This window comes from Proteiniphilum acetatigenes DSM 18083 (assembly GCF_000380985.1).
Taxonomy (GTDB): Bacteria; Bacteroidota; Bacteroidia; order Bacteroidales; family Dysgonomonadaceae; genus Proteiniphilum; species Proteiniphilum acetatigenes.
Genome location: NZ_KB905699.1, coordinates 1 through 175840, shown reverse-complemented (window position 1 = coordinate 175840; position 175840 = coordinate 1). Strand labels below are relative to the sequence as shown.

General features: G+C 41.9%; 139 protein-coding genes, 2 tRNA genes and 2 pseudogenes. 79 read left to right on the top strand and 64 right to left on the bottom strand.

The genetic code is table 11. The features are described 5' to 3' along the window. On the bottom strand, positions 1-164 hold a 164-nt coding region (locus F597_RS22045), incomplete at its 3' end, for a helix-turn-helix domain-containing protein (RefSeq protein WP_157279137.1). A 222-nt stretch (positions 165-386) separates the two neighbouring features. After that, on the bottom strand, positions 387-1754 hold the full coding sequence (gene radA / locus F597_RS0113275) for a DNA repair protein RadA (RefSeq protein WP_019540241.1): 1368 nt from the start codon (positions 1752-1754) through the stop codon (positions 387-389). Positions 1755-1826: 72 nt separating this feature from the next. On the opposite strand from radA, the gene F597_RS0113270 reads away from it, so the two are divergent. Then, entirely contained in the window at positions 1827-3950 is a 2124-nt protein-coding gene (locus tag F597_RS0113270) for a Tex family protein (RefSeq protein WP_019540240.1), read from the top strand. 171 nt (positions 3951-4121) lie between these two features. Here the strand turns inward: F597_RS0113270 and F597_RS0113265 are convergent, their stop codons facing one another. The 24 genes from F597_RS0113265 to F597_RS0113145 all read right to left on the bottom strand — a co-directional run bounded on the left by F597_RS0113265 (position 4122) and on the right by F597_RS0113145 (position 34204). Then, positions 4122-4667 carry a hypothetical protein gene (locus tag F597_RS0113265; protein ID WP_026327452.1) on the bottom strand — a complete coding sequence of 182 codons (546 nt, stop codon included), beginning with the start codon at positions 4665-4667 and terminating at the stop codon, positions 4122-4124. A gap of 264 nt (positions 4668-4931) precedes the next feature. Further along, on the bottom strand, positions 4932-5546 hold the full coding sequence (locus F597_RS0113260) for a ribonuclease HII (protein WP_019540238.1): 615 nt from the start codon (positions 5544-5546) through the stop codon (positions 4932-4934). A gap of 215 nt (positions 5547-5761) precedes the next feature. Continuing rightward, positions 5762-7045, bottom strand: a complete 1284-nt coding sequence (locus tag F597_RS0113255) for a metallophosphoesterase family protein (protein WP_019540237.1) — start codon at positions 7043-7045, stop codon at positions 5762-5764. Next, positions 7017-8423 carry a chromosomal replication initiator protein DnaA gene (dnaA, locus tag F597_RS0113250; protein ID WP_026327449.1) on the bottom strand — a complete coding sequence of 469 codons (1407 nt, stop codon included), beginning with the start codon at positions 8421-8423 and terminating at the stop codon, positions 7017-7019. The genes F597_RS0113255 and dnaA overlap by 29 nt, the downstream gene beginning before the upstream one ends. Before the next feature lie 355 nt (positions 8424-8778). Continuing rightward, positions 8779-9672, bottom strand: a complete 894-nt coding sequence (locus F597_RS0113245) for an MlaD family protein (protein WP_019540234.1) — start codon at positions 9670-9672, stop codon at positions 8779-8781. A 15-nt stretch (positions 9673-9687) separates the two neighbouring features. Next, positions 9688-10785 carry an N-acetylmuramoyl-L-alanine amidase family protein gene (locus F597_RS0113240; RefSeq protein ID WP_019540233.1) on the bottom strand — a complete coding sequence of 366 codons (1098 nt, stop codon included), beginning with the start codon at positions 10783-10785 and terminating at the stop codon, positions 9688-9690. Positions 10786-10976: 191 nt separating this feature from the next. Continuing rightward, positions 10977-12035: an MlaD family protein gene (locus F597_RS21710; protein ID WP_019540232.1), complete on the bottom strand. Its 1059-nt coding sequence runs from the start codon at positions 12033-12035 to the stop codon at positions 10977-10979. A 24-nt stretch (positions 12036-12059) separates the two neighbouring features. Then, on the bottom strand, positions 12060-12794 hold the full coding sequence (locus tag F597_RS0113230; protein WP_019540231.1) for an ABC transporter ATP-binding protein: 735 nt from the start codon (positions 12792-12794) through the stop codon (positions 12060-12062). Positions 12795-12800: 6 nt separating this feature from the next. Continuing rightward, positions 12801-13613: an MlaE family ABC transporter permease gene (locus F597_RS0113225; protein ID WP_019540230.1), complete on the bottom strand. Its 813-nt coding sequence runs from the start codon at positions 13611-13613 to the stop codon at positions 12801-12803. Between the two features lie 327 nt (positions 13614-13940). After that, a complete protein-coding gene (locus F597_RS0113220) occupies positions 13941-15053 on the bottom strand; it encodes a TlpA disulfide reductase family protein (protein WP_026327446.1) in 1113 nt (370 codons plus the stop codon). 404 nt (positions 15054-15457) lie between these two features. Continuing rightward, positions 15458-16312 carry an alpha/beta hydrolase gene (locus tag F597_RS0113215; protein ID WP_044060333.1) on the bottom strand — a complete coding sequence of 285 codons (855 nt, stop codon included), beginning with the start codon at positions 16310-16312 and terminating at the stop codon, positions 15458-15460. A 103-nt stretch (positions 16313-16415) separates the two neighbouring features. Next, positions 16416-17810, bottom strand: a complete 1395-nt coding sequence (locus tag F597_RS0113210; protein WP_019540227.1) for a DUF4374 domain-containing protein — start codon at positions 17808-17810, stop codon at positions 16416-16418. Between the two features lie 180 nt (positions 17811-17990). Beyond that, positions 17991-20399 carry a TonB-dependent receptor gene (locus tag F597_RS0113205; RefSeq protein ID WP_044060314.1) on the bottom strand — a complete coding sequence of 803 codons (2409 nt, stop codon included), beginning with the start codon at positions 20397-20399 and terminating at the stop codon, positions 17991-17993. 220 nt (positions 20400-20619) lie between these two features. Continuing rightward, positions 20620-20952, bottom strand: coding sequence for a DUF2149 domain-containing protein (locus F597_RS0113200; RefSeq protein ID WP_019540225.1), 333 nt, complete (start codon positions 20950-20952; stop codon positions 20620-20622). 4 nt (positions 20953-20956) lie between these two features. Beyond that, on the bottom strand, positions 20957-21553 hold the full coding sequence (locus F597_RS0113195) for a MotA/TolQ/ExbB proton channel family protein (RefSeq protein WP_019540224.1): 597 nt from the start codon (positions 21551-21553) through the stop codon (positions 20957-20959). Further along, entirely contained in the window at positions 21553-22236 is a 684-nt protein-coding gene (locus F597_RS0113190) for a hypothetical protein (protein ID WP_019540223.1), read from the bottom strand. The genes F597_RS0113195 and F597_RS0113190 overlap by 1 nt, the downstream gene beginning before the upstream one ends. 98 nt (positions 22237-22334) lie before the next feature. Further along, positions 22335-26444, bottom strand: coding sequence for a cobaltochelatase subunit CobN (locus tag F597_RS0113185; protein ID WP_019540222.1), 4110 nt, complete (start codon positions 26442-26444; stop codon positions 22335-22337). Between the two features lie 40 nt (positions 26445-26484). Continuing rightward, on the bottom strand, positions 26485-28692 hold the full coding sequence (locus F597_RS0113180) for a TonB-dependent receptor (RefSeq protein ID WP_019540221.1): 2208 nt from the start codon (positions 28690-28692) through the stop codon (positions 26485-26487). A gap of 80 nt (positions 28693-28772) precedes the next feature. Further along, entirely contained in the window at positions 28773-29378 is a 606-nt protein-coding gene (locus F597_RS0113175; protein ID WP_026327444.1) for an HmuY family protein, read from the bottom strand. Positions 29379-29730: 352 nt separating this feature from the next. Further along, on the bottom strand, positions 29731-30444 hold the full coding sequence (locus tag F597_RS0113170) for a cation diffusion facilitator family transporter (protein WP_019540219.1): 714 nt from the start codon (positions 30442-30444) through the stop codon (positions 29731-29733). A gap of 79 nt (positions 30445-30523) precedes the next feature. After that, positions 30524-30904 carry a hypothetical protein gene (locus tag F597_RS20820; protein ID WP_139224175.1) on the bottom strand — a complete coding sequence of 127 codons (381 nt, stop codon included), beginning with the start codon at positions 30902-30904 and terminating at the stop codon, positions 30524-30526. A 227-nt stretch (positions 30905-31131) separates the two neighbouring features. Further along, positions 31132-33063 (bottom strand): TonB-dependent receptor plug domain-containing protein, encoded by a 1932-nt coding sequence (locus tag F597_RS0113155; protein ID WP_019540216.1) that lies wholly within the window; start codon positions 33061-33063, stop codon positions 31132-31134. Positions 33064-33076: 13 nt separating this feature from the next. Beyond that, positions 33077-33742 carry an HmuY family protein gene (locus F597_RS0113150; protein WP_019540215.1) on the bottom strand — a complete coding sequence of 222 codons (666 nt, stop codon included), beginning with the start codon at positions 33740-33742 and terminating at the stop codon, positions 33077-33079. A 6-nt stretch (positions 33743-33748) separates the two neighbouring features. Continuing rightward, entirely contained in the window at positions 33749-34204 is a 456-nt protein-coding gene (locus F597_RS0113145; RefSeq protein WP_026327443.1) for a calycin-like domain-containing protein, read from the bottom strand. Between the two features lie 270 nt (positions 34205-34474). Here F597_RS0113145 and F597_RS0113140 point away from each other — a divergent pair, with 270 nt between their 5' ends. The 13 genes from F597_RS0113140 (at position 34475) to F597_RS0113080 (ending at position 48890) form a co-directional block, all read left to right on the top strand. After that, positions 34475-37387 carry an ATP-binding protein gene (locus F597_RS0113140; RefSeq protein ID WP_169337980.1) on the top strand — a complete coding sequence of 971 codons (2913 nt, stop codon included), beginning with the start codon at positions 34475-34477 and terminating at the stop codon, positions 37385-37387. A gap of 214 nt (positions 37388-37601) precedes the next feature. Then, the gene (locus F597_RS0113135; RefSeq protein WP_139224176.1) at positions 37602-37988 is read left to right on the top strand and encodes a hypothetical protein; all 387 of its coding nucleotides are present in this window, start codon (positions 37602-37604) and stop codon (positions 37986-37988) included. 112 nt (positions 37989-38100) lie between these two features. Continuing rightward, positions 38101-38751 (top strand): ribulose-phosphate 3-epimerase, encoded by a 651-nt coding sequence (rpe, locus tag F597_RS0113130; protein WP_026327442.1) that lies wholly within the window; start codon positions 38101-38103, stop codon positions 38749-38751. A gap of 118 nt (positions 38752-38869) precedes the next feature. Further along, positions 38870-40834 carry a ComEC/Rec2 family competence protein gene (locus F597_RS21705; protein ID WP_019540210.1) on the top strand — a complete coding sequence of 655 codons (1965 nt, stop codon included), beginning with the start codon at positions 38870-38872 and terminating at the stop codon, positions 40832-40834. Between the two features lie 34 nt (positions 40835-40868). Continuing rightward, positions 40869-41927, top strand: coding sequence for a DHH family phosphoesterase (locus tag F597_RS0113120; RefSeq protein ID WP_139224177.1), 1059 nt, complete (start codon positions 40869-40871; stop codon positions 41925-41927). Between the two features lie 174 nt (positions 41928-42101). Further along, positions 42102-42668, top strand: coding sequence for a BamK family beta-barrel-assembly machinery protein (gene bamK / locus F597_RS0113115; RefSeq protein ID WP_019540208.1), 567 nt, complete (start codon positions 42102-42104; stop codon positions 42666-42668). 103 nt (positions 42669-42771) lie between these two features. Beyond that, on the top strand, positions 42772-44172 hold the full coding sequence (gene glmM / locus F597_RS0113110) for a phosphoglucosamine mutase (protein WP_019540207.1): 1401 nt from the start codon (positions 42772-42774) through the stop codon (positions 44170-44172). 94 nt (positions 44173-44266) lie between these two features. Continuing rightward, positions 44267-45097 carry a lysophospholipid acyltransferase family protein gene (locus F597_RS0113105; protein WP_019540206.1) on the top strand — a complete coding sequence of 277 codons (831 nt, stop codon included), beginning with the start codon at positions 44267-44269 and terminating at the stop codon, positions 45095-45097. Between the two features lie 64 nt (positions 45098-45161). Beyond that, on the top strand, positions 45162-46430 hold the full coding sequence (locus F597_RS0113100) for a sigma-54 interaction domain-containing protein (RefSeq protein WP_019540205.1): 1269 nt from the start codon (positions 45162-45164) through the stop codon (positions 46428-46430). A gap of 4 nt (positions 46431-46434) precedes the next feature. Further along, the gene (gene lptE, locus F597_RS0113095; protein WP_019540204.1) at positions 46435-46941 is read left to right on the top strand and encodes an LPS assembly lipoprotein LptE; all 507 of its coding nucleotides are present in this window, start codon (positions 46435-46437) and stop codon (positions 46939-46941) included. A gap of 4 nt (positions 46942-46945) precedes the next feature. Next, positions 46946-47695 carry a hypothetical protein gene (locus tag F597_RS0113090; protein ID WP_026327439.1) on the top strand — a complete coding sequence of 250 codons (750 nt, stop codon included), beginning with the start codon at positions 46946-46948 and terminating at the stop codon, positions 47693-47695. A gap of 3 nt (positions 47696-47698) precedes the next feature. Then, positions 47699-48067, top strand: a complete 369-nt coding sequence (secG, locus tag F597_RS0113085; protein ID WP_019540202.1) for a preprotein translocase subunit SecG — start codon at positions 47699-47701, stop codon at positions 48065-48067. A 181-nt stretch (positions 48068-48248) separates the two neighbouring features. After that, positions 48249-48890, top strand: coding sequence for a porin family protein (locus tag F597_RS0113080; RefSeq protein ID WP_019540201.1), 642 nt, complete (start codon positions 48249-48251; stop codon positions 48888-48890). Here F597_RS0113080 and F597_RS0113075 read toward each other — a convergent pair. The 5 genes from F597_RS0113075 to nadB all read right to left on the bottom strand — a co-directional run bounded on the left by F597_RS0113075 (position 48887) and on the right by nadB (position 53579). Next, entirely contained in the window at positions 48887-49180 is a 294-nt protein-coding gene (locus F597_RS0113075) for a DciA family protein (protein ID WP_019540200.1), read from the bottom strand. The two genes, F597_RS0113080 and F597_RS0113075, sit on opposite strands and share 4 nt — an antisense overlap. A gap of 5 nt (positions 49181-49185) precedes the next feature. Next, a complete protein-coding gene (gene recF, locus F597_RS0113070) occupies positions 49186-50292 on the bottom strand; it encodes a DNA replication/repair protein RecF (protein WP_019540199.1) in 1107 nt (368 codons plus the stop codon). A gap of 29 nt (positions 50293-50321) precedes the next feature. Beyond that, complete coding sequence (gene cdaA, locus F597_RS0113065; protein WP_019540198.1) at positions 50322-51083, bottom strand: diadenylate cyclase CdaA; 762 nt, start codon at positions 51081-51083, stop codon at positions 50322-50324. Positions 51084-51089: 6 nt separating this feature from the next. Then, positions 51090-51926, bottom strand: coding sequence for a dihydropteroate synthase (gene folP / locus F597_RS0113060; protein ID WP_019540197.1), 837 nt, complete (start codon positions 51924-51926; stop codon positions 51090-51092). 72 nt (positions 51927-51998) lie between these two features. Beyond that, on the bottom strand, positions 51999-53579 hold the full coding sequence (nadB, locus tag F597_RS0113055) for an L-aspartate oxidase (RefSeq protein ID WP_019540196.1): 1581 nt from the start codon (positions 53577-53579) through the stop codon (positions 51999-52001). A 254-nt stretch (positions 53580-53833) separates the two neighbouring features. Here nadB and F597_RS20810 point away from each other — a divergent pair, with 254 nt between their 5' ends. From F597_RS20810 to F597_RS21700, 26 genes and pseudogenes are all read left to right on the top strand, one after another. Further along, on the top strand, positions 53834-55102 hold the full coding sequence (locus tag F597_RS20810) for a carboxypeptidase-like regulatory domain-containing protein (RefSeq protein WP_019540195.1): 1269 nt from the start codon (positions 53834-53836) through the stop codon (positions 55100-55102). Between the two features lie 145 nt (positions 55103-55247). After that, positions 55248-55517, top strand: coding sequence for a 30S ribosomal protein S15 (gene rpsO / locus F597_RS0113040; RefSeq protein WP_026327438.1), 270 nt, complete (start codon positions 55248-55250; stop codon positions 55515-55517). A gap of 555 nt (positions 55518-56072) precedes the next feature. Then, on the top strand, positions 56073-57236 hold the full coding sequence (locus F597_RS0113035) for an AraC family transcriptional regulator (RefSeq protein ID WP_019540193.1): 1164 nt from the start codon (positions 56073-56075) through the stop codon (positions 57234-57236). Positions 57237-57348: 112 nt separating this feature from the next. Next, positions 57349-58704, top strand: coding sequence for an MFS transporter (locus tag F597_RS0113030; RefSeq protein ID WP_019540192.1), 1356 nt, complete (start codon positions 57349-57351; stop codon positions 58702-58704). Positions 58705-58814: 110 nt separating this feature from the next. Continuing rightward, on the top strand, positions 58815-60005 hold the full coding sequence (nagA, locus tag F597_RS0113025) for an N-acetylglucosamine-6-phosphate deacetylase (protein ID WP_019540191.1): 1191 nt from the start codon (positions 58815-58817) through the stop codon (positions 60003-60005). Next, the gene (locus F597_RS0113020; protein ID WP_019540190.1) at positions 59986-60774 is read left to right on the top strand and encodes a glucosamine-6-phosphate deaminase; all 789 of its coding nucleotides are present in this window, start codon (positions 59986-59988) and stop codon (positions 60772-60774) included. Before nagA ends, F597_RS0113020 begins: the two co-directional genes overlap by 20 nt. 58 nt (positions 60775-60832) lie before the next feature. Further along, positions 60833-61831, top strand: a complete 999-nt coding sequence (locus F597_RS0113015; RefSeq protein ID WP_026327436.1) for a Gfo/Idh/MocA family protein — start codon at positions 60833-60835, stop codon at positions 61829-61831. Between the two features lie 56 nt (positions 61832-61887). Next, positions 61888-63240: a putative oxidoreductase C-terminal domain-containing protein gene (locus F597_RS0113010; RefSeq protein WP_019540188.1), complete on the top strand. Its 1353-nt coding sequence runs from the start codon at positions 61888-61890 to the stop codon at positions 63238-63240. Between the two features lie 10 nt (positions 63241-63250). After that, a complete protein-coding gene (locus F597_RS0113005) occupies positions 63251-63760 on the top strand; it encodes a DoxX family membrane protein (RefSeq protein ID WP_026327434.1) in 510 nt (169 codons plus the stop codon). Next, positions 63744-65351: a Gfo/Idh/MocA family protein gene (locus tag F597_RS0113000; protein ID WP_019540186.1), complete on the top strand. Its 1608-nt coding sequence runs from the start codon at positions 63744-63746 to the stop codon at positions 65349-65351. The genes F597_RS0113005 and F597_RS0113000 overlap by 17 nt, the downstream gene beginning before the upstream one ends. 12 nt (positions 65352-65363) lie before the next feature. Continuing rightward, a complete protein-coding gene (locus F597_RS0112995; RefSeq protein WP_019540185.1) occupies positions 65364-66707 on the top strand; it encodes a Gfo/Idh/MocA family protein in 1344 nt (447 codons plus the stop codon). A 236-nt stretch (positions 66708-66943) separates the two neighbouring features. Then, positions 66944-67702: pseudogene (locus F597_RS22895) on the top strand (sialate O-acetylesterase); the annotation flags it as partial. Between the two features lie 63 nt (positions 67703-67765). After that, entirely contained in the window at positions 67766-68851 is a 1086-nt protein-coding gene (locus F597_RS22890; RefSeq protein ID WP_026327433.1) for an alpha/beta fold hydrolase, read from the top strand. Between the two features lie 222 nt (positions 68852-69073). Then, the gene (locus F597_RS0112985; RefSeq protein WP_157279135.1) at positions 69074-71383 is read left to right on the top strand and encodes a hypothetical protein; all 2310 of its coding nucleotides are present in this window, start codon (positions 69074-69076) and stop codon (positions 71381-71383) included. 20 nt (positions 71384-71403) lie between these two features. Then, positions 71404-72612 (top strand): Nramp family divalent metal transporter, encoded by a 1209-nt coding sequence (locus tag F597_RS0112980; RefSeq protein WP_019540182.1) that lies wholly within the window; start codon positions 71404-71406, stop codon positions 72610-72612. Positions 72613-72787: 175 nt separating this feature from the next. Then, on the top strand, positions 72788-73810 hold the full coding sequence (locus F597_RS0112975) for an NAD-dependent epimerase/dehydratase family protein (protein WP_019540181.1): 1023 nt from the start codon (positions 72788-72790) through the stop codon (positions 73808-73810). 12 nt (positions 73811-73822) lie between these two features. Then, the gene (locus F597_RS0112970; RefSeq protein ID WP_019540180.1) at positions 73823-74890 is read left to right on the top strand and encodes a dihydrodipicolinate synthase family protein; all 1068 of its coding nucleotides are present in this window, start codon (positions 73823-73825) and stop codon (positions 74888-74890) included. Then, entirely contained in the window at positions 74881-76065 is a 1185-nt protein-coding gene (locus tag F597_RS0112965; protein WP_019540179.1) for a M20 metallopeptidase family protein, read from the top strand. Before F597_RS0112970 ends, F597_RS0112965 begins: the two co-directional genes overlap by 10 nt. Positions 76066-76265: 200 nt before the next feature. Further along, positions 76266-79370, top strand: a complete 3105-nt coding sequence (locus tag F597_RS0112960; RefSeq protein WP_019540178.1) for a SusC/RagA family TonB-linked outer membrane protein — start codon at positions 76266-76268, stop codon at positions 79368-79370. Positions 79371-79391: 21 nt separating this feature from the next. Beyond that, the gene (locus F597_RS0112955) at positions 79392-81230 is read left to right on the top strand and encodes a RagB/SusD family nutrient uptake outer membrane protein (RefSeq protein ID WP_019540177.1); all 1839 of its coding nucleotides are present in this window, start codon (positions 79392-79394) and stop codon (positions 81228-81230) included. Between the two features lie 27 nt (positions 81231-81257). Continuing rightward, positions 81258-81659: a hypothetical protein gene (locus F597_RS0112950; RefSeq protein WP_019540176.1), complete on the top strand. Its 402-nt coding sequence runs from the start codon at positions 81258-81260 to the stop codon at positions 81657-81659. A 4-nt stretch (positions 81660-81663) separates the two neighbouring features. Next, positions 81664-82647 carry a DUF4466 family protein gene (locus tag F597_RS0112945; RefSeq protein ID WP_019540175.1) on the top strand — a complete coding sequence of 328 codons (984 nt, stop codon included), beginning with the start codon at positions 81664-81666 and terminating at the stop codon, positions 82645-82647. A 193-nt stretch (positions 82648-82840) separates the two neighbouring features. Beyond that, positions 82841-85210 carry a BNR-4 repeat-containing protein gene (locus tag F597_RS0112940; protein WP_081624380.1) on the top strand — a complete coding sequence of 790 codons (2370 nt, stop codon included), beginning with the start codon at positions 82841-82843 and terminating at the stop codon, positions 85208-85210. Between the two features lie 50 nt (positions 85211-85260). Next, the gene (locus tag F597_RS20805) at positions 85261-86010 is read left to right on the top strand and encodes a 3-keto-disaccharide hydrolase (protein WP_019540173.1); all 750 of its coding nucleotides are present in this window, start codon (positions 85261-85263) and stop codon (positions 86008-86010) included. A gap of 118 nt (positions 86011-86128) precedes the next feature. Further along, a complete protein-coding gene (locus F597_RS0112930; protein ID WP_019540172.1) occupies positions 86129-87211 on the top strand; it encodes an alkaline phosphatase in 1083 nt (360 codons plus the stop codon). Positions 87212-87314: 103 nt separating this feature from the next. Beyond that, positions 87315-90929, top strand: a complete 3615-nt coding sequence (locus F597_RS21700) for an alpha/beta fold hydrolase (protein WP_019540171.1) — start codon at positions 87315-87317, stop codon at positions 90927-90929. Between the two features lie 117 nt (positions 90930-91046). On the opposite strand, the gene fucU is transcribed toward F597_RS21700, so the two are convergent. The 3 genes from fucU to F597_RS0112910 form a co-directional block, all read right to left on the bottom strand. Next, the gene (fucU, locus tag F597_RS0112920) at positions 91047-91481 is read right to left on the bottom strand and encodes an L-fucose mutarotase (RefSeq protein WP_026327432.1); all 435 of its coding nucleotides are present in this window, start codon (positions 91479-91481) and stop codon (positions 91047-91049) included. A 13-nt stretch (positions 91482-91494) separates the two neighbouring features. After that, positions 91495-92268 carry a basic secretory protein-like protein gene (locus tag F597_RS0112915; protein WP_019540169.1) on the bottom strand — a complete coding sequence of 258 codons (774 nt, stop codon included), beginning with the start codon at positions 92266-92268 and terminating at the stop codon, positions 91495-91497. Positions 92269-92421: 153 nt separating this feature from the next. Continuing rightward, positions 92422-94752 (bottom strand): GH92 family glycosyl hydrolase, encoded by a 2331-nt coding sequence (locus tag F597_RS0112910; RefSeq protein ID WP_026327431.1) that lies wholly within the window; start codon positions 94750-94752, stop codon positions 92422-92424. Between the two features lie 1052 nt (positions 94753-95804). On the opposite strand from F597_RS0112910, the gene F597_RS0112900 reads away from it, so the two are divergent. Continuing rightward, entirely contained in the window at positions 95805-96734 is a 930-nt protein-coding gene (locus tag F597_RS0112900) for a DUF72 domain-containing protein (protein WP_019540166.1), read from the top strand. A 337-nt stretch (positions 96735-97071) separates the two neighbouring features. Here the strand turns inward: F597_RS0112900 and F597_RS22030 are convergent. From F597_RS22030 to F597_RS0112880, 4 genes and pseudogenes are all read right to left on the bottom strand, one after another. Next, a pseudogene (locus F597_RS22030) lies at positions 97072-97271 on the bottom strand (transposase); the annotation flags it as partial. 66 nt (positions 97272-97337) lie between these two features. Then, positions 97338-97487 carry a hypothetical protein gene (locus tag F597_RS23135; protein ID WP_019540163.1) on the bottom strand — a complete coding sequence of 50 codons (150 nt, stop codon included), beginning with the start codon at positions 97485-97487 and terminating at the stop codon, positions 97338-97340. 263 nt (positions 97488-97750) lie between these two features. Further along, positions 97751-97823, bottom strand: a tRNA-Lys gene (locus tag F597_RS0112885). Between the two features lie 180 nt (positions 97824-98003). Next, a complete protein-coding gene (locus tag F597_RS0112880) occupies positions 98004-98270 on the bottom strand; it encodes an HU family DNA-binding protein (RefSeq protein WP_019540162.1) in 267 nt (88 codons plus the stop codon). 196 nt (positions 98271-98466) lie between these two features. On the opposite strand from F597_RS0112880, the gene F597_RS0112875 reads away from it, so the two are divergent. The 17 genes from F597_RS0112875 (at position 98467) to F597_RS0112795 (ending at position 121597) form a co-directional block, all read left to right on the top strand. Continuing rightward, positions 98467-99153, top strand: coding sequence for a rhomboid family intramembrane serine protease (locus tag F597_RS0112875; RefSeq protein ID WP_019540161.1), 687 nt, complete (start codon positions 98467-98469; stop codon positions 99151-99153). Further along, the gene (locus tag F597_RS0112870) at positions 99137-100024 is read left to right on the top strand and encodes a rhomboid family protein (protein WP_019540160.1); all 888 of its coding nucleotides are present in this window, start codon (positions 99137-99139) and stop codon (positions 100022-100024) included. Before F597_RS0112875 ends, F597_RS0112870 begins: the two co-directional genes overlap by 17 nt. Next, positions 100008-101129 carry an endonuclease/exonuclease/phosphatase family protein gene (locus F597_RS0112865; RefSeq protein WP_019540159.1) on the top strand — a complete coding sequence of 374 codons (1122 nt, stop codon included), beginning with the start codon at positions 100008-100010 and terminating at the stop codon, positions 101127-101129. Before F597_RS0112870 ends, F597_RS0112865 begins: the two co-directional genes overlap by 17 nt. A gap of 90 nt (positions 101130-101219) precedes the next feature. Further along, positions 101220-101585 carry a 6-carboxytetrahydropterin synthase QueD gene (queD, locus tag F597_RS0112860; protein WP_019540158.1) on the top strand — a complete coding sequence of 122 codons (366 nt, stop codon included), beginning with the start codon at positions 101220-101222 and terminating at the stop codon, positions 101583-101585. Next, positions 101566-102147: a 7-carboxy-7-deazaguanine synthase QueE gene (locus F597_RS0112855; protein ID WP_019540157.1), complete on the top strand. Its 582-nt coding sequence runs from the start codon at positions 101566-101568 to the stop codon at positions 102145-102147. The genes queD and F597_RS0112855 overlap by 20 nt, the downstream gene beginning before the upstream one ends. A gap of 1 nt (position 102148) precedes the next feature. Then, the gene (locus tag F597_RS0112850) at positions 102149-103063 is read left to right on the top strand and encodes a ribonuclease Z (protein ID WP_026327428.1); all 915 of its coding nucleotides are present in this window, start codon (positions 102149-102151) and stop codon (positions 103061-103063) included. Between the two features lie 88 nt (positions 103064-103151). Beyond that, positions 103152-105893, top strand: coding sequence for a hybrid sensor histidine kinase/response regulator transcription factor (locus F597_RS0112845; protein WP_044060311.1), 2742 nt, complete (start codon positions 103152-103154; stop codon positions 105891-105893). A 461-nt stretch (positions 105894-106354) separates the two neighbouring features. Beyond that, positions 106355-109480 carry a SusC/RagA family TonB-linked outer membrane protein gene (locus F597_RS0112840; protein ID WP_026327426.1) on the top strand — a complete coding sequence of 1042 codons (3126 nt, stop codon included), beginning with the start codon at positions 106355-106357 and terminating at the stop codon, positions 109478-109480. A gap of 36 nt (positions 109481-109516) precedes the next feature. Then, on the top strand, positions 109517-111193 hold the full coding sequence (locus tag F597_RS0112835; protein ID WP_026327425.1) for a RagB/SusD family nutrient uptake outer membrane protein: 1677 nt from the start codon (positions 109517-109519) through the stop codon (positions 111191-111193). 82 nt (positions 111194-111275) lie between these two features. Beyond that, positions 111276-112382 (top strand): DUF5018 domain-containing protein, encoded by a 1107-nt coding sequence (locus tag F597_RS21695; RefSeq protein ID WP_019540152.1) that lies wholly within the window; start codon positions 111276-111278, stop codon positions 112380-112382. Between the two features lie 68 nt (positions 112383-112450). Then, positions 112451-114049: a glycoside hydrolase family 32 protein gene (locus F597_RS0112825; protein WP_081624379.1), complete on the top strand. Its 1599-nt coding sequence runs from the start codon at positions 112451-112453 to the stop codon at positions 114047-114049. Between the two features lie 43 nt (positions 114050-114092). Beyond that, positions 114093-115844 (top strand): glycoside hydrolase family 32 protein, encoded by a 1752-nt coding sequence (locus F597_RS0112820; protein WP_019540150.1) that lies wholly within the window; start codon positions 114093-114095, stop codon positions 115842-115844. 161 nt (positions 115845-116005) lie between these two features. Beyond that, positions 116006-117166 (top strand): MFS transporter, encoded by a 1161-nt coding sequence (locus F597_RS0112815; RefSeq protein ID WP_019540149.1) that lies wholly within the window; start codon positions 116006-116008, stop codon positions 117164-117166. A gap of 81 nt (positions 117167-117247) precedes the next feature. Continuing rightward, positions 117248-118891 carry a glycoside hydrolase family 32 protein gene (locus F597_RS0112810; RefSeq protein ID WP_019540148.1) on the top strand — a complete coding sequence of 548 codons (1644 nt, stop codon included), beginning with the start codon at positions 117248-117250 and terminating at the stop codon, positions 118889-118891. A gap of 138 nt (positions 118892-119029) precedes the next feature. Next, entirely contained in the window at positions 119030-119911 is an 882-nt protein-coding gene (locus tag F597_RS0112805; RefSeq protein WP_019540147.1) for a carbohydrate kinase family protein, read from the top strand. A 118-nt stretch (positions 119912-120029) separates the two neighbouring features. Further along, positions 120030-120470: a T9SS type A sorting domain-containing protein gene (locus tag F597_RS21690; RefSeq protein WP_019540146.1), complete on the top strand. Its 441-nt coding sequence runs from the start codon at positions 120030-120032 to the stop codon at positions 120468-120470. Positions 120471-120595: 125 nt separating this feature from the next. Continuing rightward, positions 120596-121597 (top strand): aspartate-semialdehyde dehydrogenase, encoded by a 1002-nt coding sequence (locus F597_RS0112795; protein WP_019540145.1) that lies wholly within the window; start codon positions 120596-120598, stop codon positions 121595-121597. A 138-nt stretch (positions 121598-121735) separates the two neighbouring features. Here F597_RS0112795 and F597_RS0112790 read toward each other — a convergent pair whose 3' ends face one another. From F597_RS0112790 to F597_RS0112780, 3 genes are all read right to left on the bottom strand, one after another. Next, a complete protein-coding gene (locus F597_RS0112790; RefSeq protein WP_019540144.1) occupies positions 121736-122221 on the bottom strand; it encodes a DUF456 domain-containing protein in 486 nt (161 codons plus the stop codon). 2 nt (positions 122222-122223) lie between these two features. Beyond that, positions 122224-123015 (bottom strand): metal ABC transporter ATP-binding protein, encoded by a 792-nt coding sequence (locus tag F597_RS0112785; RefSeq protein WP_019540143.1) that lies wholly within the window; start codon positions 123013-123015, stop codon positions 122224-122226. Positions 123016-123231: 216 nt separating this feature from the next. Further along, positions 123232-124173, bottom strand: a complete 942-nt coding sequence (locus F597_RS0112780) for a metal ABC transporter solute-binding protein, Zn/Mn family (protein WP_019540142.1) — start codon at positions 124171-124173, stop codon at positions 123232-123234. 145 nt (positions 124174-124318) lie between these two features. Here F597_RS0112780 and mnmC2 point away from each other — a divergent pair, with 145 nt between their 5' ends. From mnmC2 to F597_RS0112755, 5 genes are all read left to right on the top strand, one after another. After that, a complete protein-coding gene (gene mnmC2, locus F597_RS0112775; RefSeq protein ID WP_019540141.1) occupies positions 124319-124984 on the top strand; it encodes a tRNA (5-methylaminomethyl-2-thiouridine)(34)-methyltransferase MnmC2 in 666 nt (221 codons plus the stop codon). A gap of 177 nt (positions 124985-125161) precedes the next feature. Then, the gene (locus F597_RS0112770) at positions 125162-125764 is read left to right on the top strand and encodes a hypothetical protein (RefSeq protein WP_026327423.1); all 603 of its coding nucleotides are present in this window, start codon (positions 125162-125164) and stop codon (positions 125762-125764) included. A gap of 366 nt (positions 125765-126130) precedes the next feature. Next, positions 126131-127735 carry a ribosomal protection-like ABC-F family protein gene (gene abc-f, locus F597_RS0112765; protein ID WP_019540139.1) on the top strand — a complete coding sequence of 535 codons (1605 nt, stop codon included), beginning with the start codon at positions 126131-126133 and terminating at the stop codon, positions 127733-127735. Positions 127736-127855: 120 nt separating this feature from the next. Continuing rightward, the gene (locus F597_RS0112760; protein WP_019540138.1) at positions 127856-128296 is read left to right on the top strand and encodes an SRPBCC domain-containing protein; all 441 of its coding nucleotides are present in this window, start codon (positions 127856-127858) and stop codon (positions 128294-128296) included. A 103-nt stretch (positions 128297-128399) separates the two neighbouring features. Continuing rightward, a complete protein-coding gene (locus F597_RS0112755; protein ID WP_019540137.1) occupies positions 128400-128621 on the top strand; it encodes a hypothetical protein in 222 nt (73 codons plus the stop codon). Between the two features lie 223 nt (positions 128622-128844). On the opposite strand, the gene catB is transcribed toward F597_RS0112755, so the two are convergent. Continuing rightward, positions 128845-129474, bottom strand: coding sequence for a type B chloramphenicol O-acetyltransferase (catB, locus tag F597_RS0112750; protein ID WP_026327421.1), 630 nt, complete (start codon positions 129472-129474; stop codon positions 128845-128847). A gap of 295 nt (positions 129475-129769) precedes the next feature. On the opposite strand from catB, the gene F597_RS0112740 reads away from it, so the two are divergent. From F597_RS0112740 to F597_RS0112715, 7 genes are all read left to right on the top strand, one after another. Next, positions 129770-130825, top strand: coding sequence for an NAD(P)-dependent alcohol dehydrogenase (locus F597_RS0112740; RefSeq protein WP_019540134.1), 1056 nt, complete (start codon positions 129770-129772; stop codon positions 130823-130825). 101 nt (positions 130826-130926) lie between these two features. Next, positions 130927-131466, top strand: a complete 540-nt coding sequence (locus tag F597_RS0112735) for a helix-turn-helix domain-containing protein (RefSeq protein ID WP_425413897.1) — start codon at positions 130927-130929, stop codon at positions 131464-131466. Between the two features lie 57 nt (positions 131467-131523). Next, on the top strand, positions 131524-131955 hold the full coding sequence (locus F597_RS23130; protein WP_081624377.1) for a DUF3795 domain-containing protein: 432 nt from the start codon (positions 131524-131526) through the stop codon (positions 131953-131955). A gap of 72 nt (positions 131956-132027) precedes the next feature. Further along, the gene (locus F597_RS0112730; protein WP_019540132.1) at positions 132028-132531 is read left to right on the top strand and encodes a GNAT family N-acetyltransferase; all 504 of its coding nucleotides are present in this window, start codon (positions 132028-132030) and stop codon (positions 132529-132531) included. Between the two features lie 173 nt (positions 132532-132704). After that, positions 132705-133508, top strand: coding sequence for a DNA alkylation repair protein (locus tag F597_RS0112725; protein ID WP_019540131.1), 804 nt, complete (start codon positions 132705-132707; stop codon positions 133506-133508). Between the two features lie 163 nt (positions 133509-133671). Continuing rightward, positions 133672-136095, top strand: coding sequence for a heavy metal translocating P-type ATPase (locus F597_RS0112720; protein WP_019540130.1), 2424 nt, complete (start codon positions 133672-133674; stop codon positions 136093-136095). 7 nt (positions 136096-136102) lie between these two features. Continuing rightward, entirely contained in the window at positions 136103-136321 is a 219-nt protein-coding gene (locus tag F597_RS0112715) for a heavy-metal-associated domain-containing protein (RefSeq protein ID WP_019540129.1), read from the top strand. A gap of 452 nt (positions 136322-136773) precedes the next feature. Here the strand turns inward: F597_RS0112715 and F597_RS0112705 are convergent, their stop codons facing one another. The 8 genes from F597_RS0112705 to F597_RS0112660 all read right to left on the bottom strand — a co-directional run bounded on the left by F597_RS0112705 (position 136774) and on the right by F597_RS0112660 (position 142563). Beyond that, positions 136774-137322, bottom strand: a complete 549-nt coding sequence (locus F597_RS0112705; protein WP_026327418.1) for a DUF1697 domain-containing protein — start codon at positions 137320-137322, stop codon at positions 136774-136776. Positions 137323-137436: 114 nt separating this feature from the next. Beyond that, complete coding sequence (locus F597_RS22880; protein ID WP_019540126.1) at positions 137437-138438, bottom strand: SRPBCC family protein; 1002 nt, start codon at positions 138436-138438, stop codon at positions 137437-137439. Positions 138439-138871: 433 nt separating this feature from the next. Further along, entirely contained in the window at positions 138872-139399 is a 528-nt protein-coding gene (locus F597_RS0112685; RefSeq protein WP_019540125.1) for a GNAT family N-acetyltransferase, read from the bottom strand. 79 nt (positions 139400-139478) lie between these two features. Next, positions 139479-140228 (bottom strand): GNAT family N-acetyltransferase, encoded by a 750-nt coding sequence (locus F597_RS0112680; RefSeq protein ID WP_019540124.1) that lies wholly within the window; start codon positions 140226-140228, stop codon positions 139479-139481. Between the two features lie 162 nt (positions 140229-140390). Continuing rightward, complete coding sequence (locus F597_RS0112675; RefSeq protein WP_019540123.1) at positions 140391-140852, bottom strand: cupin domain-containing protein; 462 nt, start codon at positions 140850-140852, stop codon at positions 140391-140393. Between the two features lie 37 nt (positions 140853-140889). Next, the gene (locus F597_RS0112670; protein ID WP_019540122.1) at positions 140890-141354 is read right to left on the bottom strand and encodes a DinB family protein; all 465 of its coding nucleotides are present in this window, start codon (positions 141352-141354) and stop codon (positions 140890-140892) included. A 151-nt stretch (positions 141355-141505) separates the two neighbouring features. Beyond that, on the bottom strand, positions 141506-142081 hold the full coding sequence (locus tag F597_RS0112665; protein ID WP_019540121.1) for a YdeI/OmpD-associated family protein: 576 nt from the start codon (positions 142079-142081) through the stop codon (positions 141506-141508). Next, positions 142078-142563 carry a cysteine hydrolase family protein gene (locus F597_RS0112660; protein WP_019540120.1) on the bottom strand — a complete coding sequence of 162 codons (486 nt, stop codon included), beginning with the start codon at positions 142561-142563 and terminating at the stop codon, positions 142078-142080. Before F597_RS0112660 ends, F597_RS0112665 begins: the two co-directional genes overlap by 4 nt. Before the next feature lie 569 nt (positions 142564-143132). Here F597_RS0112660 and F597_RS0112655 point away from each other — a divergent pair. From F597_RS0112655 to F597_RS0112635, 4 genes are all read left to right on the top strand, one after another. Further along, positions 143133-143573, top strand: coding sequence for a DUF6769 family protein (locus tag F597_RS0112655; protein WP_019540119.1), 441 nt, complete (start codon positions 143133-143135; stop codon positions 143571-143573). A 103-nt stretch (positions 143574-143676) separates the two neighbouring features. Next, positions 143677-144942 carry an efflux RND transporter periplasmic adaptor subunit gene (locus tag F597_RS0112650; RefSeq protein WP_019540118.1) on the top strand — a complete coding sequence of 422 codons (1266 nt, stop codon included), beginning with the start codon at positions 143677-143679 and terminating at the stop codon, positions 144940-144942. An 18-nt stretch (positions 144943-144960) separates the two neighbouring features. Then, on the top strand, positions 144961-148077 hold the full coding sequence (locus tag F597_RS0112645) for an efflux RND transporter permease subunit (RefSeq protein WP_019540117.1): 3117 nt from the start codon (positions 144961-144963) through the stop codon (positions 148075-148077). Between the two features lie 99 nt (positions 148078-148176). Continuing rightward, a complete protein-coding gene (locus tag F597_RS0112635) occupies positions 148177-149355 on the top strand; it encodes a TolC family protein (protein ID WP_019540115.1) in 1179 nt (392 codons plus the stop codon). 53 nt (positions 149356-149408) lie between these two features. On the opposite strand, the gene F597_RS0112630 is transcribed toward F597_RS0112635, so the two are convergent. Further along, positions 149409-151418, bottom strand: coding sequence for a BCCT family transporter (locus tag F597_RS0112630; protein ID WP_026327417.1), 2010 nt, complete (start codon positions 151416-151418; stop codon positions 149409-149411). A 218-nt stretch (positions 151419-151636) separates the two neighbouring features. Between F597_RS0112630 and F597_RS0112620 the strand changes: the two genes are divergently transcribed. After that, a complete protein-coding gene (locus F597_RS0112620; protein WP_019540111.1) occupies positions 151637-152011 on the top strand; it encodes a DUF3127 domain-containing protein in 375 nt (124 codons plus the stop codon). A 56-nt stretch (positions 152012-152067) separates the two neighbouring features. On the opposite strand, the gene F597_RS0112615 is transcribed toward F597_RS0112620, so the two are convergent. Together F597_RS0112615 and F597_RS0112610 are read right to left on the bottom strand one after the other, a co-directional pair. Next, positions 152068-152154 (bottom strand) — tRNA-Ser (locus F597_RS0112615). Positions 152155-152287: 133 nt separating this feature from the next. Beyond that, positions 152288-154354 carry a gluzincin family metallopeptidase gene (locus F597_RS0112610; RefSeq protein ID WP_019540110.1) on the bottom strand — a complete coding sequence of 689 codons (2067 nt, stop codon included), beginning with the start codon at positions 154352-154354 and terminating at the stop codon, positions 152288-152290. A 328-nt stretch (positions 154355-154682) separates the two neighbouring features. On the opposite strand from F597_RS0112610, the gene F597_RS0112605 reads away from it, so the two are divergent. Further along, on the top strand, positions 154683-155564 hold the full coding sequence (locus tag F597_RS0112605) for an SMP-30/gluconolactonase/LRE family protein (RefSeq protein WP_019540109.1): 882 nt from the start codon (positions 154683-154685) through the stop codon (positions 155562-155564). A gap of 168 nt (positions 155565-155732) precedes the next feature. Next, a complete protein-coding gene (locus tag F597_RS0112600; RefSeq protein ID WP_019540108.1) occupies positions 155733-157103 on the top strand; it encodes a dipeptidase in 1371 nt (456 codons plus the stop codon). Here F597_RS0112600 and F597_RS0112595 read toward each other — a convergent pair. The 3 genes from F597_RS0112595 to F597_RS0112585 form a co-directional block, all read right to left on the bottom strand. Next, positions 157100-158389, bottom strand: a complete 1290-nt coding sequence (locus F597_RS0112595; protein WP_019540107.1) for a hypothetical protein — start codon at positions 158387-158389, stop codon at positions 157100-157102. The genes F597_RS0112600 and F597_RS0112595 overlap by 4 nt on opposite strands. Before the next feature lie 57 nt (positions 158390-158446). Next, positions 158447-159526, bottom strand: a complete 1080-nt coding sequence (buk, locus tag F597_RS0112590; protein WP_019540106.1) for a butyrate kinase — start codon at positions 159524-159526, stop codon at positions 158447-158449. Positions 159527-159630: 104 nt separating this feature from the next. Further along, positions 159631-160530, bottom strand: coding sequence for a bifunctional enoyl-CoA hydratase/phosphate acetyltransferase (locus tag F597_RS0112585; RefSeq protein WP_019540105.1), 900 nt, complete (start codon positions 160528-160530; stop codon positions 159631-159633). A 202-nt stretch (positions 160531-160732) separates the two neighbouring features. Between F597_RS0112585 and F597_RS0112580 the strand changes: the two genes are divergently transcribed. Then, positions 160733-162436, top strand: a complete 1704-nt coding sequence (locus F597_RS0112580) for a D-apionate lactonase family protein (protein WP_019540104.1) — start codon at positions 160733-160735, stop codon at positions 162434-162436. Here F597_RS0112580 and F597_RS0112575 read toward each other — a convergent pair. From F597_RS0112575 to F597_RS0112540, 8 genes are all read right to left on the bottom strand, one after another. Further along, positions 162421-163092 (bottom strand): GntR family transcriptional regulator, encoded by a 672-nt coding sequence (locus F597_RS0112575; RefSeq protein WP_019540103.1) that lies wholly within the window; start codon positions 163090-163092, stop codon positions 162421-162423. The two genes, F597_RS0112580 and F597_RS0112575, sit on opposite strands and share 16 nt — an antisense overlap. Before the next feature lie 454 nt (positions 163093-163546). Next, the gene (locus F597_RS0112570) at positions 163547-164755 is read right to left on the bottom strand and encodes a glucuronyl esterase domain-containing protein (protein ID WP_019540102.1); all 1209 of its coding nucleotides are present in this window, start codon (positions 164753-164755) and stop codon (positions 163547-163549) included. 218 nt (positions 164756-164973) lie between these two features. Further along, positions 164974-166335 carry a DUF5126 domain-containing protein gene (locus F597_RS0112565; protein ID WP_019540101.1) on the bottom strand — a complete coding sequence of 454 codons (1362 nt, stop codon included), beginning with the start codon at positions 166333-166335 and terminating at the stop codon, positions 164974-164976. 16 nt (positions 166336-166351) lie between these two features. Continuing rightward, on the bottom strand, positions 166352-168271 hold the full coding sequence (locus F597_RS0112560; RefSeq protein ID WP_019540100.1) for a RagB/SusD family nutrient uptake outer membrane protein: 1920 nt from the start codon (positions 168269-168271) through the stop codon (positions 166352-166354). Between the two features lie 43 nt (positions 168272-168314). Further along, the gene (locus tag F597_RS0112555; RefSeq protein WP_019540099.1) at positions 168315-171446 is read right to left on the bottom strand and encodes a SusC/RagA family TonB-linked outer membrane protein; all 3132 of its coding nucleotides are present in this window, start codon (positions 171444-171446) and stop codon (positions 168315-168317) included. A 105-nt stretch (positions 171447-171551) separates the two neighbouring features. After that, on the bottom strand, positions 171552-172442 hold the full coding sequence (locus F597_RS20780; protein WP_157279131.1) for a sugar phosphate isomerase/epimerase family protein: 891 nt from the start codon (positions 172440-172442) through the stop codon (positions 171552-171554). An 8-nt stretch (positions 172443-172450) separates the two neighbouring features. After that, entirely contained in the window at positions 172451-174010 is a 1560-nt protein-coding gene (locus F597_RS0112545; RefSeq protein ID WP_019540097.1) for a glycoside hydrolase family 140 protein, read from the bottom strand. Between the two features lie 59 nt (positions 174011-174069). Then, positions 174070-175518, bottom strand: a complete 1449-nt coding sequence (locus F597_RS0112540; protein WP_019540096.1) for a Gfo/Idh/MocA family oxidoreductase — start codon at positions 175516-175518, stop codon at positions 174070-174072. Positions 175519-175687: 169 nt separating this feature from the next. On the opposite strand from F597_RS0112540, the gene F597_RS20775 reads away from it, so the two are divergent. Beyond that, positions 175688-175840: transposase (locus F597_RS20775; protein ID WP_185094370.1), on the top strand; the 153-nt coding region annotated here is incomplete at its 3' end.

Here is a 175840-nt window from a genome sequence, read left to right as displayed (position 1 = left end):
GAGTAACCTCCATGTTTCTTCTTGTTACGACCCAGTTCCCTGGACACCGTTGAAGGACTGACCCCTATGGACTCTGCGATGGTTCGCTGGCTGTCACCATTTTTTATACCTAAATAAATCGCGTACCTTTGTTCTGAAGTTAACTGTTTGTATTTTTTTCTCATAAGCAACATAATAGTTAATTTTAGGGAGACTTCGGTCTCCTTTTTCTTTTATGTTGCCGCTTGACTCTCCTCGGGGGCTTCGCGCCCCCGGCCGTTAGGCAAACCCCCGCGGTGTTTTTCATGATTGTTTTGAAGAAATCATTTCAAAAAACAACACCCGGGTGTTGCACTTCTAAGTTGAACTTAGGTCCCCGATCAACCTTTCTTCGTCAATCTGCTTTTTTACGAAAACAGCAGCCTGAAAGCGTCACTCACCCTTTTCACCTGCTGAATATCGATCTTCATCTTCTTATTGAATCCTTTCAGGTTGTTGAAAGGCACAAGAATACGGGAAAAGCCCAGTTTTTCGGCCTCCTGAATACGCTGTTCTATACGATGTACAGGCCGGATCTCACCCGACAAACCGACCTCTCCACAGAGACAGGTCTCGTTTTCAATTGTCATATCAAGGCTGGACGAGAGCACAGCACTGATAACCGCGAGATCCATACCAGGATCGCTCACTCGCAACCCCCCGGCAATATTAAGGAAGACATCTTTTTGTGCCAGTTTAAACCCTGCCCGCTTTTCCAGCACAGCCAACAGCATATTCATCCGCCGGATATCAAATCCGGTAGCGGAACGTTGTGGCGTACCGTAGGCGGCAGTACTTACCAAAGCCTGCGTTTCGATCAGAAAAGGACGAACACCCTCAACCGCTGCGGCAATAGCTACACCACTCAGGCCATCATGGTTCTGGGTAAGCAGCAGTTCCGACGGATTACTCACCTCGCGCAATCCCGACCGGTTCATCTCATAAATAGCCAACTCCGCAGTACTTCCAAACCGATTCTTGACTCCACGAAGGATACGGTACATATAATGCTGATCGCCTTCAAACTGTAACACCGCATCCACCATATGTTCCAGTATCTTAGGGCCGGCTATGCTGCCCTCCTTGGTGATATGGCCGATAAGTAACACAGGTGTACCCGATTGTTTGGCAAATTTGAGGAGCAACGAAGCACACTCGCGCACCTGAGAAATACTACCGGGAGACGATTCCAGCACTTCGCTGTAAATAGTCTGTACCGAGTCGATAACCAACAATTGCGGCGACACTTTCCTTACATGCTTAAAGATTTCATCGAGATTGGTCTCACACACGATGAGACAATCATCATTTTGTATACCGATCCGATCGGCACGCAGTTTCAACTGACCTGCGCTCTCTTCACCCGATACATAGAGAGACTTCACACCGGAGAGCTTCAAAATAGTTTGGAGCACCAATGTCGATTTTCCGATGCCCGGCTCTCCTCCGATCAGCACAACGGACGCCGGAACCAATCCTCCCCCCAGCACACGGTTCAGCTCCCCGTCGTTCATATCGATTCTCGGGAGTTCATCGGCTTTGATCTCGCTCAGCGTCATCGGTTCACTCCTGACCTCCCCGAACGAACGGGTATCTTCCTGTTTCGAAGCAGTATCCTTACGTACCAGTTCTTCAACAAAGGTCGACCATTCACCGCAGGCAGGGCATTTCCCCATCCACTTGGGAGATTCATATCCGCAACTGGAGCAAAAATAGACAGATTTCAGTTTCGCCATGCAGTTATTGTTTAGAAAGGTAAAGATAGAGAAATTTCTTGTATTTTTGTAGCGCATATAAATCGATTACAGATGTCAGTTATTCATACACTCATTTCCAAATCACTGAATATTCCTATCAGAAATGTAGAGAACAGTATCAAACTGCTGGAAGAAGGTGCCACCATCCCTTTCATCAGCCGCTACCGGAAAGAGGTGACAGGAGGTTTGGATGAGGTGAAGATCGCCAATATCAAAGAGCTGAATGAAAAGTATACAGAACTCGAGAAACGAAAGGAATATGTACTTAAGTCGATTTCTGAGCAGGAAAAACTGACGCCCGAACTCGAAAAAAAGATCACTGATTGCTGGGACAGCACGGAACTCGAAGATATCTACCTGCCCTATAAACCGAAACGGCAGACCCGCGCTGAGATTGCCCGCAAGAACGGACTGGAACCCCTTGCGAAATGGTTGATGGCACAATACCACGGTTCACCCGAAGCGAAAGCGACACAATATCTCAATGAGAAGGTAGCCGATACGGAAGCTGCTTTGAAAGGTGCGCGTGATATCATTGCCGAATGGGTGAACGAAGATGCGCATGCACGCCAAATGGTACGGAATATGTTTGCGCGTGACGCGATAATCATCTCAAAAGTGGTGAAGGGAAAAGAAGAGGAAGGAGAGAAATATAGAGACTATTTCGATTTTTCCGCACCGTTATCCCGCTGTCCGTCGCACCGAATCTTAGCGATTCGTCGCGGTGAAGTCGAAGGATTTCTGCGTGTATCTATTTCTCCCGATGATGAGAAATGCCTCGACAGGCTTGTACCGCGCTATGCAAAAAATGACACTGAAGCAGCCGATCAGGTGGAGGATGCGGTGACCGACAGTTACAAACGCCTGTTGAAACCTTCCATAGAGACGGAGTTTGGCAACCTCTCCAAAAAACAGGCCGATGAAGCGGCCATCGCTGTTTTCGCGGAAAACCTGCGCCAATTACTTCTGGCGCCCCCTTTAGGGCAGAAACGTATCCTGGGTGTCGATCCCGGTTACCGGACTGGATGCAAGCTGGTTTGTCTGGATGAACAGGGAAATCTGCTGCATAACGAGACCATCTACCCTCATCCTCCGCAGAACGAGTTTACCAAATCGGCAAGTAAAGTAGTAAAACTGGTTTCCACCTACCGGATCGATGCCATTGCCATAGGGAACGGTACGGCCAGCCGCGAAACAGAACGTTTTATTACCAGCCTGAGATATGAAAAAGAGGTGAAAGTATTCGTAGTAAGTGAAAGCGGTGCATCGGTCTATTCCGCCTCAAAGATAGCACGTGAAGAGTTCCCCGAATATGATGTGACTGTAAGGGGTGCCGTCTCTATCGGGCGGCGGTTGAGTGACCCGCTGGCAGAATTGGTGAAGATCGATCCCAAATCGATTGGCGTGGGTCAATACCAGCACGATGTAGATCAAACAAAGCTGAAAAGATCTCTCGACCAGACTGTGGAAAATTGTGTAAATCTCGTGGGCGTGAACCTCAATACGGCCAGTAAACATCTCCTCACCTATGTATCGGGGCTGGGTGAGGTACTGGCACAGAATATCGTGAATTGGCGCACGGAAAACGGTCCTTTCCATTCACGTAAGGAACTGAAAAAAGTACCGCGCCTGGGAGAAAAAGCGTTTGAACAATGTGCGGGATTCCTTCGCATTCCGGATGCAGAAAATCCGTTAGATAACTCTGCCGTGCATCCTGAAAGTTACGCGATCGTGGAACAGATGGCCGAAGACCTGCAATGTACGGTAAAAGAATTAATCCGCAACAAACCGCTCATCGGAACCATCGATATCAACCGATATAAAACAGAAAAAGTAGGTGAGGAGACGCTTACAGACATATTACAGGAACTGGAGAAACCGGGGCGGGATCCGCGTACCAAGGTTCAGGTATTAGAGTTTGACCCCAATATCCGGGCCATTAACGACCTGAAAGAAGGAATGATATTACCCGGTATCGTTACTAATATCACTAATTTCGGTTGCTTCGTGGATGTGGGTATTAAGGAGAACGGGCTGGTACATATCTCTGAACTGGCCGACCGTTTCGTTTCTAACCCTACCGACGTGGTATCGCTTCACCAGCATGTAAAAGTAAGGGTGTTGTCAGTTGATCTGGAACGTAAACGAATCCAGTTAAGCATGAAGCAAGCATGAACATCATTACACTCAAAGTGAAAAGGCAGCAAGGTCTGATATGATGATTCTACGATTTGATAATGATTAACACAGAAAGAGGGTAAAATCAGCATTGTGATATACCCTCTTTGCTATAAATTATTTCAGGTGGCAGTAACACAAAGGTTCTGCCTACGGATTGGGACTATCTTATTTGAGGCTTTTATACATTGACGAAGGGAAATATATCTGAAACCCTACATTTAAAGATAATCCGTTAGAACTACCTGTTCCGAATGTTCCGTTATAAAGCAATAGTGCTTCTACAGCGACATTCTCGGTCAGAAAATAAGAATAACCAGGTCCGAAGTTCACATTGAAACCGATATCGGCTCCTCTGGCGCCACCAATTCCCGCTCCGGCTTCCAAAAACCACCGTCCCTGCCTCAGCAGCGTGTCGAATTCATCAGGCCCGAAATAGTAACGACCGAACGCATTCACGTTGTAAGCATACGCATCATCGCCCGGTTGAGCCGTGTAGGTAAGTCCCACCTTACCACCAACAGCAACATTATCCTGGATAAAATAGCCTACACGCGGGGTTAAAGTAATATTGAAAACATTTTCATCACCCAATCCCAGACTCAAGTCTCCGATACCACCGCCTACCAGTGTACTACCTTTCTGAAGTTGAGCAGTAGCCATACCTATAGAACAGGCAAAAACAAGTAAAGTACTAAACAAAAATTTTTTCATTTCTTGAAGTTTTAGTGATTCTACATAAATGTTATTTAATTTCTGAGACATTCAACTCAGTCTCAATTTCTATTACAACAACTACTTTTAATTTTTGTTTAAACTACTTTTTATAATTTACTTTCAAAGGCATTATATGTAACGTTCCACAAACAGGATTTTTAGAATCAGGAACAAGACTTTACAATTTGACTACATAGATTTTAACTACGTAGATTGTTAATTTAAAATTTAAAATTTCAGGATTTGGCTTCGCTGATTTACTCAAAAATCCAATGTCAACTGCTGCTCAGTAAGTCGAAAGCTTTTCCGGTGATAGGAAGTAACACCATACACTCTGATTGCTTCCCGATGTGCTTTGGTGGGATATCCTTTATTACGATACCAATCGTATACCGAATGTATTTCATGGAGTTGCCGCATATAGTCATCACGATATGTTTTTGCAAGGATTGAAGCTGCCGCAATAGAGCGGTATTTAGCATCTCCTTTGATCACACAGGTATGGGGTATATTACCAAAGGGGCGAAAACGGTTACCATCTACCAGAATATATTCAGGCAGTATATCCAGACGTGCTAATGCACGATGCATCGCCTTTACGGAAGCCCAAAGGATATTCATCTCGTCGATCTCCTCGGGAGAGCAACTTTCCACGGCATAACACAAAGCATTTTTTTCAATGATCTTCCGTAATTCATCTCGTTCTTTCTCCGAAAGCTGTTTGGAATCATTCAATCCGTCACAATGAAAATCATCAGGCAAGATCACCGCAGCAGCAAAAACGGGTCCGGCCAGGCAACCACGTCCGGCTTCATCACACCCGGCCTCCAAACGTCCCGGTTGCATACAGATCATTAAAGGATCAAACTGCTTCATTTCATCAAATTATTCTCATGAACACATTTAACTGCACTTCTGTGGGCTCCACCAATTTTAGTCACATTGGCCCACAATCAATCATTATCAAATCGTTAAATTATCACTACTTCCCGATAGATCGGGACAAGTTGTCCCGACTTGACGGGATCATTCCTTCCCACCCTTTCACCTTTCCACCTTTTCACTTTTCCACCTTTTCACTTTTCCACCTTTTATCTCCGAAAAGGGAGCGTCACACGGTTATCCTCCGGGGGAAAATCGAATGAAAAGGAATCGGCATCAGCTTCACTCCCTAACTGGTCGGCGAAAAGACGGATTGCCGTTTTCATCTCCTGATCCAGTTTTTCATCTCCTCTTACATGTATCAGGCTCAGTTTCACAATCACATCTGTAAGCGCCTCGACAGTCTCCTGAGACATAGGGATATCCAACTCTTCCAGCCTGTTTTCAGCCACCCGGCGGGTTATAGTCTCCAATTTATCCCGGTATCTCGCTGCCAGGTCAGGATTACCGGGGAGAGAGGTCACAAAACGGGTATTGATAGAAAGACCGGTATCAGTCAGTTCCATCAGTCTGTAGGCAAAAGGATATTGTGCCAACGAAGCAGTCTCCACATCATAGATAACATTTCCGGCAGAAGAGGTATGCATAGTGATATCATTGGCGTGAAAATGTCCTGTAAAAACTACTTTCAGTCCGGCATCGGCAAGAAGATCGGCATTCTTTTCCCACTCATCTATCAGATACTGCGGAAAGAAGGCTGCCTGATAGGGCATATGCTCCATCAAACCATGATGCATCATTCCCAACACTGTAATTCCTTTATCTTTTGCTTCGTCGAGGATATCAATGGCCCAATCCAATGTTTCAGGAAGGAGACGACCACTGGTAATAGATTTTGTCGTATGCTCTTCATAGCGGTTGGTATCAAAACAGAGGAGCCAGACAGATTCATTGATTTCTGCAAGATAACTCAGAGACGACTCATCCCTTTTCAACGCATCGGAATAACCGAACGGTCCATAGAGTTCTGTGAATTCCTCTTTCGAAATAGTTTCAGTAGATGTAGCCTGTTTCCCTTTGTAAGCTTTTGCATCGGGGATATTGATATCATGATTTCCGGGAATTACGAGAATGCGGATTCTCTGGTTTTGCAACAATCGGAGTTTCTCTATAAAACCGAGATGACTTTGCTTCTCTCCGTGATTGGTGATATCACCTGTTATCAGTAATAAATCAGGCGCTTCCCTTGTCAAATCGGCCAGCACTGTATCCAGCACGGCATGTAAATCGGCAATATTTCTACCAGTCGCCCTCTCATATGCAGAGAGTGCTTCCCCCTCTGCAACAAGGTTTTTATCAAGAAAATGAATATCAGTTATTACAGCAACCTTTACCGTTCCGGCAATTCCGGACGATGCATAATATCCGAGAAAGAGGATAAAAAGAATAAGAATAGTTCCTCTTTTATGAATTAAGCAAGTTTTCGATTTCATCGATATCGGATCGGAATCCTTTGTCTACTTCATAGAAATCCTTTACTGTATTGCAGGCATGGAGTACGGTTGCATGATTGCGGTTACCAACCTGGGCTCCGATCTGTGAAAGTGACAATTCTGTATGTTTCTTGATAAAATACATAGTCACCTGGCGCGCCTGCACTATTTCACGCTTACGGGATGCGGACTGGATAAGCTCTTTTTTCACATGATAGAAGTCAGACACTATATCCTGGATCTTCTGCACAGTAATACGCTTCTTTTCGAATTTAATACTTTGTTCTACCACCCGCCGTGCCAACACCAGGTCGATCTCACGATTATTGATGATGGAATGTGCCATCAGGGAGACCACAATCCCTTCCAGGTCACGCACATTTTCAGTGACGTTCTCGGCAATAAATTCGATCACGTTTTCCGGGATGATGAGTCCATCGGCGAGTACCTTGTTCTGAAGGATCTTCTTTCGGAGTTCCTTATCGGGACGCTCCAGCTTGGTAGTAAGTCCCCAGCGGAAACGGGTAAGCAGCCGCTCTTCCACCCCCTGCATATCCATAGGCGGACAATCGGAAGTCATAATCAACTGCTTGTTATTCTGATGCAGGTGATTAAAAATGTGGAAAAAAGTGTTCTGCGTTTTCTCCAATCCCGCGAGTTCCTGAATATCATCGATCAAAAGTACATCGATACTCTGGTAAAAGTTGATGAAGTCATTGATTGTATTGAACCGGCGCGCATCGGTATATTGCACCTTAAACAGATGGGCGGAAAGATAAAGCACCTTCTTATCGGGATAAAGTTCCTTTACCTTTGATCCGATGGCATGACAGAGGTGAGTCTTTCCCACACCGGAATAACCATGCACAAACAGCGGATTGAACGCCGTCTTTGCCGGGTTCAAGGCAACCGCTTCGGCAGCTGTACGAGCAAGGCGATTACTTTCGCCTTCAAAAAAATTGAGAAAGGTATATTTGGAATTGATCTGGGAATCGAACTCCGAAGTCTCCACTCTGTCAAAAGGGCTGGGCACTTTCGCAGACACCTTGCCGGCAGCATTCCTGTCCGTCCCCCCCGCATAGGACTTGGTCTCCCCCCGGAGTTCAACGGCTGTATTATTTTCTGTCTCTACCAGTATACGATAATTGAGGATAGTCCCCTCTCCTATTTCGCGGTAGAGTGTATGCTGAATAAGATCAAGGTATTTATCTTCCAGATACTCATAAAAAAACTGACTTGGAACCTGGACCGTAAACACATGATCTTGATACTTTAGCGGAACAATGGGTAAAAACCACGTATTGAACGCCGGTTCGGGGATATTATCCCGGATGACATTCAAACAATTATTCCATAAAAGTCGGCAATCTTTATTCATTGGTAAAAATGATCTTTTTTTTTCGCAAACGGATTACAAATTTTCAAAAAAAAACCGAGATAAAAAAATAAACTTCAGGTCAGGATTTTTCTCATTCCAAAAAAACGCTATTTATCAACAAAATAGAACCAAAATATTATATATCAGATAATTAACCAGTGACTCAATATTAAACAGGACTGATTGACAATAGGATATAAAAACCCTACAATTACTCCACAATTATCCAAAAAGTTACGATATTGTTACTTAGCTTCGATCAACCAAAGAGTTCACCTCCATTTCCGGACAAGGCATTATTTAGAATGATTCTATTTAAATTTCCGAAGGAGTATCAATTCAAAACTTCCGTCCCCTAGAAAAGACGTAATCGTATGGTCAAATAACGATCCGGATTCTGCCGAATATCTTCTAACAATTTGGTTGCCGTATCAATTGTCACATTGAGGCTATCATGTAGTTTCGTATCGTTCAGCAGCAGCCCAAGAGAATTATCGTCACTATTGATTTTGGCTGTCAGTAGTTTCAGATTATTTACTGTCTCGTCGATAGATGCGAACGTGCTCGCCATATCCATCTCACTCAGTTCCTTGCTGACCTCTTTCAAATCGGAAGAAACGGACGTAAGATTCCTGCTGATCTCGGGGAGTTCCCGTTCCAGGGAGCCAATCATTCTGTTCAGGCTCGCGCTTGAGTTATTGAGTTGCTCCACCGTACTGCCAATCCCTTTAATCGATTGTTCCCAGCCAGGATTGGCCGCGATTTTTTGTAGAGAATAGATCAATGAATCTACCCGCAGCAGAATAGAATCAGCCTTAGGCATCACAGTAGCTACACCATCCATCAATCCGGCCTCTTTTCCACCCGTAAGGGTATCTCCCTTTTCCAGATAGACATCGGATTTTGCCATTATGAGATTCACAGTAGAGGCCCCGAACAGATCGAGACCATACTCGAGGTGGCTCCCTTTCGGGATCCGTATATCTTCCGACAGGTTAAGCCCCACGGAGAAACGCATCGGATCATCACTCACCATCTCTATCTTATTGATCAGCCCTATCTGATAACCTTTCACATAGATAGGTGATGAGATCAATAACTTCGATACGTCATCAAACAGGGCATAATACTGATTCTGTTTTTTGAGAACATTCATCCCTTTCAGAAAATTGATCCCGAAATAAATCATGACAAGGCTGGCAATAAAAGCCAGTCCGATAAGAGCATTCCTACTTAATTTGGTTCTCATATATTGAAAATCTGTTTATTTCACGCGTTCTCCGTTTTCGAACTCGATAATAAAAGCATCTTTGAAATTCTTCCGCACCTTACTCAATAATTTCCGGCTTTCTTCAGGATTGGTTGTGCGTCCATATGTATATTTATAAGTCTTACCATCGGTATAATAGTCGACAGGGGTTAACCCTTTGAACACCGAAGCACCGTTCTCATACTTCCGGGATGAAGTAAGAAACTGAACCCTGTATTCTTTTCCACTCACCGCTTCAGGTGACAGCCGGCTCTCCTGAGACTGCGGATGTTGTGCTCCACCGTTAGTAAACACATAACTCTTCTTATCATACTCCCGCTTATACTCTTTGAAGCCATTATAAATACTTGCAGCGAGCGAGTTCTGACCGCTCCCGCTCTTCAGGTATTTCTCTTCCTCCCTGTTACTGATATATCCCAACTCCACGAGTACACTTGGCATAGCCACCTCTCTCAAAACGAGAAATCCGGCCTGACGGACATTTCTGTTGATTCTCTTCGAATTGGCAACCAACTGGTTCTGTACCATAGTAGCAAAATAAACACTCCGGTCGAGAAACTCATTGGCCATGAATTCAAAAATAATATAAGACTCCGGCTCATTAGGATTAAACCCCTCGTACTTGACTGAATAGTCCTCCTCGTACATAATCACCGAGTTTTCCGCCTTTGCAACATCCAGGTTGTCTTTGCTCCTATGCAACCCCAACACGAAAGTCTCCACTCCTTGTGGAGATGTTCTCCTGCGGTCGAGAGCATTACAGTGAAGCGAGATAAACAGGTCGGCATGTGCCTTATTGGCAATCGCGGCTCTCCGATTCAACTCCACAAACCGGTCGTCTTTTCGTGTATATACAACATTTACATCGGGATGATTATTCTCGATGAGCTTCCCCAGCTTCAGACCTACCGACAGTACAATATCCTTCTCTTTGGAACTCGATCCTACAGCTCCGGGATCCTTACCCCCATGACCGGGATCAATCACAACAGTAAATTTCCTGTTTTGAGCAGATAGCGGCTGTACTGTAACAAACAAAGCCGGCATCAGAATCCAAAAAAGAAAAAACAACTGCTTTCTATGTAACGCCATACGAATTGCTTTTTACAAAAGTAGATATAAATTTTGTATTGAAAACAGTTTCAGGGTATGGGTAAGATGAATTTATTCAACTTTGAAAGAATTTAACATGAAATAAACCTTCATAGCGTTTAAATTAAAACCCAAAAGCTCTCTCAGATTCAACCTTAAGACAATCACTTTATATAAAAGTGTTCACCGATTCAATTTTCGCTTCTTTTTATTTCGGGATCGGCCGATTCATTCACCGGCACTATTATGGTATCTCCCGGCTGAACTTCAAACTCTTTGGGCTGTTTTTTTGTGGTTACAGATTGGGACTGATTGTTGATATCTTTTTTCTTTTTTGAAAACAACCTGAAAATCCAACTGTCTGCTATGGTCTCGGCTGCCCTGGTGACCTCAAAAACACCCTGGTCCACTCTTGTTAAGGCCGTATCCACACTCAATCCTAATTCTTTGTCGTGAAGTAAGCGGGGTAAAACACCTTCTCCATAATTTATAGCATGCACTGTCTGCTGTAACTCTTCAACAACTGCGTTGGCTTTTACGGAAGTGGCATGTAGGTCCTTCATGATTCCTGACAACTGGTCTGTAATGGCATCATCGTTAATCAGCTTACCTAAATCTCCCTGTCCACTGCTTACCTTCCTCGTTATTTCATTTACATCGGACATTGAGTTATTCAATTTACGGGTGGCAATGCCCAACTGCGTAGTTAAATCATTCCCATTCAGCAAACGGGCTATATCTCCGTCGCCTTCATTGATTTTATCAGTGACCGAATTAAGATTCGATACTGTTTGGGTAGCTTCCCTAAGCATCGTCTGGGCCTGGGCTATCATCCCCTGCACATCCAATCCTTCAGCCACAGCCAGGTAGTCATTATCCTCAATGACGCCCGTTTCGGGAGTTCCGGAAGAAATCAGTACGATCTTTCCCCCCATCAAACCTTCCTGTCCGATCTGTACTTTGGAGTTCTTATAAATATACTTTGAATAATCTTCACGTATTGACATTGTTACCACAACAGAGGTATCGGATATAATGCGGATATTTTTCACCGTACCCACATTGATGCCTGCAAACCTGACATTGTTTCCCACCACGAGGCCCCGTATATCTTTAAATGATGAAAATACATCCTTGGTAGGACTGAACAAGTTTCCCTTACTCCCTATTAAATATACGGCTACAACAAATAAAATTAATGCTGCAGCGACAAAAATACCTAAGCGTAAAGCTTTTTTTGTATTCTTCATAACTGTCTGTTATCTGTTTTATTACTATATAAAATAATCACGTATTTCTTTATCCGCACTCCTGCTTAGCTCATCGTACGTACCTTCCACAACAAAAACACCCTCTTTCATAATCCTGATTGTATCGGTAGCTATTTTGGCGCATTTCATATCGTGGGTAATAATAATAGAGGCAGTATTATATTCCTCCTTTATTTTGAGGATAAGTTCACTGATCTCTCCTGATGTAACAGCATCTAAACCGGTGGTAGGCTCATCATACAGAATAATCTCAGGCCTTAATATCAGGGTCCTTGCCAAAGCTATTCTTTTTTTCATTCCACCCGATAATTCTGCCGGCATCTTGTCTATGGCATCCAACAATCCTACACTTCTCAAAGATCTTTCTACCAATTCTTCACTATCTTGTTTTTTATCTATAAATTGGGTTCTTCTTATCGGGAAAAGCAGGTTTTCCCTTACACTCATTGAATCATACAGCGCACCTCCCTGAAAAAGATAACCCACTTTTTTCCTTATCTCGTTCAGTTCAATATTATTACAAGCCAGGACATCGGTTCCAAGTACATTGATCTCACCCGCATCAGGCTCTATTAATCTCACTATGCATTTTGTAAGTACCGATTTTCCCGTTCCCGATTTGCCTACAATACCCAAATTCTCACCTTTATGCAGCACAAGATCAATCCCCCGAAGAATATGCTTGTCCCCGAAAGATTTATATAGCTCCTTTACTACAATTACTTCTTCCCTTCCCATACAAAATCAGAGAATATTGGTGATTAAAACAAAAATCAAATCTATCACGAAAATAGTAAGAGAAGCCACTACTACCGCTGAATTGGCGGCACTTCCTACCGACTCCGTTCCTATTCCTGCGTTATAACCTCTATAGCAACCTATCAGTCCGATAAAGAAACCAAAAAAGACTGTTTTTATGGTAGCCGGAATCAGATCCCGGAAACCCAGCATGGCAAAAGCTCTGTCAATAAACAAGGTAGAGGAAGTATCTTCGAAAACATTTACAGCAAGAAATGCTCCCAAAAAACTGAATGCATCGGCAAAAATAACCAAAAGAGGAACAGTTACGGTTGTTGCCAACACACGGGTAGCAACCACAAAACCCAAAGGATTCGTTCCCGAAACTTCCATAGCATCTATTTGTTCGGTTACTCTCATGGCTGCAATCTCAGCACCAATACCAGAACTCATTTTCCCTGCACAAATAAGTCCTGTTATTACCGGGCCCAACTCACGCACCATTGCTACAGAAATAGCACTCGGCAATAAAGTCTGAGCGCCAAAATCCGCTAAAACCGGATTCATCTGCATAGTTAATACTAATCCCATTATAAAACCGGTCACACTCACCAGGGCGAAAGATTTATTCCCCAGTAGAAACCCTTGTTTTATCAATTCCTTATGCTCAAAAGGCGGACGAAAAAATTGTTTTATTACGTTTATAGAAAAAATGACCAACTCTCCCAAATCAATAAAAATTCCATTATAAAAATGTCGGGTTTCCTCTTTTATACGGATTTTTTGTGGGGCTAATTGACGTACTTTGAGTTGTTTCATATGATTATTATACTTTTACATTTCTGTGTATAGAACTATTTAAGCAACTATTTCGATAAGCGAATAGTGCAATAAAACTTGAAATAGTAAAACAAAATTCAAATATCTAACTTTAGTGAAACCATTGATATTTATAGCATATTAGAATTTCCATTAGAACAATAAAAAGAATACATTTGTTTCACGATAACCGCACATACATCAGACCTTGGGTTAAACTTAAATTATAAATATAAAAAAAGAGCCTGCCTCAAACTTATTATTGAGACAGACTCTCTTCTCTGCCGGCTTCCAGTGAAGCGGCATATAGGGTTTATACCCGCTCTATCAAGGCATCAACTCAGCCAATTTAGCATCCAGGGCTTCCCCCCTCAGATTCTTTTCAATAATCTTGCCTTCTTTATCAAGAAGTACAGTATGGGGTATTCCCTGTATAGCGTACAGATCCACTATCGGGCTGTCCCAGTACTGCAGGTCGGACATTTGCGGCCAGGTCATATTCAAATCTTTGATTCCCTGCACCCAACGTTCATGTTCCTGATCAAGTGATACGCCGACCACTTCAAATCCTTTTGCTTTATATTTGTCATATGCCGCAACAACATTAGGCATCTCCTGACGACAAGGTCCGCACCAGGCAGCCCAAAAATCGACCAAAACATAATTCCCTTTACCGGCATAATCGGAGAGAGAAACGTTATTTCCTTCAGTATCCTTCAAAGTAAAATCAACAAATTTCTTACCTACAGCCACATTCTCAAGATTTTCAAGTCTCTTTATTACACGTTGAATCCTCTCTGTGGATTTGAATTCTTCGCTGGCAAGATCAAGGATCTCTTTTTGCTGTTCTGCCTCAAACATGGAAGAAGAGTTTTGAAAAACAAATTCTCCCAGTTTATTATCAATATTATCCTTAATAAAATTGAAATTGAGATCGGTCAATTGCTTACTGATTTCTTCGTAAGATTGTTGCAATTCGGCATCCCGCTCTTCAGTCATTGTCCCTGCTGCATTTTCGCTGTTGAATTGTCCTATAATACCTCTGATATTTTGTACCAGTTCTCTTTGTTGCAACCTGAAATTGGTATAAGCATCATTTATTTTTGTACCTTTTACAGTAACTACGGTATCGAAAGTCACTTCCAGTTTGCCCGGTTCTACCAATACCGGTATTCTGCTTTCCTGTTGCGGATTCACAGTCTCATCCAGTGCGATAAAACGAAGTACCGTGGTATCAGCCATTCCTGAGAAAGAGAAAGTCCCATTTTGGACAATAGCCGTATCGGTTGGCACCATTGCATTCTCCGTCATTTGCTGCAAATAAACGTTGGTTCCTTCATAAGCATCACCGGCTACGGTACCCTTGATTGTATATTTATTGTTATTTTGACACGACAAAAGTGCGCCAACAGCAATAAAAAGATAAACTAGTTTTCTCATTTTCATTCTTTTTTATAATTAAATCACAGCAAAGATATGTAAAATGGCTTGATGAAAAGTGTTTTTTGCGTTTTTTTTCAACCTGTTGCAATAAAGGGTCTTTGCAAGCGTTCTAATCTTACCAAATAAATTAGAAGGCAGAGTTATGCGTAGCAAAAAAAAGAATCCGAACAAACCAGCAGATATGACCGTTGAAATAAAGCCATCGGCATTATCCCTGGCTTGTATCAGCCAATTTGTCCAATGCTCTCATGTTGAAAAAGGACTGCATATACCGGATAATATATTGTTTGTAAATTAATTACTAATTAATAATTACTAATTACCAATGAATTGCAAAATCCTGAATTAATAATCGACATAGTGAAATCTTAAATTCTGAATCTTAAATCTTAAATTTGAAATTATTTTCCTGCAACACGCATCGCTTCCTTAAGGAATTCAGGGATTGAACTGCCATGATTTTTACCTTCCAGCAGGATAAATCGACAATTCGGCACTTCTTGCGCAATCATCGCGGCCAGATCCCGGTGGGGGATACCACCTTTCCGCTGTTCTTTTATTTTCTGGATTTCCGGTGTTAATTTCCTCCTGGACGGATCTGATTCGGGATTTTCCTCATACTCTCCCAGGATAATAGTCACCGAATGGGGGATATGAGAGAAGAGCGGTCTCTGTGTCGGCACAATTGCTCCCTGTCCCCACCAGATAGAAGGGCTGGCAGCTATATAATGCTGGAAAGCACGGGTATGATTAAACATCACATACAGGGTAAAAAGCCCTCCGTGAGAATGTCCGCACAATGTCTGACGTGTGGCATCCACAGCATAATTCGCTTCAATAAAAGGTTTTACTTTATCAACAATAAACCTGTAAAAATCCTCGGCCCCTCCTCCCTCGTCATTTCCTTCAATGGGGATCGTATAATCCCGGGTACGCTCTTTAGGGTATGCCTGCGAAGAAGGATAGCCAATACCCACCACGATAGGGGTATTTTCCGAGACTTCTCCTGCGCCATTCACCAGCATGGGAAACTGGCCGTTGCCATCCAGCATATAAAGCACGGGGCGGAAAACTTCTCCGTTACCAACCGGTTGGGCAATATAGAGCCTATATTCTCTCCCGTTATAAGTCAGGTCATGTTGTTTCAAATCAAATAACTGTTTTGCCGATTCTTCAATAGGGGTAATCACCTGGCTGGGTTGTGCCAGCAGGGGATAAGCAATAAAAAGGGGTAATAATAAAAGAATGGTCTTCATGCCAGTCCCTTTCAATAATATTCCCCCTACCTTCAATCATGCGATGAAAGCGGGGGGAATAATTAACTTTTCTATTATTTGTAAAGATAATATACGCCTGATATTAGTTCCCAGATGCTTTCAGTTTACCGATAGCGAAAATCTGAGTGGCTTGGACCTCAAGTCCTTTGGCAGCTACTGCTGTTTGCGGATTAATGCTGTATACCGCAGGAGAAGCGCCGTCGGTAGTAGTTACTGCTATATAGGCAGTTCCATTTTCGGAGTACGGAGTATTGGCAAATCCCTGTATCTTATCGGGAGCGGGCAAGCCGGTTACGTAAGTAAGCTTTCCGGTTTCACCTTTAAAGATAGCCAAACGTGATGCAGGCGTATTAGTAGCATCAAAGTTATCGTGGAACGGCTCATCATACATCAGCAACAGGAAATAATCGTCGCCGATATGCCAGGTACGCAGAAAGGAGTTACCATTGGTTTGCGTTTCCAGATTGTAATAATAATCACTGTCAAACTCTTCGGCTCCCGCTTTAATACGGACCACACCTGCAGGCAGAGTAGTCTTCTGTAAATTGTCCTTCATCGTCTTGGCAAAACTGGGTGAGAAGACATACACATCTCCGTTATCGGCCGCCCATACCATCTGGTAATACTGAGAACGATGGCGCCCGGTAGCATAACTGATCTTATCTGTCTTGATCAATTTCGGATTTTCCATTTTCTCGTTGTCATAAATGGCGATCCACGCTTCATTGGGATATTGCGTCCATTGCAGTTCTCCTTTTTTGTATGCACTGCTGGCAGATCCGCCGTCTTCCGTTTTCACCAGTTCGGGATATTTCACATATTTTCCACCTTCGGCTTTTACTCCGTATTGGCTCAATCCCATAGGGATCGGTGCCGAATAAATTTTATTACCGGATTCAAGGATGCCTGCCAGGGTAATAAATTCACCGTTACCCAAGTAGTTCTCAGCCAGCATTACTTGTTGATTAGAGTTGTAAGTTTCTTTCTCCACATCGAGATAAGAGAACTGGAACCCTTTTGGCAGATAACCGTTTTCATCGGCAAGATCTGTACCTAAATCGTTTGTAGAAGAAGTGATGATATAGTCTTTGTAGGTTCCGTAAGAGGTAAACCGCTTTATTTCATACGTGTTGTTACGCTCTTTCACCTTCCCCTGGTCATCCAGAATATAGGAAGAACTGATACCTGCATTCCCTTGATTATATACTAAGCGGAATAAATATTTGTCCTGGTAATATACCCAATAGGTACCATTTTCGGTCTCTTCCCCGTTTTTAGCGTTAGTTATAGAGCCCGTATTCAATGACTCAGATGTCAGCAGATAGCTGGCTTCGTCTGAACCTGCCACAATTACATAACTCTCTGAAACCCCATCCCCATTTCCATCATCTGGTCCCGGAATATCGTTGTCGCAGGACGAAAACACTAATCCCGCCATCAATAATGCTGAAGTCAAATACAATTTAGAACGTTTCATACGATTTATTATATTCTTTTTATTACGGTGTATGGAACTCGCAATAATCATGTTCTTTTGTGCAAATAGTTCAGACGCTCGTTTCATATTATTTTAGTTTTAATTGATGATATTTAATTATTAAGTGAGTTGAATTTATATCGATAGGAATCGATTCACTCGATCCGTTATAATTTTATTTTACAGAGAAACCCTCAGTTTACCGTAGAATGCCCTGCCTGCCTTTTGCAAGCTGAAGTTGTCATATAACTTTTCGTCGGTAAGGTTCTGGCACTCGAATGAGATATTGTAACGTCCCTCTTTCAGAGAGTAGGAAACACTCACATTATGGGAAAACTGGGTAGGCACAACCGATTTACTCTCGCTACTGCCCAGCGCCTCCGAATAAAGGGGAAAACTCTTCACAAAGAAATTGTCATAGGACACCGTCAGTACATTCCCTTTCGGTCCCAGGTTATGACGGTAAAAAGTAATATCCGCATTGGCAAAAAGATAAGGGACGTTGGGCATACGGGCTTTGTAAGTATTACTAGGTGAGCCGGTAATGGTCGTCGCTACATTATCGCGGGTGTTGATCTCGGTGAAGTTTCCCCCCACGCTCAACAGATTTGAAAAATTGTAGCGTGCGGTAAGGGTGTACCCTTTCGTAAGCACTTTACCGTGGTTGACATAGGCAGCACCATAGCGTCCACCGCCCAGGCCAGTGATATTACGCTGGATATAATCCTTTATATCACGATAAATCAATCCACCCTCCAGGTAAACAGCATGCTTGTCGAATGACTCATCAAAACTCATATTGAAGTTGACATTATGGCTGTTCTCCGGTTTGATTGCTATATCTCCGGTTTCGAGGTCTTCATCGCCAAACATCTCATTATTGGTAGGCAGGCGATACACCTTCTCATAAGATAACTTGGCCTGCAGATTATCGAGGATGAAGTAAGTTCCCGCCGCGCCGTAACCGGTCGTACTGATAGTTTTTGTAACCCTCACAACCTCATCCATTGTGGAAGAGGTAGCTACCGGGCCTGCCACATACTGATTGTAATACTTACCGAACAACGACGCGTTCCACCTCTCATTGGGCATAAGCTGGTAAGAGAGGCCGCTTACATTCTTCTGCGTCTCCTTGGGTATCGGATCCGGACCGGAACCGGGTGTCAGAAGCGACTGGTTAGAACGGTGGAACGAATTAATAATGTGGTTAAATGTAAACGAATGGATATCCTTTAACCGATAACGGGCGGAAACCGTTCCGTTCCAGTTATTGTTATCCGAACGCAGATGCATGTATGACTGCTCCCCCGGTGTTCCGGCCCGGGGTCGCTTTTCTCCCCGCCAGTTAAATTCGTAGGAGGAGGTGTCCACATTGTGCGTATTGTTTTTATTGTAGTTGGCCGTAAGCGTCACATCCAACCCTTTGACGAAGAGATTTCTCTTGCGGTATTCCAACGACGGCATCACGGAATGTCCTTTGCGGTATTTACCTCCAAAAACGATTTCCTGCCGAACGCCGGTTTGTAATTCTTTATATACTTGCGAATAAGTCACCCCCAATATCAATCGGTCTGCCCACGGTTTACTTACCAAACCGACTTTTCCCGATATTGCTTCATTGTGATAAGTATCATGAAAGCGCTTTACACGTTCAATCTTTGATCTGTCGGTACTACTACCTCCATCCGGCAAGAACTCTTTTACCGGCGTGTCCACAGAGTAATTATTGTCAGAATAGTTCTGGAACGCGTTTACTTCGTAAGTCAGTCCGTTGTCGAATGTCTGTCCGAAATTGAAGTAAGACTTATGGGTATTGAACGAACCATACGAATAGGAAGCGTCGAGATGCCATTTCCTATTAAAACCTTTCCTGGTTACAATATTGATTACGCCACCAATGGCATCGGTTCCAAACTCTACGGGTACTACTCCTTTGTATACCTCTATACGCTCTGCAAAGTTCACCGGAATATTGTTCAATCCGAACGACTGTCCTACTCCGTCCTGAGGAACACCGTCGATAAAGACCTTCACGTGTTTCCCGCTGAAGCCGTCCATCATCACCTGCATCTCAGATCCCACACCACCGGTTTCCCGGATCCGGACGCCCGACACCTTGTTCAACATGCCCGACAGGTTAGCCGTCAAATTGTGTTGTACCGTGGCATCCAATGCGACAGCATTGTATGCTGATTCATTAATGCGCTGCACCGAGGATTTGGCCTCTATTACCACCTCCTGGAGCGCATACCTCTTTTCGACCAACTCTACTGGAATTGTCATTCTCTCGCCCGGTTGTACGATAATGGGTTGTTCATATGTTTCGTACCCCATCATTTGTACACAAAACATGTAACTCCCCGGCGCGACATGCAAAAGGAAATCGCCTTTAAGGTCCGACTGTGTCCCTTGCTGAGTTTCTTTTATATATACGGTAGCAAATTCTACCGGAGCACCTTTACTATCTTTTACGCTTCCCCTAATAACGGCTTGGCGATCTTGCTGCGAAAATAAAGATTGAATAAAGAAAATGAAAACGATTATTCCGGCCAGTCTTATCCTTACTTTAAGACTTGTCAATTGATTCATTTTTATATTAATGAGAATACCTAAAATTACAGGACAAAGATATAGGCAATAATAAAAGGTAACAATCGCAAGAAATGAGTATTTTTTCGGCAGAAAATAACCATATATACCCACAAATGATAGAATTTGTTGGTTAACCAATGATAAAATACCCCTATTATCGTTATAACAGGAATTAATTTAAGGAAGTGTATTCGTTATGCTAAATGAGTAAGGGATTCTATTCCGGCACGTAAATTATCTCTCCGTTCTCGAGTTCATAAGCCACCCCTACCCGACGGCCTTTAGAGCCTGAGGATTGCTCATCTGAGGGAGTATATTTATTGATTTTGTTTCCTTCTTTAGTAATAATTTCCATGTTCTCTTTGCCGGGATTCTTTACGATTGTATAATCTTCCTGAGTAAAGACCTCGGTCATATTCATATGCATCACCATGGCGACCGTCAGGGCGACGGCAAATACCATCGCTACATCAAACAGGTTTACGATAACGCTTAGCGGATCGGTATCCTCTTCGCCCGAGAATTTGTTAGTCCTTCTTTTTCTACTCATGATATCAATTCTTTTTTTCGGTTAAAATCCGGGAAACATAATCGAGATTATTCACGTCTTTGGCATACCAGCGCTGTTTGGTCTGCAATGTAACCAATCCGATTGCGGATACCACAAGTCCCACGACCGTAGTGGCAAACACCACCTGCATATTGTATGCCATTCCCGAAATATCACCTGTCGAGAGGCCTACCAATGCCGGACTCATGGCGATAAGCGTCCCGATCAATCCGAGTACAGGTCCCATTTTGGCAAGCATCTTGGAAAGGGCAAGGTCTTTATCGGCCTCGTTCTCGAAATTGGAAATCAAAAAATCAGAATATGCCTCACTCGGCGGAGTAGTCAATAAATCCCGCAAATACTTTATGAAAAGCGAATTGTCGTTTTTGGGAATAACGGCTCTCAACTCATCCATACTGAGACCCGACAATTCTTTGATCTTATTCCCTATTGCCTTGTCATTCTTCCGTTTGGTCATGAACTGGTCGTAAAAACTGCCGATGAGCAGCAATGAACGACCAAAAAGAAACAGCAAAATAATAATATCGGGTATCAATAAGCTATTGGCTACCCAAAATAACGTTTTTGAAATAACTTCCATTATTTGATTTTTTTAAACTTCCACTTATATTTGTTCCAGATATACCCTATTGCGAATAATACCACAAACAGGGCAATAGAATAGAGTATCGCCCGGATATTTAGCGGCTCTTTTACTGCTGCGTAGGTGACATTCCCATTTACAGTTGTGAGCAATCCCAATATAGCGACAAACAGGCTTACAAGGAAATGTACTTCCAGCCTCAGTTCCTTTTCCGGCAGCAGAAGCTTGATACCGGAAGAAACGGCGGGTATGGCGATAAGGGTGATTCCTGCAATGGTAAATGCAATAGTGTTGAAATTGGTGCCGGAGAGGCTGAATATAGCCTGTGTCAGCATATAAAACAGCACCGGAAACAACAGGAGGCTGGGATACCAGTATAATAACCGTATCCAACGCTTTTTCTTTTTTCCGAACATGTTCTTCAACGCGGCAAAGCAAAAAGCAAAACAGATAGCCGATTCTACCGTGATGAGCACGGCCATATCCTGCAATGCCTGACGGTTCGAGAGATAATCGTGAAGCTGCGTTTTGGATTGGACAATAGCATATTGTTGTACCCAAACCACAAAAATCGCACAAATAATCCCAAAAATTACCGTTTGCCACCATTTCCAGAAGCTAAGCTTCAGAATAGTGTTGATAAGGATGAACAGGATCAATACCTGAATGATTATTTCCATCTTCTTTTGAGATACAAGATTCAAGAGCCAAGAACCAAGACTGTATTAATCTACCGGATGGGTCTTGATTCTTGGATCTTGGTTCTTTATTCTAACAATTAGCTTCTTCTTTTCCGACGTAAAATTAGTAAAAGAATGACAAATATCACAAGAACTACTGCGGCAACAATGATTCCGTTGAGTGAATTCTTTTCGCCGTTCTCAATTTGCCCTACTTCTTCTTTTTTGAGAACGGTGCCAGACGGAGTCACGCTCGCATCGCTCCCGGGGGTTTTCATCGCGCGGATCTGTCTGTTATAAACCTGGGCATCGGAAGGATCTACAGTCTGAGCAATGTAATCCTGCAATTTGGTGTTTCCTCCGGCAAAACCCGAACCCGTAGAACCGAACTCTTTTACCAGATCGGTATGCAGTTTGGCAATATCCGCAAGCTGTTCAGGCGTGGCTTTCCACATACCTTTCCGTGCGGTTTCCATCATAATGGCAGTCACTTCCTGCAGTACTGCCGGGCTTTTTTCCCTGAAAAACTCTTCCGTACCCAGATCGAACTTATCCTTTACATATACATTGTAAAGTTCATCCCATAGTTCATTATCAATAACATTGGGTTTGGTAACGTTCCACCCGAATGTATTAGTGACTACTTCGGTGATCTGTGCGGCGCTCGACGCTCCTCCCTTCATTACCTCCTTGATATATTCGGGATTGAGCACGGTAGCGCGCGATTCAACGCCGATGGCCTCTTTCAGATCCTGCATTTTGGCGTTATTGCGGTTGCGGTAATCGGCAAAATAGGCGTCGGGATCTTTACCGGTCACATTGCGGATGGCCAGATTCATTCCACCCATAAACTCGTATACATGGTCGAGGCTCAACGCACCCCAGGTATTATTCTGACGCGGTTGGACAATCACATCCGTATTACTGAGCACAGTACGGAGAAGTCCTGCCTGGAATTCGCCCCAGTTCTTATCGCTTCCATAATCTGCCCCCATATTATTGATATAGGCGTCGGCAATTTCTTTTTCCGATTCCCATTTATCGCTGCTGGTAATCATTTCCTGAATGCCTGTACCATACATGCCGTTGATTCCCCCGAATACACGACGGGTGGACATGGCGCGGGCGTCTTTGGGCGATATACCCTGTTCCACCAACTGGCGTTCTATCTCAACGGTACTTTTCGACACAAGGTTTTCATATTTCTCGTCCTTTGCCGCCGCAGCCATTTCCACGGCTCTTGAAATAAGCATCAGACGCGATGCCGCCAGATCACGGAATTGTCCTGATGTCTGCACAACCACATCGATACGCGGACGTCCCAACTCTTCGGCAGGTATAAGCCGAAGTTCGGAAACGCGACCGTAGGTATCACGCACCGGTTCAACGCCCAGCATGTACAATACCTGGGCGATGGTGGTTCCTTCACTTTCAATAAACTCACTGCTCCAGAAGGTATAACTCACCTTACGCGGATACTCGCTATGCTCCTTATGATATTGCTCGAGCGTGGTTTTTACCAACCCCACTCCTCTGTCCCAGGCCACTTCCGACGGAGTGGCTTCGGCATTTACCGAGTAGAGGTTTCTTCCGGTGGGAACCCCGTTGGGGTTTGCCACCGCATCACCGCCCGAAGAAGGCGCTACATATCCTCCGGAGAGCGCATTGATCATTGCTTTAAACTCGAGTTCGGGACTCTCTTCCAACGCCGATTTATAATGGAGAATGTTGCGGATGGTACGTTCAATCTCGGCGATCATACGGGCCTTTTCCTTCTGTTCTTTAGTATATTCAGGCGCCTGGGATTGTCCCGGCATACCCGCTCCAGCCGCCATCGCAGCCATACCTCTTTTGGGTGGATTCAGAATAGTTTTGCTCTCGCCCAGCTCTGCAGCGGTAATCCCTGCTACCGCACATACGAGTTCATCATCGACGGTTTTTCCGGCCAGGACCTGATTGACCAGATTTTTTGCCGGATCAAGGTACGCTTGTGTGAAGAATGTTTTGCTCTTCAACTGGTTTTCGGTTACTTTTCCTCTTTGTTTATCGAGAGAGGAGAGGCTGTAAGCAATCGGATCGGCGCTCATAGCCAGCACGGTAGATTTTATTTTCTCCGGGGAATAGGGTTCACCCGAAATATAAAGTTGACCGTTTATCTTTTCATTGGCAATCTCTTCTGCGTAGTTCTCTATCCTCTCTATTTCTTCGATGGTATATGGCTGGGAAATTACGCTGTCCAGACGCAAATCGCGGTGGACACCCATCGCCACAGCAATCTTTTTAACCTCTAACGATGCTGTGGGTTGCTGTGCTTCACCGGTTCTATAATATTCCCGTATCTTATCCTGTAACGATTTGAACTGCGAACGGGTATTGCTCTCCGTGAAAGCAGGAGTAAGATAAGAGATGGTGGTAGCATACGAACGCCGTTTTGCCATCATGCTTTCACCGATATTACCGATAGTGTAATAGTAAAAGTGGGGAATGGTACCGACTAAACGGTCGCCCCAGTCGTTACTGCTCAGCGCCACCTGTTTTTGTGGTGTGAACTCAAGGCTGCCGTGTGTTCCGAAATGGATCAAGGCATCAGCTTTAAACCCGAACTGAGTCCATAAATAAGAGCCGATATAGGTATGCGGTGGGGGCATTTTCGCTCCATGAACGATGGCAAAATCATCATCGCCCAACGCCGCCATGGGTTGAGGCAGCAAGACTATATTCCCCAGTTGTATGCGGGCTACGGCAAGGTATTCTTCACCATCTTCCATAACACTCATATAGGCTCCCGGTGCTTCGCCGTAAACATCGGTCACTTCTTTATATAATTCTTTCGATAAGGTTTGGTTTATCCATCTTTCATAATCCGGCTTTTTAATCAGTTGCGGATGACCGTTCTTCAGGAAATCGTCGAAAGCCCCTTCGGCATAGGTGCTCAACACCGAACCTTGTGTCATCAACAGATTCTCGAACTCTTTTTCGGTTGCCGGGAGGTTATCCACCTTGTACCCTTCGGCTTTTAAACGCTTCAACAGGTTATAGAGGGCAGGCACGGTTTCCAGACCCTGCGCTGCCAATGTTTCCTGTCCTGCTCCCTTAAAATAATAGATAGCGACTTTTTTTTCCGCATTTTTCTTATGTTTGAGGGCTATCATGTTATTGACAATCGCCGTGAAACTTTCAAGCCTGTCGGGGATTGTTCTGAAAACATAAAGATCCTCATTGTTTTTTTCCTGGGCTACCAGGGAATAAGGATAAATGGCGCCATCAAGTTCCGGCATGACGATGGTCTGTCCCATAAACCCGCCGAACATTCCCATCGGATCTTTCATCCAGTCTTCTTTCAGTTGCAGAATAGTAATCGGCGTAAAAACAGGAATATTCCGGCTCTTTAACCATTCCACGGCTGCATCCGGCTGTCCCATCAAAAGACGTCCGTGTGGAAAATAAACCACCGCATCAGGTTTCACCTGTTCCAGGAAATCCATGCGTTTTGTCATTGAAGATATGGGATACACATTCAATCCCGAATTCTGCAGCGACACGATCAGGCTGTCCAGATGCTCTTTATTACCACTGAACGGATCATGAATACCGGCAATAATAGCTACCTTATCGGCTCCGTCCTTGTAAAAGGCCTGCTTTTTGAGATATGCCTCATATTCATTCACCTCTTCGAAAGACACATTCTCATCGATATGAAAAAAAGCATCAGACACACTTTCCACTACAGGCTCTGCCTCGGTGGCAAACAGGATTTTCTTGTCTATATTGCGGCGTATATAACGCGCCATATTCTGGTAATTGGCCTTATTACCGCTGCTAAGATAACCGGATATCTGCTCTAAATCCGTACTGTCCAGGTTGCAGATATTATTTTGCGGATTGGTAACGGCAAACATATAAACCGGCGTACCCTTGTCGGCTGCCGACTGGATTTGTGCCCGCTGCTCTTCCGACACTTTCAGCCCCATACCGAAACCCAGCACAAAATCATAATTTTTCAATTTACCGACCTCTTCCACCGAAACCTCTTCGAATTTTATAAATTTATCGGTGTTCGATAACGAGATATTCGATACCTGAAAAGACTGGAAATTAAACAAGGCGATTCTGGTGGGAGCAGCCATTTTCTGCCAGGCGATCCATCCTGCTACAATAATAACCAGGGCGCATAAAGCGATGAGCGTATATTTCTTTTTTGTATTCATATAGATGAATGAATTATTTACTGATTTTCAGTATTTTTTCTTATAGTTTCCATTTTAATCCGATATAATATGTCCTTCCGGGCGATATACTCGAATAGAAACTTGAAAACTTAGTCTTGTAATCAAAAAGATTATTTATCCCGGCATTTAACGTCAGATTAAATGGAAGCGTCTGCGCAAATGACAGCCGGCAAATAGCATACCCGTCATAATGCACCTTGTATTCTTCGGAAATTTCCTTCTCGATCCCCGTTTCATTGTCCGTATCCGTAATATCGCCGGTTCCGTAAATATCCATTCCCCCGAAATATTTTCCACTGAGACTGATAGTAGGATTATATTTCCCGAAAACAGGAATGATATAGTCTATCCGCCCGGTGGTCGAAAAGGGACGTATAATCGACCTTTTCCCAAGATTATCGGTCACTACAGAGGAAGCTACTTTCAAAGAAAGGTTGTTGGTTATCTGGCTGGTAACCGATAACTCCGTACTCCATACATTGGCATCCCCAATATTGGCATACAGCACTGTATCCTGGTTTGCCCACAGTGTACTTACCATATCTTCGATAAGGGAATATTGTGTCATGGCAGTGATAACCGTTTTCCCGAGAGACAGTTCGGCAGAGAGGTTGAAGTTATTACTTTTCTCTGCCTTCATACCTTTGTTACCGATAATCTGAAATCCTCCACCATTGGGATGGAACCAATCGGTATATAGTTCCTTGAGAGTGGGAGAACGGAAACCGCCTGAATATCCACCCCGGACGGTAAACCGGGGAGTAAACTTAAACATCGCCGATAGACGGGGTGTAAGATGACCCTTAAATTGTGAATGATAATCGTAACGCAAACCTGTTACGAGTATAATTTTTTCAGCCAACAGCCATTCCTGCTGGGTATAAACGGCATAAGTCTGCGCATCACGCTTTGCATTGCTTCCGTCGCTCTCAAACATAAATGTCATCAAATTATCGGAAAAATATTCCGCACCTGCCACCAACGAGTGTCCCGCAGCGAAAGAATGGGTATACATCCCATTGAATCGCTGTTGGGAATTTTCATAGGTTTTTTCTTTTTCGCTCAACAATTTGTAGTATTTGAACTTGTCATATCGATCGAAGTTTCCGGAAATTTGCAAATGCTGGTTATCCGATATTTTGTAATCCGCCTTTACTCCGCCCGAATAGTTGTAATAGCGGTCGGTAACTTTTGTTCCGTCCAAACCTCCGGGGTTTCTCTCCTTGAAATAATATCCCCCTTTTGTCTCTAAATGTAACTTCTCAGAAACATCTATCCCTACCCGGGGATTAAAACTGTAATCCTTGTATCCGGCGATATAAGTTTCGCTTAACGGATATTCCACTTTATCCCCGTTGGCAAACCATTGAGTAAGAGGTTCCCGGTCTTTCAGCAAGTAGGGGTCCATCGATTTGAACGATGCTGTCAGGTTTGCATATCCCCATTTTCTGCGTGTGCCTACGGTATAGCGGTAATTCTGTTCGTTATTACTACCGAATCTGACATTAGCTCCTGTTTCAAATGCTTTCCGTGGCTTTTGGGTAATGATATTGATCACTCCTCCGACTGCATTGGAACCGTAGAGGGAAGATGCGGCTCCTTTCACAATCTCGATTTGCTGCACATTGTCCATATCTACCCGGTTATAATCTATGTTGTCGAACGTTTCGCCCGCCATACGTTCACCGTCCACCAGAAACAACACATATTTGCCTCCGAAGCCAAGCATATTGATATTAGCATAACCGCCATTGTTGGTAAACTCTACCCCGGACAGTTCGTATTCCAGTAAATCCCTGAAATTGGTTACCTGCATGCGCTCAATGGCTTTGGCCGAAATCATCTGGGTTTGTATGGGAACATTTTTCAACAACCGTTCGGTACGGGTTGCCGTCACAACAACCTGATCCAGATCAATCGCCTGTTCGCACAGCGATATGATGATTATCGGACTTTCATTTTTTGAGGGAACGGAAACCGGTATGCGCTTATCCTCATAACCGATCGATGAAACGGCAAAGGTATAATCACCTTCCTGTACTTCTTCAATAACGAATTTTCCCGATTCGTCGGAAATAGCCCCTTTGGTTGTACCAAGTATTCCTACACTGACAAGATGTATACCTTCCTGCGACCTGCAATCAATAATCCGGCCTTCTATCCGCTGGTGCTGGGCGTTAAGCCCAATAACGGTGATAAAAAATATTGCCAACAGTATAATCCTCATACCTATTATCTAAAAAACAAGATTGCCTGAACAGTGAAAACTATCAGACAATCTTGCCTATTTTCTCTTATTAATATCTTTTAGTTGAACTTGGTGCTTCCGCTTGCATTGTACTGATATCTGAAGCTAACGTAGCCCGCAGCATTCTTCTCGTCTTTATTGTCGTACAACCAAAGTTTTACATAGTTACCATCTGCGGCTTTCACAACATAGATCCAATTATGAACAGTATATTTGGGAGGCGGGTTGCTTGTATCAACCGTCAGCCACGTCGTAACTGTCTGAGAAAAAGGCTGATCCTCTTCCGTTATACCATCCCCTGTAAATGCAGTTGTAATCTTTCCGATCTGGTCTTTTATATAACCACTCGCAGGCGCTTCCGTCACCGCATTCCAATTTGTTTGCTGGGTATTAATCGCTTCCCCTTTTCCTTTACCCGACGTACCTCCATTCAGGCGGACATCACCCCGATGGAAAGCAATATCCCACGTCAGATCGTTTTGATAATCAGTAACGGTAACAAACTCTCCTTTCGAGAAAGAGAAATATTTCCACTCGGTATATGATCTGACATCTTCAAATTTCACATCTTTTACTTCACCCGGAAGAGCCGGCTCTTTGTCATCCTTATCGCAAGCAGCCAAGAATAAGACGCTGAGCAGCATTAAAAAACCAAACTTTTTCATTTTCTTATATTAAAGTTGTTATTATATAATAAAAACGCAAAGTTATTGGTAATTAACCGCCACCACAATCCCTATAAATTATCATTTTTTCCAACTTATATCATAATATTAGGGTATTGTTATTAAAACAGACATCATTTTTGGTATAATTCATTATTCTTGTACCTGTAATCCATCCGGGACTGCATAAATAAATCAAAATAGTTTCATAACTTTTGTTTTAACGACCAATCTTGTATGTATTTCAAAGTTAGTTTCAAAGCAGTTTCGGCTTAGCAAGTTCTGTTATGAGATAACCAGCATGACTCAGACGAATCAGGAAATAGCCTTGCCAGAAAATGCATTAGGTCTTTCATCCCTGTTCTGTTTTGATCTTTTTGAAATCAATTAAATCTTTGCCGGAGCCTTTCATCAAATCTACGGCCCATTTAGTAATAACAATTGAGCTTATAATCCCGCTTAGACAATCCAACCAATATATTTTCCAATACATCCCCACGAGTAAAGCAACTATTGCTGTTAAACTGGTTAATCCGTCTGCCAGAACATGCAAGTAGGCAGAATGGATATTATGATCGTGATGGTCGTGGTCATGGTGCAGAAATAATGCGCTTACCCCATTTACAATCAGTCCTATAACCGCAACTATAATAGCCTGTAAAAATAAAATCTCGACAGGATTAAATAGCCGGTTAAAAGATTCCACAGCCATAATAACAGCTACGATCTGCAACACAACCGCACTCGTAAATCCCGAAAGAGCCAATAACTTTCCCTTACTGAAAGAATACGATTCAGTTTGTGAATATTTCCTTGCCACGTAATAGGCAATCCAGGTAAGCCCCAGTGCAAACACGTGTGAAGCCATATGCCAACCGTCAGCTAAAAGTGCCATTGAATTCGTGAAATAACCGAAAGTTATTTCTACAATCATAGTAACGGCCGTCAGTATCACTACCCATTTTGTTCTTTGTTCATTGGTATAGGTATGATCATGATGGTGTCTGTTGTGAGAATGTTCATATCCTTTATGAACATGGTCATGTTTTTTATGTTGAGTTTTCATTTTTGTGAGTTAATGTGAAAAACAGGTATTGTGCAATGTGAAAGCACAACACGATAAAAAATACAATAAAAATAATACATTAACTCCTATTTGGCGGTTGCCAAATATCTTGAAGATATCCGGAATAATACAGACTTTCCTTAAATACTATAAGTAAAGTGGTTGTATTTCTTTTTAATCTCAGAATATTACTTTTGAAAGTAGCAATATTCCAGACTTGATTCTGTTCTAATGACTGATGAAAGTGATTAAAAGGTAAATCGTCATGAGCATGTTTGTCTTTGTGCTCATGGCTGGGTTGCCCTGTATGCTTCTTAACAAAATCAAGAAAAGAAGTTTCCTCATTTTCGGCTTTATGTTCATAAAAGTGTTCTATAAGATCGGAAACATGAACAATACTATATAATACCTCTCTTGGAAATCCTATTCCCAAAACTATCATTATTAGTATTATGTTCATGATTGATTTCATGTTCACAAAGTTAAAACAACCTGTCTATTCCCCAAAATTACCGCTAAGAATGTATACCCCATCCTATTGCATAAGAAGGAGGATTCTCCTCATTTTCTAATATATTCTTAAGAGAAATTTCTATACGGGCAAAGTTATCCATAACCGAAATAGATACCAATCCCTATAAATTATCATTTTTTCCAACTTATATCATAATATCAGGGTATTGCTGTTCAAAATCTGTTGATGTCTATCGAGACTCCGGCAGAAAATGTAGTACCTGTCGTATAGGGGGAATTACTGTAATAGTAGTCGGGAACGTAATTGAACAGGTTATCGATACCGACAATCAGGTTAATCCCCTGTCGAAAGGTTTGCATCAGGCTGAGTTTCCAGATCGTATATCCGGGATAGGTAACCTCCTCCATCTCTTCATAGGAGGTGAGCGACGTATATTCATGGGTGGTGAGCTTCGAAAGGAGACGTCCGTTCAACGCTATATTAAAACCGTATTTTTTCCATGTCTTGCCATATTCTATGCGGGCTGTGGCAGCATGAGGGCGTGTTTGCGATAACAGTGGTTGCCCTTTTTCTATTCTTTCATGCGTAAAAGCATAAGAGAGTCGGGCGCCTATGCCACCCGGTAACCTGACGGAAGCATTCGCGTCGATGCCTGTAATATTGATTTTTGCAATATTCATATATTGCATCCCTTTCAAATCCGTATTCCACACGGTTGTGATACGGTTGTCCACAATATTGTGATACCCCGTCAGCGAAAAATTATAATACTGCCTGGTATACTCACCGGAAAGGGAAAAATTATGGCTCGATTCGGCTTTCAGATCCTGATTTCCATAGATCATAAAAACACTTGCCATATCGAAACTCATATACATTTCTTTGAGGGTAGGAGCACGAAAACCGCCGGCATAAGAGCCCCGGAAGGTGGAGCGTCCCTGTTTGAACATCAACCCGATTTTGGGTGAAAGATGGCTGACATCCGCATCGGAGAAATAGTCGTAGCGTAACCCGCTGATTATATTCAGTTTTTCGGTGGCTGTCCAATCGTATTGGGCAAAAACATCCGCTACGTGTTGCAGGTAACTGGCATTGTCCTTGAACTGGTAACTCATCAGGTAATCGCGCATATAGTCGCCACCTACCGTCAGTATATTTTTGCTATTGAAAGAATAGTTATACAATCCTTTCAAATTATGCTGCACATTGCTGTAATTGCGTACATCGAGGCGGTCTTCAACCAAAAAGCTGCTTTTGTCGTATTGGTCAAACGAGTATGCCAGCTCCAGATTACTTTTTTCATGAAAGGCATATTCCCCTTTTGCCCCTCCGTTAAAACTGCGATAACGATCTTTGCTACTGACCTGGGAATCACGCTCGCGGAAAAAATATCCCCCTCGTCCGGTAAGTTTAAAGTTGTCGTCCAGATTATATTGCAACCGCTCTTTGACATTTACCGTACGGTTGCCGTACACTTTGGAATAGACTCCTTCATTTTTCATTTTGAGTTCGCCTGCAGAAGCATATTGTACATTGGTCGCACTATTCAACCGTCCTGTATTGAAGCTTATGCTTCCACCGTGACGTTGCTCGTTGTTCGTTGCCAACCGGCTGTTGAAATTAACATGTAACGGTTCCGCAGAGGTTTTGCTGATAATGTTCACCACGCCTCCCACGGCATTCGACCCGTAGAGCGATGAAGCTGCACCTTTGATGATCTCAATACGCTGCACATTATCGAGGTTGAGCCGGCTGTAGTCTATGTTCTCTAACGTTTCACCCGCAATCCGTTCTCCGTCTACAAGAAAAAGGACGGAATTTCCGCCGAAACCCTGCATATTGAGCGACACCTGCTGGTTCATGGAATAGGTAAACTCGATACCCGGAAGTTCCGACTGGAGCAACTCTCCGATATGCGTTACGTCCACTTTTCGTATCTCGCTTTCAGTAAATACTTTGGTGATGACCGGTGAATTCTTCAGCATTTTGGGACTGCGGGTGCCTGTAACCACAATCTCGTCGAGTAGCGTGTCGTATGCGGCACTGTCTAAAACAGTTCCGGTATCGATAGATTGTGCCGAAACAGGATTTATAAGGGAACAGCATCCTGACAGAAATAATGCTGCTACCAATATTTTTTGCATAATAACGTTTTCTTTACACTTCAAAAGGATAAATATAGTCTATGGTCATATAGCCTTTTACACCCGAGGCGTTCATAAAGTTCCGAAGCCGGACGGCAGCAACTGTATTGTCTTTTAACCTGATGACATACACCTTGTTTGACGGATTGTAACCGGGCGGCATAGTACTCGTATCCACAAACAGCCATTTGGAAAGCTCCCGATTGTAGTATGACTCGGCATATTTAAGTTTTCCATCCATCATTCCCGACATATCCACTACAATTTTGTTCGTTGTCCACTCATCGGAGACATAACCCCCTTCAGGGATCTCTCCAGAGGCTTTAATCGTCGAAAGCCCTGTGAATCCCGTTTCGAGGACGAAAGCTCCGTTGGTTTTGGCGTCGTAGCGGTGGATGGCGATGTCCCAGTTTTCGGGTTCCTGCATCTCTTCACTTATTTCAAGTGAGTCCACAGTAAGTGTATGAAAATCTATGTACGTCCATTTGGTATAGCTTGTAGCGTCTATATAAACGGTACCGGAATTGTTTGTCTCATCCGTTTCGATAAAGCCGAACTCGTTCTTTTCTTCGGCTAACGGTTCGTCGTAAATACCTCCTAAAATACCGTTACATGCCGGAAATGACAGGAAGATCATTCCCAGCATGATTAGTTTGATGAAAAGAATAACAGGTTTCATCTCTCATTATTGTCCGTTGAAAACAGCATTAATGCTCATCGGCATGGCACCGGGTTTCAGGGTAAATGTGATATTGGCTTTACCGCCTTTTATTACGGTTCCCTCTACATTGCCGGTTACGTTTGTCGTACCGCTCATCGCATCTATGTCCCCAACTAAGGAATAAGTATCATTGCCACCTTTTGTTACTACCACATCCTTTATCACAATATCCTGAAAGCTCATGGCCCCCTCGCCAAATCCTGCCAGGGTGACCTCGGCTTTTCCGTCTTCCTGATGTTTAATGGTTACTTTACTGTTTTCTACCGGATCCATGGCAGTGCTTCCAACCGATAATGTCAATTGTCCATTATAGACTCCCGCAATATCCTGTGCAAGATTGATTTCAGATTCATCGTTCTTTTCGCATGATGCCATACACAATACGGCAACCAACATAGTCAATTGAGTTCTTAGTTTCATGTCGTTAAAAATTTAACAGGTGATTTGAATTGTTCAGCTAAGCCAAATTATAGTCTTGACTTACGATTGCAAAAATAGAGGGTATATAAGAAGCATACAATCCCTAAAAATTATGAAATTAGCGAGGTTTTATCCCTACTTATAGGTATATAAAATAAAAAATAGATTTTATTTATATCCCTGCTTGTTTCTTTCCTTTTATTAGTTAAAATTTTAGGTCTTGTTTGCAGATTTGATATTTTGATTACATTTGTGCAATAAATCATGGCAATGCGCTTACAATTAGGATTTTCAAGTCAATACGCTGTCTGCATTTTCAGCGGGATATCTGCTCTTTTAAAAACAGGTGTAATCTTGCTTGTCCTATTCTTAACTTTTTCATGCGCACAAGACGATAAAAAACAACAATTTTCAGAAGAATACAAGAAAAAATGGGAAGATAAGATCTCACCGGGTTTCCCTACCGACTCTATGCGTATATTGCTGGAACAGAGTATTGCTTCTCAGGACGAAGTGGCCATTTCCATACTCTGCAGGGAATTAGGGAAACGGATGCGGGAGATGTCCGATTTCTCGAATGCCATCGCTTATCATCAACAGGGATTGGTTGCCGCCTACAATATAAAAGACACCATCGGTATTACGGAGGCCCTGAATAATTTAGGGACTGATTTCCGGCGGATAGGTGCCTTCCCGGAAGCCTCCGGGTATCATTACCAGGCACTGCAAATGGCCGAATCCCATTCCGGAAGAAATGAATACAAAGGCAGGAAAAACCGTGTGATGGCGTTGAACGGCATTGGCATCATTTATCTTTCATTCGACAATTATGATGAAGCCGAAAAGTTGCTCCGTGAAGCGCTTGCAGAAGAAAAAGCGTTGAACAGCCCGGTAGGACAAGCTATAAATTACGCCAATATCGGTGTAATTTTCCAGGAAAAACAGATGTATGATTCAGCCTTTACCTATTATCAGTATTCCATGGAGCAAAACCAGATTGCCCAATCACAGTTGGGAATCGGGTTGTGCCATATCCATTTCGGGCATATCCACGAATTGCAGGAGCAATACGATGAAGCGGAACGTGAATACCAACAGGCTTACGAAATCATGGGAAATATTTCTGACACATGGCACTGGCTGGAGGCCTGCCTGGCGATAGCACGCATCCGGTTGGTGAAAAATGACTTTGCAGCAGCGAAAAAACAGATTGATCTGGCAAAAGAAGCAGCGAATCACATTGAATCGCCGCAACATCTTTCGGAAACATACGACCTGTTGCATCAATATAACCTAAAGCGGGGCAATTTCGCCGACGCACTAAAGAATTACAAACTCAGCGAGGCTTATCAAGACAGTGTCCGTAATGCACAGAAACTGAATCATATCATCGATACACGCGTAAACTACGAGCGTGATAAAAACAGACAATACATTACCCAACTGAACATCCGGAACGAGATGGAAACCCGGCAGAAAAAAATCATCCTCACGGCTTCTTTTATCATTGTCTTCCTCCTCATACTCTTATCGGCAACTCTTTTTTATGCTTACAGACATCGCACCAGAAGCAACAAGATACTCCGGAGACTCAGCCGGTTAAGAACCAATTTTTTCACAAATATAACCCACGAATTCCGCACGCCACTCACCGTAATCCTGGGATTAAGCAGACATTTACAGGAAGAGAAAAATTCCACTCACGCCGAGTCCAGCTATTACCTTAAAGCCATAGACCGACAGGGCACACACTTGCTTACATTAGTAAACCAATTGCTGAACATGGCAAAAATAAATGCAGGTATGGACAACCCCGAATGGCAAAGAGGAAATATCTCCGTTTATGTGCAGATGATGGTTGATTCGTTCCGCCTGTACGCGCAAAACAACAATATCAGGTTATATTTTTCCAGTAGCGAACCGGTTATTGAAATGGATTTTGTGCCACACTACATTGATGATATCCTGCAAAATCTATTGTCGAATGCTTTGAAATTCAGCCTCCCGGGTGATGAGGTCTCTGTATCGGTCTCAACGGTTAAAAACAAGGAGGTCGCACTGAAAGTTACCGATACCGGCAAAGGCATTCCGAAAGAAGAGATAGAGCGGATTTTTGATCTTTTTTATCAGAGCGGTCAATCCGATAAAAAAAGAGGAAGTGGTATCGGTTTAAATTATACCCGTCAACTGGTTGAAATCATGCACGGAAAAATAACGGCAGACAGCGAGGAAAAAAAAGGTTCCGTATTTACGGTAACATTACCGTTACGACAATCGGAAGAATGGATTTTGCCGGTATGGAACCCGGAAGACAGGCAACAACCCTCCCCAACAGAAGCAACCAGGATAGCACAACGAAACAGCCGGTTTGTCAGGTCATACGAAAAGGGAAAATCACCTAAAACAGATGTGAACGCGACGATCCTGCTGATTGAAGATAGTGAAGATGTGATACTTTACATAAAAGCGCTACTTTCGCCCAAATACAACACCATAACGGCCCGGGATGGGGAGGAAGGTTTGAAATTGTCCAACGAACTGGTTCCGGATATAATTATTTCGGATATCATGATGCCGAACAAAGACGGGTTGACATTCTGCAACGACATTCGCAACTCGGAACTGCTAAACCATATCCCAATAATCCTGCTAACGGCAAAAAGTGGGATGGACGACCAACTGAAAGGGTTGAAGCATGGTGCAGATGCATATATACGAAAACCGTTCCATCCCGATGAATTACTGGTACAAATTGAAACGTTGCTCGAAAACCGGCGCCTGCTCAAGAAAAAATACATGCGCACAATCTTCAAAGAAGATACTCCCCCGGTAAAGGATGTCAATATGGAATTTCTTCAGAAGACAACAGATATTATTTACCGTGAAATGCATAATCCCGACTTTTCGTCCATAGCACTTGCAGAAAAACTGTGTATAAGCCCGTCGCAACTTAACCGGAAGCTGAATGCCATATCCGGCTACACATCATCTATATATATTACTAATTTACGTGTCGACTACGCCAAGAAGAAATTAATGTCAGAGGATAAATCTATTGCGGACATAGCAGCGGAATGCGGATTCTACGATGCCGCTTATTTCTCACGCATCTTTAAAAAACACACCAATGTAACTCCTTCTCAATACCGACGTTTACCCAGAGGACGCTCAACACCCGTATGATCGCAGACAACTCCCGGGGAAATTGCACTTTTTATACTCTTAATATCAATAATTTAAATCTATTTCCTGCACAAATAATACAAATACATTTTTTGTTAATGCGTGATTTGTACAAATTTCCGAATGAAAAATCCTAACATTTCAGCCCCCATCCCTATTATGTTTGCGAATGCCCTTTCTTTGGTGAATAACATTTTATTAAAAATCAAGCGAAGTGAAAAAAGTAATTCTATTTTTGAGTGCGGCAGGTTTGGGAGCATTACTTACTACCGGAATGATTTTAGGAGAAAGAAAAAGTTTGCAAAACGAACAGGATCTGCAAGGGATCCAAAAGGTCAAAGGTGACAACGGAAATACTATTTTCAGCGGTATGGTCGCTCCACCTGCCAGCCTCGGTAATATCGGAGATTTCTATCTCAATACATCTGAGTCAAACCTCTATGGCCCTAAAACAACAGACGGATGGGGAATACCTGTCAGCCTTAGTGGTACCGAAGTAACAGAAGTCGCCGGAACTCCGGTTTCAGGCAGTGCGGCAGAAGCGATAGCCAATATGAATATGGATGTTATAGGCGATTACTCCTTCTTTACGACCCGGTGAAAGTAAGATCTTTGAAATTGATTTTGATTTTTTCCTTTCAATAGAAGAAGAAAAGACGATTTTGCCCTGTAATCATTTTTTACTAACTTTGAATCTATAAATTTTGAAACGTATGGGCACAATGGTAGCGCCGTCGCTGTTGGCGGCTAATTTTCTGAACCTTGAAAGGGACATCGAAATGCTGAATCGCAGCGAGGCCGATTGGATCCACCTGGATATCATGGATGGAGTTTTCGTGCCCAACATATCCTTCGGATTTCCGGTGATCGACCTCTTGAAAAAAGTAACCCAAAAACCGCTGGATGTACATCTGATGATCGTACAACCTGAAAAGTTTATCAATGAAATCGCTGCTACGGGTGCGACCTACATGAATGTGCATTACGAGGCTTGTATACACCTGCACCGGGTGATACAGGAGATAAGGAAAAAAGGGATGAAGCCGGTTGTCACCCTGAATCCGCATACCCCTGTGTCGGTCCTCGAAGATATCCTTCCCGACCTGGACATGGTACTTTTGATGTCAGTGAACCCTGGGTTTGGCGGGCAACAATTTATTGAGCATTCCGTCAGGAAAACAGCCATGCTCAAAGAGATGATTCTGCGACAGCAAATTTCTACCCTGATTGAAGTGGATGGCGGGATAAATCTGGAAACTGGCAAAAGGTTGGTTGATGCAGGTGCTGATGTGTTGGTTGCCGGTAGTTTTGTATTCTCTTCAGAGCATCCTGAGGAAACCATCCACCAATTAAAAATGCTGTAAAATCGCCTTTTAGCAGGAAAAAGAAGGTATCCGGCTTTTCTTTTACAGAACATTTACCATGGCATAATACAGGTAGATATGTTTCTGCCTTATTGCTTAACGAAACAGTCTAATCTTTATGAATGCATTGATCGGAAAAACACCTTTTTTCCGCCTTTTGCTTCCCTTGATTTTCGGTATCATCGCAGGAGCGATTTTTCCCGGAATTCTATCCGTATCGTTATCGATAGCTCTGGGCGGGTTGTCACTTATGCTGTTATCATTCTTTATCCGTCCGGACGACCAATTCAGGTTCAGATGGCTGTTCGGAGCAGGTGTCTGCCTCTTCCTTTTTTCCCTGTCTCTATACCAGTTCCGGCAACATATTGAGTCCGCAGAACTCTCTCCTCCGGGTTACAGCCAATATGACCTCGGCGTTGTGCTCGACATCCCGGAAGTGAAACCACGGAGTATTGCGGTTAATGTAAAAACAGCCTCTCCCGGAGAAAAAAAGGTGATTCTTTATTTAGAGCAAACCGACGAAGCCAGAGGATTAAATCCCGGCGATGAAATTGTCTTTCTGTCCAAAGTAGAACCATTCAGGAATTTTGGTAATCCGGATGATTTTGATTATGCCGGATATATGAAGAACAAAGGGTTTGCAGGATCAGGCTATATTCCTGCAGTTGACTGGCAGAAAACCGGCAGGGAGACGAAGAGCATCCCGATTATGGCGCAACGGTTCAGGGCCAAGGCACTTGGCTTCTATCGTTCATTCGATCTGGAAAACGACGCATATGCATTTATCTGCGCACTTACCCTCGGCTACAAGGTACACCTCTCCAACGATCTGCAAGAGGCATTCAGGGCATCGGGGACAGCACATGTCCTGGCATTAAGCGGGCTACACGTGGGAATCATTTATGCAGTTATCAGTCTATTGTTCTCGTTCTTTGGAAAAAGCGGCTATGGATTCATTATCCGTCAATGGCTGGTTATTTTAACCCTGTGGGCATTTGTGTTCATAGTGGGAATGTCGGCATCAATAGTCCGTGCAGCCATCATGCTTACCCTGTTTAGCTTGGGAAACATGTATCATCGTAGCGGATTTACCTATAATTCACTGGCCGCAGCAGCGTTTCTAATTCTCATTTTCCAGCCATCTTATCTATTCGACGTGGGATTTCAGATGAGTTTTGCTGCCGTGTTCGCTATCCTCTTTTTTAATCCGTTACTAAACCGGCTCTACCGCCCCTCGAACAAAGTTGTGAAATATATATGGAATTTGTTCAGTATCACCACAGCAGCACAGTTAGGCGTTTTTCCGCTGGTACTTTACCATTTCGGCACATTCCCCACCTGGTTTTTCATCACCAATATGCTGGTCGTACCTCTGGTCGGCATCATCATTTATGCAGCTTTTCCACTTATTATTTTTGGATTACTCCGTTCCTTAGAATGGGATCTCATCACGGTGTTGTATACTTTCTTTCAATGGGTAGAAAAAAACCTGACAGAACTATTATTGAGAATCGTCTACATCTCCGAATCAATCCCTTTTGCTCAGATTTCCGACAAAAAAATATCCTTTCTCCAGCTTATACTGCTCCTGCTGTTTATTTACTCTTTTACCCGGTTTCTTTTTTCACGCCATGCCCGACCGCTTATTATCTCCCTGGCAGCTTTACTGCTCTTTCAGCTTACAATCACTTATAAAAATCTGACCCGCCCGGCGCCGCAACTCACCGTATTCAATAGTCCCGGCCAAAGTGAGATCGCTATCTTTCATAATAACAAACGACATTTTACAGATATCCCGGAAAACAGCTTTATTTCTCATCCTGAAAAACGGATTTTCCTGCTATCAGATGCAGATTTCATCACTTATCATGCGGATAAACAATACCGTTTAGATATTCTGATCCTCTCACAACAGGCATCCTTTGATATCGAACAGTTGCTCGCTCTGTTTCGCCCCTCGAAGATTGTCTTAGACAGTTCACTACCCCGTTATGTGGCCGTCAGAATAGCACAAGAGTGTGGAGCCCTGGGCATAGAGGTACACGATGTAACGGAAAAAGGCGCCTTTTCGCTAAATTTTTAGTAATTTTGTCGCCCTATCAAATGACAGAGACAAAATGAATTCTACAGTATCGATCTCAAATGTGATTCAGCCCCAAAAAGTAGAGCAGGTTATGGATGCCGTCGCCAAGGCAGAAAAGATCGTCATCACCACCCACCGCTCTCCCGACGGCGACGCTTTGGGATCTTCGCTTGCACTCTACCATTTCCTGAAGAGAAGAAACAAAACCGTGAAGATCATTGTACCCAACTCGTTTCCCTATTTCCTGAAATGGATGGCGGGAGCCAGGGAAATTGAAATATATGAATATAATCCCTCTGCCGGGCAACATATCCTCATGCATGCCGATCTCATCTTTTCGCTGGACTACAATATATCCAAAAGAGTGGGAGATATGGGACCTTTCCTGGATAAATCTCCTGCAAAAAAAATCCTGATTGACCATCATCTTCTTCCCGGAGAAAATTTCGACATTACAGTATCACATCCCGAAATATCATCCACAAGCGAACTTCTGTTCAGATTGTTCTTTCAGGCGGGAAAGTATGAAGAATTGACACAGGCTGAAGCCGAATGTATCTATTGCGGTATGATGACCGACACAGGCAGTTTTACATACAATTCAAACGACCCCGAGATTTTTGAGATCATCAGCCTGTTACTTCGAAAAAATATCAATAAGGATGCCATTTATTCACTGGTATTCGATAATTACTCCGAAGAGCGCTTTCGCCTGCTTGGATTTACCTTATTGCAACGAATGGAAGTATATCCGGAACTGCATTCGGCACTTCTTTATCTTTCCAAGGAAGACCAGGCTCAATTTCGTTTCAGCAAGGGAGATACCGAGGGCTTCGTGAATTATCCTCTCAGTATCAAGGGTATTTTCTTCTCTACCTTTATTCGGGAAGATGATGATCTTATCAAGCTTTCATTCCGCTCCCAGAAATCTTTCCCCTGTAATGAATTTGCAGCCGATTTCTTTAATGGAGGAGGTCACCTCAATGCCTCGGGGGGAGAATTCTACGGCACTTTTGAAGAAGCAATCCGTGTTTTCAAGGAAGGATTAAAGTCATACGAAGAGAAATTAAAAAGTATGGCAGACAAGCTTTAACCCATTTTTAAGAATAGATAATGTTTATTTCAGCGCAACCTCTGTTTATTTGAAGCAGATTGTGTATTTTTGTAGGCTGTTCAGAATCATAATGTGCTTATCCCGACAAGTCGGGATTAATAAATTAGCACATTAGGCTAATCCTGGTTCTTGATTCTAAATAAAAACAATTATATGAAACTATTCCATTCCATAGTTCTCACCCTTGTCAGTTTGGTTATCCTGACTACCTCCTGCAATAACAGGAAAACATATGCTGACTATCTGAAAGACGAGAAGAAGGCAATTGATCTTTTAATATCGAAAAGTAATTTCGAGATACTCAGGGAATTTCCGGTAGATAGTGTATTCGGTGAGAATGAATTTTATAAAGATCCGAATACAGGCGTCTATTTTAATATCATTGACCTTGGTGACACTACTTACAGACCTCAATGGAGGGAGAAAATATATATCCGTTTTAAAGGGTTGCATTATTTTGCAACCGACGATACAACCCGGTACTCCAATTACCAGAGTACTTTTCCTGAAGTGTTGGAATATTTTGGTCCGGTTAATTCAACAACATTAAGCGCCTATTCAAGTTCAACCGCAGGATGGGCTGTCCCCCTGTCCTATGTAGGCCATAGGGGAAAAGTAAAACTGATCGTTCCTTTCGAGATGGGTTCATCGTACGACCAATCCAGTTATCAACCTACCTATTACGAACAGGTGGAATACAGATTTGAAAACCAGTGGTGATCGTAATCCGGCAACGATCCCATAAACGAAAGAAACAGGTATCATCTTCGGCTGGCATCTTTAGATCAGCATCAAAATCTATAATTGATAAAGAGAATCTTTTATGACATTAATCAAATCCATATCCGGGATAAGAGGAACAATCGGCGGGATAGTCACCGAAAATCTGACCCCACTCGATATCGTAAAATTTACAGCTGCCTATGCAGCATTTATCAAAAATTTAACTACAGAACGTTGTTTATCAGGAAAGAAAAATCCCTGTATCGTAGTAGGGAGAGATGCCCGTATTTCGGGGGAGATGGTACATCGTATCATTACTGGAACATTGATAGGAATGGGATGTGATGTTACCGATATTGGAATGGCTACAACCCCCACTACAGAGATCGCCGTTGAAAAAGAAAATGCTTCCGGAGGTATCATTATTACAGCCAGCCACAACCCTAAACAGTGGAATGCCCTGAAACTATTAAACAGCAGCGGGGAATTCCTCAGTGCAGCCGAGGGAGAAGAAATTCTCTCCATTGCCGAATCGGAAGATTTTTTATTTTCTCCTGTTGATGAGCTGGGGAAAGTCACCCAGAAGCAATACCTCCACGAACATATCCAACAAGTCCTGTCACTCGATTTAGTGGATAAAAAAGCCATAGAGGCTGCTAACTTCCGGGTGGCAATAGATTGTGTAAACTCTGTCGGCGGAATTGCTATCCCTGAATTATTATATGCCTTGGGAGTGAAGGAGATATTTAAGCTCCACTGTGCACCACATGGCAATTTCTCACACAATCCTGAACCATTACCACAGCATCTGACGGAACTGGCATCACTCACACGTAGCTCCAAAGCATCCGTAGGCTTTGCCGTGGATCCGGATGTAGACCGGTTGGCGATCTATTGTGAAAACGGTGAGCCGTTTGGAGAAGAGTACACGCTCGTGGCCGTATCAGACTATGTTTTGCAACATACGCCCGGCAATACAGTATCTAACCTTAGTTCCAGCCGTGCACTGAGAGATGTTACACGTGCCAGGAACGGAGAATATAATGCTGCGGCTGTAGGAGAGGTAAATGTGGTAACTAAAATGAAAGAGACAAATGCGGTGATCGGCGGAGAAGGTAACGGCGGCGTCATTTATCCTGCTTTACATTACGGCCGCGATGCACTCGCAGGTATTGCCCTGTTCCTTACCTATCTCGCCAAATCGGGGAAAACACCTTCGGAATTAAGAAAGTCATATCCGGTCTATTTTATGGCAAAACAAAAGGTAGAACTCACACCCGGTATTGATACGGAAATGATCCTGAATAAGGTGAAAGAGATATTCAGTGACCAGCAGATAACCGATATCGACGGAGTGAAGATCGACTTTCCCGACAAATGGGTGCATCTGAGAAGATCGAACACTGAGCCCATCATCCGTGTTTATTCGGAAGCACATTCCATGGAGGAGGCGGAAGAAATCGGCAAACAAATTATAAAACTCATTCAAGAGTTCTCATAACAAAGTAAAACTGTCGCCATTTTTTCACTCAATTGCCACTTCATCCTGGATGATGTGGCTTTTGAATTAAATAAACTAAACAGGTGCGGAATTAATGAAAGAAACACTGATCAGTCGCGAAGAGTTGCGCAGTCTGCACCCTGTATTCAGGGGCAAATACGGAGACAAATTGATAGACTTGGGTATAAAAATATCTGCATTGCATGTTCCGAATGAAATTTACAACCGATCTAAACATCTTACCGGACCCGATTTCTGTAAAGATGTGCTGGATAAACTCGGGATCATCCGTACTGTAATAAATGGAGAGCTCCTCAATCAGTTCCAGGATCGTCCTTTTATTACCGTATCCAATCATCCCTACGGACATGTCGACGGAATTGCAGCTATTGAGACAGTAGGCAGCCGGGTTCAGCACTATAAAATGATGGTAAACGTTATTCTGGGATTGATAGATACCATGGCTGAAAACTTTATCACTGTAAATCCGATGAAGTATGCCGAAAAAAACAGTATCACCTATGCCGGCATTAAGGAGAGTATAGCCCATGTGCGGTCAGGGTTTCCACTGGGGTTTTTTCCTGCAGGAGCAGTTTCCAATCTTGTATTCAAGAAAGGAAAAGTGATGATTGAAGACCGGGAATGGCAATCGGCGGTCATCAAAATCATCCAGAAATCGAAAGTGCCGGTCATTCCTATGCATATCTCCGGACAGAATAGCCCGTCTTTCTACATGTCGAAGATATTCGGTTATAAATTCCGCACCCTCAGGTTGTGTCACGAATTATATAACAAAAAAGGGAAAGAGATGGTGATCACTCTTGGGAATCCCATCATGCCGGACAGGATAGTATCGTTTAAAGACGACATACCACGTTTGGGACAATACCTGAAGAAAGAAACATACGCTTTAGGATATAAATAAATTTGCTCTGTACTCGCTTAACAAAAAAGTTCCTATCTTTGAATATTCAAAAAACAGCACGCTTATGGCAAAACACTCTTTACAACAGGTGAAGCAACGTTTTGGGATCATTGGTAATGACCCTAAGCTGGATCGTGCTATCGACGTTGCTTTACAGGTGGCTCCCACCGACCTCTCGGTGCTTATCACCGGGGAAAGCGGTACCGGAAAAGAGAATTTTCCGCAAATTGTGCATCAGTACAGTAATCGGAAGCATGGCCCCTATTTTGCCATTAACTGCGGTTCGATACCCGAAGGCACCATCGATTCGGAACTGTTCGGACATGAAAAGGGTTCGTTTACCGGTGCCACGGGCACCAGAAAAGGTTATTTTGAAGTGGCCGACGGCGGCACACTCTTTCTCGATGAAGTGGGCGAGCTTCCACTCCCGACACAGGCACGCCTGCTTCGCGTACTGGAGAGCGGAGAGTTCATCAAAGTAGGGTCTTCCAAGGTGGAGAAAACCAACGTACGCGTGGTAGCAGCCACCAACCTCAATATGGTACAGGCAGTAGAGAGAGGAAAATTCAGGGAAGATCTCTATTACCGTCTCAATTCAGTACCCATCCGCATTCCGCCGTTGCGCGACCGGGCAGAGGATATCCCTCTATTGTTCAGGAAATTTGCAGGCGATTGCGCTGAAAAATATATGATGCCCCCCATCACACTGACCGACGAAGCAAAAGAGAAACTGAAAAGCTATCGCTGGCCCGGGAATGTACGTCAACTGAAGAATATCACGGAACAGATCTCGGTCATTGAACAGGAACGTCTCATCACAGCCGATATACTTCAAAAGTATTTGCCCAATAATGAAGTAGGAATGTTACCCGTTTCGGTACATCAGATACATGAATCGGAACAAAAATCATTCGCCAATGAACGGGAAATACTCTATCAGGTGCTGTTCGACATGAAGAAGGATATCACTGACCTGAAACGTGTAGTAAAAAGCATTATGGAGGATTCGGCGCAACATTCTTCATATAATGCATCCTCAAACGAAATGCATCATTCCTCATCTATCATTACAAACGACCATACCCGGGTTTCCGTTCCCGTGAAATATGAGGCCATGCCCAAAAAGATCACTTTGGATGAACCCGAGAGAAATAATATTCAGGAAGCTACCGAATATGAAGAAAGTGCGTTATCTATCAGTGATGTGGAGAAGGAGATGATCATGAAAGCGCTGGAAAGGCATAATGGAAAAAGAAAGTTGGCAGCTAACGATCTGGGTATTTCCGAACGTACACTTTACCGCAAAATTAAGGAGTACTCACTCTTAGGTTAAGATTATGAAGAAAAATATTTTCATCCTCCTGTTATTACTGATCTCTGTCAGTTCATGTCGTATATCCTACTCTTTCAGGGGTACCTCCATCAACTATGATCTCACCAAAACGCTCCAGATAGGACACTTCGTCAATCAGGCACCATTGGTTTATCCCCCTCTTGAACAGCGGTTCAATGAGGAGATGAAGGATATGTTTACCCGCAACACGCGTCTGCAACTGGTAAACCAAAACGGAGATATGGAAATCGAAGGAGAGATTGTAGGGTATGAATTAACACCCCTGGCTGTACAGGAGGATGCGTTCGCTTCCGAAACACGACTAACCATGACGGTAAGGATGCGATTCCGGAATAATAAAACAGATGATCCCGAAATAGAGGAGAGGATATCTGCGAACCGCACGTTCTCCAGTAATGAGGTATTTGACACTGTACAAGACCAACTTCTTAATGAGCTCATCGATGAAATTGTAGATCAGATATTCAACGCCACCATGTCAAACTGGTAATTTTATGCAAAAGGAAGATCTATACAGATGGATGGAAAATCCGGAAAGGCTGGACGCTTCTACGTTGGAAGAACTGAGAACGGTTGTGAAAGAGTATCCTTATTTTCATACCTCCAGGCTACTATACACAAAGAATTTGAACCTGATTGACAACCAGGGATATGAAGAAGAATTGGGCAGAACAGCTGTTTTGTGCAATGACAGAAGGAAACTGTTCTACCTTATCTACCGGGAGGAATACGGGAAATTACTGAAGACAGATAAGGGAATTCACTTAAAAAGAGCCGACAGGACAGAAGAGTTACTTGAATCATTCCTTTCGTCGCTCGGGGAAAGAGAGATGATTGAGCCTACCGTAGAAAATGCAGAGTTGAATCTGGCTACGACGGACTATTTTTCCTATCTGAAATCGCTGGGCGGGGGGACCGGCAATTCTGATCACACTGAATACCAAAAATTACAACATCAGGATATTATCGATGCGTTTATCGAAAAAGCGGAATCAGACATATTGTTCGTTCCCAACGATACAGCCCCCATTGAAACGAAACAGGAGACAGAGGAAAAAGAAGAAGGAGGCGAATTCCTGACGGAAACACTCGCCAGGATATATATCAAACAAAAGAAATATGAACAGGCGCTCACAATAATTAAAAGGTTAAGTTTGAATTTTCCAAAAAAAAGTGTTTACTTTGCGCACCAAATTCGTTTTCTTGAGTTGTTGATTATTAACGCAAAAAATAAAGATAAATAAGATATGTATATTTTCATCACAATCCTTATTGTACTGGCAGCGATCCTGATGATCTTTGCCGTATTGGTGCAAAAATCCAAAGGAGGAGGACTGGCAAGCGGTTTCGCATCATCGAACCAGATTATGGGTGTCCGTAAAACAACTGACTTCCTGGAGAAGTTCACATGGACATTGGCGGGTACGATCATTGTTCTGAGTATCCTGACGGCCAAATACACGACCTCACATTCAAACGTTCCGCAATCTCAGATAGAAGTAGAACAACCGGCTCCGCTGAATCCTTCCACAGCACCGAATGTAACTCCGGAAATACCCGTTCCGTCACAGATCCCCGCTCAACCCCAGCAGGAAGAGGGAACACCGGAAGAGTAAAATATGATTTGCCTGCCATACGACTTTAGAACGATATTCGTATGAAACGAGCGTGACAATCATTATTACACAAGTAGATGATTAAAGCGAGTTGCCTCCAGTTAATACTTTTAAAGGAAGTCGGCAATTTCGCTTTGCTCAATTATCATACGATACCATTAAAATAAATAGTTTTAATCGTATGAAAAGACTTTTATCACTTTTTTTCCTGTTGTCCACCCTGTCAGCCGGAGCACAGACCATTACATACGATACGATCAGGGTATCTCCCGATGATGAACGGAATATCCATCTCAATCGTTCCAAAAATGTAGAGGTTTCAAGTGAACCTTTACGCAGGGAAAATATCCATACCGCCGGGAGGCAGTCTGCCACGTTCGACAAAAGTAAACTGCGTTTTGGAGCCAATCTGGGCTTGTCGATAAGCCGCAATTATACCAATCTGGGTTTTGGACCGCAAATAGGTTACCAGGTCAATAATTATTTTATGGCCGGAGCAGGAATCAAATACTATTATATGAAGGCACGTACTTACGAGTATGAAATAAAAAATAATTTACTGGGAACAAATTTGTTCGGTTATTTCTACCCGGTAAATTTTATCACTCTGTTTGTACAGCCTGAACTCAATTATATCTGGTCTAAATTTACTCCCAGGACAACAAAGGATTCCATAACGGACAGGGGATTGGTACCTTCGCTGGTAGTAGGGGCCGGTTTCCGTTTGGGAATATCCCATATCACATTGAACTACGACTTAGTGCAACACGCAGATTCACCTCACCCTGAAGGATTCTATTTAGGAGTCTCCGCTTTTTTCTAACGAAACACAATATCATGCACGACGGGTATCTCTGCATGATCATTCAATTTTTTAATCAACTCCTCTTTGATCATCATCAGTTCGGCACGCAATACTGCTGAATTAAGATGCACGTAAAGAGTATCACGGTTGAAATAAAGATTACCGGTGTACCTGGCAATCCCTTCCCCAAACAACTCATTCCACCCCCTGATAACACGTTGTTGCGCCATCTTTACTCTTAGTACGCTATTCTCATTAAAAAAATCTGAGAGTGCTTCCGACAACGATTGAGCATTTTTCTTTTGCATACAGACTAATCTTTCATCAGGGTTATCTCTCCATCCACTACGGAATAGATATGGGAGTTGTTATTAATCCTCGCCAGTATCTTATCCAGCGATCCTCTGTTGGTATCCGATATGAATATCTGTCCGAATTCCGCGCCGGAGACCAATTTTACAATCTCCTCCACCCTTTTCGCATCCAGCCGGTCGAAAATATCATCCAGCAACATGATAGGTGTTGTTTTTCCTCTCTTCAGCAGGAAGTGAAACTGTGCCAGCTTCAGGGAAACAAAATAGGTTTTGTTCTGTCCCTGCGATCCCACCTTTTTGATGGGATAGTCATCGAGCAGCATCTCCAACTCGTCGCGGTGAATCCCCACCGAAGTATGACCGAGATAGACATCACGTTGCCTGTTATGTTTCAACTTTTCAAGGAAATCAGCATCATTCAACTGGGAGGTATAGCTGAAAGAGACTTGCTCACCCGATTGACTGATACTCGCATAGAATTGATTGAAGATAGGGGTAAATTCTTCGATAAACTCTTTTCTTTTACTGTAAATAAATGTACCGGCCTCGGCCATCTGCTCCTCCCAAAGATCCAACAAGGTGAAATCGATAAGCGATTCCTCATTTTTTAACAGTACGTTCCGCTGTTGCAATGCCTTATTATACCTGAGCAATGCCCGCAGATATTCCTTATCAAACTGAGAAACAGCCATATCCATAAATCTTCGACGCACCTCACTCCCACCGGTAATCAGTTCATTATCATCCGGGGATATCATTACCAACGGGATCAGTCCGATATGGTCTGAAAGCCGTTCATATTCTTTCTTATTGCGCTTGAACTGCTTTTTTTGCCGGCGACGGATAGCACAATAGATCTCCTCTTTGGTATCATCTTCGAACTCATACTTTCCCTGTAGCATACAAACCTCTTCGCCATGTCTTATGATCTGCGAATCGACGGGATTCATATAACTCCTGCAAAAGGAGAGGTAATAGACGGCATCGAGCAGATTAGTCTTCCCCATCCCGTTGTCACCAATGAAACAATTCATCTTAGGAGACAATGTAAGATCTGCCTGAGTCAGGTTTTTATAATTAATAAGGGAAAGTTCTTTTAAAATCATAATATTGAAATCTCAACGACACAATCGTCTCATTCCTCAAATAACAGCCGCTGGAGATCCTCGGGAGAAATATTCATTTTGAGCCGTCCCTGTGAAGCAAATGATATCTTACCTCTCTCTTCGGAAACGATAATCACTTTCGCATCGGTCTCCTGAGATATTCCCAATCCGGCCCTGTGACGCAATCCAAGATGAGTGGGAATATTGGGATTCTGAGAGATGGGTAAAATACATCCCGCAGCCTTGATCTTCTTTCCGACAACAATCATGGCGCCGTCATGCAGCGGGCTGTTCTTGAAAAAAATATTCTCAATAAGTCGCGACGATATATCGGCATTGACAATTTCACCGGTCTGTTCATAAAGGCCTAAATGAAGATCACCCTGAATAGCAATCAGTGCTCCTGTATTGGTTCTTGACATGTTCATACACGCAAGCACGATAGGCGTCAGGTACGACTTATCGTTCTTCTGCTTATCACTGGGAAAGAAAAGTTTTGTGATAAAGTTCCACCCTTTTTTGGAACCGAGTGACATCAGAAAACGTCGGATCTCATCCTGAAAAAGGATTACCAATAAGAAAAGTCCCACACTCACAAACTGGTCAAGGATGGATCCGAGCAATACCATATTAAATACCCGTGAGACCAGAATCCAGATTACCATGAAAACCAGGATTCCGAGAAAGAGTGGACGCATCCCCGAGATCTTCACCAACCGGAACAGGTAGTAAAGAAGTAGCGCTACCAGCACTACATCAATGAAATCTTTTATTCCAAAATGTGAGAACATATTTTCTTATGAATCAAATGCAATGTTTTCGATGATTTTCACGCATTCTACAGCCTCTTTCACATCATGCACCCGCAGGATGTCAGCTCCTGAAAGCAACGCCACCGCATTGAGCACGGATGTACCGTTCAGGCTTTCTTCAGGTGTAGTTCCGAGCAGTTTGTAGATCATCGATTTTCGCGATATTCCTACCAGTATAGGTTCCTCAAAGATATGAAAATATTTCAGATAAGCCATCAATTCATAATTTTGAGAGATTGTTTTACTGAATCCGAAACCGGGGTCTATGATCACATCACTTACTCCGAGTTGATTCAATTTTGCCTTACGCTCAGAGAAATAATAGAGGATATCCTGAATAAAATTGTCATAATGGGTAAACTGCTGCATTGTCTGCGGTGTACCACGCATATGCATCAGAATATAAGGAACATTCAGTTGAGCCACAACCGGAAACATCCGTTCATCTATCTGTCCTCCCGAAATGTCGTTGATGATATTCACTCCATATTCTTCTACGGACTCCTTCGCCACATCAGCATAAAATGTATCCACAGAAAGGATCGTATCGGGAAATTCATTACGGATTAACTTCAGAGCAGGCATCAGCCGTTCGGTCTCCTCTTTTGCATCGAGAAACCGGGAGGCAGGAGAAGAGGATTGTGCGCCCACATCGATTATTGTCCCGCCCTCTCTGATTATCCGGGCACATCTCTCTATGATCTCGTTGGCAGCTTCTGTTCTGCTACCTGAAAAGAAGGAATCCGGGGTGATATTTACAATACCCATCACACGGGGTGTGGAAAAATCAACCAGTTGACCGTTTATATTAATTGTCTTCATTCTTTCAATAATTGTAGAACTGAGAAGTCAAGAAGTTGAGAAGTTTGAATCTTAAATCTTGAATTTTGAATCTTAAAGTACCGAATCGGGATCCTGGCCGGGATAATCAACGGTATAATGCAATCCTCTGCTCTCTTTTCGTACCATAGCCTGTTTAATAACCATATATCCCACCTTGATGATATTTCTCAACTCACAAATATCACGCGATACCACAGAACGCTGGAAGAGGTCCTCAGTTTCCCGGAACAGGATATTCAGCCGGTTAAGTGCTCTTTGTAAACGTAAATCCGAACGGACAATACCCACATATGACGACATGATCTGTCCCACTTCCCTGTAACTCTGCGTAATCAACACCATTTCTTCGGGAGAGGTTACTCCTTCGGCATTCCAGGATGGAATATCTTCCCGGAACGGGTACTGCCTGAAGAGAGGGATAGAGTGTTTCGCCGCAGCATCAGCGAAAACTACCGCTTCGATCAAGGAATTCGATGCCAGCCGATTGGCTCCGTGAAGTCCGGTACAAGCACACTCACCGTTAGCATAAAGGCGACTGATACTGGTCTCTCCATCCATATTTACTTTAATCCCTCCACACAAATAGTGAGCCGCAGGAGCCACAGGGATCATATCTTTAGTAATATCTATTCCGTAGGAAAGACATTTTTCATAAATGGTGGGAAAATGTTTCCGAGTTTCCTCAGGGTCTTTATGGGTTACATCCAGAAAGAGATGCTCAAAACCTTTCTCTTTCATCTCGGTATCGATTGCACGAGCAACAATATCACGGGGAGCAAGCGAGCCCCGATCATCATATTTGTGCATAAACTCTTTCCCGTCGAGTGTCTTCAACACACCTCCGTAGCCACGCATCGCCTCGGTAATAAGAAACGAAGGGCGTGCACCGGGATGATATAATGCGGTGGGATGAAATTGCACAAATTCCATCCCTTTGATCTCGCCCTTGGCACGCGCTACCATAGCAATACCGTCGCCTGTAGCGACCAGCGGATTAGTGGTGGTCTGATAAATACAGCCAATCCCGCCTGTGGCCATCATGGTAACCCGGGCAAGAAATGTATCGATTTCATTGGTCTCCTGGTTGAGGATGTAAGCCCCGTAACATTCAATGCCCGAAGTATGCCTGGTAACTACCTGTCCCAAATGGTGCTGCGTAAGCACTTCTATCGCAAAATGATGATCAAAGACATCGATATTAGGATGTTTTCGGATAGTTTCAATCAGGCTGTCCTGGATTTCTGCCCCGGTATTATCCTTATGATGCAAAATACGAAATTCAGAATGTCCTCCTTCCCGGTGGAGATCGAAGTTGCCTTTATCATCTTTATCAAAATCAACTCCCCATCTTATCAGTTCTCTGATTTGATCAGGCGCTTCACGCACCACTTTTTCCACCACCTCCACGTCACAAAGCCCTGCTCCGGCATCCAACGTGTCGGTTATATGCTTCTCGAAATTATCCCACGGATTAGTTACAGAGGCAATTCCTCCTTGTGCATAATATGTATTGGCATCTTCGAGTGAATTCTTTGCCGCAATAGCTACTCTTCCATGTTTTGCTACTTTCAGGGCGTAGCTCATTCCGGCAATACCCGAACCAATCACCAGAAAATCGTATCTATAAACCATTTCCCTCTTTTTTAGGATTATTCCGATACAAATTTACATGATTTTTCCCGGAATCCTCAGCCATTTCCATAAATCCTTTCCCCTTTACCGCATACCTTCATCTCTTCCAATGTAGCTTCCTATCAAGGCGCCAGCATAGTTAAAAAACGTTATACTCCTCAAAAATCTCTCCTAATTTGTTTTCTTTGTATATTAAATAAACCGACTGCTAAACATCACGATACTACCTGTCTCACACTCTTAATTATTTTGGTATGAACAACTTATTCCGTCTGCTTCTATTTCTCTGTCTCCTATCGACTTCGAGCCTGTTTTCCGGAAATACTGCTCAGCCGGATTCCACCTATCTGCTTAGAGGCAGGGTGCTCGGTGGCGACACCAATGAGCCACTGGTGAATGCAAGTGTTTCGGCACAACAGGTGAATGTATCGAGCGTCACCAACCAGGATGGATATTTCTCTATTCGTGTCCCTGCTTTTACAAAAAATTCACAACTGCTTATCCGTTATCTGGGATACGAGAACCGGGAGATTCCGATAATTACGCTGATCGATAATCCTAACAATCATATTACTCTAAAGCCCTCCCCCATCGAACTGAGTGAAGTTGTCGTAGTTTCGGGTGACGGAAAAGAGTTAATACGCGAGGCATTACAACGTATTCCACAGAACTACCCCGACAATCCTCATATGATGGTTGCTTTCTATCGTGAGTCGGTAAAGAAGGGATCAAATTATATTTCATTGGTAGAGACAGTGCTGGATATTTATAAAGCCACCTACAGTTCTTACAGTAATGATCAGGCCAAAATTTATATTGGACGCAAGGCCACCGATATCTCTCCCCGCGACACCGTCCTTCTGAAATTTCAGGGAGGTATCAGCGATGCGCTGATGCTTGATATTGCTAAAAACCCGGAGATCGTTTTCGGAACAGATGCATCAGAGTATCAATTTCATATCGAGGGACTGATTAATATCAACGACAAACCACACTATATCATTTCATTTGCACCCCATCCGGGAATAAAAGAAATCCTGTTCAGGGGAAATATTTATCTGGATGCTGCATCCCTCGCCTTCGCCCGTATGGAATTTAATATGAATGTGGAAGACCGCAAAGATGCAGCTAATATATTTATCAGACGAAAACCGTCGAAGATGAGGGTGGAAGTAAGCAAGGCACAATATGTAGTGGATTTTACTGAAAATAACGGAAAGTGGTTCTTTAATTATAGCAGTACTGAAGTTTCATTCCGCGTGCGATGGACAAACCGATTCTTCGGCCTGTTTGCCACTACCTACACTATCGGCTCGGAAATGGCTATTACCGACAGATATGACAACAATGTGGTGAAATTCCCCCGTAACGAACGGATCAGGTCTACTGATGTAATCGCTGAAAAGGTGGAACATTTTCTTGATCCTGACTTCTGGGGCGAATATAACGTAATTGAACCGAATCAGGAGATAATGGATGCAGTGAAACGATTGAGCGGGAAATTACGGCGAAGAGCGGAATGATCCCGATAAATCGGGACAGGTAGTGATGATTTGATGATATAGTGATTGCAACTAAAGAAAATTGCAAAACTGTTTGGAATTAGCAAATTTAGGTGTACCTTTGCAACCCAAAAGTTTTATACAATTATATTATTTACAAATCAGTATGTATTTAGATTCTGCTAAAAAGAAGGAAATCTTCGCCAAATACGGGAAGTCCAACACTGATACTGGCTCACCAGAAGCGCAGATAGCATTGTTCTCCTACCGTATTTCGCATTTGACTCAACATCTCAAGTCAAACAAAAAAGATTATAGCACAGAAAGAGCATTGAGAATTTTAGTGGGTAAGCGTCGCCGTTTACTCGATTATCTGATTGATACGGATATCGAAAGATATCGTTCTATTATCAAGGAACTGGGCATCAGAAAATAATTTTCTCAAAGAGAGACGAAAAGAGGATGGAACAACTGTTTTTATCCTCTTTTTTTGTTATGAGTCCTTCCCTTAAATGAATTTAAGCATTCACTCAATGGTACCAATGAGCAAGGGCTCACACATAACAAACAAAATAACAAACATTTACATATATATTTTTTATTGGATATAAATGGCATCGTTTAAAAATATGTTACAGAAATATGTCTTATAACATATTTTTTTATTTTGCAGATTCAAAATAGCGCTCTATCTTTGTATCGATAACCTAAAACAATCTTTTTTACCTTAACGCTGATATCACGTTAACCGATACAAAAGAGGCCTTCTCGATCGAGGGGGCCTCTTTTTTTTAAAATTTTTGGTTATATAAAAAAATATCTATATTTGAGGCATAAATGAGGTGTTTTTCGATTTTTGAACTTTTTCGTTAAGCCAAATGAGCAGAGTCAAGCTTGCTTGAACTATGCCATGGCGAGAATTGAAAATCGAGGAGCGCAGGCGACTCAAATAGTCTAACTTTAGTGAACGTTTTTCTAATAACCTTCCATTATGCTAAAAATACTTATTCTTATTGATTATTCCAGCGAATTCAGTCGCCGGCTGCTCAGAGGGTTGATCCAATATTCCAAGGAACACGGTCCCTGGATCTTTTATCGCCTACCCTCCTACTATAAAACACTGTACGGTAAAGAAGGGATCGTGGAGTGGGCCAAAGAATGGGCAGCAGACGCTATTGTGGCACGGTGGGACCATGAGGGTACTAATCTGCTGGAGTCGTTAAACATTCCAATTCTACTTCAAAATTATAAAGAGCGGAGTCTCTATTTCTCCAATCTGACCGGAGACTATTTCGGCACCGGAGAGATGGCTGCTCAATTTTTCATTAAAAGACGTTACCGGAATTTTGCATTTTATGGAAATAAAGGGGTGGTTTGGTCCCGCGAAAGAGCTGAGGGATTTAGGTCTCAAATAGAAAAAGTCGGCGGAAATTATCATTATTTCGAAAGTGAAAATCTGCACGGGGAAGAATGGAGTACCAGCCATATACAGCTCGACGAATGGCTCTTATCACTGCCTAAACCTGTGGGGCTGTTTGCCTGCGACGATAATTTCGCATTAAGGGTATCCCAAATCTGCAAGATCAATAATATACAAATTCCCGAAGAGATTGCTTTGCTGGGAGTAGATAATGACGAACTGATCTGTAATCTGTCCGACCCACCTATCTCTTCCATTGTTACCGATGTGGAAAGAGGAGGATATGAGGCAGGCAGGCTCATCGACAGGATGAGCAGGGGAGAAATTAAAGAACCGTTCAATATCATTATCCGTCCGACCAGGTTTGAACTTAGGAAATCTACAGAAAAGTATGATATTGCGAATGAATATATTTCACAGGTAGTAAATTTTATAGAAGACAATTTTATCTCCGATATCAATATAGAGGAACTTACACAATTGGTCCCGTTGTCCCGACGTAACCTGGAAGTGAAGTTCAAAGATGAAATGGGAACCTCTATCTATCAGTTTATCCTAAGTTGCAGAATCGATTATTTCGCACATTTATTGGTAACCACTGAAAGAACCCTGTTCGACCTGGCATTAGAGTCAGGATTCAATGACTGTAAGAATATCGCAAGAATATTCAAAAAGATGAAAGGCTGTACTCCTATCGAATATCGTAAGAAATACAGTGATTCCCGTACCGCATAACGTTATTTGAAAACACAATTACGTTTTTAAAGCAATTCTATACCATATAAAAAATAATTTTGTGCTTTAGTACATTGAAACACCGGAGCATATTTTTTTAATTTATAACAATATGAGTAACAGTCCTCAAATCAATCATGTACAAGACAGAAGCGCTACCATCAAATCGATGATAATACTGGCACTGCTGTTTTTTATTTTCGGATTGGTATCATGGGTAAACACCATCTTAATACCCTATTTCCAGCTAACTCTTCAATTATCGAATTTCCAGTCCTACCTGGTGACATTTGCCTTTTATATTGCTTATTTGATTATGGCAATTCCCTCCTCTTTTTTATTAAATAAGGTAGGTTACAAAAAAGGAATGATGTTTGGATTATGGTGTATGTCGATAGGAGCTTTGCTTTTTGTTCCGGCTGCTTACTGGCGTATCTATCAAATATTTCTTTTGGGATTATTCCTGTTAGGAGTGGGACTGGCTATTCTTCAGTCTGCAGCTAATCCCTATGTAACTATTGTAGGTCCCATGGAGAGTGCTGCCAAAAGAATGAGTATTGTAGGTACCGGTAATAAACTGGCAGGGGTAATTGCAAATCTGATATTTGCAGCTGTCGTTATCAGGGAATCCGACAAAGTACTTATGCGGGAGATTGAAGCGGGAAATTACACTGGAATAGCCTTGGAAACAGCTTTAGATACTTTAATAAAGGGAGTAATGACACCTTATCTCATTTTAGGTATTGCACTTTTTATCTTCGGTATAATTGTCCGTTACTCACCTTTGCCTGATTTAGATCCCTCTATAGTAAATAAACAGTCAGCAGAAGATGTAAATTCACATAAATCCATTTTACAATATCCGGCGCTTATTTTAGGGGTGATTGCCATGTTCTTTCATATAGGAACCCAGATGATCGCGTTGGGTACCAGTATTCAATACGCAGGGACTATGGGGGAGAGTCTGGCGGGACCAGCTCAGAATATCCCCTCTTATACCATGTTATTGACGTTTATCGGTTATTTCTTAGGAATCGCGCTTATACCAAAATACCTGAAGCAGCGGAACGCCCTCCTGATTTGTGCCTCCATCAATTTACTGCTATCTGTGATGATAATAACCACATCGGGAACAGTACGGTTTCTTGGTATCACTTCCGATATCTCCCTCTGGTATTTAGTAATGATGGGGCTTCCAAACGCTTTGCTCTATGCTGGCATCTGGCCGCTGGCTATCAACGGGTTAGGAAAATACACCAATCTGGGTGCCTCATTCCTGGTGATGGCCCTGTGCGGAAGCGCCATCATGCCCATTGTGTACAATGCTTTTGTGGAATTGAATGCATCTTTATCTCCCTTTGAAGCAATGAAGCAGGCATATTGGATCCTGATTCCCTGCTTTGCCTATATTGTCTGGTACGCTGCCAGTGGACACAAAATCAAATCATGGAGAAAAACAAATAATTAATGTGATAATTTGATTGATGTGATAATTTGATGATTAATCTACTAATCAGTAAATCTACTCATCTATAAATCAAATAGTTTTTAGTTTTTCACTTTTAATTTTTAGTTTCTATGAATAACCGAATCATCATAAAAAACGGAAAGATCATCTTCCCTGATAGGATAGAAGAGAATCTGGCCATTGTATGCGAGAACGGAAAAATAGTCGATATTGTAAACCCTCACGAAGTTATTTCAGATGACGGAGATGTGGTCATCGATGCCCGGGACAAATATGTCTCTTCCGGTTTCATTGATATCCACACGCACGGGGGTGGCGGACACGACTTTATGGACGGAACCGTCGAAGCGTACCTCGGTGCGGCGGAAACACATGCAAAGCACGGGACTACCGCACTTTTACCTACAACTCTTACCAGTACATTCGAAGAGTTGATGAAAACATTCTCCACCTATAAAAAAGCAGTAAAACAGAATACCAAAGGAGCCAAATTTCTTGGACTTCACCTTGAAGGCCCCTACTTTGCCTATAACCAACGGGGTGCCCAGGATCCCAAATACCTCAGAAATCCCGAACCGGAAGAATACAATAAGGTATTGGCTGCATCGGACGACATCGTTCGTTGGAGCCTGGCGCCCGAGCTCCCCGGTGCATTGGAGTTTGGTAAAGTTCTCAGGGAAAGAAATATCCTCACCTCTATCGCCCATAGCGATGCTATCTATGAAGAGGTTGTGGATGCCTACAACGCCGGATTCAACCATATTACCCACCTCTATTCGGCTATGTCGACCATCACCCGCAGAAACGCCTTCCGGTATGCCGGTATTGTAGAAGCGGCCTACCTGATCGATGACATGAATGTGGAGATCATTGCCGATGGGGTACATCTGCCTAAATCCTTACTTCAGTTCGTATATAAATTCAAAGGGCCTGACAAAACCGCGCTATGTACCGACTCAATGCGGGGAGCAGGAATGCCTGACGGTGAGTCTATCCTGGGTAGCCTCGACAAGGGGCAGAAGGTGATCATCGAAGACGGTGTAGCCAAACTACCCGATCGTACAGCTTTTGCAGGAAGTGTTGCTACTACCGACCGGTTAGTCAGAACCATGATAAATATAGCCGAAGTCCCTTTGGTGGAAGCGGTAAAGATGATGACCTTAACCCCGGCCCGCATGATGAAGATAGATCAGCAGAAAGGATCTATCCAAAAAAACAAGGATGCTGATTTTGTTATTTTTGATGATAATATTAATGTTTCATATACAATCTTGGAAGGAAATGTCATATACCGAAATTAACACGAATGTAATCACATTCACTAAAGGAATGTTGGAAGTGAAGATCTTCCATACGCGAGAGGAAATGGGTAAGGAAGCGGCGGCTAATGTATCGGAGATCATCCGGCAATTACTCGGAGAGAAAGAGGAGATCAATATGATCTTTGCGGCCGCACCATCACAAGGTGATTTTATGAAAGAGTTGATTGCCGATAAGCAAATCCGCTGGGAAAAGATCAATGCTTTTCATATGGACGAGTATATAGGATTGGAAAAAGATGCGCCGCAAGGCTTCGGAAATTTCCTGAAAGAGCGTATTTTCGACAAAGTCCCGTTTAAAAGTATCCATTATATAAACGGCAGGGCCGAAGACCCTTACGCTGAGTGTGAAAGATATGCGGGGTTGCTGAATCAGTACCCGGTAGATATTGTTTGTCTCGGGATTGGGGAGAACGGACATATTGCATTCAACGACCCTCCTGTAGCTGATTTCAATGATCCGAAACAAGTAAAAGTAGTAGAACTGGATATGTCTTGCAGGCAACAGCAAGTAAATGAGAATCTGTTTTCCGGCATAGACATGGTACCTACCCATGCTATTACAGTTACCATCCCTGCCCTGTTGAAAGCTAAATATATGTTCTGCATGGTACCGGCTAAAAACAAGGCTGAGGCGGTCTACCGCACATTAAACGAAGAGATCAGCGAGAAATGTCCGGCTACTATCTTGAGAACAAAAGAAGATGCCGTTCTCTACCTGGATAAAGCAAGTGCATCACTTTTAAATTAAAAAAACAATAGATACTGTGTCTTGAATCTTGGTTCTTGATTCTAAAAATTCAATCATTATGAGACTAAAAATTATTTTATCAACTATTTTGTCGGGACTTTTATTGATAGCCCAGGCACAGATAAAAGTAGGAATTATCGGATTGGATACCTCCCACTCCATTGCATTCACTAAATTTCTGAATGGAAAAGACAAAAAAGAAGAGTTCAAGGATTTTACCATTGTGGCCGCCTATCCCTATGGATCAAAAACAATCAAATCGAGTTATGATCGAATCCCCGGCTATATAGAGCAGGTAAAGGAAATGGGGGTGGAGGTTGTACCTTCCATTGCCGAACTTTTGGAGAGAGTTGATTGTGTATTGTTGGAAACCAATGATGGTAATTTGCATCTGGAACAGGCTTACGAAGTATTTAAAGCAGGAAAGATTGTTTTTATCGATAAACCAATAGGCGCTAACTTAGCACAAGCTATTGCTATTTTCCAATTGGCAAAACAATACAATGTCCCTGTATTCTCTTCCTCTTCATTGCGATATGTCTCCGAAAGCCTGAAGCTGCGCAATGGCGAATTAGGTAAGGTCCTCGGTGCGGATTGCTATAGCCCGGGCCATCTTGAACCATCTCACTTAGATATGGCATGGTATGGTATCCATGGCACTGAAATTCTTTTCACTGTAATGGGAACAGGCTGTGTTTCAGTAAATCGTATGACCTCAGAAGGAACCGATATGGTTGTTGGGCTTTGGGATGATGGACGCATAGGAACTGTCAGAGCTACACGTACAGGAAAAAATGGGTATGGAGGCCGTGCTTTCACAGACAAAGGAGTTGTCTCCACCGGAGAATATAAGGGATACGAACCACTTTTAAGAGAAATACTTAATTTTTTCAAGACACGTATTCCTCCTGTACCGGAAAAAGAAACTCTGGAAATATTCACCTTTATTGAGGCCGCCGATATCAGCAAAAGCAAAGGAGGAAAAATCGTCTCTATGGATGCTGCCTACGCAAAAGGTGAAAAAGAAGCAAGGAAACTGATCCGTAAATTAAAATAACAGAAATGAAAAAGAGGTGGATAATTATTGTAGTCGGACTAATATTATTTTCTTGTATGAAAAAAAATAATAATCCTGCGGAAGATCAGACAATATTCACCGGAAAAACGGGAGAGATAAAACTAATTGTCCTGGCTCCAGGACATTTTCATGCCAGTCTACTTCAAAAAAGGAATATGCCGCAAGTGAATGATTCGGTATTTGTATATGTAGCTACCGAAGATGTCGGATTAAAACAATATCTTTTGGCCATTGAGTCTTTTAATAAAAGAGATGAAGATCCTACAAACTGGCAGATTATTGTCTATACAGGTGACGATTTTTTGAATAAGATGATATCCGACAAAAGAGGAAACGTAATTGTACTTGCTGGTAATAATAAAGAGAAGACAGGATATATTCTCAGTGCGGTAGATGCCGGATTAAACGTCCTGTCGGATAAACCGATGGCAATTAACCGGAAAGACTTCCTTTTACTTGAAGAAGCTTATGCCAACACTGAAGCGAAAAACGTGTTGTTATATGATATGATGACCGAGCGTTACGATCTGCTGAATATCATAGAGAAGGAACTCATCAATGATTATGATTTTTTTGGAGAACTGCAATCGGGAACACCCGAAGAACCCGCTGTCTATATGGAAAGTGTACACCATTTCTATAAAGAAGTGGCCGGCACACCGTTGATCCGTCCGGCATGGTACTACGATGTGGAACAACAAGGGGAAGGTATCGCAGATGTAACTACCCATCTAATCGACTTGCTATTTTGGAAATGTTTTCCCGATCAGGCTATCGATTATACCACCGATATTGGAAATATCTCGTCCACCCACTGGCCTACTGAAATAACATTGGCACAATTCACAAAATCAACCGGTGAAACCTCTTTCCCCAATTATCTACAGAAATACATCGACAACTCTGTGTTGAAAGTCTATGCTAACGGTACTCTCCATTTCAATGTCAGGAATCGGAATGTAAATCTGAAAGTGACTTGGGATTACGAAGCACCCGAAGGTAGCGGAGATACCTTTGTGTCAGTTGTAAAAGGGACAAAAGCTATTTTGAGAACAGAGCAGAATAAAGAACAGAATTTTATTAAACAACTGTATGTGCAAAAGCCGGAAGAATTGGATGAGAAGCAGTTTTCCGGTAATTTGCAAAAAGCAGTCGAAAAAATCCAAACGATTTACTCTTTCGTCTCTGTTTCTCCTACCTCCGTTAAAGGAGAGTATCTCATCAATATCCCTGTCGAGCAGAGAGAAGGACATGAATCACACTTCAAGTATGTAGCTGAAAGTTTCTTCAATTTTCTTGTAAACCACGATATGCCAGAGTGGGAAAAAGCCAATACTCTAGCAAAATATTACATTACTACACAGGCAGTAAAACTGGCTGAAAAATAAATCAATGGCAATGATAAGCGAAAATAATTATTCGAAGTCTCAACTTATATTTTTACTCATACTCCGGTTTGTAGTTGGTTGGCATATTCTGTACGAAGGAATATCGAAAGTTTTAAATCCACAATGGACATCCGCAAATTTCCTTCAGGAATCCCAAGGGATTTTATCGGGTCTTTCAAATTGGATTATCTCAAATGCCAATTTGCTGACCATAATCGATTTTTTGAATATCTGGGGATTAATGGCCATAGGAGTAGGATTGATTTTTGGTTTTCTCTTCAAACCGGCGGCAATTATAGGATCATTTTTAGTCTTTATCTATTATCTGAGTGTTCCTCCTTTGGTGGGGTATGAATATACACTCCCTGTCGACGGGAGTAACCTGGTTGTTAATAGAACATTGATTGAGGCGATCGCTCTTTTTGGATTAGCCCTTTTCCCAACAAGCAAAATATTCGGATTAGATTTTTTTATTTATTCTCGCAATAAAAGGAAACTTCAAAATGGAAAAACAAGATAACAACTCAAAAGAAGAAAACTTCAACAGCAAGAGTTCTCATTCAGAGGATACAAAAAAAACGTCGAAAGACGTTTCACGCAGGAATGTCTTGAAAGCATTCGCAGGAATTCCGGTTGCAGGGTTGTTCGGTTTCGAACTGCTCAAGAAGATTGACTATGACAAGAATAAAAGACAACGTATTATTCAGGAATTAGGACTAGATAAAATGGAGTTTTCTATTCCGGAGTATGGCAGAGAACAGAAACAGGATATAATCCGGATAGGGATCATAGGATTTGGACGGCGTGCAGAACAATTATCTGCAGGACTGGGATTCATGCATCCTGAAGAGGTTAAGAAAAGAGAAAACAACAATACACTAAAAAGTTGGTTGGAACAGGAAAATCTTCATGTTGCCATCACCGGGATTTGTGATGTATTCGATTTACATGCCGAGCGTGGCTTAACCATAGCTAATAATAATATTCGATCGGGAGCATCCCCCCTTCCTGTCAAACGATATCATACTTATCAGGAAATGCTTGCCGATAAAGATATTGATGCAGTAATAATTTCAACTCCCGACCATCATCACGGACATATGGCTATCGACGTTACTAAAGCGGGAAAACATGTTTATCTGGAAAAGAGTGTAGCTCACACTGAAGAGGAACTGAATGAACTATATCGTGTGGTAAAAGACAGCCATATTACTTTTCAGTTAGGACATCAAATTACACAAAGCACTGTTTTTAAACAAGCTAAAGAAATTATTGATAAAAATGTGTTGGGTAAAATCACCCTTATAGAAACGACCAGTAACCGTAATACAGCGGAAGGAGCGTGGATAAGGCATCTGGATAATAAAGGTAACCCCAAACCCGGAGATGAGAAAAGCATCGATTGGAAACAATGGTTAGGAAATACACCATATGTTCCTTTTAGTATCGATCGGTTTTATAACTGGACTAAATGGTTTGCTTATGATACCGGTATGATCGGTCAGTTATTTACGCATGAATTTGATGCAGTCAATCAACTACTCAGAATCGGTATACCTAAATCTGTCTCCTCTTCAGGTGGCATATATTACTGGAAGGATAATCGTGAAATGCCCGATTGTTTGCACTGTGTATTTGAATATCCTGAAAAAGACCTGACATTAATGTATAGTGGAAATCTTGCTTCCAGCAGGAATCGCGGAAGAGTCTTCATGGGACACGACGCATCAATGGAACTGGGACAAAACATTAAAATAACTGTAGATAGGAATTCAACGCAATATAAAAAAGGGATAGCATCCGGATTGATTGAAACTGGTTCTCCAATGCTCTCTTTCAATCCGAATGCAGGACAGATAGATGCAGTCACATCGGCATCAGAGAAATACTATGCCGACCGTGGATTGACAAACACCGTTATCAATGGTCGACAAATAGACGTAACACATTTGCATTTACGTGAATGGCTTAACTGTATTCGTGAAAACAAGACGCCTAGCACCAATATAGAAGTTGCTTATGAAGAAGGAGTCGCGTGCTTAATGGCGCATCGTTCTTATCTTGAGAAACGACAAGTATTTTGGGATGAGGAAAACAAAAAAATCATATAAAAACATATTATTATGACTACAAGAAGACAATTTATCAAGAATGTAGCCATAGGCACCTCTGCAATATCTCTTGGAGGAGTTTTGCCCGGCTTTAGTGCATCGAGCTATAGGAATATTATGGGGTCAAATGACCGTATCCGGATTGCCGGAGTGGGTGTTAATGCAAGGGGGAATGCGTTAGCAAGAGGATTTGCCAATGAAAAAGAAAGAGGTTGTATAGTGACCGATATCTGTGATGTTGACACCCGCTCTATTGAAAAATGCATCGCTACCGTTGAAAAAACAGCAGGCAACAAACCAAGAGCACATGAAGACATTCGAAAAATGTTGGAGTCTGACAACTTTGATGCAGTCTTTATCGCTACTCCGGATCACTGGCATGCTGCAGGAGCACTGATGGCCATGAAAGCCGGAAAACATGTATATCTGGAAAAGCCCACAAGTCATAATCCGGATGAAAATCGTATATTAATTGAAGCTAAAAAGAAATATAGAAAGGTAGTCCAGGTAGGGAACCAAAGACGCTCATGGCCCAATGTGGCGTATGCAATGAAAGAACTGCATGAAGGTATTATCGGTGATATCCATTATGGTAAAAGCTGGTATTACAATAAACGTCCTTCCATGGGAATTGGTAAAACAACAGCCATACCAACCTGGTTAAATTGGGAACTATGGCAGGGACCAGCCCCTAGAGTACCTTATAAAGACAATGTTGTTCATTACGACTGGCATTGGGTCTGGCACTGGGGTACAGGAGAAGCGCTGAATAATGGGATGCACTTTGTAGATTTATTACGTTGGGGGATGCAATTGGATTATCCAGTATCTGTGGATTCCATCGGAGGTAGATACCATTATCAGGATGACTGGGAAACACCCGATACTCAATTGGTTAACTTAAAATTCGCCAATGGCAAAGTGATGACCTGGGAAAGTCAAAGTTGTGTACGATCAGATATAGGAGGCTATGCCAGCGGAGTAACCTTCTATGGTAGTAAAGGAAGCATGACAATTGGAGGAGGAAATGAATACAAAGTATTTGACCTGGACAACAAATTAGTGAAACATGTCGACAGCAAAATGGTATTTGAAGAAGGCAATCTAGTAAATCCTACACAGAGCCTTGATGCCTATCATTTCCAAAACTTCTTTAATGCCATCCGTAAAGGCGATAAATTAAATTCCCCTTTAACGGAGGCTTGCATGAGCACTCAGCTTGTACAACTGGCTAATATTTCTCACAGAGTTGGAAGAGCGGTAAAGGTAAATAACAATGGTACGATTGTAAATGACAAAGAGGCTGTAAAATTCTGGAAAAGAAATTACGAAAAAGGATGGGAACTAAAAGTATAATACCTCTCCGTTTTATCTGAATTGTTAATTGTTCAGTAATTATATCCTCAATACTACATTATTACGATGAACAGTAAGAACAACATGTCTGATAACGACAGGTTCCGATCTATTGATGCACTTCACGGGTTTGATATGTTCTGGATTATGGGTATTGGGGGTGGTGTTATATTTCTTGTATAAAAAGAATATCTTTATAAAGGTATAATGAAATATAATCCCTCAAAATCTATAATATGAAATCAAGCAATCTTATATTATATCTACTCTTCGTTTTAACTACATGTTCATGTAAATCACTACATATAGGCGAAATAAAACCAGATCCCAATTTTCACCTTTATTTGTTGGTGGGGCAATCAAATATGGCTGGAAGAGGCAAAATAGATTCATTATCCATGCCCAACAATCCTCGCATTTTAATGTTGACCGATAAAAATAAATGGGTCATGGCCAAAGATCCTCTCCATTTCGACAAACCTAAAGTAGTTGGAGTAGGCCCCGGATTGGCATTTGCACAAAAAATGTTTAAGTTTGAAAAAAACAGGAATGTAAAAATAGGATTAATCCCTTGTGCTGTAGGTGGTACAAGCATTGACATGTGGCAACCGGGAAAAGACGCTTATGATGGGCAATACTATCCCTATGACGATGCTGTCAAAAGATTACATGTAGCAATGAAATACGGTGTTATAAAAGGTATAATCTGGCATCAGGGAGAAGGTGATAGCAATGGCGAAAAAGCTAAGGTATATATCGAAAAGCTTGAGAAACTTATAACCCTGTTTAGGAATGAAATTGGACACCCTAAAGTACCATTTGTAGCTGGCGAATTAGGTTATTATCGAGAAAACTATATGCTCATCAATAAAGAATTAAATAAATTGCCCGGTATAGTTCCTCTTTCGGCTGTCGCCACATCAGAAGAACTAGCCCATAATGGAGATAGAACCCATCTAGATAGTAAGTCTGCAAGAGTATTAGGAGAAAGAATGGCAATCAAGATGCATGAACTTCAGGTAAAAATATCACAACTTGCTGCACATCATACGGTAAAGATCCCTGAGAAAGTGACACTCTTCGAGGTTAATGAAAACTCATGGCTCACAATTGCTCCGTATCTGCACCCTCCAAAAGAATATGAGTACTGCTTCCATGGTTACCGTACCCCTTTGCAATTCTACGATGGAACAGTTGTAAAAAACAAAATTGATTGGGAAAAAAGACGTGAAGAGATTCGCACCCGGTGGATGGAAATGATGGGAGAATGGCCTCCTATTATAGGAGATCAACAATTCACAATATTGGAAACAACTCAACGTGAAGACTTCACACAATACCGGGTAAAATTCTACTGGACTCCCAACGAAGAAACTGAAGGTTATCTGTTGATTCCAGATGCATCCGAAGAAAGGCCTGCCGTGATCTCGGTTTTTTACGAACCCGAGACAGCTGTAGGAATAGGAGATAAATCATACAGAGATTTTGCTTATCAATTGGTTAAAAGAGGATTTGTCACACTGTCGATAGGGACTACAGAAACGACTCAAGATAAAACATATTCCATCTATTATCCTGACAGGGAAAACGCTATTATTCAACCATTATCAACATTAGCATATGCAGCAGCAAATGCATTGGAAGCGCTTGCCGGATTAGAAGAGGTGGATCCGGAGAGAATTGGAATAGTCGGACATTCCTATGGCGGTAAGTGGGCTATGTTTGCCTCCTGTTTATACGAGAAATTTGCGGCAGCCGTATGGATCGATCCAGGTATCGTGTTTGATGAGACGAAAGGATCTGCAGTCAATTACTGGGAACCGTGGTATTTAGGGTACTACCCTCCTCCCTGGGAGAATACATGGAATAAAACCGGAGCACATGCTAAAGGCTTGTATCCAAAATTACAAAGAGAAGGATATGATCTTCATGAATTGCATGCTCTTATGGCACCTCGTCCTTTTCTTGTGTCGGGTGGCTCTTCCGATCCTATTGAGCGTTGGATCCCCTTAAATCATACCATCGCGGTTAATAAACTCTTAGGCTATAGTTATCGGGTGGGCATGAGTAACAGACCCGAACATAGTCCCAATGCCAAATCCAATGAAATAGTGTATTCTTTTTTTGAATGGTTTTTGAAGTGACCTGTTCTTTTTCGTGTTTTGAGTATAATTATGCGAAATATAACAATAGGTTATAACCTTAAATGCGTTTATTCGTATTGTGAAAAATATGGATAGTAATAAGGAGGGATTTCCTGAAATTAACCTCTAAAAAGATGGTCGGGATTTATAATCTAACAAGGAAAAGAAATGATACACACCCATTCAAAAAAAACATCTATTCAATCTAAATCAATCCTCTATTTGATCTTATTTTTAGTTCCACTCTCTAAAAGTTATCCATCAGGTCTATACCGTAGCGATTTAAAAACACCACTCATTGTATTTTCTACGGTAAATGAGCTAATCAATGACGACGGGTTGGCGGTAAATAACATAGCCAGAATTTTAGGTTACTACGAAATAAATGATGGTGGTGCTGCTGATTATATTATAAAATATGTCGACCCGGGAAATTCTTCATTAGAAGAATACCATATAACACTTTCAAACGGTCTGAAAGCATTTCTTCTGGAACCTCAAACAATCAATTATAAAATGTTTGGAGCAAAAGGAGATAGTATCAATAATGATGCAGTTCAGATTTCAAAAGCACATCGTTATGCGAATGCCAGAAATATCCCCATAGTTAATCATAAAGGAGAGTTCTGGTTAAAGGAGAATGAAAAGATTATCATACAGACAGATGTTGACTGGGGTAATACCGTTTTTCATATTGATGAGAAATATAATAGCCTGACAGATTTTCGTTTTGAAGTAACATCGAAAGAGAATCCGAAAAATATAGTGCTGTCCGCGGAAGAAAAGAAAAAATTGTTATTAGATTTAAATTCGGATAAAATGGTCATTCCTACATTGAAACCATATAAAAATCACTTGATTATTATTACAGATTCGAATGATAGAATTGGATTTCGTGCTGGTGCATCCTATAAAGGTCAATCATGGGCAAGAGAAGACTTTTTCTATGTGGAAGAGTCAGGGAAAGTGATCGGAGATATCACCTGGTCATTTAAAAACTACACAAAACTGACAGCCTATCCCGTTGATAAGAATTACTTGCATCTACAGGGAGGCATTTTTTATTTATCGGGAGAGAACCCCTCTTCCAGAAGAGGGTATTATAAAAATGGTATCCAGGTAAGAAGAAGCAGGACTACCATTTCAAACCAGTGGATTGGTTTAGAGCCGGGGAAAGAAGACACTACAACCACAAGCCCGAGAAATGGATTTTATTCATTCTCAAACGTGTATGACGTTAGGTTAGAAAACGTGCGATTGACCCCCTATTTATATACAAGAGAAAGTGGAAATAATGTACATAGTGGAACATATGGTATCTCAATGGGTCGTGTTCTAAAAAGCCATTTCAAAAATGTAACCGCAGAAGGGAGCCAAAACCACTGGGGTGTTTTTGGAACTAACCTGAATAAAGACCTTAAAATTGAGAACTGCCTCTTAAATAGGGTAGATATTCATTTCCACTGCTGGAATCTATCCATTTTGGATTCTCACATTGGAGAAAGGGGGATCACTGCCACCGGAGGTGGCAGCCTGATAATAAATAACAGTAGTTGTGCCGGTACAAGTTTTATTAATTTCAGAAGCGATTATGGCTCCAGATGGGATGGAGATATTACTATCACAAATAGTCTATTTAAAGTCAGTCGGAACCTTCCCAATATATCTATTTTGAATTTCTCACCACATAATTTCGACTATAAGTACCCAATACGTTTTGGCAGGAACATCCGGATAGAAAACTTCAAGGTTGATTTCAGTGGGGTGGAACAAAAAGAGGCAACATGCTGGGTGATGAGAGTTCCGCAATTTTCTGTAATGGAACATGGAGAAAGACTTTACTTTCCCAACTTTATCAAGTTCAAAAATATTGAGGTGATTGACAGAAAGAAAGGGATCAGATTATTGTCTGTTCCCGATCAAGGAGGGTATCAAGTTGATAAATATGGAGGTTATAAGAATAATATTTTACAGACCAATGTTATTCTCAACTTTAACAACATCCAGTTAGAAGATTTGTCTAAAGAGATCAATCAGTACCATTTTACGATGCAATCACCCGAAAAAGCACTGTACAACAACTCTTTATATCCTTCCATATTATTCTCAAACTGTTCCAATATCGCAATACAAAACGATGGATATATTGCAAATATCTTTTTTGAGAAATGTAGTATTACAAATATTACAGGGAATAAAGACAAACCCCTAAAAGGCCGGTTTGTTTTTTCGAACTGCGAATTTAATCCTGCGATCAGGAATGAAATAGAAATTGCATATTCGCTTTCTTCTACGTGTGGTATTTTTTTCTCCAATTGTATCGTAAATCCTCCTGTTTATTTTGGAGAAGAAAGGATCGATTTATTTGATAAAATAGGTTTTATACAATTAAACAAGAATGTGGATTTCAATCACAGTAATACTTCATTGAATAAAAATATTATTGAGTTTTATAAAGATGAAATAGATCCACAGTTTCTTCTAAAACTAAGGGGATATCCTCAAACAAATGTAGAGTTTTCACAAGAATAAAATATTTTACTTTAACGAATATGAAGCGATTCAATTGGATACACACCATCGGTCCCGGTTTGATTGTCGGTGCTTTAGTATTTGGTCCCAGCAAATTAACTATTACTTCGAAGATAGGAGCAAACTTTGGTTATGACTTGCTATGGATCATCATTATTGCTATATTTTTTATGGCAGTGTATACCCTCATAGCAGAACGTATCGGGTTAGGCACTGACAAATCCTTACTGACGGTGATTGGTGAAAAATGGGGGAGAAAATTTGCAGCCATAGTAGGAATAGGTATTTTCCTGGTATGTACTTCATTCCAAACCGGAAACTCTGTGGGCGTGGGAATTGCTATAGGAGAATTAACCAATACAAATAACAACATCTGGATTATATTCTTCAATTGTGTTGGCATAGCACTGCTTTTTTTTCGAAACTTTTATAAGGTTCTGGAAAAAGTGATGATATTTCTGATTGGTATGATGCTATTGGCTTTTTTAATTACTCTTTTCGAGGTAAACCCCAACATTAGTAAAGTTATTTCCGGCTTTGTTATTCCCAAAGTGCCTATCGGATCTATGGGATTAATTATTGCTTTCATCGCATCTTGTTTTTCAATTGTCGGGGCCTTTTACACCTCCTATTTAGTACAGGAAAGAAAGAAAATCAATGTAAGTTCAGACGAAAAGATTTCCCGCAATAGTAGTCTAACTGGAATCATTGTATTGGGTCTGTTGAGTGCAATCTTAATGATCTGCGCGGCCGCAATTCTCCAACCATTGGGAGTTGAAGTGAAGACAGCTACAGATATGTCACTGGCACTACGGCCGGCTTTTGGAGAAGCCGCTTCTGCGGTATTTTTAATCGGGCTGTTTGCCGCAGGTTTTTCCTCTGTAGTTGGAAACGCCACCATTGGAGGAACTTTAATGAGTGATGCTCTAGGGTTTGGAAGTAGTTTCAATTCTAATAAAACTAAATTACTGATAGCTCTTGTGATGACCGTTGGAGCTATTATCGCGCTCCTCTTTGGCAATGCACCATTAGAGCTGATCGTTTTTGCTCAGAGTATTACTATTTTTATTGTTCCCATCATCGGAATTGCCATGTTCATAATTGCAAACGATAAAAAAGTCATGAAAGAAAATAGAATAGGATCTTTTCTAAAAGTATCGGGGTTTCTTGGGTTATGTATTATAATCGTGTTGGTAATATTTAATTTTATCGATATATTTTTAAAATAGAAAGCGATGAAACGAGCAGAATAACTGTTCTCACACAAGGACATGTTTACTGCGAGTTCCATATGATACCTTTAAACTATTTGCGTTAAGCCAGACGAGCAGAAGACAAGCTCATTTGAATTATTCCATGGCGAGCAAATATTTAACTTTAGTGAAAATAAATAGTTTTAATCATATGAAAACGTTTGACAAAGAGTTTATACTACAAGAATATTTGAAACCATCCTCTCAATTATTGAACGACATTATTAAAATTGATGGTGATATTCTTATTCTGGGAGCAGGTGGCAAAATGGGGCCTGCAATGGCGAAACTGGCAAAGGAAGCTATCAATGAAACAAACATTCAGAAACAGATCATTGCCGTATCAAGATTTTCTGACCCCGACGTTTGGAACGATTTGAACAAGTGTGGTATTACAACCATTAAAGCGGACTTGTTGAATGAAGATGATCTCAAAAAATTACCAGATACTCCTAATGTAATATATCTGGCGGGCCACAAGTTTGGTACAACCGGAAACGAATCCTATACCTGGGCAATGAATACATTCCTGCCCGGTATAATTGCTCAGAAATTCAAACAATCCAATATCGTGGTCTTCTCTTCGGGGAATGTTTATCCATTATCTCCTGTTACATCAGGAGGAATGACTGAGGATATGCCGGCTTCTCCTATAGGAGAGTATGCCCAATCTTGTTTGGGAAGAGAACGAATTTTTCAATATTTTTCCAAAAAGTACAATACCCCTATCCTAATATATAGGCTAAATTACGCGAATGATGTTTCATATGGTGTATTGTTGGAAATTGCCAGGTCAGTCTATGGGGAAAAAGAAATCGATCTAACGATGGGTAATGTCAATGTAATCTGGCAGGGAGATGCTAACGAAATTGCGATCAGATCGCTACTCCATTGCTCTGTACCGGGTAAAATTGTAAATATTACCGGACCGGAGACAATATCTGTAAGATGGATTGCCGAAGAATTCGGGAAAGTTTTTAATAAAACACCAAAATTTACCGGTATCGAGGCGTCGAACGCTTTATTAAGCAATGCAGCCGAATGTTTCAGACTTTTCGGATATCCCCATATCAGTCTGGGACAAATGATAAATCTTATCAGTCACTGGGTTATCGAAGGAGGAAAGATAAAAGAAAAACCAACCCATTTTCAAGAAAGAAAAGGAAAATTTTAACTGATTATCATCATGAATGCTACACTAAATCCAAAAGTTCTGGAAAGATTAAGAGAAGGAGGAGTCATTCCTGCCCACCCTCTCGCTTTACATAAAGACTTAACTATTGATGAAGAAGCACAGCGAAGATTGACCCGCTACTATATTTCATGTGGTGTCGACGGGATAGCAATAGGAGTTCATACTACTCAATTTGAGATCAGACATCCGGAATACAATTATTTTGAAAAAGTATTGGAAATAACAGCTGATGAGATTAAAAGAGTAAATCCAGGAGACTCATTTATAAAAGTGGCTGGTATTTGCGGCCAAACAACACAAGCAATCAGAGAAGCCTGTATTGCAAAAAACCTTGGCTATGATTTAGGACTTCTTAGTATGGGAGGTTTAGATTCACTGTCGGAGAAAGAACTCATTGACCGGACTAAAGCTGTAGCAAAAGAAATTCCGGTATTCGGGTTTTATCTCCAACCCTCCGTTGGTGGAAGAATACTTAGTTATTCGTTCTGGAAGGAATTCTGTAATATTGATAATGTCTACGCTATTAAAACCGCCCCTTTCAACAGATATCACACTATAGACGTTGTCCGGGCAATCTGTAATTCCAAAAGAAATGAAGAAATTTTCCTTTACACCGGCAATGATGATAATATTGTGTTGGACTTAATTACTCCTTATGTAATTCATGCGGGAGATCAGCTAATTGAAAAAAGATTTGTGGGTGGCTTATTAGGGCATTATGCAGTCTGGACAAAAAAATCGGTTGAATTTTTTCATGATATAAAGAATGGATTGAAAAATAAAACCCTGGACTATGAAGAAATACTGAAAACAGCCATTGAAGTTACCGATATGAATGCCGCGATCTTTGATGTGGCCAATAATTTCAAAGGTTCTATCGCAGGGATCCATGAAGTACTGAGAAAACAGGGATTATTGAAAGGAATTTGGTGTCTGAATCCCAAAGAGAAATTATCTGAAGGCCAAATAGTCGAAATAGAAAGGGTTATCTCTCAATATAAGAAATGGACGGATGACGATTATGTGAAAGAATTTATAGCCAACGACATATGCCACTAAAAGATGAAATAAAAAAAATTGCTTCTGAGATTAGGGATGATATTCTTATCAGGAGAAGGTATTTACATCAGCATCCTGAACTTTCTTTTAAGGAATTCAAAACTTCAGCCTTTATAAAGAAATCGTTAGATGAATTGGGAATACCCTGGATACCTGTTGCAGATACTGGTGTAATAGCCACACTGGAAGGTAATCATAAAACGGCTAAGACAATAGCCCTCCGTGCAGATATGGATGCTCTCCCTATCCAGGAAGATACGAACTTGGCTTTTAAGTCGATCAACCAGGGAGTGATGCACGCCTGCGGACATGACCTGCATGTTGCATCTTTACTCGGTGTAGCACATATACTCAAAAGATTAGAGAAGAAAATCAATGGAACTGTAAAGTTGATCTTTCAACCTGCCGAAGAGATACTACCGGGCGGAGCAATTAAAATTCTACAGGAAGAGGTTCTATTAAACCCTAAAATCGATGCTATTATCGGACAACATACAATGCCTTCCATTGAAAGCGGGAAAGTAGGGATCCGGAAAGGGAGGTTTATGGCCTCCATGGATGAAGTAAGAATAAAAGTAATCGGAAAAGGGGGACATGGAGCCGAACCTCACAATAATAATGATCCAGTCATTGCCGCATCTACAATTATTGTCACACTACAACAAATTGTCAGCAGATACAATAATCCTAAAACGCCGACAGTCTTATCATTTGGAAAGATTAATGCAGATGGTTCGACAAATATAATACCCGATACCGTTTTTATAGAAGGAACCTTTCGTACCATGGATGAGCATTGGCGTGGAGAAGCACATAAAAAAATTACAGAGATAGCAAAATCAGTAGCGTACGGATTAGGCTGCGAATGCGATATAGACATTAAAAGAGGTTACCCCTGTCTTTATAACTGTGAAACCTTAACCGACAAAGTGTATTCCTATATGAGGGAATACATCGGCGACACTAATATCATTGAAACAGATATATGGATGGCATCAGAAGATTTCGCCTATTATGCCCAGAATTTCAGTTCCTGTTTTTATCTACTCGGTACAGGTTATCCGGACAGGACAAATCCCACATTGCATACTCCTACAATGGAAATTAACGAAGAGTGTATAGAAATGGCCATGGGGTTAATGAGTTATTTAGCAATGAAGAATATAAAAGATTGATCTACGGAATTTTGGGATTGGAACCATCAAACAAGATTTTTACGTCTTTTGAGTATATAAATGCGGAATGTTAAGCAATGTTGCAAGTACAATAGATTTAATTTGTATTAGTGAAAGTTTCAATACATTAAATTAGAGTACTCATTAATTGTACAACAAATTTCACTGTGAAAAAATTTAAATAATAAATTATTTGACTCATGAAAATCAAATTATCGAAATTCACTGTACAAAAAATCTTTTACTTGAAGACCTTTTTATGTACATTCTTGCTTCACTTTACCATTGTGACTTCTATTTACTCACAAAACAGTATTGCTGTTACAGGTAAAGTAATGGATATCAACAACGAGCCACTAATAGGTGTAACTATACAGGAAGTAGGGACATCCAATGGTACAGTTACTGATATCGATGGTAATTACTCAATCAGAGTTAGGTCAGGTACCTCTGATTTGAAATTTTCCTATATCGGATACGAAGAACAACAAGTCAATGTAGGGAATAAATCGATAATTAACATTGTATTAACTGAAGAAACAAGTGTTCTGGATGAGGTTGTAGTTGTTGGTTTCGGTACACAGAAAAAAGTAAATTTAACCGGATCTGTTGCGACCGTTCAACTTGATGAAAAAATAGCGAGTAGGGCGGTAACCAATCTATCTACGGCATTAAGCGGTCAACTGCCCGGTTTGGCTATTAGCCAAAATACAGGTATGGCGGGAAGGAATGATGTGTCCTTGTTAATAAGGGGCTTGGGCACTGTAAACGATGCGAATCCTTTAATAGTAGTAGACGGCATGCCCGACGTAGATATGAACCGACTGAATGTCAATGATGTAGAGAGCGTTACTGTATTAAAAGATGCAAGTTCTGCAGCAATATATGGATCAAGGGCAGCAAATGGGGTAATTTTAATCACCACAAAATCCGGGAGTAATCAAGAAAAAGCGAGGTTCGAATTTTCCAGTAATTTAACCTTATCGAAACCCACTGACATGTATGCTTTTTTACCTGATTATCCTAGATCTTTAACTCTCCACCAGGTAACTCAATCCACAGGGATTTTGCGAGAAAATTTAAACTTTAAAGACGGGACCATTGATCAATGGATGGCTTTGGGCATGATCGATCCTGTTAGATATCCGAATACCGATTGGTGGGATATCATTATCCGGAATGGAGTAATGCAGAACTATAATCTATCCGCATCTGGCAGTAATGAAAAATCAAACTTTTTCGTATCTATAGGTGTCATGGATGAACAAGGGTTACAAATCAACAATGATTACCGAAGATATAATGCCAGATTTAATTATGACTATTCTTTAAGAGATAACCTAAAGATCGGTACACGCTTCGGCGGGAACTGGTCTGTTTGGGATTATGCAGGAACCGAGGGATTCACACAAGGGAGTGTTGGTACTGACCTCAGAGCTTCAATAGCTGGAATAACGCCCTACGACCCCGTTACAGGTTATTATGGAGGAGAAATGGCATACAATGAGAATCTACTAGTATTTAACCCATTACAATCCTACAATAATGCAAGAAACAGTCAGAATAGGCAGGAAATAAATCCTTCTCTTTTTATTGAATGGTTCCCAATTAAAGATTTAAGGGCTCGGATTGATTACACTATCAATTACTATAACCAGTTTAGGTATACTGCACACATACCTGTTCGGGCCTATAATTTCCAAACAGCATCTTTAACCGATCGGTGGTTTATCACAGAGAGTACACCTATCCAAAATTACACAAATACAGGTTATAAAACCCAATTAAATAGTCTGTTAAACTATGATAAACGGATAAATGAAAATCATCAGATAAACGCCCTATTAGTGTTTAGTCAAGAGTATTGGTACAACAGAGCCCAATCTGCATCAAGGAACGACAGGTTACATCCCTCATTGCATGAGATCGATGCGGCCTTAGTCTCAATACAATCAACCGGAGGAAATTCAAATGAAGAAGCAATGCGCTCATTTGTAGGACGTTTAAATTACAATGCTTATAATAAATATCTCCTCGAATTTAGTGCCAGATATGATGGGTCTTCAAGATTTATCGGTGATCGCCAGTACGGATTCTTTCCTTCAGGTTCTCTAGGTTGGAGATTCTCAGAAGAAGATTTTATTAAAAAATTTACAGAGAGTTTTTTGGATAATGCCAAATTTCGTGTTTCATACGGTGGTTTAGGAAATAACAGTGGCGTAGGGCGGTACGAACAACAGGAAACATTAACCACCATGAACTATGTAATTGATGGGCAAATAGTCAAAGGGTTTGTAAATAGAAAGATGATCAATAGAAATTTATCTTGGGAAAGTACCTATGTAACAAATATAGGTCTGGATCTCGGATTTTTAAATAACAGACTATCAGCTGAAATTGACTATTATGACAGATTAACCAAAGGAATGAATCGTCCTTCTGAAATGTCCATACATTTAACGGGGGCATATACAGCACCAAGGACAAATATCGGTAACTTAAGGAATCGGGGAATAGAGGGAAACTTCAGATGGCAAGATAAGATATCCGATTTCTCCTATAACTTACATTTGAATATTGCGCATAACAGAAATCGTCTGGAAAGTTGGAATGAATATTTAGGCAGAGGTTCAACATTTATCAATATGCCATATGGTTTTCTATATTCTTACGAAGACAAAGGAATAGCACAAACCTGGGATGATATTTACAATAGTACCCCCCAAGGTGCAGCTCCTGGAGATTTATTAAGACTCGATCTGAATGGAGACGGACGGATTGATGGTAATGACCGAAAAGCTTATCCAGATATAGATCAGAACAGGCCTCGCACCAATTTCGGCTTCACAGTCAATATGAGTTGGAGAGGGATTGATTTCTCCACTTTGTTAACCGGAGCGTCAGGGCGTAAGGATTACTGGCTAGTCCGTTATAATTCTGTGAACCCTCCTACTACAAGTTATGCCTTTAGTCAGTGGCATATTGACAATCCCTGGAGTCACGAAAACAGAGGGGGTAGTTGGCCAAGATTAGGAGGTGGCAGTAACAACACAGCAGAAACAACATTCTGGTTAGACAACCTAAGCTATATGCGATTAAAGAATATACAGATCGGATACACACTTAGAGGTAAAAGAGTCTTATCCAGATTGGGACTTAGCGACATAAGATTCTTCATATCAGGTGAAAATTTATTCACACTTACAAGATACAGAGGGCTTGATCCCGAAATACAAGGAAAGGATATAAATGATGCATATCCTTTAGTGAAGTCATATTCATTAGGCTTGCAAGTTGGAATTTAAATAAAATAAAAAATTAAAGATATGAAAAGAAAAATATTTCCTACAGGTATGAAAAGAGTATTACCAGTTATCATCATACTATTATGCTTTTCGTGTAATGACGATTTCTTAAATCGCCAACCTACCACCGAATTAGGTGCTGCTGCTTTTTGGCAAACCACCGACGATGCAACAACTGCCTTGATGGGTGCTTACGCGGATGTCCGATCATTATTTGAGTGGGATTTATGGTGGGACGGCCAGGGAGAATACCAGAGAGTTTTAAATACCACAGCGATTGTAAGATCTGACGGATTCACTAATGGAAATTTTAACCCAAGCGGTTATGGAGGTTCTTTTGATTCTATGTACAGATATCTTTACGGGGGAGTACATCGAACAAACTATGTAATTGAAAATGTAGAAAAAATGCTTCCCAATCACACTTCCCCGGAAATAATACGTGAACTTGAGACCGTAATAGGCGAAGCCCGCTTATTAAGAGGTATGATCTATTTTAGATTAATTTCCCTATGGGGTGATGTTCCGTATATTGGTAGAATTATTTATGATAACTCTGAAGTGGAGCATATGACAAGAACACCATTGAAACAAGTCAAAGACTCAATATATGCAGATTTCACCTACGCATTTGAAAAACTGCCGGATCAAATTCCGGTTTTAGGTCGTGCTGCAAAACCTGCAGCTTTGGCTTTCAGAGGGAAATTACAACTCTATTGGGCTTCATGGAATAATTTTGGATGGCCTGAACTGGATGGCTTCACCCCTGATAAGGAGGAAGCCAGAGAAGCGTATATAGGTGCCGCAAATGATTTAAAAAAGGTTATCCAAGATTTCGGATTAATATTATTCAGGAATGGAGAACCGGGAGAGATTGACGAATTAGGAAAAGCTGAAATTCTTCCTAATTATTTTCACCTGTTTATACCGCCTGCAAATGGAAATTCAGAAGTACTCATGTGTTTCACGCATGGTGGACAAGGCTCAGGGCAAGGTGAATCATTAATGAGAGCTCTTGGTGGACGTCAACTCATGAATAGCCAACTACAGGTATTTCCCCGTTATGAAATAGCAGACAGATACCAATCCATTATCACCGGAGATTTTTGTGAGCCATTGATACCGATGCATCCGACCAATCCCGATGCCAGAACAGCTGAAAACTCTGCATTGAATCCGCAGAGCTATGCCGACAGAGATTACAGAATGAAGTCTTCCATCCTGTGGGATTACGAAATGATTATGGGTATAGTGGATTTTCAGTATGCCGGATGGACTCCGTTCATATATAATACATGGACAGCTCCCATTGTAATAGATGGAGTAGAATATATTACATATACGGGACATGGAACCGCAAGATCCGGATATGTTTATCGAAAATTTCTACGAAACTACCCCGGAGAAGATCGGGCCTCCGGAGATTATGCCTGGCCCGTTATGAGATTAGCCGATGTTTATTTAATGTATGCCGAAGCAACCAATGAGGCTTATGGTCCTCAACAGGATGCCGTTGAACTGGTAAATAAAGTAAGGTACCGGGGAAAACTTCCTCCACTAAAGCCGCAGAAATATGCCACTAAAGAGGACTTTTTTGACGCAATTGAACAAGAAAGAATTGTTGAGTTATTAGGAGAAGGACATCGCCCCTTTGATCTACGCCGTTGGAGAGCATTGGAGAGGGTATGGGGAGAGCCCTATTCTGAAGGTGTATGGCGTATTGACTCACATGGAGCTCAAATAAACAGGTATTTTAATAATGCCTCTGAAAGGTCATATGAACAATGCTATATCTATCGGATTCCACCTGCGGAAAGGGATAGAAATCCGAATTTGACTCAAAACAGACCTTGGATGTAAAATATTAACCTCGTAAAAAAATGATGTATGAAAAAATATAGTATCTTAATATTATTAGTAGCTGTCTGTTTACAAAGCTGTTATGACTATCCTATTGATGAAGACGGGTTATTGATAACTGACCGGGCAGAGTGCTATGTAAGTAACTTTGAATTATTAGGAACAGATTACCAAACCGTCAGAACGAAAAATGCTGTTATTGATACTTTAGCTCAAACAATAGATGTTGAAGTTCGTTGGGGTACTGATTTGAAGAAACTATGGCCCCAGTTTAGCCTGGTAACAGATGCTAAATTAGAACCTAAGATCACAGGATGGACAGACTTCTCTAATTTAAACTCACCCAAACAGTGGACTGTTATCTCAGGTAATCGGCAAGTAAGAAAAGTTTACACTGTAAAAATAGCTGTTCAACAATTAAATCCTTAATGTTATGTGTGTAAAATACAAAATATCCATTATAATATTATCGCTCTCTCTTATATTGATTTCATGCGAGAGTAATGAATATACTGTACCGGAGGCGAATGCTGAATTCCAGAATGATTGCATCAAAAGATCCATAGGACCTAATGTGATTGGACTTGATCTTGAGTTTGCCTATGCAATGGCCTTAGGATATGATAGAGGGAAGATTCTCACTGCAGAAGTGGAAGCATCCATAGCCGGTGAAGAAGGAACTTTTTTAGAGCACCGGACCTATCATACTAATCAAGGAGGGAGTGATATCGGAGTCATTATAGCTGAACCTTCCATAACTACCGATAATATCACAAAAATAACTTTCACAAAAGATACTTGTGCAGCCACACTCAGGTATTATTATAAAATTCCGGAAAGTGCAAGAGGTAAGTCAGTCAGCTTTACATTTTCATCTACTGCCAGTACTGGAGAAAGTGTCTCTTATCAAATGGGGCCTTATCAAGTAACAAAAATGGATATGAAAAGAGACATTGTTTTATCAAACGATAATAAATGCTATTTTTCTATTGCCGATATGGAGGTCTACGATGAAACAGAAATTTCATCAAGAACAGACAAGATCGATTTAGTTTATCTATACAGGTCTCTCCCGGGAATTTCTTTTAACCATGCTTTAATTTCACCAGATGCAAATGCTGAGTTTTTACAAGGGAAAGTTATCCCGTCAGGTATAAACAACTCCACATTGATTCAAAAAACATATGGATTAAGAGATCGGCATTTAGCACGATTACAATTCGGTGAATATATTGATGATAAGGATTTTGAGACCTTGAATATCTCTGATGCTCCCAATTATTCGATAGATTTAAGAGCTGAATACGGTATTTGGACTCAAACGGCTGATAACAAATACCGGGCATATATCTATGTCAATAGTGTGAATAATAATGCACGAACAATGACTATCAGTATTAAAAGATACCCGATGTAGGATAATGATGTAGAAATTAATCTCACTCCGGAAATTTTGACTTTCCGGAGTGAACTTAATTTTTTGAAAGGTTAATTGACTCCACTAATTCTTCGCACTTGAACTTGTTTGCTCGCTTTGACGAGAAACAGCGTTCGGGAACCGGATGATTTCAACTCCATACACTTTAATATACAACTGAATATTTAATCATATGAAACACTTCCTGACTGCTATTTTATTGATGATTTTAGGGTTACAAACCTCATGCACATCGTCGGATATAAATAAAGATAACCGCCCAATAGGTGAATGGACTCCGAAATTTGGAGGCTGCGGCGGTATTTTTATTAATGCACACAAAGGAGCTCTCGCTGTCGAAATAGAGAAAGAATATCTGACGGACAACAGCCGATCAAAAACTCTACGGGCAGTTTTTGTCGGTCCCGACAGAAGAGTGATACAAGATTTGAATACTTCTGACAATAGTGACAATCAAATTATACGTCTGGAAACACATGTGGATAGACCCGGCATGTATGCAGTTATGGTTACAGTATCAAATGATCGATATGGTGAAAACATAGCCTGGAGGTTCAGAACAAATTGTGAGAAATACATAATTGAAACCTCAAGGGGGCATAAAGATCGACATCACGAAGAACCCATTATACTGGCTGATCCGGAAAAAGAAACAGATTTATGTTTTTTACCTCAACGGGGAGGATTTGATATACTCATTACCGAATTGCCGGATGACATAAATACAATAGACCTCAAGGATGCAAAAGATCAGAATATTGCATCATTAGAGGTTAAAAATGATACTGCTTTTTACCATATCACAGATGGCGAAAGAGCTGCAACTCCCTGGAAGCTTCACTTTCCAAAGGCACATGCTAAAGTGGAAATAGAGGGGGTAACACGATGGGATATTAATTATAGATCCGATTATTTCAGTGAATATCCCGGTGGAGCATTCTGGACTCCCAATATCGAAAGTTGGTTTAATCTTCATGACAATCGCTGGTTAATAACACCCTATAGTCATACATCCTACAGCGAACAAGACGATCAACAATCTGCCGTATTTAAAATTCACAATAACGGCGCCATTCCTAAAAAAGTCAGGTTGGAATTAGAATTCCCTGAAAAAAAATGGAATGTAAAACTATCCCATAAGGAAATTGAGCTCAATCCTAATCAGGGACAAGAAGTAATATTAAGTTGGGAAGGAAATAAGAAAGATCAATCGGTACACCTGCGTGCAACATCTGGTAAATTTACTACTTACTCTACCTTACATGCTAAAATGCAAAAACAGGATGAGGCTCCTTCTTTGAACATACCTATCGTACTTAAACCCTATTTTCATGAACAAGAACAATACGGATATTCCCCTGATTATCCTGTGAATAACCAACCTTATTTTAACGTCGATAATAAACCTTTCGTCTTATCTGATAACAGTATATTATCCTACCATAATGGCAAATGGAATGAAACATCTACCGGAAGTCTTCAAAGTTCGATCGCCGCGTTTGATTCGGATGGAGATGTATATGTACTAGGTCGTAAAAATAATGAGACGGTCTTATTACACTCGACCGATAAAGGGTTCACCTTTAGACCGTACGCCATTCCCGGCTCACCCGGCACAGGTTTCGACATAGAGCACTTTTCCGGTCATAATAGACCGGATGGTCCACCCCCTGTCATGAAATATACACGTACCGGCGCAGATAGACAACATTTTTGGAGAAGACATGGAAATCTGGAACTGCTAATCCCCCAAAAAACAAAGGAGGGTATTGAATGGGAACAGCCCGTTTTAATTTCCGACAAATGCCTCGGTGTTTCATCACATTCAGGACTCCCCTCATCAGTCGTATCTCATAAAGATAAAATTTTCATGGTTTGGGGAGAGGTCTCAAACGTAAACATCAGCAGGGAAGAAATACCGGGTGTACCTGTTTTTGTCTGTATGTATGACAAGAAAACGAGAACGTTAACTACTCCCGTTCTAGTTGGATTTGGGCCTCCACCGAACGATATACATAATATCCCCGGTATCACTATGGACAGTGAAGGCTTTATACACGTACTGACAGGCACACACGGCAGGCCTTTTCAATATGCAAGATCTTTACAACCTCTCAGTGTCAGTAATGGTTGGACAAAAGCTGAATCCCTATTGGATCCAAAGATCCCTCACTCAACACAAACATATTTAGGTCTTGTCACTGACCAGGAGAATACATTACATACCATTTTCCGATACTGGCAGCATAATATAGAACCTTTTCCCGATACACATTATGCAACGTTAGCGTATATGTCTAAAAAACAAGGGGAAGAATGGTCAGAGCCTCAAATATTGATACAAGCACCTTTAGCCCATTACAGTAACTTCCGTCATCGCCTGACTATTGACCGTAGAGGGCGACTCTTTATCTCCTATGATTACTGGTCTACATACTGGTTTTACAGGAATGACAGAAAATATTCCCACAGGGTCTTGCTGATGTCGTCAGATGGAGGAAAGACGTGGAAATTAGTTTCCGGAGATGATATCATTTCATAACAACCATTTACATTGTTCAGATATGTAACAACTAATAATTCTTTATATCTATGCATTTGATCTACAAGTTTTTTTTCGTCGTCATACTAAGTTGCTTTTCTATACAAATCACCGCAAAGGATATCTACAATCATACGGTAACAAATAATGAGAAGAGTTACAAAACCAATGGCTGCTGGCAACCTCTTTTCAAGACTGCCAAAGACACAGTATATTGGACAAGTATCCGCAAAACACCCTTTCCAAATGAAGGATGGCAAATTAAAAAGAAAGAGCTAATTCTTCTACCCGGAAGGAAGGGAGGTGATATTATAACGAAGAAAAAATATGCTGATTTTGAATTAAAACTGGAATTTAAAATGACAAAGCTTGTCAACTCGGGGGTGAAATATTTTGTCCATCAAATGGAAAATAACGAAAATGGAAGAATGGAATGGATAGGATTTGAATACCAGATAATCGATGATTTTCATCAGGATGAAATACCTGGTTTTGATGACGAAAAAGGTTCCACAGCAGCATTATATCTGTTATATGCACCCGATAAGAACAAAAACATCAAGCCTCTAGGCAAGTGGAATTCCATGAAGATCAGGGTTCAGGGGAATAAAATTGAACATTGGTTAAACGGAGAGGTAGTACTGAATGTAGATATTGATTCTCTGGAATTTAAAAAATTAGTAGAGGGAACCAAATTTAAAAATTACAGTGACTTTGGTACAAAAAGAGATGGTCATATTCTCATTCAGGATCATGGCAATCAAATTTATTACAAAAACATTATGATTCGAGAACTGTAATTTCAATGCTCTTCATAAGATTCTACTATTTTTTTATTACATAGTTAATAAATAAGAGTTAGTTTTATAAATATTCATCCTTCTATTAAAAAAATATTTTACGGAAAAATTTAATAAAATGAGAGTCGTATCAATCTTATTATCTATAATCATTCTCAATTGTCAGTACTTTACAATATTTGCATCACAGAGGAATGATAATCCGGCAGTTAAAAACATTATTCTTCTTATTGGAGATGGAATGGGCACCAGCCAGATGTATGCCGGCCTCACGGCAAATAATGGTTCGCTAAATATCGAAAGATGTACATATGTAGGGCTTTGCCAGACTTACTCGGCAAACAATTATATTACTGATTCGGCAGCAGCAGGAACCGCAATAGCATGCGGGGTTAAAACCAATAACGGAACCATAGGTATGGACACTAACAATACACCTGTAAAGTCTATCTTGCAATATGCTGTTGAAAACGGACTCTCCACAGGTATTGTTGTTTCGTGCGACGTGACACATGCTACACCTGCATCATTTATAGCCCATCAACCAAAGCGTAGTATGGTAGAAGAGATCGCTGAAGATTTCCTGAAAACCGACTTTACAGTATTAATTGGAGGTGGGCGTAAAAATTTTGAGGATAGATCCGATAAGGTAAATCTTACTGATCGATTAAAAAAGAAGGGATATGAGGTGGTTTATAACATGAATAGCATTAAAGAAAGTAATGCAGAGAAGCTTGTCGCCTTTCTTGCAGATGTACATCTCGCAGCTTATCCCAAACGAGGGGAAGCTCTTCCAGAATCCGTTGGAAAAGCGATCGACATTTTAAAAAATAATGAAAAAGGGTTCTTTCTTATGGTAGAAGGATCATTGATTGATAGTGAAGGACATAGAAACAATACTGAAGGGATAATCAATGAAGTATTGGATTTTGATCGTGCCGTTAAGGTTGCTTTGGATTATGCAGAAACCGACCCTCATACACTCATAATAATTACAGCCGATCATGAAACAGGTGGCATGGGTTTGAATGGAGGAAATGTAGTCAAAGGGGAGGTGAAAGCAGAATTTACAACCAAAGGACATACAGCTGTCCCTGTTCCGATATATACTTTTGGTGCCGGTGCCCAGAAATTTACAGGCATTTATCAAAACACGGATATTTTCCATAAGTGTCTGACGCTTTTTGGCTTTGACAAATAACAGTCTGATATATGGAATCAGGAACTACAAGTAGATGGCATTTTTGGGATGTAGTTTTTACGTTTTGCTAATGTTTTATATGATAAGATAAAAACTTGAAATTATGAAACAGTCTGTTTTGATAGGACTTTTATTCTTATTTTTTATTCCAAATATATATTCCGGACGAACGGAGAATAATGACCACTCCGATTCACTAAAAAGAAAAGCCGAATTGGATTGGATACTATCTCTCTTACCGCCTGATGCAACTCAAAGAGGAAGGGTATCCTATCTTGATAAAACATTCAAGGATTGGCTTAACAGAACTGGAGAACTTCCACCAGACTTTGATCAAATGCCATCCATTCCTTTTTTACCTGATCCTTTGGTTATGGACGAAGGAAAGAATAATATTCCCATAACCACACTGGAACAATGGAAAAACCAAAGAGAATGGATGAAAGAACAACTTGCTTATTACATCACCGGAACAATACCACCCCCACCGGATAATCTGCAGTCCAATATAATAAGTGAAACGAAAGAGGGGGATATTACTATCCGTACTGTAGAATTAGCTTTTGGCCCTGATCATAAAGCTAAACTCACCTTGGAATTGATCGTCCCTCCGGGCGAAGGACCTTTTCCTGTCTTCTTGACAAACTGGAATCACAGACAATGGGCGCAGATTGCGGTTAAAAGAGGCTATATCGGTTGCTTGTATGCCGGTGCTGACGCAAAGGATGACACGGAATATTATTCTGAGATATGGGCAGGTCAATATGATTTCACCAGATTGATGAGACGGGCTTATGGTGCTTCCCGGGCAATCGATTATTTGTATACACTCCCTTATGTAGAGAAAGATAAAATAGGCATTACAGGACACTCCCGAAACGGAAAAACATCGTTGATGGCTGCAGCCTTTGATGAGCGGATAGGAGCGTGTATTACCAGTAGTGGTGGTACAGGAGCAGAAGTACCATGGCGATATAATTCCCACAAATATGATGTGGAAGATATAGCACTGCTGGCTTGTGCTCAACCCGCCTGGTTGCATCCACGATTGCGCTTTTTTATTGGTCGGGAACATAAATTACCAGTCGACCAGAACTTCTTCATGTCGTTAATTGCTCCGAGAGGTTTGATGTTAAGTACAGCAACCTACGAATCTTCCAGCAACATATTTGGCATGGAGCAAGCCTTCCGCTCAGCAAAACGAACTTACCAGTTCCTAAATGCGAAAGATAATCTGGCAACTATCTCGCGGTATGGACTGCATGGAGTAGATGCAAACAGTTTAGAAGGATATATTGACTTCTTCGATTTTATTTTCGGTCGAAATAACCGGAAACCTGAAAACAGATCATTCCATAATTATTCTTTTGAAAAATGGCTTGAAATAACCAATGAAAAGATAGAACCCTCTGATTATAAAATAGTAGAAAAAGACTTTAGTAGCTATAAGTCTAATACACCTCACCATATTGAAAAATGGGAAAAAGAAAGGAAAACTATAAAAGATAATATCCGGTGGATATTGGGGAACGAACCGGCAGGTGCTATAAACCGCGGACCTAAAAGTTTAAAAGATGGAGGTATTGGAGAACAAAGTATCGGTACATTATTAAAGCGGCCTCATGAAACGAATTCTATGAAAATAATGGCCATCACGCCATACAAAGGATTTGGAGAAAACTTATTCGGCTACCTCTATTATCCGGTAGACAGTAAAGGCAATATTAAAGATGCAAAACTTCCCATCGTGATATATCTGCATGAATATGACTATTCGAAAGGGTTTTCTACGAAGGGATATGACCATGAGATTCAATCTGTTTTCGAAAATCTAACCAGGATGGGATTCGGAGTATTATCGTTTGATATGCTTGGTTTTGGCAACCGGATGGAAGAAGGACTATATTTCTATGAGCGCTATCCAAAGTGGTCTAAGATGGGAAAAATGGTCACTGATGTAAGAAGCGCTGTAGATGCTGCCTCTCATCTCGATTTTGTAGATAACTCAAAAATATTTGTCGCAGGGTATTCACTAGGAGGGACAGTCGCCCTTTTATCTGCTGCAATGGATGAGAGAATTGCCGGCGTAGTATCTATAGCAGGATTTACCCCTATGCGTACAAACAAACTGGATCGGGGAACAGAAGGTATTAAAGCATATTCTCATTTGCACGGAACGATACCCAAATTAGGTTTTTTTGCGGGACATGAAGACCGGATTCCAGTTGATTTCGATGAGATTATCGCCAGCATAGCTCCACGCCCGGTCTTACTTGTCGCACCCCTACTTGACAAAGACATTCATATAGAAGACATTAGAAGTTGCGTTGAAGATGTTGAGAGAATTTATGATCTACACAAGGTGAAAGATAATATTCAACTATTTATCCCCAATGACTACAATAGATTCTCGACTATCTCTCGAGAACATATGTATGAGTGGTTAGCTCCTCATCGCTTCTCTCAGCAAAACGATATTGATAAAAACGATAAAATCCTATTATCTGAAGATGCTGCATGGTGCTGGTTTTCTGATCCGCGGGCAATTTACCATAATGGAAAAAAAGAAGTTGTTTACTTTAGTTACATCAACTCAAATGGAGATGTAATCATAAAATCTATGGAGTTGGGATCGAAGAAGACCGATGAGTTTACCTTGCATAAAGCCTTGCAAATAGATGATCACAATGTTCCCGGCCTGCTAATGCTACCAGATGGTAAACTTTTAGCTTTTTACTGTCAACACAATGGGAATATTTTTACGAGGAAAAGTAAAGCGGCAGAAAATATAAGTGAATGGGAAGAGGAGACTATTCTATTGAAACGGGATGATAAAAATAGATATTGTTATGTTAATCCGGTTATGCTGAGTGAGGAAAATAATCGCATCTATCTTTTCGGACGAAATATTGTGAGAAACAGTAGTGGTACTTACTCAGACACAAGAACCTATTGTATTTATAGCGATGATTTAGGTTTGACCTGGAGTAAAGAATTCAATATCCTGGATAACTTAGGCTTGAACAGCCGTCAATACCTCAAAGTTGCTTCCGATAATAAGTCGAGAATAGATTTTCTCTTTACAAATGGTCATCCCGGAGAAGGAGATAATATCTCTGTATATCACATGTATTACGAAAAGGATAACTTCAGACAAACTAACGGAACCTATATTACATCTTTTGAAAAGGATATACCAATCGGCATCAACAAGATAAATAAAATTTACGATGCCGATGCAACATCGGTAAGAGCATGGATTTGGGATATTGTTCTAGACAAGGAAAACAGGCCGGTGGTCACTTATGCTTTATATCCCTCATTTACCAATCATCAATATTATTATGCCAGATGGAATGGTAAAGAATGGATAAATACAAAAATCGTCGATGCGGGAAAATATATTACGATCATCAAGCCAGGAGAAAAATTACGCGAACCGCACTACTCCGGTGGAATTGTGTTAGATCATAATAATCCCGACAAGATCTTTCTTTCACGACAAATAGACGATAAATTCGAGATTGAAAAAAGAGTGATCGGGAAGAACGGGGAACAGCGTATACAGTTAATAACATCTAATTCCAAGGCTGATAATATCCGGCCGTTTGTTATATCGAGAAAAAATCAAGGTCCTTCAATCTTATTGTGGATGGAAGGGCACTATTATCACTACACTGACTTTAATACCAATTTGAATTACAGAGATATAAAATAGTGGATATAAAACAAATAGTTCTCTATATCACAACTTACTGGTATCTCGATTTGGGATTATAACGGAATATCTAAAGTGAAAGATTCAGTACATATTAGTACTTTTTGATATAGGCATCTAATCCAATGGGGTAACACCTTTTTTCAAAATAATATTTCCATATTTTGCTGTTTCACCTGTGACTACCACTGCAAAGGCCGATTTTGCCCGTTCGTAGAAAGCAAAGCGATTAATCCGTTCTATGGGTGCTACATCGGGATTAGTGATACGGATACTTTCCAGATAAGCTTTTTCCACATCAGGGTCGAGTATATCACCTTCCACGGCATTCATCATCACTAACGGATGTGGGACATAAGTATCTAATTCGAATAAAGGAAGGATTGCGGCTAATAAGTCGGGGATGCGAAGTCCATCGGCTCGCAATACCCTACCGTTGAACGATTCTGCGGGAAAATGTGCATCGGCGAAAACGATTTCGTCGCCATGTCCCATACGTGCCAGAACGGCCAACAACTCGGGACTGATCAGAGGTGAAATTCCTTTTAGCATAGTTTTTTTGAATTTATTGAATTTGCAGATAATCCTGATATTCATCCCATAGTGCGTCTACACTATAATGCTGCCCCAAAATATATTTAATCGCTTTATCGAACCCCCAGGGAACTATGTCAAGAGCCGATTTGTTGAATTTGCGGAGAAAATCAGGATCTTTTGTGGTAAGCCAGTCCAGAAAATAACCGGTACGTTGATACCCATCTTTCCAACTTCCACCCGGTTTGCGGTTATCTTGAGGGAACCCGTCATTATGGATACGCACTGCATCGGCCATGCCTTCAATAAAAATCCAGAATTCACCTCCATCGGCATATGTCCCTATACCTTGGGGTTCGAGTTGGAAACCGTGCGTCAGTTCATGAAGTAGAACTCCCCTCGTTTCAAACAGCACTTTATCGTCGCCGGCATCCTTTTCAGATTTTTCAACCCAGCGAGAACTGTAGAAAATCGTTATTTCAGGGGGACCACCGCCTTTGGCCGAAATACCATCCACATCTCTCAATGCGTAATTGATTCTTCTCACATCGGGGATCGAGTCTTTTTCACTCCAGTACAATGTTTTGACAACTTCCAGAATAGCTGCATTGATATATTCTTCAGGATCGGGAATAATGCGGTTATAGATTTCCCATCCTTTGGTTCCCTCGGCATGATTTACAAAATTTATTTCAGGATAGCGGAAGCTATTCCAATCACTTACTTTTTCCTGGGAGAACAATCCTGAGAAACAGCACAAATAAAACAAAACGAGCAAAACGAACAATACATTTTTGGCACTCATAAGGTTTTTTATTTTTCTTGTTGGGATATATAATTTTTTAGAGTTGAGACTCGATAAAATTGATCGGGACATTATCATATTAATTAAATTAGTCTTAACTCTCGCATCTCGGTTCTAAAACTATCTTGGATATTAAAGTCATATCACCACGGTTTAATGGGTGAATGAATAGGGTTTTTGATAGGAAGACGATTTTTTATTCGGCTTACTGCTCATTTCAAATACCAGTTCTCCCCCGTTTACTATATCGGAATGAGCTATAAAGCTTTTCTTGTAAGGACTTCCATTCAATTTTATCGATTTTACATACATATTCCGATCAGCATAATTTTCTGCTCTCACGGTAAATTTTTTCCCGTTTTCGAGTTGTATCACAGCCTCTTTCACCAATGGTGATCCTATAACATATTGATCAGAACCGGGACAAACAGGATAAAAACCCATCGAAGAGAAGATATACCAGGCGGACATCTGACCGCAATCATCATTCCCCGACAAGCCATCGATTTTATTCTTGTACATCTGCTTCATGATGGAGTGTAACCGTGATTCTGCTTTCCACGGCTCATCCGTCCATCTATACAGATAGGGTACATGATGGCTCGGCTCGTTCCCATGCACATAATTTCCCATCAACCCTTCTTCATTGATATCTTCCGTATTTTCGAAATACTTTGCAGGAAGATCCATGGTAAACAATGAATCCAAACGACGGACAAACTGCCTTTCTCCACCCATCTGCTTTATTAATCCGTCTACATCGTGAGGTACAAAGAACGAATAGTTCCACGTATTTCCCTCAATAAATCCCTGTCCGTGCGTATCCAACAGATCGAAATCCTTTTTAAACGCTCCGTCTTGCAGTTTCGGACGGGCAAAGCCAAGCGATGGATCGAATACATTCCGGTAGTTCAGTGCACGACGTGCATATTCATCGGCCACCTCCTTATCATCCAACTGCTTGCCCAATGTATAAATCGTCCAATCGTCGTACGCATATTCCAACGTGACGGAAGCGGCAGAACCGCTGCTTTCCAAAGGAACGTATCCCAATTTTTTATATTCTCCGATTCCGTCATAATAATCTACATTGGAACTATTTAGACAGGCCTCTAATGCCAGTTTTTTATCAATATTCAATCCTTTGACAACAGCATCGGTAACAACTGAAACCGAATGATAACCAATCATACACCAGTTTTCATTGCCCATATGCGACCAGACGGGTAATGCCCGGTGTACGCTTTGTTGGTAATGATGGAGCATAGAATTGACAAACTGTTCGCTTCGGGCTGGTTTGATCAGGTTCATTAACGGATGTTGAGCACGGAATGTATCCCAAACAGAAAAGACCGTATAATTAACCTGTCCCTCCTTTGCCTGATGAATATTGTGGTCGATACCCCGATAGCGGCCATCCACATCCTGATAAACAGAAGGATTGATCATTGTATGGTATAATGCCGTATAGAAAACAGCTTTGGTATCATCATCGGCATCCATTTCTATACAACTCAATTCTTTTTCCCATTTTTGCTGAGTCTGTTCCCGTATCTCATCGAACGATTTCGTTTCGGTCTCGGCTTGTAAGTTCTTCATTGCACCCAGACAATCTACAGGTGAGAGGGCAACCTGGATTTCGAGCGGCTTTCCGTCGGAAAAATCGAAATCGAAAAATGCCGTCAAACGGGTTCCGAACATTTCAGGGAAATTCTCCGTCATATCAAATTTACGCCAAAATCCGTTATATTTCACTTTCTCATTGTTGCGACAGCCGTAATTGACTATCGGTTTGGAGAACTTCACAGCAAAATGAGTATAGTTCATTCGCGACCAGCCCCGCGTGATACGATAACCTGTGAGCGTGTAGGGATCTTCGACCCGCAGGTTAGCCATCAGCGTCTTTCCGTCGTAATAGTAAATACCGTAGTCAAGATCGAGCACGATATGTCCCGTTTCAGTCCCTTCCGGAAAAGTATACCGATGCACCCCTACCCGATCGGAAGCTGTTAATTCTGCCAGGATACCGTAATCTTCCAATACTACAGAATAGTATCCAACCTCTGCCTTTTCATTCTCGTGGCTGAAACGGGAACGGTATCCACTATCGGGATCCTGAGCCGTCCCCATATCCAGTTTCACCTCTCCGGTCATCGGCATGATAAGGATGTCGCCCAGGTCGGAGTGTCCTGTACCGTTGAAGTGTGTATGACTGAAACCGACAATTGTTTGATCGTCGTACTGATATCCGGCGCAATAGCGATAAGCATCGGGCTGATAAACCCCATCAATGTTGTGGGGTATCATTTCCGTATCAGGACTCAACTGTACCAACCCAAAAGGAGCACATGCTCCCGGAAATGTATGCCCCATGCTCTTGGTACCTACCATCGGATTTACAAAATCAATATTTCGTTGAGCTTTGGCTGAGAATACTAACATACAGAGAAGCAGTAATGTAATGTAAGATCTTGATCGATTCATCTATTTATCCTGTTTTGTAAACGTTTTCATTAAGCTAAAAAACGGTTAAGCAAGAGCAGTGTCAAGCTCATTTGAAACATTGCCGAGCGACAGTTATTTATCAAAATGAGCAGAGGACAAGCTTGCTTGGAATGTTTCCGATAATCGAGCACATAAAAAACTTGTTTTGACTCTGTCGCGCGTAGAACTATTTCGTTAAGTGAGGGCAGAAACAAAACTTGCTTTGGTTTTGCCGAGCACAGAACTGAAAATCGAAGAGCAAAGGCGACTCAATTAACAATCGAGGAGCCAGCGATTCAAATAGTGCAATAAAAATTGAAAACAATTAAATTTATTGAATCACAAAGTTAGGGAAAAAACCTGCAAAACAGAGAAAAATAAACTTATCTATCCGCAAAAAAGCCATTGAAGCGGTTAAAAACAGTGAGATCGCTTATTTCACATTAAGTCTTCCGATAAGTTCGGACCTTTGAGAAAAGCAGTTTCCTTTAATTACAAGGAATGGGATAAAAGCTTGTAAGATCAATGGAACAAAGCTCGTGTTCTTTGACAACACATATATGTATCCCACAGGATGACCGGGTTTTGACTGAAAAGACAGCATTTGCCCCGGTAGGCAGAAAGAGACTCGATCTAAATAGGCCGTCAAATCACTTTTTTGGACTGCTCGGTATATTAAGGATACTTACCTTAATTTAGCTGTTCCTTGCTAACAGAGTGCTCCGAAATTTGTTATATAAAATATAAAAATAGTACGAGCATGGTAAAAATCTTAATCATTGTAACCAATGTCAGTATGTATGCCAGTGGAAATCTAAAAACTGGTTTATGGCTGAATGAGCTTACGCATATTTATCATGCGGCAAGAGAAAAGAGTCAACTATGACGTCACTATAAAACAGACTGATAAACAATTATTTAAATAACTTCAAGCGAGTTATAACCATTAAATAGTATTTCCTTAAATGACGCCGGAGAGGCTCGAACTCTCGACCCAATGGTGAAGAGTCATTTACACAAGAAAAAAAGATTTATTTAATAATGACTGATGTATGAAGTACGGAAAAGTAGAAGATCCTACAAGTATAGATTTCAACATTCCTGCCGATGATGCAGCAACGAAAGAAATTTTGAAGAGTGTCCCAAATGGACCCTTTGAAGTATATATCGGTTGCGCTAAGTGGAATAAAACCGATTTGAAGGGTTTTTATCCAAAAGGCACGAAAGATGAACTCACTTATTATTCACAGCAGTTCAATTCTATCGAGATGAACTCTGTGTTTTACAGTATGCCGAAGGCAGACCAGGTGGTGAAATGGAAAAACAAAACTCCGGACGGATTTAAGTTTTTCCCAAAAATCACACAATCTATCAGTCATATGCGCCGCTTAGACAATGTAGAAGAGCTTACAAAAATGTATTGTGATGCCATTTCCCATTTCGAAGAAAAACTAGGGATCTGTTTTCTGCAACTACACGAAAATTTCGGCATCAAAAGTTTCGACAAACTAAAAGCATTTGTGATGGATTTCCCGAAAGTTATTCCCCTGGCGGTAGAAGTGCGAAGCAAAGAATGGTACTCCGACAAAAAAATTTGGAACGAGTACTGCCGTTTCCTTGAAACGCATCATACTGCCAATGTTATCGTGGATACCGCCGGCAGACGCGATATGATGCATATGCGGCTGACAACACCAACAGCTTTTATTCGTTTCACGGGTTGTAATGTAGACGAAATAGACTACAGGCGCATAGATGATTGGGTTGAGCGAATTATTCAATGGAAAGATTCAGGATTGAGGCAATTGTGTTTTTTCGTTCACCAGAACGCAGAAAAATCATCACCACTCCTTTCGGCATACCTTATTGAAAAGCTCAACAATAAACTTAATCTCGATTTACACGTTCCAAAAAGGGCTGAATGGTATGCCCCAGATCTCTTTTCCGCTATTCCTGGTAACGCGGAGATCAAATTCGAATGATAGGATCGGCGTTGATTAGTGTATTCTCGTTAGTTGAAAGTGTTTCAATTTTAAAGTATCCGTTATCTTATATGACTCAGAGGGTGAAAATTCCGTCTTCGTGAATCGCATAACAAACCGTATTTTCTGACAGCGAATGCGTATCCAAACCGGTAAATAAACTGAATGCAGGCAGTATAAGCAGATTGCTTGTAAGGGCAAAACAGGGAAATCTCAGGTACTTCCCGTAGGGCATACGGATACTCACCCCAGGGTGGACACTATCCCATTAAGTGTGTAAGTAATAATTGAAGGGTTTTCTTTAAAGCCTGACCCTCCCGGCAAAGATAATTAAAAATTAGTTCAATACCAGTCCCCAGTCCCTTATGGGCATTGTCCATTTTTTTGTCCTGCCCTCATAGCCAGGTATACGGACTTGATAACCGCCTCGTCGGTAGGGAACGAGAGTTTGTTTTTAGTGTATTTTCTGATCTTCCCGTTCAAGTTCTCGATCAGGTTAGTAGTATAAATAATACGCCTGATCTCTACCGGAAAATCAGGCGTACATATAATTTTCTTATATTTTACTTTATACTTAACAGGTAGTCTTTAATTTTCTCCTTTTTACGTTTTCATAAGCCCCAGTACATTATTATTTCCTTTAGCTTTTCCTTTTGCTCTATGATGATAGAGTTTCTCAATGATGAGATTTTCAATCTGCTTTTTATCGGGACAATTGCGTTTTGGTTTGTCCTTTTCAAAGTCCCAATACATGGGATTGACGGATAACCCAAGACTTTTATAAGTCTTTTCCTATTTTTCGACACCCTAATCATCAGGGGATTTTCACCATTGGATAATGTTTTTGACTTGTAACATAACACATTAATTGTTGCGTTCATGCAGTTTTCCGGTTTACATCCCGGTTTACCGAAACATCAAAAACCAACGAAAAAAAGAGGAAAAACGGCTGTGATTTATATAGGTTATATAAAAATAAAAACGCCTAAATATCTATATTTAAGCGCTTTATCAAGTGACCCCGGAGAGGCTCGAACTCTCGACCCAATGATTAAGAGTCATTTGCTCTACCAACTGAGCTACGGAGTCATTTTTTGGGAGGACAAAGGTAGGGATTTTTTCTTTTGCACAAACAACCTTGGGCTGAAATTTTGCAATTTCTTCCTTAGGGACTGCTCCATAGTATGATTCAACTTGACAATGCAATCCCTAAAAAAGGAACAAATCCGTCAATTTGTTCCTTTTTTTATTCTACAATCAACCAAGATCTTAGAGATTGGACAGCTCTGAACCGGCTTTGAATTTAGCTGTTTTTTTAGCCGGAATATTGATCGATTTTTTAGTACGAGGATTGATACCTTTTCTGGCACTTCTTTCAGAAACCGAGAATGTTCCGAATCCTACCAATACTACTTTACCACCAGCTTTAACTTCTCCAGAGATAGTTTCAAGGGTAGCATCCAACGCTTTTTTGGCGTCCACTTTGCTAAGGCCCGATTTATCGGCGATAGCGCTAATTAGTTCTGATTTGTTCATAAGAAAACGTAAATAAAGAATTAAACATACATTAAGTCAAGGCTGAGCCTCATTTTGGCGTCAAATATAAGCGATAAATCGAAAACAATCAAGAAAAAAGATAAAAAGTATTTGTTTTTAGTAAAAAAAATCCTTTTATGGGGTAAAAATCCGCATTCTCAACGAAATAATACGTAATTTTGCGCTTCAACAATTGATGATAAAGATGGATAATGCAAGAAATAGCTTTGCCGGGGTATTACCCATGGTGACAAAAAATATTATCATAATAAACGGGATCATTTGGCTGGCACAGTTCGTATTGTTCAGAAGAGCGAATATCGATCTGTCGCAGCAGTTCGGATTGCATTTTGTAGCTTCCGAGCATTTTCGGATCTACCAGCTTGTGACCTATATGTTCCTGCATGATCCCTACTCCATCTCCCATGTCTTTTTTAATATGTTTGCCGTTTTTATGTTCGGTAGAACGCTGGAGCAGGTATGGGGATCGAAACGATTCCTCACCTACTACCTGGTTACCGGTATCGGCGCAGGATTAATTCAGATGCTTGTCGTCTTTTTAAGGGTGCAGACAGTCGTGCCCGCGGAGATGTTTTCGATGGTGAACAGTGTTACCGTAGGTGCGTCGGGGGCTGTCTTCGGTATACTATTAGCATTCGGAATGTTATTCCCCAACTCGCAATTATTCATCATCCCTTTTCCCTTTCCCATCAAAGCAAAATGGTTTGTGATAGGGTATGGCCTGTTGGAACTGTTCTTCGGCGTTGCCAACCGTACGGGCGACAATGTAGCTCACTTTGCCCATCTGGGAGGAATGTTGTTCGGAATTTTCATGATCTTATATTGGAGAAAAAAGGACCGGAAATATGGCAGATTTTATTGAAAGATTAAAACAGAGGTATAAGACGGGCAGCGTAATGACGAGGCTTATCTTTATCAACGTATTCGTTTTTATTATACTGAAGATTGTCACTGTCATTTTCACCCTGTTCAACATTTATGCTCTCGACCTGATCACTTTCCTTGGAGTGCCGTCTCATATACCATTATTACTGGATAGAATATGGACGCCTATCACCTATATGTTCGTGCATGAAGGCTTTCTCCATCTGCTCTTCAATATGCTCTGGCTCTATTGGTTCGGACAGATCTTCATGCAGTATTTCACAGGACGGACACTCGGTAGTCTATACGTTTTAGGTGGATTGGCCGGTGCAATACTCTATGTAATTGCTTTCAACACTATCCCCTATTATACGGAAATGGAGAGGGGATGGATGATCGGTGCATCGGCAGCGGTGATGGCCATCGTGATGGGTGCTGCTTTCTATCGTCCCGATGTGCAGTTGAACCTTCTGTTTTTAGGACCTGTAAAAATTGTCTATATTGCTATTTTCGCTTTTGTACTCGACTTCCTCTCACTGGGAAATCCCATGAATCCCGGTGGACACGTGGCACATATAGGCGGCGCATTGTTGGGCTATTTTTTTGCTATTCAGTATAAGAAAGGAAACGATATTACCCGCTGGATGAGTAAAGTTATCGATTGGTTTGTCGGCCTGTTTAAGCCACGCAGACACACTTCAAAAATGAAAGTAAAGCATGCACGGCAGGAAACCGATTGGGAGTATAACAAACGTAAACATACAGAACAGGAAGAAATCGATGCTATCCTGGATAAATTGAAACAATCGGGATACAGCAGTTTATCATCAGAAGAAAAAAGGAAACTTTTTGATGCGAGCAAGAAATAAAAAACGGAGATTCACAGATCTGATTAAATGGGTCATCTTCGCCACCAACGTAGTGGCCATCATTCTGCTTTTCTGCTCATTCTTATCATGGCAGGTATCTCCTTTGAAAACTAACCTGTTTTCATACATAGGATTAGGATTTGGAGCTATCCTGCTTGTTAACATTGGCTATCTGTTTTTCTGGATATTGTTTTCAAAATGGAAACTCGCTTTAATCTCCCTTTCGGCAATGCTTCTCTGTTACAAACCCATCACCACATTTTTCCCACTGCACTTCATCAGTAAAAAGGAACCGGAAGGGAGTATCAAAGTACTGACCTATAATGTACAGGGATTTCCCCATGAAAGAGATAAAGACGCGTCCAAGCATCCGATACTCGACTATATCGTTGAAACCGATGCAGATATTGTCTGCCTGCAGGAATACTTAGTCAGCAAAACGGGACAGTCCATTTTTTCCCAACGCGATGTGAACAAAATTCTCGACCGATACCCCTATCGTTCGATTACCGGTTTGGAATCTTCGGGAAAATATCATATCTTCGGGCTGGCATGTTTCTCAAAATATCCGATTGAGAACACGCATGAAGTAGTATTTGAGTCCTCCTACAACGGAGCAGCGGTTTATACTATCAATATTGATGGAGAAAGGTACACTGTAGCCAATATTCATCTGGAATCGAATAATATCAAGCCGGAAGATAAGAAGCTGTATAACGATTTTCTTCAGAATGCCGATTCGGTACGGCTTGAGCAGGTGACCAGCAATATTCGTACCCGGTTGGGAACTGCCTACCGGATACGGGCGCGACAGGTTGAAAAAGTGAAACAGTATATCGACAGGCAAGATACGCGCGGAACTATTATCTGCGGTGATTTTAATGATACACCCATATCATACGCCTATCACAGGATGAAGAAAGGATTAAGGGATGCATACGTCTCTACCGCTTTCGGGCCGGGCATCACCTATCACGAAGATCTCTTCCTTTTCCGTATCGATCATATTATGCACAGCGACAATATAAAAGCCTATCGGGCAAGAAGGGATAAAATAAAATATTCGGACCATTATCCACTCAAGACCTATCTGAAGCTGGAATAAACGATTTATTGATGTGATAATTTGATGATGTGATGATGAATTAGTAAATCAATCATAATCACTAAATCACTAAATCAACTAATCAGAAAAATGTACAAGATAAGTAAAGAATTTTCTTTTTCGGCGGCGCATTCCCTTTTCGGATTGCCCGACGATCACCCTTGCAGCCGCCTGCACGGGCACAATTATGTGGTGACCGTTCATCTCCGATCAAAAGAGTTGAACAAACAAGGTTTTGTCCGCGATTATACCGAATTAAAAATAGTAAAGGAGTATATCGATACCCGGCTAGACCACCGGAATCTCAATGACATTCTCTCACCACACAATTCATCTGCCGAGAACCTGGCAAAAATGTTGTACGACGTGTTCAAACCCCGGATCCCGGAACTTTACGCCGTAGAAGTAAGTGAGACTCCCAAAACATCAGCGATCTATGAACCTGAATGTGAATGAAATATTTTACTCGCTCCAGGGTGAAGGCGGACGCTCGGGACAGCCGTCCATCTTTATCCGGTTGGCGAAGTGCAACCTGACATGCGGTTTCTGTGATACCGACTTCGAACGGGGCGTGAAGATGACAACAGATGAGGTTCTCCGGGAAATTGAACCGTATGGATGTAAATGGATTATCTGGACAGGCGGCGAACCTACTCTGCAACTAAACGATGCTGTGGTAACTTTCTTTAAGGAAAAAGGATATCTACAGGCTATAGAAACCAATGGAACAAGAAGGGTACCTCAGGGTATCGACTATATTACCTGCAGCCCGAAACAACAATTTGAAAAGGTCAGGGAGTTGATCCCTGAAGTGGATGAATTGCGTTTTCCCATCCAGAAAGGGGATCCGCTACCGGATGTCACTATCCTCCCCAAAGCAAAACATCATTTTTTAAGTCCCATTTTCGACAATCATAATATCATTCAGGAGAATATAGATTATTGTGTCTCTCTCGTGAAGGAAAACCCATTGTGGGCACTCAGTCTCCAGATACATAAACTTATCGGTATCCGTTAATATGAATAAATTTCAGGTAACTATACTAGGCTGCGGTTCTGCTCTACCTACCACCATGCACAATCCTCCTTCGCAATTAGTGGATCTGAATGAAAAACTGTTCATGATCGATTGTGGTGAGGGAACACAGCTTCAGATGAGGAAGTTCAAGGCCCGGATCAGTAAACTTCACAGCCTGTTCATTTCTCACCTGCATGGCGATCATATTTTCGGATTACCCGGACTACTCTCCACGCTCAGCATGTTGGGGAGGACAGGCGATCTGCATATCTACGCACATAAAGAGATTAACCTATTGATAAAGCCGTTTTTGATCTATATGGGAAAACATATGTCATTCAGGATAAAACTGTTTCCACTAAATCCTGAACGGCAGGAACTCCTGTTCGAAAACAAGTCGATCAGAATATTTTCTTTCCCGTTAAAACACCGCATTGCTACAAACGGGTTTCTTTTCGAGGAGAAAGAATCACCCCGGCATATTATCCGTGAGATAATCGATCTTTACCAAATTCCCCTGAAACAAATCCCGGAAATTAAAGAGGGTGCCGATTTTATCACGTCTGACGGCACTATCATCCGAAACGACATACTTACATCGCCAGGTAATCCTCCACGCAGATACGCTTATTGTTCCGATACCGCCTATGCACCCGAAATCGTCCCCTATATAAAAAATGTGGATCTGTTATATCACGAAGCCACCTTTGCCGAAAGTGAACTGATACGTGCCGGAGAAACTTATCACTCAACGGCACGCCAGGCAGCAGAAATAGCGAGAGCAGCCAATGCAAGGCAATTGGTGATCGGCCATTATTCTTCCCGCTATAATGAACTGGGAACCCTTTTAAAAGAGGCTGTCGCTGTATTCCCTAACACTGAGCTTGCCGCTGAAGGAAAAGTTTTTGAATTATAATAATTTATTTTTATAAATTTGTATCATAACATCCCAGGAGCAGTGTAAAACCAGCATATATATCATTTTGTTTTAATCGGCCAATTATATGCATAAATTTAATAGCATAATTTCAGTTCTGTTTTTCCTGCTACTTTTACTTTCTTGCCAGGATAATACCGAAAAAAGATATACTATAGGTTTCTCCCAATGTATGATGGACGATGTATGGAGGCAGGCCATGATGGTGGAAATGAACATCGAGGTATCGAATTATGAAAATATTGATATCATTGTCATGGATGCGGAGGAGAATAATCAGAAGCAGATCCGCCAGATCAGGGAATTGATCAACAGGAAGGTAGATGTGCTTATTATCTCACCCAATGAATCCAACAACCTTACTCCGATTGCCGTAGAAGCGTACCGGGCGGGTATCCCTACTATTATCGCCGACAGGAAAATAAATTCCGACGAATATACCTCTTACGTTGGTGGCGATAGTTATGAGATTGGGAAGATGGCAGGACAATATGCCAGTTCCCTGTTACCTGACAGTGCTACCATCCTTGAAATATGGGGGACAAAAACTACTTCTCCTGCCATAGAACGTCATCAGGGTTTTATTGATGGGTTGGACAAGTCGAAGGGTTTCAACATCATATCGATAGAAGGGAAATGGCGGCGTGAGATTGCCCGTGATGAAACTGAAAAACTGCCGGACTATGAAAACATCGATCTTGTGTATGCCCATAATGATGTGATGGCGATAGGTGCCAGAGAAGCAATTATCAAAAGGGATTCATCCCTTATACCGAAAATAAAAATAATGGGAGTTGACGGGGCTTTCGGTAAGGATGCGGGATTAGAAGCCGTTGCCGATGGTCGGATCGACGCATCGTTCCTCTATCCCACCGGTGGAGATGAAGTCATCAAGGTAGCTATGAAGATACTCACAGGACAACCTGTAGAAAAACAATATATCCTCGAAGGCACGAGAATTATAGACAAGCCTACAGCGCAGACCCTCTTATTACAATCCGACCAACTCATTAATTATCAAAACAGAATAGAGCAACAAAGGAAAAACCTTGAATCTATTGTAAACGAATTCAGTATACTTCGGCATTCTTTAATTCTTATTCTTTTGCTGGCTGGATTGCTCTTCCTTTTTTCGATCTATATCTTTTATATCAACAGGAAGATAAAGCGCAGGAATAGTCAGCTCCGGTTGAAAAACGATGAGATAGAGCATCAGAAACAGCAATTGATTATTCTTAATGAAAAAATTAAAGAGGTAAACGATCAGAAAGTGCGATTTTTTATGAACGTGTCGCACGAGGTAAGAACCCCACTCACGCTGATCGTCAGCCCCCTGGAGAAATGGATCAAAAACGTGCAGGACCCGGCTTTACTTGCCGATCTGACACGCATGAAAAAAAATACCGACAGACTGACCCGGATCATTAACCAATTGCTCGACTTTCAGAAAATTGAAAGTGATAAAACACAACTCAACGTTAGTAACAAAGATATCGTCTCGTTCACCTCAACCGTAAAATCACTTTTCGACGAACTGGCCGAAACCAGAAACATCCACTATTCATTCACTTCAAACAAACCTTCTGCCCAATTATGGTTCGATGCCGATAAGATGGAAAAGATACTGGTGAATCTATTGTCAAATGCTTTTAAATTTACGCATGATAACGGAACAATAGCTGTGGATATGCACTGTTACAACGAAAAGATATCCATATCCGTCAGTGACAATGGGACCGGAATAAGCAAGGATAAACTGCCGCTTGTTTTCGATCGTTTCTATACCGATAGTAGCGACAATAAGACGGGTACCGGCATAGGGCTCCACCTTACGCAGGAATTTGTGAAAATGCACGGTGGTAAAATTAGTGTGGAAAGCGATCCCGGAAAAAAAACGGTATTCACTATTGAAATCCCTGCCGGTAAACACCATCTGCCTGAATACAGCTTAATGGAAAACCAAAACGAGATTTTGGAATCTGGGGCAGAATCAATTATCGATGCTGAAAAGACAAGGGAGATAACAGGAAGGAAGTATAATTACACGGTCCTTATTGTGGAGGATGACCAAGGAATCAGGGAATACCTCTCGGAAGAACTGTCGGAAAACTTTCATGTACTGACAGCAGAAAACGGACTGGAAGCATTGCAGCTTATGGAAAAGCAGACAAACATAACCCTTGTTCTGAGTGATGTGTTGATGCCATGGATGAATGGTTTCGAGCTATGTAAAAAAATCAAGGCTTCACCTGTACTGTCGGATATCCCGGTCATTCTTCTTACAGCATTGGGAGAAATAGACCAGCGGATGTATGGTATTGCCGAAGGAGCTGACGATTATATCCGCAAGCCATTCCATATAGATTATGTAAAAGTAAAAATCATACGGTTACTCGAAGAACGCCGTCGTCTGCAAAGGAAGTTTATGCAGACAATGCAGACAGGTGGTATCCCGATAATCGAAAATGATAAGAAAATTGACAGTAGCGACGAAATCTTTATCTCCCAATTTATCTCGCTACTGGAAACGTCGTATGCAAAAACCGATATATCAGTAGAAAAGCTAAGTGAAGAACTGAATATTTCACGCGTTCATCTATACCGGAAAATAAAAGAGATATCCGGACTTACACCTGTTGATTATCTGCGCAACTTCAGGCTGAGTAAAGCTGTGGAACTACTTGACAAACGCCGTTTTTCCGTCAGCGAGGTCGCCTATCAGACCGGCTTTTCCTCTCCGGCATATTTCTCGAAATGTTTCAAAGACGTTTTCGGGATGACGCCGTCAGAGTACATGGAAAAGAAGTAACCGGCATAATAAAATCCATATTATCTAATTCATAAGCACGAAAACTGGCCGGACCACCTCCGATTCGCTATTATTTTTGTAACATTCAGGTAACATTATTGAAAATCACGCTATTTATCTACCCCTCGTTTACAAATTTGACAGTCTTTGTTACATTTTTTATCGGGATATTTTGTTTCCATACCTATCATTGTATCCGAAAATAAAACCTGTTCTCAACAATAATTATTTGTGAGCATAACATTGTGAAGTAAGGTGAACTGTTTTTATTACCATTTATATATATCAGGGGAATCATCATCCGGCGAATACTGTTTTCTTTACGATGAAACACATTCTGCATTTAAGTCCTCCCCTATAAAACGGAAAGATCTTTTCTTTATTTAAAACGAATGTAATATAGTAGTATATAGGAATAACAATATAGAGTACGATATATAATTTTAATTTTAAAACCAGAAATGAAGAAGATGTTAGAAAAACTACCGATTTTATTGATTTTCTTGGCTCTCCCCTTTCTATCATGGGGACAAGAACAGACGATTCGGGGAACAATAATTTCCGCTACCGATTCAGAGCCTGTTATCGGGGCAAATGTCCTGGTAAAAGGGAAAACCGTGGGAACCGTAACCGACATAAATGGCAACTTTAGCCTGGAAGCGGGTCGAACCGATGTATTGGTTATTTCCTACATTGGTTTTGAGACATTAGAAATACCTATTGACGGGCAAACGGTATTGAATATCACAATGACCGAAGATATGCAATTGCTCGATGAAGTAGTAGCTGTAGGCTATATCACGCAGCGTAAGGCTGATTTAACGGGAGCTGTTTCTGTGGTAAACGTGGAAGATATAATGTCCGTTGCCGAGAACAATCCGATGAAAGCACTTCAGGGACGTGTCCCCGGTATGACCATCAGCGCCGATGGCAATCCGAGCGGAGCAGCTACCGTGCGTGTTCGCGGCATCAGCTCCCTCAACAGCGACCAGAATCCCCTTTATATTATTGATGGTGTACCCACGCAAGGCGGTATGCACGAGCTTAATTCAAACGATATTGAAAGTATTCAGGTTCTTCGCGACGCTTCCGCTGCAAGTATCTACGGCTCACGTGCCGCCAACGGTGTGATCATTATTACCACCAAAAAGGGACAGGCCGGGAAAATCCAACTGACTTTCGATGCTTTTCTCACGAGCACTTATTTTAATAACCGCATGGAGGTGCTCAATGCGCGCGAATACGGACAGGCTTTGTGGCAGGCATCGGTAAACGGAGGCGGTAATCCGAACAGCAACAATATCGGTTACAGCTTCGATTGGGGTTACGATACCAACGGACACCCCCAACTCAATAATATTTATCTGGCTAAATATGTTGATAATGACCGGACAATACTTGCTTCTGACACCGATTGGTTTAATGAAATATCCAAAACCGGGTTGATCCAATCGTATAACATGTCTCTTAGTTCGGCTACCGAAAAAAGCAGTTCCTTTTTGTCCCTGGGATATTTTTACAACGACGGAACGCTTAAGCATACCGACTTCAACCGTATTTCGGCACGTATCAATACCGATTATAAATTGTTTGACGGCAGGTTGGTTATCGGTGAAAATTTCACATTGAACAGAACAAGTGAAGTACAGGCGCCGGGCGATGTACTCGACCTTTCTTTGAAAGCATTACCCATGATACCGGTACACACGATAGACGGTGAAGGCTGGGGTGGACCCTCCAGAGGCATGAACGACCGCCATAACCCTATGCGCCTGCTTTATGACAATCGCAACAATGCTTACGCTTATTGGCGTTTGTTCGGAAATGCATATGCTGATCTGGAAATAATCAGGGATTTACACTTTCGCACCAGCTATGGCATTGATTACGGCAATTTCTATAAACGTCATATGGTACATTCCTATCGTTCGGGCTTCATGAACAGCGACAATACGGCGGTAAATATGGAGCAGGGCCATTGGATGAGATGGACATGGTCAAACACCGCCACTTATCAGAAAACAATTGACAGACACAGGTTCGATGTGTTGGCAGGTGTAGAAATGAACCGGCAAAGCGACATAAACTTTAACGCTTATACTTCGGGAGAAGGTGCTTTTGCCATCGAAACACCCGAATATATGTGGCCCGGCGTAAGTACCGGAACCGCATCTGTTGGCGGTGGCTCAACAGGGTTTTCCCTGCTTTCCTATTTCGGAAAAGCCAACTATTCCTATAACGACCGTTACCTTGCCTCGTTTACTATCCGGCAGGATGGCTCTTCCCGCTTCGGAAGAAATAACCGTTTTGCCACTTTTCCTGCCGTAACAGCCGGTTGGAGGATTTCGGAAGAAAATTTTATGGAAAATACCAAAGATTACATTTCCGACCTGAAATTACGCTTCGGCTGGGGGCAGACAGGAAACCAGGGTATCGATAATCTTGCTACTTACGCGCTCTTCGTTCCTGAATACGGTATCGGAGACCCGACCTGGAATATCGTCGATGGTACGGCATACGATCTTTCGGGATCGGGTTCGGGTAATCTGCCTTCAGGATACCGGAAAATCCAGACTGAAAACGATGACCTGAAATGGGAAACCACCGAGCAGACCAACATCGGACTGGATTTCTTACTCTTCGACCAAAGCCTTTACGGTTCTATCGATTGGTATATCAAGGCGACTAAAGATATGTTGATTAATCCTGCTTATATCGGTATTGTGGGTGAAGGAGGCTATCGTTGGGCCAACGGCGCTTCGATGGAAAACCGGGGATTTGATTTTTCCGCAGGTTACAAAAACAGCACTTCATTCGGGTTGGAGTACGACATTACCGGAATTGTTTCGGCATATAAAAACAAGGTCACTTATCTGCCCGAATCTGTAGAAAACTCTTATGGCGGTCGTCCGGGTGACAACATTATCGGTCGTCCTTTAGACTCTTTCTATGGTTATGTTGCCGATGGCCTCTTCCAAAACCAGGAAGAAGTGGATGCCCATGTGAATCAGACCGGCAAAGGTATCGGACGCATACGCTACAGGAACGTGAATGACGAAGATAATGAGATCAACGATTTAGACCGGACATGGATAGGCAATCCGCATCCCGATTTTTCATACAGCCTGAATATAGCGCTTCAGTACAAGGGTTTCGACCTCACCGCTTATTTCCAGGGCGTGCAGGGGATTGATGTACACAATTGGCTCAAAGCACAGACGGATTTCTGGAGTGTCGATGATGTCAATTCCAACAAGGGAAGGCGCCTGCTGGATGCCTGGACGCCGCAAAACACAGGGTCGACTATCCCTGCTTTGCAAACGATCAATACCAACGACGAAGGGCGTTTTTCGACTTATTTCATCGAAGACGGTTCGTACATGAAATTACGCAATTTATCCCTGGGCTATACGCTACCGGCAACTGTTGTTTCAAAAATGAAAATGAGCCGTTTGCGCTTTTACGTCAGCGGACAGAATCTGTTTACCGTGAAATCGAAAGACTTTACAGGGGTAGATCCCGAAAACGCAGGGTGGGGTTATCCTATTCCTACAACATGGACTGTAGGATTGAACGTAATATTTTAATTTTTATCGTTACACATGTTAAATCATTATTATAATATGCAATTAAATAAAATCATCTCAATAGTTGTAGTCGTCGTTCTTATGTCGGGATGTGCCGATTTTCTGAATGAAACTCCCAAGGGCGTATTGAGTTCCGATCAGGTAAACGATCCGGAAAGATTATTGACAGCCGCCTATTCGGCTTTGGGTAACGACCATTACGATGTCCCTCTCAGCCTGTGGCCATACGGGACAGTCCGTTCGGACGATGCTTATAAAGGAGGTTCCGGGCCACAGGATATACAGGTGTTTCACTTTTTTGAAGTGTCGAACAATATAATGCCGAATTTTGGTGAAGTGGATCGCTTATGGTTTCAGTGCTATATCGCCATTTCACGTGCCAATAACGCTATTCGCGCCATACAGGAAGCTGAAAACCTCGATAACAAAGAGGTGAAATTGGGTGAAGCGCGTTTCCTGCGCGGACACTTTTACTTTTTGTTAAAAATACTGTTCAAGCATGTGCCTTATGTGGACGAAAATACACCGGTGGATGAGTACGAGACCATTTCCAACAGGGCATTGACCAACGATGGGTTGTGGCAGAAAATAGCCGACGACTTCCAGTATGCGGTTGATCACCTACCGGATGTACAAGCTGAAACAGGACGTGCCAGCAGACCGGCCGCAGCAGCCTATCTGGCTAAAACCTACCTGTATAAAGCCTATCGGCAAGATGATCCTGAAAGACACGCTGTAACGGGTATCGATCAGGCGGATCTGCAAAAAGTATTGGATAATACGGAGATCGTGCTTTCGTCGGGTTATACACTGGAGCCTGATTTCGCATTCAATTTTCTGCCGGGAAGTTATGAGAATGGCCCCGAAGCACTGTTCTCGGTTCAATACTCTAAAGACGACGGAACAAGATTCGGACGCCTGAATTTTTCCGACTTGCTTTCGGTACCGATGGGGTTGGGTTGCTGCGATTTCAATAAACCAAGCCAAAGTCTCGTGAATGCTTTCCGTACGACAGGAAACGGACTGCCGCTCGAAAACTACAATACGCTGGCTCAGTACAGTACGCAGGAACAGTACGATCCACGGCTCTTTCATACCGTAGCTATTCCCGGTCTTCCATACAAATACAATTCCGATCGTATTTATGAGGAAAGTTGGAACCGGAACCCTGCAGATTATTATTTTTATGCTTCGCTGAAAGAAAATGTAGATCCCGATTGCGATTGTTTTATACCGATGGTACCTTTTTACGCCAATTCAAAGAACCGTATACTGATCCGCTTTGCCGATGTACTGCTGATGCGTGCCGAAGCGCTGATTGAACTACACCGGTCATCGGAAGCGTTGCCGTTGATCAACCAGGTGCGCACGCGGGCAAGAAACAGCACGGCTTTTGTTGATTACGCGACAGACAGAATGAATATCGACACATACAGGGACGGTATAAACTGCACATGGGACGAACCTTTTGCCCGTCAGGCTTTACGTTGGGAGCGCCGCCTGGAATTGGCAATGGAAAACGGCCGTTTCTTCGATCTTGTACGCTGGGGAATTGCCGAACAAGCCATGAATCAGTATTATAACGCGGAAAGAACACGCAGACCCTATTATTCTTCCGCCCAGTTTAATGCGGATCAACATGAATACCTACCCATCCCCGAAGCGCAAATCAGGTTGAGTAAGTTCATGTACGAACAGAATCCGGGATATTAAAATAAAATGGTCAAAATAGGAAGCCTGTTGCTTTTTCGGTAATAGGCTCCCATATCACACGAAAAAATTAAATTTGAATCGTATGAAGACATTAAAAAATATGAGTTTAGCGCTCATTATATTCTTAGGCGGTATTTTCCTCGCCTGCAATGACGACAAAGGTGATTCACTCGACCTGACGGCTGATGTGGATATCCTCTCTTTCAAAGTCAATAATGTGGAAGGAGCCATCAACAACGACAATGGAACGATCACCGTACTGGTGCCTTCAGGTACTGACCTGTCGGCTGTGGCTCCTGTTATCGAATTGCCTGCGAACGCAACAGTATCACCGGCTTCGGGTGAAGCCCAGAACTTCACTTTCTCAGCAAACACTCCTATAGAATACCGTGTATTCAATGGGAACCTGTACAATACGTATCGGGTAACGGTGATGGAGATCAAAGCAGAGATCACTTCTTTCCGTATCGGAAACCGGAACGGTATCATCAATCAGGACGACAACAGTATCGTGATTTATCTTCCGGAAGGGACAGACGTGACTGCACTAAGCCCTGTAATAGAGTACACAGATGGCGCCGTGATATCGCCAGAGCCGGGTAGTTTTGTTGATTTCACTTCGCCTGTCACCTACACACTCACGTACCAAGGTGAAACATTTACCTATTCCGTGACCGTGATCCCGGGAGAAGAGCCCAAGCTGCCATTGCTTATTTACAACGGCGAAAATATAGTCCCGCACTGGGACGGCTTAGTGGTCACCATAGACAGTCCTTATCCTAACCCAAATACCGGCGGTATCAATAATACACCTTTCTGTGCCTCTTTTGTACGGGATGCAGTTACCGGAGAAGGTTGGCATGGAGGAGCTTTGTGGAATAACAATAAAGTAAATATCAACCCTGCCGAATACGACCGTTTTTCGGTTATGATACTGAAAGAGGTCGCAGGAGATGTGCAGATCGAAATTCAGTCCGATGGTGAAACCAACAAAGACTGGTTGAGGGCCTGGTATTCTGAAGATCATCTTGGCGAATGGCAGGAATTGGTGTTCAATATCCCGGAGAATCGTACGGCGATAATTAACAATATCCTGGTGATGCCGCATGAACATCCTAATGGTGAGCCTGTAGCTTTCACGACACATCGTATGTATTGGGACGAATTGAAAGCGATCCCTAAAGATTAAGTAAAATATGTATTTTTGTACGTGGCAGGGCAATAATGTCCTCCACGTACTCAACATAAAACAGGTATATGAAACGACAAATGTATTTACTGATACTTCCGGCTTTACTCTTCTCACACTTGTTGGCAGGATGTAATAGCGGTGATGACATAACTCCTGAACCTGAGCCTGGTGAGCCGACCGTAGATATGTCTACCACGTGCAGGAATCCACAGGAATCCGGTATGTACCAAACATTCTACAAACCGGAGCAGGGTTATGTAGGCGACCCTATGCCCTATTACAACGCCGATGAAAAAAGGTTCTACCTGTTTTACCTTTACGAAAATGCCAACAATCATCCCATCTATTTGACAAGAACGGCAGATTACGCCACTTTCGACGGCTTTATACAGGCACTGCCGGCAGGCGCCACAGGCAGTCAGGAGGAATGGATAGGAACCGGTAGTTTTATCAAAGCGGAAAATACCTATTATGGCTATTATACCGGCCACAACAGCAATCTTAACCCTGCCGAAAAAGTGATGCTTGCCACATCTGCCGATTTACTGAACTGGACGAAGCAACCTTCGGCTACCTTTCAGGCGCCAAACGGATTTGACCGGAATAACTTCCGTGACCCGCATGTGTACTGGGATGAGACCCGCGAAAAATATGTAATGCTTGTTACTACACGCAAAGAGGGAAAAGGGGCGCTTGCACGCTATACATCATCCGACCTGATAAACTGGTCATTGATTGAACCTTTAATGGCAACGACTTCCGATAATCCGGCGATATATGAAATTCAAACGGATTCCGAAATTCTGGAATGTCCCGACATTTTCAGAATAGGCGATAAATGGTACCTGGTCTTTTCACGCATCAACCGCGATGAACATCGTAAGACATTTTACCGTATAGCCAACTCACCCGACGGGCCGTGGAGGAGAAGCGAAGACGCTTCAGGACGCCACGAGACTTTTGACGGATTATACCTTTATGCCGCAAAAACGGCGGGTGACGGTACAAACCGCTACTTGTCGGGTTGGTGCTCAACCGGAGGAACGGTAAACAACAACAATGAACTGGATTGGGCGGGATCATTGATAACACATAAGATTGTGCAACAGGCAAACGGACATCTATATCCGGTAATACCCGAGGCTGTAGATGCAAAATTCAATCGGAAAGTCGAATTCGAAAAAATAAAATCAGAAGGAAATGTATCAGGCAATAACGGCTCATACAACATTACCGCTCAAGCCTCCGGGAGAAGCTACGCACTGTTCAACAGGAATAACGGCCCGGTTAAAATCTCGATGAAAATTGACGCATCGGAATCGGATCATTTCGGGTTTTCTTTCGGAGTGTGCGATGATTTATCGGAAGTATATTCAGTCTCCTTCGATCTGACGCCGAACAATCGCTGGAACATGCCTTCCCTGTTTATGTACAACGAAACAGGTTCAAACAGGAAAGAGCTGAATTTTACCCCACTTGTCGTTCCGCAGAATAAGGTTTTTGACGTAAAGATTATTATCGAAAAGTCAATAGCCGTAGTATATGTGAATAACAATACTGCATTTACAAACCGTATTTACAAGATGAATCAAAATCCCTGGACAATCTTCTCAGACAACGGAACTATTAAAGTTACGGAAATAACAATCCGGGAAACACCCTGATTATACTTTACAAGAATCAAAAAGATCACATAGATAGAAAGTTATGAAGAAAATTTTACATTTATTATTAGGATGCAGTGCATTCCTGTTATGTGCTTGCTCCGCGGGAAATACAATAAATTTTGACGTAACCGGAAATTATATCCTGATACCTGTTGAGGACAACGCTCCGGAGTCGGTCGTACAACTCTCAGTGGATGGTGAAAAGATAGGTGAACCGATGTATATCCGTGTTTCGCAGACGAAAACAGACTACTGGATACCCATCGACGTATCGAAATACAAAGACCGGAAAGTCACGCTCACGTTTGAGCACGTAAATAAAACTGATATCGGTTTTTCCCGCATAAAGCAATCCGACAGCTTCGAGTTCGATTACAATGAAACCTATCGTCCGCTTTATCACTTTACACCAAAATACGGCTGGATGAACGATCCCAACGGAATGGTGTATCACAACGGCGAATATCATCTGTTTTACCAATACAACCCTTACGGGTCGCGCTGGGCAAACATGCACTGGGGACATGCCGTATCGAAAGACCTGGTTTCATGGGAGCATCTGCCGTTCGCATTGGCACCCGATTCTCTCGGCTCAATTTTCTCGGGAAGCGCGGTAATTGACAAAGACAATACAGCCGGTTTCGGCAATGACGCGATGATCGCCATCTATACTTCGGCAGGAAAAATTCAGACCCAATCAATCGCTTACAGCCTCGACAATGGACGTACATTTACCACATACGAGGAAAATCCCGTGTTGAGCGATTTGAGCTATCCCGATTTCCGTGACCCGAAAGTATTTTGGCACAACGCTACGAACCAATGGATAATGGCGCTGGCAACCGGACAGACTATCTCTTTCTACGGCTCGGATAACCTGAAAGAATGGGATAAACTCAGCGAATTCGGTGAAGGCATAGGCGCACACGGCGGTGTGTGGGAGTGTCCCGACCTGTTCCCTCTCACATATAACGGACAGACCAAATGGGTACTTTTTGTGAGTATCAATCCCGGCGGACCCAATGGCGGAAGCGCCACACAGTATTTCATCGGTGATTTCGATGGAAAAACTTTTAAACCCGACGCACTCCCTTATCCTCTCTGGCTGGATTACGGACGTGATAACTATGCAGGCGTAACCTGGAGCAATATTCCCGAATCTGACGGACGCAAATTGTTTATCGGATGGATGAATAACTGGGACTATGCCAACCATATCCCGCCGGTTCATTTCAAGGGAGCCAGTACGCTGCCCCGCGAGCTGAAGCTGGCACATAACGGTGAACACCTTGTTGTAGCCAACCCACCGGCAGAAGAGGTGAATGCTTTACGTGGAAATACAAAGAAGATAGATGCATTCACAGTCAACAAATCGCATACGATAGACAATCTGACGGAAGGAAACACGGGTTCCTTTGAGATAGAGATGGATATTGAGGCCGGCAGTGCCTCTGTCTTCAGCTTTATATTAGCCAACGGGAAGGGCGAAAGGACAGTGTTCAGTTTCGATCCCGAAAAGGGCGTATTCGGCATCGACCGGTCGAAAAGCGGAATTGTTGATTTTTCTGATAACTTTGCATCGGAAACCATCAAAGCGCCTCTTGTAAAGAAAAAGAGCTACCAAATCAGGATTTTTGTTGACAGAGCATCGGTGGAATGTTTTGTAAACGACGGTGAGTTGGTGCAGACCAACAGCATCTTCCCTACAGAACCCTATAACTCCCTTTCTTTCGAAAGCGATGAAGAAGTGACAATCAGTAGTATAAATGTGTATCCGATTCGGAGTAAGTGAAAAACTAAAAGTGAAAAAGTGAAAGGTGAAAAACCAGGAGTGAAGAGTGATAATGTGGAAATGTGAAAAGGATAATTAAAGTCTGACATCCCGGATCCCTCTAAAATCAAAAGAGAATTGAAATTGATTATGAAACAGGCAAGGAAAAATAAAGTAATAGTATGAACACGATAAAACAAGAAAAAGTATTTCTAAGAGTGGTTCCCGTCATGCTGGCGTTTTTCGCCATGGGATTTGTCGATCTGGTGGGCATTGCGACTAATTACGTGAAAGCCGATTTCGATCTGTCGGACACGGTAGCTAACCTTTTTCCCTCAATGGTTTTTTTCTGGTTCCTTATCTTCTCCGTTCCCACGGGGATGCTGATGAATAAGATAGGACGAAGAAAAACGGTGCTGTTGAGTTTGGTAGTAACGGCTGCAGCCTTGCTGATCCCGGTTGTGAGTTACAGTTTTGTATCGATGCTCATATCTTTTTCCTTGCTTGGTATAGGAAACACGCTGATGCAGGTGTCTATCAACCCCTTGTTATCGAATATAGTGAAAGGGGATAAGCTGGCAAGTTCGCTCACACTGGGACAATTCGTGAAGGCAATAGCGTCATTCACCGCTCCGCTGATAGCTGCCTGGGCTGCTGCAAGTCTGGGCGACTGGAAACTTCTTTTCCCGATATTCATGGCGATGGCGATACTGGCCACACTTTGGCTGGGTATTACGCAGATAAAAGAAGAAGAGACAGGTGGTAAAACGTCTACTTTCTTGCAGTGCTTCGCTTTGTTGGGTGATAAAACAATACTACTTTCGTTTCTGGGAATCATGTGCCACGTAGGTATCGATGTGGGCGTGAACGTAACCGCTCCGAAGATACTCATGGAGCGGTTAGGGATGCCGCTTGCCGATGCCGGATTCGCCACCAGTCTTTATTTTCTGTTCCGCACTATCGGATGTTTTACCGGCGCCTTTGTACTGGCACGTTACTCAGCAAAAAAATTCTTTGCCATAAGCGTTGCGTTGATGGTGCTTTCAATGGCCGGACTTTTCATATTCAACAATCTTACGTTCATTTACATCTCCATTGCCCTGGTAGGATTGGGTAATTCCAATATCTTCCCGATAATCCTGTCGAAAGCGATGTTGTATATGCCCGAAAAGAAAAACGAAGTATCGGGCCTGATGATCATGGGGCTTTTCGGCGGAACGGTTTTCCCTTTACTGATGGGGTTGCTTTCCGACACGATGGCTTCACAGACGGGAGCACTCATTGTCCTGACAGTGGGTGTGGTTTACCTGATATTCCTCACATTCAAACTTAAAAAAGGATAAGCTCCGATGTGATAATGTGATGATGTGCTAATTTGTTGATTAATTATTCAGTTACCAAATTATCAAACCTAAAAAAATCGTATGAATTCTTTGACTCTAAAAATAGCAGCCGTATGTGTTTTTCTCTTTGCAGGGCTTTCCCTGTCGGCAGAAGAAATAAAAATCAAGATCGATAAGCAGTATCTGAACCTGCCTGTTTCGCATGATCAGGATCGGAGTAAAATGACCTTCAAAGTAGATGGGGAACCGGACTTGTCGGTAGTGATACGCCTTGCCGCCGGTAATGCGGACTACTGGGTATTTAAAGATGTTTCTCATTTGAAAGGTAAAACTTTAACAATCAGTTACGATGGGAACAGTGAGGGGTTAAACAAGATATTCCAGGATGATGTGATCGTAGGGCAGGACAATCTGTATAAAGAAAAGAATCGTCCTCAATTCCATTTCACAACTCGCCGCGGGTGGATCAATGATCCGAATGGTCTTATATACTATGACGGAGAATATCATTTGTTTTATCAGCACAATCCGTACGAGCGCGAGTGGGAAAATATGCACTGGGGACATGCTGTCAGCAAAGACCTTGTACATTGGGAAGAACTGCCCAGCGCCCTGTATCCTGATCATTTGGGAGGAATGTTTTCCGGTTCTGCGGTAATGGATTATGACAACACAGCCGGATATAACAAAGGCAAAACACCGGCTATGATAGCAATTTATACCGCTGCCGGAGCGGATAAGCAGGTACAGTGTATTGCTTATAGTCTCGACAAAGGACGTACTTTCACTAAATATGAGGCAAACCCCGTAATAGACTCCAGGCATATATGGAACAGTAAGGATACACGTGACCCTAAAGTATTTTGGTATACACCCGGCAAACATTGGGTAATGGTTCTTAATGAACGTGACGGACATTCTATCTATACCTCATCTAACCTGAAAGACTGGAAATATGAAAGCCATGTCACAGGATTCTGGGAATGTCCGGAGTTATTCGAACTTCCTGTCGACGGAAATCCCAATAACACCAAATGGGTGATGTATGGAGCTTCGGGAACATACATGCTCGGATCATTCGACGGAAAAGTATTTACACCTGAAAAGGGTAAATATCAGTACACGACAGGTGCTATTTATGCAGCCCAAACTTTCACTAATATGCCTGACAGCAGGCGCATACAAGTGGGATGGGGACGCATCAGTCACCCGGAGATGCCTTTCAACGGAATGATGTTGCTGCCTACCGAGCTGACACTGCGTACGACAAAAGATGGCCCTCGTCTGTTTAATCTACCCGTAAAAGAAACAGAAACGCTTTTTACTCCTGTCCGTGATTGGCAAAATCTTACCTCTGACAAAGCTAATGATCTGTTGAAAGAGTTTTATAATACAGATTGTCTGCGTATTAAAACTACAATTAAATTGTCACATGCTACAGATGCAGGCTTTAATCTGTTTGGGCAACGTATTGTGGGATATGATATGAATTCTAACACGATCAACGGTGTATTTTATTCTCCTGAGGATATGACCAGCATGGAACTTTCTGCCGATATATATATCGACCGTACTTCAATAGAAGTATTTATCGATGATGGGGCATATTCCTACTCCATGGAGAGAAAACCCGATACAAATAACAAAGAGGGATTCCATTTTTGGGGAAATAACATTGAAGTGAAAGATTTACAGGTTTTTTCTGTAAAGTCGGTATGGAACTAAAATAAACCCCGGATAGGAAAGATTGTTTGGGATTACCGGCAATTTTGATACTTAACATTGTCGGTATTTATCAGAAATATTAAAATGATTATAAACGCAATAAAGCAAGAAACGGTAGAATAAAAATAAAATAATCATATGAATAAAATAATAGTAGGCCTCGGAGAAATATTATGGGATATATTTCCGGAACGGAAGATATTGGGCGGAGCACCCGCTAATTTCGCGTATCATGTGTCGCAGTTCGGCTTTAACGGTTACGCTCTCAGCGCTGTGGGAAATGATCTCTTAGGAAAGGAAATACTCAATTCCCTGGAAGAGAAAAATCTCAACTATCTGATTGAAACTACCGATTATCCAACGGGAACAGTACAGGTTACGCTTAGTGGCGCAGGTATTCCTCAGTATGAGATCTGCGAGAACGTGGCATGGGATAATATCCCGTTTACCAAACGTACCGAGAATCTGGCAAAGAGGACTTCCGCGGTTTGCTTCGGTTCTCTGGCTCAACGCAACAAAACATCGCGGGAGACGATAAAAAAATTCCTGAAAACCGTTCCTGCCGATTGTATAAAAATTTTCGACATCAATCTGCGTCAGCATTTCTACACGAAAAACATCATCGAGGAATCCTTAAAGATATCGAATGTGTTGAAGATAAACGACGATGAGATAAAAGTCGTAGCCGATCTATACGGTTGGAAAGAGATAGATGAGCAGGAGCTATGCATGCAGCTGCTAAGGCGGTTTGCACTCGATATTGTCATCCTCACCAAAGGTACTGAAGGTAGTTTCGTCTTCAACAACAAAGAAACATCCTGTCAACCCACGCCTAAAGTGCATGTGGCCGATACGGTAGGTGCGGGCGACTCGTTCACCGCAGCATTTGTAGCGGCATTTATGCATGGAAAACCGATACCGAAGGCTCACCAGTTCGCTGTGGAAGTTTCGGCATACGTATGTCAGCAACACGGAGCTATGCCTAAGTTGGCCGATGCCCATATTGAATTATTTCGGTAAATTTAACCGTCTAAGAAAAACAGAGACATCTAAAAACTTGCGTATTACAAAATAAACAGATCAAAACATGTAAAGTTTTACATTTTTTTATACTTTTGCAGTACAAATGGGACCTCTTATGAAGAGATGTTATTCCTTCCTTTTGATGATATACCTGATCTCGGGAGCCGGTTTACCCTTGTTTGCACAGGGAGATTCGGGCGGGGCTGGTATGGAGGGACTGCAAAACAGACTTGTCTCCCCGGATACTGTGAATATGCAAAACAGAGAAGGATTTCAACATACCGAAAAACTTCAGAATACTACGCAAATACAAAAACGACAGGGATCTCAAAATTGGGAAGATCCACAAGATAAAACTACCATCAAACTGACAGGAAGCCAGCTTATCATTGAGAATCTTCCAGAAGATGGAGTACTCGAAATATACAATATCATGGGAGTAAAAGTACATAACCGCCGGGTAAACGCAGGCACCAATCAATATATTCTATCCCTGCCAAAAGGCTATTATATCATAAAAATCGGTAAACTCACCCGGAAAATCGCTATCAAATAAATTTTCACTATCGTTAAATCTCTTCATTTTGCTACATTTACATGCTTTTTTATATCTTTGCGGTTTAGATATAGTAAAAGTGTTTTTAGGTTTTGTTCTTTACTCTTTAAAAAACGTATAATCATATGAAGATCGCTATTGTAGGTACCAGCGGAGCTGTAGGTCAGGAATTACTCCGCGTACTGGATGAAAGAAATTTCCCGTTGGACGAACTCCTGTTATTCGGTTCGTCGAGAAGTGCCGGAACAACATATAACTTCAGAGGTAAACAGGTCGAAGTGAAAGAATTGCAACACAACGACGATTTTAAAGAGGTTGATATTGCATTCGTCTCTGCAGGTGGAGGCACTTCACTGGAATTTGCCGAAACCATCACCAAGCACGGAGCTATCATGATCGACAACTCCAGCGCATTCCGTATGCAGGATGATGTACCTTTGGTCGTTCCGGAAGTTAATGCGGAAGATGCGCTGAACAGCCCTCGCGGTATCATCGCCAATCCCAACTGTACTACCGCACAATTGGTAGTAGCACTACAGGCAATTGAAGAGATCGCTCATATCAAAAGGGCGCACGTAGCTACTTACCAGGCCGCTTCGGGAGCCGGTGCGGCAGCCATGCAGGAACTGGAAGACCAGTACAAGCAATTAGCGAACGGTGAAGAACCGACTGTTTCCAAGTTCGCCTATCAGCTTGCATACAATCTGATCCCTCAGGTAGATGTCTTTACCGATAACGGATATACAAAAGAGGAGATGAAGATGTACAATGAAACACGCAAGATCATGCACTCCAACATAGAAGTAAGTGCAACCTGTGTACGGGTACCGGTAATGCGTGCACATTCAGAGGCTATCTGGATCGAAACCGAACGTCCCATCTCTGTAGAAGAAGCACGGGAAGCATTCAGCAAAGCGAAAGGGGTAGAGGTAATCGATAACCCGTCTGCCAGAGAATACCCTATGCCCCTGGGACTCTCCGGAAAAGATCCCGTCTATGTAGGACGTATCCGTAAGGATCTTGCCAATGAGAATGGATTGACTTTCTGGACCGTATCGGATCAGATCCGTAAAGGAGCTGCCCTGAATGCTGTTCAGATTGCAGAATACCTCATCAGCCAGAGATAATGCGAAGATAAAAGCAGAAAAAATTTTATATTGAATAAAAGGCCGGTAATTGTTACCGGTCTTTTTTGTACCCATGAAAACAGGTTTTTACACTGCCCACTCGGGCTCCGGAGTCTGTAGAAAGGATAAGCAATCTTTTCAAATGACAAGCGTTCTCACGAAAAAGAAGATAATCAAACCGACTGTCACCAATTTGAGCACGAGCCCTGTAATATAACCGACAAAGGCGCCGGTAGCCTGTTTAACAGCGTGTATAAATTGTGTTCCGGAAAGCAGCCCTCCGGCGAAAGCGCCCACAAACGGGCCAAAAATAATACCCCACGGCCCCAGGAAGAAACCTACCAGCAGACCGATAGTAGCGCCCCAGACCACCTGTTTATTACCTCCCATCTTTTTTGTACCCCAGACCGGCAGAATATTGTCAATAATAGTGACCACGACTGTCAATACTCCCAGGACAATAATGGCTGTCCAAGAGATATCATCTTGTGTAGAGGGAATGAACTTCAATGCCAGCAATCCTCCCCAACTCAAAGGAGGGCCGGGAAGTATCGGCGCAACAGTCCCTACAGCTCCTACGAGCAACAGTAGACCGGCCAGGATAATCCAAATCGTATCTCCCATCTCTATTGATGTATATGTGATCCGCCTTCCTGATGATCATGCTCCAGCAGCACACGGTGAGGCAGAGATCCATGACCGAGTATCTCGATGGGACACGACTCATAAGCATTCAGCAGCCATTCCTGAGATATATCGGTACCCGGATGATAATGCAATCCCTGATTCACACAGGCGATATTCTTCACAAGAGAGATAATCGTCCCTACATCATGCGAAACCAATACAATCGCAATCTCTTTATTGATATCGCCCAGCAATTTATAAAAATTGGTCTCAAACAGCTTATCCACATAGGTACTCGGCTCATCCAGAATGATCAGTTTCGGATTGTCGACAATGGCCCTTCCCAGCAACACACGTTGTAACTGTCCCCCCGAAAGATCTCCAATCGCACGCGACAGCAATTCTTCTATTCCAAGCCTCTCTGCCACCTCTTTTACCTTTTGCCTGTCCGCAGAAGAATATCTCTTGAAAATATTGTTTCCCGGCGTTAAACCTGACAGGATCACCTCCGATACGGAGATGGGAAACTTTTTATCAATCCGGTTTATCTGAGGGAGATAACCAATATTAATTGAGGCTGTTTTTTTACCCTTATCGTAGAAAGTGACGGAACCCGACTGAGGTTTTATCAATCCGAGAATAGTTCTCAAAAGGGTAGTCTTCCCTCCTCCATTCGGTCCGATAATACCGAGGAAATCATCCTGATAGATAGTTAGGTTGATATCCTTTAGCACATTCGGTTTGTTCTCGTAACCAACTGTAAGGTTTGTTATATCGATCAGTTTATTCATTTTTTTACAAGAAATAGATATTTGCTCGCTATGGCATAGTTCAGGTAAAACTTAGATGTTTTCTTGCGACAGCATAATACAAATAAATTTGTCTTCTACCCATCGCATATCGAAAACATTCAGGTAAACCTGACTCTGTCCATTTTGATAAATAACTACTGCTCGGCAATGTTTCAAGCGAGCTTGACATTGCTCTCGCTTAATCGTTATTTTAGCTTAACGCAAATACTCATTTGCTTTATGGGCTAAAATGGCGGCAATCCTCAGCAATTCTTCATCCCACTCATACCTGAGCGGATCAATCTCAAACACCTCCGCACCAATCTCCTGTGCAATTACGGATGCATTCTTCGTGTCAAAACCACGCTCTATAAAAATAGTATTGATCTTTTCCTTTCGGGCGACGTCTACAATTTCTTTAATCTGCGAAGGAGAAGGGCTTTTCCCCTCGAACTCAATACTTATCTGATGCAGGCCATAATCGCGTGCAAAATAGCCCAATGCGGGATGATAAATGATAAATGACTTTGAGGGGGCATCTTTCAGCAAATCACGGATCAGGCTGTCTGTCCGTTCTATTTTTACCGACAATGTATCAAAATTGGTCCGGAATGTCTCTTCATTATCAGGATCTAATTTCACGACCGCTTCCAGCATATTCCGGACCAAAACCTTTACGACCCGGGGTGACGACCATACATGCGGATCTACACCACTATGGGCATGCACATGTGCTGTGATGTCTCCATGATGGTGATGATGATCGTGTGCGTGGTCATGTTCCTGATCATGGCTGTGGTCATACCCTTCCATCCTCTCAATACCTTCCGAACAATTTACGATAGCTACATTCGGGTTATTTTCCGCGAGGCGTTTGCTCCAGGCATTCTCAAAACCGAGATCACCCACCATAAAATAGATATCGCTCTTCGCCATATCAACCATTACTGAAGGGGCCGGCTCATATGTCTCAGGGCTTGATCCGGGAGGCACGAGCGTATTGATTGCAAATGCATTGCCTACGATCTGATCGAGGAAGTAACGTTGAGGTTCAATAGTCACCGTCAGCATCCGCTTTCCTTCATTATTATTCCTGGTTCCGGAACCGCATGCCAAAGTCAGTGCCGATAGCAAGATGATATACAGATATTTTTGCATGTGATAATTTTATACTACAAATATAATGAAAGCCGAGAGAAAAGCCAAGCTTGCTTGAGCTTGTCCGAGGCGCATCTTATATTCTACAAAAGTACATGAAATTTTTCTATTTTTGTTTGTCATTCCAACAGAAAGCCCGATAGTTATGCAACATATATTAAAAACAACGGAAGACGGATCGCACACACTATATGTTCCGGAATTGGATGAACATTACCACTCCACACACGGCGCCATTCAGGAGTCGCTTCATGTCTATCTGGAAGCGGGATTGCACCATTGCGATAAATCGGAGATCAACTTATTGGAAATCGGTTTCGGTACGGGGTTGAATGCATTTCTCACCTTGCTCGATACTGAAAAATCGGGTAAAACAGTAAAATATACTACTCTTGAACGATATCCGGTATCGATCACCGAGGCGAAGATGTTCAACTATAGTAAATTGCTGGATCCCTCGCAGGAAGTGAAGTTTATACAACTTCACTCTTCTCCCTGGGAAGAGTGGGTAGAGATAACTCCCGACTTTCATCTGAAGAAGTTGCAAATGGATATCAAAGGATTGGACAAGTTTCAACAGGGAACAGCTTTCGATGTGATTTACTACGATGCCTTTGCCCCTGAAAAACAACCCGGCATGTGGACACAAGAGATATTCAGCCAATTGTATACCCTCAGCAATCAGGGAGCGGTGCTCACTACCTACTGTGCAAAAGGTGCCGTAAGAAGGATACTCCAATCTGCCGGTTACCGGGTGGAACGTCTTCCCGGTCCACCCGGCAAACGGGAAATATTACAGGCGGTAAAATAAAATAAAAATTTGAGAATTTGTATAAAATCACTACATTTGCGCGTATAAACAAACAGGAGTAGAAAAAGTATTCGGGCTAACATTGACCATAAAAAATAAGGGAAGAATACATTGACTTTTTAGACAAAAAACACCCATGAGATGCAGAAAATATTTTTAACGGGAAAAATTATATTTATGAAAAAGTTTTTGACTTTCAGTATGTTTTGCTTTCTAAGCATGAGTTTTTATGCTCAAAGTATTACTTTAACTTCCGGCTCACTTGATCCATTAAAAGGCGAGAAGGTGATTAAGTTTGAATTTACCTATGACGAAATGATAGTAGGTAAGTTAACCGAACAGGAGTATGTGGATAAAAAAGTGGCTGATTATAATAATAAAGAAGCCGGCAGAGGTGATGAATGGCATAAAAACTGGGTTGAAGACCGGGGGAACCGTTTTGAACCGAAGTTTCTCGAGTTATTCGACAAGTATATGGAAGATGTTGGGGTTGCTTCGGGCGACGAGGGAGCAAATTATGTTATCGTGTTCAACACTGAATTTACCGAGCCGGGATTTAATGTAGGAGTGGTGCGTCGTAATGCCTCTATTGATATGAGCGGTAAAATTCTTCATATAGAATCCGGGGATCATATTGCTTCAATTAAAATCAAGAATGCTTCAGCGAATAGTTTTTCGGGAATGGACTTTGATACGGGTTATCGCATTCAGGAATCATATGCGAAAGCAGGAAGGGAATTTGCCAAATTCCTGATTAAGAAAGGGAGAATAGGCAATTAACCAAAATTCACTTCATACAAATCGCTCACGTGGCAATGTAATCCCCGTGGAGGGGAGGAATGCTGAATTTAAATATCCATATAAAACTATATATTTGCACATATAAAATAGTTGAATTATGGATACTAGTGAATAAAATTTTCAAAAAGAAAGGACATTGATCTAAAACAAAAAAACCTATCTTTGCAGCACAAAACAATAAGTAAGCACCAATGAAATAAAATAATTTCTTTCAAACTTTTATAGAGACAAACCGTAAAACGGTTTGTTGGGTTATTCATCTACTAAGAGAACGTTTTCGTTAAGCTAAATGAGCAAAGTCAAACTTGTTTGAACTTTGCCATAGCGAGAAAACGACTAATTTTAATGAAAGAAATTATGCTTACTATTCAAAACCTGTCCTATACTCATCCCGACAAAACTCTGCTGTTCAGTAATATCAATCTAACGGTTAATCCCAATGAGAAAATCGCATTGATTGGAAACAACGGTGCGGGTAAAACCACATTGCTAAGAATCATTGCAGGAGAACTGCAACCCTCGGACGGAATACTGAAAACAGATACGAATCCCTATTATATCCCTCAAATTTTCGGGCAGTATGATCACCTGACAGTTGCCGAAGCATTGCAAATAGATCAAAAGTTAAAAGCTTTATATGAAATCCTGAACGGAAATATTTCAGAAAAAAACTATGATCTGCTTAACGACGACTGGACAATCGAAGAACGTTGTTCCACGGCATTGAACGAATGGCAATTGAACGGTCTGGATCTGTCACAAAAAATAGAAACATTAAGCGGAGGACAGAAAACAAAGATCTTTCTGGCAGGCATCTCCATTCATCAACCGGAACTGGTATTATTGGACGAGCCAAGCAATCATCTGGATAATTCAGCAAGGCACTGCCTGTATGATTTTATAGAAAACGCAAAATGCAGTTTGATCATCGTCAGCCACGACCGCAAATTACTAAACCATTTAAATATGGTTTGTGAACTGGACAAAAACGGAATAACCGTTTATGGTGGTAATTATGACTTTTACAAAGAGCAAAAACAGATAAAGGTCAACGCTTTGGCACAAGACATTCAAAGCAAGGAAAAAGCATTGAAAAAAGCCAGGGAAAAAGAACGTGAGACCATCGAGCGCAGGCAGAAACTGGATGCACGCGCAAAAAAGAACCTGTCGAAAGCAGGATTGCCCAAAATAGTAGCCAATACGTGGAGAAACAGTGCAGAAAAAAGTACTGCCAAAATAGAAGGTGCCCATTCTGAGAAAACAGGAAATATCTCACAGGAATTGCAGGAGTTGCGTTCTTCCCTGCCGGAGGCCGACAAAATGAAATTCGGATTTGACCATTCAGGTCTGCATCAAGGGAAAATACTTTTTACTGCCACCGATATCAATTTCAGCTATGGGAACGATAAGTATGTATGGAACGAACCTTTAAGTCTCCGGATTACGAGCGGTGAACGGATAGCCATAAAAGGAACAAATGGATCGGGGAAAACAACGTTAATCAAAATTATTCTCGGAAATCTCACACCACAAACCGGAATAGTATCTGTTACTGAAAGCAGGTCTGTTTATATTGATCAGGATTATTCCCTTATAAACAATAAACTAACAATTTACGAACAAACACAACAGTTTAATACATCCGCTCTGCATGAACATGAAGTAAAAATCAGGTTAAACCGTTTTTTGTTCACGAAAGAAGATTGGGATAAACCTTGTACCACATTGAGTGGTGGAGAAAGAATGCGGTTAATGTTATGCTGTTTAAGCATTGCCGATCAATCACCGGATATTATTGTATTGGATGAGCCGACCAACAACCTTGATATACAGAACATCGAGATACTGACTCAGACCATCAATGAATACCAGGGAACACTACTCGTTATCTCCCACGATGAGACATTTCTGGAACAAATAAACATTCAAAGGATAATCAGCGTTAATTAGAAAATAAATCGAAGGAAACTGATAGGTTACGGGTTGATAAATCGATGATAACCTTTTCGAAAAAACATAAAAAATAGCATATTTACTCCTACTATCATTCACAATTCTACTATAACGATTATGGCAAAAGAAATCAGGACAGAAATAACTATTCAGGCAAAACGCGAAAAAGTGTGGGCAATCCTCACCGATTTTGAGAATTATCCGAATTGGAATCCCTTTATCAACTTCATAGAGGGGAAAGCAGAAGAAGGGAATCAGATAACTGTCAGAATAACTCCTCCGGGCGGGAAAGCAATGACATTCAAACCGAAAATCGTCACAAGAAAGGAAAACCAGGAACTAAAATGGTTAGGAACAGTATTGTTCAAAGGATTATTCGACGGAGAACATAGGTTCGAGCTAAAAGACAACGCAGACGGGACGGTCACATTTGTCCAGAGCGAACAATTTAGAGGTATTTTCACTGGATTGTTTAACCCCGAAAAAACAATTAAGGGATTTGATGAAATGAACAATAAGCTGAAAGAACTCGCAGAGAAAGAGGAATATAATCGTTGACAAATGGCATAACAAGCATGCGATAAAGTCATTACTTTTGCCTAATTTAATTGGCAAGGGACCTATAGCTATCATTACTTACAATACAACGAGCGAAAACAGTATGGTAATAAAAATCGACAGTGAAATAGAATTAAGACAATTGGAACTAAGAGACTCGATTGATATTTTTGAAACCATTGACAGCCAGAGGGATTATTTAGGCAAGTGGCTTCCATTTGTAGCATTCACCAAAGATCAGGTTTTAAATTTGAGGGCATCGAAAGAGACGGAGAATTACTCACCGGAAATATTTTTACGGACCTGGAAATTTACAGCAAATTAAAATCCGATAAATAACTTAAGAGACCACTCTAAGTATTTTTCAATCAAGATCAAATATTAAACCTGTCAGCAATATCAAATGAGCCTTAGAGCTATTGAAGTACGGCCATTGTAACATTTACCCATTGTTCAAAGAATACTTCTGGCAACATGATTTTAGTTGACTTTCCGGAAAAAGTCAACAAATCAATCGATTGAGAATAAAAGAGAAAATCGGAAATTGATTATTTTATTTTCCGATAAAACTCATAGAGCAAATCAATATCACCCGAACAGAGAATAGGCATAGCTTCCGCAAGTATGCTTTCGTCCCACTCCCACCATCGGATCTCAAGTAAAATTCCTATATGGCGATTATCAAATCTTTTCTTAATTGGCCTTGCAGGATTTCCTCCGACTACAGTATAAGGATCCACATCCTTAGTAACCAAAGCGCGACTTCCAATTATTGCTCCGTCCCCAATTCTAACTCCGGGCAGGATCATCGCCTCACTACCAATCCAGACATCATTTCCCACAATAGTATCACCGGCTCTTTTATAACCGTCGCGACTCTTGCCAAAACTTTCCACTTCCGGCATATAGAAAAACGGAAAACTTGAAATCCAGTCGTACCGATGTCCCTGATTACCGCACATGATAAAACTTACCCCACTCCCAATTGAACAGTAAGAGCCAATAATCAATTTATCAACATCATCCCTGTCGGGAAGTAAATAACGCGCACAATCATCAAATGAATGTCCGTGATAATAACCGGAATAATATGAATATTTGCCGGCAATAATATTCGGGTTTTTAATCTGGTCTTTTATTAATTTGCCTCTGAAAGGGCTTTCGAAAAAATTTGCCATAATGTATAAGTTTACTAACATATAAATGCAGGGATATCAGTTATTGCATGATACACTGTCAGTTCAATCCATACAAACATACAAAAATAAAACTGTCCACAACAATTTGAATGTTAAAGGAATGAAAGAATATGGCAGGAAAAGCCTGCAATCAGGAATACTGATAAATTTGTCTATATACATATAATTTATGCGGATATTGTCTATTTTTGTATCAAGCGCAAGTTGATTATGTACGAAAAAAATTGCCTTTTGATATTGATTGCGGAGTAAGAACCCTATAAAAAATAATTATATGCAAACATTTTCAGTAAAAGCATTCGGGACAGAAGCACCCGAAACGGACTTGGAACAGATGATTATCGACCGTCGTGAAGTAACGACAAAAGATGTAGAGATCGATATCCTATTTTGCGGCGTATGTCATTCCGATCTACATACGGCAAGGAATGAGTGGCACGGGACCATATATCCCAATGTCCCGGGACATGAGATCGTTGGACGAATTACAAAAGTCGGTGACAGTGTGACCAAATTCAAAATAGGCGATCTTGCCGCTGTCGGCTGTATGGTGGACAGTTGCCGGGAATGTGAACAGTGTAAACACGGAAGCGAGCAATATTGCGAAAACGGAAATATCCAAACATACAACGGACACGATGTACATCTTAACAAGCAGACATTCGGCGGCTATTCGGAACGTATAGTGGTAGATGAAGACTTCGTATTACGTGTACCCGAAAATTTGGATCTGGCTGCTACAGCACCATTGCTCTGCGCGGGAGTAACCACCTGGTCTCCCTTGAAACACTGGAAAATAGGATCCGGGCACAAAGTAGGTATTGTGGGTATCGGCGGATTGGGACATATGGGCGTCAAGCTGGCCAAAGCGATGGGAGCCCATGTGGTAGTTATTACCACTTCCCCATCAAAAGTGGAAGATGCAAAGCGATTGGGAGCTGATGAGGTCATTTTATCGACAGACAAGGAACAGATGAGAGCCAACTACAACACGCTGCACTTCATATTGGACTGCGTTTCGGCACAACACGATGTGAATGCCTATCTACGGCTACTTAAAGTGGACGGCACACTGGCATTGGTAGGAGCCCCCGAACACCCGTTGCCCATTGCAGCTTTCAGCCTGATCCCTGCACGGAAGAATTTTGCAGGATCAACTATCGGAAGCATCAAAGAGACACAGGAAATGCTCGATTTCTGCGGTGAACATAATATTACCGCCGATATCGAATTGATCAATATACAGGATATCAATACCGCTTATGAACGGTTGCTGAAAGGCGATGTAAAATATCGTTTTGTGATTGATATGACCTCCCTGAAAAATTAAGCCGGACTTATCCGGCTTAACCGCCGGTTTGCCTATGAGATTTATCATAAACAGATAATTATGAACGGGAAACGACTATGAGTTCACTTTTCATAAAAAATATGGTTTGTAACCGCTGTATCATGGTGGTTCAACAGGAATTGGAAAAACTGGGGTTAGACGTGAAAAACGTCACGCTGGGAGAAGTAACGCTCGCCAAAGAGCCTACCGCCGAAGAAAAGAAGCAGATAGAGTCCGTTTTAATCCCATTAGGCTTTGAAGTGATTGATGATAAAAAAAGCAGGATCATCGAAAAGATCAAAAACATCATCATAGATCTTGTCCATCATCATGATAACGATACCAGAACGAATCTGTCAGAATTGCTGAGTAGTGAATTGCATCACGATTACAACTATCTCTCGAACCTCTTTTCGGAAGTGGAAGGCACCACCATTGAAAAATATTTCATCGCCCAGAAAATTGAAAAAGTAAAAGAGCTGTTGGTGTACGATGAATTATCTTTGAGTGAGATTGCTTTCCGCCTCAACTATTCAAGTGTTGCTTACCTAAGCAACCAATTCAAGAAAGTAACCGGGCTGACGCCGAGCCATTTCAGGCAAATAGGCAAAGACAAAAGAAAACCGCTGGATGAGGTGTGATGATATAGGCGATACAGGTTAGATTGCCTATAGTTCATCAATAGAGTACGACCAACAATGGATAAAACTATGGAGAATCCGGTTTTTCACAAAGAGTTAACCGCCCCGTGCGGGATGAATTGTGGTGTCTGTATTGCTTATTTACGGGAGAAAAAACCTTGCCCGGGCTGTAGGAAAAGAACGGAGAATAAACCTAAGCATTGCATAACCTGTAAAATTGCAAACTGTGAATATTTAGAGGAAACCGAATCCAAATTTTGTTTTGAATGCAGGAAATTTCCTTGCCAAAGAATAAAACAATTAGATTTGAGATACAGAAAAAATTACCGTATAAGCCTGATTGAAAATCTAGGGCAGATACAGTCAAATGGCATTGAATATTTCTTACAGTTACAGACCTTGAGACATATCTGCCCGTCTTGTCAAAATATTTTGAGTGTTCACCGCAATTTTTGCCTGCATTGTAAAGTAACGATTAATCCTGTCTAAACAAAACTGTTTAAAATAAACAATCATAAATTCATCCACCTGAAATAATCACTACGTAAGAGTATCGCGCTTATGAGCAGAATCGTAATACGGAAAATCAGAAAGAACGAAATTGGGAAATTAGAGGATATGCTCTATGAAGCAATTTATCAGACAGATGAACTAAATCCAATTCCAAGAAGTGTTCTGAACATCCCTGAGATTAATGTATACATAAAAGACTTTGGGAAATTGAGTCATGATTACTGTTTAGTTGCAGACCTGGATGGAAAAATTATTGGAGCAGTTTGGGTTCGGGTAATATCAGGAGCAGTCAAGGGATACGGCCATATTGATGATAAAACACCCGAATTTGCCCTTTCGTTATTCAAAGAATACCGTAATAAAGGAATAGGAACGGAACTTATGAAGAAAATGATTGAACATTTACGGGAAAAAGGTTATAAACAAACTTCGCTAAGTGTACAGAAAGAAAACTATGCGGTGAAACTTTATAAAAAACTCGGTTTTGAAATTATCGCTGAAAATGATGAGGATTATTTAATGCTACTGCATTTAAAAACATCGAATATCTAAAAACGCACGAAATACAATTATCTTGACCTCAATTCTAAACCCGTCGAATTCAAGGGGTTTATAAAACAAGTAGGCTTAAACAGTTTTATAATGATCCCGAAACGCTGGTTAGAAAGTACCACAAGAACAGGGAACAGATAAGAGATTAGAACAAACATGGAAATAATATACAAATGACAACAACCAAAAGAAAAGGAGCCCGTTCAACAAAAGACATCCCGACAGATATTCTACAACAGTTAAACTCCGGGCAGATTGAAACTGCCAATCTGGTGGAATGGTTAGCCGTTGACCAAAAACTTTTACTGGAGAATTTACTCAATCAACATAAACGGATAGACTATCTCAATCCTGTTTTAGCAAGAATAGACCAACTGAAAAAGCAGACGGTCAACACTATAAATGAGGCTATTGGCACAGAACTTTTTCTACAGGCAACCCAAAATAACGACAATGAGTTCCTGTCAATCATGTCAAATCATCATGCCGACCTTGTTCGTTGCTGGGCAACTTATACGATTGGAAAAAACGAAAATTTCAATATAACCGAAACGCTTGCACAAATACAGCCATTTGCGGCTGACAAACATTTTGGAGTAAGAGAAATTTGCTGGATGGCTGTCAGACCCAAGATTGTACAAAATCTTGAAAAAAGCATCGAAATCCTTTCCGGATGGACAACAAACCCGGATGAAAATATCAGAAGATTTACAACCGAGTCGACACGTCCACGTGGAGTGTGGTGTGAACACATAGAAGTCCTGAAAATAAGTCCGGAACTTGGTTTATCAATACTCGAACCATTAAAATCTGACAAGGCTAAATATGTGCAGGATAGCGTAGCCAACTGGCTGAATGATGCCAGTAAGACCCAACCTGAATTTGTCAGAGAACTCTGTAGGCGTTGGGAGACACAAAGCAATACGAAGGAAACGAGATACATCACGAAAAAAGCATTAAGGACGCTGAATAAATAAACATTACCTTGCGGAGAATAAACACAATATTCTTCGCATTTTTTGCATAAATAAAAAGATTACCCTTTACATCCGTAAATCTTACAAACCAATTCCACAATTACATAACATGCTCCAAATCTTTTGTTGCTAATTTTGCGTTATAAATTAAAGCAACCAAGATATGGCAACCGATCATAAAGAAATAGTTTATCTTCCTTTGGAAAATGTAGAAAGTGAACACTGCGCATTGATTGTGGATAAAGGATTATCACAGGTCAAGGGTGTGGAGACTCATAAAGTGGAGCTCAATAATCGGCGGGCAGCTATTACTGTAAATAACCGCGAAACCGTGCCCGAAGCAGTAAAAGCAATCAAAAACCTTGGCTATGGCGTTACCACCGTAAAGCATACTTTTCCGGTATTGGGTATGTCTTGTGCTTCCTGCGCAAGTAGCGCCGAAACTATCGTAACGCATGAGGCGGGGGTAGTCAATGCTTCCGTAAACTTCGGTACGGGAAACCTGACCGTTGAGTACCTGCCCAATATGACCGATGCTGCAAAGTTGCAAAAAGCCGTTCAATCTGTCGGTTATGACCTGTTGATAGAAGATGAAACCACTCAGCAGGAAACATTGGAGATGATCCACGCCGGGAAATTCCAAAAGCTCAAAAAGAAAACCATTTGGGCGATTATACTGGCCATACCCGTGGTAGCCATCGGCATGTTCTTTATGGATATGCCCTATGCCAACGAGATAATGTGGCTCTTCACTACACCCGTAGTGTTCTGGCTGGGAAAGGATTTTTATATCAACGCGTGGAAGCAGGCCAAACACCACTCGGCCAACATGGATACCCTGGTTGCATTAAGTACCGGGATTGCCTATCTGTTCAGCGTCTTCAACATGTTATTCCCCGATTTCTGGCATCAGAGAGGGTTACATGCACACGTATATTTTGAGGCTGCGGCAGTCATTATCGCGTTCATCCTGTTAGGGAGACTATTGGAAGAAAAGGCCAAGGGCAATACATCCACAGCTATCAAAAAACTGATGGGCTTACAACCCAAAACCGTAACAGTAATACGACCCAACGGAACCGAAGAACAGGTCGCCATTGAAAATGTGAATGTAGATGATATCATCGTTGTCAAACCCGGAGAAAAAATCGCGGTGGATGGTATAGTAACGTCCGGTAATTCCTATGTGGATGAGAGCATGCTCAGCGGTGAACCTGTTCCCGTATTGAAAGAAAAAGATGAAAAAGTATTTACAGGTACGATCAATCAAAAAGGAAGTTTCCGGTTCAAGGCGGTGAAAGTCGGCAAGGAAACAATGCTTGCCCAAATCATTAAAATGGTGCAGGATGCACAGGGCAGTAAAGCGCCCGTACAGAAACTGGTCGACAAGATCGCAGGGATTTTCGTTCCCATAGTCATCGGCATTGCCATCCTCTCCTTTATCCTATGGGTGAGTTTGGGTGGAGATAACAGTGTAGTGCAGGGATTGCTGGCAGCCGTTACGGTACTGGTAATTGCTTGTCCGTGTGCATTGGGATTGGCTACGCCCACGGCCATTATGGTGGGAGTAGGCAAAGGTGCTGAAAACGGTATTTTGATTAAAGATGCCGAAAGCCTTGAGCTGGCAAAGAAAGTAAATGCCGTCGTACTGGATAAAACCGGGACTATTACCGAAGGCAAACCGCAGGTAACGGATATCCAATGGCAGGACAATGATGATTCCACCAAAGATATTCTGTTCAGCATCGAGAAACAATCCGAACATCCATTGGCAGAAGCAGTGGTAAAACATCTGGAAGGTATCGCCACCACACCTTTAACAAAGTTCGGCAGTATCACCGGAAAAGGAGCTAAAGCCAATCACAATAATGAAACCTATTTCACCGGCAATCGGAAACTATTGACGGAAAACAATATCACTATTGCCGATAAATTATTAAAATATGCCGATGGATGGAGCAACCAGGCCAAGACAGTTGTCTGGTTCGCAAATAGCAAACAGGCCCTTTCGGTGATTGCGATTTCCGACAAGATAAAAGAGACATCGATAGAAGCCATCCGGCAGATGCAGGATATAGGCATCGACCTATATATGCTTACCGGAGACAATGAAGCCACGGCAAAAGCGATTGCGCAGCAGACAGGCATCCATCATTACAAGGCAGAAGTATTGCCTCAGCACAAAGCTGATTTTATAAAAGAGCTGCAACAACAGGGCAAGACAGTAGCCATGGTCGGCGATGGAATCAACGATAGTACAGCGCTTGCAACCTCGGATGTAAGTATCGCCATGGGGAAAGGGAGTGATATCGCGATGGACGTAGCCAAAATGACTATCATCTCATCAGACCTCACCAAGATACCGCAGGCCATACGGCTGTCCAAACAAACCGTAGCAACCATCAAACAAAACCTGTTCTGGGCATTCATTTATAACCTTATAGGCATTCCCATTGCAGCAGGTATTCTCTACCCCATTAACGGTTTCCTGTTAAATCCGATGATCGCAGGAGCAGCCATGGCATTGAGTAGTGTAAGTGTGGTAAGCAACAGTTTACGGTTGAAATGGAAAAATATCAATTCATAATTAGAAAATGGAAAATAAAGAACTTCAATTCAAGACAAACATCAATTGCGGAGGATGTGTTTCCAGGGTAAAACCCGGTCTGGATAGTGCGGAAGGTATCCGTGAGTGGAATGTGGACATCGATAATCAGGACAAGATCCTGACCGTACAATCCGAAGGTATCACTGCAGACAAGGTAATCGCCATCGTCCAAAGCAAAGGATTTAAGGCAGAAGCTTTAGTTTAAACTGAATGATCGGATCGATAAACAGATCCTGTTTGGACGCCCTCTGTACGAAATGAATCGGAGCCGACGAACCTATTACAACCTATAAACTTGTTTGATTTCGATGTGGTCTTCCGGATTTCATCCAAATCAAGCAAGTTTTTATTGTAATTGATATCCTTTCCGGGATAACCGGCAACACCTATTATCATTTCAAAACTACAGGATGGAAACCATCTCCAGAATAAGTTCCTTATAGACTAGAAATATTATACCATACTTGCAAAAACACGAACTATTCAAATTTATTGAAGTTATAATTACAATAATGACTATATTTTCGGTGTATTGAAATCATAATTACAAGAAACATGAGGAAAAATCAGAAAGTCAATATAATTTTGAATTATTTTTTCTGTTTTTTAATTTTACCACGAAGGCTCTAAGTTTTTTTCTTTGTGGCTTTATAATTCTTACATCTTTTTCAAGACCTTCTCAAACGTATTCAGATTGCGGGAAGTGAAAGCATCTTTTAAGTTTTTCCGTCCTAATATTTTTCCGAATTCAGACTCCAATGTGTTTCCTTTCGGTACTCTCCAATAGAAATTGTTTGCTGCTATCAAGCCCCTTTCTTCTTCCGTTTTTTTCGACTTTTCAAATTCTTCCATTAGCGTTTTTTCAATGCCATCAATGCCTGTAAAACCATAAATGTGAAAATCGGGATTGGCATCAAATGGATTTTCAGTAAAAATGGTTTCAACCTCGGTTTTGTCTTTTATGAAAAGAAAAGCATCGTAATTGAAGTGTGTGGACATAGCTTTTTCCAGCAGTGCTTTTAATTCATCTTTTTTCTTATCGGATGAGAACAGGATATTGCCAGATGCTAGGACAGACGACACATTTTCCATTCCCGTTTTTTCAAATACGGAACAGATCTCTGCCATTTTCATATTCGTTCCTTTTACGTTTACTCCACGCAAAAAGGCACAGAGAGTGGGTTTGTTTTCAGTAGATTTTTTCATGATTTAAAGTTTAACCCGTCTTCGTTAAAATCCGCTCAAAAAGCACACGGCAGACTTCCCTGTCATTTTCCGATTGGCTGTCATTGTAATTTTGAATATCCGTGCTCATCATTTTCATTTCTCGCAGATTTCTTTCAGTTTTTGCAATGCTTTCGGGTAGTTTTGGTTGAAATAATCCGCATAGCTTTCGACAACGTCAATATCAACGGTAAGGGTCGTGATGCCGTTGTTTTCCTCAAAAGTGTAATTCTCAAAACCGCCTGTCCATTGCTCTACCTGTTCGCCCGAAGTGATTTCTTTATCCCCGTCCAGTATTCCCGTGGAGCGGCTAGAAACGAATTTGTAGGGATTGTTTTCGGCAATTTCGGCTACCATTCCGCCTTTTTTACCGTTTTCGTCCGTGCCGATGAACAGGATTTTCGAACCTTTTTCCCAAGTTCCCTCAAAGGTCGAACCGGGGTGAAACAGCGATGTCCAGTACTCGTAGGTCGTTTTATCGTCCAGTCCGAGCATCGTGCGGTACACCTTTTCGGCAGGGGCTTTTATCTCAATTTTGAACTGTACCCTTTTCCTGGCAGCGGCAGTGGAAGAGGGCTGCTTTTCCACGATTTCTTTCAGGTTTTGCAAACCTTTGTCGAAGTCCTTATCCATATTCATAAAGAGGTTCATCAGGTTGAAAGGGTAGGATGATTTACCCGAAATTCCCCATCTCACGAGGGTTTCGTTGGGCGATTTTTCTTCGACCGTGATGTAGGATTTGTTGGGTTCGTCGCCGAAATCGTAAAAAAACAAATCGCTTTCCATTCTTTCGTTTTCCACGATGCGGGTAATGACCTGTGCCCCTTTTCCAAGGGTTTCGCTGTCCCAACTGTACCTGAAACCGACCGTGCCGTCCGTTCCTTCTGCGGTTTTCGTCATATTCGGGTCAGAAAGCTGCCACACCCCGAAATTATCCTGATTTTTGACGTACCTGATGTAGTCAAACACTTCTTTTTGGGGCTTGTTGATGACTATTTCGCCACTGCTTTTGTATTCTTTCGGTACAAAAAGTGCCACTATAAGAAGTATCACGATGATTATCAGTATTGCGATGAGAATTTTTTTTAGCGTTTTCATATTCTAATTTGTTTGAGGGTTAATGTTTAGCGTTTTATCCAAATTTTGGATAGGCAAACAAACAATTGTAGTTCTTATATTCATCCTATTTATATTTTGTATTACAAATTTAAAAATATTTCTTTTTTGTCAACTTTACATAAGGCAAGAAATTGAGCTGCCATATTTGGATTTCCATTTAATTGAACTTGTCCCTGCTTCGCCATTGAGTTATCAATGCCTGAAACAATTGAGCGAGAATTCGGTAAACTGCTGAAAATAAAAGACAATTACCCTAAAATTGTAGTGTAAGGCGAACGTTTTTTTGAAAGCAGTTATGGAGGAGTTAAGCACATTTATATACGGAATTTTCTGTCATCTACTCTAACCCCGAAGATAGTATAAATCTATATCATCATCCACGCACCAATCAATAATATCTTTTTTCGTTTTTTCATTCCTTTATTTTTGCAAATCTAATTTCATCAAAAATCTTATTGTCTTTGCAAATAGATTTCTTAAATACTGCTTCTTTTACAAATCCGCATTTTTCAAGAACTCGTTGTGAAGCTTGGTTATATTCAAAAACACCAGTATATATTCGAACAATATCAAGTTGGTTAAATCCCCATTCCGATATTAAGTTAACGGCTTTTGTCGCAATTCCTTTATTCCAAAATGGTTCACCGATAAAATAACCAATCTCTGCACTTTTCCTATAAACGTCTGTCCCCGGAGACAAGCTTATATTTCCCACGTAATCATTCTGGTATTCAATTGCAAAAAATGTCTTTGGAGTTTGAGAATCAATCATTTTCTTAAAGCTCTTGGCATTCTCAATCGTATATGGCTTTGGGAATCCATCTCGCAAATTAATACTAACCTTTTCATTGTTTGCATAAATAGCCAGTTTCTCTAAATCAGCATCCATTAATTCTCTGAGAATAACGTCTCCATCCTTGCCTATTATGATTTTTTCCATATTCTTATTCTATTCAATCGGCGTAATGTCCATCAATCCTAATACAATTCCGATTAATATTGATGTTGAAAACGCACTTTCATTTTTTGAGTATTCTCTCCAAGTAAGCGACATCTAACAAATTTACTGTCTCAAAAGTTCCTTTATAAAATACACCCCAATTATTAAAAACACAAGGCAATTCCTTTGCTTTTTGTAGCGTATCCACTTGAATTAAAGATAAAGGAACATCATTCATTTTACAATACTGCTTTATTATCTCAATGTTTTGATAGATATAAGGGCATTGCATATCATAATAAATTGTCAACTCTTTGCTTTCAATCCCCTGATTTTTAACATTTGGAGCGAATTTCGGTATTGTACCGTCAAAAGAAAGAACAAGCAATTCATATCCATTATCGGTAGTATCAACAACCTCAAAACCGAAGTTCTTCGCAAATGATTGATCGGAAAGCCAGGCTTTTTGTTTTTTTGCTCCGAGCATACAAATACCGGATTTTCCCTTTTCTTTGGCATCAGCGATACAATATTCCATCAACGATTTTCCATAGCCTTTTCCTTTGTGGGCACCTAAAACCCATAAGCAATATATATAATAATAGTTGTCACCAATTATAGGGATCCAGGCTGTTTCAAGAGGGGCATATTCAATAAAAACTGTGGCTTTCTCGTTTAACTTTCTAAAAGTATGACCCTCATTTAGTCGGTCAGAAAGCCATTTTCGCTTTGCATCAATACCCTGATGGGACTTTTTACTACGAATAATACAGCATAAATGCTCATTGGCAAGATTTGCTGTTGTCAAATTTATAAAATCAGTATTCATATGCACCTTGCTTCAAATCATCGTATTTTATTCGTTACGTTGTCGCACGACCAACGAGTGGGCGCTTGCCGAAGTGGCGGAATAGAAACCACAAAACGTCTACAATCAGTTTGACACTGCCATTTCGGTAAACGCAATGTTAGGGGTTGGCATTGAATTTCTTCATATAGTCTCCCATTTAGGTGTAAATCTTATTCTTTTCCCATCATCTGTGGTGTGTTCTTCTAATGAGTTTTCTTTTGATTGAATGCAAATGTATAACATTTCATCATCCGAAGTATTACATAGACCTCTGACACCATTAGGGGCGACTCTTATTATACTTCCTTCTTGTATGGGGAAACAATCGGCATCTACCTGATAATATCCCGAACCTTTCAGAATTATGTACGTTTCTTCATCTTTGTTGTGTACATGGAAATACCCCAATTCCGATTTTGGCGGTATTACTGTAAAAGAGATTTCTGTTCCTGTTGCGTTTGTTGGTTCTTTCAAAAATACCTTTCCATTAACCTCTTTACCTGTTTTGGTGTGAATCAGAGAATAAGACTTTATATCGTCTAAATTTCCAATATTTATAGCCGTATGATTCTTACCTTCTGAAATTTTTTCGATTTGTTTCATAATTTGAGTTTTTGGAATAAATAATACAACTCCTATTTTATTGGTCTATTAGTTCTTGAATCTCGTTTAAATGTAACTCAATATGACCTAAATATCCCTCAATCATTTGTCGAAGAGTTACGGTAATATCCTCAAAGCTTTGCCATAAATTATCAAGTTTTGTCTGGTCAACTGATTTAATTACATGAATCATATGCAAATTATAATACTTCCAAAGTTGGATTATTGTTGTCCAATCAGTGTTTTGGTAATCCTGCAATGCAATCCATAAATCATTGTCCTGCTGATAATCAGGAAAGTCAAGTTTTTCATTGTATTGTAATCGAATCATTCGTTGATGATTATTCGCTGCTGAATCAATTAAGTGTCCGAGAATCTGTTTAATTGTCCTGTTTTGTTTATTTCGTTTGTTTGTAATCGTATCAACTGGCAAATCTATCAGTTTTTGCTCCCATGTATCAATATACCTGAGAATTCCATTTGTTACATTTGAAAAATCCATGTTATTATCTATTTAGTTTATCGTATTGTAGGTTCTTTTTTGCATGCGGCACAACGAGTGGGCGCTTACCGAAGTGGCGGAATAGAAACCGCAAAACGTCTACAATCAGTTTGACACTGCCATTTCGGCAAACGCAATTATGTGCTGGCATTTATTTTGAATAGTATTTTTCAATTCCGCCAAATCCTGTTATTATTTTATTCTCTTTCGTTTTACTTATGAAGTGGTTTAACCGCTTCTCAAATTCTTCTGGTCGTTTCCTTGCTGTTTCAATGTATGCAATTCGGATACGCTTATATGCGTCGGAAAAACGTTGATAGTTTTTCCATACTATTTTATCTTCTTTCAATTTGTCAATTATATCATTTGGAAAAATAAAAGGTTTAGACAAAACATTTTGTATTTTATCCTCAAATTTTGGGTGTATCATTTTATTTCCCAATAACCATTTGAGCCTTTCTTTGTTGGCTTGTGAGTAAGTGCTGTTAGGATTTCTGGGGGTGAAACGCTGAATTTTATGTTCTTTGTCAAGTGATTTTATCGTACTGTCAATCCAATCGAAACAAAGGGCTTCTTCAACCGCATCATTGTATAAAATGCTTTTTTTACCTGACGATTTCTGAGGAAATACAAACCAAATTTCGCCTGTGGTTTCAAAGTTGTCTGTCAACCACTTTCTCCAATCTTCTCGATTTTCAAAATACTTTATTTTATTTTCCGTTGTCATAACAGGTCATCCAAACCAATTATTTTACTGCCTTTACTCTCATAATAATGAAGCATTTCGTCAATTTTCCTTTTATCATAACTTGTAATACAATCGGATAAGACATTAACGCCATAATTTGCCTTACGTAGATTAAAACAGGTTGATTTAACGCAAGCGACAGCATCTGCTCCTGCTATGTAGAAATCACATATTTCATTTTTACTAATAAAGTCTACAAATTCCTCACTACTTAATGCGTTTCCTTTGTATTTTGTGAAAACATTTTTTGACACTATTTTCAAATCCGAAGCTAATTCAGCCCCACGTGTATTGGGTTTAAAGGTCCTCGTGCCGTCTGATAAATTTTCATGCCTTATATAAACAACATGAATATTGCTATTGATTGCCCAATCTATGGATTTATTTATATTGCCAATTATTTCCTTGTAATTCTTTGTTATATCATTTTGAATGTCTATTATTATTAATGCTTTTTTCATTTTTCTTATCTTTTGTATCCTTGTCGGATGGTTTATATTTAAACAGTCAATTCTGCTTTTCATTGTCCCGTATGCACTGTCGCCCGCTTGCCTACAACGTCTTATTTACGTAATAAATCCCCAACATTCATAAATGAGAAATTTAGAACATTCGTAAACCTAATTTTTCAGTCTTTCTATTTAATAAAAACAAACAACTATATATCAACAACTTAATTAATATTTTTACTCTTTACTTGTTTTATATTTACGTAAGTTATTCTATGTTGAGTACAATACAGCTCCATTTTCAAAGATAACTGTTCTTTATGATTTTATCGTTCAAATGAACGAAATAAATTGAGGCTTTTCACTCCTCCGCATTTCCAAATATAGGTTTAAAATAGGAATACCGGTTTTATCGTTTGACAGGTGCTGTTTTCGTATTTGCTATCATTTATAATCAGCTATCTTCGGGGTGTAGGTACTACTGGTAAGTATTCAAAGTGAAGTTTATAGCTATTGAAATCTAGATCGGTTACTTGGAAAAAAGAAAATAAACATGTACTTTTACCGCAAAATAGATTGTGTTGAAAAAGAAGATTGCCATATCATCCGTTGTATTAGCCATACTTATCGTGCTGGTGTCGGGGACCATACCGCATCATCATCATGATAACGGAGCAATCTGTTTTCATGTGACGCATGGTGAGAATGACAATTCCACAGACAACGAACATACCGGTAAAAACAGCCATAGCTGCCATCACGATGTAACCTGCATTGCAAAAACAAACTATTATTTTAGTCCTGAAAATAAGGTAAAAATCAAAACGCCGTCATGTGACAATTGCGATGATCCGGGACATACTCATCTCTTTCCCTTACTTTATCTTGTCTCGGATTTTTTAATACACCCCGCTTATAATACCTATACAAAACCTAAACAGGGGGAATACATACTATTTTACACATCTGCCGAAGTAAGTCAGTTCCATGGCTTACGTGCCCCGCCTTTTGTCCTTTCCTGATTAACCTGCAACATTCTATAATACAGGATAGATAGTTATACACGAAATAGCTATCTGTACAACTTTTTCCATTCACCATAAAGCAGCAATAAATATTATCAAAATGAAGACATATATTGTAGGCTTATTCATTGTAATAGCCTTGATTATTTCCGGTTGTCATTCCGGAAATAAAAACCAGACATCGCCGGATACAAAAGACGCGTATGAACATCTGCACGACCACGAGAACGGGCACAGCCACTCACACTTACACGATCATGACCATGACCACTCATCCAGTGACGGACACAGCCATTCGGAAGGTGGAGACCACGATCATAATCAGGGGCATGCCCATTCAGACGAAATCCACTTCACCCGCCAGCAGGCCGAAGCTGTCGGTTTAGAAGTAGAACAAGTTACACCCGGCACTTTCAGCCATGTGATTAAAACCAGCGGACAAATTCAGCCGGCACAAGGTGATGAAGTAGCGATCGCGGCCACATCCAACGGGATCGTATCATTTACCAACCCATCCATTAGCGACGGTAGTCCTGTCGGAGCAGGCCAATCTATCGTAACCATATCCGCAAAAGAACTACTCGATGGGGATCCGTCAACCAGGGCCAAAATAGAATTCGAGACAGCCCAAAAGGAGTTCCAACGGGCAGAACTACTGGTGAAAGACCAGATTATCTCCACCAAAGAATTTGAACAGGCCCGCCTCCGTTACGAAACCGCTAAAACGGCCTACAATGCGCAGGCATCCAATATGACAGCAAACGGCGTGAGGGTCACCTCCCCCATCAACGGATATATAAAGACCAGAATGGTGGCACAGGGAGAATATGTATCCGTCGGACAACCCATCGCCATTGTTTCGCAGAATAAACGGTTACAATTGAAAGCGGAAGTTTCCGAAAACTATTTCAGCAGCCTCAGGAATATCAGTAGTGCCAATTTTAGAATGGCTTACGACAAGACGGTTTACAAACTATCGGACATGAATGGCCGTCTGTTGTCGTTCGGCAAAGCGGCAGACGGACAATCGTTCTTTATTCCCGTTACATTTGAATTCGACAATGTAGGAGATATCATCCCCGGCTCATTTGCAGAAGTATATCTGTTATCAGCCCCACAGGAAAATATAATTTCCATTCCGGTATCGGCACTGACCGAAGAACAGGGACTATACTTTGTTTACTTGCAATTAGACGAGGAGGGATATAAAAAACAGGAAGTAACGATCGGCCAGAATAACGGAGAGCGGGTACAAATTCTGTCAGGCTTAGCTTCAGGAAATAAGGTTGTTACCAAAGGCGTATATCAGGTGAAGCTGGCGGCCATTTCGTCCGTAATGCCGGAAGGGCACACCCACAGTCATTAACCGCAAAGTCGAAACGCTATGCTGAACAAAGTAATAAGATTCTCATTGAACAACCGGTTGGTTGTGCTGGTCGCTTCCGTACTATTAATGCTGGCAGGGATATATACCGCCACAAATATGGAAGTGGATGTATTTCCCGATTTGAATGCGCCTACCGTCGTGGTAATGACGGAAGCCCAAGGGATGGCACCCGAAGAGGTAGAGCGGCTGGTGACTTTCCCGATTGAGACATCCCTGAACGGTGCGGCCGACGTACGCCGTGTCCGCTCGTCTTCCACTACAGGCTTTTCAATTGTATGGGTAGAGTTTGACTGGGGAACTGACATTTACATCGCCCGGCAAATCGTATCCGAAAAGTTGTCTACCATCAGAGACGCACTTCCTTCTTATGTGGGGAACCCGACTTTAGGACCACAGTCGTCCATCCTCGGTGAACTGATTACCATCGGATTGACTGCAGATTCAACTTCACTTCGGGACTTGCGTACATTGGCCGACTGGACTATACGCCCACGCCTGTTATCCACAGGCGGTGTCGCACAGGTTACCGTTATCGGCGGCGAAATCAAAGAATACCAGATATTGTTGAATCCCGAAAAGATGAAGCACTACAGCGTAGGTCTGGACGAAGTAGTCAATGTAGTACAGAACATGAACCAGAATGCGTCGGGAGGAGTATTGTATGAATACGGGAACGAGTATATCATCCGTGGCATTCTTTCCACAAACCAGGTAGCCGCACTGGGAAAATCCGTGGTGAAAAGTGTAAACGATGTACCCATTTTGCTTGAAAATATTGCCGACATCAAGATAGGCGACAAGGCTCCCAAATTAGGGGTGGCATCTGAAAAAGGAAAGCCGGCCGTACTGATAACGGTCACCAAACAACCCGCCACCAGTACGATTGACCTGACGGACAAGATAGACCGGTCTTTGGAGGAACTTCAACAGACACTTCCTGCAGACGTAAAAGTGACTACCGATATTTTCCGTCAGGCACGCTTTATAGAAAGTTCCATCAACAACATCCAGAAAGCATTGCTTGAAGGAGGAATTTTTGTGGTAATTATCCTGGCCATTTTCCTGATGAACGCGCGTACAACTGTTATTTCGCTTGTCACCATTCCTCTTTCACTGGTATCCGCAATTCTGGCCCTGAAGTTCATGGGGTTAACCATTAACACCATGAGCCTGGGAGGTCTGGCGATCGCGATTGGGTCATTGGTAGATGATGCGATTGTAGATGTGGAGAATGTGTTTAAACGTCTGCGGGAGAACCGGCAAAAACCGAAGGAAGAACAGAGAAGCGTGATAGCGGTGGTATATGATGCATCGAAAGAGGTACGCATGCCCATCCTTTATTCGACTTTTATCATCATTGCCAGTTTTGTTCCCCTATTCTTCCTTTCAGGGATGGAAGGACGCATGCTGATACCCCTTGGAATTGCATTTATCGCGGCACTGTCTGCATCTACAGTTGTTGCACTGACATTGACGCCGGTATTGTGTAGCTACCTGTTGGGCAAATCGGAAAAAAAAGGCGACAAACCGGAGAAAGAATCCTTCGTGGCTTTACGGTTAAAATATGTATATGAAAAGGCGCTTATATGGACATTGAACCATAAAAACTGGGTACTTGGCGGAACCGGTGCGGTGCTAATCGCTTCACTTGTCATTTTCTTCACATTGGGCCGCAGCTTCCTTCCCCCGTTCAACGAAGGCTCGTTCACCATCAGTATCAGCACCATGCCCGGCATATCACTGGAAGAATCAGACAAGATGGGAAGGATAGCGGAAGAACTGTTGCTCTCCATTCCGGAGATACAAACAACAGGACGCAAGACCGGACGCGCCGAGCTCGATGAACATGCTTTAGGAGTAAACTTATCGGAGATAGAAGCACCATTTACATTAGGTAAACGCTCTAAAGACGAGCTATTGGAAGAAATACGGGAGAAACTGAAAGTGCTGCCCGGCGTAAATATCGAAATCGGGCAACCCATTTCACACCGTATCGACCATATGCTATCGGGCACAAGAGCGAATATAGCCATTAAACTGTTCGGGCCTGACTTGAACAGGATGTACAACCTGGGTAACCAGATCAAAGCATCTATCGAGGATGTCGAAGGGATTGCCGACCTGAACGTGGAGCAACAAATCGACCGCCCGCAATTGAAAATAGAACCCAAACGGGAACTGTTGGCAAAATACGGAATTTCATTACCTGAATTTGCCGAAATCATCAATGTGATGCTGGCCGGCGAAGTCGTTTCACAGGTTTACGAAGGGAACAACTCGTTCGACCTCACATTGAAAGTGAACGATGAAAGCCGTTCAACGGCTGATAAAATCAGGAAGTTGACAGTGGATGCCAACGGCCGGAAAATTCCGTTGGAAAATATTGCCGAGGTCACCTCGTCCACCGGCCCCAATACGATTAACCGTGAAAATGTGGCCCGCAAACTGGTTGTTTCGGCAAACGTGGCCGGACGCGATTTACGGGGAGTGGTAACCGACATCCAGAAAAAAGTCCGCGACGAAATTCAATTACCCGAAGGTTATCATATCGAATATGGCGGACAATTCGAGAGTGAGCAGGCGGCATCACGCATGTTGCTTATCACATCCATATTCTCTATTATGATCATATTCCTTTTACTCTTTGCCCAATTCAAGAGTGTGAGGCAATCAGCCGTTATATTGCTAAATCTTCCGCTGGCATTGATAGGGGGCGTATTCGTCATATTCTTCACCAATGGGGTAATAAGCATTCCTGCCATCATCGGTTTTATCTCACTCTTTGGGATTGCCACCCGTAACGGGATGTTACTCATTTCACGTTATAACGATTTGCAGGATGAAGGGTATTCAAAGTTCGAAAGTGTGATGCAAGGCTCATTAGATCGCTTAAATCCTATCCTGATGACTGCATTGACATCCGTCTTGGCGCTTATTCCCCTTGTATTGGGTGGAGACCTTCCGGGCAACGAAATACAAAGCCCCATGGCTAAGGTCATATTAGGTGGATTACTGACCTCTACCTTTCTGAACGGTTTTATCATTCCTATCATGTATCTGATAACCGAAAGGAAAGTAGTTGAAACAGAAGTTATACAAGATGAAGAGAATTAACGGTCCCCACAAAACATCTAAAGGTCCCGCTTTAGTGGCAGTGGAATTCCAGACGAAAATTGAAAGGCAAACATACAGAAAACAACTAACAGAATTCAAATGAAAACAATCATAACAACCCTGTTGATACTGTTTATAAGCATCACCCTGAATGCGCAGACAACTATCAATTCCGTATTGGCTTCGATAGAAGAAAACAATACAACATTAAAGTCGCTTCGTGAAAGTGCGGAAGCACAAAAGTTAGAAAATAAAACAGGCATATATCTTGAAAATCCGGAGGTCGGGTTCAATTATCTTTGGGGAAATCCTGCGGATATTGGCAACCGTACCGATTTCAGCATTATGCAAACATTCGACATAGCCACTATCACGGGAATGAAAAGCAAAGCAGCCAATAAGCAGAATGTATTGGTCGAATGGCAGTACAAAGCCGACCGTATGAACATCCTTTTGGAAGCAAAACAGTACTGCATCGACCTGATTTATTACAACGCGCTGAAAAAAGAGCTGGATCAGCGTTTACAACATGCCGAAACAATTGCTGCAGGTTACGAAGACCGCCTGAACTCAGGTGATGTCAGCCGTCTGGAATATAATAAGGTACAACTCAATCTTACCAGCGTGCAGGGAGAAATATCCCGTATCGAGGTTGAACGCAATGCATTGCTGGAACAATTGAAAAGGCTGAATGGAGGAACAGACATCGTACTGGAAGATTGGCAGTATGATAATATCTTGCTTCCACTGCATTTTGACGACTGGTTTGCACAAACAGCACAACAAAATCCGGTTTTAGCCTATGCCAGACAGGAAATAGAAGTAAGTAAACAACGACTCTCACTGAGCAAAACAATGAACTTACCCACCCTCTCTGCCGGATACATGAGTGAAAAAGTAGTTGGAGAACGCTTTCAGGGTTTTTCTCTTGGCATCTCCATCCCTTTGTGGGAAAACAAGAACCGGATAAAACAAGCCAAAGCATCGGTAAAAGCAGCCGAGTCGCGGGAAACAGACAGCCGCCAACAATTTTACAATCAACTGCAGATACTCTATAATCGTACTGCCGGTTTGAAAACAGCAGCTGAAAAATACCGCCAATCGTTGGTAACGGCAAACAACACCGACCTCCTGAAAAAAGCCCTGGATGCAGGAGAAATATCGCTGTTGGAATATATGGTAGAAATAGGTTTATACTACGAAACAATCAACCGTACATTAGAGGCTGAAAGGGATTACCAAAAAGCGTTCGCGGAATTATCGGCAGTAGAGCTATAGTTCTATGCCGGCATAATCTGACAAGCAGGCTCCTGATCCTGATTACTCCCGGCTTATTGTCCCGGTATACCGATAAATATTTCGTTCTTTTCCTCTTCCGAAAGAGAAAGAAAACGTTCGTATTGTTTCAGCACATCACTAATGATCTCATTTTTCGTATAATATTGAATATCATAACCCTGCCTGCTGTCACCGAAATAGGTTTGCGGGATAAATATCCTGTTACTGTCAATATCCGGAGTATTTTCTTCTTTTATCAGGGACTCTGAAATAGTCTTGGGTTGCGTACGCACACCATATTTGAAATCGTTAATTGCATCGTGTGCAATGACAAGTTCTGCTCTGAAAGGGTGTTCCAGTGTTTTAACTTCGGCAACGATATTTTCATTTTTCAATTCTTCCGCCAACTCGGTGAAAGCAGGTAATACAACTTTTCTCAGGAAACGGTTGATCGCGTTTTTGTCTTTATAACTCACAATATGGCGCAGGCGCGTTTTCCACATATCACCTGACCAACCATTGGTAGAATGCGAAAAATCCCGCTGATAGTAACCGCTGTCTATCACCAACCCTTTTACAAGATTATAACAGAAAAACAGCATAATAACAGCAAACGGCAACGCGGTAATAAGGGTCATTACCTGCAACGATTGTAATCCCCCGGCATTGAGCAATACCAATGCCAGCAGAGCCAGGAGACTGCCCCAGAAAGCCAACTGCCATTTCGGCGAACGTGCCGCATTTTTAGTGGCAATACTGTTCATAACGAGTATCCCCGAATCGGCAGAGGTAACAAAAAAGATAAAGATGATAAAGATTACCAAACTATTGGTAACCTGCTGTAAAGGTAAATATTCAAAAAATTTGAACATCAGGGTATCTGCCTCGGCAGCCAGAGCACTCAAAGCGCCGGAAGCCTGATGCTGGTCGAACCAAATGGCGCTGTTTCCAAAAACGGTCATCCATATGAAATTGAACAGGGTGGGAATAATCAGTACCGCACCTATAAACTCCCGCACCGTCCGTCCTTTGGATATCCGTGCAATAAACAGGCCGACATAAGGCGACCAAGAAATCCACCACGCCCAGTAAAGCACAGTCCAGTCGAAATACCAGCCTTGCATGCCCGGCTCGAAAGCATGTGTATTGAACGTGAGACTGAAGAACTCATTGATATAATATCCTAATCCTTCGGAGAATGTCCCCAATAAATAGACGGTCGGCCCGGTCAACAGGACAAAAAGCATCAAAATAACCGCTGCAACAATATTTATCTGGCTTAACCTTTTCACTCCCCGGCTGACACCGGAAGTGGCCGAAAGTATAGACAAGAGCATTATGAAAACAACAATACCTATCTGGTAGATGAACCGGGAACCCGGCAAAATCCCAAGATGTGTCAGTCCGGCACTCAACTGCATAACGCCAAAACCCAGAGAAGTTGTAATACCGAAGAAGGTACTGCATAAGGCAAACATATCGATAAGATTACCGGCCCTGCCGTTGATCCTGTCTTTCAACATGGGATAGAAACAACTTCGTAGCGAAAGAGGCAGTTTGTAACGGTAGGCAAAATATGCCAGTGAAAGCCCTACGACACCGTAGATAGCCCAGGCATGAATTCCCCAATGGAAAAATGTAAATAACTGTGCATCTTTAGCCCTTTGCACTTCCGAATTGCCCGCGAAAACAGCATCGGAATAATGTGCAATAGGTTCGGAAACACTGAAATACATCAGGCCGATCCCCATGCCGGCTGCAAAAAGCATCGAAACCCATGAGAAAAAGGAATATTCGGGTTTACTGTCGTTCGGTCCCAGTCTTATTTTCCCGTATTTACTGAAGATCAAAAATATCAGAAACAGTACGAAAACAGTTACCGCCATGACGTAAAGCCAGTTCAGATTGACAAACAAAAACTGCTTGACATTTTCCAATAAACGTTCCGAAACATTCGGGAAAAAAGAGGCAATCAACGACACCGAGACTATAAAAATGAAACTCGGAACAACAATACCTTTATTAAATGTAATCTGTGATTTTATTACTCTGAATGGGTTCATGGCGCACAAAGGTAAGGATTCTAAGGCAAAATAACAACTCTGGCCGGAACATAGAGGGTAAATACTAATACAACAATACGATTTCACAGGGGTCACTTTCGCGTCACAGTTGCCGGACTTTTACTTTTAATTTGGCAATTACCCTTTTTCGTACTATTTTCGCATGATAAAAACGTTCCCAAACTACATCTTTTGGGGCCATAATCAACGAAAAAATCATGCAACTAACAGCGAAATTAATTCAACTTCTTCCGCTTCAATCCGGAACAGGAAGAAACGGCGAGTGGAGAAAACAAGATATTATTGTTGAGACACAAGATCAATACCCTAAAAAGGTATGTATTTCTTTATGGGGAAATAAATTCCAACATATCTCACTCAATTCAGGCGAACTGTATACTATCGATTTTGATGTGGAAAGCAGGGAATTCAACGGAAGATGGTATACCGATGTAAAAGCATGGAGAATAGAGGCCCAGAATGTGCAAAACAGCACCCCGGCTCCCTCACCGAAAGACGAATATGAAGATATACCACCTCCGGAAAATCCGTTTAGCGGAGCGAATGAGGAGATTGACGACCTACCGTTTTAACCAAGAAAAGGTTATTTATCTATAAAAAAGAGGGAGTTTTTGATGCTCCCTCTAAGCGGAAAGAAAGGGATTCGAACCCTTGGTACCCGTGAGAGTACAACGGTTTTCGAGACCGCCCCGATCGACCACTCCGGCATCTTTCCTGATCGGATGCAAAATTACGCTATTTTCCCGTAAAACAGCACATAATCCTTCAATAAATTAGACATTCTCTCACAACGGTATAATCCAGGCAATACTGGATCATGCATATTTAACTTAAAGAAACAGCCCGATTCATTTCTTTAACGCTTGCAATGCCTCATTGGTTGCGGCAAGCAACGGCTCAATGGAAATAGGTGAACCCACAGCATTTTTCATCCAATGCTGGGGAATAATACTTCCCTGCGTATACATGCGATCCATCTCGTCGGCAAGATTCTTACCCTGTACCTGCTGCTCAATCTGGAAAGCGATCAGATGGCCCATCGGATAGTTGGGCAGATAGAGCGGATAGTCAATCATATGTGAATAGATACCAAGCAATGTCTCATCCTCTCCTCCCAATATACCGGCATAATAGCTGTTCCATACCTCTTTGGCAGCACTAATCACCGCCTCTTTCAGTTGTTCCGCTGTAGCATCGGGGTTAGCATATAGCCATTCCCATACCTGTATGTCGACAAGAGAAACACCCATGATCTCATAACAAGACCAGAAATTATCCAACGCCAGCCAATACTCATCTTCCGGGTTCGGATTTTTCAATCCCAACAACTCCAGATCCCTCTTCTGGAAGATAAATGCTACTGCTTCAGTAAAGGCAGTATTGGGAACACCGTTCAATATATAATAATCCACATCGTTCATGGTAATGGTCTGCTCCACATTATGTCCGAACTCATGCACAGCAATATTGTAGCCTTTGTAATCCATACCTTCCGTCCCGACACGGGTACGCAAGCGTGCTACATCATTCCGCATGGCAGCTCCCCAGGCATGGCCGGCACCACGGGAAGCATCCACCGTAACAAGTGAAGCAATCTCTCTGGCTTTAGCAGGCTTCCAACCCAACTTTATCAAAATATTGGGAAGGTCTTCTTCTAGTGCTTCTGCAGAGGGATACTTCCGCGAAGTGATGGCTGTCAGGTCATCTTCAGGAATACCTCCTCCCGATTTGAAACCGTTGTACCAGATATCGAACGGTTCCAGCTTCCGTCCCAGCCTCGATTCAATAAATGAAGCCACCTCTTTCACCTGCGGCGAAGAGAGCAATCCCCTGAATAGTTCCTCCACATCTTTTTGAGGTACTTCCATCGTACCATCGAACGCACGGATTAGTTGAGTGGGATAATGGGGAGAATAGGGATCGAGCTGACGCATCGCCCGGAAATTTTTCAGAAACACCTCATACCTACGGATATCTTCGGGTTTGGATGCGACCGTTTTTCCATTATTATCAAATAATTCATTTGTGATCGGGTTCCATGAATAGCTGTCGCTATTGATTACCTGGCGGGGAATTGACTGGTCGATAATGCGTTGCATCACACCGTAGATCATCCGCTGTTTTTCCAATCCTTTTTCACTGTCGGCATAATTCGATTTCAGTTCGTCTCGCAATCCCCAGTGAGAGATCAGTTTCATATTGGGGGGAAACAGTTGTTCTCCATTTTCATTCCGCAGATTTCCCATATAGATATTGTAGTCGGAGATATAGGCATCTGCTTCGGTTATCGTTCTGGAAATATCCTGCTGAACAGCTGCCGGCACACGCGATATAAACCTGTCACCCATGCGGGCATAGGCCCACTCTTTTCTCGACCATTCTCCCCCCTGTTCAGTTTTTTCTTCCAAAGTATAGAAGGGAAAATTCAATGCTGTAAGAAAAGCAACTTTATTGTCGTACAAATCGTCGGTCAAATGAGCCGAAACATCATAGCCGCCAAACATCATGTCTACGGATGTGATCTCAGGCCCCTCTAATTGCAAGGGTGCTTTGAGCATCACATCCATCTTATGGAAGTAGCCGTAAATCACTTCGAAGTTACGTTCCAACGTATTGAACAGCCGGGAGAGTTGCGCCGTATCACTAATGAACGAACCCTTGCAAAATCCGGTAAAATCATCTGCCGTACCGTCTTGTTCACGCCACAGCCCGGCTACCTGCCGCACCCCACGTTCAATACGGAATGCGTGAGATTCCCCAAGAGAGTCTGTGAGTTGTTTAATCACCGCCTCAACCTGGGCATCAGGGATAAAATCAGTTGTCTGCATCTTATTTTTGTTGTTTTGACCGGAATTATTACATGCTGTTAATCCGATAAGAAAGACAGAAAGGGTAAAGAATAAGAATTTCTTCATGACTTTGTTTTTAGTTTAAAACATAAAGACTCTTGATATTGTACATATTTCACAAAGATATAAAAATCAATTAAAAAACATCTTCTACTTACCCAATGTTCCGGAATTTTTTTATAGTTTTACACCACAACATTCATCGGAGTAAATTTGTTTTTATCCGGCCAATACCAGGATAAATGGTAATTGCCAGGTGATATTGAAAGATGAAGGAACGGGGTCACGACCCCCGGAGGAATTAATAGTAATTACCAGAGTGGTATCGACAGCCAGGGAAACGGAAGTGACTGACGTTTGCGATGCGAAAAAACAAACAACTAAATTATTTTAAATGAGATTAACAAATACTTTGCTTCTTCTATCAGCAACTATCGTCCTTTACGGACAGGAGTCCGGCATTATCGCCGAGGACGCAGAGATTCAACAAGCCGGTACCGGTTATGCTTTTACCGAAGGCCCGGCCGTTTCACCGGACGGGAGAATTTTCTTTACCGATCAGCCCAACGACCGTATTTATGTATGGGACGAAACCCGGGGAATCGAATTGTGGTCGGACAACACCGGAAGATCCAACGGCATGTATTTTAATGCTGCCGGTCAATTGGTTGCTTGTGCCGATCTGCATAACCAGATTGTAGTTTTTGATCATGAAAAGAAAATGCATACCCTTTTTGAAAGTTACGAGGATAAGCATCTGAACGGCCCCAACGATTTATGGATTGCCCCCAATGGGGATATCTACTTCACCGATCCCTATTATCACCGGGATTACTGGAAGGAGGAGCATACCGAGGTACAGGATGTACGGGGAGTCTATCATCTTTCAGGCGCCGGGGCGATATCACGGGTGGTAAATGATTACAGGCAACCTAACGGGATCATAGGTACACCTGACGGTAAGGTGCTGTATGTAGCTGATATAAACGATCGGAAAATATGGAAATATGAGATCCGGTCCGACGGAACCCTCACGGACAAAACTTTCTTTGCACCTGAAGGTTCCGACGGAATGACTATCGATGAACAGGGAAATATCTATCTCACTATGGGCAAAGTATGGGTCTATTCACCGGATGGGAAACTGATACAAGAGATCGAAGTCCCTGAAAGTCCGTCCAACGTCTGTTTCGGAGGAAAAGACCGGGATATCCTGTTTATCACTGCCCGCAGTTCGGTCTATACCCTAAAAATGAATGTGAAGGGTGTAAAATAACGCCCTATCAACACATATTAATCACCTCACAATACGATATGAGAGGGAATCTATGAAACTATTATTATTGAACGTTTTCGTTAAGCTAAATGAGCAAAGTCAAACTTGTTTGAACTTTGCCATAGCGAGAAAACGACTAATATAATTGAACTATAAAATAAGAACAACATGAACGAAATCAACAAGTACGTAGAAACACACAAGCAACGTTTTTTGGATGAACTTTTCGAACTGATCCGCATCCCTTCCATTTCATCGATCCCGGCGCATAAACCCGATATGTACCGTGCTGCCGAAAAATGGAAAGAAATCCTGCTGGCAGCCGGCGCCGACAAGGCGGAGGTGATGGAGACCGACGGAAATCCGGTAACCTATGGAGAAAAGATCATCGATAAGAAAGCACCAACCGTATTGGTATATGGGCATATGGACGTGATGCCGGTCGATCCGGTCGACCTCTGGAAAACCGATCCTTTTGAACCGGTTGTAAAAGATGGCAAGATATGGGCACGCGGCGCAGATGACGACAAAGGACAGTCGTTCATGCACGCCAAAGCGTTCGAATATCTGGTACAATCCGATAAACTGGGATGCAATGTAAAATTCCTTATTGAAGGGGAAGAAGAGGTAGGATCGCCCAACCTTCCGAAGTTCTGCAAAAAACACAAGAAAATGCTGCAGGCTGATGTGATCCTTGTCTCAGACACCTCGATGATCGCCCGCGACGTGCCCTCTATCACTACCGGGCTGCGTGGCCTGGCTTACTGGCAGGTTGAAGTAACGGGACCTGCTGCCGACCTCCATTCAGGACTGTTCGGCGGAGCGGTAGCCAATCCTATCAATGTGCTCTCAAAAATGATTGCCCAAACCATGGATGATGAGGGACGTATTCTCATTCCGGGCTTCTATGACGATGTAGCGGAGGTCTCCAGGAAAGAGCGAACCATGATGTCCAAAGCACCTTTCTCCATTCAGGAATACAAAAAGGCTGTCGGAGTAAAAGAACTGTCCGGGGAAAAAGGATATACCACCAACGAGCGTACCGGCATTCGACCGACTTTCGACGTATGCGGGATATGGGGCGGTTATACCGGTGAAGGAGCTAAAACGGTGCTGCCCTCCAAAGCGTATGCCAAGATCAGCACCCGTCTGGTACCCAATCAGGATCACAAGAAAATAGAAAAACTGTTTGTGAAATATTTTGAGTCTATCGCCCCGAAATCGGTAAAGGTAAAGGTGGAATACCTGCATGGCGGACCATCCTACGTCTGCCCTATTGATCTTTCTGCATACAAAGCAGCAGAAAAAGCATTGAAAGATGTGTACGGAAAGGATCCCGTCCCTGTGCGTTCCGGCGGAAGTATACCTATCATTGCTACTTTCGAAGAAATACTGGGAGTTAAGTCGGTACTGATGGGTTTCGGACTGGGATCGGACGCTATCCACTCACCCAATGAGAATTTCCCGTTGGAACAGTTCTATAACGGTATCAGAACCCTTCCCCTGTTTTACCAGTATTTAGCGGAAGAAAGAGACTAATTTCTCAAAACACTCACATAAGCAATATAACTGGTAGTTTTGGTAACGGGAGTCAACAACAGGTAGCCGGAAAGTATCTTTCCGTTCTCTACTTTGAGAGGGGACTCCCGTTGCATTTTCTCATGGAATAATAAAGCGTCTTCCGGTTTTTTAAAATAATCCACTACGAACTTTCCTTCCGCCTCGGGATACAGGTACCGATTATGGAAGATACGTGCCACTATTCCCATATTCATTCGCATATTGATCTCTACACAGGGTTGAAGACAATACCCTCCGGGCGTCTCACACACCATCATATCTACTCCCGCGTAGCCAGTATAAAGCGGAAAGCGGCCCGATAACTTTTCAATCAGTGAATTTCTGAGCCGGCGTAATAACTCTACTGAAACAAAGTTACTGAGTTTTTCCTCAATCCGGGTATCGCTGAGCAGTTCATTGCCTGTATATGCACCAGAGGCGGCAGCACTAAACATGGAATAGCCGACAAAACGCACCGCCTCTTCGTGCAGGTAAAATTCCATCGCAAAATCCTGTATTTTAGTCAGTACCGGTTCTGCCACTACTCCACCCTGCTCCCGGATGACCCGCCGGCACCAGTCACGTTGCTTATCGGTAATCCCTCCCAATATCCATATTAATCCTTTTCCACTACCCGAGAGGGGCATTTTCAACACTTTACTTCCGGGTATGGACTGCAACCACGCATACAGCTCTTCCGTATCTGTAAAAAAACGGGACTCTCCGCAAAAACTTTCCTCTTCAGTTTGTAACTCACGCAATATCTCCACGGCATGTAAGCGGTTCGAATAGCTCCTCAGGCGTATCAATTCCTTTGCCGAAGGCAACGCGTCTTCAGACACACCTGATGATATAAGTTTTCTCTTTAATGCAGGATTCCATCCCCAGGGAACAATTTTCAGGTGGGGGTATGACGCAATATCCGAAAATGAGACAAGTGACGCCTGTACAGGCAAAACCTTTTTAACTGTCTCCAGAAAGGAATGGTTCAACTCTCCTGCGGCAATCACTTTAGTATCGCTACTCTCTGACGTGTCTGCACTTCCTGCAGCCATCACCGTGTCCCAGGCAACCGCCTTTGTATCAATCGCCGTACTTATTCCACCAACCAATCCATCTTTTCCGGCACTCGCAGCATCCGCCCCGGCATACCAGATGGGCAAAACCGCCAACTCCTCTGCCATTCGGATCGCGGATGCCGGCGGTGTATAATTAAGGGAGAAATTGGCCAATGCGAGATCATTCTCGGGATTAAAAAGATACATCTGCTAAAACATTTGTCTGGTTCTGGCTGAATGGTTCTATACGTTGCGAGAATACGCCTATTTATATTCCTTTATCTCGATATCACCGTTGATTGCAAGAAGAGCGTTCTCTGCCAAAGCCCCCATCTCATCCTGTCCGGGATAAACATGGACAGGTGCTATACGATAGACACGTTCTATGACAAGATTACAGAACCATTTGCTATTGGCAATCCCTCCTGTAATCAGGATCGCATCAACTTCCCCTTTCAATACGGTGGACATTGCTCCTATCTCTTTCGCCACCTGGTAGGCCATTGCTTCCAGTACCTCCCTACATTTTTCATCGCCATCTTTCGCTTCCCGTTCAGCCAAATAGGCATCATTTGTCCCCAGGTATGCCATCATCCCACCTTTACCGACGATCATCGAGTACATCTCTTCGTAACTGTATTGACCACTGAATGCAGCTTTCAATAGAGCTCCTACGGGCAGTGTACCCGAACGTTCCGGTGAAAAAGGACCATCGCCATCCAATCCCTGGTTTACATCTACAACCCTTCCCTTGCGATGTGCACCAACCGTAATACCGCCTCCCAAATGGACTACGATAAGATTCAGATTCTCATATTTTTTCATGACAGAGTTGGCATGCGAGCGTGCAATTGCTTTCTGGTTCAGTGCATGGAAAATAGAATTCCTCTCAAAGTCGGGGTGTCCCGAATACCTAGCCAACGGATCAAGTTCATCTACCACTACCGGATCGGCGATAAAAGCTTCGGCCGAAGGGAGCAGCTTTGCGATATCGGCAGCTATCAATCCCCCAAGATTACTGGCATGTTCCCCTCGATTACATTCCAGCAGGTCTTTTCTCATTGCCTCGTTCACCCGGTAAACACCGGAACCAATGGGTTTCACTAATCCACCGCGCCCAATCACCGCATCGATGGTCTCTAACGGTACATCGGCATTTTTCAATTCTTCGTAAATGACTTCTTTTCGGTACTCATATTGATCTGTGATCCGTTTGAATTTGCTCAACACTTCCTGAGAATGTTTGATCGTCTTCAGAAAAATCACCTTTTCCTGTTGAAAGATAGCAATCTTTGTAGAAGTGGAACCGGGGTTAATCACTAAAATACGCGTATTTACTCCCATTTGAATATCTTGTTTTATCAGTTTAAAGTCATTTTGTTGATCTGTAGACGACTAAAACCAACCGTCTACCTTTGGAAACTACAGTACACGGTAAACTTCGTCTGTTAAGCAATCAGCGTAGCCAGAGCGATTGAGAGCAATTTGCTCTGCTCATCATCAGATCGCGATGTCAGCACGACCGGTACCGAAGCACCCATCACGACTGCGGCTGAGACAGCTCCTCCCAGAAAGTTAAGTGCCTTGTAAAACATGTTTCCCGCTTCTATGTCAGGGGCGAGGATCACATCACAATCGCCGGCCACTTCTCCTCCAACACCTTTATGTCGTGCTGCCGCGGCATTCACCGCAATATCAACGGCAAAAGGGCCATCGACAATACACCCTTTCAACAAACCTTTGTCGTTCATCTCTTTCAACTGAGCGGCATGTACCGTTGCTTCCATCTTTGGATTCACAGTTTCCACTGCGGCAGCCACAGCCACCTTGGGATTCCCGATACCAATCCCATGGCATGCTTTCACCGCATTATGAATGATCTGCACCTTTGCATCCAGATCAGGAGCGATATTCATCGCCACATCAGTTACACAAAAGATTTTATGGTAATAGGGTGATTCAAAGAAAGCCACATGGCTCAACAACTGATCTGTCCGCAAGCCCGTATCTTTGTCCAGTACTGCTTTCAAGAGGTCGCCGGTACTCACAAAACCTTTCATGATAATATCAGCTTCTCCGCTTCTTACTTTCTCAACGGCGATCCGCGCAGAAATAGTACTACCCTCCCGATTATCAATCAATTCGATGCCGTCCAGAGAAAAACCAATCGACTGTGCTATTTGCTCAATCTTCTCTTTATCTCCTACGAGCAGGGGTATGATAATCTCCTCCTTTATAGCATTCTGCAAAGCTTTCAAAACATGTTCATCTTCGGCGGCAGCAACAACGACCTTCCGCACGGGCCGGTTTTTCGCTTTCCGGAGTAGTTCAGTCAAATCACGAATCATAGCAACTATTATTTTGCACTATTTTACTTGCAAATAAACAAAAAATCCAACAATATCCAGTTATAATCCAAGGGATTTTTTGACAAAAAGTAAATAGATGAGAAATGAAATGATAAAATAGTTTTATTACCTTTGTAACAGTCGATATATACTATTCCAAAACATCTTGAGAATAAATATTACTATCTGAAAATCAACAACAATGGATCCTCTCAGTATAGACACTAACCTTTTCAGCTTCTTATTTTCCGATGGCGATCTACGTAAAATAAATATACAGGGAAAAGAAATTATCCAGCGGATTTATTTTGCTGTAAGAGATGAGGAGTGGTTGAATATTGAATATGTAGTAAAGAATTTCAACTCTGAGCTATCAGGCACAACAGCCATTTATTCTTATGACCTTATCTTTAAGAAAAGTAAGGTAGATTTCACCGCCAGATTGACAATAAAAATAGAACATAATCAACTTGTCATTGAAGCGTTCGGCAAGGCTTCAACCAATTTTATGAAAAACAGGATCGGATTATGCATCCATTTACCTTCTTCATTAAAGGGTACACCATGCAATGTTTCGCATATTGATCATACATTTACTTCGACAGAACTTCCTCGCCTTGTTTCTCCTCATCAACCGATAAAAGAAATCTCCCAAATTGAGTTGCAGTCGGACGGTTTTCAGGTAAGAATCAATTTTGAAGGAGATATTTTTGAAATGGAAGATCAACGAAACTGGACCGATGCTTCCTATAAAATTTATTCTACTCCTTTGGAGTTGCCTTTTCCCATAGAGGTAAAAAAAGGAGATCTGTTTCATCAAAAAATATCCGTTACAGTATTACCTAACGTTTATACTACAACGTATTCGGGTAATGAGGATCCAAAAAATACAGGACAACAAATGTTTCCCTCACCTCGGTTGGGGACAATAATTCCGGGTAATTTAGCCGGAGATATGATGAATCACTTTCTTGAAAGGGACACTTTTCCGTTTTCCTTTCTGCGCATTGATTTTCATTTGTACAATGATAGCTGGGAGGAAAAGGTAGTGAACAGCATTTTGTTCGCACGGAAAAAGAATATCCCTGTCTATGCATTGCTCTATTTCAGCGAACAGTATAAAAGCGAAATAGAAATATTCAAGTCATTTTGCAAACATAACTCGTTACTGCAATTCATTCATTCTATTGCTTTATTGTCGTCGGAAGAGTTTGTTCCTGCAGATAACTATCTCCGGGATCTAATACCGGTCCTGCGCACATTTTTCCCGAATGCTCGAATTGGAGCAGGCACTGATGCCAATTTTGCCCAACTAAACCGTAATTTCCCATCCTTTCAGGAGATAGACTTCTCATGTTATTCGATTCAGCCGCAGGAACATGCGTCTGACAGGTTATCAATTACTGAAAATATCATGGGGCAATACGATACCGTAAAAACTGCCCAAAGTTTAGGTAAAGGTATGCCTATACACATCACAGCTCTATCACTGTTCCGGAGATTCAATGCGAATGTAGAAAAACACACATCTGACAATCATGTGGCCAACTACCCTTATGCCGGGAGTAATTTCGAAACGGCCTGGTTCATTGGAGCACTCCATGAACTTATTGCAGCCGGAGCAGAAGCGATCATTTCTATTTTTTATCCTGTGTTAAACTCTCCTCTTCTTTCATTTTTTGAGATATTGTCAAATCATCCGCCTGAAGGATTCTATCCGGACTGTTCGTCGTCACCTGAAAAGTATGCTTCACTCGCCTGGAAATCAAAAGGGAAGAAACATTCGGTAATTGCCAATCTTACCGATGGACCCATTATCATTTTGCAGAACTCATGCAAAATGAAACTGGATCCGCATGAGATTCAATATACCGAAAAAGAGATTACGGATCAAAGCGAATCGTGATAAAACGTATTCATCAGTGCGATAATAGTTTGTTTCACTGTCTCTAAATGGGTATACATCAATCGTGCAGCATCTTCTTTTCGTCCTTCGAAAATAGCTTCTCCTATTTCAAGGTGCTCACGTACCGATTTTTCAACACGTTCCTCCAGCACTAACATACCCAATTTGATACGGAGAAACTGAAGATTCAAATTGTTCACAATCAATCCTGCCCGCGAATTGTTGGCAATCTTGAATAATAAGTTATGGAATTGGGTATCTAACTCGAGCCATCTTTGCACATAGGCATCGCGTTGGGATTCCTCTCCATTCTTTAACAACCTCATCTCAGCGAGCATATCCGCCAGTTCTTTTTTGTTCTCTGGGGAAGCTTTTTCCGAAGCCTGAGATGCAACCATACTTTCTATCGCCTGTTTTATCTGAAATATCTCTTCGATATCCTTTGGAAAAAGAATATAAATTTTTTTCTTGCGCTCCAAGGAGACGATAAATCCTTCATTCTCCAAACGCATAATTGCTTCCCTTACAGGCGTGCGTCCAAAACCAAACTTCTGCGCCAGTTGGATCTCCGCTACAGTATCGCCCGGTCGGAGTTCCGAGCTAATGATTGCCTTTAGTATACGGTCATAAGCATCATTCGAGGTTGAATTCTTCATTAAAAAAGTTCATTAAAATTAGACTATTTGAACCACCTGCTCCGCCATCATTAATTCTTATCTGTGGCAAAGTACATGCAAGCTTGATTTTTGCTCATTTAGTTTAACCCAGACATTAAAAATATACAATATCATGCATATATGATATACAAAAGAATATGTCACAAAAATACAAAAAATTTCAACAAAACATACATTATCCCATTTATAAAAAAGTCCCAGTGTTTAAGCTATCTATAATATATGCATAATACCCACATTTCCATATATGATATTAGATTATTCCACATATAATTGGCAGGACTTCTATCCTACCAAAATAAAAGGATTGCTTGTCCCAATATTAGCTCATTAATTACCACCCCTGGATTTATAATCCAGTGTAAAATCACAGGACTTTCCAACTCCAAATCTTGTACTTTTCTTTGTCGTAGTTCATAATTGGTTGTCTTTTTTAATATTGCCCATAACGATAGAACTCATAATCATAAATATTCTTCCGATAAGATGTGGACTCAAAAGAGTCTCCATAAAATACATGATTTATAACTTCCATCATCCTTTCATAGTCCTCTTTCAGCTGATCATGCACTCCCCGCCTCAAATGGATAAGATTATTTACTGTTTTTCCATACAATTCAAACGCGTAATCAGAGGCTTCCCATATTCTGAATGTACTGACCGGCCCCGCCCATTTTGCACCTCCTCCATCATAAGCCTCAGTAGTGAGGATTACTCTGGGCGCTATCAACGCACGGGCGAAGTGCATGTCGACAGGGAGTTCATCCGGATTATCAATATATTCGAGAAGTTTTTCTGATACCCAGGTCGGTTGATGCCGCACGATATTGATGGCCTGTGTGCTTTTCTCGCCGAAATTCCGAAACCCCGAGGCGCCCGCAGCACCTGAACTATTGGCTACTACAATTGCAATTCTTTCATCATAAACAGCAGCACAGATGGCAGATTTGCCCGTTCTTGACATTCCCGCGACAGCTATTTTGGAGCAATCTGCAAAATCAAGCATCTCTAAATAATCCACTGTAAGAGATGCAGCGTAAGCCCATGACATGAGAACTTTAGATTCATGCATTTGATTCTCCAGGATCTGTTCCTCTTCAGGGGCAACTGACAAATGGTTTAGCGCGACAATTACATACCGGTTATTGTCGATACACTCTTTTTCAATAGGAAAACGAAAGTCCTCATTATTTTCATAACGGATAATAACGGGATAGCGTCCATTTCCAGATGGACGGGTTACACGTATATTAAAGCATCTGGAGTTATCATAAAATATTTTAGCATGGTAGGTTATTGCATTTGCGGAGACAAAATAATCGGGATATTCTTTTCCAGTCTCAATATGTTCGATAGGGAGTGTTGGCCGGGGGCCATATACATATTCTTCGAGTATTTTTTTTATCAATTCGCGGCGAGCTTCCCACTCCACAGGAGAGTTGACTACAGATCCATCGTCATGAAGAAAAGGAGAAGGGATATCATCCTTTTTTGTCCAAACAACTCTGTCGTCTCTCACACTCATTCCGGGTTGTGGTATATACTGTTGCTCCTCAATATTGCCAGGATTATTGTTACTGCAATTAATCAAAATGATCAATAACACATATAAAATCAACAAAATAATTTTATTCTTTCTCATAAATTCAGAACGATTACGATCTTATCTATTTTTTCCATTTCACATCTCTTGATTCTCTGTTCGATTTAATGGTTTAAAAATATATTCAAAAACTGTTCTTATTTTACTGTTACAACAGATTAATAAGGTTGTGGTTGTATTCTCAACCCTATTAATCTGTATTTTATTGAAAGGCATGTATTGTTATTATAGTCTTTGATCGTTATATTAGCAACCCATTAATCTGCGTATGCTCCCCAGAATTTCAGTTCACTGATCATAAATTGCGGCACGCCGGTATTGGTACTGTAAACGCAGAACCGGATGTAACGGAACGGCATACTTGTTTTATCCGCATCGATTTCATGTTCAATACCGGCCCTTATAAATTCTTGATCCTCATTGGTCAGTGTAGCGGGTGTTGTGGCGCCGGAGGGAAGACGCATATGACAATCAGCCAACTTTACCCAATCTTCTTTCCAGGCATCGGTACCGCCTACGGCAGGCCATCCTGTCCAGTATTTCAAATTGTCTTCCTTACTACCGTCACCGATCTGGTCAAGCGGTTTGGGATCATTGGTCCCATATACTTCGAAATCGAGCGGAAGTTCTGCCGAATAGAGCGGAGACCTATCCCGCATCCACCACCGGAAACGGCTGTATGAAGCTTTGCGTCCCATGTCGATGGTAAAGTAATAAGGAAACAGATTCGACTCGGATTCTCCCGGGACAAAATCCCCTAACACATTATTGGAGCAATGCCAGTAGGCGCCTCCGCTCATCAGCTCGCCATCCACAGCCCTGTCGATAAATCTGTTGTTGATCAGGCGGTGCATGTCCCCCCGGTACAGGTGGGTCCCGTCAGCCTTGTTGCCGGGCCATCCCCATTGTGTCCAAATCACCATTCCTGTCACCGGATCTTTTCCGAGTATTTCTTCTTCATATAACGGAGTTAGAGTTGTATCCAACGGAGCAGAATAGTTGTTCCATCTGTCGCGCAGTTCGAATCTGAAATCCTGGCTTACGGCTTCCAAACCCCTAAAAGTAGCTTTTCCAAGAGAAGCCTCTGAATAGTAGGTATCAAAGACTTCCATTTCCCCCTGATCGTTATTTTTGTAAAGGGAGAGAGCTATTGCCTTATTCATTGGGTTTTCCCAAGTCACATGAAGTCCGGAAAAAGTCGCGCTGACCTTTAATGATTCCCTTATCAGTGCGACAGGGGGTGCTAACGGTTTGATCGTAACATGTACAGGGGGGGATTCATTTCTGCTCTTGTCGATCGCATATAATGTTACCGGATACTCGGAAGTATCAGCATATCCTTCCAACACTATGGTGTCACGGAATGCAGATGAAAATGCCTCCCGGATTTCCTGATTCTGTTTTTCAAGTGAATATACCGCTTTTACACCCAATAAATCGTTATCGCTGGGCAAAGTATAAGTAATTCTTGCCCCTCCATGTATGTTCTCTACCTTAACGTTGCTCACTGTTCCGGGCGGAACGGTGTCGACCGGATCCTGCCAGTCTTTCACTTCAGTACAATTCCAAAGGGTGAAAAGCAGGATCACTACCTGCATGATAATCAATTGTTTTTTCATTCCTCTTATTTTTTTGTTACCATCCTAAATTCTGAACAAGATTTGTATTTTTAAGCAGTACGCTTTGCCTGATAGGCCACAAATAATCCTTTTTGGTAAATGTAGGCGAATAAACCTCTTTTACCTGATAAAAATCGGCTGCTGTCTGTCCCACTATATTCAGTCCCCGGATCGGCCGGTTCATATATTCTTCTGCCAATTTCCAGCGCCGGAGGTCCCAAAATCGGCTACCCTCGAAAGCCAGTTCATTCAACCGTTCCCTACGGATAATCTCCCGCATCCCTTCCTTCGTGGAGGGCTTATCCGGGTTGAGGGAATGAGCCTGCCAGCTTTCCACGACCTCTTCCAGGCCGGTGCGCGCCCGTACCAAATCGATATATTCATATACTTCCGCATCCGGCGTCGCTTTTACTTCATTCAATACCTCGGCATACATCAGATACAAATCAGCCAGCCGGATGATTGGGAAAGCATACCTATAACAGGTAATACTGGAATTGGCTTCTGGGACGGAAGTCAGGTAATGGGTCAGTTTTTTACATAAATACCCGGTACTGGAATACCGTTCCGTAGGCGCTACACCGCCCCCGGGATCTAATCCTTTCATTGGAGTGTGCCACATGTCTGTGTCAGAGTTTGTCCGACCATTTCCATAAAAAGTCCCGCCGTCAAAGGTAATTGCACCATAAAACCGGGCTTCCCTGTAAAAATGTAGGTTGATCGTTTGAAACCCTTCACGGATATAATACCGGTGTGATGAACTACCCGTGCGCAAATCCATCAGGTTGATACCAACCCATTCTTTGTCCTCTTCAATCGGAACACCATTATATGTATAAAATTGTTCAACAACCTGAAGCGTAGGAGCATAACTTTTACCAATCCCACCAGAATTTTGATTGGGGTTCCATGCCGGAAAACAGATTCGTTGCAAGGGATCCGGGTTCACATTCGACTCGCCCCAGATAATTTCCTTATTCCAACGCTCCGTTACTGCTCCTCTCACCTGCATGGCCAGAATAGTATAATCACTCAGGTTGTTAGAGAAGGGAATCGTCCGGAAATCAAAAAGTTCATGTCCTGCTTCATGTGCGACGTCGATGGCCTCTTTCAGCGCATCGGCGGCCCGTTGCCATTTTTCAGGTCGATATTCCTGCGGGAACAGTTGCCGTCCTTTGTTATCTACTATGTTGACATAATCTGTATTTCCGTTGAACAAGGGACTCGCGGCAAGGGTCAATACCTGGGCTTTGAGCGCCAGGGCTGTTGCCTTGGTCGGTCGACCGAGGTCACTGGTCACATCTAAAATTTCCATGGGTAGATTCTCAATGGAAGCGTCGAGAAGTTCTACAATGTAGTTCACCACGTCGTCTACCGGTTCCCGGTAACGCCGCACTTCGTCTGAGGACGCACTGATCGGCAGGTTTTCCCTGATGAGTGGAATAGGTCCGTACATCCGGAACAGGTAGAAATGATAGAAGGCTTTTAAAAAGGTAACTTCCGCGATCCACCAATCCCGCTCGTAATCATCCAAATCCTTGGGCTTGTAGATATTATCCAGAAAAATATTACAGTCACTCAGCGCAGTAAACAGCGCTTTACCTCCCCTCAGGTCATATCCGTCCTGATGGCTTGCCCAGTAGTTTGCGTACGGGGAATTGGTGCCCTGGTTCCCTTTGGCAATATTCCAAAGAATTGGAGATACAATATTGGCCGGGTCAATGTACCAGACTTCGTCGCCACCTAACAACGCCGGATTGGAAGCCGGATCGGCATGGTTAGGGAGAAAAGAAAAGCATCCGTATAAAAATTTTTCCGCTTCGTGCCGGTTACGGAAAGCATGATCGATCGTCGCAGTGTTGTCCGGGACAACATCAAGGTAATCCTTACAGGAAATAACTGTTGTTCCTATTGTGAGAATTACTGCAAACAGCATTATATTTAATCTATTTCGTACCATATCTCTAAAATTAAAAAAGTCAGAATGAAACATTAATACCAACATTGGCTACACGTTGCAGGGGATAGCCTAAACCGTTACCGCCCATCTCCACGTCCCATAATTTGAATTTACTGATCTTAAACAGGTTAGTACCGCTTAGATAGAACCGAAATGTTTCCAGCCGAAGCTTTTTAACAAGCGGGGAGGGCAAGGAGTAACCCACTTCCACACTTTTCAATCGTAAAAAGGAGCCATTTTGCATAAACCAGGTACTCCGCTGCACATTATTGGTTATCCGATAATTGGATAACCTGGGCCAACCGGCGAAAGGATTCTGGGAGGATTCGGACCAATAATCATCCGCAATAAATTTGGCCAGACCCGTTTCAAGTATCTTTCCTCCTGAACTCGACCTTACAAATGGAGACATTTTTCCAGGATCGATCCAGAAAGATGAACGGGCAGATCCGGAAAAGAAGAATGAAAAATCGATTTCTTTATACCCTGTGGAGAGTCCAAACCCATAATTTATTTCCGGTGTAGTGGGGCGTCCAATCGGTACCATGTCAATTTCATTAATGATCCCGTCGCCATTAATATCTTTGTACTTGATATCACCCGGGCCATATTCATCCACATCCTGGCGGGGTGAATTCCGTACATCAGCCTCATCAATAAAAAGGCGTTCCGCCACAAAGCCATGTTCCTGAGAGATCGGTAATCCGATCTTGGATCTCCAAGGAATCGCGCTCAAATCGGGTTCTTCATAATATTTATAAACGGCTCTGGCATACGTAAAGTTACCTCTCCCGGTAATCCAAAAATCTTTTCCAAATGAATGATTATAATCGATTGATACATCTATCCCTTTCCCCTCTGCCTCTCCAAGATTTCCCGTCGGGGTTGCCCATAAGCCCATTGAGGTGGGGATATCTGCCCTTTCTTGCAGGATATTGGTTCTGTGTTCCCTGTACAAATCCGCCAAAATTTCAATTCTATCTTTGAACAGGCTCAGTTCTAATCCGATATTGGACTTGTAAGCGATCTCCCAGCCAATTTCGGAATTGGGATAGCTGTTAATCCTGACTCCAGTCCTGGATTTATTAAAATCATAGCCGGTGGTAAAAGAACCTCCTCCACCGATATTCACGTCTGACAAGTAAAAGAAGCGCACATCTCCAATCTCATCATTGCCCACCAGACCGTAGGTTCCCCGCACCTTCAGTTTGGAGATCAACGAACTGATCCCGCTTTCTTTCCAGAAAGATTCATTGGACACGGCCCATCCTAAGCCAAACGACGGAAAAAATCCCCAACGGTGTCCTTTGTCAAATTTTTCAGAGCCATTGTACCCAAAATTGAATTCAGCCAGATAACGACGATCATAGTCATAGGTAAAACGTCCGGAAAGACCCAGATTCCTTTTTTGGAGCGATTCGGACAAAGTCGTAGCGTTAGCGGTCAAAGAGTTCCTCACGATCCCGACCAACATTCCACTTACCCCATGGTCTCCAAAAGTTTCGTTATATGCGACAGATCCCTCTGCATAAAATGAACTGGAGACAACCTTAGCGCCGGGACTATAGTTCAGATATTCGGTTCCTCCGTCCGGATTCAATTCGGTCAGTAGGTATTCATCTTTGAACCGGTCATACTGGGATACTTGGTAATAAAACGGATTATAGGCGCGGGAAAGATTGAAAGCCGAATTTCTGGTAGTATTTCCCAAAAGTCTACCGGTCAATCCTTTTACCCATTTACCAAAGTCTTGTTTTAGTTCCATTTGCGCCATCATGACGGTTTTACTTTCTTCCCGATACCCTCTGACCATCTCGGCATACGGGTTCATATAGGAATCATCTTCCTGGCCACCAAACAAAATATGGTCTGTATATTGATGGGCTTTGTCCGGTTCGAAATAGGCCGGGAACCGAACGGGACTGACATTTAGTATTTTCTGGTATAGGTCAGTCCCCCCGGTAATTGGACCAATATAATCGTCGAAGGTCCCATGGACACGGATCACCGCTTCAGTCGAAGGAGTCAGGTTTATATTGATATTCGACCGGATCAGGTATTTCTTCAGGTCGATATTATTGTTGAAATTATTTCGTTTATCCACTTTCAATATCCCGTTGTCCTGGGAAAATGAACCGGCAATATAGTAGCGGGCAACTTTTCCTCCTCCCGAAATATTAAGATTTGCCCTTTGATTAATAGCAACATCCTTCGTCAACATATCCATCCAATCCACGGCAGGATATACATACGGATTCAATCCTTTCATGGTATTTTCAATCTTATTATTGGAGTATGGCATCGGAGCCAAAGGGTTCCTGGTGAGGGCAGCTTCATTGGCCATCTGCATATAGGTAATAGGATCGGCCATCTCGATTTCTTCTGTCGGGGACGAAAACGAATTCTCTACACGCACCGATACTCTTACGGATCCTTCTTTCCCTTCCTTTGTGGTTACCAGAATGACACCATTTGCGCCCCTGGCTCCATACAACGCAGTCGCGGTCGCATCTTTCAGGATGGAAAAGCTTTGGATATCATCCGGATGCAACCGGGAAAGGTCGTGGGTAGTCATCTCCACATTGTCGACTAATATCAAAGGATCGACTTTTCCGGTTCCAAAGGAAGTAATCCCACGGATAAAAAACGAAGCATTATCCTGTCCCGGCTCCCCGCTGGTCTGATAGGAAATCATGCCCGACATTCTTCCCGCGAAAGCAGTCGTCAGGTTGCTGGACGGCACACGCAGGTCTTTGGCATTGATCGTTTCGATGGAAGAGATCACACTCTCTTTCTTCTGTTTGCCAAACGCCACAATAGTAACTTCATCCAATTCATCAACCAAAGGTTGCATCACAACTTCAAGATAGGTTTTATTACCCACTTCAATTGTTTGGGACTGCATTCCAATAAAAGAGAATACCAGTTTATCTGTGGACAACGCCCGTATCTCAAATGTACCATCCATATCCGTGGTTACCCCTCTGGTGGATCCATCTACAAGAATACTAACACCAGGCAAAGGTTCGCTAGTCTCGGTTTCTATAACCTTTCCTTTTACAGTCACCTCCCGTTGTGCAAGTACACAGACAGGGATAAAAAGAAATGCGAACAATAATACTCTCATTTTCAGTTTCATTTCATTCTTCATTTGTTTAGATTAATAACTAGAATTTATATGGATCTTTTTTAATTTACAATTTGTTGGAATATTCACCTGAACTTTGTTCTTTATTCAGGTGATAGGAAGTAGTCATCACTGAGAAGACAAACATTTTCTACAGTACTCTACACATTTTATAACCTCTATCACAGCATTCGAACCTTCAGGTATTTTATGCTCCAACTCAATATCGCAGGTAATCGGCCATTTGTTTCTCTGAATCAGTCGAAGAATATCTTCAATGGGAGTTTCTCCTTCACCCCACGACATATTCTGATTTGGGTTGACTGCCGTCGGTCCGGTTTTATCTTTTAGATGTAGGCTTGCAATACGATTATGAAGTCTTTCTATTACGCCATTGGGATGCATTCCGGTTGCACCAAAGAAATGACCGACATCCAGGTTTAACATCAGATAAGGGCTATATGCCAAAATCCGGTCAAAGCTGAAGTCAGGGTTTCCCGGTTGTCCGTGATTATGAAGAATAACATAACGCTTGTGTTTATTGGCAAATGGTGCGAATCGTTTTGCCACATCTTCAGAAATTTCCATCGAGATACCACGAGCTCCGAGTGTTTTACATACGGCAAAAGCGTAGTCGATTTCAGCATCTGACCAATCGGTTATACCTGCTTCAAACTTCATAATATCGATTTTTACCCCTTTGGCTGAAAACATCTTACGTATCTCCTTAAATTTCTTCATTGATACAGATGTACGCCAATTCTTCCTTCCCTCCTGATTATTCTTGTCAGGAATACCCAAATACTTTTCGAGCGGATCTCCCTTTAACTCTACCGAATTTATTCCGGATTCAACCAGATAATTTAAAACAGCAGGCAATGACTGATCAGGCATACTACGATAACTGTAAGTGGTAATACCGATCTGGACTCCAGCGAATTTTGATCCTTTTTCTTTTGAAAAAAGAGCGAATGGCAGAACGATCAAAATTGCAAGAATAAAAAGTTGAATTGTTTTCATTTTTCGTTTCATTTTTTCAGAATTAATACCCAGTCGTTTTCATTTTTAGGATCTCCGGGCGCATCAAAAACCAAATCCCCCTTTCCTGTTTTTATTCTCTTCCGGAAGGGGCGCATTGCTTTCGATTCATGCCCATCAACCCACCACATTCCGGTTCTCGGATTAAACCAATAGGCATTCAGCCTCCCTTTTAACTTTGTAAGGTCGAGATGGATATCTTTCCCGCCGGCAGTATAAACCATTACCCAGCTCCTATCATTACCGCGCATGGCGGTAATCCGGTCTGAATGTCCACCCGTTATGGACGACGCTGCCGCACCGCCACCATCACCATCCTCCCGGGTATTTCCATCCCCGATTGTCTCTCCCTGCACTCCTATGATCAACTCCTGATCGGGAGTTCTCCCTAAAAACTGCTTGTCTGTCCAAATTTCACGTACGGCATGGTATAGGTATCCCATTTGGCGGAGGCCGGGCAAATCAAGGTACTTCCGCCAGTCTTTGGGGAATTTCCAGGCGTCGGAGCCGTAAGTATGTCCGAACCCACCTGACAGGACAGTCTGCCATGCCTGGTACCTGACACCCCAGTCCGTTATTGCCCCTTCATAGCGTCCCTCACAAAGCCAGGTCGGCTTGACGGGTGTCAACCGGTAATCGTTGGGGACAGAAACAACCTGGTCATAAGGGGTATCCTGGATAGAATTGAAAGTTAACCACTCCTCGTGATGAAACCAGTCCGACGAGTTCGGCGCCCATTTTCTCGGATGGAATGAGATAAGCGGTTTTGTCAAGCCACTATCCAGCCCATCGGTGATTCCTTTGGCCATGGCTGTGTAGACACTCCGGTAGTCGAGGTTCCCGTAAACGGCCGACCGGTCTCCACCGACCATCCAGATCACATTTTTCGCATCCTTGTACCTTTCAGCTACCCAATAACCGTATTTATAGGCATTTTCCTGGTTGAAGATGATATACTTGTTCGGCTTACCGTTGTAAGAGCCGGTAAACCAGTCACCCCAGGCCGGATGTAAAACAACATACATCCCGTTTTCATCTGTTTTTTCGATAACCCAGTCCAGATGGTCCCAGAAATCATACTCGACGGGGGAATCGGGGTTATTCCCGGGAGTCAGGATAGGTTCCAAGGGATTTGGCAGCTCCTCTTTACCCAGTTTGAAAGCAAAATCACCATAAAAGTTCTTTCCGGGATCAGCCATCTCAAGATCAAGGATAATCATCGATATGGCATTGATCTTTTTACCTTTCAGATTGGCGATCAACTCAATTACATCTTCCCGGGAGCCGTTTCTTAAAAGCTTCCAAACGGTAAAACTGTTCAGGAATACGGGCTTCTCCCTAGCTGTGGCCAGAAGATGGGAATTCTTCTTGCTTACATAAAGTTGTTCAGCCTCTTGCTGTGCGAAACAAGGCACTCCCAACAGAAAAGAGATCAAAAACAAAAAAACGGATTTTATTTTGACACTCTTCCCTTTCAAAAGGAAGGAAAAGAAATGAACGGTTAAAACATTTTCAAGAGGGAGACGAATCATTTTTTGGCTGAAAATCATAATCAATTATATTTTATCATATTATATATTTTCAAAAAATCTATCAATAGCACATATCTTTACAACTTATAGAACTCTTCCCATCCTTTGCGTGGAGGAGCTCCAACTAACAATTCGTTAGCCAATCTGTTATTGGTAATTATCTTTTTCTTACGGTCAAATTCCAGTCTGGCATTAAGTTTCTGAGCCAATACGCCAAGACAGAATATCTGGGATAACGGACCGGCGACCTCAAACGGAGACCGTACTTTTTCTTCTCCTTTCACAGCTTTAAGGAAATTAGCCCAATGGTTTGATGTGCTCTCCGGTACTTCGGGTAAAAGGTGTTCCATCTCTTTGGCTTTTTCTTCCGGGATAATAGACAATGTCTGACCATGAGAGCCTCCTTTAAATATCAAATCCTTACTATAAATAATTTTTCCCGGATTAAGCTTCGAAGGTTGGATTTTGCCAACACTTGTCGGAGGAATATTCGGATCTAATTCAGAGACTCCATATCCTTCGGGTACCTCCGGAATATTATTTACGCCATCATACCAGGTGATATCGCAGGGAGGCATACCGTCCCGTTCCGGAAACCGGAACAATATGGTTGATGCCATCGGGAAAAAGAATGGATTATGCCCTTCAAGCTTAATCGGATTTATTTCAAAGGGTAATCCAAGATTCAGGAATTCATGGGCGGTGTCGATAATATGTGCCCCCCAGTCGCCCAGTGCTCCCATACCGAAATCATACCAGCAACGCCATTGTCCGTTAATAAAATCCTTGTTGTAGTCATGATGTTGAACGGCCATCAACCAGGTATCCCAGTCCAATGTTTCCGGGATTGGCTCAGAGTCGGGGAGCCTTGTCATGTTTACATCAAACTTATGCCAACGTCGACCGCCGTTCATATGAGCAGTAATCGCGGTTACATCTTTAATAATTCCTGCTTCAGTCCAGGCCTTAAACTGGAAATAATTACTCTCCGAATGTCCCTGATTTCCCATTTGTGTGACAACTCCATATTTTTTTGCCGCTTTCATCATCAGTTCAATTTCATTGAAAGTCCGTGCCAAAGGTTTTTCCACATACACAGGTTTACCCAAAGACAGGGCCAGCATTGTAATGGGAAAATGAGAGTGATCGGGAGTTCCTATCAGGACGGCATCGATCCCATTTGCCATTTCGTCAAACATCCTTCTAAAATCCCGATAACGGGGAACATCCGGAAATTTCTTTATCTGATTCAGTGTATGAGCAGCTCCCATATCTGTATCACACAAAGCCACGATATTACACAACCCTGTGTTGTACATGATATTAATATCCGATCCTCCTTGATTTCCAATGCCGCAGCAAGCTAAATTCACCTTTTCACTGGGAACCACCGACCCACTTCTGATCAACTCTCCTTTTTGGTTTTTCGCCTCTTTTTTCGCAAAGACAAAATGCGACGGTACGATAGTTATTACACTGCAAGCCATCGCTGCATTTTTTAGAAATTTTCTTCTGGATTTTTCCATGATTCCTTTCTTTTTTGGCTATTATAAATACATTTTATTTAAAATGATTATCCGCAGTTCTTCCTAAAGAATTTAGCGGGAAAAAGTTATAAATAAGTTTCAAAAAATGTTTGCACAATTCATTGATATTCATTATATTTACATCAATAACAATAAAATAATTCGAGCTATGAATATCCTGGATTTTGCCATAAATTACCCCGATGAGGAGTCCTGTCGGAAAAAATTCAAAGAACTAAGAGACCAAATGGGTATAACTTGTCGTCATTGTAATTGTAAAGAACATTACTGGCTTCAAAACAAACAAGCCTACGAATGCAAG

Bases quoted from the DNA above. Each gene is read 5' to 3' on its own strand.
- radA (WP_019540241.1), bottom strand. From the start codon at position 1,754: ATGGCGAAACTGAAATCTGTCTATTTTTGCTCCAGTTGCGGATATGAA.
- F597_RS0113270 (WP_019540240.1), top strand. From the start codon at position 1,827: ATGTCAGTTATTCATACACTCATTTCCAAATCACTGAATATTCCTATC.
- F597_RS0113265 (WP_026327452.1), bottom strand. From the start codon at position 4,667: ATGAAAAAATTTTTGTTTAGTACTTTACTTGTTTTTGCCTGTTCTATA.
- F597_RS0113260 (WP_019540238.1), bottom strand. From the start codon at position 5,546: ATGAAGCAGTTTGATCCTTTAATGATCTGTATGCAACCGGGACGTTTG.
- F597_RS0113255 (WP_019540237.1), bottom strand. From the start codon at position 7,045: ATGAAATCGAAAACTTGCTTAATTCATAAAAGAGGAACTATTCTTATT.
- dnaA (WP_026327449.1), bottom strand. From the start codon at position 8,423: ATGAATAAAGATTGCCGACTTTTATGGAATAATTGTTTGAATGTCATC.
- F597_RS0113245 (WP_019540234.1), bottom strand. From the start codon at position 9,672: ATGAGAACCAAATTAAGTAGGAATGCTCTTATCGGACTGGCTTTTATT.
- F597_RS0113240 (WP_019540233.1), bottom strand. From the start codon at position 10,785: ATGGCGTTACATAGAAAGCAGTTGTTTTTTCTTTTTTGGATTCTGATG.
- F597_RS21710 (WP_019540232.1), bottom strand. From the start codon at position 12,035: ATGAAGAATACAAAAAAAGCTTTACGCTTAGGTATTTTTGTCGCTGCA.
- F597_RS0113230 (WP_019540231.1), bottom strand. From the start codon at position 12,794: ATGGGAAGGGAAGAAGTAATTGTAGTAAAGGAGCTATATAAATCTTTC.
- F597_RS0113225 (WP_019540230.1), bottom strand. From the start codon at position 13,613: ATGAAACAACTCAAAGTACGTCAATTAGCCCCACAAAAAATCCGTATA.
- F597_RS0113220 (WP_026327446.1), bottom strand. From the start codon at position 15,053: ATGAGAAAACTAGTTTATCTTTTTATTGCTGTTGGCGCACTTTTGTCG.
- F597_RS0113215 (WP_044060333.1), bottom strand. From the start codon at position 16,312: ATGAAGACCATTCTTTTATTATTACCCCTTTTTATTGCTTATCCCCTG.
- F597_RS0113210 (WP_019540227.1), bottom strand. From the start codon at position 17,810: ATGAAACGTTCTAAATTGTATTTGACTTCAGCATTATTGATGGCGGGA.
- F597_RS0113205 (WP_044060314.1), bottom strand. From the start codon at position 20,399: ATGAATCAATTGACAAGTCTTAAAGTAAGGATAAGACTGGCCGGAATA.
- F597_RS0113200 (WP_019540225.1), bottom strand. From the start codon at position 20,952: ATGAGTAGAAAAAGAAGGACTAACAAATTCTCGGGCGAAGAGGATACC.
- F597_RS0113195 (WP_019540224.1), bottom strand. From the start codon at position 21,553: ATGGAAGTTATTTCAAAAACGTTATTTTGGGTAGCCAATAGCTTATTG.
- F597_RS0113190 (WP_019540223.1), bottom strand. From the start codon at position 22,236: ATGGAAATAATCATTCAGGTATTGATCCTGTTCATCCTTATCAACACT.
- F597_RS0113185 (WP_019540222.1), bottom strand. From the start codon at position 26,444: ATGAATACAAAAAAGAAATATACGCTCATCGCTTTATGCGCCCTGGTT.
- F597_RS0113180 (WP_019540221.1), bottom strand. From the start codon at position 28,692: ATGAGGATTATACTGTTGGCAATATTTTTTATCACCGTTATTGGGCTT.
- F597_RS0113175 (WP_026327444.1), bottom strand. From the start codon at position 29,378: ATGAAAAAGTTTGGTTTTTTAATGCTGCTCAGCGTCTTATTCTTGGCT.
- F597_RS0113170 (WP_019540219.1), bottom strand. From the start codon at position 30,444: ATGAAAACTCAACATAAAAAACATGACCATGTTCATAAAGGATATGAA.
- F597_RS20820 (WP_139224175.1), bottom strand. From the start codon at position 30,904: ATGAACATAATACTAATAATGATAGTTTTGGGAATAGGATTTCCAAGA.
- F597_RS0113155 (WP_019540216.1), bottom strand. From the start codon at position 33,063: ATGCAAAAAATATTGGTAGCAGCATTATTTCTGTCAGGATGCTGTTCC.
- F597_RS0113150 (WP_019540215.1), bottom strand. From the start codon at position 33,742: ATGAAACCTGTTATTCTTTTCATCAAACTAATCATGCTGGGAATGATC.
- F597_RS0113145 (WP_026327443.1), bottom strand. From the start codon at position 34,204: ATGAAACTAAGAACTCAATTGACTATGTTGGTTGCCGTATTGTGTATG.
- F597_RS0113140 (WP_169337980.1), top strand. From the start codon at position 34,475: ATGCGCTTACAATTAGGATTTTCAAGTCAATACGCTGTCTGCATTTTC.
- rpe (WP_026327442.1), top strand. From the start codon at position 38,101: ATGGGCACAATGGTAGCGCCGTCGCTGTTGGCGGCTAATTTTCTGAAC.
- F597_RS21705 (WP_019540210.1), top strand. From the start codon at position 38,870: ATGAATGCATTGATCGGAAAAACACCTTTTTTCCGCCTTTTGCTTCCC.
- F597_RS0113120 (WP_139224177.1), top strand. From the start codon at position 40,869: ATGAATTCTACAGTATCGATCTCAAATGTGATTCAGCCCCAAAAAGTA.
- bamK (WP_019540208.1), top strand. From the start codon at position 42,102: ATGAAACTATTCCATTCCATAGTTCTCACCCTTGTCAGTTTGGTTATC.
- glmM (WP_019540207.1), top strand. From the start codon at position 42,772: ATGACATTAATCAAATCCATATCCGGGATAAGAGGAACAATCGGCGGG.
- F597_RS0113105 (WP_019540206.1), top strand. From the start codon at position 44,267: ATGAAAGAAACACTGATCAGTCGCGAAGAGTTGCGCAGTCTGCACCCT.
- F597_RS0113100 (WP_019540205.1), top strand. From the start codon at position 45,162: ATGGCAAAACACTCTTTACAACAGGTGAAGCAACGTTTTGGGATCATT.
- lptE (WP_019540204.1), top strand. From the start codon at position 46,435: ATGAAGAAAAATATTTTCATCCTCCTGTTATTACTGATCTCTGTCAGT.
- F597_RS0113090 (WP_026327439.1), top strand. From the start codon at position 46,946: ATGCAAAAGGAAGATCTATACAGATGGATGGAAAATCCGGAAAGGCTG.
- secG (WP_019540202.1), top strand. From the start codon at position 47,699: ATGTATATTTTCATCACAATCCTTATTGTACTGGCAGCGATCCTGATG.
- F597_RS0113080 (WP_019540201.1), top strand. From the start codon at position 48,249: ATGAAAAGACTTTTATCACTTTTTTTCCTGTTGTCCACCCTGTCAGCC.
- F597_RS0113075 (WP_019540200.1), bottom strand. From the start codon at position 49,180: ATGCAAAAGAAAAATGCTCAATCGTTGTCGGAAGCACTCTCAGATTTT.
- recF (WP_019540199.1), bottom strand. From the start codon at position 50,292: ATGATTTTAAAAGAACTTTCCCTTATTAATTATAAAAACCTGACTCAG.
- cdaA (WP_019540198.1), bottom strand. From the start codon at position 51,083: ATGTTCTCACATTTTGGAATAAAAGATTTCATTGATGTAGTGCTGGTA.
- folP (WP_019540197.1), bottom strand. From the start codon at position 51,926: ATGAAGACAATTAATATAAACGGTCAACTGGTTGATTTTTCCACACCC.
- nadB (WP_019540196.1), bottom strand. From the start codon at position 53,579: ATGGTTTATAGATACGATTTTCTGGTGATTGGTTCGGGTATTGCCGGA.
- F597_RS20810 (WP_019540195.1), top strand. From the start codon at position 53,834: ATGAACAACTTATTCCGTCTGCTTCTATTTCTCTGTCTCCTATCGACT.
- rpsO (WP_026327438.1), top strand. From the start codon at position 55,248: ATGTATTTAGATTCTGCTAAAAAGAAGGAAATCTTCGCCAAATACGGG.
- F597_RS0113035 (WP_019540193.1), top strand. From the start codon at position 56,073: ATGCTAAAAATACTTATTCTTATTGATTATTCCAGCGAATTCAGTCGC.
- F597_RS0113030 (WP_019540192.1), top strand. From the start codon at position 57,349: ATGAGTAACAGTCCTCAAATCAATCATGTACAAGACAGAAGCGCTACC.
- nagA (WP_019540191.1), top strand. From the start codon at position 58,815: ATGAATAACCGAATCATCATAAAAAACGGAAAGATCATCTTCCCTGAT.
- F597_RS0113020 (WP_019540190.1), top strand. From the start codon at position 59,986: ATGTCATATACCGAAATTAACACGAATGTAATCACATTCACTAAAGGA.
- F597_RS0113015 (WP_026327436.1), top strand. From the start codon at position 60,833: ATGAGACTAAAAATTATTTTATCAACTATTTTGTCGGGACTTTTATTG.
- F597_RS0113010 (WP_019540188.1), top strand. From the start codon at position 61,888: ATGAAAAAAAATAATAATCCTGCGGAAGATCAGACAATATTCACCGGA.
- F597_RS0113005 (WP_026327434.1), top strand. From the start codon at position 63,251: ATGATAAGCGAAAATAATTATTCGAAGTCTCAACTTATATTTTTACTC.
- F597_RS0113000 (WP_019540186.1), top strand. From the start codon at position 63,744: ATGGAAAAACAAGATAACAACTCAAAAGAAGAAAACTTCAACAGCAAG.
- F597_RS0112995 (WP_019540185.1), top strand. From the start codon at position 65,364: ATGACTACAAGAAGACAATTTATCAAGAATGTAGCCATAGGCACCTCT.
- F597_RS0112980 (WP_019540182.1), top strand. From the start codon at position 71,404: ATGAAGCGATTCAATTGGATACACACCATCGGTCCCGGTTTGATTGTC.
- F597_RS0112975 (WP_019540181.1), top strand. From the start codon at position 72,788: ATGAAAACGTTTGACAAAGAGTTTATACTACAAGAATATTTGAAACCA.
- F597_RS0112970 (WP_019540180.1), top strand. From the start codon at position 73,823: ATGAATGCTACACTAAATCCAAAAGTTCTGGAAAGATTAAGAGAAGGA.
- F597_RS0112965 (WP_019540179.1), top strand. From the start codon at position 74,881: ATGCCACTAAAAGATGAAATAAAAAAAATTGCTTCTGAGATTAGGGAT.
- F597_RS0112960 (WP_019540178.1), top strand. From the start codon at position 76,266: ATGAAAATCAAATTATCGAAATTCACTGTACAAAAAATCTTTTACTTG.
- F597_RS0112955 (WP_019540177.1), top strand. From the start codon at position 79,392: ATGAAAAGAAAAATATTTCCTACAGGTATGAAAAGAGTATTACCAGTT.
- F597_RS0112950 (WP_019540176.1), top strand. From the start codon at position 81,258: ATGAAAAAATATAGTATCTTAATATTATTAGTAGCTGTCTGTTTACAA.
- F597_RS0112945 (WP_019540175.1), top strand. From the start codon at position 81,664: ATGTGTGTAAAATACAAAATATCCATTATAATATTATCGCTCTCTCTT.
- F597_RS0112940 (WP_081624380.1), top strand. From the start codon at position 82,841: ATGAAACACTTCCTGACTGCTATTTTATTGATGATTTTAGGGTTACAA.
- F597_RS20805 (WP_019540173.1), top strand. From the start codon at position 85,261: ATGCATTTGATCTACAAGTTTTTTTTCGTCGTCATACTAAGTTGCTTT.
- F597_RS0112930 (WP_019540172.1), top strand. From the start codon at position 86,129: ATGAGAGTCGTATCAATCTTATTATCTATAATCATTCTCAATTGTCAG.
- F597_RS21700 (WP_019540171.1), top strand. From the start codon at position 87,315: ATGAAACAGTCTGTTTTGATAGGACTTTTATTCTTATTTTTTATTCCA.
- fucU (WP_026327432.1), bottom strand. From the start codon at position 91,481: ATGCTAAAAGGAATTTCACCTCTGATCAGTCCCGAGTTGTTGGCCGTT.
- F597_RS0112915 (WP_019540169.1), bottom strand. From the start codon at position 92,268: ATGAGTGCCAAAAATGTATTGTTCGTTTTGCTCGTTTTGTTTTATTTG.
- F597_RS0112910 (WP_026327431.1), bottom strand. From the start codon at position 94,752: ATGAATCGATCAAGATCTTACATTACATTACTGCTTCTCTGTATGTTA.
- F597_RS0112900 (WP_019540166.1), top strand. From the start codon at position 95,805: ATGAAGTACGGAAAAGTAGAAGATCCTACAAGTATAGATTTCAACATT.
- F597_RS23135 (WP_019540163.1), bottom strand. From the start codon at position 97,487: ATGTATTGGGACTTTGAAAAGGACAAACCAAAACGCAATTGTCCCGAT.
- F597_RS0112880 (WP_019540162.1), bottom strand. From the start codon at position 98,270: ATGAACAAATCAGAACTAATTAGCGCTATCGCCGATAAATCGGGCCTT.
- F597_RS0112875 (WP_019540161.1), top strand. From the start codon at position 98,467: ATGATAAAGATGGATAATGCAAGAAATAGCTTTGCCGGGGTATTACCC.
- F597_RS0112870 (WP_019540160.1), top strand. From the start codon at position 99,137: ATGGCAGATTTTATTGAAAGATTAAAACAGAGGTATAAGACGGGCAGC.
- F597_RS0112865 (WP_019540159.1), top strand. From the start codon at position 100,008: ATGCGAGCAAGAAATAAAAAACGGAGATTCACAGATCTGATTAAATGG.
- queD (WP_019540158.1), top strand. From the start codon at position 101,220: ATGTACAAGATAAGTAAAGAATTTTCTTTTTCGGCGGCGCATTCCCTT.
- F597_RS0112855 (WP_019540157.1), top strand. From the start codon at position 101,566: ATGAACCTGAATGTGAATGAAATATTTTACTCGCTCCAGGGTGAAGGC.
- F597_RS0112850 (WP_026327428.1), top strand. From the start codon at position 102,149: ATGAATAAATTTCAGGTAACTATACTAGGCTGCGGTTCTGCTCTACCT.
- F597_RS0112845 (WP_044060311.1), top strand. From the start codon at position 103,152: ATGCATAAATTTAATAGCATAATTTCAGTTCTGTTTTTCCTGCTACTT.
- F597_RS0112840 (WP_026327426.1), top strand. From the start codon at position 106,355: ATGAAGAAGATGTTAGAAAAACTACCGATTTTATTGATTTTCTTGGCT.
- F597_RS0112835 (WP_026327425.1), top strand. From the start codon at position 109,517: ATGCAATTAAATAAAATCATCTCAATAGTTGTAGTCGTCGTTCTTATG.
- F597_RS21695 (WP_019540152.1), top strand. From the start codon at position 111,276: ATGAAGACATTAAAAAATATGAGTTTAGCGCTCATTATATTCTTAGGC.
- F597_RS0112825 (WP_081624379.1), top strand. From the start codon at position 112,451: ATGAAACGACAAATGTATTTACTGATACTTCCGGCTTTACTCTTCTCA.
- F597_RS0112820 (WP_019540150.1), top strand. From the start codon at position 114,093: ATGAAGAAAATTTTACATTTATTATTAGGATGCAGTGCATTCCTGTTA.
- F597_RS0112815 (WP_019540149.1), top strand. From the start codon at position 116,006: ATGAACACGATAAAACAAGAAAAAGTATTTCTAAGAGTGGTTCCCGTC.
- F597_RS0112810 (WP_019540148.1), top strand. From the start codon at position 117,248: ATGAATTCTTTGACTCTAAAAATAGCAGCCGTATGTGTTTTTCTCTTT.
- F597_RS0112805 (WP_019540147.1), top strand. From the start codon at position 119,030: ATGAATAAAATAATAGTAGGCCTCGGAGAAATATTATGGGATATATTT.
- F597_RS21690 (WP_019540146.1), top strand. From the start codon at position 120,030: ATGAAGAGATGTTATTCCTTCCTTTTGATGATATACCTGATCTCGGGA.
- F597_RS0112795 (WP_019540145.1), top strand. From the start codon at position 120,596: ATGAAGATCGCTATTGTAGGTACCAGCGGAGCTGTAGGTCAGGAATTA.
- F597_RS0112790 (WP_019540144.1), bottom strand. From the start codon at position 122,221: ATGGGAGATACGATTTGGATTATCCTGGCCGGTCTACTGTTGCTCGTA.
- F597_RS0112785 (WP_019540143.1), bottom strand. From the start codon at position 123,015: ATGAATAAACTGATCGATATAACAAACCTTACAGTTGGTTACGAGAAC.
- F597_RS0112780 (WP_019540142.1), bottom strand. From the start codon at position 124,173: ATGCAAAAATATCTGTATATCATCTTGCTATCGGCACTGACTTTGGCA.
- mnmC2 (WP_019540141.1), top strand. From the start codon at position 124,319: ATGCAACATATATTAAAAACAACGGAAGACGGATCGCACACACTATAT.
- F597_RS0112770 (WP_026327423.1), top strand. From the start codon at position 125,162: ATGAAAAAGTTTTTGACTTTCAGTATGTTTTGCTTTCTAAGCATGAGT.
- abc-f (WP_019540139.1), top strand. From the start codon at position 126,131: ATGAAAGAAATTATGCTTACTATTCAAAACCTGTCCTATACTCATCCC.
- F597_RS0112760 (WP_019540138.1), top strand. From the start codon at position 127,856: ATGGCAAAAGAAATCAGGACAGAAATAACTATTCAGGCAAAACGCGAA.
- F597_RS0112755 (WP_019540137.1), top strand. From the start codon at position 128,400: ATGGTAATAAAAATCGACAGTGAAATAGAATTAAGACAATTGGAACTA.
- catB (WP_026327421.1), bottom strand. From the start codon at position 129,474: ATGGCAAATTTTTTCGAAAGCCCTTTCAGAGGCAAATTAATAAAAGAC.
- F597_RS0112740 (WP_019540134.1), top strand. From the start codon at position 129,770: ATGCAAACATTTTCAGTAAAAGCATTCGGGACAGAAGCACCCGAAACG.
- F597_RS0112735 (WP_425413897.1), top strand. From the start codon at position 130,927: ATGGTTTGTAACCGCTGTATCATGGTGGTTCAACAGGAATTGGAAAAA.
- F597_RS23130 (WP_081624377.1), top strand. From the start codon at position 131,524: ATGGATAAAACTATGGAGAATCCGGTTTTTCACAAAGAGTTAACCGCC.
- F597_RS0112730 (WP_019540132.1), top strand. From the start codon at position 132,028: ATGAGCAGAATCGTAATACGGAAAATCAGAAAGAACGAAATTGGGAAA.
- F597_RS0112725 (WP_019540131.1), top strand. From the start codon at position 132,705: ATGACAACAACCAAAAGAAAAGGAGCCCGTTCAACAAAAGACATCCCG.
- F597_RS0112720 (WP_019540130.1), top strand. From the start codon at position 133,672: ATGGCAACCGATCATAAAGAAATAGTTTATCTTCCTTTGGAAAATGTA.
- F597_RS0112715 (WP_019540129.1), top strand. From the start codon at position 136,103: ATGGAAAATAAAGAACTTCAATTCAAGACAAACATCAATTGCGGAGGA.
- F597_RS0112705 (WP_026327418.1), bottom strand. From the start codon at position 137,322: ATGAAAAAATCTACTGAAAACAAACCCACTCTCTGTGCCTTTTTGCGT.
- F597_RS22880 (WP_019540126.1), bottom strand. From the start codon at position 138,438: ATGAAAACGCTAAAAAAAATTCTCATCGCAATACTGATAATCATCGTG.
- F597_RS0112685 (WP_019540125.1), bottom strand. From the start codon at position 139,399: ATGGAAAAAATCATAATAGGCAAGGATGGAGACGTTATTCTCAGAGAA.
- F597_RS0112680 (WP_019540124.1), bottom strand. From the start codon at position 140,228: ATGAATACTGATTTTATAAATTTGACAACAGCAAATCTTGCCAATGAG.
- F597_RS0112675 (WP_019540123.1), bottom strand. From the start codon at position 140,852: ATGAAACAAATCGAAAAAATTTCAGAAGGTAAGAATCATACGGCTATA.
- F597_RS0112670 (WP_019540122.1), bottom strand. From the start codon at position 141,354: ATGGATTTTTCAAATGTAACAAATGGAATTCTCAGGTATATTGATACA.
- F597_RS0112665 (WP_019540121.1), bottom strand. From the start codon at position 142,081: ATGACAACGGAAAATAAAATAAAGTATTTTGAAAATCGAGAAGATTGG.
- F597_RS0112660 (WP_019540120.1), bottom strand. From the start codon at position 142,563: ATGAAAAAAGCATTAATAATAATAGACATTCAAAATGATATAACAAAG.
- F597_RS0112650 (WP_019540118.1), top strand. From the start codon at position 143,677: ATGAAGACATATATTGTAGGCTTATTCATTGTAATAGCCTTGATTATT.
- F597_RS0112645 (WP_019540117.1), top strand. From the start codon at position 144,961: ATGCTGAACAAAGTAATAAGATTCTCATTGAACAACCGGTTGGTTGTG.
- F597_RS0112635 (WP_019540115.1), top strand. From the start codon at position 148,177: ATGAAAACAATCATAACAACCCTGTTGATACTGTTTATAAGCATCACC.
- F597_RS0112630 (WP_026327417.1), bottom strand. From the start codon at position 151,418: ATGAACCCATTCAGAGTAATAAAATCACAGATTACATTTAATAAAGGT.
- F597_RS0112620 (WP_019540111.1), top strand. From the start codon at position 151,637: ATGCAACTAACAGCGAAATTAATTCAACTTCTTCCGCTTCAATCCGGA.
- F597_RS0112610 (WP_019540110.1), bottom strand. From the start codon at position 154,354: ATGAAGAAATTCTTATTCTTTACCCTTTCTGTCTTTCTTATCGGATTA.
- F597_RS0112605 (WP_019540109.1), top strand. From the start codon at position 154,683: ATGAGATTAACAAATACTTTGCTTCTTCTATCAGCAACTATCGTCCTT.
- F597_RS0112600 (WP_019540108.1), top strand. From the start codon at position 155,733: ATGAACGAAATCAACAAGTACGTAGAAACACACAAGCAACGTTTTTTG.
- F597_RS0112595 (WP_019540107.1), bottom strand. From the start codon at position 158,389: ATGTATCTTTTTAATCCCGAGAATGATCTCGCATTGGCCAATTTCTCC.
- buk (WP_019540106.1), bottom strand. From the start codon at position 159,526: ATGGGAGTAAATACGCGTATTTTAGTGATTAACCCCGGTTCCACTTCT.
- F597_RS0112585 (WP_019540105.1), bottom strand. From the start codon at position 160,530: ATGATTCGTGATTTGACTGAACTACTCCGGAAAGCGAAAAACCGGCCC.
- F597_RS0112580 (WP_019540104.1), top strand. From the start codon at position 160,733: ATGGATCCTCTCAGTATAGACACTAACCTTTTCAGCTTCTTATTTTCC.
- F597_RS0112575 (WP_019540103.1), bottom strand. From the start codon at position 163,092: ATGAAGAATTCAACCTCGAATGATGCTTATGACCGTATACTAAAGGCA.
- F597_RS0112570 (WP_019540102.1), bottom strand. From the start codon at position 164,755: ATGAGAAAGAATAAAATTATTTTGTTGATTTTATATGTGTTATTGATC.
- F597_RS0112565 (WP_019540101.1), bottom strand. From the start codon at position 166,335: ATGAAAAAACAATTGATTATCATGCAGGTAGTGATCCTGCTTTTCACC.
- F597_RS0112560 (WP_019540100.1), bottom strand. From the start codon at position 168,271: ATGCTGTTTGCAGTAATTCTCACAATAGGAACAACAGTTATTTCCTGT.
- F597_RS0112555 (WP_019540099.1), bottom strand. From the start codon at position 171,446: ATGAAGAATGAAATGAAACTGAAAATGAGAGTATTATTGTTCGCATTT.
- F597_RS20780 (WP_157279131.1), bottom strand. From the start codon at position 172,442: ATGAAAACAATTCAACTTTTTATTCTTGCAATTTTGATCGTTCTGCCA.
- F597_RS0112545 (WP_019540097.1), bottom strand. From the start codon at position 174,010: ATGATTTTCAGCCAAAAAATGATTCGTCTCCCTCTTGAAAATGTTTTA.
- F597_RS0112540 (WP_019540096.1), bottom strand. From the start codon at position 175,518: ATGGAAAAATCCAGAAGAAAATTTCTAAAAAATGCAGCGATGGCTTGC.